This is a genomic window from Halomonas sp. McH1-25, assembly GCF_022348165.1.
Lineage (GTDB): Bacteria > Pseudomonadota > Gammaproteobacteria > Pseudomonadales > Halomonadaceae > Modicisalibacter.
Genome location: NZ_JAKRFI010000001.1, coordinates 787,235 through 1,015,598, shown reverse-complemented (window position 1 = coordinate 1,015,598; position 228,364 = coordinate 787,235). Strand labels below are relative to the sequence as shown.

Below are 228,364 nucleotides of genomic sequence, written 5' to 3'. Positions count from 1 at the left end.
CATGGAGGCGATCGAGCAGGCCTGCGGCGAGAAGTCGGTCAATCTGCTCAGTTACTGTGTGGGCGGCACACTCGCCGCCTCGACGGTGGCCTATCTGACCAGTACCCGACGTGCACGCAAGGTGCGCTCGGTCACCTACATGGCTACGTTGCAGGACTTCCGCGACCCTGGCGAGATCGGGGTCTTTCTCAGCGAACCGGTCCTGCAGGGGCTCGAACGACAGATGGAGGCCGACGGTTACCTGGACGGACGGGTCCTGGCGTTCTCGTTCAACCTGTTGCGAGAGAATGACCTGTTCTGGTCGTTCTACATCAACAACTACCTCAAGGGCGAAACCCCTGCCGCCTTCGATCTGCTTTACTGGAATACCGACGGCACCAACCTGCCCGCAGCCACGCATGGCTGGTACCTGCGCAACATGTATCTCGAGAATCGGCTGGTCGAGCCCGACGGCATCGAACTCGACGGCATCAAGATCGACTTGCGCAAGATATCCACGCCCAGCTACTTCATTTCCACCCGCGAAGACCACATCGCCAAGTGGCAGTCCACCTATTACGGCACCCAACTGCCCAAGGGACCGGTGACCTTCGTGCTGGGCGGCTCCGGGCACATTGCCGGCATCGTCAACCCGCCGTCGCGTAACAAGTATGGGTACTGGACCAACGACGAACTGCCCGACACGCACGAAGCGTGGTTGGAAGGGGCGACGCAGAACGAAGGCTCCTGGTGGCCGCACTGGCAGGCCTGGATGGCCGATAATGGCTATGTCGATGCCAATAAGCAGGTATCGGCGCGTCAGCCCGGCGAGGGTGAACTGAAAATTCTCGAGCCGGCGCCGGGGCGCTACGTCAAGCAGACCATTCCCGAGGTGCTGGGGCTGCTCGAGCGGGCCGCCGACCATGCCGAGACTGCGGCTGGCAGCGAGGCCGAAGTGGCCGAGTCGCCCGGGCAGGAGCTCAGCCAGGAAAAACAGTGATCGCCCTTCGTTGGACGGATCGACCCGCACCCAGGTGCGGGTTTTTCTTGAGGAGCGACTATCGTTCGATGGCCTGGTCCAGCATTTCCAGCATCGAACGGGCGGCGTTGGAGAGCGTACGGCTCTTGTGGACCAAGTAGCCCAGCGGGCGCTCGATGGGGCGATGTTCGATGGGCAGCACATGGACCTCGCCATCGATCAGCGACTCGGGCAGCACGCTCCAGCCGAGGCCGATGGCGACCATCATCTTCAATGTCTCCAAATAGTTGGTCGAGAGCGCGACATTCACTTTTAAGCCGTCGCGGGCAAAGGTATCGACGACGATGCCGCGAGTGAACGTCAGGTGACCCGGCAGCACGGCGTCGTACGCAGATAGCGCCGACAGCGGAAGGTCGCCGTGTCCGGCCAGCGGGTGATCCTTACCGCAGACGAAGCGCAGACGATCGGTCCATACCGGGACTACCAGCAGTTGCGGGTCGGGCACCGGGGCCAGAGTGACCACGGCGATTTCCAGCTCGCCATCCAGCACGCCCTGGTAGGCCTGCTCGGAATCCAGGAAGCGCATGTCCATGCGGACCTCGGGATGCGCCTGGGTGTAGGCTTTCAGGATGGGTGGCAGTCGGTGCAGGCCGATGTGATGGCTGGTCGCCATGGTCAGGCTGCCGCCAATGCTGCCGGACAGGTTGGCCAGGGCGCGGCGACTGTCGTCCACCATCACCAGGATCTCCCTGGCTCTCGGCAGCAGTACCCAGCCGGCCTCGGTCAGGCTGACGCGTCGGCCGATGCGGTCGAACAGCCGAGCGCCGATCTGGTCTTCCAGGGTGGCGATGCGTTTGCTGACGGCGGGTTGGGTCAGGTAAAGCTGTTCTGCGGCTAGCGAGAACGAGCCGTGATCGGCGACGGCCAGAAAGGCTTGCAGACTTTGCGTGTCCATGCGGTTTCCCAAGATTCAGAGAAGCTTATTATTCCATTTAGGAATTCAAAGGATAAAGAACATGAATTGATTTTATGCGACGCGGTCCGTAGTCTCTTTCGGGTGACGGCGACCGAGAGCGCCGCGGATACCGGACATGACCGAGCTCAGCCGAGCACGCTGGAGGAAACCCATGGCAGGCCAGACGCTTTACGACAAGTTGTGGTCGCAACATTTGGTCAAGGAGCGCGACGACGGTAGCGCCTTGATCTATATCGATCGCCAACTGCTGCACGAGGTGACATCGCCTCAGGCCTTCGAGGGCCTGCGCCTGGCAGGGCGCAAGCCGTGGCGGCTGGATGCCAACCTGGCCACGCCCGACCACAACGTGCCGACCACCGTGAAGGAGCGGGCCGCCGGCAACGCCGGAATCCTCGATCCGGTCTCGCTGATCCAGGTCCAGACGCTGGACGACAACTGCGAATCCTTCGGTATCGAGGAGTTTCGCATCAATGACGCCCGCCAGGGTATCGTGCACGTCGTGGGCCCCGAACAGGGCGCGACCCTGCCGGGCATGACCGTGGTCTGCGGCGATTCGCATACCGCCACGCATGGTGCCTTTGCGGCGCTGGCGCACGGCATCGGCACGTCCGAGGTCGAGCATGTCCTGGCCACTCAGTGTCTGATCGCCCAGAAGATGAAGAACATGCGTGTGCGCGTCGAGGGCAAGCTCGGCCTCGGCGTGACCGCCAAGGATATCGTCCTCGCCATCATTGGCCGTATCGGTACGGCCGGCGGGACCGGTTACGCCATCGAGTTTGCCGGCAGCGCGATTCGCGACCTGTCGATGGAAGGGCGCATGACCATCTGCAACATGGCTATCGAGGCCGGGGCGCGGGTCGGCCTGGTCGGCGTCGACGACAACACCATCGAGTACCTGCGCGAGCGCCCGTATGCGCCGTCCGCCGAACACTGGGATGCAGCGGTGAATGCCTGGCGCAACCTGGTGTCCGACGATGATGCGGCGTTCGATAAAGAGGTGGTGCTCGACGCCGCCGAGATCGCCCCGCAGGTCACCTGGGGTACCAGCCCCGAAATGGTCGCCTCGGTCGAGGCGACAGTGCCGGATCCGGCTGCCCTCGATGACGACACCGCCAAGCGTGGCGTGACCCGGGCGCTGGAATACATGGGGCTGGCACCCAATCAGAAAATCACCGACATTCGCCTCGACAAGGTGTTCATCGGCTCATGCACCAACTCGCGCATCGAGGATCTGCGCGAGGCGGCCAAGGTCGCCCGGGGTAAGAAAGTCGCCGACTCGATCAAGCTGGCGATGGTGGTGCCGGGCTCCGGTCTGGTCAAGCGCCAGGCCGAGGCCGAGGGACTCGACAAGATATTTCTCGACGCGGGTTTCGAATGGCGTGAGCCGGGCTGTTCCATGTGCCTGGCGATGAATGCCGACAAGCTGGGTGCCGGCGAGCATTGTGCCTCGACCTCCAATCGCAATTTCGAAGGACGTCAGGGCTATGGCGGGCGTACCCACCTGGTTAGCCCGGCCATGGCGGCGGCGGCGGCGATCGCCGGCCACTTCGTCGACGTGCGTCAGTTCACCCAGCAGCCCCAGGAGGCCTGAGCCATGCAGCAGTTTACCCAGCATCAGGGCTTGGTGGCGCCGCTCGACCGGGCCAACGTCGATACCGACCTGATCATTCCCAAGCAGTTTTTGAAGTCGATCAAGCGCACCGGCTTCGGCCCCAACCTGTTCGACGAGTTGCGCTACCTCGATGAGGGTTATCCGGGGCAGGATGCTTCCCAGCGTCCGCTGAACCCCGATTTCGTGCTCAATCAGCCGCGCTACAAAGGGGCGAGCGTGCTGCTGGCAAGGCGTAACTTCGGCTGCGGCAGCTCGCGCGAGCATGCGCCCTGGGCACTCGAGGATTTCGGCTTCCGGGTGGTCGTCGCGCCGAGTTTTGCCGATATCTTCTACAACAACGCCTTCAAGAACGGCATCCTGCTGATCACGCTGGATGAAGAAACGGTGGATCGACTGTTCCGGGAAACCGAAGCCAACGAGGGCTATCGCCTCGATGTCGATCTCGAAGCGCAGACGATAACCACGCCTTCCGGTGAGATCATCCGTTTCGAGATCGACGGCTTCCGCAAGCACTGTCTGCTCAATGGCCTCGATGACATTGGCCTGACGCTGCAGGAGGAAGGCGCTATTCGTGAGTTCGAACAACGTCACCGCCAGACCCAGCCGTGGCTGTTCCGCTAACCCTATAACCACAACGCTGGACGCAAACCAGGGACGCTTCTTCGAAGTCTGCGCAAGGACAGCGCTTCATTCAACACGACCGGGCAGGTGAACGCGGCCTGCCGGGTCCTGGTCAGAGTAAGCACATGAGCCGCAAGATTCTCGTTCTGCCGGGTGACGGTATCGGCCCGGAAATCACCGCCGAGGCGGTCAAGATTCTCAATGCCTGTCGAGATGCCGGCCTGGACATTGTCCTCGAGGAGGGGCTCGTGGGTGGCGCCGGTTTCGATGCCTTCGACGAGCCGCTGCCGGCCGAGACGCTGGACATGGCCAAGGCCGCCGATGCCATTCTGCTCGGCGCCGTCGGCGGTCCCAAGTGGGACAAGCTGGAGGATATCGGCAAACGTCCCGAGAAGGGGCTGCTGGGGTTGCGCAAGAATCTCAACCTGTTCGGCAATCTGCGTCCGGCGCTGCTCTATCCGCAACTCGCCGAGGCCTCCAGCCTCAAGCCCGAGGTCGTGTCGGGACTCGACATCATGATCGTGCGCGAACTGACCGGGGGCATTTACTTTGGTCAGCCGCGCGGCATCGAAGAGCGCGACGGCCAGCGCGTCGGTTTCAATACCTACGTCTATTCTGAAGCGGAAATCGAGCGTATCGGTCGTGTCGCCTTCGAAATGGCCCAGAAGCGCAATGGTCGACTATGTTCGGTCGACAAGGCCAACGTGCTCGAGGTCACGATGCTGTGGCGCGAGGTCATGGAGCGTCTATCCGCCGACTATCCGGATGTCGAGCTCTCGCACATGTACGTCGACAATGCCGCCATGCAACTGGTGCGCGCTCCCAAGCAGTTCGATGTGATCGTTACCGGCAACATGTTCGGTGATATCCTCTCCGATGCGGCGGCCATGCTGACCGGCTCGATCGGTATGCTGCCGTCGGCGTCGCTCAACGAAAATGGCCAGGGCATGTACGAGCCCTGCCATGGCAGCGCGCCGGACATTGCCGGGCAGGGCTTGGCGAATCCGCTGGCGACGATTCTTTCCGTGGCGATGATGCTGCGCTATACCCTCAACGAGACTGCGCTTGCCGAACGCATCGAGCGGGCGGTAGGCAACGTGCTCGACCAGGGGCTGCGCACGGCGGACATCGCCTACGCGGGAACACGCAAGGTAACCACTGCCGAGATGGGCGATGCCGTTCTCGAGGCCTTCCGCGCGCAGCGCTGAGCGCCGTGCCGTCGGTCTGGCCGCCCAGGCTCGGTTCTATCGCGTCCGTGGCACCCGCGGACGCACACCGGCAGCCTGGCTGGCGGTGACACTTGGAATTCAGGAGGACTTCACATGTTGAAAGTCGGTTTTGTCGGTTGGCGTGGCATGGTGGGCTCGGTGCTCATGCACCGCATGCGCTCGGAGAATGACTTTGCCGGTATCGAGCCGGTGTTCTTCACCACCTCGCAGGTCGGCCAGCCGGGGCCCGACATCGGTGTGGACGTGCCCCCGCTCAAGGACGCCTACGATCAGAACGAACTCAAGGCGCTGGATGTCATCGTGACCTGCCAGGGCGGTGATTACACCGACGAGGTATACAAGCCGCTGCGCGAGGCAGGCTGGAAGGGCTATTGGCTGGATGCAGCCAGTACCTTGCGCATGGCCGATGAAGCGACCATCGTTCTCGATCCGGTCAACCGTCATGTGATCGATGCCCAACTGGCCAAGGGCGCCAAGACCTTCGTCGGCGGCAACTGTACGGTCAGTCTGATGCTGATGGGCCTGGGGGGGCTGTTCGAGGCCGATCTGGTGGAATGGATGACCTCCATGACCTACCAGGCGGCTTCCGGCTCCGGCGCAAAGCATATGCGCGAACTGCTGACCCAGATGGGGTCGCTGCGTGATAGCGTTCAGCATGAGCTGGACGATCCGGCCAGCGCCATTCTCGATATTGATCGCAAGGTGACCGAGTCGATGCGCGGCGACCGTTTCCCCGTCGAGAACTTCGGCGCACCGCTGGCCGGCGGCCTGTTGCCGTGGATCGACAAGCCGATGGACAACGGTCAGACCCGCGAGGAGTGGAAGGGCAGCGTCGAGACCAACAAGATTCTCGGCCATGGCGCCAATCCGATCCCCATCGACGGGCTCTGCGTGCGTATCGGGGCGATGCGCTCTCACAGCCAGGCCTTCACCATCAAGCTCAAGAAGGACGTACCGCTCGACGAAATCGAGGATCGCCTGGCCAAGCACAATGAGTGGGTCAAGGTCGTACCTAACGAGAAAGAGGCGACCCTGCGCGATCTCACGCCGTCTGCCGTGTCAGGTACCATGACCGTGCCGGTGGGGCGGCTGCGCAAGCTGGCCATGGGCGGCGAGTATCTCACCGCGTTTACCGTTGGCGACCAGTTGTTGTGGGGTGCGGCCGAGCCGCTCAAGCGCATGCTCTCGATCCTGCGCGAGCAGTAATCGAGCCCGCCACCATTGGCACCGAATCGACGCCTCCCCCAGGGGAGGCGTTTTTGCATGGAGCAAATGGCCGCTGTTCGGGACGCTTTTCGTTTAATCCCTCGGCGCGGTTTTATGCTACTTATGTGGCAACGTTCTAATACAACGTCGTCACGGGTGCCTGATGACGGCGGGTACGGCAGGGGACAAGATGAGACGCACTGTATCGCTGGCCGTCCTGGTCACGTTGGCGACGGCGAGCCCTGGCTTGCAGGCGCTGGGCCTGGCCGAGCCCGAGGTGAATTCGAGCCTGAGCGAGCCGTTGCGGGCACGTATCGCGCTATCCGACCTGGGAGGGTTGGATCCTAGTCATTTGCGCGTACGGCTGGCCGATGCCGAGGCGTTCGGCCAAGCCGGCATGTCGCGCAGTGCGCTGGCCGAAAGCGTGCAGATGGCTCTCTCCACGGACGCAGGGCAGCTGTCGGTCGTGCTGAGCACCGACAAGCCGGTGAATGAGCCCTACCTTGACCTGCTGCTGGCCCTGGAGTGGCCGGATGGCACGCTGCGCCGCCAAGTCACGCTGTTGCTCGACCCGCCAGGCTATGCTGGTACGGCAGCGCTGATCGACAATGGACAGCATTCATCCGGAAAAACGTCAAAGGTAGCCCAGGCAACCTCGCTGCCCTCGGCCTCGCCGGTGAAAGGAAAGGAGCATCTGCCTGTCGCTCCGGTCGGGCAATCCCGACGTATCGAGGTCAAGCCCGGTGATACCTTGTGGCGCATTGCCGAGCGTGTCTCCCGGCCGGCTGGTGTGAGTGTCGAACAGGTGATGATGGCGCTGTTCCGCACCAATCAGGCAGCGTTTCCCGGCGGCAATATCAATAGCCTGCGTGCAGGTGCTGTGCTCGACGTGCCTGCCGATGAGCGGCTGATGGCCGAGGTTGCCAGCAACGCACACCAGCAGGTAAGCCAGCAAAACCGGGCTTGGCGGTCGTCGGGGCGTGACGATATGGCTTCGGGGGTGGTGGAGACGCCACGACTTACTCTGCTCAGCGATATCGAGCTGGCTGCCGAAACGGCAGCGAGCGATAGCAACGACGCCCAGATGCCGCTCGACAGTCAAACGGCGGTCGCCACGGGCACAAGCGCTGAAAGCAGCGAGCCACCGCTCGACGAGGCGGCACGTCTGGCAGCGTTGGAGGCCAACTGGCAGTCCAGTCGAAAAGCGCTGGCGGAGATGCGCATCGAACGTGATCGTCTGCAGGACGAAATCGTGTCCCTGCGCGAGGACATGGCTTCACTGCGCGAACTGCTCAGCCAGTCGGTGGCTGCCGCACCGGCGAAAGACGCCGTCGAGCCTGCGCAGCCGGTGGCCGCTGCCTCGTCGACAGCGGCGGCATCTTCTGTGCCGCTGGCTCAGGCCAACAGCGCCGTCTCGGCTGCTGACGGGCGGACTGACAGGTCCGGCCTATGGCAGCGTATCCGGCAAGGTATCGCCGATCAGGCAAGCTTGATCGGTGGCGGTGCAATTGCGTTGCTGCTGCTGGTCTGGGCCATCTTGCGCCGGCGTAGCCAGCGCGAGCCCGATGACGCTGGTATGGATTACAGCTTCCAACAAGCGATGGGCGATAGCGGCATACCCGACTTCGTCGAGAAGGTGCCGGCGCCAGTTCCTGTAAGCACCGCTTCGCCCACCGAAAGCGCGCCTCAGGCTGAGACCATCAACGAAGCCGATATCTTCATCGCCTACGGACGCTACGAGCAGGCGAGCGAGTTGCTGGAAAAAAGCCTGGAGAGTGAGCCCGAGCGGCACGATCTCCGGCTCAAGCTGCTGCTCGCCTATACCGAGCTGGGCAGGCGTGACGCCGCCGAGCGGGAGGCAGCGCAGCTCCTTGAACGCACCGATGGCGACTATCGCTCGGAGATCGATCGGCTCATGGCTCGCTTCGAGTCCGATGACGGCCAGCCCGACAAGGCGCAGGAAGCCGCGGCTTCGGAAGATCCTTCGAGGCATCTTCTGGACGAAGCGAAGCGTATCGAGGGGGCCGTGGATAGCGTGGTCGCCGATGTCGAGCGGATCATCGACTACAAGCCGCCGAGCCTCGAGCCGGAACACGAGTCGCGTCACGATGCGTTGCAACGGCCCGGCATCGACATTCCGGAGTTTCCTGGACTCTCGTCCTCAACGGGGCGCGACGATGCTGAATGGGACATCGAAGAAGTGGCATTCGAGCCCTTAAATCTGGATAATGATCGGCCCACTACCGACACGTCAAAGATCAAGCCGGCGCGCTGATCGGGCATCGTCCCGGTGCGCTGCAGCCAGCTTGGCTAGGGTGTCGGTCCATCGACTGCGACTGCGACTGAGCCGATGCCCCTGTTCGAGTACCTGGACGACACTTCCCGCCTCACCGGACGCCTGGCCATTGGCGTGGAATATGACGGCAGCGCCTATTGCGGCTGGCAGCGTCTCAAGCATGCCCCCTCGGTGCAGGCTGCGCTGGAAGCGGCGCTCGGCAAGGTGGCTGCAACCTCGGTGCGCGTTCTCTGTAGCGGACGCACCGATACCGGCGTGCATGCCACACGGCAGATCGCGCATTTCGACGCACCGGTTGCGCGTACCCAGAAAGCGTGGGTGTTCGGCGCCAACGCCAACCTGCCTCGCGACATCGCCGTGCGCTGGTTGGTGCCCGTCGCCGACGATTTTCATGCCCGATTCAAGGCGCTGGCTCGGCGCTACCGTTACGTCATTCTCAACCAGCCCAGTCGTCCGGTACTGGAACGTGCCAATGCCACCTGGTGTCGTGAGCCACTCGATGCCGAGCGCATGCACGTGGCGGCCCAGGCACTGGTCGGCGAGCACGACTTTTCCAGCTTTCGCGCTGCCGGATGCCAGTCCAAGACGCCGCGGCGTCACCTGCACTTCATTACGGTCAACCGCTATGGCCCGCTGGTCGTCATCGATGTGCAGGCCAACGCTTTCCTGCATCACATGATTCGCAACATCGCCGGGGCGCTGGTCGCGGTGGGCAAGGGCGAGCAGGGCGTCGACTACATGGCACGGCTTCTCTCGCTGCGCGATCGCGCCCTGGCCAACGTCACCGCACCGGGATGCGGTCTGCATTTCGTCGACTCGCTCTATGACGAGCGTTTTGGACTGCCACGTGAGCCGCTCGGCCCCAACCTGCTGGCCTTCCTGGGCGAATGGACGGGGGAACGTCCACTGCCCGATTGTCCCATGGTGCGCTTTCGCCTCGGCCAGCCAGTGACCGAGCGCGAACAACGAGATGACACTGTCATGAATGCCTCCGGTGAACGGCATGAACTGCCGTCGCCGTGTCAGGAGTCCCGCACATGAGTCCGACCTTCACGTTGCGTACTCGAGTCAAGATCTGTGGTCTGACACGTGCCGAGGATGTCGACGCTGCCGTGGCTGCCGGCGCCGATGCGCTGGGGTTCGTGATGTGGCCGGGTAGCCCCCGGGCGCTCGACCTCGAACGTTTGGCTGCGTTGTCCGCCCGTGTACCGGCCTTCGTCACACGTGTCGGCCTGTTCGTCGATCAGGACCCGGCTTTCGTCCAGGCGTGTGAAGCGCATCTCGATGTAGTTCAGTTCCATGGCGATGAGACGCCTGTCGAATGCAGCCAGGCGTCGCGCCCTTGGGTGAAGGCCCTGCGCATGCGCGACGGCATCGACCTTGGGGCGGCGGCGAGCGAATATGCCGGTGCGCGGGGGCTGTTGCTCGACGCCTACAAGCGGGGAGTGCCGGGTGGCACCGGGGAAACCTTCGACTGGTCGCGAATCCCCGCAAGTCTGGCAAAACCTGTTATTCTCGCGGGAGGCCTCGACGCGTCCAACGTCGGCGAGGCTATCCGCAAGGTCCGCCCCTTTGCCGTCGACGTCTCGGGGGGAGTCGAGCAGGCCAAGGGCATCAAGGACCCCGACAAGATCCGCGCCTTCGTGCGCCAAGTGTTTCTCGCTCAAGATTGAGCCCAGCGACCCGATGAGGTGTCTTTCGTGACCAAGTTCAGCGACCTGACCCGTCTGCCCGATGACCGTGGCCATTTCGGCCCCTACGGCGGCCGGTTCGTTTCGGAGACCCTGAGCTTCGCGCTGGAAGAACTGGAGAAGACTTACCAGAGTCTTCGCGACGATCCGGACTTCCAGGCGGAATTCGACTATGACCTGGCCCACTACGTCGGCCGCCCGTCTCCGCTGTATCACGCTGAACGATGGTCCAAGCACCTTGGTGGCGCGCAGATCTGGCTCAAGCGCGAGGACCTCAACCACACTGGCGCGCATAAGGTGAACAACACCATCGGCCAGGCCCTGTTGGCCAAGAAAGGCGGCAAGCCGCGGGTCATCGCCGAGACCGGCGCTGGCCAGCACGGCGTCGCCACCGCCACGGTCGCGGCTCGGCTAGGGTTGAAGTGCGATATCTACATGGGCGCCGAGGACGTCGAACGCCAGAAGCTCAACGTCTACCGCATGCATTTGCTGGGCGCCAACGTGATCCCTGTGGAGTCCGGCTCGCGCACGCTCAAGGATGCCATGAACGAGGCGCTGCGCGACTGGGTGACCAACGTCGATGATACCTTCTACATCATCGGCACCGTCGCCGGACCGCACCCCTATCCGATGCTGGTCCGCGACTTCAATGCCGTGGTCGGCCGCGAGGCGCGTCGTCAGTCGCTGGAACAGATCGGACGCCTGCCCGATGCATTGGTCGCCTGCGTGGGCGGTGGTTCCAACGCCATGGGCCTGTTCTATCCCTTCGTCGAGGACGACGATGTGCAGATGTACGGCGTCGAGGCCGGCGGTGACGGGGTCGAGACCGGTCGCCATGCGGCACCGCTGACCGCCAATGCACCGCGCGGCGTGTTGCATGGCAACCGCACTTACCTGATGTCCGATGAAGGCGGCCAGATCGCCGATACTCATTCCATCTCCGCGGGGCTCGACTATCCCGGTGTCGGACCGGAGCATGCGTTGTGGAAGGACGTGGGACGTGTGCAGTACGTAGCCGCCAACGACGACAAAGTGCTCGAGGCGTTCCGTGAGCTGACCCGGATGGAAGGCATCATGCCGGCGCTCGAGTCTGCGCATGCCATGGCATACGCCAAGGTACTGGCCCCGACCATGCGGCCGGACCAGCACATCGTCGTCAATCTTTCCGGACGCGGCGACAAGGATATCCTGACCGTGGCCAAGATCGACGGCGTCAATTTCTGAGAGGGCAAGAATGAACCGAATCGACCAACGCTTCGCCGCTCTCAAGGAGCAGGGCCGTACCGCGCTGATTCCCTACATCACGGCCGGCGATCCTTCGCCCGATCATACCGTGAACTACATGCACGCCCTGGTCGAGGCTGGCGCCGACATCATCGAGTTGGGCATCCCATTCTCGGATCCCATGGCCGATGGGCCGGTGATCCAGAAGGCCTGTGAGCGCGCACTCAAGCATAACACGCGGTTGTCGCACATCTTTTCCATGGTGCGCGAGTTCCGCCGCAGCGACAGCGAGACGCCTGTCGTGTTGATGGGCTATCTGAACCCCATCGAGCGCCTCGGCTACCCGGCCTTTGCCGAGCAGGCCGCCGAGGCGGGCGTGGACGGCGTACTCATCGTCGATATGCCGCCCGAAGAGGCCGACGAGATCGCGCCGCTATTCAAGGAACATCGCCTGCAATCGATCTTCCTTGTCGCCCCTACCACTTCCGAGGCTCGGGCCGCTACAATATGCGCCCATGGAGAAGGGTACCTGTACTACGTGTCGCTCAAGGGCGTGACCGGTGCGGCAAGCCTGGATGTCGATGCCGTCGACCGGCAACTGGACGTGCTGCGCAAGCTGACCGGGCTGCCGCTCTGCGTGGGCTTCGGCATTCGCGACGGTGCCTCGGCCGCTGCCGTCGGCAGGGTGGCAGACGGCGTCATCGTCGGCAGCGCGTTGGTGTCGCGTATCGCGGAAGGTTGCGAGCGGCCCGACAGCGTCGCCGAAGAACTCAAAGGGGTACTCGGCGAGATGCGCCAGGCACTCGATGCCTGATGCCACTCGCCACCCAAGAATATTCTCCCGGGGCATGGCGCCTCGGGTTTCCTGACAGCAGCAGAACGGAAATCCTCTGACCATGAGCTGGCTAGACAAGATCGTCCCGTCCATGGGCCGCACCCAGCGCCAGGATCGTCGTACCAGCATCCCCGACGGCCTGTGGCGCAAGTGTCCGAAATGCGACGCGGTGCTCTATCTTCCCGAGCTGGAAAAGCACCACAACGTTTGCCCCAAGTGCGACCATCACCTGCGCCTGACGGCGCGCAAGCGTCTCGATTGGTTCCTCGATGCGGAGGGGCGCCAAGAGATCGCCACCGATCTGCAGCCGGCCGACCGGCTCAAGTTCCGCGATACCAAGAAGTACAAGGATCGCCTTGCCGCGGCGCAGAAGGAAACCGACGAGAACGATGCGCTGATCGCCATGCGCGGGACGCTCGATGGCATGCCCATGGTGGCCGTGGCGTTCGAGTTCACGTTCATGGGCGGCTCCATGGGCGCCGTGGTCGGCGAGAAGTTCGTGCGCGCGGCCAGCCTGGCCCTGGAGGAGGGCATTCCGCTGATCTGTTTCGCCGCCTCGGGCGGGGCGCGCATGCAGGAAGCGCTGTTCTCGCTGATGCAGATGGCCAAGACTTCCGCTGCGCTCGAAAAGCTCAAGCAAGCCGGCATTCCCTACATCTCGGTACTCACCGATCCGGTGTTCGGTGGGGTTTCCGCTTCGCTGGCGATGCTGGGCGACCTCAACGTGGCCGAGCCCAATGCCTTGATCGGTTTCGCCGGGCCGCGCGTCATCGAGCAAACCGTGCGCGAGAAGTTGCCCGAAGGCTTCCAGCGCAGCGAGTTCCTGCTCGAGCATGGCACCGTGGACATGATCGTGCACCGCAGCGAGATGCGTGAACGCTTGGGGAGTGTCCTGCGTAAACTGACCCGCTGGGCGCCGGAAGCCGAGCCTGAGCTAGACCCCAAGGCATCTCCTGACGAAGCAACCGACGAGGTCGCCGTCGACGATGAGCTGCGTGATATCGAACGCTGAATGAGCGCCGCCGCTTCCCTGACTGATTGGCTGGCGCGCCTCGAGCGCCAGCATCCCGTAAGCATCGACCTCGGCCTGGAGCGTGTGGCCGAGGTCGCGTGCCGTATGGGCTTGATGGATTCGCCCATTGCCAAGCGGGTCATCACCGTAGCCGGTACCAATGGCAAGGGGTCGACCGTGGCCATGCTCGAAGCGTTGGCGCGTGCCCATGGGCTAAGCACGGCGACGTATACGTCTCCTCACCTGCTGCGTTACAACGAACGCCTGCGCTTCGACGGCGCCGAGGCCGAGGATGATCTGCTGGTGACCGGCTTCGAGCGTGTCGAGACCGCACGCCTTGCCCCCGAGCCGGTCAGCCTGACGTATTTCGAGGCTGGAACGTTGGGCGCGTTCTGGGCCATCGCCCAGCGTCGTCCTGACTTGGCGATCCTCGAAGTCGGGCTGGGAGGGCGACTCGATGCAGTCAACGTCATCGACCCCGACGTGGCGGTGATTACCACCATCGCTCAAGACCATGCTGCATTCCTGGGAACGGATCTCGAGCAGATTGGCCGTGAAAAGGCCGGCATCATGCGGCGCATGCGTCCCGTGGTGCTGGGCAGCGAACATCTACCGCGCAGCGTGCGCCAAGTGGCCTTGAGCGTTGGGGCCGGCGTGCATGCGTTGGGCGATGACTTCCGCCATGACGAGCCAGACGCCGATGCTACCTGGACCTGGCAAGGTCGTGATGGTCACGGCAACCCGACGACCCTTGCGCAGCTACCCGATCCGCGTCTGCCACGCGACAATGCGGCCAGTGCCCTGCAGGCGCTTTATCTGGCCGGCATGACGCTCGATGTCGAGGCGTGCCGGCGTGGCTTCGCCAACGTGCAGTTGCCCGGGCGAATGCAGTGGCTGGGGCAGTGGTGCCTGGATGTGGCGCATAATCCGCATGCCGCCCATTACTTGGCCTCGCGTCTCGCCCGGCGGGCACGTCCGGCACGCCGCATCGGCTTGCTCGGCATGTTGGGCGACAAGGATGCCTCCGGTGTCGTGGCGGCACTGTCACCCCAGGTAGATGGCTGGGTCGCTGTCAGTCTCGATGGCGAGAGGGCACGTAGCGCATCCGAGTTGGCCGCCTTGCTCGAAAGCCAGGGGCAGACGGTACTGCATCAGGCCCAGTCGCCGGCGGCCGGCGCCGAGTGGCTGATGCAGGTGCTAGACGAAGAGGACGAGGCCTTGGTCTGCGGTTCCTTCTTTATGGTCGCCGGGGTTCTCGAGTGGTTCAGTTTGCGTAGGGTGGATGCAGCGCACGAACCGGCATCCACCGCGAGGAGGAATGCATGAAATACGGACTGCGGGAACGCATCAGTGGGGCGGTAATCCTCGTCGCACTGGGCGTTATCTTTATTCCCATGTTGTTCGACGAGCCACCGTCGCGTGAGGAACAGCCTGAACCGGTATTGACCATTCAACAGCCGATCGACGTCGAGCGTGCACCGGTGGCCGAGCCGGAAAGGCCGCCGAGCCTGGGCCAGATTCAGTTGCCCAGCACGCCGAACACTACGGCACCGCAAGCGAATACCCAGGCTGAGACGCCAGCGCCTCCGCCGCCATCGGCACCCGAGCCCGAGCCTGCCGCTCCGACACAGTCTGCAGAGCAGCAGCCGGTAGCCGATCCCTCCACGCGCTCCGACCCGATCGCCGATCTGGCGCGGCAATCCGAGCAGCGCCAGGACGAATCAACGACCCAGGCATCGTCCGGTGCCGCCAGTAGCAGCGGAGAATGGGCGGTTCAGGTGGGCAGTTTCGGCGAGCCCGATAACGCTCAGCGGTTGGAGTCCAAGCTCGATGAGCAGGGCTTCAATGCCTTTCGCCAACCGCGCAGCAACAATCTGACGACGGTCTACGTCGGTCCGTTTGCCAGCTCGGAAGCCGGTGAACGAGCGCGAACGGAACTCAAGGAAAAGGCTAACATCCAGGGGCTGCTCGTGCGCATGAAGGAGGGCGAATGACCCTGACCTGGCTGGACTGGGCGTTTCTGGCGGTCCTGTCCATGTCGATGCTGGCGGGTTTTCTGCGAGGGCTCGTGCGCGAGGCGCTGGGCCTGGGCGCCTGGATCGTGGCGCTATTGGCATCGCGGCTGTTCGCCCAGCCGGTAGCGGACATGCTCGAAGGATATATCGAACATCCCGATATCAGGCTGGTACTGGCCTTCATTCTGGTGATTTTCGTCGTCGTCATGCTGTGCGGCATGGTGATTCGGGGGATGCATGCCGCTATCGAGTGGGTGGGGATGGGCTTCTTCAACCGGCTCGCCGGGGCCGGTTTCGGTATACTTCGCGGTGGCGCCATTCTGGTTCTGGCCACGGTGATCATCACGTTGACCCCACTCGTGCAGTTACAGGCCTGGCAGCAGGCGCAGCTGCGTCCGAGTTTCGAAGGCCTGCGCGACTGGACGATCAGCCGCATTGCCGATTGGGAGCGACACGATCCCGAAACGGCAGACAAACTACGTTCGTTCTCCCTGCCTGTCGAGATTCCCGGCACGAGTGGGGCAAGCAGTACACCCTGAGTCATTCAATGCATCGAGGCCAGTCTTGGTGTCGGTATCATCGCAAGCGAGGTAAGGCGTAATGTGCGGTATCGTAGGCCTCATGGCCAATCAGCCGGTCAACCAGGCGCTCTATGATGCGCTGACAGTGCTCCAGCATCGGGGGCAGGACGCCGCCGGTATGATGACCTGGCATGAGGGACGCTTTCTGCTGCGCAAGAGCAACGGACTGGTGCGCGATGTGTTCCACACGCGTCATATGACGCGCCTAAAGGGCAACCTGGGCATTGGCCATGTGCGTTACCCCACGGCGGGCTCGTCCAGTGAGGCCGAATCGCAGCCGTTCTATGTCAACTCGCCGTATGGTCTTGCCCTGGCCCATAACGGCAACCTGACCAACTCCGACCAGTTGAAGCAGGAGCTCTACTCCAGCGACCTGCGCCACATCAATACCCGTTCGGACTCCGAGGTGCTGCTCAATGTCTTCGCCCATGAACTGGGTAAGCAGGGCCATCACCTGACCCCCGACGATATCTTCGATGCGGTACGTCGCGTACATCGACGCTGTCGGGGCGGCTATGCCGCCGTGATCATGATCAATGGCTTCGGCATGGTGGCGTTCCGCGATCCCCACGGCATCCGTCCGGTGGTTTTCGGTACCCGCGATACCGAAGAAGGCCAGGATGTGATGATCGCGTCCGAATCGGTGGCATTGGACGTCGGCGGCTTCGAACTGGCTCGGGATCTGGCGCCGGGAGAGGCGATCTTCGTCGACATGCGCGGCGAGATCCACACTCAGCAATGCGCCGATCGTCCGGTCCTGGCACCCTGCATCTTCGAGCATGTCTACCTGGCTCGCCCGGACTCTCTTCTGGATGGTGCTTATGTCTACGGCACGCGCATGCAGATGGGGCGCAAGCTTGGCGACCGCATCCTGCGCGACTGGCCCGAGCACGACATCGACGTGGTCATCCCGATTCCCGATACCTCGCGGACTTCGGCGCTGGAACTGGCTCAGCATCTCGGCGTGACCTTCCGTGAAGGGTTCATGAAGAACCGCTACATCGGTCGTACGTTCATCATGCCGGGGCAGACCCAGCGCAAGAAATCGGTACGCCAGAAGCTCAACGCCATCGACATCGAGTTCGCCGGCAAGAACGTGCTGCTGGTCGATGACTCCATCGTACGCGGTACGACGTGTAAGCAGATCATCCAGATGGCCCGTGAAGCCGGCGCCAACAAGGTCTATTTTGCCTCCGCCGCGCCACCGGTGCGTTACCCCAACGTCTACGGTATCGACATGCCGGTCGCCAAGGAGCTGATCGCGCATGGACGCAGCGAAGCCGAAGTCGGTGAGCTGATCGGCGCCGACCGGATCTTCTATCAGGACCTGGAAGACCTCAAGGCCGCCTGTCGCGAAGTCAATCCGAAACTCGAGCGCTTCGATTGCTCGGTATTCGATGGCGAGTACATTACCGGCGACATCGACGACAATTACCTCAACGCGCTGGAGGCAGCGCGCAGCGATGCAGTCAAGGATACCGCCAGTACGGCGCACTCCGTGGTCGATCTGCATAACGATGTCGAGGATTACGACTAGGTAACAGCGGCGGCCCGTCATGGCGGGCCGCCGTTTCGTTAGGGAGCGAGGCATGCAGCACGACGACTTTTCCGCAGATCCGCTCGCCGGACTGGCGTTGGATACGCTGGCCGTCCGCGCCGGCCACGAGCGAACCGCCGAACAGGAACACGGCGAACCCATCTTCACGACGTCCAGTTTCGTCTATGGCAGCGCCGCCGAGGCCGCACGCAAGTTCGGAGGCGAGGAGCCGGGCAATATCTATTCGCGCTTCACCAATCCCACCGTACGCATCTTCGAAAAGCGCCTGGCGGCGCTGGAAGGCGGCGAGCGCTGCGTGGCGACCAGTTCGGGCATGGCTGCCATCCTGTCTACGGCGCTGGCCCTGCTGGAAGCCGGCGACGAGATCGTCGCTTCACGCTCGCTGTTCGGTTCGACGGTCAGTCTATTCAGCAAGTACCTGGGTAAGTTCGGCATTACGACGCGCTATGTCGAACTGGGCAATCTCGAGGCTTGGGAGGCGGCCATGACGCCGCAGACCAAGCTGCTGTTTGCCGAGACGCCATCCAATCCGTTGTCCGAGGTGGTGGATATCGAGCAGTTGGCGGTTCTGGCCAAGCGCCACGGCGCCTGGCTGGCCATCGACAACTGCTTTCTGACGCCGGCGCTGCAGCGCCCGTTGGATTTAGGCGCCGATCTCGTCATCCACTCGGCGACCAAATATCTCGATGGCCAGGGTCGCGCCATCGGCGGCGCCGTGGTCGGACGCGACAAGGAGCTTGAGGAGCTGTTCGGCGTGGTGCGCACCTGTGGTCCGTGCATGAGTCCGTTCAACGCCTGGATCTTTCTCAAGGGGCTGGAGACACTGGGGATTCGCATGAAAGCGCACTGCGAAAACGCTCTGGCGTTGGCGCAGTGGCTCGAAGCGCACCCGGCAGTAGAACGCGTCCATTACAGTGGGCTCGAAAGCCATCCCCAGCATGCCCTGGCCAAGCGACAGCAGCGGGGGTTCGGGGCGGTACTGGGAATCGAGGTCAAGGGCGGCCGCGAGGGGGCCTGGTCGGTCATCGATGCCACCCGGCTGATGTCGATTACCGGCAACCTGGGTGACGTCAAGACTACCATCACCCATCCGGGAACGACGACTCACGGACGTCTCAACGACGAGCAAAAGGTCGCCGCCGGCATCCGCGAAGGATTGATACGTGTGGCGGTGGGGCTGGAGGATATCGACGACCTCAAGGCCGACCTGGCGCGCGGGCTCGATCGCCTATAAGCGATCTCAGGCAGGCGCACTGCGCGTACGTAGCGGCCAATCGAGAAACAATAAGCAATCATTCGCCTGCAATTATTTCTTTTTAGTGAAAAATTAGTTTCCCGTTTACGGGCTGCGCCGCATCCGCTGTGTCTTTATGCTGGCGCCATTCCACCGTGGCGACCGTCCGGGGCATCACGGTAACGTCGGGCAAGGAGAGAGCGGTCATGTGGCGCAACTCGATCCGCGGGTGGGGACTGACGAGCATTGCCATACACTGGTTGAGTGCCGTCACGGTGATTGGGTTGTTCGCGCTGGGCTGGTGGATGACCGGGCTCGATTATTACGATGCCTGGTATCAGCGGGCTCCTTGGTGGCACAAGTCGGTGGGCATGGTGCTGTTGGGGCTAACCCTTGTCAGGGTCGCATGTCGTCTCGTGCAGCCCACGCCCGAGATGGAAGGATCGCGCCTCGAATGCATAGTCGCTTATCTGGGCCATATGCTCATCTACCTCGTGCTGTTCGTTGTCCTGATCAGCGGTTACATGATTTCCACGGCAGAAGGGCGGGGGATCGAGGTGTTTGGCTGGTTCAGCGTGCCTGCACTGGTTTCCGGCCTGCCTAACCAGGCGACATTGGCCGGCGAAATTCACTGGTACGCTGCCTGGGCATTGATCGTCCTGGCGATCGGCCACGCACTGGCCGCCTTCAAGCACATGTTGGTCGATCGCAACGATGTCATGCGCCGGATGCTCGATCCCCGTTTGTCCGACGATCGGTAATAGGTAATACCATGCCGGCGTCGTTGCGCCGGTGTCTGCTTTGCAACCCGAGAAAGGAGTCCTCAATGTTCAAGAAAACCGCCGTTGCCGCCGCTCTGGGCGCATCCGCCATGCTGTCGTTGTCCCAGGCTCAGGCTGCCGAGTACGTTATCGACACCGAAGGTCAGCATGCCTTCGTCCAGTTCAAGATCAGCCACTTGGGTTATTCGTACATTCTTGGCGATTTCGAAGAATTCACGGGTAGCTTCAATTACGATCCGGAGAACGTCGCCGATTCCAGCGTCAACATGACCGTCGACGTCTCCAGCCTGGATACCAATCACGCTGAGCGCGACAAGCATATTCTCAGCGACGATTTCCTGGATGCTTCCCAGTATCCCGAGGCGACCTTCGAGTCCACTGGCTTCGAGTCCACCGGCGAGGGCGAAGGCAAGTTGACCGGCAACCTCACGCTGCATGGCGTCACCAACGAGATCACCATGGACGTGAACCACATCGGTGGTGGCGACGATCCTTGGGGCAATTACCGCCAAGGCTTCGAAGGTTCCACCATGCTCGACCTGTCGGACTACGATATCGATATGAGCAAGTTTCCGCCGGTCATGCATGAGCTCGAGCTTTACGTCGTGTTCGAAGGCATCCGTCAGTAAGGCATGCGTCATGCCCATCGAGGCGCCCCGCGGGGCGCCTTTTTCGTTGCAGGGATAGCGAGGTGCCCTTATGCCTGGCGGTACCGGTTCATAAAGCGATGATCGAGACGCCGCTTGGCAATCAGGGCCAGCCTACCCGCCCACCAGAGTCCGCCACGCATCGCCAGGCCGCGTCCGTCGCCCATGTTGAGTATCGACAGCGCATGCCGCTGGGGTTGGAAAGATTCGAGTGGCGCGTTCTGCATACGTGCCAGCAGGTTGCCGAGCAGCACCGGCGCCTGGCGCACACCGTAGACACCCAATTTGGGGTACGGGGCGTCTTTCAGCCAAGCGCAGTCGCCCACCGCGAAGATCCGGTCGTCGTACGGCGCGTGCAGCATCGGGGTGATGGCCAAGCCGTGGTGCGGGTGATGTTCGAGCCCCAATTCGCCGACCAATGCCGGTGCAGCGAGGCCGGTGGCAACGATGACCTGATCGGCGGGCAAGTGCGTGCCGTCATCGAGCCGGAGCTTGCCCTGACGATAGGCCAATGCGTTGACGGGAAGCTCCAGCTTGAGACCGCGGCGGATCAGGCGACGGGTAATCCAGCGACTGGCGCCCGACGGCGCCTGGGGGAGCAGACGCTTTTCGGCACTGATCAGGCTAATATCGAATTTGCCTCCGTAGCGCTCGCTGAGCCCGAGCAGGTTGCAGGCCAGTTCGACACCGGTGGGACCACCCCCGAGGATGGCCAGGCGGGGCAGAGAGGATGACTCGGCGAGATAGGACTCGAGCCGTTGCCTGAGCTGCCAGAGCGTCTCGATGGGCTTGGCCGGCCAGACTCCGGTGGCCTCTTCGAGCCCGGCGACTGGCGGCATATCGACCCGACTGCCCAGGTTGAGCGATACCAGATCATAGGCAAGCTTTTCTCCGCTAGCCATTAGCAGGTAGCGCTCGATACGATCGATGGCAATGACCCGGTCCTTGACGAAGTGCCCTCCGGCCCGTGCGATCAGGTGCCGTGGGTCCAGGCGATCCTCGTCAGCATGGTAGTCCCCACCCAGCATGCCGGTAGCCATGCCGGAGTACCAGAAATCCCCCGGCGAGACCAGGGTGACGTTGGCGCCCGCGCGTTTGAGGCTGTCGGCATTGGCGGCGACATGTAGATGACTGTGCCCAGCGCCGACCAGTACGATATTGACGATATCAGCCATCCTTGCGGTTCCGTTGACAGCGGTTCGGTAGTCTAGCATGGGGTAGGTGAATCGCAGCCGGGCTCTTGCTTGCGTTGCGACTATGCTGAAACGGCATGAAGCATGATGCCTACCGACCGGGGAGTGACATCTCTCAGTGGAAGGCCGGGGCGTCGACAGCCAACCCGTTAAGGAGCTTTGAACATGGCGCGTACCGATATTTTGCCGAGGATGGGACTGGGAACCTTTCGCCTGAAGGGGCAGGATGCGTTCGACTCGGTGACATCGGCACTGGAACTGGGGTATCGCCTCATCGATACCGCTCAGATGTATGGAAACGAAGAGGATGTCGGCAGAGCGATTCGCGAAAGCGGCATCCCGCGCGACGAGATTTTCGTGACCACCAAGGTGTGGTGGGATCGCCTGCAGCATGACGATCTGATTGCCTCGCTCGAGGAAAGTCAGCGCAAGCTGGGCCTTGAGCAGATCGATCTGGCCTTGATTCATTGGCCTTCGCCCACTGACGAGGTGCCCATGGCGGAGTACATCGGTGCACTGAACGAGGCGCGCGGCAAGGGACTGGCTACGCGCATCGGCGTGTCGAACTTCACTATTGCGCAGATCGACGAGGCGCTGGCTGCACCTGGCGGCGACCAGCTCGTAACCAACCAGATCGAGGTGCACCCCTTCCTGGCCAATCACAAGGTGACCAAGCATTGCCAGGGCCAAGGGCTGCAGGTGACGGGCTACATGCCGTTGGCCGTCGGCAAGGTCATGAACGAGCCGGTTATCAGCCAGATCGCCGCCGATCATGACGCCACACCGGCACAGATTGCGTTGGCTTGGGTGCTGTCCCGTGACATCGTCGTCATTCCATCGTCCACCAAGCCGAGCCATCAGGAGGCCAATCTCAAGGCGTTGGACATTGAACTGAGCGCTGACGAGATCCAGCGTATCGGCAAACTCGACGTCGGCGAACGCATCGCCAATCCCGACTTCGCGCCGGAGTGGGACAAGTAACCTCTGTCTGTGCGGCCTGGATAGTCGCTGTGTCTTATCCCGTCAGGCTCGGTGCTGTCACCACAAAAGTCGTCCGGTTCTGTATCCTTGCCGATCGTGGTTCGACCATTGACTCGTTGGTAACGGAGACGCCTTGAACCGGACTCATCCTTCTCTGCAACGCCAGCTCTGGCAACAGACTTGGCCCATGGCGCTTGGCGTGCTTTCCCTATTGGGATTCCAGCTCGTCGACAGTGCCTTCATTGCCCGACTGGGAACCGCGCCCCTGGCGGCCCAGTCGTTCACGTTTCCCATGGCATTTCTCATCATCGGCGTCCAGGTCGGTATCGGCATTGCCATCGCTGCGCTGATCTCCCGTGCGTTGGGGGCAGGGGAAGAGGCGCGGGCTCGCCGGCTGGGCAGCCTGGTGCTGCTCGGCGGAAGCTTGCTGATCGCCGCGCTGTGCATTGTCCTATGGTGGTGGCAGACCCCCATCTTTCGACAATTGGGGGCAGACGACGCCATTCTGCCGCTGATACGCCGCTACTGGGGACCCCAGTTGCTGGCATCCTGGGTCGGGGCCGTACTCTATTTTTGCTACAGTCTGTTCCGCGCCCACGGCGATACCCGGCTGCCGGGCAAGCTGATGGTGCTGACCAGCCTGATCAACCTGGCGCTCGACCCGCTGCTGATTTTCGGAATTGGCGATTGGGCAGGGCTGGGGCTGCCCGGGGCCGCCTGGGCCACCACGCTGGCGTTTGCAATAGGGCTGGGGGGAGCGGCCTGGCGCCTGCGGCAGACCGACTGGATGGCAACCCAAGGTCTGGTCGAGGAGGCCCTGACCTCGACCCGCCCTTTCATGGGCATCGCCGCGCCGGCCATGGTCAGCCAATTGATGCCGCCACTGGCCGCCATGTTGGCTACGGCGATCATTGCCGATCTGGGTGAAACTGCTGTGGCCGCCTGGGGGTTGGCGAGCCGGCTCGAGACTGTGTCGCTGATGGTGGTGCTGGCACTGACCATGTCATTGCCACCGTGGCTCGGCCGCTGCTACGGCGGTGGCGACTGGCGGCAGGTTCGGCGTCTCATGGCATTGGCGATGAAAGTGGTGGTCGTCTGGCAGTTGGGACTCGGCCTGGTCCTGGCGCTGCTGGCGCCGTGGGTCGCCAGTCTGCTTGCGGGTAATCCCGATGTTCGCATCGAGCTGGCCATCTTGATCCGCGGCCTGCTGCCCAGCTATGCGCTGCTGGGGGTGTGTATGCTCGTGGTCTCCGCCTCCAATGCCTTGGGGTGGCCGTTGCGTGCCATGATCATGTCCTGCGTGCGGCTGTTCGTTTGCTACCTGCCGTGTCTATGGCTAGGCGCGCAGCTAGGTGGCGTGCCGGGCATCGCCATAGGCGCGGCGGTAGGCAATGGCCTGGCGGGTGCCGTGGCTTGGGGGCTGTATCGCCGCTCGATAGGAAGCTCAGGAAAGGCAGATGAAACAGCTGCTTATTGCAATAAATAGACATCTATTTGCCAAAAATAACTCCGATAAAGGTTTTTGTGGCGTCGTGGGTGTAACCAGCGCCTACTATCTGGCTCGTCAAGGTCATGGTGTCACGGTAGTGGACCGCCATCAGCCCTAATGGGTTGGATATCCGCCGCTATGCCGCCTGACCATGAATCATGCCTAGATTAGGCACGGCATGTCTCGCTTGCACAAGCCATGCCGGCCTGTGCAAGCGTTGAGCATGATCCACGACGCTGAGTGACGTGGATGTCAGTGAGGGGCGGGGCGGGTCATGTGCGTCTTAAGCAGGCTGGCGACAGTGGTGAGTACCAGGGTTCCGATAATGATCGTCAACGACAGCCAGATGGGAATCTCCGGCGTCCAATGAATTGGTTCGCCGCCATTGATGAAGGCGAGACTGTTGGTATGTAGTGCCTCGAACACCAGCTTGACCCCAATGAAACCAAGGATGGCCGACAATCCGAGCCCAAGGTAAACCAGTCGATCCAGCAGGCCGCCCAGCAGGAAGTAGAGCTGCAGTAGGCCGAGCAGAGCGAAGGCATTGGTCGTGAAGACGATGTAGGGTTCCTTGGTCAGACCGTAGATGGCAGGTATCGAGTCCAGCGCGAACAGCAGATCGGTGAATCCCAGGGCAACGACGACGAAGAACAGTGGCGTGGCCAGACGCTTGCCGTCGATACGGGTGAACAGCCGGTTGCCATGATATTCCGCGGTGGCCGGAAATTTACGCTGTGCCCAGCGCTCGATGCGAGTAGGTTGGCTGGGCTCGTCCGCATCGTGCTTGCCACGAAAGTGGTCTCTTGCCAAGTGAACGGCGGTATACAGCAGAAAGGCGCCGAATACGTAGAAGACCCAACTGAACTGGGCAATGGCGGCGGCCCCCAGGGCAATGAAGATGCCGCGCATGATCAGGGCAATGGCGATACCGATCAATAACACTTTTTGCTGGTAGATCCGTGGCACGGCAAAGCGGGCCATGATGATCACGAAAACGAACAGATTGTCGACCGAGAGACTCTTTTCGGTGATGAAACCGGCAAAATATTCGGTGCCATACTGTGGACCCCAGGCCAGCCAAAGCCCCACCCCAAAAAGCATGGCCAAAGTAATGAAGAACACGGACCAAATGGTCGCTTCCTTCATGGTGGGCTCGTGAGGCTTGCGTGCATGAAAGGCGAAATCGAACAGGAACAGGGCAATGACGGCGGCGATGGTGGCCAGCCACACCCAGGCAGGAACGCTCATGGGGAGTCTCTCCGGTAGACATAAGGTTACCGAAAGTCTCTTCCGTATCGACCAGGCGATACTGCTGCCACCGGGACTCTCGTCCGTGCTGACGATGGCAGTGTTGGCTGGACAACTGCGGTGCCTCAGCCAAGGAATACTCCCTTTCAAGCCAGTATATTGTGTGGCGAGAGCGCATGCCGCGCAATGGGAGATAGGGCAGCTCAAGCAATTTTTCTGATAAACGTGACGGCAATGTCTTACGCGAAGACTTAACCCAGGTAAGCTTACAGAACCGTAAGGTGTGCGATAGTGGTGACATGAGCTTGGAACGCTCTGAGGAATACGAGCAAGGATGCTCGCCCAAGGACGGGACCCCACCTTTCTTTTCGTCTGTCTTGCCTACCTTGAATCTGGTTTTATGTCCTATTGGTCACTTGCCCACTGAGAGCTGGCGCGCGCGCTTGGCGCCTACCTATGCTGTCCGTATCGTTAATCGCTAACGGAGAGAAGGGATGCGGGAAAAGCGGCCTCGCCGATGGATAACGCTTGTATTGCAGTTATGTCTGGTTGCTCAGGCACTGCTCGCTCTGTTGAGCCGTCAGTGGCATCTGGCCATCATTAGTCTGTTGGTGGTGTTGATAACCTTCTTTCCCGTGCTGTTCGAGCGCCAATTCCGTATCCGGACGCCCGTACCGCTGCAGCTCTTGGCCTTTGGTTTCGTCATCGCATCGCTTTTCTTCGGTGAAGGGAAGGGCTTTTATTCGCGCTTCTGGTGGTGGGACATCGCCTTGCATACGGTATCCGGTGGCCTGTTCAGTGTCGTGGGCTTCCTGCTGGCCTATGGGGCCAATGGAGTAGCGCGGATTAGGGAGTCGGCCATGGTGCCGGGATTCGTCGCATTATTTGCATTCGCGTTTTCCCTTGGTGTGGGCGTCGTCTGGGAAATCTTCGAATTCAGCATGGACCGCCTGTTCGATACGAACATGCAGCGTGCCATGCTGAACGATGCCGCCGGCCTGACGGATACCATGTGGGACCTGATCATGAACACCCTCGGCGCGCTGGTCGTCTCCCTGTTGGGGTGGCGTTGTGTGAAATACGCCGAGCAAGGCATCTTCCTCAAGCGTTGGATAGATACTTTCATCGAGCGCAACCCCAGGCTGTTCAAAAGACCGCGTTAATGACTGCACAGTACGGCTTCCATGAAAGATGAATGGGCCGATGTACATCGGTATGCTGTAAGGTATCCTTTCTTACTTCGATACTGCGAGGAATCATGCCCGAACCGGCCAAGCATTCGCCCTCCGAGAAAACGACACAAAGCAGGCTGGAGCGTCGCTGGGAACGTTTTCTTTGGAACTCCCGCTTTCTCGTCATGGCAGCAGTCGTTCCCAGCTTGATTGGCGCATTGGTACTGTTCATCATCGGGACACTCGATATTCTAGGCATCGTCCGCGATACCGTAGCGTATTACCTTCTCGGAAGCGGGATGGACATTCACGAAACGGTCGTGCCCAGTATCGTCATGGCCGTGGATATCTACCTGATCGCCATCGTGCTACTGATCTTTGGTCTCGGCGTCTATCGGCTTTTCGTCTCGCCGATAGAACAGGCGGAGGATTACGCGCCACGGCATCCCTTCAATGTCGAATCGTTCGATCAGTTGAAAGACAAGATTGCTCGTGTAGTCATCTTGGCGGTGATCATCGAGTTCTTCCGTGCCGTGGTCGATATCCGATTTCAGACACCGCTGGATGCCATTTATCTTGCGTTATCGGTGCTGGCCCTGGCGATAGCCATTTATTTGATGAGCCTGACCCACAAGGGTGAATGAGTTTTTCTTGATGTGAATACATGGAGCAAAAAAAGCCCGGCGATACGCCGGGAGAGGAATGAGAACGGAAACGCCTGCCTGACTGCATGGATAGAAAACATACATTCCATGCTGCACATATCTTGAACCTAGCGGAAGTTATCCAATAGTTGGTTATGTTTTGTGTTTTTAACGTAAAGTATTTTCGATTCTATTGCTTGTATGGATGTACCGCGTGGAGCCGCTTTGCAAAAATGCGCGTTATCGATGAATGAAAGAAGGCTAGCCACATACGAAACACAAACGTCGGATAACTGAATGGTTGTCTAATTTAACCTGTGGAATCAAATCGCCTTTGCCTGACTTTCCACGTGGTATATCTCTTACATAAAGCACTGATCCAAGTTTATCGCACGTGCGCTACTGTATGGCATCGTGTACTTGCGGTAGGGCAAGGATGCCTATCAAGGAAGAACGAGCAGGACGCTCGATTAGCCAAGGATGCATGGACAGGATGCCCGTGGAGTTCGTAAGGAGTGCGGTAAGGGGTTCGTGCAGGGACACGAGCCCCGGTCGAAAGCCCGGTCATTGGACCGGGCTTTCTTCTTCATGCATGGCGTCGGCATGCGCGGTGCACGGCCCAGTATGACGACAGGATACAAAATGAAAAATAGCGTCACAAAAAGCTCTTTTTCAAAGATTAGCTTGTCATCTACTTTGCTATGTTGTTGCGGTGACGCCTTACCGAATCGGGTCTCTTTCTAGGCTCGTCCCTTCTTGCGTCGCTGAGCCCCAGTCACGCTGGGGCTCTCATTGCCCCAAAGCTGCGACACATGGGGTACAGCACACCCCTTTACCTTGGCGCCTACGTATTACGTCAGCGATCTCTTACATGAGTTCCTAACATGGGTTAGATAACTGCTCGTCCAAAGCAGGCATAGTGACTCACGTAGACATGGAGATGTCGCAATGGAACCCGGGCAAGGAAGCCTGATGAACCAAGGATGCATGAGCAGGATGGCTCATGAGTGGGCAGCAGGACGCATCACGCCACGCAAAGCCCGGCCTTAACAGGCCGGGCTTTATTATTTTCAGCCCACCAAACAGAAATCGCTGCATAGGCTGCGCATATTCCATCAAGCAGGCTGCCCGCGCATTGATATGCAGAACTGCGCTCATGCCATGTCGGCGCACGCCCCTAAACTGCGATACGGCGAATGCTTGCTATGGGATGTGGCTGTGCTGTGGATCGAAACAAAGTACAGGGAAGGAGCTGCGTAAAAACCAATGCTGTAGAGATTCTTTTGGTGCGGATGGGGAGACTCGAACTCCCACGCCGTGAGGCACTGGAACCTAAATCCAGCGTGTCTACCAATTCCACCACATCCGCATCAGGGGCTAGCAGTCGCCGTATTTTACGGACCGATTCGGCCAAGTCAATCGCTATCCTCAAGTCCATGCAGATATTCGGCTGCCCGCTCGGCTTTTGCCTGTAATGCAAGCAAATCGTTCCCTTTAGTCGACCCTTCGCCGAGCCAGGGAATGGCGCCTAGGCAGGGCGCCTCCAGGCATTGGTGTAGCGTTTCTAGGTTATCGTCGTAGTCGCGCATGGCAGGATCGATCTGGGTCGCTACCCAGCCTGCCACGTGTAGGCCGTCGGCGCGGATGGCATCCAGCGTGAGTCGGGCGTGACTAATGCAGCCCAGGCGCATGCCGACGACGAAAATGACCGGCAGGCCGAGTCGAACCGACAAGCTGCTGAGATCCTCCGTCTCGTTGAGCGGGACTCGCCAGCCACCTGCACCTTCGATGAGAACGATATTCCGCGGCGTCACGGCCAGGGTGCCGCGAATTGCAGCTTCTAGCTCATCGAGATGCAGTCGCAGCCCTGCGCGCCGGGCGGCCAGATGGGGAGCGATGGGTGGTTCCAGCGCCACCGGATTCACTGCAGCGTATTCGACCGGCGGCGATGAGAATGCCTGAAGCAGCAAGGCATCGATATTGCGCAGCGTACCGCCGTTACGCTCACAGCCGGCCGCGACCGGCTTGAGACCCAATGTAGTCCGCCCTTGCCGACGTGCCTTGGCGAGCAGGGCGGCAGTGACGAGTGTCTTGCCGGCATCGGTATCGGTACCGGTCACGAAATAATGGCTCATGAAGTTATCGGGGCTTGTGGAGTTCGAGAGTCAGGCGTTGATAGGTGACGGGCAAACCGGCCGGCAGGCGCAGGGTTTCATAACGCTGCCTGGCCTTATCGATATCTCGGCGTGTCAACGCCGGCCCGCCATGGGCAACCTGGGCGCCGACGCCCTTGATCGAGGTCATGACGGCGGTGAGGTTCGGATAGTGAAAGCGCTCGGAGGCCTGTTCCATGCGAACTTCGAAACCGGCCTGGCGAGCGACAAGACATACCTGTCGGGAACTGGCGAAACGCTCCACGGCGGCAGGCCTATGCGGGTGCGACCAGGCGTGGGCGACTTCCGACAGGGTGCCCGGTGCCAGGGTGTTGATCAGGGCGCAGCCGCCTGGTGCGAGAATGCGATGAAGTTCACTGAATATGCCCGGCAGGTCGCGGCACCACTGGATCGCCAGATTGGAAAACACCAAATCGATGGATTGACTGGCCAACGGCAGGGACGCGGCATCGCCACATAGCCATCGGCCCTGCGCGCCGTATCGGCGGCGGGCTTCACCGAGCATGCCGAGAGCCAGGTCTAGCCCGATGGCTTGCACTCCAAAATGGCGGGAAAGCCGGGCCGTCCAGTGACCGGGGCCGCAGCCCAAGTCGAGCACCTTAGCGGCCTGTACCGGCAAGCGCTGCCAGAGCATGCGGCCCATGGCGTGTTGAGCCTGGGCCCGATCCATATAACTGGCCGCTGATCGACTGAAGGCGTGGCCGACACGCTGTCGCCAGACATGCTCGTCGCGGTCGGGGTGGGTCCGGGGTTGTTCAGCCTGCATTCACTATCTCCAGCGAGGGTCGCACCGCGGTAGGCGCATCGGCGACTCGAGCCAGCACATGGGCCAAGCGTGCCGGGGCGGAAAGCTGGGGGCAGTGCCCGCAGCCGGGCAGTGTAATGCCCGGCTGGTAACGCTCCATCCTCGGCAGCAGCGGGTCGTTGGCACCATGCAGGTAGATGACGGGGCAAGTGGCCTGTTCCAGCGCGTCATGCAGGTCGAGACGGGCAAGTCGTTCCAGTCCGTCTGCCAACGTGGCGGTGTCTGCCGGCATCCGGTTACCAAGCAAGGCCTCGAGGCATCGATGGGCATGGCGTGGAGACGCTTCACCGCTGGCTTGCCAGCGCAGGAAATGCTGCCAGGTGCGTTGCGGGTCGCGGGCAAAGGCGCGCTGGAACGCCTCGATCTCCTGCGGCCTGACTCCGCCATGCTCGTCGCTGACGAAGCGCGGCGCGGCACCGAGCATGACCAGCGCTTGTGGGGCCGGCAGGTAGGGCAGCAGGGCAGCGGCAAGCATGCCGCCTAGCGACCAGCCGACCCAGATCGCATCGGCGGACAAGACATCCTGCATGGCATCCGCCAGGGCATCGAGATCCGTCGGGTCTGCCAGCGGTGGGTGCTGGCCATAACCGGGCCAGTCGGGGCTGGAAACGTGCAGGTGCAACGGCCAGTGAGGAGTCAGGCGCTGCCATAGGCGGGCATCGATGCCCCAGCCGGACAACAGCACGATCTGCGTCATGTCGCCGGTGCCTCTTCGAAGGGTAAAGCAACGACCAATCGTGCCAGGACATCGAGCAGGGCATCGATCTGTGCCTGGGTGTGTGCCGCCGAGAGAGTGATGCGCAAGCGGGCCTGTCCCTTGGGTACGGTAGGCTCACGGATGGCGCCGACCAGAAAGCCGCTTGCATGCAGAGCATGCCCCCAGTGCATGACGCGCTGGCTATCGCCCAGCAGTATCGGCTGGATCGGGGTCAGCGACGCGGCGAGTGGCAAACCGAGCTGATCGGCGCCATTACGCCAATGGCGAATGTTGTCGTGCAAACGCTGCCTGCGCTCGGGTTCCCGCTCGACAATATCGAGTGCACGCAGAGTGGCGCAGGCCACGCCGGGTGGTTGGGCCGTTGTGTAGATATAAGGACGCGCAAACTGGATCAGCGCTTCTATCGTGTCGTCATCGCCGGCTACGAAAGCGCCGGCACTGCCCAGCGCCTTGCCCAGGGTGCCTACTAGGACCGGCACCTGTTCCGGGCCGAACCGGGGGCCGACGCAACCGCTGCCGTTGTCGCCGAGTACGCCGACGCCGTGGGCATCGTCGATCATCAGGCAGGCCTCGAAGCGCTTACTGATCTTGGCTAACGTCTCGATATCCGCGATGTCGCCATCCATGCTGAATACCCCGTCACTGATCACTAGGCGTGGGCCATCGCTGCGCGAGTTCTCCAGGAGTCGCTCCAGGTCGGCATGGTCGCGGTGATGAAAGCGGCGCGGACGGGCCGCTCCGAGCCGCGCGCCATCGATCAGAGAGGCGTGATTGAGGCGGTCCTGATAGATCTGCGCACTATCGCCAAATACCTGTAGAACACCGAGGTTGGCCATGTAGCCGGTGGAGAATAGCAGCGCCCGGGGACGGCCGGTCAGCGCGGCCAGGCGCTCTTCCAGTATGCGGTGGGGTTCGAGATGACCACTGACCAGATGGGAGGCGCCGGCGCCGGTACCGTAGCGCCGTACGCCTTCCGCCTGGGCCTCGGCCAGTTGCGGATCGTGGGCCAGACCGAGGTAGTCGTTGCCGGCAAAGTCGCACAACGTGTGCCGGCCATCGTCGACCCGCTGGCCGGGCAGCGGGGACAGGGTCCGGCGTTGCCGCCACAGCCCACGCTCACGCTGTTGGCGAAGTCGCCGTTCTATCTGCTGTCGCCACACGGTCAGTGCACGCCGGCAGCATCGTAGAACAGGGCATCGTCCGTACGACGACGAATCATGGCGTCATCCAGTAGCGCTTGCTGAGCGGCATCGTCACGACAGGTGTCGATACGTTCGGGATGCAGACCCAGGCGGCCGAATAGGTCGCGGTCGCGTTCCACCTGGGGGTTCTCGGTGGTCAGCAGTTTGTCGCCATAGAAGATCGAGTTGGCGCCGGCCAGAAAGGCCAAGGCCTGGGTGGCATCGTCCATCATTTCGCGGCCGGCGGACAGCCGGACGTGGCTTGTTGGCATCAGGATACGTGCCACGGCGATGGCACGGACGAAGTCGAGCGGGTCGAGATCAGCGACGTTTTCCAGCGGCGTGCCGGGCACCTTGACGAGCATGTTGATAGGCACCGATTCGGGATGCGGGTCGAGGCGCGCCAGTTGCTGAAGCAGGCCGGCGCGATCGCGCGGCGTCTCGCCCATGCCGAGAATGCCGCCGCTGCAGATCTTCATGCCGGCATGGCGCACGTGGCCCAGTGTCTCGAGACGATCGGCATAGGTCCGGGTGGTGATGATGTCGCCGTAGTACTCGGGCGAGGTATCGAGGTTGTGGTTGTAATAGTCGAGTCCCGCCTCGGCCAGACGTTCGGCCTGGGCATTATCTAGCATGCCCAGGGTCATGCAGGTTTCCAGCCCCAGCGCTTTGACCCGGCGTACCATTTCCAATACCACGGTGAGATCGCGCTCACGCGGGCTGCGCCAGGCGGCACCCATGCAGAATCGACTGGCGCCGGCTTGCTTGGCGGCACGTGCCTGTTCGACGACCTTATCGATCTCGAGCAGCTTCTCCTTGTCCAGTCCGGTATTGTAGTGACCCGACTGAGGACAGTACTTGCAGTCCTCGGGGCAGGCACCGGTCTTGATCGACAATAGCGTCGAGACCTGGACGGCATTGGCGTCGAAATGCGTACGATGTACCTGCTGGGCCCTGAAAAGCAGATCGTTGAAGGGCAGGTCGAACAACGCTTCGATTTCTTCGAGCGCCCAGTCGTGGCGAGGCGGGAAGGCGGCATGGAATGATGGGCTGGCCTGAGACATGTCGGATCTCGTCAATTGGTAAACATGAGGATGTTTTAAAAGTTGACTTCGATCATAGAGGCAATCGGAGCTCTGTCAACCAAGGTTACGGATAAAGTTGACAGGTGGTTGCGTCATTCGCTGCCTGGACCTTGTAGCTTCTGTCTTGCGCCGGCATTGCCAGGTCGAGCGTGGTGCCGGCCATGCCTGGGTGAGCTGCCCTGGAACCTGCAGGCTTGTCATCAGTGTGCCGATCCGCTGCCAGCCATCGGTGCCGAGCGCTGTGGGCGCTGCGTCACTCAGCCACCGGCCTTCTCGCGGTCGCATGTCGGGTTGCGCTACGAGAACGAAGTCGTCGCGCTCATGCACCGCTTCAAGTTTTCCGGCGACCCCCGCGCCGGGGTGGTGCTGGCGTCGCTCATGCTAGAAACGCTGAAAACACTGCCGCCCGAGGCTATGCCGGATGTGCTGATCGGCCTGCCCCGGCATCCACGGCGGGCGCGTGAATTCGGCTTCGATCAGGCGTTATGGCTGACACACTACCTCTCGCGCCGGTTGGGCATTCCCCAGGTAACGGCGCATCGTGTACGCCATACACCCACCCAGCGAGGGCTCGATCGTCAGGCTCGGCAGCATAACTTGCGAGATGCGTTTCGAGTCGATGCGCCGCTGAAAGGCCGGGTCGCCGTCGTCGATGACATCATGACCACGGGGGCCTCGCTGAGCGCCCTGGCAGAAGCGTGCCTGGCAACAGGTGCCGACGAGGTGCAGGCGTGGGCGATAGCTCGCACGCCGCCTACGTCTTTCTGAGTCCTGACGATCCGCCGAGTCTGTTAGCATGCAGCCATCGACGAACCGAGGAATCGCCATGGCTGCCTACCATCATCCCTTCGAGAGCCTGACGCCACAGCGCATCGTCGAAGCCATCGAGGCGCTGGGCATGTGGTTGCCCGGTGAGCCTTTTACTTTGAATAGCTACGAAAACCGGGTCTTTCTGGTCAGCGATGACGAGCGGCGACGTTGGGTGGTGAAATTCTACCGTCCCAACCGTTGGAGCGAGGCGCAGATCCGCGAGGAGCATGGCTTTCTGACCGAGCTGGCGGCGGCCGAGGTGCCGGTGGCGGCTCCTTGGCAGGATGCTCGCGGCGAGACCCTGCATGAGGCGTACGGCTTTCGTTTCGCGTTGTTCCCCCATGTACCGGGGCAGGCACCCGAGCTGGAAAATCCCGAGCATCTGTTTGCTCTGGGCGAGCTGATCGGCCGCCTTCATGCAGTGTCGGCATGCTGTAGCTTCTTCGAACGTCCGTGCCTGGACCCGGAAGCCCTCGTTACGCACAGTCGGGAGCAGGTCCTGGCTGGCGCATGGCTCAACCGCCGGCAGCGTCAGAGTTACGCGAAGATCAGCGAGGCCTTGCAGAGATTGCTAGTCGAACGTACCTGGCCGGCGGGTGCCGAGATTCGTGCCCATGGCGACTGCCATTTGGGCAATATCCTCGGTCGCGATCAGGATTTTACCCTGGTCGACTTCGACGATTGCTGCATGGCGCCTGCCGTGCAGGATCTGTGGATGATGCTGACGGCCCAGAACGACCAGGAACTGCAGATGCAGTTGGGCGAGCTGATCGAGGGCTATGAGCAGCATCGTGACTTCGATCGGCGTCAGCTCGAGTGGATCGAGCCGCTACGTACATTGCGGCTGATGCGCCACAGTGCCTGGCTGGTCGCTCGCTGGGAGGATCCCGCCTTTCCCCGGGCATTTCCCTGGGTGGCCAGCGAGGACTACTGGGACCAGCACATTCGAACGCTGGAACAGCAGCGAGTGGTTCTCGACGGTTCCCAGCGCTGGCTGGCCAACAACTGAAGGTAGATAGAAAATCGGCTTCGCGATAGAGCCGCCCTCATGGAGCGGCGCTATCGCTTATCGGGATCAGTCGCTGGCAGGTTCGGAACCGCTGGCCTCGTCTCGCTCATCGGCATGACGCCGTCGCTCGTTGATTTCCGCCGACGGGTTGCGCTGCGCATCGAGTTGCAGGGCGCGACCCAGGTTCAACTGGAAGGTGTGGTCCGGCACGATCATGGCCAATGAGCATCGGCCATCCTGGCTCTCGCGGCAGACATCCAGGCCGAAGCCGCCGTCACGTTCATGGGCGGCAGCGGATAGCTCGCCGCTGAAGATGTCGGGTTGGCTATCTTCGGCTTCGATGCAGGTCACCGACTGCGTGGTCAGGCGAACCCGGTCGTCGGTGAGCTGGGCATCGGCAGTGATCAGGCAGTAAGTCGGCAGATGATGCGATGCCGAAGACTGGGCACGCGACACCGGGCGCAGCAAGACAGCGTGCCTCTCGGGCGAGGCGCGATCGAGAGTGATACTGTCGATCACTTGAACGTCGACACTGGCATCGGCAGGCAAGCTGAGCGAGTCCTTCGCAGCCAGCACCGGCATGGCAACGAATGCCAGTAGTACAAGGACGAATGGTTTCAACATGGCGTGGTCTCGACAGGCATTGTACTCCCGCCATCGGCGGGAACATGACGTGTGCGCACTCTAGCACAGCGCCGGACGGCTGGCAGCCGCGCCGGCGCGGCAGGTTGTCGCGAGGGGCAATGTCTAGCGCAGCACTGCGCGAAGTTCAGGAGTGCGGTAGAATCCGCCCGGCAAGGAAACATGCCGTGACAATAACATGAACGCACCATGACCATAGGCAACGAGACATAGGCTGAACCGATGACTGAAGAACTCGCCAACCATTACCGGGAGATCATTGCCGGTCTGGGTGAAGATCCCGGCCGCGAGGGGCTTCGTGATACGCCCAAGCGCGCCGCTAAAGCCATGCAATTTCTGACTCGGGGCTATAGCCAGTCTCTCGAGACACTGGTCAATGGCGCAGTCTTCGCCTCGGAGACTGACGAGATGGTGCTAGTGAAGGACATCGAGCTCTATTCGATGTGCGAACATCATCTGCTGCCCTTCATCGGCAAGTGCCATATCGCCTACATGCCGCATGGCAAGGTGCTGGGATTGTCGAAATTCGCGCGTATCGTCGACATGTACGCCAGGCGCATGCAGATCCAGGAGAACCTGACACGCGAGATCGCCGAAGCGATCCAGCAAGTGACGGGGGCCGGTGGCGTCGCGGTGGTGATAGAAGCCAAGCACATGTGCATGATGATGCGTGGCGTCGAGAAACAGAACTCGAGCATGACCACCTCGGTAATGCTGGGTGCCTTTCGCGACAACCAGACCACTCGCCAGGAGTTCCTGATGCTGGTCAACGGTCGCTGAACGACATAGGAGCCGCGATGCCATTGCATGCCCTCAATGAACAGCACCTCGATCACGACCTTGCCACGATTCGTATCAAGAACCTGCGTCTGCGCACGTTCATCGGCATCAAGGATGAAGAGATCAAGAATCGCCAGGACGTGATCATCAACGTAGTGATCCGCTACCGTGCCGATCGTGCGGTACAGTTCAATCACATCGACCAGGCGCTCAACTACCGCACCATTACCAAGCGCATCATTTCGCACGTCGAGGACGGACGCTTCCAATTGCTGGAGCGCATGACCCGTGAAGTGCTCGACATCGTCATGTCGTATCCTCAGGTGCTGACCGCCCAGGTCGAGGTCGACAAGCCGCATGCCCTGCGTTTTGCCGATTCGGTCTCGATTACCCTGTCCGAAACCCGTGGAGATCATGCGACGGTTTGACGGGTTGGTCTTACAGGGATAAACCTCTTAGCATTGGCATGTTGATTCAGCCAGCGGAGTGCGGCCTTGGACGGCAAGATCACCGATTTCGACGATGAGGCACAGCAGGGGTCCATCGTGACTCGCGAAGGCCAGTGCTATACCTTTTCACTCGCCGACTGGCGGGGCAGGGGGCTGCCCGGTCCCGACATTCTGGTCCGTTTCGACGTGCGCGATTCTCACGCCGTTCAGGTCTTCAACTTGCCCGAGAAGCAGCGGCGTGCCACGGCGCATTTGCTGGCCTCCGACCATGCGCATGCCGCCAGCGATGCCGAGCTGGCCGGCGAATACGAGGAAGGTGTCGGGCGGCGTTATTCGAGTTGGGCGCTGGCTGCCATCGTCGTGGCCATCCTTGGTCTGTTCTTCGATATCCTGGCGCCTGTGCTGGGGCTGGTGGCCGCTATTCTGGCCATATTGGGGCTACGCCATATCCGGCGCCAACCGCAACGCTACCGAGGCAGGGGGTTCTGCTGGGCGGCGATTATCCTGTCATTGATCGTTGCTACGCTATCCTTGCTGCTGGAGCCGCTGCCGGCAACATCCTTGTCTCAGTTGCTAGCCGTGCCCGGCCATGAGCAAACCGGGTGACGTACCGTCAAATGCGGTTGGCGCTCATCCTGCGTCGATGAACGTCAGCCGGCTCCGTGCGGCAACCGTCGTTGTCGCCCTCATGGAAGGAGAACATCATGGAATCCTTGCAAGACTGCCCGCTGTTTCGTCCGTTTGCCTACATCGACGGTAGTTGGGTCGCGGCAGACAGTGGCGAACAGATCGATGTCGTCAATCCGGCGACCGGCGAGGTCATTGGTCAGGTTCCTCGTCTGGGTCGGGCCGAGACTGAGCGCGCCATTGAAGCTGCCGACGTCGCCTTTCCCGCCTGGCGAGCACTGACGGCTCAGGAGCGCGCCGATGTGCTGATGAAATGGCACGACCTGATGCATGAACATCAGGACGAGCTGGCGCTGATCATGACCCTGGAGCAGGGCAAGCCGCTCAAGGAAGCGGCGGGGGAGATCGCCTACGCCGCCAGTTTCCTGCGCTGGTTTGCCGAGGAGGCACGTCGGGTTTACGGCGAGACCATTCCGGCTGCGAAAAGCAGCCAGAGGATTCTGGTGACCAAGCAGCCGGTCGGGGTGGTGGGGGCCATTACACCCTGGAACTTCCCGGCAGCCATGATCACTCGCAAAGTCGGTGCCGCGCTTGCCGCAGGCTGTCCGATCGTCGTCAAGCCGGCCAGCCAGACGCCATTCTCGGCCACTGCCATGGCCCTGCTTGCCGAGCGTGCCGGGGTGCCGCGCGGCGTATTCAACGTCGTGCCTGGGCGGGCCAGCGAGATTGCCTCGGCACTGACCGAGTCGCCGATCGTACGCAAGATCACTTTTACCGGATCCACCGAAGTCGGGCGCAAGCTGATGCAGCAGGCTGCCGAGCATATCCAGAAGATATCCCTGGAACTGGGCGGCAACGCGCCGTTCATCGTCTTCGAGGATTCCGACCTGGATGCGGCGGTGGAAGGCGCCATGGCGTCCAAGTTCCGCAACGGCGGGCAGACCTGCGTATGCGTCAATCGCTTCCTGGTCCAGTCCAGCGTGGTCAACGCCTTCTGCGAAAAACTGGCCGCTGCCATGAACAGCGAACTGCACGTCGGTGACGGCACCGAGGAGGGCGTCAATATCGGTCCGCTGATCGACCAGGATGGGGTCGAGAAAGTCAGCCGGCACATTCGCGATGCCGTGGACAAGGGCGCCGAACTGCTGCTGGGCGGCCACCCGCACCCGCTGGGTGGCAATTTCTTCACGCCGACGCTGATCAACGATGCCAAGCCCAGCATGCTTGTCGCCCAGGAAGAAACGTTCGGTCCGTTGTCGGCGGTGTTCCCCTTCGATGACGAAGAGGATGCCGTGGCCATGGCCAACGACACGCCCTTCGGTTTGGCCGCTTACTTCTACTCAAGAGATCTGAGCCGCGTATGGCGTGTCTCGGAAGCGCTCGAGTATGGCATTATCGGTATCAACACCGGCCTGATCTCGAATCCTGCAGCGCCCTTCGGTGGCGTCAAGGAGTCCGGCCTGGGACGCGAAGGCGGCCATCAGGGTCTCGAAGAATTCATGGAGACCAAGTATCTCTGTATCGACCTAGGTTAAACCACCCGACAACCTAAAAAGCCTCCACCGTCGATAAACGGTGGAGGCTTTTGTGACTCCGCGTCTTAGATAAAACGCTGGGCGAGTCCTGGCGTTTCCACAAGTAATTAATGCTTGAAGTGGCGCATACCCGTAAACACCATGGCGATCCCCGCTTCATTGGCGGCGTCGATCACTTCCTGGTCGCGCATCGAGCCACCCGGCTGGATGACTGCGGTGATACCCGCCGCGGCTGCGGCATCGATACCATCGCGGAACGGGAAGAACGCATCGGAGGCCATCACCGAGCCGGGCACCTCGAGGCCTTCATCGGCGGCCTTGATACCGGCGATCCTCGCTGAGTAGACGCGGCTCATCTGGCCGGCACCCACGCCGATGGTCTGGCCGTGCTTGGCGTAGACGATAGCGTTGGACTTGACGTACTTGGCGACTTTCCAGGCGAAGGCCAGGTCGTGCATCTCCTGCTCGCTCGGCGCACGCTCGGTGACCACCTGAAGCTCGTCGCGACCGACCATGCCCAGGTCGCGATCCTGCACCAGCAGGCCGCCGGTGACGCGCTTGAAGTCATGGGCTTGCTCGCGCTCGCCGGGCCAGTGTTTGCCGGCATCGAGCAGGCGCACGTTTTTCTTCTCGGCCACGATGGCTGCTGCCTCGTCACTGACGCCAGGGGCAATGATCACCTCGACGAACTGGCGATCGACGATGGCGCGTGCGGTGTCGGCATCCAGTGGGCGGTTGAAGGCGATGATGCCGCCGAAAGCGCTGGTGGGATCGGTAGCGAATGCCTTGTCGTAGGCGTCGAGCGGCGTGTCCGCCACGGCCACGCCGCAGGGGTTGGCGTGCTTGACGATCACGCAGGCCGTAGCGGTGAAAGCCTTGACGCACTCGAACGCAGCGTCGGTATCCGCCACGTTGTTGTACGAGAGTTCCTTGCCCTGGCGCTGAATGGCCGTGGCGACACTGGCCTCGGTGGCATCGGCCTCGACGTAGAAGGCCGCCTGCTGGTGCGGATTTTCGCCGTAGCGCATGGACTGCTTCTTGCGGAACTGCACGTTGTAAGTACGCGGGAAGCCCGGTTCGCCTCCTTCTACACGCTGGCCGAGATAGTCGGCGATGGCCGCGTCGTAGCCGGCGGTGTGCTCGAAGGCCTTGACCGCCAGGTCGAAACGCAGGGCGTCGTTGACGGCGCCCGCGGCAGCGTCCATGGCGTCGAGAATGCGCGGATAGTCGCCACTGTCGACCACGATGCTGGTATGGGCATGGTTCTTGGCGCAGGCGCGTACCATGGTCGGGCCGCCGATATCGATGTTCTCGATGGCGTCTTGCAGCGTGCAGTCGGGGCGTGCCACGGTGGCGGCAAACGGATAGAGATTGACCACGACCATGTCGATGGGATCGATGCCGTGCTCGGTCATGACCGCATCGTCCTGTCCGCGACGGCCGAGAATGCCGCCATGAATCTTGGGATGCAATGTCTTGACGCGCCCGTCCATGATTTCGGGAAAGCCGGTGTGCTCGGAAACTTCGGTGACGGCGATACCGTTGTCCTTGAGCAGACGATAGGTGCCGCCGGTGGACAGCAACGCCACACCGCGGTGCGCGAGTTCGCGTGCGAAATCGACGATGCCGGTCTTGTCGGATACGCTGATCAGCGCACGGCGTACCGGCAATGGGGACGGGGAGGAATGTTCGGCCATGATGCTCCACTCTGCTCGCTAGGGGTCGTCCGGCGGCGGGACGACGGCGTGAAATAACGCCAAGGGGAGCCGCTGGCGGCGGCTCCCCTGGATGGTTGGATTCAGATCAGGTCGTACTGCTTGAGTTTCTTGCGCAACGTACCGCGGTTGAGGCCCAGCATGTCGGCGGCGCGGGTCTGGTTGCCGCCGGCATGTGCCATTACGGCATTTAGCAATGGCGCTTCGACTTCGGCCATGACCATGGCATACAGGTCGGTGACCATTTCGCCGTCGAGGTGGGCGAAGTAACGTTGCATGGCGTCATCGACAGCCTCGCGAAGCGTCTGCCCACGGGGTAGGCCGGCGGGAGTGTCGAGCGCCTCCTGATCGGTAGTGAAGGCTTGCCTGCTGGTCATGCTGCGCTGATCCCATCGCTCGCCGGAAACGCGGTCCGGTCAAATAGTTCGTCGACGAATTGAAGTTGTGCGCTCACTGTCGTCAAAACGTTGAAGCGTGCCCGCAAGGGCTTGGCATCTTCGCGTGTGCCCAGATACCAGCCAATGTGCTTACGTGCGATGCGCACACCCATGTGTTCCCCATAAAACGCATGCAACGCTTTCAGATGGTCGTGCATAACGCGCTGGCGCTCGTCGCGTGAAGGCTCGGGTAGCGTTTGGCCCGTGCCTAGATAGTGGTCGATCTCCCGGAAGATCCAAGGATTGCCCTGGGCGCCACGTCCCACCATCACGGCATCCGCACCAGTATAGTCGAGGACCTCGGCGGCCTTCTCGGCGGATGTGATGTCGCCGTTGGCGAAGACGGGAATTTTCACCGAGGCTTTGATGGCGGCGATGGTGTCGTACTCCGCATAGCCGGAATAACGCTGCTCGCGAGTGCGGCCATGGACCGCCAAGGCACGGATGCCGGCATCCTCTGCCAGGCGAGCGACACGTGGGCCGTTGATGCTGCGCTCGCACCAGCCGGTGCGAATTTTCAGGGTCACGGGGACATCGACTGCCGAAACCACGGCATCGAGAATCTCGGCTACCAACCGCTCATCGCGCAGCAGGGCCGAGCCGGCGGCCTTGTTGCAGACCTTCTTTGCCGGACATCCCATGTTGATATCGATGATCTGGGCTCCCTGTTCGGCATTCAGACGGGCCGCCTCGGCCAGCATGAGCGGATCGCCGCCGGCGATCTGCACCGAACGCGGGCCGGGCTCGCCACGATGGTCGAGACGCGAGCGCGACTTTCGCGTGTGCCACAGGCTGGGGTCGGACGTGACCATCTCGGACACCACCAGGCCAGCGCCAAGCCTGCGGCAAAGCTGACGAAAAGGGCGATCGGTCACGCCGGCCATGGGCGCCAGAATCACCCGGTTGGGGAGCTGGTACGGACCAATGGCGGGCGGTTCGACGCAGACGGTAGCTGGCATCGTGATTCGGGGTTCTCGTCTCAAGGGGGTGGTTATGATACCGGCCGCGGCAAGCTTATTGAAGGGCGACCGATATCAACGCTGCCGTTAGCGGGCGGGGCGAAAGCCCGTGAGGCGTACCCAGCCGTCGCGTTCGACCGGCTCGTCCATATAAAATCCGTGGGCGAGGTAGGCCTCGAGCACGCTGTCGGCCTGATTGGCGAGAATGCCCGACAGGGCCAGGCGTCCGCCCGGGGCGACCTGGCCGGCGATCGTCGATGCAAGCTCGACCAATGGTCCGGCCAGGATATTGGCGACAACGATGGCATACTGGCCGGCGTCGAGCTGGTCGGGCAGACACAGGGCAAGTGCCTCATCGACGATGCCGTTGCGTGTGGCATTGTCGCGGCTAGCGGTCAATGCCTGCGGATCGATGTCGGTACCCACTGCACGGACGGCGCCGAGCTTGAGTGCGGCGATGGCGAGAATGCCCGAGCCGCAGCCGAAGTCGAGGATCGTCTGCCCGTCGAGCTGCCCCTCGTCGGCCAGGGCGTCGAGCCACTCCAGGCACAGTGCCGTGGTGGGATGCGTGCCGGTCCCGAAGGCCAGGCCCGGGTCGAGCAGCAGATTCACGCCATTCGGATCCGGCGCCTCATGCCAGCTGGGAACGATCCACAGGCGCTTGCCCATCCGCAAGGGAGAGAATCCGTCCATCCATTCGCGTTCCCAGTCCCGGTCGGCGAGCAGTTCGTAGTCGATCTCGGGGCAGGGCTCGTCGGGCATTTCCATGGCCCAGGCCTGACGCACCCGATCGAGCATGGCCTCGATGTCTTCCAGATCGTCATAGAGCCCGGTCAGCACGGTTTCATGCCACAGGGGGGTAGTGCCCCGCTCGGGCTCGAAAACCGGATCGTCTTGGGCGTCCTGCAAGGTAATCGCCGAGGCGCCCTCCGCCGAGAGAAGCTCTTCCAGCGTGTCGGCCTGCTCGGGCGCAATGTGGGCTTTTAGCTGCAACCAAGGCATGGGGATCTCCAGCACGCTTACTGAATGAAAAAGGGGCGATAACGCCCCTTTCGGCAGTGGCTCTGTCATCCCTCGGCAGGATCAGCCGCCGAGTTTCTTCTCAAGGTAATGGATGTTCACGCCACCTTCCTGGAAACGGCTGTCGCGCACCAGATCCTTCTGCAAATCGATGTTCGACTTGATGCCTTCCACCAGCAGTTCGTCGAGGGCGTTGCGCATGCGGTTCAAGGCCACGTCGCGGCTTTCTCCCCAAGTAATCAGCTTGCCGATCAATGAATCGTAGTGGGGCGGTACCGTGTAACCCGTGTACAGGTGCGAATCCATGCGTACGCCCAGCCCGCCGGGGGCATGGAACAGCGTCACCTTGCCGGGGGAGGGCATGAAAGTGCGCGCATCCTCGGCGTTGATGCGACACTCGAAGGCATGGCCGTTGAGCTCGACATCCTCTTGCCGAATCGACAGCGGCATGCCCGAGGCGATACGCAGCTGTTCCTTGACGATGTCCACGCCGGTCACCATCTCGGTGACGGGATGCTCGACCTGGACTCGGGTGTTCATCTCGATGAAGAAGAACTGACCGTCCTCGTAGAGGAACTCGAAGGTACCCGCTCCGCGATAGTTAATCTCGAGGCAGGCATCGGTACAGGCCTTGAGGACCTTGGCGCGGGCTTCGGGATCGATATGCGGCGCCGGGGCTTCTTCCAGCACCTTCTGGTGACGGCGCTGCAGCGAACAGTCGCGATCGTAGAGGTGGATGGCGTTGCCCTGGCCATCGGCCAGGACCTGGACCTCGACGTGGCGCGGCTTTTCCAGGAACTTCTCCATGTACACCGTGCCGTCGCCAAAGGCGGCGCTGGCCTCGGTGCGGGTCACGCTGATCGACGAGAGCAGGTGGGCCTCGCTGTGGACTACCCGCATGCCGCGTCCGCCGCCGCCGGCTGCCGCCTTGATGATGACCGGGTAACCGATGCGCTGGGCCGTGGCCAGCACCGCCTCGTCGTTATCCTCGGGCAGGGGACCGTCGGAGCCAGGTACAGTGGGTACTCCGGCTTGCTTCATGGCCTCGATGGCGCTGACCTTGTCGCCCATCAGGCGGATGGTCTCGGCGCGTGGACCGATGAACACGAACCCCGAGCGCTCGACCTGCTCGGCGAAGTTGGCATTTTCGGAAAGAAAGCCATAGCCCGGGTGGATGGCGCTGGCATCGGTCACTTCGGCGGCACTGATCAGCGCAGGAATGTTGAGGTAGGACTGGGCTGAGGGAGCCGGGCCGATGCAGACCGCTTCATCGGCCAAGCGCACATGCATCAGCTCACGATCGGCCTTGGAGTGCACGGCGACGGTGCGAATGCCCAGTTCCTTGCAGGCTCGCAGGATGCGCAGTGCGATCTCGCCGCGGTTGGCGATAAGTACCTTATCCAACATGGCGTTACCCATTCGTTCAGGAAATGATCAGCATCGGCTGGTCGAACTCGACCGGTTCACCGTCCTCGACAAGGATGGCTTCGACTACGCCGTCCTGATCGGCCTCGATCTGGTTCATCATTTTCATGGCTTCGACGATGCACACCGTCTCGCCTTTCTTGACGCTCTGGCCGACTTCGATGAACGGCTTGGCGCCCGGCGCCGGGGCGCGATAGAAGGTGCCGACCATCGGCGAGGTCACCGCATGTCCGCTCGGCTGGGCCGGCGCCTGGGCCTCACTTGGCTCGGCAGCCGCTGCGCCAGGCGCCGGCTGATGCGGCATGTGCGGCGCGCTGGGCATGCCCCAGGCTTGGTGCATGGGCATCGGTTGGCCTTGTCCCCCGTTGGGATGACGGCTGATGCGTACCGATTCCTCGCCTTCCTGAATCTCGATCTCGCTGATGTTGGACTCTTCCAGAAGCTCGATCAGTTTCTTGACCTTGCGGATATCCATGTCGATGTCTCTTGAGTGTGAGTGTGGCGTAATGCGTTTGCTATCGAGAGAGGCCGGGGGCACAGGGCGTCTCTCGACACAAGATTCTTCATTGCCATGGCTGGAGCCGTCGAAATCGCTGCCGGACTCACTGAAACGGAGGACAGCACCGAGCTGCGCACCACGCGATGCGAGGTGCCGGGCCAGTGCAGATTGGGAAGCGTTGACGATGCGTATATGCCAGCCATAGAGGTCTAGTAGGGCGCTGTTAACCTGTTCAAACTCTGATTAGATCCCGGCAGAAAGCGGCACGATACCGCCGTTGGGCGCCTTAAAAGCTAATGGAGGCGGAGTGTGACGAAAAATAGACATATTGTCCAGTTGCATCATTTAGCCGCTGCCGGAATAAACGAACATTGTTCGAATTGAGCCTAGACGTCTCGGCCGGTTCGTGCGAGTTGGCTGCGTATGCGTTCAAGATGCGTGGCCAAGGTGGGGGCGTCGACTTCACCCTGAATGCGAGCCTGGAAAAGCTCTTCGCTAGCCGAGAAGAACAGCAGACTGGGGGGGCCGAACAGGCCGAACCGGTCGAGCAGGGCGCGACTGTCGGCGCCGGTATCGGTGACGTCGGCGCGAATCAGGTGAAAACCGGCCAGTTGCCTGGCTACGGCCGGGGCAGGAAAAACGTCACGCTCCATGATCTTGCAGGAGATGCACCACTCGGCCGTAACGTCGACGAAGGCCGGCTTGCCTTGTCGGGCGGCGGTGTCCAGTTCGCTTTCGAGCTGCGAGAGGGTCGTCACCCGGGCAAACGCAGGCCTCTGCTCGACATTGCCGGTACTGGCGAGACTGGCCAGGGGGCGCAACGGATCCTTGCCTCCCTGGGCGGCGCCCAGTACCAAGGCCACGCCCCAGGATAGCAGGACGATACCGGCGGCCTGTCTCACTCGTGGCCAGCCCTGGCGTTGGTTGACGGTCAGCGCCCCCAAGGCCAGGGACGTACCGATGGCCAGGCTACCCCACAAGACAAGGCTGACCGGGCCCGGCAGCAGACGTTCGACGAGCCACACGGCGATGGCCAGCAGCAGCACGCCGAAGGCGGCCTTGATGCCATTGAGCCAAGCGCCAGAGCGAGGCAATAACGATGCGCCGAACGTGCCCACCAGTAGCAACGGCACTCCCATGCCCAGCGCGAGAGCGAATAACGCAGCACCGCCCATCAGGGCATCGCCTGTCGTCGAAATGAACACCAGCGCGCCCGCCAGCGGCGCCGATACGCAGGGAGAGACGACGATGACCGACAGCGCCCCGGCGAGAACCAGACCAGGCGCCCCGCTACGTTGCAGCCGAGCCTGCCAAGCATCGATACGATTGGTCAACGCTGGTGCCATCCGCAGGTCGAAGACACCGAACATGGCCAGGGCGAAGAGCACGAACAGGGCGGCAAACGGGACCAGAACCCAAGGCGACTGCAGCTGTGCCTGAAGGTTCAGGCCGGCCCCGAACAAGCCCATCAGCACGCCAGCCAGCGCATAGGTGACGGTCATGCCCGCCACGTAGCTGGTCGATAATGCCAGGGCGCGGCGGCGTCCTGCCTGCTGGCCGACGATGATCGACGATAGAATGGGAATCATCGGCAAGACACAGGGCGTGAAGGTCAATCCCAAGCCTGCCAGAAAGAACAGGCCGAGAACGGTGGCAGGGGCAAGATCGGTGAGCAGATTGCGGTAATGTGCGTCCTCGCTGAGAGGCGCTGCCGCCGAGCCAAGGCCGACGGCATTCGATGTGCCGCCAGCCTGGAGCGTCACTGTCGTATCGGTCGTGTCGGTGTTCTGGAAAGCAGCCGGCGGTGAGCCGGGAAAGGCGCTCATCTCGATGCGTTCGGGAGGGTAGCATAGACCGGCATCGGCGCAGCCTTGAAAGGTGACGGCAACATCGAGGCCGTCCTCGGGCTGCCCCGTGTAGGGAACCGTCAGGACTACCTGATCATAGAAGACATAGACATCGCCCAGGAACTCATCGCTCTTGAACTGACCCGGTGGCAGTTGCGTTTCGCCCAGCTCGACGCCGGGCTCCAGGCTCTCGACACTGAAGCGATGGCGATAGAGATAATAGTCCTCGGCGTTGGTGAAGCCGATGTGCAAGCGCTCGTCCTCACGCCAGGCAGTGGCCTGGAATGCTTCGCCGACGGGCAGGAAGTCCTGGTCCCCGGTGCGCTCGTCGAACCAGCCGGCCTGCGCCGTGGCCGAGAACAACAGAAGAAGTAGCGAGACGAGCAGGGCGGGCAGACGTACCATCGACTCCGGTTTCCTTGAGCTGGACTGTGCGCTGGATGCGACCGCCGACTTGCTGACGAGTTCCTCAGACAGGCCTAATGCGGTGCGAGCGTATCGAAACGTGCATGATAGGATACCCTTCTCAAGGAACCAATTTTCAACCATCACGCCCAAGGACGTCGCGCATATGGCAATGTTTCGCAACCGCAAACGTCGCACCGAAGTGTTGGAACGCCCGGAATATGGCTGGATATGGAAGCCCTTGCTGGTCCTGCTGGTGATCTATCTGGTCGTGTGTATCGGCCTGGGCATCTGGTGGAGCCTGCGGCCGGATAGCTTCGATATCGAACAGGCGGTTGTCGAATGGCAAGGCGATGGAGCACAGGCGCCATTGCCTCAGGGCGTGGCCTTTTCCTCGGCCGTGACCGCCTCGGTCGACACCCTGCTCGACAAGCCGGGCGGGCTGCTGCGCAACGATGTGGCGCCACCGGGACTGTGGCTCGACAACATGCCAAGCTGGGAGTTGGGCGTGCTGCGTCAGGCGCGCCTGACGGTCCCGGCGCTGGCCGCCATGAGCAATGGCGATGGCGCCTCATTGGCCGATGCCGAAGCGGCGCTGGACACCGATAGCGAGGATTGGATTTATCCCTCGGCGGAGAAGCGTTATGCACAGGCGGTCGAGCTGCTGCACGCTTTCACTGCTAGTCTGAGTGCCGGCAATGGCCTGACGAATCGTGGCGACGCCTTGGCACAATGGCTGCGCAGTGAGGCCGAGCGTTTCGATGCATTGACACGTCGTTTGTCGGCTAGCATCGATGATCCCGAGGCGCTGCGCGAGCTGGGCGTCGATGAGTCAGAGCTGCCGGAGGCCACCCCCTGGTACCATATCGACAACGTTTTCTATGAGGCGCGTGGCGAAGCCTGGGCACTGATGCATTACCTGCGTGGCCTGCGTCGGGACTATGCGCCGCTCTTTGAGCAAGCGGGCGCGTTGGCTGGGCTGGAGCGCATGATCGCCGAGCTGGAAATGGCGCTGCGTCCGCTATGGAGCCCGGTGGTATTGAACGGTTCGGGATTCGGCATTTTCGCCAACCACTCACTGACTCTGGCCAACTACACGGCGGGTATCAGCGATCAGGCCCGGCGCTTGGCTGATGGCATTGAAAACACCGTAATCAGCACGCCGCCAGCCAGCGAGCCTCCGTCATCGCCGGAAAATGACGATTCGACGGACAATAGCCCGAACGATGCCGGCAATGGAGAGCAAATGCCACGGGACGATGGCCAGCAGGACGAGGCGGATTCCCAAGCCGAGGACAGTGCTTCCACGCAGGCGGGGAGCGGTAATGCCGACCCAGCGAGCCAGCCTGCCGGCGACGCGTTGCAAGCGCCCGCTTCGGCCCCTCAGCAGTAACCATTCCACATTCTGCAGGGAATAATCGACAAGGGCCGCCCTCTAGAGGGCGGCCCTTGTCGTGAAGTGCGTCTTGGGGCTGCGAGATTACTGATCCTGATAGGCAGCCGCAGCCTTCTCGATGGCCTTGCGTGCCGCGTCGGCGCCATCCCAGGATTCGACTTTGACCCACTTGCCCTTCTCGAGATCCTTGTAGTTTTCGAAGAAGTGCGCGATCTGCTGGCGCAGCAGCTCCGGCAGATCGGTGACTTCGTTGACCTCATCGTACAGTGCGGTCAGCTTCTGGTGAGGCACGCAGACCAGCTTGGCGTCTTCGCCGGCTTCGTCGGTCATGTTGAGGATGCCCACCGGGCGTGCACGGATGACGCTACCGGGCTGAACCGGATACGGCGTGACCACCAGGGCGTCGAGGGGGTCGCCATCATCGGCCAGGGTGTTGGGAATGAAACCGTAATTGGCCGGGTAGAACATGGGCGTGGCCATGAAGCGATCCACTAGCAGGGCGTCCATGTCCTTGTCGATCTCATACTTGATCGGCGCATGATTGGCAGGGATCTCGATCGCCACGTAAACATCGTGGGGGAGGTCCTTGCCTGCGGGGATCTGGTTGAAGCTCATTGTCGAGTCCTTGCGGTTGGCCATGAAAGCGAAAATTCGCCGAATTATACGAACTGCCCTTGACGATTACCAATCGTAGGCACGCACCGGCATGTTAGCCAATGGGCGATAGGCTGTAGCTGGTGTCAAGGGTATCATGACGGGCTAATGTGCAATTCGAGGGGAATCATCTTGGCGGAGCAAGCCTTGTCCTTGAGCTACGGCCAGGCCTTCGTGGCCCCGGAGCGCCGCCGGCATCGTAGTTCCATGTCGGTTCAGGTTGCCGAAGGCAATACCCTGCGTAGCAAGGGAGTTTGCGCCCTGATCAGCGATTCTACCTGGCGCAACGCCATCGCCAAGCAGGCCGGCGACCTCAGTGTGCGTGGCTTTCTCGCCGACTACTATTCGACGCCCGAGCATTGGGATATCAAGACGTCCGCAACCCGTGTGCTGCGGGCCCTCAACAGCTGGAGCTACAGCCAAAGCGGCTACATCAAGGGCGGCAGTTACGTCAGTTCGATGTCGGCCATGGTGCTGCGCGACCGGGAAGCGCACCTTTTCCATATGGGCGACACGCTGGTGTTTCGTCTGCGGGGTGCCGAGTTCGAGCAGTTGACCCGCGATCACGTGACCGACTTGGGTGGCTACCGCTACCCATCCCGGGCGCTTGGGTTGGACGGTAACCTCGATATCGATTACGTGCGCATGCCGCTCAAGCAGGGCGACCTGTTTCTGTTCACCACGCGCGCCGTACGCGGCACGTTGATGCCGTCGGACTATGTGCAACTGATCCGCTCCGACGTCAGCGATCTGGATGCCGCTTGCGAGCGCCTTGCCGAATCGGCCCAGGCCCGTGCCGCCGAGCGTGGCTATGGCGCCGATCAATTCTGCTTTCAGTTGGTGCGTATCGATCGCCTGCCCGAGGAGGAACCCGACCGTCCCTTACGGCATTATGGCAATTTGCCGGTGCCTCCCGAACTCAACGTCGGCGATCGCCTCGATGGGTTGGAAGTCCAGGCGGTGTTGTCGAAAACCGCCCAGGCGCGCGTCTATCGCATGCGCGACTTGCGCAGCGAACGGGAGATGGTCCTCAAAGCGCCCAGTCCCGAGCTGTCGAGCCGCAATGCCTACCTGGAGCATTTTCTGCTGCAGCAGTGGATCGTCGAGCGGGTCAATTCGGCATTCGTGGCCAAGGTCGTAGAGCTCGCGCGGCCACGTCAGCATCTTTATTACCTGATGGCGTACGTCGACGGCACGACGCTGACGGAGTGGGTGCGCCGGCACCCCCAGGCTAGCCTGGCTCAACGCTTGGATATTGCACGTCAATTGACCAAGGCGGTGCAGGCGTTGCATCGACGCGATGTGCTGCACCAGCAGATTCACCCCGATAACGTGCTTATCGATGCGCATGGCCAAGTGGTGCTGACCGATTTCAGCGCCTGCCACCTGCGCGAGGTGGACGGCCACAAAAAGGCCAGAGAACTGGCGCGCCAGGTAGGGCTCAATGAACACAGCGCGCCGGAGTATGCCTTGGATACCGATGTGGGACGCCGTAGCGACCAGTATGCCTTGGCATCGACGATCTATTGGCTGCTGACCGATAGCCTGCCCTATGAACGGGCGCCGAGTCAGTTGCGCAGCCACACCGACCTGGAGCAGCTCGACTACTGCAGTGCGCGTATCCGTAACCCCGAGGTATCCAGCGATCTCGACGATGCGCTGCGACGTGCGTTGGATCCTCAACGGGCACTGCGCTTCCGTCGCCTTGCCGAATTCGCCTACGCCCTGCGCGAGCCGCGTAAGTCGCCGCAAGGAGAGGGGACACATTCACGGCGCGAACCGGCCATCCTTTGGCAGGGGATTGCCGGCATCCTGTTGCTGCTGCTGTTGCTGTCCTGGTTGCTGAAGTAGCATCAGAATGCGTTCGCCCCGACGATGTGCCGGGGCGAACACAGAAAGGCCGCCTTGGCGTCTTAGAGCTCGAAATTGGGTAGCTTGCGCTCGACCCGAGCCAGCTTAAGCTTGGCGACCTTGGGCAGGCCGTTCTCGAACGGCGGGAAATCCTCGCCCTGAATCAGTGGCGTCAGGTAGCGACGGCAGACCTCGGTGATGCCGAAGCCATCCTCGCGAATGAAATCGCGCGGCATGAACTTTTCCTTATTGGCGACTTCCGCCAGCGGCGCCGCCTCGACGGCCCACTCGTACGGGCTGTCGCTGACCCGCTTGATAGCCGGCATCATCGCGTTCTTGCCGTCGAGGGCCAGTTCCACGGCTTTCTTGCCGACCGCGTAGGACTGCTCGACATCGGTCTTCGAGGCCAGGTGGCGTGCGGCACGTTGCAGGTAGTCGGCCACGGCCCAATGGTATTTGTAACCCAGATCCTGCTTGATCATGCCGGCGAGGGTCGGGGCGACGCCGCCCAGTTGGCGATGACCGAAGGCATCGGTGTTGCCGGCGTCGGCCAGGAAGGTGCCGTCCTCGTAGCGGGCGCCCTCGGATACCACGATCACACAATATCCGTATTTCTTGACGGACTCCTCGACTCGGGCCATGACCGCGGCGCGATCGAAGGCGATCTCGGGGAAAATGACCATGTGTGGCGGCTCGCCCTCGCCGTTGCCGGCCAGGGCGCCGGCAGCCGCGATCCAGCCGGCATGACGACCCATAACCTCGAGCACGAAGACCTTGGTCGAGGTGGCGCACATGGAGGCGATGTCGAGGGCGGCTTCACGGGTTGAGGTGGCGATGTACTTGGCCACGCTGCCGAAGCCCGGCGAGTTGTCGGTAACCGGCAGGTCGTTGTCGACGGTCTTGGGCACATGGATGGCGGTCAGCGGGTAACCCATCTTTTCGGATAGTTGGGAGACCTTGAGGCAGGTATCGGCGCTGTCGCCGCCACCGTTGTAGAAGAAATAACGGATATCGTGGGCCTTGAAGACCTCGATCAGACGCTCGTACTGAGCACGATGGGTCTCGATATCCTTCAGCTTGTAGCGGCAGGAGCCAAAGGCGCCCCCCGGAGTATGGCGCAGAGCGGCAATGGCGTCGTCGGATTCCTGGGAAACGTCGATCAGGTCTTCGGTCAGGGCGCCGATGATGCCGCTACGGCCGGCATACACCTTGCCGATGCGATCCGACTCTCGGCGACAGGCTTCGATTACGCCGCAGGCACTGGCATTGATGACCGCCGTGACGCCGCCGGACTGGGCATAGAAGGCATTGTACTTTGCCATGGGGGCTTCCTTTGCTCCTGTATTTTTTACTTTGAAAATAAAGAGATCTGAGCTTGTCTATGGGGCCTATCATAGCCGAAAGCGATGCGTGCTGCACGGCAGCAGCAGGCGCGACAGCGCTGGCCGCTGGTGGCTGTGAGCCCGGCCATGCTAGTCTCACGCGTTTGTCAATGTGTCGTTCGGGCCGAGGCATTGTCGTTGCCTTCTGAGCCTGGCGCAACGCACGATGACGCTAGGATCCACATGACGAGAGGCCTCATGCACGTCCATATCCTTGGTATCTGTGGCACTTTCATGGGCAGTTTGGCGCTGCTGGCCCGAGACCTGGGCCACCGCGTCAGCGGCTCCGATGCCAATGTCTACCCGCCGATGAGCACGCAACTCGAAGAGGCGGGCATCGTTCTTTGCGATGGCTACCGGGCGGCCAATCTCGAGCCGCGTCCCGATCTGGTGGTCATCGGCAATGCCCTGTCACGTGGCAATCCCGAAGTCGAGGCAGTGCTCGATGCCAAGCTGGCATATGTCTCGGGGCCGCAATGGCTGGCCGAACACGTCCTGCCCGGACGGCAGGTGCTGGCAGTGGCCGGGACACATGGCAAGACCACGACGGCCAGCCTGCTGGCTTGGTTGCTGGAGTCGGCGGGGCTGGCGCCGGGCTTTTTGATCGGCGGCGTACCGCGCAATTTCGGAGTCTCCGCTCGGCTGGGCAATGCGCAGGCGCCATTCGTGATCGAGGCCGACGAATACGACACGGCCTTTTTCGACAAGCGTTCCAAGTTCGTTCACTACCGCCCCGACGTGGCAGTACTCAACAATCTCGAGTTCGATCACGCCGATATCTTTGCTGACCTGGCGGCAATCGAACGTCAGTTTCATCACTTGATGCGCACGATACCTAGCCAGGGGCGTGTGCTGGTGGCCGATGACGAGCCGGCACTCGAGCGCGTGCTGGAGATGGGGTGCTGGTCGCCGGTGACGCGTTTTGGCCCTGGTGAGGGCAGCGACTGGCGTTTCGTTCTGGAGCGTGACGACGCCAGTCGTTTCCGGGTCATTCGAGGCGCTGAAGACGCCGTAGTCGACTGGGCCTTGACCGGTGAACACAATGCACGCAATGCATTGGCGGCACTGGTCGCCGCGGCAACCTGTGGCGTCGACCTGGCCAGGGGATGTGCAGCGCTGGCACGCTTCGAAACACCGCGGCGGCGTCAGGAGATCCGTGGCGAGGTGGCCGGTATCCAGGTGATCGACGACTTCGCCCACCACCCCACGGCGATTGCCACCACCCTGCACGGGCTGCGTGCCGCCACGCCGTCGGGTAGGCTCCTGGCGGTCATCGAGCCACGCTCCAATACCATGCGTCTGGGTACCTTGAAGGAGCGCCTGGCCGGCTGTGTGGCGGATGCCGACACGGTGTGGTGGTATCAGCCACCGGGGCTCGACTGGTCGTTGGACGCCATTCTGGAAGCAAGTCCGGTGCCTGCCAGCCGTGTCGAAGACATCGATGCGCTGGTCGAGGCCGTAGTGAAGCAGGCACGTCGTAACGACCGCATCGTCGTCATGTCCAACGGCGGCTTCGGCGGTATTCACGCCAAGCTGCTGGCTGCGCTGGAGCGCCGGCATGGCTGAAGATGCAGTCGGTTTCGCCGCGCCGGTTACCGTCGCTCTCACCGGCGCGTCGGGAGCGCAGTACGGTTTGCGCCTTATCGAATGCCTGGTGGCCGCCAACCATGAGGTCTGGGTGATGGTGTCGAAGGCGGCGCACATGGTCATTGCCACCGAGACCGACGAGAAGCTGCCGGCGCAGCCGGCGAAGCTCGCCGATGCGTTGGCCGAGCGTTGTGCAGCGGCGCCAGGACAGATCCGTTGCTTCGGTCGCGAGGACTGGATGGCGCCCGTGGCGTCGGGCTCCGGTGCACCGGCCTCGATGGTCATCTGCCCGTGTTCGACAGGTACGCTGTCGGCCGTGGCCACCGGGGCCAGCAACAATCTCATCGAGCGGGCCGCGGACGTGGCGCTCAAGGAGCGTCGCCAGCTGATCCTGGTGCCGCGCGAAACGCCATTCTCGGCCATACATCTGGAGCATATGCTCAAGCTGAGCCAGCTGGGTGCAGTCATTCTGCCGGCAGCGCCGGGCTTCTATCACCGTCCCGACAGTGTCGCCGCAATGGTCGATTTTATCGTCGCGCGGATCCTCAACCAGTTGGGCGTCGACCATCAACTCATGCCCCGCTGGGGAGAATCGGTGTGATCAATTTGTCGCTGCTGTCCGTCTTCATTCCCACGTTCTTTTTGGTCTCGCTGACCCCGGGCATGTGCATGACGCTGTCGATGGTGCTGGGGATGACCGTCGGGGTGCGTCGGGCACTCTGGATGATGGCCGGCGAGCTCGTCGGCGTCGGACTGGTGGCGGTCTCCGCCGGGGCCGGTGTGGCGGCATTGATGTTGCGTCAGCCCGAGCTCTTCCTGGCGTTCAAGTGGCTGGGTGGAGCCTATCTGGCCTATCTGGGCATCATGATGTGGCGCTCGCGCGGGCGTATGGCGATCCCTACGGAGCCGCGTGAAAGCGCCTCGGTATCGCGCACCCATTTGTTGACCCAGGGATTCGTCACGGCGGTGGCCAACCCCAAGGGCTGGGCCTTCTTCATTGCGCTGTTGCCGCCGTTTCTCGATGCCTCTTTGCCACTGGCCTCGCAGTTGGCGATCCTGGTCGCGATAATCCTGATGCTCGAGTTCTCCTGCCTGCTGCTGTATGCCGGGGGAGGGCGCACCGCGAGCCGCATGCTGGCCAAGGGTGGCGGTGTGCGTCTGCTCAACCGCATCGCGGGAACATTGATGATCGGCGTCGGCGTGTGGCTCGCCCTGGGGTAGCGGGGCTGGCGCAAATCAGACGGGTGGAAGCCAGACGATGCGCGCCATGCCCAGCATCAGCGAAGCCAGGCTCAGGGTAAGCCAGGGCGGGCGTAGCGGCGGCTGGACCGCGAAAAAATGATAGCTGACACGAATCAAGGCGCTGAGCGTCAATCCCAGCAGGGCGCCTCCCACCAGGCCGCTGAGCCACGCAATGTCGAGTAGCAGGCAGGCCAGGCCCATGGCTAGGCTGAGCAAAATGGCTACCCAATAGGCGATAGCTCGAAACCGGGACGTTAAGCTTTCCGAGACGTAGGCCGCCATCAACCCGCTGAGCACGACCGAGGCTGAGACCAATTCGCTGGGATAGTCGATCGTTGCGGTATCGAGGGCGGTGCCTAGCGACAGCTGTCCGAACAGGACGTTGGCCAGGGTGATGGCGCCCAAACCGCCCAGCAGATGCAGCAGGGCAGCGGTCTGGCGACGCCACAGCAACCACAGCAACCATGGCAGGACCAGTGCCGTTCTGCCCAGCATGTCGCCCGCCTCGGCTAGCCAGGCAGCCAACTGGAGCAGTAACGGCTCCGAAAAGGCTGCGAGGAATGTCTGCAGTTGTGTGTCGATTGTCAGGGGCGTTCCCCGCTCTAGCACCCATAAGGTCCAGGCGCTTAGGGCCGTCAGGCTGGTCACCAGCAGGACCAGCGAAGCCAGTGGGAACTCACCCCCCGGATAAGAGAGACGCAGGGCATGCCAGAGCCGCCGCCGCCAGCCGCGCTGGCTGGCGTAGTAGGCGAGGCGCCGGTAGAGCCTGCCTTCCCGGGCCAGTTGATGGCGCAGCAGGGAAAAGACCAAAGCGAGTACGATGACGATGCCCGCCAGCATGATCAGCCAGCGGTCACTGCCCGGCGGGAGAGTCAGCAACTGTTGCCAAGTGCGTCCCAGAAGGTAACCGGGGAGGACGTAGGCTGGTGCCCATAGCATTGCCGAACCTACGTTGGACCAGGCGAAGGTGATCGGTGACATGCGCATCATGCCTGCGATCATCGGCACGACGGGGCGTACCGGGCCGACGAAACGGCCGATGAGTACCGACATCACGCCATAGCGCTGAAAGAAACGTGCACCGCGGGACAGCCATTCAGGGTGTTGCTTGAACGGCCAAAAAGCCGGGATGCGCTCACGCTGGGTATAGCCGAGCAGGAAGCTGGCGCCATCGCCAATGACGGCGCCGACAAAGGCAAAGAGCAAGATCAAAGGAATCGACAGGTCGTAATGACCGGCCAGTGAAGCGGCGGCAGTCATCAGCACCACGCCGGGAACCACCAAGCCGACCACGGCAAGGGATTCGGTCAGTGCTATCACGAGAATGACGACAAGCAGCCAGCCCGGCGAGGGAGCCAGGCTGTAGAGCCAGTTGCCGAGGTTCACGGCGAGGGCTCCATCAGTTTGAGGCCAGCAGTGAGCAGCCGCTGTTCGAAGTGGGTCGTGGTTTCTCCCGGATGAAGATAACAGGCATGGATTCGGGCCTGGATCGCGCCGGTCTCGGCAAACACTTCGCGATTCAGGGCGCGCATCACGCGGTCGCGGACGATCAGGGCCCCGGCTTCCCCGGTGTCGGGCAGCAACAGCCAGAACAGGGTGGGCTGGTGTCGCCCGAGCAGGTCGTGATGACGACAGCTTTCACGAATGGTCTGGCATACCCGGGCCAAGATGGCATGCAGCAGGGCGGAACCGAACTGTTCATCCGCCATTTCCAGTTGAGGCAGATGGATGACCAGCGCCGCCATGGGGCGACGCATGGAGCGTGCCCGATCGACTTCCGCCGTGAGCCGTTCGGTGATGACTTTGCGGGACAGCGCATCGCACTGCGCGTCACTAGGTTCCGTGGCACGTAACATCGCTGCGCGACGGTGCCGCATCCAGCCGGGCAATGTGCCGAAACCGACCAGAGCCAGATAGTAGAGAGCCGTTTCGAGGAGCGGCAGATCGATACCCAGCAGGGCCAGCCAGATGGGCATGAGCGTCAGGTTCAGAAGCAACGCCGAGCCCTGCGGCAGAAGCAATAGCGTAAGTACCGGCGGCAAGCCCATCCATAGTAGAGCGAGCTCCTGGCGCGGCAGCTCCATGGCAATCAGTAAATAGCAACTGATCAAGGCCAGGTAGGCCGAGAGATGTCGATAGTCGCGGTTGGCGAAACGCAGGAAGATGGCGCCAGATAGCAGAACGGACATCGAGGCGGGGATCAGGATGTCGTTGTAGGCACCCATCAAGTAGTGCCAGATCGCATAGCCAGCCAGTAAAACGGCGCCGATGGCATAGACCAGCACGAACAGAAACGATGGCCAGCGTTGGCCCTCCATACGCGGCCTCACTTGTTTTCCTCGAGAACGACGACCGGCTTTTCCTGGCGTTCCAGGGCGGCCAGCTGGGTTCCTAGCGACAATGCCGGGGCGAGCGTGATGAACCGGGCCTGAAAGGGGGATGGCAAACTGGCGAGCAAGGTGTTGCGGCGCAGGGTCGCTTCCTTGGCATTGCGGTTGATGAGCAATGCGGCCAGGGTTTGGCCATCGGCCTGATAGCAGGACTCGTAACTTCGGGTACTGGCGATCAATGCCTCGGCGAGTGCAGGCTGGCAGTTGCTCGGAGAGCGTAGCAGCAAGAGTTCCCCGTGACTGCCTTCACGCTCGCAGCGCATCGTTTCGAGATTCAGGTCGGCGTCCAGCTGGGCACCCGACCAGAGCAGTAGATGTTCCAGCAACCGGGTGCGGCTCGAGACTCCGCGCCATAGTGTCAATACTCCCAAATGGCGTGCCAGGCCCAGTAGCATCAGCGCACACAGCAGCAGCGCAGTCAGTATGTTTTCCGCCATGGTGCCGGTAAGCTGCGACACCTGCCATAAGCACGAAGCGGCCAGAACGCTGTGCAGCACAATCAGTAACGCTGGCTGCGGCATGGCGATCACCGCAGCCCACCCCCACAGCCACATGGCATGCCGTTCGGGGGCCAGCCACAGCAGCGACGTCAGCAGCAGCGCGAGAAAAATGGGGGCAGCGGTATCGGGCAGCGCAGGAAGGCGACGATAGCCCACGCCGACAGTGCCTATGCCGAGACCGCACAACATCAGGATGACCCGCGACAGGGTATCCTGGGGTGTCAGGGCCAGGAGCAGGATAGCCGTGGCCGTCAGCAGCAGTGTGAGCCGGTAAAGCCCTTCTTTGAACTTGCTCTCCATAGTGACTTACTATTGATCCCCCTTTCGAATAGCGCACACTTTACGATACCTATCCTCTCTTCGACGATACGTATCTACGGGTTTTACTGAAATAACGCTCCCCGACCACGCAACTGGTGGGGATGGCATGGAGAGTCTTCCCCGATGTCACGACACGCATTGTTCTCCCCCGGCGACGATATCGGCGCCTACATGGAACGGCTCGGTCAGGCCGCGCGTCAGGCCAGTGCGGCCATGCGACGCATCGATACCGGGCGCAAGAACGACGCCCTGCTGGCCATGGCCCGGCAATTGGAAGCGGAGCGCCCGGCGTTGGTCGAGGCCAATGCCCGCGACCTCGAGCGCGGCCGGACATCGGGGCTGGATGATGCGCTGCTGGATCGGTTGGCGCTCACTGAAAGCCGTATCGATGCGATGATCGAGGGGCTCAAGCAAGTCGCCGCCTTGCCGGATCCGGTCGGTGAGATCGATGGGCTGCGCTCGCGGCCCAGCGGCATTCAGGTTGGCCAGATGCGTGTCCCGCTGGGTGTCATCGGCATCATCTACGAGTCGCGGCCCAACGTCACGGTCGAGGCGGCCAGCCTGTGTCTCAAGTCCGGCAATGCCTGCATTCTGCGAGGTGGCTCGGAAGCGCGCGAGAGCAACGCGGCGATTGCTGCCTGCATCACTCGCGGACTGGTCGAGGCCGGCCTGCCGGAAGCGGCGGTCCAGGTCGTGGGGACTACCGATCGGGAGGCGGTGGGACGCTTGATCAGCATGCCCGAGTATGTGGATGTCATCATTCCGCGTGGCGGGAAATCTCTGATCGAGAGAATTTCCCGCGAGGCCAAGGTGCCGGTCATCAAGCATCTCGACGGGGTATGCCACGTCTATGTCGATGCCAGCGCGGATCTCGACAAGGCGCTGGCGATTGCCGTCAATGCCAAGACGCACCGCTACGGCACCTGCAATACCATGGAAACCCTGCTCATCGACGCTCCGGTCGCGGCCCAACTGTTGCCCAAGCTGGCAGCGGCCTATGCCGAGCATAACGTCGAGTTGCGTGGCTGCGAGCGCACCCGTGAACAGTTGCCGAACGTGGCGGCGGCCAGCGAGGATGATTGGTACGCGGAATATCTGGCCCCGGTACTGGCGGTGCGTATCGTGGAGGGAATCGATGAGGCCATTGCTCACATCGAGCGCTACGGCTCTCACCACACCGATGCCATCGTCACGGAATCCTACACCTTGTCTCGCCGTTTTCTGGCCGAGGTCGATTCCAGTTCGGTGATGATCAATGCGTCGACGCGCTTTGCAGACGGGTTCGAATACGGCTTGGGCGCAGAGATCGGCATTTCCACCGACAAGCTGCATGCGCGTGGACCGGTGGGGCTGGAGGGGCTGACGACGCGCAAATACGTCGTATTGGGTGATGGACATGTCCGCCGCTGAATCGCGTCACTCCCGGGTCGCCATGCTCGGGGGCACGTTCGATCCCGTGCACCTCGGACATCTGCGTAGTGCCGTGGAACTTTACGAGACATTGGCACTCGATAGGGTGCTCATGGTGCCGGCTCATGTCCCGCCGCATCGTGAGGCTCCGGGTGTGTGCTCGTCGGATCGCCTGGCGATGCTCGAGGCGGGTATCGGCAATACGCCCGGTGTGGTGGCCGATGGTCGCGAACTGAAACGCGAGGGGCCTTCCTACAGCGCCGACACGCTGGCCCAACTGCGCGCCGAGCTTGGCGATTCGGTACGCTTGGTGATGGCGGTGGGGCACGACGCTTTCCTCAAGCTGGCCGAGTGGCATGCACCCGAGCGGCTGTTCTCGTTCGCCCACGTCGTGGTGATCGAGAGGCCGGGATACGCCGCCGAGTTGCCCGGGGCGCTTAGGGAACTGGTGGCCGGTCGCGAGGCGGAGCATGCCGAGGCTTTGTTTGCCCAGCCCGCCGGCGGTGTCCTGCGCTTGGCGCTGCCGAGTCGCATGGCCATTTCGGCCACCGACGTACGACAGCGCCTACGCAGCGGGCGAAGCATTCGCTATCTGGTACCGGAAAGGGTGGAAAGCTTCATTCAGTCGCGCAATCTTTACCGTTAATGGTGGCTATCGGGGTAAAATACCGGGACATGGTCGTACCTGGGTACCGGTAACCGCTACGTGTGGCCGTAAGTCATTCATGAGGAGCTATGCACATCGAATCGCTCAAGACCTTGGCGGTGGATGCCCTTGAGGAACTCAAGGGACAGGAGATCGCCGAACTCGACGTCTCGGCGTTGACCAGTGTCACCGACACCATGCTGGTGGCCAGCGGAACATCGACACGTCATGTGGCCGCCCTGGCCGACAATGTAATGGAAAAGGCCAAGCAGGCCGGCTTTCGTCCGCTGGGTGTCGAGGGGCATGCCGGCGCAGACTGGGTGCTCATCGATCTAGGTGATGTCGTGGTGCATGTCATGATGCCGGATGCCCGCCGTCTCTACGATCTCGAACGCTTGTGGGCTGACCTGCCCAGCGATGTCGAGGAGGGCGCGCGCGGGGGCCGGGCATGAAGATCCGTCTGCTCGCCGTAGGCAATCGCATGCCCGCCTGGGTCGAGCAGGGGGTCGATGAGTACCGCAAACGCCTGCCGCGTGACTTTGCCCTGGAAATCGTCGAGATCGCCCCCGGCAACCGCGGCAAGAACGCCGATGTGGCCCGTGCCGTGGCTCAGGAAGGTCAACGCATGCGTGAACGTTTGCGTGGCAATGAACGCCTTGTCGCCCTCGAAGTCCAAGGGCAGTCCTGGAGCACCGAGCGCTTGGCGAGCGAGGCCGAACAGTGGCGCCATGCCGGCACCGACGTGGCGCTTTTGGTAGGCGGTCCGGACGGGCTCGAGGCTGGACTGTCCGCCAGTGCGGATCAGCGCTGGTCGCTATCGCCCTTGACGCTACCTCATCCGCTGGTGCGGTTGATGCTGGCCGAGCAGATATACCGTGCCTGGACGCTCTTGGTTGGTCACCCTTATCACCGTTGATATCTGATGCACACGCCTGTCCCTTTTTCCAAGCACGAGTGAGAGATGTTCTTCCTGCATGCGTAAACGCCGCGAGACCCTGAAGGACACTGAGCAGGAAGTTCGCGTCTTTCGTAACCGTTCACTGCTGGCCGCCTTGGTGGTGGTGTTGATGACCGGTGGGCTGGTGGCACGCCTGGTCTATCTGCAAGTGGTCCAGCACGACATCTATATCACGCGTTCGGACAAGAACCGCGTGCGTGTCGAGCCGTTGCCGCCGACGCGCGGTCTGCTGCTGGATCGCAACGGCATGCTGCTGGCCGAGAACCGGCCGACTTACAACCTGACCATCGTGCCCGAGCGTGTCGGCGATCTGCAGGAGACACTGCGGTTGCTGGTGGACATTCTGGAATTGCCCGAGGATCAGGTGGCGGTATTCATGGAGCGTTCGCGCCAGCGTCAGCGCCCGTTCCAGCCGGCTCTGCTGATGAGCGAGCTCAACGAAAAGCAGATTGCCCAGTTGGCCATCAACCGCTTCCGTCTACCGGGTATCGAGGTCGAGGCACAGTTGCTGCGCTACTACCCCGACACCGACATCATGTCGCATGTGGTCGGTTATGTCGGACGAATCAATGCCGAGGAGTTGGCTAACCTCGACAAGGGCGACTATGCGGGCACGCATTTCATTGGCAAGACCGGCGTCGAAAAAGAGTATGAAGACGTCCTGCATGGCGAGGCGGGGCTGCGCAAGGTCGAAACCAATGCCCGTGGGCGTGTCCTGCGGGAGCTGGGGCGCACCGATCCTGCACCCGGCAAGGATATCGTGCTGAGCATCGACAAGCGCTTGCAGAAGCTCGCCTATCAGTTGCTAGACGGACGGCGCGGCTCGATCGTGGCTATCGAGCCGAAAACCGGTGAAATTCTCGCCATGGTCTCGTCGCCAGGGTTCAACTCCAACCTGTTCGTTACCGGGATCAGCTACGAGGACTACCGGAGATTGCAGAACGATCCCGACTTGCCGCTATATAACCGCTCGATCCGTGGTCAGTACCCGCCGGCATCGACAGTCAAGCCCTATGTGGCGTTGGCGGGCCTCGAAAATGGCGTCATCACTCCTAGCAAGACCATCTACGATCCCGGCTATTACAAGCTGCCGGGCTTTGATCGGCGTTACCACAACTGGCTGCGCTGGGGACATGGGCGAGTCGACATGCAGCGCGCCATTGTGGTCTCCAACGACACTTATTTCTACACCCTGGCGCATGATCTGGGAATCGACCGGCTAGCCGATTTCATGCACCGTTTCGGCTTCGGTGAGGAAACCAGTTATGACGTCTATGGTGCCGCTAGCGGCCTGATGCCGTCGAGCGAATGGAAACGTGAGCGTCACGGCCAGGTCTGGTTTCCCGGCGAAACCCTGTCGGTGGGTATCGGTCAGGGCTACTGGCTGGCTACGCCACTGCAAATGGCAACGGCCATGTCGGTGCTGGCCAATCGCGGTGAGTGGGTCACGCCGCATCTGGCCAAGCGGATCGACGGCAAGACGGTAACCCCGCCCAAGCTGAAGCAGGACATCGAGCTATCCAACGAGCAGTGGTGGGAACTGGTCGACGATGCGCTGGAGGATGTCATGACGGGAAGCGAAGGCACGGCGAGGCGCTCCGGCCAGGACTTGGCCTATCGCATGGCCGGTAAGTCGGGGACCGCGCAGGTTTTTACGCTTTCCAACGATGAGCGCTATAACGCCGCCGAGCTCGAGGAGCGCTTGCACGACCATGCGCTATTCACCGCGTTCGCTCCCATCGAGGATCCCCAGATCGCTCTGGCCGTGATCATCGAGAACGCTGGCGGTGGAAGTACCCACGCAGCGCCGCTGGCGCGCCAGCTGCTGGATGCCTGGTTGTTGCCGGACGATGAGAGCCTTGAAGCGGCTGCCGAAGCTACCGAGGAGCACGAGATTCATGAAGCCGAATGAGTCGGCCCTGCTCCAGGCCAGTCGCGGGCGGGCCATGAAGCGCCGCCGCAGCCTGTGGGAACGGATCCACCTCGACCCGTGGTTGCTGGGCCTGTTGCTGGTGCTGCTGGCAAGCGGTCTGGTCGTACTGTACAGCGCTAGTGGGCAGAACCTGGCCGTAGTCGAAGGCCAAGTGATGCGCTTCGGGGTGGCGTTATCCGCAATGGTAGTCCTGGCGCAACTGTCCCCAACGACACTGTATCGCTGGTCGCTGCCATTGTATCTTGCCGGACTGCTCATGTTGGTCGCCGTCGAAATCATGGGCGACATCGGCATGGGCGCGCAACGCTGGCTGGTGATTCCCGGCGTGGTGCGCTTCCAGCCGTCGGAGCTCATGAAGCTGGCGATGCCGATGATGGTCGCCGCCTACCTGCATCGTCGGCCTCTGCCGCCGGGGCTCAAGGATATCCTGGTATGCGGCGTCATACTGGCCGTGCCGGTCGTAATGATCGCCAAGCAACCGGACCTGGGAACGTCGTTGCTGGTCGCCAGCGCCGCTGTCTTCGTGCTGTTGATGGCCGGGCTCTCCTGGCGCCTGATCGGTTTTCTCGCCCTGCTGGCCGCTGCTGCATTGCCGTTGCTGTGGCTCAACATGCATACCTATCAGCGCCAGCGGGTGCTCACTTTTCTCAATCCGGAAAGCGACCCGCTGGGGGCGGGCTGGAACATCATTCAGTCGACCACGGCGATTGGTAGCGGCGGCATCGACGGCAAGGGCTGGACGCAGGGCACACAGTCGCAACTGGAATTCCTGCCTGAGCGACATACCGATTTCATTGTCGCCGTGCTGGGCGAAGAATTTGGCCTGATCGGTATGTTGCTGATACTGACGCTCTACTTGATGATCGTGATGCGAGGGCTGATCATCGCCAACCGTGCCCAGGATACCTATGGGCGCCTGGTGGCGGGGAGTATCACGCTGACGTTCTTCATTTATCTGTTCGTGAATGTCGGTATGGTCAGCGGCATTCTGCCGGTCGTGGGCGTGCCGTTGCCGCTGGTCAGTTTCGGGGGGACCTCCAGCGTGACCTTGCTGGCCGGTTTCGGTATTCTCATGTCGATTCACAGCCATCGTCGCCTGCTGCCACGCTAGTCGGCCTGCGGCGACACTCGCGACCACGTGTCAGAGATAGCGAATGCGCATTTTCAGGGGAGTCGCAAGACGATGAGGGGAGCCTTTGGTCAGGCAAAGCGGGTCCTTGCTACGTTAGTGTCGAGCAGCTTGTTGCTGGTCACGCCGGCATTCGGTGCCGAAAATTTCGACCCGGCCAGTCACGCGGGCGCGCGCGCCCTGGTCGACGAACTGGCTTCCGAAGGGGTGGATCGCGACTGGCTGACGCTCGCGCTGAGTCGGGCCGAGTACCGCCCGGCGGTACTCGAGGCCATGTCGGGCGCTGCGGAACGTCGGTTGCGTTGGGACGAGTACCGCAATATCTTCATCAAGCCCGAGCGTATCGAGGCGGGAGTGGATTTCATCGAGGCCCATCGCGAGGCTTTTGAGCGTGCCGAAGCCCAATATGGCGTTCCCCCGGAAATCGTTGCCGCCATCATCGGCGTGGAAACGTTCTACGGGCGGCATACCGGCAGTCATCGTGTCATCGACTCGTTGGCGACATTGGCTTTCCATCACCCGCGTCGCGGAGATTTCTTCCGGGGCGAGCTTGCCGCATTTCTGGAAATCACCAATGAACAACAGGTCGATCCGCTGACCCTCGAGGGGTCCTATGCAGGTGCGATGGGATACCCACAGTTCATTCCAACCAGCTACCAGGCGTATGCCGTCGACTTCGATGGCGACGGCATGCGCGACTTGTGGCACAACCCGGTCGATGCCATCGGCAGTGTCGGCAACTATTTCGCCCGGCATGGCTGGACAGCCGACGCCCCGGTGGTTTCCGAGGCGACAGGGCCGGTCTCCCAACCTGATGGAGTTGCCTTCAATCGCACTGAAGAGCCTTATGTCTCGCTTGCAGCGCTGTCCGCGCAGGGTATCGAGCCTGCCGGCAGCAGTGGACAAGGGCTGAGTGACGACACCCGGGTCATTCCCGTGGCGCTGGATTTTGCCGATGACAAGTGGGCTTATCGCCTCGGCCACCATAACTTCTATGTCATCACCCGCTATAACCATAGCCATCTCTATGCCATGGCCGTCACCACGCTGGCCGAGCGTATCCGTGCAGCCATGGAGGGAGAGGCATGAGTTCACGCTGGCTCGGGTTGGCGGTGAGCGTCGCGCTGTTGGCTGGTTGCGCCGGTGGCGGCGGCGGTTACCAGAGCGGACAGGGAGACGAGGCCAAGAGCAGCGGTGGTGGCCGTTACGCCATGGATCGGGATGCCTACCCTGACCTACCGCCTGACGTGTCAAACGTGCCGGATGCCGTGCCTCGTGTCGAGCCGTTGGCGCGTAGCGGCAATCGTCCGAGTTATGAAGTCTGGGGCAAGACGTACCACGTGCTGCCCAGTGCCGACGGCTATGAGAAACGCGGCAGGGCTTCCTGGTATGGCGAGAAGTTTCATGGCTATGCCACGGCCAGTGGCGAGATCTACGACATGTACAAGATGTCGGCCGCACACCGCTCGTTGCCCCTACCGACCTACGCGCGCGTCACCAACGTCGATAACGATCGTTCAGTGATCGTCAAGGTCAACGATCGAGGTCCATTCCACGATGACCGGCTCATCGACTTGTCCTATGCTGCCGCTGCTCGGCTGGACATTCTGCGCAATGGCACCGGCCATGTGCGTGTCGAGGCCATCGATCCCGTGGCCTGGCAGGCTGCTCATCAGCAGCGTCAGCCAGCGCCGAGTTCGTCGGCTCCTGCACTTGCTCAGGCTGCACCGGCCAAGGCTGGCTCCCCATCGGGCGGTTCCCGTACCGGCACCGGTGGCGCTGTCGGTTCGTCACCGCCGGCCAGCGTCGCTGCCTCTGGCAGCGCTCAGGCAGTGGACGCTGCCTCGCAGTCGGCTGTCGACACGCCTGCCGCGGCGTCCGGCCGGCAAATCTATCTGCAGGTCGCGGCTCTGGGGTCGGCAGCCAATGCCCAGGCATTACGCGATCGCCTGCAGAATGAGCTGGACAGCCCGGTGCGTGTCGATAGCGACGAACGGCTGCATCGCGTCCAGGTCGGTCCGGTTCGAGACTCCCAAGAGCTCGAGGCGCTGCGCAGTGAGCTGCGTCGCGTGGGATACGCGCAATCCTTTACCATCACCTCCAGCGACTGAGCTGATCATCGTTCATCGACCTGAATCACGAGACTACCCATGAGATTGCCTGCTTTACCGTCCTTGTCCTGGCGTTTGTTACCTGCCGTGGTCACGGCTTGCGTGTTGTTCGTCCAGCCTGTCCAGGCCCAGGAGACGACGCTGCCGGACACCATGATTCCCTCGCCACCGGCCCTGAACGCCACGTCGTGGATGCTGATGGATGCCAACAGCGGCGAAATCCTCGTCGAGCATGATGCCGATCAGCCGTTGCCGCCGGCCAGTCTGACCAAGATGATGACGGCCTATCTGGTCGAGCATGAAATCGATGCCGGCCACATTTCCCCTGATGACATGGTGAACATCAGTGAGAACGCCTGGCGCACCGGCGGATCTCGCATGTTCATACAGGAGGGAACGCAGGTCAGTGTTTCCGATCTGCTCAAGGGTGTGGTCATCCAGTCGGGCAACGATGCGAGCGTGGCCCTGGCCGAGCACATCGCTGGCGGCGAGTCGGCCTTCGCTGATCTCATGAATCAGCAGGCGCAGCAGATGGGCATGGACAATACCCATTTCGTCAATGCCACCGGACTGCCGCATGAGAATCACTACGCATCGGCGCATGATCTGGCCATTCTGGCCAAGCACATCATTCAGGATTACCCGAACCATTACGATATCTACTCGGAAAAGTATTTCACCTACAACGACATTCGCCAGCCCAACCGCAACCGATTGTTATGGCGCGATCCTTCAGTCGATGGCCTGAAGACCGGACATACCGAAGCGGCCGGTTACTGCCTGGTGGCCTCGGCGAAGAAGGGCGACATGCGCCTGATTGCCGTGGTGATGGGTACCAACTCCGACGAGGCCCGGGCCCAGGAAACCCAGAAACTGCTGAGTTACGGTTTTCGCTTCTTCGAGACTTTCAAGCTCTACGAACAGGGCGCCGTGCTCAACGAGCCGCGCGTCTGGGGGGGCGACAAGGATAACGTCCGTCTCGGCGTCGGCGAAGCGCTGTATCTCACCGTGCCGCAGGGCAAGCGCGACCAGATGACCGCTCAGCTCAACATCCAGGAAAGCATCAGTGCGCCGGTTCAGGCCGGCGAGCGTCTGGGTACCCTGCAGATCAGCCTTGGCGAAGAAGTCGTCAAGGAGCAGCCGCTCATCGCCTTGGAAGCGGTGGAAGAGGGTGGCTTCTTCAAGCGCATCTGGGACATGGTGCTGCAGTTCTTCACCGGTCTGTTCGACTGAGCGTGTTTGCCAGTGGTGTTTTACCGCTGGCCGTCGACATGGTCGGTGTCATCTTGATTGATGTTGCCGGCCTTGGTAAGAGGCGCAAAGGTTGAGTAGAATACTCGGAAATGTCATCCGTCGAGTGATCCTATGACCGACAAGTCGTTGCGGGACCTCCGCATGTCGGGCTCGTCATCGGCGCCAAAAGCGCCCAAGGTCGAGTTTCCCTGCGATTATCCCATCAAGATCGTGGGCGATGCCGTTCACGATTTCCAGGCGACAGTTATCGATGTGGTCGAAGCGCATGCGCCTGGCTTCGACCGTGAAAGCGTGAGCGTCGTCGATAGCCGCAATGGCAAGTTTCAGTCGGTGCGTGTCACTATCACCGCTACCGGCAATGACCAGTTGCGTGCCTTGTTTGCCTCACTCAAGGCGACCGGGCGTGTTCACATGGTGCTGTGATGGGAAGCGAAGGCTGTCTGCCACCGGTCCAGTTGCATTGCCTGGGACATCGCCCCTATGTACCTGTCTGGCAGGCCATGCGCGAGCTCACCGATAGCCGCAATGCTGATACGCCTGATCAGTTCTGGCTGGTGGAACACGATCCGGTCTTCACCCAGGGGCAGGCCGGCAAGCCCGAACATCTGCTCATGCCCGGCGATATCCCGGTGGTGGCCACCGATCGTGGCGGCCAGGTGACCTATCATGGACCTGGGCAGGTGGTGCTTTATCCGTTGCTCGACGTACGTCGGGCGCGGTTAGGGGTCCGCGATCTGGTCAACGCGTTGGAGAAGGCGGTGATCGCGTTGCTCGCCGAGCATGGGGTGGCGGCGCATGCCCGCCCCGATGCGCCCGGCGTCTACGTGGAAGATGCCAAGATCGCATCGCTCGGATTGCGGATACGCCGCGGTGCCAGCTTTCATGGTGTGGCGCTCAATGTCGATGTCGATCTATCGCCATTCTCGCGGATCAATCCCTGTGGTTATGCTGGCATGGCTATGACTCGGCTCGTCGATCTGACCGATGACTGCCCTGGCACTGATGAGATATCGCTACAGCTGGCCGAATGTCTGGCTCGGCAACTGGGAAGGGAACTCGAGCAGTCCGAATTGGCCGGCGCCTGATCCCGTTGCATCCCCCCTGAAGGCAAAACCCCCAGTGGCAGCACGCCACTGGGGGTTTTATTTTGCGCTTGATGCTCGGACTCAGCCCACGTTGACGGCTGCAATACGGTTAGGATCGGTCTCCTGGCCAGGCACTTTGGCAGGCGCGGCCAAGCCGAGATTGTTCTTCTCGAACACTCGGTCGGCCCGATAGCTGGAACGAACCAATGGGCCGGACGGCACTTCCATGAAGCCCTTTTCCAGACCCAGCACGCGATAGCGTTCGAATTCATCCGGCGTGACCCAGCGTTCGACCGGCAGGTGGTTGCGTGTGGGCTGCAAGTATTGGCCCAGCGTGACGATGTCCACGCCAATGGCGCGCAGATCGTCGAAGGTCTGCAGGATCTCTTCTTCGGTCTCGCCGAGCCCCAGCATCAGGCTGGTCTTGGTGACGATCTCGGGGCGGTGTCGCTTGGCATGGGCCAGGACATCAAGTGTCTTGCGATAGCCGGCTCGCGGGTCTCGCACGCGCCGGGTCAGGCGTTCCACGGTCTCGACGTTCTGGGCGAAGACCTCGAGACCCGAGTCGACGACACGCTCGATGGCGCTGGGCACACCGTCGAAATCCGGCGTCAAGGCCTCTACTGCGACCTCTGGGGTGCGCTCCTTGATGGCTCGGATGCAGTCGGCGTAGTGACCGGCGCCGCCGTCCGGAAGATCGTCGCGGTCCACGGAAGTGAGCACCACGTAGCGCAGCCCCATGAGTTCCACCGACTTGGCGGTGTTTGCCGGCTCCTCGGTGTCGAGCCAGCCTTTCGGATTGCCGGTATCGACGGCGCAGAAGCGACAGGCCCGGGTGCATACCGAACCCATCAGCATGATGGTGGCGGTGCCGTTACTCCAGCATTCCCCCATGTTGGGGCAGTGGGATTCGGCGCAGACGGTACTGAGTCGGTGCTCGGCCACGTTCCTCTTCACGGCGTCGAAGCGTTCGCCTCCGGGAATCTGGGCGCGTAGCCACTGCGGCTTGCGCCCGTTGACGCCACCGGTGTCGGCTCGACTGCGCACTTTCATGCCGTCCTTGATGGCGGCGATGCCATGGTCATTGCGATACTTTTCGCCGCTGATGACGCGTTTGGAAGGGGTGTCGCTCATAGCTGTGAGCCTCTCTGCTCGCCGGCCGACGACGCCGAGGCTGCGCTACCGCGGGTCCACCGGGAGTGCGCCGGTCGGCGTTTCCAGGCAGCCTGGCACGTCGAATGATGCGTGAATCTCAAGGCGTAAAATACCACAGGACCGACTGTTCTGGACAGCTGGGCCAAGAAGCGCTGAAACGCGCAGATCAGTGGTCGGCCATGGGCAGGCAGACGAAACTCGGCCCCGGTGCGGGCTCCAAAGGAGCCTTGAAATGCGCGTTGAGTTCGGGAAGCAGCTCACGCACGAAGCGCAGGAACAGCTCTGTTACCGGCGTCGGATAGCGATCTTTGGGGTAGACCGTGCACCACGAGCGCCTGAGCGGAAAGCCGGGCAGGTGCGGTGAGGCCAGCAGGCCGGCAGCCAATTCCAATTGCACGGCCAGGCGGGGAAGTACCGCCACGCCGAGATGCGCCATGACGCCCTGCTTGATGGCCTCGTTGGTGCCCAGTTCGATGGTATGTGCCAGCGACACGCGCTCGCGGGCAACGAACTCCTCGAAGGCGGTGCGTGTGCCTGAACCGGGTTCGCGCATCAGTACGTAATGGCGCGCAAAATCCTCCAGCGAGGCGGATTCCGACGTCAGCAGGGGGTGGCCGGGCCACACCACCGGGATCATCTCGTTGTCGAGGATGGGCATGAAGGCCAGGTTGGCGTCGTCGGGCACCATGCCCATGATGACCAGGTCGTCGCGGCGCTCGGCAAGGCGTTCCAGGGCCTGACCACGGTTGCACACGCGCAGGCGAATCTGTACTTCAGGGTAGCGGGCGCGAAAGCGCGCCAGAATGTGCGGCACCACATACTGGGCGGTGGAGACGGCCGCGAGATTGAGCTCACCGCGAATGGTTCCGGCCAGTTCGGACAGCTCCATCTGCAGGCTGGAAACCTGGCCGAAAATCGACTGCACCGAGGCCGCCAGGGCATCGGCCGCCGGCAGGACATGCAGGGTCTTGCCCGCGTACTTGAACAGGGGTTGTTCCAGGGCCTGTTCCAACTGGCGTATTTGCGCACTGACGGCCGGCTGTGTCAGGCCGAGCTGCTCGGCCGCCCGCGAATACGACTGCTGGCGATAGACGGCCTGAAAGACCTGCAGTTGCCGAAAGGTCAGGCGGTTGAGCAGATGGGGTCGAGACATAATTGCCCGCTTAGGTATAAGCCATGCCTTATAGGTTGGCAAAAAAATATCAATTTTTCTATTGGTACATCCCCGGGTAGCGTAAAAGTCACTTCTAGCGCGGTGAGGGAGAAGACTGCCAGATCATGCCAGTTTTCCCCATGCCCGTTAACGACGCAACCCTGGAGGCAGCCGTGTTCCGGAAACTGCTGATCGCCAATCGCGGCGAAATCGCGGTACGTATCGTACGTGCCTGCGCCGAGATGGGCATACGCTCCGTGGCCATCTATACCGAGCCGGATCGCTTCGCCCTGCACGTCAAACGTGCCGACGAAGCCCACTTCGTAGGAGACGATCCACTGGCCGGCTATCTCGATCCACGGCGTATCGTCGACCTGGCGCGCGAGACCGGCTGCGACGCCATCCATCCCGGTTACGGTTTTCTATCCGAAAACGCCGACTTTGCCCGTATCTGCAGCGACGCCGGTATCGCCTTTGTGGGGCCCGATGCCTCGGTGATCGCCAAGATGGGCGACAAGACGGCTGCGCGTAGTGCCATGCAGGCCGCCGGCGTGCCGGTCACGCCGGGATCGAAGGGCAACCTCAAGGATTGCAACGAGGCCTTGGCGCTGGCCGAGCGCATCGGTTATCCGGTCATGCTCAAGGCGACATCCGGCGGGGGAGGTCGTGGCATTCGTCGTTGCGATACCTCCGACCAGCTGCGTCAGGCCTGGGATCGCGTGATTTCCGAGGCGACCAAGGCCTTCGGCAGCGCCGATGTATTCATGGAGAAATGCGTCGTCGATCCCCACCATATCGAGGTGCAGGTACTCGCGGATCGTCATGGCAACGTCATCCATCTTTTCGAGCGCGACTGTTCGATCCAGCGTCGCAACCAGAAGCTGATCGAGATTGCTCCGAGCCCGCAGCTCACCCCCGAGCAGCGGATGTATGTCGGTGAACTGGCCGTGCGTGCCGCCGAGGCGGTCGGCTACGAAAATGCGGGTACCGTGGAGTTTCTCGTCAAGGGCAACGAAATCTACTTCATGGAGATGAATACCCGGGTCCAGGTGGAGCATACCATCACCGAGGCCATTACCGGGGTGGATATCGTCCGCGAGCAGATTCGCATCGCTGCCGGCAAGAAGCTGGCCTTCCGTCAGGAAGACATCCGCCACCATGGTTTCTCGATCCAGTTTCGTATCAACGCCGAGGATCCCAAGAACGACTTTCTGCCCTCGTTCGGGCGCATCACGCGCTACTACGCTCCCGGTGGGCCGGGCGTGCGTACCGATACCGCCATCTATACCGGCTATACGATCCCCCCTTATTTCGACTCGATGTGCCTCAAGCTGATCGTCTGGGGGCTGACCTGGGAGGAAACGCTGAACCGCGGCATTCGTGCACTCAACGACATGCGTCTCCAGGGGGTCAAGACCACGGCACCTTACTACCAGGAGATTCTGAGCCATCCCGAGTTCCGCAGCGGATCCTTCGATACCGGCTTCGTGCTGGCCCACCCCGAACTGCTCAACTACTCGGTGAAGCGCAATCCCGAAGAGCTGGCCCTGGCCATCGCCGCCGCCATCGCTGCCCACGCCGGACTATAAGGAGCCTCCATGCAACACAGTCAACCTTCACGGGTCCACGTGACCGATGTGGTCTTGCGCGACGGTCACCAGTCGCTGATCGCCACCCGGCTGCGTACCGAGGACATGCTGCCCATCTGCGCGAAACTCGATGACATCGGCTATCACTCGCTGGAAGTCTGGGGTGGGGCGACCTTCGATGCCTGCGTGCGCTTTCTCAAGGAGGATCCCTGGGTACGCCTGCGCGAGCTCAAGGAGGCGTTGCCCAACACGCCGCTGCAGATGCTGGTACGCGGCCAGAACTTGCTCGGTTATCGACACTATGCCGACGATGTCGTGGAGCGCTTCATTGCCAAGTCCGCCGACAACGGCATCGACATCTTCCGCGTCTTCGATGCCCTGAACGACCTGCGCAATCTGGAAACCGCGATGCGGGCGGTCAAGGCCAGTGGCAAGCATGCTCAGGGCACGCTGTGCTATACGGTGAGCCCGGTGCATACGCTGGACATGTTCGTCGACCAGGCAAGACAGCTCGTCGACATGGGCGCCGATTCGATCGCCATCAAGGACATGGCCGGCCTGTTGACGCCCTATGCCACCGGTGAACTGGTCGCGACCCTGGCGGAAGCGGTCGAGGTACCGATCCACTTGCATGCACATGCCACCTCGGGGCTGTCGTCACTGTGTCACCTCAAGGCCGTCGAGGCGGGCTGTCGACATATCGATACCTGCATTTCCGCCTTTGCCGGCGGTACCAGCCATCCATCCACCGAGTCGATGGTTGCCGCTTATGCGGGTACCGACTACGACACCGGACTGGATCTCGAGGCGCTCAAGGATATCGGCGATTACTTCCGTGACGTGCGCAAGAAGTACGCGGCCTTCGAGAGCGAATTCACCCGCGAGGACGTCTCGGTACAGATCAATCAGGTGCCGGGCGGCATGATGTCCAACCTGGCCAATCAGCTCAAGGAACAGAACGCACTGGCGCAGATCCGCGAGGTATTCGATGAAATACCGCGCGTCCGCGCCGATCTTGGCTACCCGCCACTGGTCACGCCGACCTCGCAGATCGTCGGCACCCAGGCGGTGATGAACGTCCTCACCGGAGAGCGTTACAAGGCCATCACCAACGAGGTCAAGCGCTACCTGCAGGGCGGCTACGGTAAGCCGCCGGCCGAGGTGGACGAAGGAGTCCGGCGCCGTGCCATCGGCAACGCGCCGGTCGAGGAAGGTCGCCCGGCCGACCGGCTTGCGCCGGAAATGCAGCGTCTGAGTGCGGACATCGGCGAACTGGCGAAAGGCGAGGAAGATGTGCTCACCTTCGCCATGTTCCCTGAGCTGGGACGTGAGTTCCTGCAGCAGCGCCGCGACGGCACGTTGACTCCCGAGCCGTTGCCGAACGTGAGCGAGGCCAGTAGCCGCCCGGTATCCGCCGGTACCCCGACCGAGTTCGTCATCGACGTTCACGGCGAATCCTACGAAGTCCAGATTACCGGTGTCGGCAGTAGTAAAGGCGGCAAGCGACAGGTCTACCTGACCCTTGATGGCATGCCCGAAGAGGTCGTCTTCGAGGCCAAGGATACCTACGTTGGCGGTACGGTTTCAGGGCGAGCCCAGGCCACCTCGGCGGGCCATGTCACTACGTCGATGCCCGGTAACATCGTCGATGTGCTCGTGGCGGTAGGCGATAGCGTCAAGGCCGGACAGGCCGTGCTGATCACCGAGGCCATGAAAATGGAAACCGAGGTGCAAGCACGCGTGAATGGGACGGTCCAGGCGATTCACGTGACCAAGGGCGATCGCGTCACACCAGGTGAGGTTCTGGTCGAGATCGAGGAAGCCTAGAGCGCAACACGTTTCTCTCTGCATATTCTTGCCCGGCCATGCGCCGGGCTTTTGTTTTCGTCTGCATTGCCTATGCTGACTGCAGACATTTCAAGATGGGAGGACGAGCGATGAACGCCAAGGGCATGCTCGAGGGGTTGATGAAACAGGCAAGCCATGGCGCTAGCCAGGCCAAGCACGGTGGCGCCGACATTGGTAAGCTTTTCGGCAGCAGTGCGCTGGGTCTCATGGTGGGCACCAAGCGTGGACGCAAGATGAGCGGAAAAGCCCTCAAGTATGGCGTGATTGCCGGGGTGGGCATGCTGGCCTGGAAGGCGTGGCAACGGCGACAGGCGACACAGTCGGAAGCGGCCGCGTACGAGGCGGCGGTCGAGGACGAGCCGCCTTTCGAGCGGCTGCAGGACGAGGTCGCCAAGGAGCGCCGCAGTCAGATGATTCTCAGGGCCATGATTGCTGCCGCCTGTTCGGACGGGCATCTCGACGAGGTCGAGCGGAGTCAATTGGGCGAGCAGATCGAGGCCATGGGAGCCGATCCCGAATTGCAGGCCTGGGCAGGACAGCAGATGCTGTCGCCGCCGAGCGTAGTCGAATTGGCCTTGGAAGCCGACTCCGGCCAGGCTGCACGAGAAATGTATCTGGCCAGCGCCGCTATCATCGACGACCAGAACCCCGCTGAACGGGCCTGGCTCGATGAGTTTGCCGCTGCGCTGAAGCTGGACGCGGACGTCGTCAGGGAGCTCGAGCTGCAGGCAGCGGCAGTGACCTGATCTGGGCAAACGAGACAGGACTCGCTGCGTGGTGTGGCGCTGATCCCGTGCAGTGCCAGGCCGGCTCCTGCATATGCCCATTCGCATCCAAACGGATGCCGACCGTGGCCTTGAAGCCGGCGCAGATACTGCGCCGGCGGGCATGATCTCAATTAATCATTCTCGCGCATGCTCTGACTCTTTATTGTGTGTTGCTGCGGTAAGGTAAGCGCAATTACGAATTGATCACTGCAAAATTGGTGTGATGGCGTTACTCTTATCTTGCAGTGCAGCAATCATCCTTGTGGAGTCGTGCCATGTTTCCCGTTTTTGCCACGTTTGCCGAAGCCGCCGGCGCGTTCTGGGATCCGTTGGGGGTCGGGCGTGCTGCCATCGATTATTGGCGGGACGTCAGCGAGCGCAGTGTGCTTTACCTCGACGTCATGCGTCAGCGCGGCAACCAGTATTTGGAGCACATGGAACAGACCAAGCCCAATGTGCTGGGCTTCGATGCCGAAGTGCTGATGGATGGGCGCACGCTGCCGAATCCGGTCAACTACGAGTTGATGCGCATCATTCCGCCCCAAGGGACCGACATCGATGAGAGCATGCGTCCTTTCGTCGTCGTCGATCCGCGTGCCGGTCATGGGCCGGGCATCGGCGGATTCAAGCCCGACAGTGAAATCGGTGTCGCGCTGAGGGCCGGGCATCCCTGCTATTTCATCGGTTTTCTGCCTTTTCCCGTTCCCGGTCAGAGCGTGGAAGACGTCGTCGAGGCGGAAGTGCAGTTTTTAAGGCATGTCATCGACAGGCATCCCCAAACGGCCGAGAAGCCCATGGTGGTCGGCAATTGCCAGGCTGGCTGGCAGCTCATGATGGCGGCGGCCCTGGAGCCCGAGTGTTTTGGCCCCATTCTCATTGCCGGGGCGCCGCTGTCGTATTGGGCCGGCGAGCGAGGCAAGGCCCCGATGCGCTATTCGGCAGGTCTGCTTGGGGGAAGCTGGGTCACCGCGCTGGCCGGCGACCTCGGACATGGCCATTTCGATGGTGCCCTGTTGGTCCAGAACTTCGAGAAGCTCAATCCAGCGAACACTTTATGGACCAAGCAGTACCGTCTTTTTGCCAACGTGGACAGCGAGGCCCGGCGTTATTTGCAGTTCGAGCGTTGGTGGGGTGGGCATGTGGTACTCAATGCCGAGGAAATCCAGTACATCGTCGACAATCTGTTCGTCGGCAATCGTCTGAGTACGGCGCAACTGACGACCCGGGATGGACGGCGCATCGATCTGCGTAACGTGCGTTCGCCGATCGTGGTGTTCTGCTCCAAGGGCGACGATATCACGCCGCCGCCTCAGGCGCTTGGTTGGATCGAGGACCTGTACGACAGCGTCGACGATATCGTGGCCAACGAGCAGACCATCGTCTATTGCGTGCATGACACGACCGGCCATCTCGGCATCTTCGTGTCGGGTAGTGTATCCCGCAAGGAGCACACCGAATTCACGGCCAACATGGACTATATCGATATCCTGCCTCCCGGCCTCTATGAAACCCAGGTGACGGAGAAGCCGGCCTCGGCGGCGAACCCCGATCTCGTCGACGGAGATTACTTGCTGGAGTTCAGCCCGCGTACACTCGAGGATATCGATGCCATCGTACACAACCGGCCGGAGGATCAGCGGCGCTTCGCCACGGTGGCACGCATCTCCGATATCAATTTGGGCCTGTATCGCCGTTATTGGCAGCCTTGGTTGCAAGCAGTGATGACGCCCGAGGCGGCGCGCTGGATTCGCCGTATACATCCGATCCGTCTGGGTTACAAGTTGCTGTCGGATCGCAATCCGCTAACGGTGCCATTGCCCGTCATGGCCGAGGCGATCAAGGCCAATCGGCATACGGTCGAGGCGAGCAATCCGTTCCGAGTTGCCGAAGGCATGGTTTCGGACCAGATAGAGCACTCTCTGGAAGGATACCGGGAGGTTCGCGATTCGCTTTCCGAGTGGCTGTTCATGCAGATCTACGGTCAGCCATGGCTGCAGATCATGTCGGGCCTTGGTGCAACGCAGGAGCGGGTATTGCCCAATCCCGGCGCGCAGCCCGAGCATCGTCGCTTCATCGCTCAGCGGCAACAGGAAGTGCTCGCATCAGTCGAACGTGGCAATAGCCATCACGCGGTCATGCGTGCGTTGATCTTCGTGCTGGGAGGTGCGCCGACCACGGACGAGCGCAACTTCCAGCGGCTGAAGGCCACTCGCGCCGAGATCGAGCCGAACATCGATCTGACCAGTTTCAAGGCGTTGGTCCGTGACCAGTTCTTCATCCTCAAGCAGGACAGTCATGCCGCGCTCGAGGCGCTGCCCGTGCTATTGGCTGGGGAAAGCGCCAAGGCCATCGATGCGCACTTTGCGCACATCGAGCAGGTGGTCTCGGCCAGCGGACCGCTGGATGCAAAGAGTCAGACTCGGCTGACGCTGGTACGCAAGCTGTTCGACAAGGCCAAGTCTGAAGAGCAGGGCGTCAGCGGTGAGAGTGGACGCAACGGCAAAACGATTGAGCCCAAGGCATTGGAGAAAACGGCATCCGACACGCCGCCTTCCGAATCGTCTCAGTCCTGACGCTGCGAGCCCATGAAAAAAACGCCGCCTTGCAGGCGGCGTTTTCGTTCGGGTGCTCGATTCAAGGCTGGGTGCGTGCCGCCACCCAGTCGCCCGCGTCAGGTATGGCCATGCGATACTCTTCAGCGAGATAGGGCGAGCTGATAAGAAAATCCGCGCTGGCCGCATTGCAGGCGACCGGAATGTTCCACAGCGCCGCCAGGCGCAGCAAAGCCTTGACGTCCGGGTCGTGAGGCATGGGCGCGAACGGATCCCAAAAGAACACCAGCATGTCCAGACGCTGCTCGGTGATCCGTGCGCCGATCTGCTGATCGCCACCCAGCGGACCACTCATCAGCCCTTCTACGCTCAGGCCAAGTGCCGCTGCGACACGCTTGGCGGTGGTGCCGGTGCCAACCAGGTCGTGCTGACCTAGCGTCTCACGCCAGCGATCCGCCCATTCCAGCAGTTCGTCTTTCTTGCCGTCGTGGGCGATCAAGGCGATACGCTTGCGCTGGGGGAGTATCCGCTGGGCCTTGCGCGTTGGTCGCTGCTCGCTCATCACACGTTTTCCACCTTGATGATCTTCATCGTGTTGGTGCCACCATGGGCATTCATGTGGTCGCCGCGAGTCAGGATGATGTGATCTCCAACCTCGGCAAGCCCCCGCTCGACCATCACTTCGATGGCGCGCTGATTGAGTTCCAGCGGCGTCATGTCGCTAGTATCGAAGGGCAGCGAAACCACGCCACGGTAGAGTGCCATGCGCCGCTGGGCGGCAGGGCTGTGGGCAAGGCCGACGATGGGCAGGCCCGAGCGGATGCGCGAGGCGATCAGCGGCGTGTATCCGGTGGAGGTCATGCAGGCAATGGCCGCTACGCCATCGAGGTGGTTGGCGGCATACATTGCCGACAGCGCCACGGTCTCGTCGATGCGGGTGAAGTCCTCGTGAATGCGATGCTTCGATTCCTGAATGCTGCGCTCGCGCTCGGCGCCCAGGCACAGGCGAACCATGGCCTCGACAGTCTCCACCGGGTAGTCGCCTGCAGCGGTCTCGGCGGACAGCATGACGGCATCGGTGCCGTCGAGTACGGCGTTGGCTACATCGAATACCTCGGCGCGGGTCGGTAGGGGCGCCTGGATCATCGACTCCATCATCTGGGTGGCGGTGATCACCGCACGATTGAGGCTGCGCGAACGCTGAATGATGCGCTTTTGCACACCGATCAGTTGGGCATCGCCGATCTCCACGCCGAGATCGCCGCGAGCCACCATGACCGCTTCGGATGCGCGGATGATGTCATCCAGCGTCTGGTCATCGGCCACCGCCTCGGCACGCTCGATCTTGGCCACCAAGCCAATGTGCTTACCGGCCTCGCCAAGCAGATCGCGGGCCAGTTGCATGTCGGCGGCGCTACGCGGGAACGAAACCGCCAGGTAATCCACACCGATATCGATGGCGGTCTTCAGATCCTCGCGGTCCTTGTCGGTGAGGGCGGCGGCAGACAGCCCGCCACCCTGCTTGTTGATGCCCTTGTTGTTGGACAGCTTGCCGCCGACGCGTACGGTAGTGTGCACTTGCGGCGGGTTGACGCGATCGACTACCAGCTCGAGGCGGCCATCGTCGAGCAGCAGGACATCGCCAGCCTCGACGTCTTCTGCCAGCGACTTGTAGTCGCAGCCGACCTGGGTGGCATCGCCAGCATCACGGTCGAGCGAGACGTCGAGAATGAATTTCTGGTCTTCGGCGAGAGTGACCGAGCCTTCGGCGAAGCGAGCGATACGGATCTTTGGTCCTTGCAAGTCTCCCAGGGCGGCGACGGTGCGGCCGTGACGCTCGGCGGCTTCGCGCACGGCCTGCAGGCGGCGGCGGTGATCGTCGGGGCTGCCGTGGGAGAAGTTCAGGCGCACCACGTCGACCCCAGCCTGTATCAGCTCGTCGAGGATCCCGTCGCGATCGCTGGCGGGACCCAGAGTGGCGACGATTTTGGTGCGACGGATGGGGGCATGTACAGGGCCGTGCATGAGGGACTCCTTCTTGCCTATATAGAAGTGGGCAGCGTTTGGCTCATGGGCGTTCGGCTACCCGACATTGTCGTACAAAAATCATGTAGTCATTTTACTACATGATACAGCATGCCGCCGGCTAGCGGAAAACGCCTCGCCAATTCAAGTCATAGCTTCAGCGGACGATGTAACAACACGATGAAACGACTAGGCAACCGGGGCATTTGGATAGCTCATGCCTTGCATGGTCATACCGGGCGCGTCTAGTGTCACTGAGAGCCCGTACTCACCAGGCGACTACGCTACCCTGGCATTTCTGCCGATGACGTGCGCGGCCCCTGCGGAGGCGTTAACTGGCGCAAAGCGAATGGCTGGGGTAGGGTAGGCGCATTTTTCCGTCTCCCCGATGGACAGGCCGCCGATGGCTGACATCGGCCTCGAAGAAAGATTTTGGAGCACTATGGGCAAGTCACTGGTGATCGTCGAGTCGCCGGCCAAGGCCAAGACGATCAACAAATACCTTGGCAACGACTTCATTGTGAAGTCGAGCGTAGGCCATATCCGCGACCTGCCGACCAGCGGCTCGGGCAAGAACGCCAGCGATCCCAAGGAGCGCGCTCGTCAGGCTGCCGCCACACGCAAGATGTCGCCCGAGGAAAAGGCGGCCTACAAGAAACGGAAATCCTGGGACCAGTTGGTCCGTCGCATGGGTATCGACCCCGAGCATGGCTGGCAGGCCAATTACGAGATCCTGCCGGGCAAGGAAAAGGTCGTGGCCGAACTGGCCAAGCTGGCCGAAAAGGCCGATGCCATTTATCTGGCCACCGACTTGGACCGCGAAGGGGAGGCCATCGCCTGGCACCTCAAGGAAACCATCGGCGGCGACGACGAACGCTACAAGCGTGTGGTCTTCAACGAGATCACCAAGAATGCCATCAAGGAGGCGTTCAAATCGCCCGGCAGTCTCAACGTCCCGAGGGTCGAGGCACAGCAATCGCGACGTTTCCTGGACAGGGTCGTGGGGTTCATGCTCTCGCCGCTGCTTTGGAACAAAGTTGCGCGTGGACTTTCCGCCGGTCGCGTGCAGTCGGTGGCCGTCCGGCTGATCGTCGAGCGCGAGCGCGAAATTCGGGCCTTTATCCCCGAGGAGTTCTGGGACGTCCATGCCGATCTGGTCAGTCCGGCAGGGGAGCCGGTACGTTTCGAGCTGGTGCGCCAGGACGGCAAGCCGTTCCGGCCGACCTCCGAGGCAGAGACCCAGGAGCGCATTGCCGCCCTGAAGCAGGCAGCGCTGGCGATCACGGCGCGTGAAGAAAAGCCGACCCGCTCCAAGCCGAATGCGCCGTTCATCACTTCGACGCTGCAGCAGGCTGCCAGCGGCCGGTTGGGGTTCTCGGTGAAGAAAACCATGACGTTGGCCCAGCGGCTTTATGAGGCGGGTTACATCACCTACATGCGTACCGATTCCACCAACCTGTCGCAGGATGCGGTGAACGGGGTGCGCGATTATATCGAAAGCGAATTCGGCAAGCGCTACCTGCCCGAATCACCCAACCGTTATAGCAGCAAGGAAGGCGCACAGGAGGCCCACGAGGCGATTCGTCCCTCCGAGGTAAACCGTACCGCCAACGACCTGTCGGGAATGGAGCGCGATGCGGAGCGGCTCTACGATCTGATCTGGCGCCAGTTCGTGGCGTGCCAGATGCCACCAGCAGAATATCTGTCGACCACCCTGACCGTGGAAACCGGTGGCTATGAGCTGCGTGCCAAAGGGCGCGTGCTCAAGTTCGACGGCTACACCCGCGTGCTCAAGCCTGCCGGCAAGAAAGATGAGGACCAGACCCTGCCGGATCTGGCCGAGGGCACGTCGATGACGCTGGAGCGGCTGGATCCGCAGCAGCACTTCACCAAGCCGCCGGCCCGCTACACCGAGGCGAGCCTGGTCAAGGAATTGGAAAAGCGCGGTATTGGCAGGCCTTCCACCTATGCCTCGATCATTTCCACGATTCAGGATCGGGGCTACGTCAAGCTCGAGAACCGGCGCTTCTACGCCGAGAAGCTCGGCGATATCGTCACCGACCGGTTGACGGAGTCGTTCAGCGATCTGATGGATTACGGTTTTACCGCCCGCATGGAAGACAGCCTCGATGAGGTGGCCGAAGGCGAGCGCAATTGGCGAGGCCTGCTCGATGACTTTTATGCCGAGTTCCGGGCCAAGCTAGAGCGGGCCGAGGAGGGCATGCGCCCCAATCAGCCGGTGCCCACCGATATCGACTGCCCGAGCTGTGGGCGTGAGATGCAGATCCGCACCGCCTCGACCGGTGTGTTCCTGGGATGCTCCGGCTACAATCTGCCGCCCAAGGAGCGCTGCAAGACCACCATCGACTTGATTCCCGGTGACGAGGCGGTGGCCGCCGATGCCGATGAAAATGCCGAAACCGATGCGCTGCGCGCCAAGCGCCGCTGTCCCGAGTGCGGCACGGCAATGGACAGCTACCTGATCGACGAGACACGCAAGCTGCACATCTGTGGTAACAGCCCCGATTGCAATGGCCATGAGGTGGAAAAGGGACGCTTCAAGCTCAAGGGCTATGAGGGGCCGACCATCGAGTGCGACAAATGCGGCAGTGACATGCAGCTCAAGTCGGGACGCTTCGGCAAGTACTTCGGTTGTACCAATGAGAACTGCAAGAATACCCGCAAGCTGCTAAAGAACGGTGAGGTTGCGCCGCCCAAGATGGATCCGATTCCCATGCCGGAGCTGGCTTGCCAGAAGGTCGACGATCACTACGTATTGCGTGACGGGGCCAGCGGGTTGTTCCTGGCCGCCAGCCAGTTTCCCAAGAATCGCGAAACGCGCGCTCCCCTGGTCGAGGAACTCAAGTCACACGCCGCCGAGCTGCCCGAGAAGTATCATTTTCTTCTCGACGCCCCGAGCAAGGATCCCGATGGACGCCCGGCCCAGATCCGTTTCGCGCGCAAGACCAAGAGCCAGTACGTCATGACCGAAGAGGACGGCAAGGCTAGCGGATGGAAGGCGACCTATGACGATGGCCGCTGGCATATCGAGGATAAGCGTAAATGACGCCGAGAAGTCGAACCAACCAGTTGTTGTATCAGGCGGAACTGTTGCTCAACCTCTCTGTCGGAAATGACGAGCATGCAGCCTCGCGCCGCATGGCCGGTGAAGAGGGGGCGCTGGCGCTGATGGAACTGGCCCTGAACGCCGCACTGCGTGAGTTGACGGAGCATGCTAGGCTGGCGCGACATGACTGGCGCGAGCTACTGGGCAATGGCGGCGAAGCCATCGCCGAGGTCCAGCGTCTGCGCGAGATGAGAGAAATGCCCGACAGCTGGCTGGCGGTGCTGACCATGCGCATCGAGACATTGCACGGTGTCGAGGGTGCGGCGCGGCGGGAAAGCCAGGATGAGACGTTGATCGTTGCCGCCGATCGCCTGGCGTTGGCCGATGAGCTGCGCTGGTGCCTGCGTGAATTCAAGACGTCGCTGAGTGAACTGCGTGAAACCAGCATCGAATGGTGACGCCTTTCCGGCCGGAGTGGTAACCTTAGGGAAAATAACGGCCATGGCGAATCGCTATGGTCGTTTTTCATTACACGGTTCTCGACTAGCCGAGGTGTTTGTGTCCGAGACTGCCATACTGGAAATCGTTGAGCTCGCCGATGGCGAGATCGTATTACGCCCTGCCGAAGGCGAGGGCCAGCCGTTACTGAGTATCCGTATCTCGGACGAGGCGGCTGATCTGCTGCGTAACAGCCGTTTCGAGGTGGCCCGCGAAATGATCGATCATGCCATTACCCGAACCACGCTCTGGGAAGGGGGCGAGGAAGAGCCCGAGATAGCCGACACGGTTCACTGAGTCGCCGATCTGTCGTTCGTCTTCCGTATCATCCGCTTGAGCTACATTCATACAGACGTGAAAGATGCTCGTTAGCCTTCTCATGAATGGCTAGGCATAGTGGAGGGACCTTCTTTGCCAAGCGAGTTCAGCCATGACCCGACCACAAGCGCCCTTTCGTGCCGATACGGTAGGCAGCCTGCTACGCAGTGACGAACTCAAGGACGCCCGTCGACGCCGACAAGCCGGCGATATCGATGCCCAGTCACTGCGCGAGGTCGAAGATCGGGAAATTCGACGCATCGTAGCCCGCCAGGAAGAGATCGGCCTCGAGGCGGTGACCGACGGCGAGTTTCGTCGCGCCTGGTGGCACTTCGATTTTCTGGAGCGCCTGCGTGGCGTCGAGGGGTATCAAGCCGAGCAGGGCATACAGTTTCAGGGCCAGGCGACCCAGGCGCGTGGCGTTCGCGTCATCGACAGGCTTGGCTTCGATAGCCAGCATCCCATGCTCGACGACTATCGCTTTCTGCATGACACGGTGTCTTCGGCCATGCCCAAGATGACCATCCCCAGTCCCAGCGTGCTGCATTTCCGAGGCGGACGCAGAAACATCGATTCGAGCGTTTATCCCAGCCTGGATGCCTTCTTCGCCGACCTGGCGGATACCTACCGCGATGCCGTGAGCGCCTTCTACGATGCCGGCTGCCGTTACCTGCAGCTCGACGACACCGTCTGGGCCTATCTTTGCTCGCAGAAGGAGCTGGATGCGGCGCGCTCACGCGGCGACGACCCCGATCATCTGCAGCGTATCTATGCCGAAGTGCTCAATCATGCCTTGGCCGGTCGGCCCGAAGACCTTTACGTCAGCCTGCATGTCTGTCGGGGCAATTTCCGTTCGACATGGATCAGCGAGGGGGGCTACGAGCCGGTGGCGAAGACCCTGCTCGGCGACGTCGATGTCGACGCCTACTTCCTCGAATACGATACCGAGCGTGCCGGTGGGTTCGAGCCGCTACGCTTTTTGCCCGAAGGCCACAAACAAGTGGTGCTCGGCCTGGTGACGACCAAGACAGGGGCGCTGGAACCCGTCGAGGAAATCGCCAAGCGCATCGATGAAGCCCAGCGCTTCGTTGCCCTCGACCAGCTTTGTCTGAGCCCACAGTGCGGCTTCGCATCCACCGAGGAAGGCAACCTGCTCAGTGAAGAAGAGCAGTGGGAAAAGCTGCGCCTGGTAGTCGGCACGGCCCAATCCATCTGGAACCGGAAATAAGTACCACTCGTCCTAAAAGAGCGATCATCTTTGGCCGATGGCGCGTATGCTCAAGGTTCCATCTCATGGGCCTTGTCACAATGCAACTTCGCATCGGTTACGAAATCGTTTACGAGTGTCCCCAGCCGACGCCAATGATTTTAATGACCCACGTTCATTATTCGCGGGTGTCGGATCTTATGGCGCCGGATCACTTGGTGACCAGGCCAACCTTGCCGACGGCCGCCTATCGCGACTCCTTCGGAAACTGGTGCGCGCGCCTGGTTGCCCCTTCAGGACGTATCGAGATCACGACGGATACCGTAATCCGTGATTCGGGGCAGCCAGATCCTGTCTGTCATTGGGCTGGCCAGGTGCCGGTCGAGTCCTTGCCCGCCGAGACGTTGCTGTTCCTGCTGGGCAGTCGATACTGCGAGACCGACCGCCTCTCCGATATCGCCTGGGGATTGTTCGGGACAACTACCCCTGGCTGGGAGCGCGTGCAGGCGATCTGTACCTTCGTGCACCAGCACATCACTTTCGGTTATCACTTTGCCCGCGCGACCAAGTCTGCCTTTGAGGTCTATCAGGAACGCGGCGGAGTGTGCCGGGATTTTGCCCACCTGGCCATTGCACTGTGTCGGGCGATGAATATTCCGGCGCGGTACTGCACCGGTTATTTGAGCGACATCGCGATACCGCCGCCACATTCGCCGATGGATTTTCATGCTTGGTTCGAGGCCTACCTGGACACGGGGTGGTACACGTTCGACCCGCGTAACAATGACCGACGTATCGGGCGTGTGCTGATTGCCTATGGGCGAGATGCCGCTGACGTTCCGATCGCCCACACGTTTGGGCCTGCGATCCTGAGCGGATTTCGTGTCTGGACGGACGAGAATGGCGCAACGCTTCCCGATGAGAGGTCACGCCAATGAATCATGACGGCATGAATTCCCGTACCAAGGTGGCGTCGGGGATGGAGCGTGTTGCCATTCTGGTCGATGTCCAGAATGTCTATTACACGACGAGGCAGGCCTTTGGTCGCCACTTCGACTACAACGCCTTCTGGAGCTTGGTTACCAAGGAGAGGGAGGTCGTCGCTGCTGTGGCTTATGCGATCACGCGTGACGATGTCAAGCAGCGCCAATTCCAAAATATACTCCGCGGTGTCGGCTTCGAGGTGAAACTCAAACCCTATATCCAGCGTAGCGATGGCTCGGCCAAGGGCGATTGGGATGTAGGCATCACGCTGGACGCCATTCGCTTCGCCGAGCAGGTGGATCGCATCGTACTGGTCTCGGGCGATGGCGACTTCGATCTGCTTGCCCAACGAACGCGACACCGATATGGCGTAGCATTCGATGTCTTTGGCGTCGCCGAGCTGACGGCGCGCTCCCTGAGGCTGGCAGCCAGCAGGTTCTTCGCCATTGACGAGACCCTGCTGCTCGCAGGGGGGCGAGGCTAGGACGAATTCAACCCGATGAGCCGTTGGCCGAGGGGCTTCGCATTCTCATGCTCTCTTTCGAACGGTTCGCCTTACATGTCTTGGAATGCTATCCCCAGGCTTGAAAGCCACTATTCGCCAATTGTGCATATTCTGGACGATACATTTTTCAATTCCCAAAGCGGCCTCGTGCCGCCTTTTTGTAGTCTTGCATAGACTAACGTTGCAGGCCGCAATGGCTGACGTGGCGACGCGCTTTCTCTATCTTACGTTAACGTAAACCTGCAATTTTCCGCATTCGCCGGTGGGTCTCGCCAGCACGCGTACGGAAGATGCGGCGGCGACACCGTCGGCGGGTGACCGACATCAGGCACCCACAAGGTGTCACAGCGTCTCTCCCTACCCGGGAAACGAGAACGAGGAAGAGGACCATGACCACAACAACAACGGCACCCGTCGTGCATGCCCTGGCGTTCATGAACGGCGATGAGTTTCGTATCCCCGTCTTCAAGCTGCTCAAGCGGGACGGCACGCCCTACAAGCACGCCAAGCTGCCCGAACTCGACAAGGACAAGGCCCTGCGCATCTATCGCGCCATGCTGTTCACCCGCGTGCTCGACGAACGCATGCTGGCCGCCCAGCGCCAGGGGCGGCTGAGCTTCTACATGCAGTGCACCGGCGAGGAAGCCACCATCGTCGGCAGTGCCGCGGCGCTGGACGAGGAAGACATGATCATGGCCCAGTATCGCGAGCAGGGTGCGCTGGCCTATCGCGGCTTCGGCGTCGACGAGTTCATGAATCAGCTGTTCGGTAACGAGCTCGACTATGGCAAGGGCCGCCAGATGCCGGTGCACTATGGCTCGAAAGACCTGCACTACATGACCATCTCGTCGCCGCTGGCCACTCAGATTCCACAGGCCACCGGCTACGCCTATGGGCAGAAGATGTCCGGGCTCGGCCACTGTACGCTGACCGTGTTCGGCGAAGGGGCGGCATCGGAGGGCGATTTTCATGCCGCCCTGAACATGGCCTCGGTGCACCAGGTACCGGTCATCTTCCTGTGCCGCAACAACGGCTACGCGATTTCCACGCCGGCCCACGAGCAGTTTTCCGCCGACGGTATCGCGCCGCGAGCCTTCGGCTACCACATGAAGGTCGTGCGCGTCGATGGCAACGATATTCTCGCCGTCTATCAGGCGACACGCGAGGCACGTTGCTGGGCGGTGGAAAACAACCGACCGGTCCTGATCGAGGCCATGACCTATCGCCTGGCGGCTCATTCGTCGTCGGACGATCCCTCCGGCTATCGCAGCAAGAAGGAAGAGGAGGCCTGGCGCGACAAGGATCCGGTCCTTCGCATGCGTCTGTGGCTGGAGCAGCAGGGTTGGTGGACCGGGGAAGACGAGAAGCGCGAACAGGACGCCCTGCGGCGCGAGGTGCTGGAAGCCATGAAACGTGCCGAGAAACGGCCGCCGCCGCCGTTGGAGAGCCTGATCACCGATGTCTACGATCAGGTGCCGCCGCTGCTGGCCGAACAACTCGACAGGCTCAAGGACCATATCCGCAAGTACCCCGACGCCTACCCGAGGGGGGCCAGAAGCCTTGAGGAAGGCACCCAGGGCAGCGGAGGTGGCGAGCATGCCTAAGATGAACATGTTGCAGGCCATCAACAACGCGCTCGACATCGCCATGGCCGCGGATGACAAGGTGGTCTGCTTCGGTGAGGACGTGGGGATTTTCGGCGGCGTGTTCCGCGCCACCAGCCACCTGCAGGAAAAATACGGTCGGGCGCGCTGCTTCAACACACCACTGGTCGAGCAGGGCATCATCGGCTTCGCCAACGGCCTGGCAGCCCAGGGCTCGACGCCCGTGGCCGAGATCCAGTTCGCCGACTACATCTTTCCGGCCTTCGACCAGATCGTCAACGAGTCGGCCAAGTTTCGTTACCGTTCGGGGGATCTGTTCAACGTCGGCGGGCTGACCATCCGCACGCCCTACGGCGGGGGGATTTCCGGCGGGCTCTATCACTCACAGTCACCGGAGGCCTATTTCGCCCACACCCCCGGGCTCAAGATCGCGGTGCCGCGCAACCCCCACCAGGCCAAGGGCTTGCTGCTGGCGGCGATTCGCGATCCCAACCCGGTGCTGTTCTTCGAGCCCAAGCGCCTCTACCGCGCCTCCACCGGCGAAGTGCCGGAAGAGGACTACCAGCTGCCGCTCGGGCAGGCCGAGGTCGTCAAGGAGGGCGGCGACATTACCCTGCTGGCCTGGGGCGCGCAGATGGAAATGGTCGAGAAGGCTGCCGAACTCGCCGAGAAGGAGGGCATCTCCTGCGAGATCATCGACCTGCGCACCATCGTGCCGTGGGACATCGATACCGTGGTCGACTCGGTGCTCAAGACCGGGCGCCTGGTCGTCACCCATGAGGCGCCGCTGACCGGGGGCTTCGCCGGCGAGATCGCCGCAACCGTACAGGAGCGCTGTTTTCTCTACCTGGAATCGCCCATCGCCCGGGTGACCGGCCTGGATACGCCTTTTCCGCTGACGCTTGAGAAGGAGTACATGCCGGATCATCTCAAGGTCTTCGAGGCGATCAAGCAGAGCATGGCCTTTTGAGCACGGGACGATTCCAGGAGCAAACCATGAGCGATTTCATACTGCCGGACATCGGCGAGGGTATCGTCGAGTGCGAGCTGGTCAAATGGCTGATCAGCGAGGGCGACATCATCGAGGAAGACCAGCCGGTTGCCGAGGTCATGACCGACAAGGCGCTGGTGGAAATTCCCGCACCCCACCGGGGCCGTGTGACACGGCTTTACTACAAGGAGGGCGAGACCGCCAAGGTGCATGCACCGCTGTTTGCCGTCGAGGAAGAGAGCGACGGGGCAAAGGATGATGCGGTGCGCACCGCGGCCAGCGCTCGCGACCCAAAAGACGATCTTGAGAGTGATGCGCTACAGACTACGCAGGACGGCAATGGCAATGATGCCAGCGAGGACTTCATCCTGCCGGACATCGGCGAGGGCATCGTCGAGTGCGAGGTGGTGACCTGGCGCGTCCGCGAGGGCGACGAGATCGAGGAAGACCAGCCGGTGGTCGACGTGATGACCGACAAGGCGCTGGTCGAGATCACCGCCCCCGAGGCGGGGCGCGTCACGCGGCTCTACTATCGCGAGCAGGAAAGCGCCCGCGTGCATGCGCCACTGTTCGCCTTCGTGCCGCATGGCAGAGCCGCACAGCCGAAGCCAGGCGCTGCCTCGTCATCACCGGCGCCGGTGGCTTCCCGGCCCGAGTCCCGGCCGACGGCGGCATCCGCCGACAATACGCATGGTAAGGGCGCCTACGGACGCATTCCCGCCAGCCCGGCTGTGCGCCGCCTGGTGCGCGAACTCGGGGTGCGACTCGAGGACATTCCCGGCTCCGGCAAGGATGGTCGTGTGCTCAAGGAGGATATTCTGGCCTGGCAAAAGCAGGGTGGTGAAGCGACGCCGGCCGAACCTGTCGCTGCCCAGCAGAAACCGGCGCAGCCGGTGCCGGAGCGCAGCGCTGCCTCGGACGACGTCCGTGTCGAGCCGCTGCGTGGCATGCAGGCGGTCATGGCCCGGCGCATGGTCGAATCGGCCACGACCATTCCGCATTTCCATTACGGCGACGAGATCGACGTCACCGAGTTGCTGACCCTGCGCGATCGGCTCAAGGTACGTGCCGAGCGCGAAGGCATCCGTCTGACATTGATGCCGCTGATCATGAAGGCGATGGCCCTGGCGATTCAGGAGTTTCCTGTACTCAACAGCCGCCTGAGCGATGCCGGCGATGAAATCCACTACCTGCCGCACTGCAACGTCGGCATGGCGGTGGACGGCAAGTCCGGCCTGGTCGTGCCCAACGTCAAGCGGGTCGAACGCCTGAGCCTCATGGAGATCGCCCGCGAAGTCGAGCGACTTACCGCGGCGGCGCGAGAGGGCCGGGTCGCTCAGGACGACCTGCGTGACGGTACCATCAGTATTTCCAACATCGGGGCGCTGGGGGGCACCTATGCGGCGCCGATCATCAACGCGCCGGAAGTGGCTATCGTCGCCCTGGGTCGGGTTCAGCATCTGCCGCGCTTCGACACGGCAGGCAATGTGGTGTCACGGGCGATCATGACCGTTACCTGGGCGGGCGATCATCGCCTCATTGACGGTGGCACCATTGCGCGCTTCTGCAACCTGTGGAAGGGGTATCTGCAGGAACCGCAGGACATGTTGTTACACTTGGCCTGACGCCGGTCGGGCCCAAGGGGCGTTGCCGTGAGCCAGGAGCAGCTCGAGCAGTTCTACATTCCGGAAGAGCAGTCGATCTACCTGCTCAGCCACGACGATGCGCGCAAGCTCAGGGACTGGGTGGCGCTGTGTCGCTCGCAGCTCGAGCAGCTCGGCTATCGCGACATCGAACTGATCGGCAAGGGCGCCTATGGCTTCGTGTTCGGGGGCGTCACGGCGCTCGGTGACGAATACGTGTTCAAGTTCACGCGCATCACCCTGCCGCAGCCGATCCAGGATCGCCTCGAGGAAGAGGCGTTCATGCTCGAGCAGGTCGAGCATCCTCGCGTACCGCGCCTGATCGCCTTCCAGCGCGTGCGACGTCAGGCGATCCTGGTTATGGAGCGTGCGCCCGGGATCAATCTCGAGGAGTTCTCGCTGCGTCATGGGCGGTTATCGCCACGACGGGTCGTACGCATCGCTGCCCAGCTTGCCGATATCCTGCGCAGCCTGCGCCGCGAGGCCGGACCGGCCGGCAGGCCCATCGTGCACGGCGACATCAAGCCGTCCAATCTGGTCTATGATCCGCATGCCGAGCGCGTGGCACTGATCGACTGGGGCTCGTCGGTGTTCGCCCAACTGGATGCCAACCAGCAGTTCGTCTCGGCCAATGTCATGGAGCTGATGTCCGACGACCTGCAGCAGACCAATGCACGCCTCGGCGATGTCTACTTCATCGGTGAGGAGCAGCTCAACGGCCACCTGTCATCGCCGCGTTTCGATGAGCAGGGGGTGGCCGGCACGCTCTACGCGCTGGCCTCGGCGCAGTCGTGTCGCTTCGGTCATCGGGCGATTCCCGCCACGTCGCTGGGCCTGCCGGTGGAGTTCGCACGGGTGCTGGACGCCATGCTCGACCCGGACCCGGCGGTGCGGACCCGGGCCGGGGACTACTTTCTCGATCACATGCCGCGCATGGCGCGTACGGTGATGATCGAGTTCGACGACAAGCCAGAGGCGCCGATGGTGCCCGTCTGGGTCCGGCCCAGCCGTCGCGGGATCGAGACCGTGGTCTACAGCTCGCGCAAGTCATTCCTGCGCGAGGAAGGTGGGCGCGATACCCTGCGTGCCGTCAATGACGTGCAGCTCGATCGGTACTACAAGAATTTCATGCAGGGCATGGGCGAGACCGAAAAGGCCTTCCTCGTGGCGGTCAGCCGGCTGGGCAAGTACCCGGTGGTCGGCGGGCTGGCGGTACGCTGGGAAAGCGACGGCGTCTACATCGATACGGTGCTCAATCTGCACGACATGGCGCTCAAGGCGGCGTTCGTCGCGGCGGTCAACAACATGGTCAACCTGGCGCGGGCGATCTACCGGCGCGGCGTGTTCAAGAGCTGCCTGTTCAATGCCCGCGATACCCTGCATGTCGACCGCGAGGCACCGGAGGCACCGTTCGTGCCCGACCCCGGCATGGCGATTGCCTATGAGGTCAGCGCTGCCCCGGATCTCGAGGATCGTACCCGCGTGCACTCGTACTTCGAGGATGGTCCCGATCCCGAGGAATTCCTGCAGTTGCCCGACGAGATCATGCGTTGCCTGGAAACGCTCAACGGTATCCATCACACCGGGATGATCATCTTCGAGGCATTGTCCAACCACCTCAAGATCCACAGCTACTATCGATTGCTTGATCCCTCTCGCGAGCCGGAATTCCAGGCCAGCCTGCAGGCCATGCTGGCCGCCGTGCCGCTCATCCGTGGGCTGGGTGTCTCCGGCTACATGAAGATGCCATACAAGGATACCCGCAAGTTTTCGCATGTCGAGCGGTTGCCCGAGCGCTTCTACCCGCGGGATCCGCGCGCCGAGATGGTGGTCAGGTCGATACCATCCTGAAAGAGCGCGAAGGCAAGCAAGATACAAACCGTAACGGAGCGGCATTGCGACGCGAGCGTATGGCCGCTACCTTGGGGTAGTTTGGAGACGCGCCGCAGACTAACGGAGGAGTTTGCATGAAAGAAACACAGGATCTGTTTCCCACGCGCCTGGAACGCAAACTGGGAATGTTCGAACGCATCGATCCGGTGGTTCACAGCGAGGGAGCGCAGCGCACGAACGGCCCGTTGAGCGAGGACGAGGTCAATGAGTTCGAGCGCAAGGGTTTTCTATCATTCGAAGGGTTCTTCGACAAGGCGGAAATGGAAGCCTTCATCCAGGAACTCCGCGACTACGAGGATGACGAGGATCTCAAGCTATCCGAAGGCACCATTCTCGAGCCCGGTCGTCAGGAAATCCGCTCTATTTTCGGCATCCATGAGATATCCGAGCGCTTCAGTCGCCTGACCCGCGACCCACGCCTGCTGGCCATGGTCCAGCAACTGCTGGGCGGCGATGTGTACATTCACCAGTCACGGATCAACTACAAGCCCGGCTTCAAGGGCAAGGGCTTCGACTGGCATTCCGACTTCGAGACCTGGCACAGCGAGGATGGCATGCCGCGCATGCGCTCGCTGAGCTGCTCGATCATCCTGACGGACAATGGCGAGTTCAACGGGCCGCTGATGCTGATTCCCGGCTCGCACAACTATTTCGTCCCGTGTGTGGGGCGTACGCCGCAGGACAACTACAAAGAATCGCTGAAGAGCCAGGACGTCGGGGTGCCCGATGACAACAGCCTGCGCAAGCTGATGCTCGAAGGCGACATCGAGGCGCCCAAGGGACCTGCAGGCTCGCTGGTGATGTTCGAGTGCAACACCATGCACGGCTCGAACATCAACATGTCCTGCTGGCCGCGCAGCAACCTGTTCTTCGTCTACAATAGTGTCGAGAACACGCTGCACGACCCGTACTGTGGCAACAAGCCGCGCCCGGAGTTCCTGGCCAATCGCAAAGACTGGAACCCGCTCAAGCCGGTCGACTCCTGATCGGAGCGATCCAAGGCGATCCAAAAAAGGCACCTGCGGGTGCCTTTTTTGTCAGTGAGTATCACGAGGGGGCTGCCATATATCCTGCCACTCCCAACCATCTTTGTGGACGTAAGCCAGCAGGAGCCTCTGGCGATCCTTGTCTCTGAGGTAAGCCTGGATGTCGGCGGGCGATGCTTCGATGCCCGGCAGCGTAGCGTAGACCTGCAGGTCGGGAATCACCGGTGCGGTGCTGGCCGGATGAATGAACGCACTGCTCAGCGTATCGAGAAACTGCTCGATGATGTTACGGGTCGTGCTCAGCTCGGCCCGGGTCTTGGCCGACAGGGACGGACAGGCATGGCAGACAATCGCCAGTGCCTGATAAAGCCGGGCCAGGGAGAGCGGCAAGGCGTTGTCGTGGGAATGCTTATCGCCGCTATGGAAATAATGCAGGATGGGAAATGCGAGATGTTGCTGACCCACGGTATTGATGGATTGATTGAGCTGTTGCAACTGTGAGCTCAAACTCTCGTAGCGGCCTTCATCGGCTGTGTTCTCGAGGATTTGGTAAGGGAACTGGCCCAGGGCGCTGATGGTCAGGGCCAACTGGCGCTTCTGGGTGACTGCGGAAACCACGTTGATCAGGTAGGTCAGCGTTAGCGTGAACAGGAAGAAGCCATTTCCGGCCGCCAGAAACGCCGGCAGGCGCCAATCATCATCTTTGGGGACGAAATCGCCATAACCCAGGGTGGTAATGGTATAGCCTGTAAAGTAAGCGCGTTCGATGAAGTTGGCGGGTTCCTTGGTGGTGGCATTGACCACGGCATCGTGGGAGGCGCAAAACAGCAGCAGCCAGCCCAGCCAGGCAATGGCCAGCCAGAACAGCACCAGCAAGAAGGCCGCCCAGGGGCCGGCGGCACTTAATAGATGGTGATGGTTGCGTCGGTGATGGATACGCAGCAACAGTCCCCAGACGATCGATATGAGACGATTGGTGAGGGGGCCGGCGCGCGAGGCGGAAAAGGTGGTGATAATGGCGTCGTAGTTGATGACAAGAATCAGCAGGGCACCAACGATACCCGCCAGGGTGCTACCGATCATAAATAAGGCCTCCTTACCCATACAAGCACTCGGCCGCAGTTCCCTTGCGGCCTGATTGGATAGCTTTCGCCACCATCATGCGATGGCATCCCTAACTTAGAAGGCAGCGGAGGAAAAGCCAAACGTGAGCGGTTATAACGAACGTTTCAATGTCGTCCTCCAGCGACTCGATACCCTGCATGCAGCAGACCCGAGGGTCGAGCGGGTCGATGGCAAGGACATTCCCCACGAACTGTTGTATGCCCAGCGCATGAGTGCCTGGCTCGAGCGTGTCGCGCCGGAGGCGCCGGAGACGTTGCGCTTGGCGGTTCGGGCGCAGCACCTCCAGCGTTGGACGCTGCCGCGCGATGACTACCCACGCGATCGGCCCGGCTACCTGGCCTGGCGGCGCGATCTGGGGCGGCGCCAGGCCGAGCAGGCTGCGGACATATTGCGAGACGCGGGCTACGATGAGCAGGAATGCGATCAGGTCGCACGCTGGATCCGCAAGGAAGGCCTGCGGCGCGATCCGCATACCCAGGCCTTGGAAGACACGGCATGCCTGGTGTTTCTCGAGTACTACCTGAGCGACTTTGCCAAGGAGCACGACGAGGACAAGTTGATTCGTATCGTGCAGAAGACGTGGAAGAAGATGTCGCCGCGAGGTCACGAGCTGGCGATGACGATTGCCCTGCCGGAGGCAGAGAAACGGCTGATCGAGAAGGCTTTGGCGTGACGTCGGAAAGCCTCGTGGCGATAGCGCTGTCGCGAGGGGCGATCGGGAGGCTAGCGGTTTGACACCTTCCGGCATGAGGCTACGTTGAGATGGCAAGCCAAGCGCTGCATGGATGGGGCAAGGTGCACATAGACATTCGGCCACCACCATGCACACATTGATACGACCGATGACGATAGCAAGGAGAGCTCCTCACGATGAATGCCCTCGAACTGCTCAAGGAAGACCATGACAAGGTACGCGATCTGCTTAGCCAACTGGTCAACAGCACGGAACGTGCCGAGAAGAAGCGTCCCGAACTCCTGGCCAAGATCGAGAAGGAAGTGACGATCCATACCAAGATCGAGGAGGAGATCTTCTACCCCGCTTTCAAGAAGGCCAGCGGCAAGCAGAACGATAGAATGTACTATGAAGCTCACGAAGAACATCGGGCCGTCGAAGACCTGGTATTGCCGGATCTCAAGAAGACCGATCCGACGGGCACTGAATTCTCTGGCCGGGCCAAGGTGCTCAAGGAGTTGCTGGAGCATCATGCCGACGAGGAAGAAGACGAGATGTTCGAGCAGGCACGCAAGACCATGTCGGAGCGTGAGCTGGAAGAGCTCGGCGAACAAATGCTGGCGCGCAAGAAGGAACTGATGGCTGCTGCCTGAGTTTCAGTCTCTTGAGCATGGCGGCCCTGGCAGCATCGTTTGCCAGGGCTTTTTGCTGTGTCGATTCCTGCCGCGTCGCTCAGCGTAGCTTGGTAGCGCGCAGTTCCTGAATCGACACTGGAGGATGGAAGCTATCTGATCGGGCCGCTTGCCAGTACTCCCGAAACACGGCATGTTCGGGAACGCCATGCAGCAGTTCGTCGGGCTCGAGAAACGGGAACAAGGACGCGAAGGAGCGTATCTCGTTCTTGGATACGCGCCGCAGGATATGCTCGGGGCCCAACTCGCTGGTGTCGTTCAGTCCGGCGGCGGCCAGCATCTCGGCCAATGCCTTCAGGGTATTGTCGTGGAAATGGAAGACACGCTGAGTCTTGTCGGGCACATCCAGCTTCTTGCCGCGGCGCTTGTCCTGCGTCGCGACCCCGCTGGGGCAACGGTCGGTATGGCAGGCCATGGCCTGGATGCAGCCCAGCGCGAACATGTAGCCGCGCGCGGCATTGCACCAGTCCGCTCCCAGGGCAATGGTGCGGGCAATATCGAAGGCGGAGACGATCTTGCCGGCGGCGCCGACGTGGATTTTGTCGCGCAGCCCGGCGCCGACCAAGGTGTTGTGCACCAGCAGCAGCGCTTCGGTCAGCGGCATACCCAGCCGGTTGATGAATTCCAGTGGTGCCGCGCCGGTGCCGCCCTCGCCACCATCGACGATGATGAAGTCGGGGTGTGTATCCGTTTCCAGCATGGCCTTGACCAGACCGAACCACTCCCAGGGGTGACCGATGGTCAGCTTGATGCCCACCGGCTTGCCGCCCGAAAGCTCACGTAAGCGCACGATGAAATCCATCATCTCCAGCGGCGTCGAAAACGCCGAGTGGGCGTAGGGCGAGATTACATCCTTGCCCACCGGCACGCCACGTGTCGCGGCGATCTCAGGGGTAACCTTGGCCGCCGGCAGAATGCCGCCATGACCGGGTTTGGCGCCCTGACTGAGCTTGATCTCGATCATCTTGACCTGCTCCAGGGTCGCCCCCTCGACGAAGCGCTCCTCGCTGAAGGTGCCGTCCTCGTTGCGGCACCCAAAGTAACCCGAGCCGATCTCCCAGACCAGGTCGCCTCCCTGGCGATGATAGGGCGAAATCGCCCCTTCTCCGGTGTCGTGATAGAACTTGCCCTGTTTGGCGCCGGCGTTCAGTGCGGTAATGGCGTTGGCCGACAGCGAGCCGAAGCTCATCGCCGAAATGTTGAAAATGCTCGCCGAGTAGGGCCTGGCGCACTCCTGGCCAATGGTGATACGAAAGTCGTGGGAGTCGATCCGTGTCGGCTTGAGCGAGGGGCTGATCCATTCATAGCCTTCGGCGTACATGTCCTGTACCGAGCCGAACGCCTTCTTGTCCAGCACGTTCTTGGCCCGCTGATAGACCAGCGAACGTTGCTCTCGTGAGTACGGTGTCTGCTCGGTGTCCGACTGGATGAAATACTGGCGGATTTCGGGGCCGATAGACTCCAGTAGATAACGGAAATGGGCCAGGATCGGATAGTTGCGGCTGACCGTGTGCCGGCGCTGATGTCGATCGTAGGTGCCAAGCGCCGCCAACAGCCCGAACAGCAGCGCTGCCCAGCCCCAGGCTGTCTCGAAGAGCATTGCGAATAAGGAGACAACCAGGCCGAGCAGGCTAAGGAGATAAGCGGCATAGCGTAACGGCAGGCGTGAGTTAAACGACAGGCCGAAAGGTTCCAGCGGTGATGGCATTGGCAACTGCGCTCCTTGCAATGGGATTGGGGTCGTGATGACCGTGACCGCCCGCATTGTAGCGATAGGTGTGCGGGGGCCGCCATGCCGAGCCCCCTTGGAGGCGGAGAAGGTCAGCAGCGTCCATTGCTGTCGGCCAGGCGTGTCAGCGCTTCCAGATCGTGGATATGGAATTCGCGGCCTCGAGAGGTGATCAGGCCTTGCTGTTGGAAACGCCCCAGTAGACGACTGACCGTTTCCACCGCCAGGCCCAGATAGCTGCCGATGTCGCCACGCGACATGGCCAGGTTGAAGCAGTAGGGGGAGTAGCCGCGACGTCGAAAGCGCAGTGACATGGCAACGAAGAAAGTGGCCAGGCGTACATCCGACGTCTTGCGCAGCAGCATATGCATCAGCAGACGCTCGTTCTGCAGCTCCTTGCTCATGCACTGGTAGAGATAATTACGCAACTCGGGGCTACTGCACGTCAGCGCTTCCAGCCGATCGAAGGGCAGCTCGAACAGCGTAGTGGTTTCCAGCGCGATGGCGTTGCCGGGATAGCGCTGCTCGCCGATGGCATCGAGGCCGATAATCTCGCCCGGCAGGAAAAAACTGGTGACATGTTCTTCCTGATTGTCGGTGGTCGAGACCTGTTTGAGACTGCCGGAATGGATGACATACAGGCTATTGAATGGCATGCCTTGCAGATAAAGCGCGTCGCGTTTGCGTAACGGGGCCGTACGTTTGGCAACGACACCGAACCTGTCGAGTGTCTCCGAGGACAGGATGGACGGCAGACAAAGCGAACTTAGCCGACAAGTCTGGTTGTTTAAATCGTGCTGTCGGGCAAATCGCAACACGGGATGCGGTGTCGTCATTATTCGCCTCCACCATTGTGCGGTTTGTCTTGAGTATGGACGAGTTTATGGAGAGCGGATACCACCTCGGTCTTCGGCATGGTGTGGCTGGTCATTGTGGGTGAAGCCGGCCGAGAGGTGACAATCGTCAAAGTTTTGTCATGACTTTGCCTGTACAGTGCGCGCCAACGGGCCTTCGCACCGGCATGAGAGGGCGTAGAGCCGCAAGGACAGTGCCGCTGGATAGTGTGCCGCTAGATAGGCCGGCCAAGCATGCCATGATGGAGAGACAGGGAATGCATTGCATCTACAATATGACATCGACAGTCAGCCTTTTTCCCGAAGACCTGCTTGTCGCGGCGTGTGCCCATGAAACCCGGGAGAAGGAGCGTTATCGGGTGCTGGCGCTTCGCTTCTTGCCTTTCGATGCAGTGGCCAGCCGTTTGCTGCAGATGCTCGCCGATGAGAGCGAACAGCGCCTGGAAGCCCTGGCGCGCGTTGCCGAGCGCATGGAATACGATGAATACCCCAACGGGCCGGCTACGAGCGGGCCGGCGGTAAAAGAGCGCCATTTTTTCATTGTCGATCAGCGCATGGCTACTCAATTGCTGGCCCGGACCGTCATCGACGAGCATCGCTCGCTGGCATTCTATCGCCAGTTGGCGGACGCCAACGCCACGCCGCAGATCCACAAGTTACTGTCGGGCTTCATTCATCAGAAACAGGCCCAGATCCGCGTACTTGAAGAGTCGCAGAATCAGGAACCGGTAGCTGGATTCCGCTACATAGCCTGAGTCGGCCATATCCGGCCATGGAGGGTCGGTTCATAGAGGATCTTCAGACGTCCGTCGGTTTCCCGACGGGCGTCTTGCTTTGTAGGACGCAGCAATCGGTTGGCGGTCCGGCAGCGCTTGACTAGGCTTAATTTCATCGAATGGCATGGCGAAGTGGGGTCAGGCACTGGTGATTTAAAGACCCGGCCTTCAAGGGCGAGAGCAATGGAAAAGCTCAAGGAATACCGACGCAAGCGCAATTTTGGGCAAACGGCCGAGCCGTCAGGTGACGTGCCGCGCGGCGAACGAGTGACGGAGCAGCTGTTCGTGGTGCACAAACATGCCGCCAGTCACGATCATTTCGATCTGCGGCTAGAGCAGGACGGCGTACTCAGGAGTTGGGCGCTGCCCAAGGGGCCGAGTCTCGAGCCGGGCGAAAAACGTCTGGCCGTCGAAGTCGAGGATCACCCGCTGGAATATGCCGACTTCGAAGGCGTGATCCCGGAGAAGTCCTATGGCGGCGGCACCTCGATGCTATGGGATCGTGGACGCTGGGCAACGACGGGCAAGCCGGGCAAGGATCGTATCGACTTCGAACTCGAGGGCGAGAAGCTGCAAGGTGCCTGGACGCTGACTCGCATGACGGGACGGCGCGAGAAGAGCGATCGCAACTGGTTGTTGATCAAGCGCCGCGATGGCAAGGGAGCGCCGATGACGATGCCGTCCGACGATGACCGTAGTGTCGCTACCGGGCGCACCATGCGCGAGATCGCCGAAGACCGCGACATGCTGTGGACCCGGGAGGGCGTTGTCAGCGAGTCGCCTCCATTGCCTGATCCCCAGACGTTGCCGGGCGCACGGCGGCAGGCCGTCACTAACGAGGTAAGTCCTCAGCTTGCCACGCTGGTGCGTCAGGCCCCGGAGGGCGAAGACTGGATTCACGAAATCAAGTTCGATGGCTACCGGGTGCTGGCGCGCCTGGAACAGGGTGAAGTGCGCCTGATCACGCGCAATGACAAGGACTGGACCCACCGTTTTCCCGAGCTGGCCCAAGTCATCGCGCAGTTGCCCGTGGACAGTGCGCTGCTCGATGGCGAGGTGGTCTCGCTGGCCCAGGATGGCACCAGCAGTTTCCGTCGACTTCAGGAAGCACTGAGTGCCGGACGCACGGTGGGTCTGGTCTATCAAGCCTTCGATCTGCTCCATCTGGAAGGGTATGACCTGCGCGAGGTGGGACTCGTCGAGCGCAAGCAGGCGTTGGCCCAGTTGCTCGAGTCGGCGGGTTTGGTAGGCCATAGCAGCGTGCGCTATGCCGATCATATCGAAGCTCAGGGTACGGCATTTTTCGACCAGGCCTGTCGCATGGGGCTCGAGGGCATCATCAGCAAGCGCGCCTCGAGTCACTACCAAAGCACCCGCAACAAGGACTGGGTCAAGACCAAGTGCGCCAATCACGAGGAGTTCGTGGTGGGTGGCTATACCGATCCCAGTGGCTCGCGTAGTGGCTTCGGATCGCTGTTGATGGGCGCCTTCGATGCAGACGGCCGCTTGGCGTATGCCGGCCGGGTCGGCACCGGCTTCAATACCCGTCTGCTCGACACGCTCAGCGCCAGGCTGGAGGCACAGGAAACCTCGACATCGCCTTTCCACGAAGCGGTGCCCGACGTGCGTAGCGTGCACTGGGTTCGTCCCGAGATGGTGATCGAGGTGGAGTTCACCGAACGCACGCGGGATGGCCGGCTACGGCATCCGATTTTTCGCGGGCTTCGCGAAGACCGTAACCCGGAGGAAATCCGCGTGAGTCCTGACAAGACACGGTCGGTGCCGGCGAGCGAGAAGGCGTCATCCGCGCCCAAAGCTCGGTCGGCTACCAGGACGAGTAGCGACGAAAGCCGCGTGCTCGGTGTGCGCCTGACCCATCCTGATCGGGTGCTGTATCCCGAGCAGGGCGTGACCAAGCGCGATCTGGCCCGATTCTACGCAGAGATCCAGGACTGGGTTCTGCCCCGCCTGATCCGACGACCGTTGTCGCTGGTGCGCTGTCCCGAGGGGCGTACCAGCGAATGCTTTTTTCAGAAGCACCCGCGTGTCGCCATTCCTGCCAGTGTGCCGCGCGTCGACATCGCGGAAAAGTCGGGAACTTCTCAATACCTTTATGTGGAAAGCGCCGCCGACCTGGTGGCGCTGGTGCAGGCGGGCGCACTGGAAATTCACCCGTGGGGCAGTCGTGTCGAGGACGTCGAACGCCCCGACAATCTGGTATTCGATCTCGATCCGGCGCCGGACGTTGGCTGGCAGGAAATCCTGCGCGTTGCCGGCACCTTGCGCGAGCGCCTGGAGTCGCTCGGCCTGGGCGCGTTCGTACGTACTACCGGGGGCAAGGGGTTGCATGTCGTCGTGCCGATCGTGCCCAGCGCGACCTGGGACGATGCCAAGGCCTTCGCCAAGGCAGTCGCTCAGCAGCACGCTCAGGAGGATCCCAAGCGCTTGACGGCCAACATGGCCAAGAACAAGCGCGAGGGGCGAATTTTCATCGATTACCTGCGCAACGGCCGTGGGGCTACCGCGATTGCCTCCTACTCCGTGCGGGCGAGGGAGAACGCGCCGGTCTGCGTTCCCGTGCGCTGGGACGAACTCAATGCGGCGCTACGCTCCGACCGCTATACGATCGAAAATCTCAAACGACGCCTTGCGGCACTGCGCGAGGATCCTTGGGCGGGTTATGACGATACCGCGCGCCCGCTCGACGCCGATCTGCTCAATGCCGTGGGCCTTGCTCGATGATTCCAAGGAGGATGCCTTGAGCCGCGACGATGCAGAGACACCCTGGTGGCTGGAGGCCGGTACCGAGACCTGCCAGTTTTGCCTGCGCACGTTTCACTACGAGGCGGGCTATCACTGTTACCACTGCGACAGCCCTATCTGCCCGGTCTGCGTGGTGGAGCTTCACGAGACGCGTCAAGTGAGCTGTCCCGATTGTCATGCCCAGGCTGATGCGTCGAATGGCGACGAATCCGGCTAGACGAGGAGAAGGCGATGGCTGCCAGAGCGATGTGGAAAGGAGTGGTGCGCTTCGGCGAGGTACGGGTGCCGGTCAAGCTCTATTCCGCCGTACAGGATCGCAGCGTGCACTTTCGCCTGCTGCACGGCAAGGACCGCTCCCCCGTCAAGCAGGCGATGGTCAATCCGCAAACCGATGAGGCCGTGCCATTCAGCGAGGCCCGGCGTGCCTATCGTACCGACGAGGGACGCCTGGTATGCCTGGAGCACGCCGAACTCGAGGAACTGGAGCCCGAACAGACCCGCGATATCGAGGTGATCAGCTTTCTGCCACCCGAAGAAATCGATCATCGCTGGTACAGCCGCCCGTACTATCTTGGCCCTGACGGTGAGGAAGACGAGTATTTTGCGCTGATCGAGGCGCTGCAACGTAGCGGTCGCGAAGGCCTGGCGCGCTGGGTCATGCGCAAGAAAGCGTATATCGGCGCCCTGCGCCTTCATCAGGGCTATCCCATGCTCATGTCGCTGCGCCACGATGAAGAAGTGGTGTCGCTGGACACCTTGAATTCGCCCGGCGGGGCACGTCTCGACGATAAGGAACTGGGCATGGCGCAGCAACTCATCGGCATGCTGGAAGCACCCTTCGAGCCCGAGCAATACCATGACGAGTACCGTGAGCGCGTCATGTCGCTGATCGACGCCAAGCAGCGCGGCGAAAGCGTCAAAGTGACCCCGATCCGTCGTCCCGAGCTGTCCGACGACGTGACGACGGCGTTGGAAGCCAGCCTGAAGGGAGGACGCAAGCGTGCCTAGAAAGCAGCGGGGGAAGCAGGATGATCAGGAGTCTCGGGTCAGCGGACCGCGCCCGTTCTGGTCGGGCAACATCACGTTCGGGCTGGTTAGCCTGCCGGTGGGGTTGTACCCAGCCAATCGCTCCAAGCCGGTGTCGCTGCGCATGATCGATAGGGACGGCACCCCGCTGGCGCGTCGCTACTTTTGCGAGAAGGAAGAGCGGCCGCTGCGTAGCGACGAGCTAGTGCGTGGCTATGAAGTCGAGAAGAGCGAATTCATCGTCATCGAGGACAAGGAACTCGACGCACTTGCTCCAGAGAAGTCCCAGGAGATCGATCTCAAGCGCTTCGTAGACGTGGCCGACATCGACCCCATGTATTTCGAGCGGGCCTATTTCCTGACCCCCGACAAGGGAATCACCAAGGCTTACCGGCTCTTGGCCAAGAGCATGGAGGACTCGCAGCGGGCTGGCATCGCTACCTTTGTGATGCGTGGCAAGGAATACCTGGTGGCCATCCTGGCCGAGAAAGGTATCCTGCGCGCCGAGACGCTGCGTTTTTATGAAGAGGTCCGTACGCCAGCGAGTGTCGGGTTGCCCAAGGTGCAGAGCGCGGACAGCCAGCGTGTCGATGGCATCGAGAGGGCCATTGCCTCGCTATCGTCGGACACGCTGGAGCGCAGTGCGCTCGAGGATTGGCACAGCCGCAAAATCATGGACCGCGTCAGTGAAAAGCTCGACAAGGGTGAAGGGATCATCGATGTCGATCCGGCAGAAGATGCTGAAGCCGAGCAGGGCGGCGAGGTGGTCGATCTGATGCAAGTTCTTAAGCAGAGTCTGGAGCAGGGCCAGCCACCTACCGAAACGTCAACTCCCCGTCGTGCGCCTGCAAGCGGCAACGCGCAGAAGCCTGCCTCCAGCGAAGGAAAGGAGCGCGAGAGCCGTGCCAAGAAGGGCAACGAACGGAGGGGGGCGCCGACACATGGCGACCTGGACGGCCTGTCCCGCAACGAACTCTACGAACGGGCGCAGGCGCTCGACATTCCCGGGCGCAGCAGCATGAGTAAGGCGCAACTCATTCGGGCCATCAGGCAGGCGGCTTGAACGCTCAGCGGCGTTTGCGTTCGAATCGTGCCTGTACCGCCTGGGTATACTCGGCTGCGGGATCCAGCAACAGTCGCTCGAGGCCGATGGGCTCGCCGGTTTGCAGGCAATAGCCGTATTCGTCGTGACGTAGGCGCTCGATGGCGGCATCGAGGCGTCGCAGCCGTTCGGAATCCCGCTCGGCCTGCCTGATGAGCAATGTCTGGTTGCCTTCCGCTACGGCACGGTCCATGGCGTCTCCCCAGCAGCGCCTCCCCTCGAGGCCGTCCTGGGCTTCGCGCAGGCGTAGCTGGGTTTCGTGACGCAAGCGGTGCAGGTAGTCCATGAAATAGGCTCGCTGTTCCTCGTTCATGTAAACGCTCTCCGGCATACCGAGCAGGCCATCTTTGTCGAGCGGCGCAGTCATGGTGGGCGTTTCGCTAGAGTTCGGTGCAGACGACAGCGGGAGCATCAGCGACCCAGATAGAGGCATAGCATGGCATCATGGCATTCCCTGCCAAATTGGCGTTCCAGATCGGCACGTCGATTCGACCGATTCCATGAATTACAGCTTGGTCGATAGTCATGGGTTTCGCCAATCGCCGAGACAAAGCCGTGAAAATCCTCTGCGCAGTGCATGACGTAGGGCGCTCGAATATCGCACAATGACATTCGCCGAGATGACCCGTTACCCGAAGGTGTCGTTGCCGATGAGTCGAAGACTGCTGTTTTGGATGGCGTTGGGTTTGTGCCTGGCATTGCTGGTCTCTGACCTCCACGCCGCCGAGGAGTCACGGGAAGTGTGGCTGCTGGTGGACGATAAGACTTCGACTCTGCACGTCTTTCGAGGCGATCGGGAAATCGAGCGATTCGCTCCAGTGTCGCTGGGTCGAGGAGGCGCCAAGCGCCTGCGGTTGAGCGGTAGTCGGGCGACGCCGACCGGGGAATTCAAAATAAATTGGATCAACGAAGATAGCCGCTTCCATATCTTCCTGGGTCTCGATTATCCTACGCCTGCTCATGCTCGCGAGGCTCATGAGGCGGGCATGTTGAGTGAACCCGAGTTCTATGATTATCTTATGTATTATCGCTGGCATGGTGCGCCACCACAGGACACCGTGTTGGGCGGTAGCATCGGGATACATGGTCTCGGTGACGCCGACCCGAACGTTCATCGACGTTTTCACTGGACGGATGGCTGCGTGGCAGTGACAAATGACCAGATCGAAAAGTTGGCGAATCTAGTACGGCTTGGCACAAAGGTAATCATCCGCTAGGTTACTAGCTGGAAGTAGCAATAGGCCTGCCTGTGCAGGAATGTAAGTCAACCAAGGAAGACCTCAAGGAGAACCGCATGAAAAAAACCAGCACCATGCTCAAGCTCGCAGCTGCAACTCTGGCCATGGGCGTTATGGCTGGCTGTGCATCTCAAGCTAGCGAAGAGCAGAGCGGCCAGATGAGCCAGGCGCAAACGGAAGCGACCGAGACCCGCAGCATGGCTCGCGAAGCGCTGACCACTGCGCAGCAGGCCCAGCGCACCGCACAGCAGGCTCTGCAGCTCGCCCAGCAGAACCGTCAGGAAATGGACCGCATGTTCGAGCGTTCCATGCGCAAGTAATCGAAACGTTTACGGCATCCCTTGGGATGCCGTTATCGGATTCGATACCGAGAAAGCCCTGCCTAGGCAGGGCTTTCCTCGTTCATATCGGTAGAAAAATCGATAAAGCCGTCATGCGTCGTCCTTGGTCGGGCTGGTTTCCAACTGACTGTAGAGAGCCTCATGAAGCTCCAGCCAGTCGTACAGAGTGGCCTTTTTCTCGACGACAGGAATGTCGATGGGGGCTTTGACCAGCAGCAACGATTCGGGAACCCCGCTGGGGTTTTCAATTTCATTGCGCAGCTTGGCGTAATCGACCGGATAACGCTTGCCTTTGACTGCGGACGTTACGGCATCCAGGGCATCGGTGATGCGGCTGACCGGAGTATCCTCCGATTCTTCCAGCGAGGGGTACGTCTGCACGAAAAGAGCGCCTTCTGGCGTCCAGCCGAGCTTGAAGGGTTCGTTGATCAGGCGGACCTGAGTGCCGACCGGAACCTTCGGGAATAGCCTTTCGATGTCCTCGGGCAACATGCGGATACAACCATGGGTAACGCGCATGCCGACGCCCAGCGGCTTGTTGGTACCGTGAATCAGATAGCCGGGAATGCCCAGGCGCATGGCAAACTGGCCCAGGGGATTGTCCGGGCCGGGGGGAACGACGCTTGGCAGCATGTCGCCCTGCTCGGCATGTTCCTTGATAATCGAGGCGGGGGGGTACCAGGCTGGATCCTTGGCCTTGGCGGTGATCTGGGTCTGGCCCAGCGGGGTTTTCCAGTCCATGCGTCCCACGCTGACCGGATAGGTTTCCACGATCGGCAACTCGCCCTGCGCCGGTTTGGGATAGTAATAAAGGCGCATCTCGGCGACATTGACGACGATCCCTTCCCGCGGACCTTGGGGCAGAATGAACCGCGACGGGATCACCACCTCGGTACCTTCACCGGGTATCCAGACGCTGACATCGGGATTGGCCCGACGAATTTCTTCGTAGCCGACGCCATAGCGATGCCCGATGGAGAAAAGCGTATCCTCGTGGGCAGCTTTGACTACTTGGATCTCGCCGACTACGTCGCCTTTTTCGGGCAGACGATAGTGTCCCGTCGGCAACGCAGCCTGGGCCTCGACGGCCTCGGCCAAGGCCGGTTCCTGAGCCATGAGCGCCGGCGGGACTGCCAGCATTCCTACGGCCAACCAAAGCATACTTGCTTGCTTCACTCGCATCTGACGCGACCTGTTCCATCCTCGGATCCGGCGGGGTGCCGGAAAATTCGAGTATATTCCTGCGTAATGCCCGGCGACACAATGCCTGGCGGTGCAATATTTCCCTATGTCGGTTTACGCCGCCTTGGCTTTGCGATTGAGTGTGTCAAGCAGTGTCTCAACGCTTTCGAAGCGGGCCGCCTCGCTTTCCATGTCCGCCTCGAAGCGTAGGATCTCGGCACCTTCGAGCCGGTAGTGTTCGGGGTCGCGCTGGATCAGGTTGACCAAGGTCATTGGGTCGACGGCGGGACTGGTGCCGAAGATCACACGGCCGCGTTCGGGGCCTGCCTCGAGGCGCACGATGCCCAGTCGTTCGGCGCGTTGACGCAACCGGGTCTGACGGAACAGTGTCTTGACCGGCGCTGGCAGCAGGCCGAAGCGGTCGATCATTTCCACTTGCAGTTCCTTGAGCTCCGCTTCGTCCGCGGCGTTGCTGATGCGCTTGTACATGATCAGGCGTTGCTGCACGTCGTGCAGGTAGTCGTCGGGAATCAGTGCCGGCAGGTTGAGGCTGACTTCCACCCCCTCGTCCAGTGGTGCCTCGATGTTGGGTGTCTTGCCAGCGCGGATCGCTTTCACCGCACGGTCGAGCATCTGCATATATAGGCTGTAGCCGACGGTTTCCATCTGGCCGCTCTGCTCGTCGCCGAGAAGCTCGCCCGCGCCGCGGATTTCCATGTCGTGGCTGGCCAGGGTGAAGCCGGCTCCCAGGTCCTCGGCCTGGCCGATGGCCTCCAGGCGCTTGATGGCGTCCTTGGTAATCGCCTTGGGTGGCGGTGTGAGCAGGTAGGCATACGCCTGGTGATGGCTGCGTCCGACGCGTCCACGCAACTGATGCAATTGGGCCAGTCCGAACTTGTCGGCCCGCTCGATGAGGATGGTGTTGGCGCTGGGCACGTCGATGCCGGTCTCGATGATGGTCGAACATACCAGCACGTTGTAACGCTTGTGGTAGAACTCCGACATGATACGTTCCAGCGAGCGCTCCGGGAGCTGGCCGTGAGCCACGGCAACGCGGGCCTCGGGAACCAGATCGCGCACTTTCTGGGCAGCCAGTTCGATGCTCTTGACCTCGTTGTGCAGAAAATAGACCTGCCCCCCGCGCAATATCTCGCGCAGGATGGCTTCCTTGATCACGGGTTCGTTGCGTTGCTGGACGAAGGTCTTCACCGATAGGCGACGTGCCGGTGGAGTGGCGATGATCGACAGGTCGCGGATGCCGCTCATGGCCATGTTCAATGTCCGCGGGATGGGCGTGGCCGTCAGCGTCAGAATGTCCACCTCGGCACGCAGGCTCTTGAGGCGTTCTTTCTGGGCCACCCCGAAGCGATGCTCCTCGTCGATGATCAGCAGGCCCATGTTGGGAAACTTCATCGATTTGGACAGTAGCTTGTGGGTGCCGATGACGATGTCGGCGCGGCCTTCCTCGATGCGCTTCAAGGTGTCCGCCTGTCCCTTGCCGCCGGTAAAGCGCGAGATCAGCTCGATCTGCACGGCCGTATCGGCAAAGCGGTCACGGAAGTTGTCGTAGTGCTGCTGGGCGAGCAGGGTGGTAGGCACCAGCACGACCACCTGTCGACCCGAGTGTACGGCGAGGAAGGCAGCGCGCATGGCGACTTCGGTCTTGCCGAAGCCGACGTCGCCGCATACCACCCGGTCCATGGGGCGCGGCGCCGTCATATCGCCGATGACCGCATGAATGGCCGCGCGCTGGTCGGGCGTTTCCTCGAACGGGAAGCTGGCCGCGAAGCGCTGGTAATCCTCGCCGGGCGGATCGCAGGCAAAGCCTTCGCGCGCTTCGCGGCGCGCATACACGTCGAGAAGTTCGGCAGCGGTATCACGAATCTTCTCGGCGGCCTTTTTCTTCGCCTTGTCCCAAGTATCGGAACCCAGCTTGTGCAGGGGGGCCAGCTCGTCGCTGGCCCCGGCATAGCGTGAAATCAGCTGCAGACTATCGACAGGGACATAGAGCTTGGCACCGTTGGCGTATTCCAGGGCCACGAACTCGGCGGCCTGGCCCCCAGCTTCCAGTGTCTCGAGTCCCTGATAGCGTCCTACGCCATGGGCTTGGTGGACGACCGGCGCACCGGGGCGCAGCTCGGATAAATGGCGGATCGCCAGTTCATTGTCGTCGGTGGCCTTTTCACGCCGCCGCGTCTGACGAACCACATCGCCGTAGAGCTCGGTCTCGGTGACGATGGCCAGCGCGGGATCGCCAAGCCACAAGCCCTCGTCGAGCTCGCCCTCGGTAATCGCCAGGCGCGAGCCACCCTCGAGAAACGCTGGCCAATCGTCGGTATGAGGCAAGTCGAGGTGCAGCACGCCGAGAGTTTCTTCCAGCGCTTCGCGCCGACCCCGCGACTCGGCGACGAACAGTACGCGCATGTCGCGATGGGAGGACAGGAACTCCTCGAGACGCGCCAGTGGTTTTTGGGCCCGGGCATTGATGGCCACCTGCGGCGGAGCCTGGGTGATGGGATGGCGGGCATGCGGGTGGCCTTCGTCTTTGACCAGTTCGACGCGTGGCCGGGCCTTGATGGCAGCAAAGACCTCGGGCACCGGAATGAAGGCGCGAGCGGGGGGCAGCAGTGGCCGGGTCGGGTCGACGCCAAGGTTTTCGTAGCGGCTCTCGATCGCCGCCCAGTGATGTTCCGCCGCCTCGAAGACGCCGGGCAGCAGAGCGACTCGTGTATTGTCGACCAGATGATCGAAGAGCGACGCGGTTTCCTCGAAGAACAACGGCAGGTACTGTTCGAGCCCCGGTGAAGGAATGCCCTTGAGTGCGTCGTTGTAGAGCGGAGACTGGCGCGGATCGACGTCGAACAGTGTCTCGAAGCCTTCGCGGAAGCAGGCAATGGCCGAGCGCGACAGGGAGTACTCATGGGCCGGGAGCAGTTCGATGCTCTCCACCTTGTCCTGGCTACGCTGGGTATCGGGATCGAAGTAGCGCAGCGTATCGATCTCGTCATCGAACAGATCGACGCGCAGCGGTGCATCGCTACCCATGGGGAACAAGTCAATGATGGCGCCACGCAGGGCGTATTCGCCAGGCTCGTACACGGTTTCCACAGCGCGGTAGCCGGCCCGGGACAGCGTTCCCCGGAATCCTTCCCGGTCGAGCGTCATGCCCACCGACAGGGTCAGTACGCGCCCGGCAATGTAATCGCTGGGCGGCAGGCGCTGCATCAGGGTATTGACAGGCACCAATACGATGCCGTCCTGCGTTTCCTGCAGGCGACGCAGGGTGCGCAGGCGCTCGGAAACGATGTCCTGGTGCGGAGAAAAACTGTCGTAGGGCAGGGTTTCCCAGTCGGGGAAGGGCAGGACCGGTACCTTGGCAAAGAAGCGCAAGGCGTTTTCCAGGCGCTGGGCCGAGGCGGTATCCGGCGTGATGACCAGCAGCGGCGCAGCGTCGGCAAGGCGAGCCAGGGCCAGGGCCGTCGCTGCCCCCTGCGGGGCCTGCCAATAGAGCGTATCGCGCGTTCCGGTAGGGCTGGGCGGGGCCAGCGGGGAAAAGTTCGACATTGGCGTCTTCAAGCAAAGGGTGAAAGTCTTGTAGCAAATGATAACAGGCGCAGCGTCGGGACGAGAAAAACGCACGAAAGGGGCGTGCCGTCCATTACGTTTGACACATCAATGCCGGAAAACGGTTTGTAGTCAACCGCCGATTTCTGTAGTGGTCTTACAGCTTCTGCGACCATACAGCAATTGCGCCTGCCTGCGCTTGGCAAGGATAATGAACAGGAAAATTCATTCGCGATTCCGTAAGGAAGGGAGTAGTACGTGAGTCAGGAAAAGCTCGACGCACATTTTCAGGAATGGCAGGACAATGAGGCTGTCGCCGAGGAAATGATTCCCCTGCTCGGCAAGCTGTACCGCAAGTACAATGTCGTGCCCTCCCTGTATGGCCGTTCGCTGATCAACCGTTCGGTCATTCGGATTCTCAAGAATCATCGCTATGTGAAGAAAGTCGAGGGCACCGAGCTTTCCGTTCGCGATACCTTTCCGCTGGTCAAGGCAATGACCGAGCTCGAGCTGGGGCCGGCACACATCGACCTGGGCAAGCTCGCCGTTGCCTTCAAGAAAAGCGGTCGTAGCGATGTCGATGCCTACCTACGCGAAGAGCTCGCCGAAATCGTCGACAAGCACGGTGAAAACGGCATGGGCGGTGAACCCAAGGATGTCGTGCTCTATGGCTTCGGGCGTATCGGCCGCATCCTGGCACGCATCCTGGTCGAGAAGGCCGGGGGCGGCAATCTGCTGCGTCTGCGTGCCATCGTGGTGCGTGGCGATGGCAGTGGCGACGATCTCGAAAAGCGAGCCAGCCTGCTGCGTCGCGATTCCATTCATGGGCCGTTTGCCGGCTCGATCAGAGTCGACCATGAAAACAATGCAATCATCGCCAACGGCAACTACATCCAGGTGATCAACGCCAGTTCGCCCGGTGACGTCGATTACACGGCCTACGGCATCGACAATGCCATCGTCGTTGACAACACTGGCAAATGGCGTGACGAAGAGGGGCTGTCCCAGCACCTGTCTTGCAAGGGCGTGGCCAAGGCACTGCTCACGGCGCCGGGCAAGGGCAGCGTCAAGAATGTCGTTTACGGCATCAACCATCGTGACATCGGTGACGAGGATCGCATCATTTCTGCGGCCTCGTGCACGACGAATGCCATCGTGCCGGTACTCAAGGCCATCAACGACGAATACGGCATCGAGCATGGCCACATGGAAACGGTGCATTCCTATACCAACGACCAGAACCTGATCGACAATTATCATAAGGGCGATCGGCGTGGCCGCAGTGCGCCGTTGAACATGGTGCTGACCGAAACCGGCGCCGCGAAGGCCGTCGCCAAGGCATTGCCCGAACTGGGCGGCAAGCTGACCGGCAACGCCATTCGCGTACCGACCCCCAACGTGTCCATGGCGATTCTCAATCTCAACCTGGAGAAGGCGTCCGACACCGAGAGCGTGAACAACTACCTGCGTGATATGGCGCTGCATTCCTCGATGCAGAAGCAGATCGATTACGTCGACTCGCCCGAGGTGGTGTCATCCGACTTCGTCGGCAACCGTCATGCCGGTATCGTCGATGCCAAGGCGACCATCGTCGACGGCAAGAATGCCGTTCTGTACGTGTGGTACGACAACGAGTTCGGCTATAGCTGCCAAGTGGTGCGTATCCTTCAGTACATGTCCAACGTGCACTTTCTTTACCTGCCCCGCGCGCGTAACTGAGCCTGCCTCTCACACCGTGTCGGCCCATGCCGACACGGTGTTTTTCCTGTTTGCGTCTCGATGCCGACCTTCGGTCAGGTAGTCTTTCCTGCGTCGTCTCTTTATAATAGTCGCGATTTATTGGTGCGATCCGTCTGGCCACGGATCGAGCAGACAACCTTCTGATAAGAAAAGAACCGAGCACCGTGACGCCAGCTCAAGTGTACGCATGCCATTGCGTTGGCCAGGCTCGTCATCGTCGTGCCGCGAACCCTTTTTCTTTTGAAAATCAGATCCGATAACTGGGCGAGACTATGATCGAAGTCAAACGAGGCCTGGATCTCCCCATCGCCGGGGCGCCGGACCAGCGCATCGAGGATGCGCGGCCGGTACGCCATGTGGCGATCCTGGGACCCGACTACGTCGGCATGAAGCCGACCATGGAGGTCCGGGAAGGGGACAGGGTGAAGCTGGGGCAGGTGTTGTTCACCGACAAGAAGATTCCTGGAGTGCGCTTCACCGCCCCGGGTGCCGGCGAGGTGATTGCGATCAATCGCGGCGAGAAACGCGTACTGCTGTCGGTGGTAATCAAGCTCGACGAACAGGAAGACGTCGTCGAGTTCACTGCACACGGTAGCCATGCGCTCGAGAGCCTGGATCGCCAGGCCGTCGTCGACCAGCTGGTCGAATCCGGTCTGTGGACGGCACTGCGGACCCGCCCTTTCTCACGCACGCCAGCGTTGGATGCCGTGCCGGCGGACATATTCGTGACCGCTATCGATACGCAACCGCTGTGCGCCGATCCCGCGTTGATCGTCAACGAGGCGCCAGAGGCCTTCGCCAATGGGCTCAAGGTGCTCAAGCGCCTAACGCCGGGAAAAGTGTTTCTGTGCAAAGCGCCCGAGGCCGACCTGCCTGGCAGCGACATCGAGGGGGTTCAGGTCGAATCCTTCAAGGGGCTGCATCCGGCGGGCCTCGTCGGTACGCATATCCATTATCTATCGCCGGTCAGTCTCAGAAAGCAGGTCTGGCATCTGGGGTATCAGGATGTCATGGCCATCGGCAAATTGTTCGCCGATGGCCGCCTGGACATGACGCGCGTCGTCGCGGTGGGCGGTCCTCGCGCCAAGCAACCACGCCTGTTGCGTACGCGCATCGGGGCGAGCAGCGCCGAGTTGCTCGAGGGTGAGGTCATCCAACCGGAGGAGACCCGGGTCATCTCCGGTTCGGTTTTCGGCGGTGCCACGGCGGAAGGGTCGCGCCGTTTCCTGGGCCGTTTCCATACCCAATTCTCGTTGATCGAAGAAAGCAACAAGCGTGCCTTTATGGGCTGGCTATCGCCTGGGCGCAATCGTCACTCGGTCATGGGAATCTACGTGTCCCGCTTCCTTGGCTTGAACGACTACAAGCCGGACACCTCGACCAACGGCTCAGAGCGTGCCATGGTGCCGATCGGTGCTTACGAGGAAGTCATGCCGCTGGATATCCTGCCTACGCAGTTGCTGCGCTCGCTGATCGTTGGCGATATCGAGAACGCCATGCTGCTCGGTTGCCTGGAGCTGGATGAGGAAGACGTCGCGCTGTGTACCTACGTGTGTCCCGCCAAGTACGAGTACGGTCCCATCCTGCGTGACAACCTCACCATGATCGAGAAAGAGGCCTGATGATGGGTATTCGCAAGACACTCGACAATCTCGAGCCGCACTTTCACAAGGGTGGCAAGTACGAGAAGTTCTACGCACTCTACGAAGCCGTAGACACCATCTTCTATGCGCCCCCCGACGTAACCAAGGGTACGGCGCATGTGCGTGACGGCATCGATCTGAAACGCATCATGATCACGGTGTGGCTGTGTACTTTTCCGGCGATGTTCTTCGGTATGTACAACGCCGGGCTCCAAGCCAACCTGGCCATAGAAAATGGCTACGGTGCCATCGGTGGCTGGCGCGAGGCGATCACGCTGGCGCTGGCCGGTGGACATGATCCGGGCAGCATCTGGGCCAACTTCGTGCTCGGGGCGACATGGTTCCTTCCTATCTATCTGGTGACCTTCGTCGTCGGGGGCTTCTGGGAAGTGCTCTTCGCGATCAAGCGCGGCCACGAGGTCAACGAAGGCTTCTTCGTTACCTCCGTGCTGTTTGCGTTGATCCTGCCACCGACCATTCCGCTCTGGCAGGTGGCCCTTGGGATCACCTTCGGTGTCGTGATCGGCAAGGAAATCTTTGGCGGCACCGGCAAGAATTTCCTCAACCCTGCATTGACGGGGCGCGCATTCCTGTATTTCGCCTATCCGGCACAGATTTCCGGTGACGCGGTATGGGTGGCCGCAGATGGATATACGGGAGCGACCCCCTTGTCGATGGTGGTGACCGACGGCATGGCTGGCCTGACCCAGCTGTATACCTGGATGGAGGCCTTCCTGGGCTTTATTCCCGGTTCGGTGGGCGAGACATCGACCTTGGCGATACTGATTGGTGCTGTTGTGCTACTACTGACCCGCATTGCTTCATGGCGCATCATGCTGGGCGTTTTCCTCGGCGTCGTGGGTACGGCCATGCTGTTCAATGCCATCGGTTCGGAAACCAACCCGATGTTCGAAATGCCATGGTATTGGCACTTGGTTGTCGGCGGTCTGGCATTCGGCCTGGTGTTCATGGCCACCGATCCGGTATCGGCCTCGATGACCAACAAGGGCAAGCTGATCTTCGGCATTCTGATCGGTGTGATGACGGTGCTGATCCGTGTCGTCAACCCGGCCTTCCCCGAAGGAATCATGCTGGCGATCCTGTTCGCCAACTTGTTCGCGCCATTGATCGATCACTTCATCGTGCAGGCCAACATCAAGCGTCGCCAGAAACGTGAAGCGGCCTTCAATCCCGTTACCGAGGAGACCGCCTGATGGCTAGCAACAACTCCATCAAGAAGACGCTCACGGTCGCGCTGACGCTGTGTATCGTGTGTTCGGTCATCGTCTCCACTGCCGCTGTGGTGCTGCGTCCGGTTCAGGTCGCGAACCAGGAGCTCGATCGCAGGAGCAATATCCTGCAGGTTGCCCAGCTTTATCAGCCGGGTATCGATGTCGCCGAACAATTCGAACAGCAGATCACGGCGCGTGTCGTGAACCTGGAGACCGGGGAATACGCCGAGGAGCTGGATGCCGAGACCTACAACCAGTTCGATGCTGCCAAGGATCCTGCCAGTTCGCGTTCGCTGTCCGGAGATGATCCGGTCGGGCTGGGTCGCGTAGAGAACTTTGCTACGGTGTACTTGGTGGGCGATCCCGAAAACCCCGAGCAGATCATCCTGCCGATCCGCGGGCAGGGGTTATGGGGAATGATGCGTGGTTTCCTTGCCCTGGAAGGGGATGGTAATACCATCGTTGGGCTGTCCTACTACGACCACTCCGAAACGCCGGGGTTGGGCGGTGAAGTGGACAATCCGCGCTGGAAGGCCCAATGGGAAGGCAAACAGGTCTATGCTGACAACCCAATGGAGCCAATGATCCGTCTGGTCAAGGGCGGGGCCGACTCCGAGTACGAGGCCGATGCCCTGTCCGGTGCAACCCTGACCAGTCGCGGTGTGACCAACATGCTGCAATTCTGGCTGAGCGAGATGGGCTTCGCTGAATATCTCGCCCGGTTTCATGACAATTCGCAAGGAGGAGCGTGAGCATGGCCTCTGATACTCCCAAAAGCGTCGTCTTTTCGCCGGTCTTCAAGAACAATCCCATCGCCTTGCAGGTACTGGGGATCTGTTCTGCGCTGGCGGTAACCAACTCCTTGAGCGTATCGCTGGTCATGGGGTTGGCGGTTATCGCGGTGACGTCGTTTTCCAACCTGTTCGTTTCGTTGATTCGTCACCACATCCCTTCCTCGATTCGTATCATCGTGCAGATGACCATCATTGCCTCGTTGGTCATCGTGGTCGACCAGCTGCTCAAGGCCTATGCCTATGAGATGTCCAAGCAGCTGTCGGTGTTCGTCGGCCTGATCATCACCAACTGTATCGTCATGGGTCGCGCCGAAGGCTATGCCATGCAGAATGGCCCGATGATGAGTTTCCTCGATGGTGTCGGAAACGGCCTTGGTTACGCCGTCATCCTGTTGTTCGTCGGCTTCGTGCGCGAGCTGCTGGGGTCGGGTAGCCTGTTCGGCCTCACCATCCTGCCGGCGGTTCAGAACGGTGGCTGGTATGTGCCCAACGGTCTGATGCTGCTGCCGCCCTCGGCGTTCTTCGTCATCGGGCTGTTGATCTGGATTCTGCGCTCCTTCCACCCGGATCAGGTCGAGAAGACCGAGTATCGGATCGTTGCCAATAGCAAGACCAAGATCAAGGAGACCGCGTAATGTTCGAGCATTATCTGAGCCTGTTCGTTCAGGCCGTGTTCGTCGAGAACATGGCGCTTGCCTTCTTTCTCGGCATGTGTACGTTCCTGGCGGTTTCCAAGAAGGTCTCCTCGGCGATTGGCCTGGGGATCGCCGTCGTCGTGGTGCTTACCATCACGGTGCCCGCCAACAACCTGATCCTGCACTACCTGTTGCGCGAGGGCGCACTGACCTGGACCGGCCTCGAGGGTGCCGAGAACATCGATCTGTCGTTCCTGGGCTATCTCTCCTATATCGGCGTGATTGCCGCCATGGTGCAGATCCTCGAGATGTTCCTCGACAAGTTCGTGCCGGCGCTCTACAACGCGCTGGGTGTCTTCCTGCCGCTGATCACGGTCAACTGTGCAATCCTGGGATCGGTACTGTTCATGGTCCAGCGCGACTATGCATTCGGTGAGTCCGTGATCTACGGGTTCGGTTGCGGTGTGGGCTGGGCGTTGGCAATCACCGCACTGGCGGGGATTCGTGAGAAGCTCAAGTACAGCGACGTTCCGGCCGGGCTACAGGGTCTGGGCATCACTTTCATTACCGTCGGGCTGATGTCGCTGGGCTTCATGTCCTTCTCCGGCGTTCAGTTGTAAGCCAACGGGAATAGGAAAACCGACATGGTCGATACATCCATCATCTTGCTCGGCGTTGTCATGTTCACCGTGGTCATTCTTGGCCTGGTTGGGGTGATCCTGGCGGCGCGGAGCCGACTCGTCAGCAGCGGCGATGTCACCATCGAGATCAACGACGATCCCGACAACACCATGACCACACAGGCGGGGGGCAAGCTGCTTCAGACCTTGGCCGCCAACGGCATATTCCTGTCCTCCGCCTGTGGCGGCGGGGGCTCCTGTGCGCAGTGCAAGTGTCGCGTCAGCGAAGGCGGCGGGTCGATACTGCCTACCGAGGAGTCCCACTTCACCATGCGCGAAAAGAAGGAAGGCTGGCGCCTTTCCTGTCAGGTGCCGGTGAAGCAGGACATGAAGATCGAGGTGCCGGAGGAGGTCTTCGGTGTCAAGAAGTGGGAATGCGAGGTGACGCAAAACCCTAACGTTGCCACCTTCATCAAGGAACTCAACCTCAAGCTGCCCGAAGGCGAGGAAGTCGCCTTCCGTGCCGGGGGCTACGTTCAGCTGGTGGCGCCACCCTATGACATCAAGTTTTCCGACTTCGATATCGAGGAGGAGTATCGCGGTGACTGGGAGAAGTTCGGGTTGTTCAACATCTCCCATAAGAATGACGAAGAAGTCATTCGCGCCTACTCGATGGCCAACTACCCGGAAGAGAAGGGGCTGCTCAAGTTCAACATCCGTATCGCCACGCCGCCGCCGAATACCGATCATCCGCCTGGATTGATGTCTACCTATGTGTTCGCCCTCAAGCCGGGCGACAAGGTGACCGTCATGGGGCCGTTCGGCGAATTTTTCGCCAAGGATACCGATGCCGAGATGGTATTCATCGGCGGCGGTGCAGGCATGGCACCGATGCGCAGCCACATCTTCGACCAGCTCAAGCGGCTCAAGTCGAAGCGCAAGATGTCGTTCTGGTACGGTGCACGCTCTTGGCGGGAAACGTTCTATAATGAGGAGTACGACCAACTCGCCGAAGAGTTCGACAACTTCGAATGGCACTTGGCATTGTCCGATCCGCAACCGGAAGACAACTGGGAAGGGCCGACCGGCTTCATTCACAATGTCCTCTACGAGATGTACCTGAAGGATCATCCGGCACCGGAGGACTGTGAATACTACATGTGCGGTCCGCCCATGATGAACGCATCGGTCATCAAGATGTTGACCGACTTGGGGGTCGAGCCCGAGAACATCATGCTGGACGACTTTGGCGGATGATGAGGGTGTCATCGCGTAACGCGGCAGGGCCGGCTCCGAGAGGGCTGGCCTTGTCGTTGATAGCCTGCCTTGTGCTGCTCGTCGGTTGTGACTCCTCGCCTCAGGCCCATCGGTTCCAGGGGCCGGTATTCGGTACCGGCTATCATGTGACGCTCTATGCGGACTTGAGCGAGGAAACCTACGCCGAGCTCGACACCGGCATTCAGACCGAGCTCGAGCGCGTCGATGAGCTGATGTCGACCTATCGCGAGGGTTCCGAGCTTTCTCGTCTGAATCGCTATCCGGTCGGCGTTCCATTCTTCCTGTCACCGCCGACTGCCGAGGTGATCCGGGAGTCGCTGCGTATTGCACGCCTGTCGAACGATGCCTTCGATGTCACCGTCGGGCCAGCGGTCAATCTGTGGGGCTTCGGTCCCGAGGGGAGACCCGAACGCATTCCGGATGTCGCGGTATTGGCTGAGGCGTTGGCGCGTGTCGACGTTCATGCCTTGAAGCTCGAGGATGGGCGCCTTATCAAGGCCAAACCGGTCTATATCGACCTGTCGGGAATCGCCAAAGGCTATGCGACCGATCGAGTGGCTGACTATCTGGAAACTTGGGGCGTCGAGGATTACCTGGTCGAAATCGGTGGCGAGATCCGAACGCACGGCGAGAAGCCTGACGGTACGCCCTGGCGCATTGCGGTAGAAAAACCGGTGTCCAGCGAGCGCAGCGTTCAGCGGATCATCGATCTAGGCAATGCCGCCGTGGCAACCTCGGGAGATTATCGCAACTATTTCGAAAGCGATGGCATGCGTTATTCGCATACCATCGATCCACGCACCGGCAAGCCGATCACCAATCGGGTCGCGTCGGTTACGGTAATTACCGAACGCTGCATGACCGCCGATGCGCTGGCCACGGCTTTTACCGTAATGGGCGCTCAGGAGGGCCTGGCCATGGCCGAGCGTGAAAACATTCCGGTGTATTTCATTGTCAGAAGTGGGGATGGGTTCGAAATCCGCATGAGCCCGGCCTTCGAGAAATATCTCGAAGACACTGCGCAAGAGGGAGATAACCCATGACTATCTGGATTCTGGCTTTCGCCTTCATTCTGCTCATGGTCACGGCCATGTCGATCGGCGTTCTGTTGGGGCGCAAGCCCATCGCAGGCTCATGTGGCGGGCTCAACCGGCTCGGCCTCAAGCAGGGCTGCGACATCTGTGGCGGCAAGGACGAGGTCTGCGAGGAGGAAAACCGCAAGCGCAACGCTGCACGCATTCGTGAAGATGACGAGCGACGCGGGGCGGATCTGGGATACGACGCTACCCGACGCTGAACCGAGGGGCGAGACAACGCAAGCGCAGCGAGAGGAGTCAACGACGCTAATGGCAGTTCATAATTACGATGTGGTAGTCATTGGTACCGGGCCGGCTGGCGAAAGCGCGGCAATCAACGCCGCCAAGCACGGCAAGCGGGTGGCGATCGTCGAGAAGCAGCCGGCCGTGGGCGGGAACTGCACCCATTGGGGAACGATCCCGTCCAAGGCGCTTCGTCATCAGGTCAAGCAGATCATGCAGTTCAACACCAACCGCATGTTCCGCGATATCGGCGAGCCGCGCTGGTTCTCGTTTGCCAAGGTTCTCGAACGCTCCCGGGTGACCATCGAGCAGCAGGTCGAGATGCGCACGACGTTTTACGCACGCAACCGCATCGACCTGTTCTTCGGGGTGGCCCGCTTCAAGGACGAACATACCGTGGTCGTACGGGACAATCACGAGGGTGCCGAGGAGCTGTGCGCCCAGAAGATCGTGATTGCCACCGGCTCGCGCCCTTACCGGCCCGGCGACGTGAACTTCCGCCATCCGCGTATCTACTGCTCCGACACCATCCTCGGCCTGTCGCATACGCCGCGTACCCTGATCATCTACGGGGCCGGCGTCATCGGCTCCGAGTATGCCTCGATCTTCTCGGGCCTGGGCGTCAAGGTCGACCTCATCGATACCCGTGATCGCCTACTCTCGTTCCTCGATGACGAGATCAGCGATGCGTTGTCCTATCATCTACGCCAACATGGCGTACTGGTCCGTCACAACGAAGAGTACGAGCGGGTCGAGGGTGACGAAGCCGGTGTCGTCGTGCATCTGAAATCCGGCAAGAAGCTACGCGCCGATGCCTTTCTCTGGGCCAACGGGCGTACCGGTAACACCGATGAGCTGGGTCTCGAAAACATCGGCCTGGAAGCCAACGGGCGCGGCCAACTGCAAGTCGATGAGCACTATCGTACGGTTATTCCGCATGTCTATGCCGTGGGCGACGTCATCGGCTGGCCCAGCCTGGCGAGTGCCGCCTACGATCAGGGGCGTAATGCCAGTGCCGATCTGCTCGACGAGGAGTTTCGTTTCGTCGACGACATACCCACCGGCATCTACACCATTCCAGAGATCAGCTCGGTGGGCAAGACCGAACGTGAGCTGACCGAGGCCAGGGTGCCTTACGAGGTAGCGCAGGCCTTCTTCAAGGATACGGCTCGCGCGCAGATCACCGGCGATACCGTGGGTATGCTCAAGATCCTGTTCCATCGCGATACACTGGAGATCCTTGGCATTCATTGCTTTGGCGACCAGGCCTCCGAGATCGTCCACATCGGTCAGGCGATCATGCAGCAGAAGGGCGAGGCCAATAGCCTGAAGTACTTCATCCATACCACCTTCAACTACCCGACCATGGCGGAGGCTTACCGTGTCGCCGCCCAAAATGGCCTTAACCGGCTATTCTGACTGACGCCAGACGGCCCGGTGCAACACCGGGCCGTATCGGTCGCTGGCTCGCCATGTCCGCTAATCCTGAAAGCCCTCTCAGGCAGACTTGTAACGGTAGACCCGCAAACTGGGCAGAAAGACCTCGTCTTCGAGCTTTTCGTCGCTGCGTTTGGCGCGGGTTCGACCTGCCGGCGGGGCGGGCAACGGCTGGTTGTGGTCGGGTAGACGTCCGTCTGCCGACGGGACAAACAGCGGTAACGGCAGGTTCATGGCCCGGCGGGCGCGGCCATCGGCCAGCGGTTCCTGAAAGAACAGATTGGCGCGCATCACGGGCGCCTGGCGTTGCACCTGAGCCAACGGCTCGCCATCGGGAATGCCGGCCAGGCGCCTCAGCTGGATGCGAATGTGCGGGGCATCGCTGTTCAGTGCGAGTAGCTTGCGTTCGGCCTCGCGTACGCTCAGGCGCTTGATGGATCGGCCGCTGGTGTACCAGGCCAGGCGGACTCGCGCCAAGGGAGCATCCGCCACCGGTAGGTGTCGCCAACACTGCTTGAGGTGCAGGCGCGCCAGGCCTTGGCCGCGCAGGTGATCGTGCAATGCCGGATGGCGAAAGGGAAGCACGGCCTTGATTTCGGGAATCAGGTCCGCAGCCTGTTCGCGAATTTGCGCGAGTACCTCGGCAAAACGATCCTTGGCGGCATTGGTCTCGCTCACGGCTTCAAGCAACGTGTCGTTGGCGGCAATCAGACCGACATAGCTGCGCGTGGCACGACCATCCTGTCCATCCTCATACCAGAAGTCGAGCAAGGCACGGCGTAGCCATGCTGCATCGGGGCGTGGTGTGTCCAACGCCCAGGCGGAGCTCGTTGCATCATCGTAATGAGCCAGCAGGTTCTCGATACTCTGGATTACCTGATCGAAGGCCGCTTCGAGTTCGGCCAGTAGGCGGTACTGTACATCCATAGCGGTATTCTCTGATTTTTATACCGTTATCATAGTAAACAAAACTGCCAAGCGGGTATCGAAACCTGCAGGCACGGCGCCCCGCGGGGCACCGATGTAGTTTACTCGTCACGTTCTTCCGCAAGCTGGGCGACCTGACGGGGGTCATGCCCGATGGGATGCGGCTGGTTGCGTGCACGCGCCAGCTCGATCTGGCGCTGGCGCTCGCGCGCGCTGGCACGCGTCTTTTCAGGTAGCGAGTCCCAGCAGTGCGGACAGCTCACTCCCGGCGAGTAGTGTTCGGACTGGCGGTCTTCCACGGAAATCGGCCGGCGGCAGGCGTGGCACTGGTCGAACTCACCCTCGGAAAGGTCATGACGAACGGTGACGCGATTGTCGAACACGAAACATTCACCCCGCCAAAGCGATTCGTTCTCGGGCACCTTTTCGAGATAGTTGAGGATGCCGCCCTTGAGATGGTAGACCTCTTCGAAGCCTTCGTTGAGCATATAGCTCGAGGCTTTTTCGCAACGTATTCCGCCGGTGCAGAACATGGCGACCTTCTTGTGACGGGTCGGGTCGTAGTGCTTCCTGACGTACTCGGGAAATTCGCGAAAGGAGCGGGTCCTGGGATCCACGGCACCCTCGAACGTGCCGATCTCCACTTCGTAATCGTTGCGCGTGTCGATCACCAGGACTTCGGGGTCGCTGATGATAGCGTTCCACTCCTGCGGCTCGACGTAAGTGCCTACCCGTTGGTTGGGGTCGACATCGGGCACACCTATGGTAACGATCTCGCGCTTGAGCTTGACCTTGGTACGGTAGAACGGATGGGTGTCGCTGTAAGATTCCTTGTGGTCGAGTTCCGCGAAGCGGTCATCCGCTTTCAACCAGGCCAGCAGGGCATCGATGCTTTCCCGGGTTCCCGACACGGTGCCATTGATGCCTTCCTCGGCCAACAGCAGAGTGCCCTTGATGTCATGGGCCTTGAGCGTTTCGAGTAGCGGCTCGCGCAGGGATTCGTAGTCAGGCAGGGACACGAACTTGTAAAGCGCCGCCACGACGATGGTTTGGGTCATGCAGGGTCTCCAGTAGGTCGCCCGCGTAAAGGGCGGACCGGAACGGTCGTTCGATTGCGAGGCGCATTTTACGCCAAACGCCAGCGGCTTTCATGCCAGAGAGGGGCAAACGCGACAGGCCCGCATGGGCGGGCCTGTCGGGATGCTTGTGAAGCCGGTTCTCAGCGGTCGCGGTAGCGCTTGGTCAGGTCGCCATAGGCATCGATGCGACGATCACGCAGGTAGGGCCACATGCGACGCACATGTTCGCTGCGGCTCATGTCGAGCTCGACCAGCAGGCGCTCGGGCTCGTCGCCTGCATGTGCCAGAAACTCTCCCTGCGGACCGCAAATGAAACTGCCACCCCAAAAGTTGATCCCTTCGCTCACCTTGCTGTGATCGGGCTCGAAACCGACGCGGTTGGCCACCATCACCGGCAGGCCGTTGGCCACCCCGTGGGCGCGCTGGACGATGGTCCAGGCATCCTTCTGGCGGCCTTTCTCGGGCAGGTCATCGGGTGGATGCCAGCCGATGGCGGTCGGGTAGAGCAGAATCTCGGCCCCAGCCAACGCCATCAGACGTGCGGCTTCCGGGTACCACTGATCCCAGCAGACCAGCACGCCGAGACGGCCCACGGACGTGTCGATGGGCTCGAAGCCCTGCTCGGCATCGGCGTCGCCCGGGGTGAAGTAGAACTTCTCGTAGAAGCCCGGGTCGTCGGGGATGTGCATCTTGCGGTAATGGCCGACTCGGCCGCGACCGCGATCGAGCACGATCGCCGTATTGTGGTAGACGCCAGCCGCGCGACGCTCGAAGATCGAGCCGACCAGCACGATGTCGAGCTCGCGAGCCAGATCGGCCAGACGTGTGGCGGTGGGGCCATCGAGCGGTTCGGCCAAGTCGAAAAGCTCGGCATCCTCGCACTGGCAGAAGTAGTGCGTGGCATGCAGTTCCTGCAGCAGCACCAATTCCGCCCCCCGCTCGGCCAGCTCGCGAATGCCGGCTTCGCTCTCGTCCAGGCTGCGCTGCTTGTCCGGCCATGCGGCTTGCTGGACCAGGCCAACCTTGAGGGTCTTGCTCATCTCAACGCTCCTCGTCGTCTTGCGGGGCCCCGGACGCCGCCAGGGTGCCTCGCGGTAACTGCATCGTCAGGCAGTGTAGGCTGCCATGTTGACGGATGACACTGCGACAGTCGATGGGAACGATGTCGCGGTCGGGAAAGGCTGCGGCCAGTGTCCTGAGCGCTACGGCATCGGCGGCATCGGCATAGGTCGGAACCAGCACGGCGCCATTGATGATCAGGAAATTGGCATAAGTCGCCGGCAGGCGATGGCCGTCCTCGGGATCGAAACAGGGTTTCGGCCAAGGCAGGGCGACCAGGCGATAGGGCGCCCCGTTAGACTGTCGCAGCGCCAGAAGTTCCTTTTCCATCGCGGCCAGTGCGGGGAAGTGTGGGTCGTTTCGGTCGTCGCAGCGCACGTAAGCGATGGTCTGTGGGTCGCAGAACCGCGCCAAGGTATCGATGTGGCTGTCGGTATCGTCCCCCTCGAGATGGCCATGCTCGAGCCATAACACCCTCGCTATGCCGAAATCCGCCCGCAGCCGGGCTTCGACATCGGTACGGGTTAGGTATGGATTGCGGTTTTCGTTGAGTAGACACGCCTCGGTGGTCAGTAGCGTTCCCTGGCCGTCAGTCTCGATGCCGCCGCCTTCCAGTACCATGTCGCGCGACTCCACCTTGGCAGCGAACACGCCGATGGTCTCGAGTCGGCGAGTCAGGGCATTGTCGCGTTGCGCCGGAAACTTTCCCCCCCAGCCGGTAAAGGTGTAATCGAGCAATACGACTTCGCCGTCGCGCTCCACGCCGATGGGACCATGATCGCGGGCCCAGGTGTCATCTGCCGGCGCTTCGACCACCCGTACCCGGGCAGCGGGTACACCGAGGTTGGCAAAGGTGGTCTTCAAGCGTGCATGGGTCGACTGGTCAGGTACCGTGATCAGCACGTCCTGATAGCGGGTAATGGCGACCACCATGGCTTCGAGCGTGGCTTCGATGCGTTCGAGCTGAGAGGCCCAATCGCTTTCGCGGGTCGGCCAGGTGAGCTGGATGGCATCCTGGGAGTGCCATTCGGGGAACAGACGCTGTGACATGGCGGTCTCCATAAAGCCAGTCGTATACCGTACCGCTGCATGGGGGCGCTGGACCGTTAGCATTGCAGTGGGCCGCGGCATTGTAGTGACCGGCGCGTAACATGCAAGTCCTTTTGAATCGTCACCCGGCGATGCGCCAGAACGCGAAAAACCGTACCATGGCCGCTTGCCGATAAGGAACCGAATTGATGCTGGATCGCCTACCCTTTCTGATCGGGCTGCGCTACGTGCGCGCCAAACGACGTAATCACTTCATCTCCTTCATTTCACTGACCTCGATGCTGGGGCTCACTCTGGGTGTGGCCGTGCTCATCCTGGTGCTGTCGGTAATGAACGGGTTCGACCATGAGCTGCGCTCGCGGGTGCTGGGTATGGTGCCGCATACGCGCATCGAACAGCCCGCCGGCATGACCGACTGGAAACCGCTGGCCGAGCGCCTGATGCAGCGCGAGCATGTCGTGGGTGCAGCGCCTTATGTACAACAGCAGGGTATGTTCTCGGTGAGTGGCCGAAACGAAGGCGGCCTGGTCTACGGTATCGTGCCGGAGTATGAGCGGCGTGTGTCGATCATCGAGGACCATATGCAGCAGGGCAGTCTCGACTCCCTCGAACCCGGCTCATGGAACATCGTGATGGGCGAACTGCTGGCGCGCAACCTCGGCGTCGGCGTCGGCGACAAGGTCACGCTGCTGGTACCCGAGGCCTCCATTACGCCGGCCGGCGTCTTCCCGCGCCTCAAACGCTTCAACGTGAGTGGAGTCTTCAAGGTCGGCGCAGACATCGATGCCAGCCTCGCCTACGCCAGTATCGAAGACATGCAGACGCTGGCGCGCATGGGCGATGCGGTGGGCGGCCTGCGCCTGGAGCTCGATGACCTGTTCCTGGCCAACCGGATTACCCGCGAAATCGTCAACGACCTTGGGCGCGGCTATCGGGGCATAGACTGGACCTATACCCATGGCAACCTGTTCCAGGCGATCCAGATGGAGAAGCGCATGATCGGCCTGCTGCTGATGGTGATCGTGGCCGTGGCGGCGTTCAATATCGTCTCGACCCTGGTCATGGTGGTCACCGACAAGCACGCCGATATCGCCATCCTGCGCACCATCGGCGCTCGCCCCCGATCGATCATGGGTATCTTCATCGTGCAGGGGCTGACCATCGGCATCATCGGTATCGTCATCGGTGTCATTCTGGGTATCGTGCTTGCCCTGACGGTTTCGGACATCATTGCCTGGTTCGAAGTCGCTACCGGTATCCAGTTCCTGGATCCCAATGTCTATTTCATCAGCTATCTACCGTCGCGGCTCAACCTTGGCGATGTCGGCGTCATCGTGGCCGCCGCCTTTGCGCTGAGTTTCCTATCCACCCTGTACCCGGCCTGGCGCGCAGCGCGTATCCAGCCGGCCGAAGTACTGCGTTACGAGTAAGGGCCCGACATGACCGAACAGACCAGACAAACGATGCTCGAGTGCCGGGCCCTGACGCGTATCTATCGCGAGGGGCCGCAGGACGTCACCGTGCTGGACGACCTCGATCTCGAGGTCGGTGCAGGAGAGCGCGTCGCCATCGTCGGTAGCTCCGGCTCGGGCAAGACCACGCTGCTCAACCTGTTGGGAGGGCTCGACCGGCCTACCTCAGGCACGGTGAACATCGCCGGCCAGACGCTATCGGCACTGGGCGATACGGCGCTGGGCGACTTCCGCAATCGCCATATTGGCTTCGTGTATCAGTTCCACCATTTGCTGGCCGAGTTCACGGCCTGCGAGAACGCCGCGCTGCCGTTGATCGTACGCGGTCAGAAGCGCCGCGAGGCCGAGCGACGGGCCATGGAGATTCTCGAGCGGGTGGGAATGGCTCCGCGTGGCCATCATAAGCCCGGCGAGCTGTCAGGTGGCGAGCGGCAACGGGTGGCGATTGCCCGGGCGTTGATTACCGATCCGAGCCTCATGCTGATGGACGAGCCGACCGGTAACCTCGACCAAACGACAGCGGCCAATATTCTCGGGCTGATGGACGAGCTATCGACATCGAGCGCCTGCGCGTTCGTGATCGTGACCCACGATATGTCACTGGCACGACATCAGGATCGGGTACTCAGGCTCGATGGAGGCAAGCTGGCCGCCTCCTGAGCGGGTTCCTCACGGCTCCGGGCGGTCGGTGTCGGCCGCCGGGGCAGGCGGTTCGCTGACCGGGTCGGTGTCGGAAGGAGGTGGCGGTTGCTTGCGGGCCTGGCGACGACAACGTGCCCGGCGGCGCCAGCTGCGCGAAACATTCCAGCGCCAGATCAGGCGGATCAGTGCATTGCCGGCCAGGCCGAGAACGACGGCGGAAACCAACGAGCCGAGCAATAAGGCCGGTAAGGCTTCCATCATGCGCTCGGCGATCCACTGGGTGCTGATCCGATCCGGCACATGACTCGCCGGGGTGTCGAGCAGCCAGGCGCCGATCCGGTAGTTGCAGTAGAAGATCGGCGGCATCGTCAGTGGATTGGTCAGCCAGACGAGGCCGACCGACAGTGGCAGGTTGCAACGCAGCAACCAGGCGCCGAAAGCCGCCAATAGCATCTGGAAGGGAATCGGCAGCAGGGCACAGAACAGGCCGACCATGAAGGCGTTGCCCACCGAGCGACGGGTGAGCACCCACAGCGAAGCATCGCCAACGATATGGCTGATGAAGCGCAGCGAGCGGGTGCGCTTCAAAGTGTCCGGGTGAGGCATGTAGCGCTGGATAAGACGGCGCGGCATGGCGTGGCTCGCTGGTTCGAATCCGCATCATTATCCACACATGGCCGCCATCGTGCCACGGCCGGCCTGTCATGCGACAAGGAAGGAGGCCTATGGGGGTGGCCGCGCCGCTGGCCGTTGCGGCACTGCTCGGTGCTTGTCTGGGCGCCTGGACGCTGGCCGGCGCCTTCGGCGCAGTGGCGATAGCGCTACTGATTTGCCTGGCGGCTTCGCGCTATCTTGCCGTGGCATTGATCGTTGTCGCGGCCTTCTGCGCTGGCCAGGTATTGATGGCGCGTGGTGCCGCGCTGCCCGCTGGGCTGGCAAGTGCGGATCTGGCCGTGACAGGGCGTATCCTGTCGCTGAGCGACGAGGGGCGCTTTGTGCGCGTGCGTGTTGCCGTCGCGTCCTGTCGGCCGCTGGAGGCCGGACGCCTTCCCTGCGAGCGGTTGAGGCATGTCAGGGTCAGTTGGTATGACGCACCGTCTCTGGCAGTGGGCGAACGCTGGTCACTGACGCTGCGTATGCGCCCACCGGCCGGGTTCGCCAATCCGGATACCTTCGATTATGGCGCCTGGCTGTGGCGCGAAGGCATCGATGCCACCGGTTACGTTCGTAACGCGCCGCCGCCGCAGCGCCTGGTCGATGCCAGTCCGGGCCTGCGCGAACGGGCACTCGAATTTCTCGAGGCGCATACGCAGGAAGGCGTGGCTCGCCGGTGGTTGGCAGCGCTGACGCTGGGCGCCGGTGAGCGACTCGAGGATAGCGACTGGACGCTGCTCAATGCCAGCGGGACGACCCATCTGATGGTGATTTCCGGCCTGCATGTTGGCTTGGCGGCCACTTTCGTGTTGTTCCTGGCGCGAGGTTTAGCGCGACTGACCATGCCCCGCCGCTGGCGCATGGCCACCTGGCCCTGGTGGAGTGCCGCCGGGGCGGCGGCGGGTTACGCCTGGCTGGCCGGTCTCGAACCGCCGGCCATGCGTGCCATGATCATGACGCTGGTCGGATTGTGGGTAGCCAGTGGCCGGCATGCGCCTGGACCTTGGCAGGGATGGTGGCTGGCTCTGGCGATCGTGTTGTTGGTCGACCCGCTTGCGTTGTGGCGACCGGGTCTGTGGCTGTCCTTTATCGCCGTGGGATTGTTGATACTGGCTTGGCAGGGGCGGTCGAGGCCGCGCGGCGCGGGCGGCTGGCTATGGGCGCTGCTGCGTACCCAGTGCCTGTTGGCGCCGCTGATGGCGGCTGCCGTGCTGGTTGCATTCGATCGCCTGGCGCCGGTGGCGCCGCTGATCAATCTCGTTGCGGTACCATTGGTGGGTAGTGTCATGGTGCCGCTGGGGCTGACAGGTTGGCTGTTGGCATGGTGGCCTCCATTGGCGGAAATCTGCTGGACGCTGTTCGGTTGGCTGGCGCAGGGCGTCCATACAATGCTGTCGGTTGCGGTAGACGTGGCGCCGTTATGGCAGCCAGCGGCCTGGCAGACGCTGCCCCTGGCGCTGGTGTTGGCTTCCCTGACGCTGCTTTGGGCTTTGCCGGGGCTAAGCGTAGCGCCGCGTTGGGTAGGTAGCGCCCTGCTGGCCTTGCTGGGAGTAGTCCTGGTGCCTCCCAGTCTGCCCGAGGGAACACTCAACGTACGCTTGTACGACGTCGGCCAGGGCCAGTTGATCGAATTGCAGACCGCCCACCATCGCCTGCTCTACGACACCGGACCACGCTTCGGTTCCGGCTTCATGCCGCTGACCACGCTCTGGCCGGCCGGGCAGCGCTTCGATGGCGTCATCGTCAGCCATGCCGACATGGATCATGCCGGCGGTATCGCTGCCCTGCGCCAAGACCACGTTGTGGCTCGCTGGTGGTCGCCGGGGGTCGAATCGCTGAAGGTACCGGTCACGCCGTGTCGTGCCGGTCAGCGCTGGCAGTGGGATGGTGTCGAATTTCGCTTTCTCTGGCCGCGTACCAACCCGGCGACGCTAGCGGATAACGACCGCTCCTGCGTGCTGCTGGTGAGTGCCGGAGAGCAGCGGCTAATGATCACGGGGGATGCTGGTGCCGAGGTCGAGGCGGCCCTGCTCGCCCGCCTGGGTAGCGAGGTGGATGTCCTCGTCGCCGGGCATCATGGCAGTCGCACCAGCTCGTCGCCTGCCTGGGTGTCGGCCACCCGGCCAGCGACGGTGCTATTCAGTGCAGGGCGCGGCAACCCGCACGGCCATCCCCATGACGAGGTCGTCAGGCGCTTTCGCCGTGCCGGCAGTTGTATGTGGAACACGGCCTATGACGGGGCGCTGACGTTCACGCTTGGCGGGTCGCATGGCATCGAAGTGGTACCGCAACGCACGCTTTCCGACCTGGGCAGCGGTGTCGGTCGTGCCTGCCATGCGATAGAATCGCCACCTTGAAGGCCTCTCATCGATGGCTGACGCTGTGATGCAGGCCGGACCGACTGATCGGGAGACATGACGAATGGGCGTGCTCGACGCTTTGGTGGCTGGCGGGCTGTTGATGCTGCCTATCCTGGGCTGCTCATTGGTGGCCACGGCCATCATCATCGAACGCTTGTGGAGTCTGCGCGTATCGCGCATTGCGCCGCCGGGGCTGGGCGAGCAGGTGTGCGAGCTGATCCACAAGGGGCAGGTCAATCTCAACTGGCTGGAAAATCATTCCCCACTGGGCTCGATCCTGGCAGCTGGGTTGCGCAACGTCCGGTTGGGGCATGAGCAGGTCCGCTCGCGTCTACAGGAAGCCGCAACGGCGGTGATCCACGATATGGAGCGTTACCTCAATCCCTTGGGCACCATCGCTTCGATCACGCCACTGATCGGCCTGCTGGGAACCGTCGTGGGCATGATCCAGGTCTTCGCCGTCATCGTAGCCGCCAATGGTGTCGAGCGGACCGCCGATCTCGCCGGTGGTATCTCCCAGGCGCTGGTAACCACTGCCGCTGGCCTGAGCGTGGCGATTCCGGCGTTGATGTTCCATCGCTACTTCCAGCGCCGGGTGGAGGAGCTGACGGTGCGTATGGAGGAACAGGCGGGACAGGTGGTCGAATATCTGGCGCACCATCACGGTGAGTTGACCCTGGCCGAACGCCGCGATGTCCAGGGGCGCGCGGCGTGGGAGACGCGGACATGAAGTTCGCTCGGCCGCGTCGCGATCCGGTCGAAGTCAACCTGACGCCGCTCATCGATGTGGTGTTTCTGCTGTTGATCTTCTTCATGGTATCGACCACGTTCGAAACGCGACAGGCGCTGGAGCTGACCCTGCCTGTGAGTCAGTCCGGCGCGCCGGTCGAGGAAGGGCCGGTCACGCTGTCGGTGAGTGCCACGGGGGGCTATCGCATGGGCGAGCAATCCCTGGCATCGGTCGAGGCGCTGCATGAGGCGTTGGCCAATCGCGTCGAGACGGCCCGTGAGCGTGGTCTGGTGATCGAGGCCGATGCGACCGCGACCCATGCCGATGTAGTGGCCGCCCTCGACCAGGCGGCCTTGCTGGGCATCCAGCGCATACGTATCGCCACCCGGCAGGGCGCACAAATTCATGACCGAGTGGAGTCGCCGTGACCCAAGCAACCAGCTGGACTCTCTATCGTCGCCTGCTTGGCTATGTGAAGCCGTACTGGAAATGGTTTATTGCGGCGATCGTAGGTTATGCCATCTATGCGGCCTCGAGTACGGCATTGGCCGAGATGATGAAACGCCTGATCAATGGCATCCAGAATCCCGATGCCGACTTTCGTCTGTTCCTGCCGCTGTTCGTGATCGGCATGTTCGCCGCGCGTGGCGTGGGTACCTTCCTGGGGACCTATTGCATGAGCAACGTGGCGCGCAACGTGGTGCACGACCTGCGTTGTGAAGTGTTCAATCACATGCTGCATTTGTCGGGCAAGTTCTTCGACTCGCACTCCAGCGGACACCTGATTTCCCGGGTCACCTATCATGTCGAGCAGGTGACGGGGGCGGCGACCAAGGCGATTACCATCCTGCTGCGCGAGGGGCTGTTCGTCATTGGACTGCTTAGTTATCTGCTGTGGACCAACTGGCTGTTGACGCTGGTTTTCCTGACCGTGACGCCACTGATCGGCTGGGTGGTGAGTGTCGCCAGCAAGCGCTTTCGCAAGCTGTCGCGACGCATCCAGACGTCGATGGGCGATGTGACTCATGTCGCTTCGGAAGCCTTGACGGGGTATCGCGTGGTGCGCACCCACGGCGCCGAGGAGTACGAGAAGCGCCGCTTTGCCAAGGCCAGCAATTACAACCGCGAACAGAGCATGAAAGAGGCGCTGACCAAGGCCACCAGTACACCGATCATCCAATTGCTGATTGCCGTGGCGTTGGCCGGCCTGGTGTGGCTGGCCATGGCGCCGGAACTGATGGCCAACATGACCGCTGGCGAATTCGTGGCCTTCATTACGGCGGCATCGATGATGGCCAAGCCAGTCAAGCAACTGACCGAGATCAACGGCGAAATCCAGAAAGGCCTGGCCGCCTCGCAGGAGTTGTTCGGCCTGCTCGAGGTGCCTTGCGAAAAGGACGAAGGTACGCGCGTGCCCGACGGGCTGAAGGGACGCGTAGCTTTCGAAGGTGTGCGCTTTTCTTATGGAGACGACCAGCCCGAGGTGCTCAAGGGAATCGACCTCAACGTCGAACCGGGCGAGATGATCGCCATCGTGGGACGCTCCGGCAGTGGTAAGTCGACCCTCGTGGGGCTATTGCCGCGCTTTTATCATCCAACGGCGGGACGCGTATCCATCGATGGCGTCGATATCGACGAGTATCGACTGTCGCCGCTGCGTCAACAGATCGCGCTGGTCTCTCAGCAAGTGACGCTATTCAATGCCACGATTGCCGACAACATCGCCTATGGCGTGCCGGGAGCCAGCCGTGAACGCATCGAGGCGGCAGCACGCTCGGCCTACGCCAGCGAGTTCATCGAGCGCCTGCCCAACGGCTTCGATACCGTTATCGGTGACAATGGCGTCATGCTTTCGGGCGGCCAGCGCCAGCGCCTGGCAATTGCCAGAGCCATCTTCAAAGATGCGCCGATTCTGGTGCTCGATGAAGCCACCTCGGCGCTGGATACCGAGTCCGAACGCTATATTCAGAAAGCGCTCGAAGAAGTCTGTCGCGGGCGCACGACTTTCGTGATTGCCCATCGACTGTCGACCATCGAACGTGCCGACCGGATCCTGGTCATGGAACAGGGACACATCGTGGAAAGTGGCACTCATGCCTCATTGCTCGAACGCGAGGGCGCCTATGCCGCGCTGTATCAGCTTCAGTTTCAGGAGGCTACCGCGTGAGCCGCTGGATAGATGCCTGGTATCGCGATGCCGCTTGGCTTCATGCACTGCGCCCCCTCGAGCATCTTTACCGTGGCGCAGTCGCGCGTCGCGATGCGGCTTACCGCGACGGTCGCAAGCCAGTCTGGCAGGCGCCCGTTCCGGTCATCGTGGTCGGCAACATCACCCTGGGAGGAACCGGCAAGTCGCCATTGGTGGCTTGGCTAGGGCGTTGGCTGCGTGAGTGCGGCTGGCGCCCGGGCATCGTCTCGCGCGGCTACGGTGGGCAAGCGCCAGGCTATCCTTTCTATGTCAATGACGATGCCGAGGTGGCACATGCCGGTGACGAGCCGCTCATGCTGGCGCAGCAGACGGGGCTGCCCGTGGTTGTCGATCCCGATCGGCCGCGCGGGGCGAGACGCCTGATCGATGCCGGCTGCGACGTCCTGATTTCGGATGACGGTTTACAGCATCTGGCGCTGGGGCGGGACATCGAGCTGGTGGTGGTCGACGGTCAGCGTGGCTTCGGCAATGGGCGCTGCCTCCCGGCCGGGCCGCTGCGCGAACCGACCACGAGACTCACCAGCGTCGATGCCGTGATCGTCAATGGGGAGGCCTCCGGTGCGCTGCCTGTCGATGGCTACCGCATGCATCTGCAGCCGTCGCACTGGCGCCATCTTACCGACGGGGCTTGCTATCCGGCCGAAAGACTGCCTTTTTCCGGCCGTGTCCATGCGCTGGCCGGAATCGGCCATCCGTCGCGCTTCTTCGCCACGTTGTCGGCGCTGAAGGTGGAATTCGATGCCCATCCGTTACCGGACCATCATCGCTTTTCCGCCAGCGATTTACGCTTTACCGATAACCGTCCTGTCGTCATGACGGCCAAGGACGCCGTGAAATGTCGCCCATTCGCCAACGAGCGATGCTGGGCGTTGGATGTCGAAGCCCGTCCCGAGCCGGCCTTCATCGACTGGCTTGGCCAGCGGCTCGAGGCGCTTAGATCCGCGCAACGTGAGGTACACGATGGATAAGGAATTGTTGGCCATGCTGGTTTGCCCGCTGTGTCAGGGCAAGCTCAAGTACGACCGTGAACGCGGCGAGCTCAAATGCCACTTCGACGGCCTCGCCTATCCCATTCGCGACGATATTCCCGTAATGCTCGAGGAGGAGGCCCGGACCATGGACGCCGACGAGAAGCTGAAGAGTTCACCGGGGCGCTCGCCGGGCGAGCCGGGGTTGGGAAACCCGTTGTCATGAGCGGATTCGTCGTCGTCATTCCTGCGCGTTACGGCTCCAGCCGTTTGCCCGGCAAGCCGTTGCTCGACATTGGCGGCCGGCCGATGGTGGCGCATGTCTGGCAACGGGCGCAGGAAAGCGGGGCTTCGCGTATCGTCGTGGCAACCGATGATGCGCGTATCGTCGAGGCCGTCGAGGCATTCGGCGGCGAAGCCATCCTGACCCGGGCGGACCATCCGTCCGGTACCGATCGGCTGGCCGAGGTGGCCCGTCACCTGGCCCTGGACGACGATACCATCGTCATCAACGTCCAGGGCGACGAGCCGTTGTTGCCGGCCACCTTGATCGATCAAGTAGCCAGGCGATTGGAGGCAGATCCACACGCCTCGATTGCGACACTGGCCGAGCCAATCGGCGATGTCGATACGCTGTTCAATCCCAACGTGGTCAAGGTCGTACGTGACGTTCATGGGCGCGCATTGTACTTTTCCCGCGCCCCCATCCCTTGGGATCGCGAAGCCTTCAGGGCGCGACCGGAACTGCTCGATACCGATGCCTGGCTGCGTCATGTCGGGCTCTATGCTTATCGTGCCGGCTTCCTGGCGGAGTATGTCGGCTGGTTACCCAGCCCGCTGGAGCAGCTCGAGCAACTGGAGCAGTTGCGTGCCCTGCACCAGGGGCACCGCATCCAGGTCGCCCTGAGTGCCGAGCCGCACCCGCCGGGCGTGGATACGCCTGAGGATCTCGCCAGGGTGCGCCGGCTTATCGATCATTCTGCAACGGGAGGGAACGATTGATGCGCGTCCTGTTCGTCTGCCTTGGCAATATCTGTCGCTCGCCCTCCGCCGAAGGAGTGTTCCGAGCGCACCTTGCCAAACATGGGCTGGCCGATTGCGTCGAGGTCGATTCCTGCGGCGTCGGTGATTGGCATGTCGGCAAGGGGCCCGATCCGCGGGCGCTCGATGCGGCCAGCCGGCGCGGCTTCGACATTTCTGCACTGCGTGCCCGCCAGCTTGCGCCCAGCGATTACCAGACCTTCGATTACATTCTGGCCATGGATCATGACAATCTGGACGCGATCCGCCAGGCGTGTCCGAAGGACTGTCAGGCGCATATCGGGCTGTTTCTTGAATTTGCCGGCGAGCACGATCGCGCCGTGCCCGATCCCTACTATGGGGGAGAGCAGGGGTTCGAAGAGGTGCTCGACCTGATCGAGGCGGCCAGTGAAGGTCTGATCGAGGAGCTTCGTCAGCGGCTGCCCCGCCAATGATGCGTCGCGATGTCGATCTGCAGCAGGCCAACACGTTGGGTCTGCCATGCCGGGCCGAACGCTTCCTGGCCAGCGATAGTCTCACGGAGGTTCGTCATGCCCTGCGCCAAGCCGCCGAGTACGACTGGCCCCTGACCGTGCTGGGTGGCGGCAGCAATCTGGTGCTTCGCCCCGTATTGCCAGGGTTGGTGCTGCAGCCGACGTTCAGTGACTTTCGCCTGGAGGAGGTTGGGCATGACCAAGTCCGAGCGCATGTCGGGGCAGGCATGGACTGGCCTCGCCTGGTCGTTGCCCTGGCCGAACGAGGGCTGTGGGGCACCGAGAACCTAGCCCTGATTCCCGGTCATGCAGGGGCCGCTCCCATCCAGAACATAGGCGCCTATGGCGTAGAGCTTGCCGACGTTCTCGAGGAAGTGCACTTTCTTGACAGCGAGGGGAGGGCGTGTCGACTACATCGGGACGAATGTGCCTTCGGCTACCGCGACAGCATCTTCAAGCACGAACTGGAAAATCGCGTCGTCATCACCCGGCTCGTACTGCGTCTCAGTCGCCAGCCGAGGCCACAGCTCGATTATGGCGATCTGGCCTCGCGTATTCCGAAGGCCTGTCCGGATGCACTGACGGTGGTCGACGCGGTGAGTGCCATTCGTCGCGAAAAGCTGCCGGATCCTCGACAGGTAGGCAATGCCGGCAGTTTCTTCAAGAACCCTGTAGTGGATGCCGACAAGGTGCAACGTCTGCTAGCGCATTATCCGCAGATGCCGCACTTTCCGCTGGCCGGAGGACAGGTCAAGCTGGCTGCAGGTTGGCTGATCGATCAGTGCGGCCTTAAAGGCGTGCGCGACGGCCATGTGGGGGTGCACGATCGGCAGGCATTGGTGCTGGTGCATCATGGCGGCGGTAGTGCCTTGGAGTTGCTGGCCCTGGCGGAGCGTGTAGCGGTTAGCGTCGAGGAACGCTTTGGCGTAGCGCTGGAGCGTGAGCCCAGACTCATGGGGAAAGAGGCCTGAACTGACAATCTGTCTTGGGCCGTCTTCAAAACGATCAGACACAAACAAAAAGCCCGTCAGTTCCTATGGGACTGACGGGCTTTCTCGAATTCGTGGTGGTGGCTACGCCCTGATTCGAACAGGGGACCCCATCATTATGAGTGATGTGCTCTAACCAGCTGAGCTACGTAGCCGTCCAACGGGTGCGAATATTACGTGTAACCGGCTGATACGTCAACCTTTACGTCGCCTTTCTCGCCTCAGACATTGAAGCGGAAGTGGACCACGTCGCCATCCTTCACCACATAATCCTTGCCTTCCAGACGCCACTTGCCGGCATCCTTGGCGGCCTGTTCGCCGCCCAGGGAGACGAAGTCGTCATAGCCGACCACTTCGGCGCGAATGAAGCCCTTCTGGAAGTCGGTATGGATCACGCCGGCAGCTTCCGGGGCGGTGGCACCGACCTTGACCGTCCAGGCGCGGACTTCCTTGACCCCTGCCGTGAAGTAGGTCTGCAGGCCGAGCAGGGCATAGCCTGCACGAATCACGCGATCGAGACCGGGTTCTTCCATGCCCATCTCATCGAGGAACATGCTGCGTTCCTCGTCGTCGAGCTCGGCAATTTCGGCCTCCAACTGGTTGCAAACCGGCACCACCACCGCGTCCTCCTCGGCAGCGATCTCGCGTACGGTGTCCAGGTAGGGGTTGTCCTCGAAGCCGTCCTCGTTGACATTGGCGATGTACATGGTCGGTTTGAGAGTCAGGAACCCGTAGCTCTTGACCTGGCGCTTCTCGTCGTCGCTGAGGCCGAAGCTGCGCAGGGGCAGACCTTCGGCCAGGTGCGGCTGGATACGATCCAGAATCGCCTTGGTAGCGATGGCGTCCTTGTCGCCGCCCTTGACCACACGGGCAAGACGCTGGATGGCACGTTCCACCGTATCCAAATCGGCCAGGGCCAGTTCCATGTTGATGATCTCGATATCGGCGCGCGGATCGACCTGATTGGCAACATGAATGACGTTGTCGTTATCGAAACAGCGCACCACATGAGCGATGGCATCGGTCTCGCGAATATTGGCGAGGAATTGGTTGCCCAGCCCTTCGCCCTTCGAGGCGCCTTCCACCAGCCCGGCGATATCCACGAATTCCATGGTCGTGGGCACTACCTTTTCAGGTTTGACGATCTCGGCCAGCTTGTCGAGACGTGGGTCGGGCATCGGCACGATGCCGGTATTGGGCTCGATGGTGCAGAACGGAAAATTCTCGGCGTCGATACCGGACTTGGTCAGTGCATTGAAAAGTGTGGACTTGCCGACGTTGGGCAAACCGACGATGCCGCAATTGAAACCCATGATATGGTCCTGAAAAGCAGATGCTGGATTGGAACCTGTCTGAAAATTGCCATCGCTTGGCGATTATTCAAACAGAACCTGGAGAATGGTGGGCATTTTACGGGAAAAGCGTATCGATCTGTACGCTTGCAGGGACGAGATACCGTTATTCTGCAGAGTGAGAGGGGATGCCAGCCTAAGGCTTGAAGCTATGCAGGCGATTCATTGCCTTGGCCCAATCCCCTGTCAGGGCATCGGGTAGCGTGAAAAGGCACTCATCGATCACGGCATCGATGGCCTTACGTTCCGTCTTGCCGGGGCGAGCAAGGACGTAGTTGGTCACCAGTTTGGCATCGCCGGGATGGCCGATACCGATGCGTAGACGATGAAAGGCGTTGTCGTTGCCCAAGGCGCGTATGGTATCGCGCAGGCCGTTATGGCCACCGTGACCGCCGCCTTGCTTGTAGCGAGCCGTGCCCGGAGCGATATCCAGCTCGTCATGGGCGACGAGCAATTCATCCGGTGACAACTTGAAGAATTGGCAAAGAGCGGCGACAGCCCCACCGCTGCGATTCATGAAGGTGGTCGGGTTGAGCAGATGCAGCTCATGACCGGCGAAATTGACCTTGGCGTAGAGCCCCAGGAATTTCTTCTCCACACGCAGCGATGCGAGGCTGTCGCGCGCAATGGCTTCCACCAGCCAGGCGCCCGCGTTATGCCGGGTGTCTTCGTAATCGGCCCCGGGGTTGCCCAGGCCGATGATCGCTTTCACTTGGCTCATGCGGACGCCCTGCTGTGGTTAGCCTTGAAGAAGCCAGCCGATTACTCGGCGTTGCCTTCTCCTTCCTCACCGCTTTCACTGCTCTCGCCTTCTTCGTCACCTGTCGTGACGGTCGGACGTGTCAGGCTGACGACGCCGGTATCATGGCCTTCGCCATGGGTCAGCTCGACCAGGGTGACACCAGCCGGGAGCTTGAGGTCGGTCAGGTGCAGCGTGTCGCCCACTTCGAGGCCGCTGGCGTCGACTTCCAGATATTCCGGAAGATCCTTCGGCAGGCAGCTGATCTGGACTTCGTTAACCAGAACGTGCAGAACCCCGGACTTGTCCTTGACGCTCTGGTTGTTTTCCTCACCGATGACGTGAAGCGGTACGTTCAGGGTCATCTCATGGGTGGCATCGACACGCATGAAGTCGGCATGGGTCACCAGCGCCTTGTAGGGGTGACGCTGCAGATCACGGATGATGACCTGTTCGGTGCTGCCTTCGACATCGATGTTGATCAACGAAGAGAAAAACGCTTCGTCTTCGATGGCCTTGTAGAAGGCGGCCTTGTCGATGGTGATCGGCTGGGGCGCCTTCTCGCCGCCGTAAATGATGGCGGCGACCTGCTGGTTCGCACGACGCAGGCGGCGGCTCGCACCTTTCCCCAGGTCGTGGCGAACGTTGGCTGTTAGTTTGTAATCGGACATGATGTAACCTCTCAGGGTTGGAATAAGGAATCGACACCGCCCGCGACCAAGCGATGCCGGCTCCGAAAGCGCCTCACGGCGCACTTATCCGGCGATGTCAGTGGAACATCGCGCTGACGGATTCTTCGTTGCTGACGCGACGGATCGCCTCGGCGATCAGTCCCGCCACGCTGAGCTGGCGGATCTTGCCGCTACGGCGAGCCAGCTCGGACAGCGGAATGGTATCGGCCACGACGAGTTCGTCAAGCACCGAACCGGAAATATTGTCCACGGCGGGACCGGAAAGGATCGCATGCGTGGCGTAGGCGACGACGCGATTGGCGCCGTGGTCCTTGAGCGCTTCGGCGGCCTTGCACAGCGTGCCCGCCGTATCGACCATGTCATCGACGACGACACAGGTGCGGCCTTCGATTTCGCCGATGATGTGCATGACCTGGGCCTGATTGGCCTGTGGACGGCGCTTGTCGATGATGGCCAGATCGACGTTCAGCTGCTTGGCGATGGCGCGGGCACGCACCACGCCGCCGACGTCGGGAGACACGACAACCAGGTTTTCGTAATTCTGGCGCTCGATGTCGTCGAGTAGAATCGGTGAACCATAGACGTTGTCCACCGGTACGTCGAAGAAGCCCTGGATCTGATCGGCATGCAGGTCCATGGTCATTACGCGGTCGACCCCAGCCTTGACCATCATGTCGGCCACAACCTTGGCCGAAATCGGCACGCGGGCGGAGCGTACCCGACGATCCTGACGCGCATAGCCGAAGTAGGGGACCACGGCGGTGATTCGGGCGGCGGAGGCACGGCGCAGTGCATCCACCATCAGAATCAGTTCCATCAGGTTGTCGTTGGTCGGGGCGCAGGTGGACTGCAGGATGAAAACGTCCTTGCCGCGAACGTTCTCGTTGATTTCGACCGCGATTTCGCCATCGCTGAACTGGCCGACCGTAGCATGGCCCAGCCGGTTGTCGAGACACTCGGCTACCTTGCGGGCAAGTGCGGGATTGGCGTTCCCGGCGAAAACCATCAATTTAGACACGCGCAGCCACCTTTGGAGTCTGGGAGCCCATTTGACGCTACTCTGATCGCTTGCGAAAAACCATCCATCATCCCTGAGCCAGTGAACGACGACGCCGTTAGCGCTGACAGGGGGTGTCGGATGCCTCTTCCCTCGCTACGATCGGTCACGTCCAACAGACGCCTGGGGGATCTCGAGAGGGAGTTTTCTAGTTTGCAGTCGTGCAGGGACATGGCTGGGGTACCAGGATTCGAACCTGGGAATGGCGGTACCAGAAACCGCTGCCTTACCACTTGGCTATACCCCAGCAACTGTTGCCCTTCACTGTCGCTCGATGCCTGATCCGACATCACGTTGCGACTGCCTGGGTCGCTGTCATCGGTCAAAAGAGACCCAGCGCCTGGTGGAGGGGAGACGTATTGCAGCCGCGTGCCATGAAGGCGGTCCATTCGCTGCGAACGCGGCTCAATATACTAGAAGCCTCGTCTTTGTCCGTCAAACGGCAGAATACGCAAGCGCCTGTTCCGGTCAGCAAGGTCGGTGCCAATCCGCTCAGCCAATCCAAGGCATCGTTGACTTCCGGGTAGAGCTGACGGACCACCGGTTCACAGTCGTTGCGCCAGGCTTCCGGCCCCTCCTGCAGTGCGCGCGCCATACTAATTGGGGGGGTGTTCCGTGTCAATTGCGGCGCACTGAACACGCGTGGAGTCGATACTTCGATGCCGGCATGAACGACCACGAACCATGGCGTATCGAGAACCACTGGCGTGAGCCGTTCGCCAATGCCTTCGGCCCAGGCGGCATGCCCTTTGACGAAGACCGGGACGTCGGCGCCCAAGTGCAAGCCCAGCTCGGCAAGGCGTTCCAGGCCCAGGTCGAGCCCCCAGAGTCGATCCAGCGCGAGCAGGGTGGTGGCCGCATCGGAGCTGCCGCCGCCCAGCCCACCGCCCATTGGCAGCCGCTTGGTGAGGTGGATGTCGACACCACGCGAGCGCTGGCTGTACTGTTGCAACAAGCGCGCTGCACGTACGATCAGGTTGTCTTCGGCGGCGACCCCGGAAAGACTTGGTGAAAGCAGTACCTGATCGTCGTCGCGCAACTGGAACGTCAGGGTGTCGCCATGATCGAGAAACTGAAACAACGTTTGCAGCTCATGGTAGCCGTCGTCGCGCCGCCCGGTGATGTGCAGCATGCGGTTGAGCTTGGCTGGGGCCGGCAGTGTCAGTGCCGTCATGTGCTCGGGTCCGTGTCGACGGGGTTCCATGCGTTGACCACCAAGGTGGCGCGGAAGTCGTCGATGGTCATGACCAGGCGCCGGGGGAGCCAGAGTCCGCCGTTGAGTTCGGGCGCCCAGGTCCAGTCGCGATAGTCGATCGTCCAGCCGGCCTGTTGCATCCGGGTGGGGAAGCCCTGCTCGTCGGTGGTCGTCTGGTGCGGCAGGATGTAAGCGGGCAGGCCGCGCACCCAGCGGTCGAGGGCAGAGACCGGCAGGGCCCAGCCGAGCTGGTCTTCCATGAGTTGCTCTGCCGTCTCGGCCTCGAAACGGCCTTCGCTGGTGGTCAGCATAACGCCTTGCGCACTGCTCTCCAGCACGCTGCGACCGGCACCGAACGGGCCGCTGATCAATATTCGGTAATCGAACCCGGTCTGGGTCCAATCCAGATTGGCACTGACGGCGTCCTCGGGGGTTCGTAGACCCACCTTGCCGGCCAGGCGCCACGCATCGAGGGCCTCTACGCGGTCGCGCTGCGCGCTCCAGGTGATCTGATCGCGAGCGATGTCGGGCGTCGGTGCCTGACTGGCACAGCCAGCCAGTAGAACCAGGCAGAACAGCAGTAGTGTGGTGAGTCGTTGCATGTTGCGTGTCTCGTCTCGGTGAGCGGGTCAGCGTCACTGTCCGGGGGCGAGTTCGGGAATTCGCTCCAGTAACTCGTCGATGCGGGGATGATCGGTCTGGCGCTGCATGGCCTCGGCGATCACGTCGCGGGCGGCCTGCTTTTGCTCCAGCTGCCAAAGGACTTCGGCGAGATGGGCGGCGATTTCCTGGTCCGGCTGGCCCCGGTAGGCCTGGCGCAGTAGAGGGAGAGCGCGCTTGTCATCGCCGAGCTTGTGATAGGCCCAGCCCAGGCTATCGAGAATCGCCGGGCTATCCGGCTCGATCACGTGGGCGCGCTGGATGAGTCGCATGCCCTCTGCGTGGCGTTCGGTTACGTCGACCAGAGTGTAACCCAGCGCATTGAGCGCCATGGCATTGTCGGGTTCGAGTTCGATGACGTGACGTAAGTCCTGCTCCATGGCGGCGATATCGCCCCGGTCATAGTGGCGCATGGCACGCACGAGGCGTAGTTGGGTGTCGTCGGGATGTTCGCGAAGTTGCTGATCGAGTAGCTGCAGGGCGGCATCCTCGAACCCCAGCTCGTCGAGCAGGTCGATTTCCAGTGCGGCCAGCTCTGGGCGCATGTCGGGATGGCGCAGGCGCTCGATACGCAGGAAGTCACGGGCATCGAGTAGCCGGTCGGCATCGACCAGTGCCCGCGCGGCATGCAAGCGCGCTTCGAGGAAGCCGTCTCCGGGGGGCACTTGGCGGTAATAAAGTAGTGCGTTGTCGACTTCGCCCTCGCGTTCGGCAATGTTGCCGAGCAGGATATACGCCAGGGCGGGGGGAGCGGTGTCGTCGATCAGTGGTAGCGCTAGGCGACGCGCCGGTGCGGGATGGCCTTCGTCCAGATAGAGCTGAGCCAGGGCGAGGCGCAGGTCGGTGGCATTGGGATGCCTATCCAGGAGAGTGTCGATGCGGGCTTCTGCGGCATCGACATTGCCAAGCCGTAACTGGGATTGGGCCAGTAGCAGCACAAAACGACTGTCTTCAGGGGCTATTTCCAGACCGCGGCGGGCCGCCTCGCGAGCCTCGTCCAGACGGTCTGCCTCTAGGGCCAATCGGGCACGCATCAGCCACAGAGCGGGCAAATCGGGCGAGATGGCTTCCAGGGCCTCCAGGCGTCTGGCTGCCAGGCGGGTTTCCCCGGCAGCGGCCTCCAGCAGCGCCGTGGCCAGTAGGGCGTCACCCTGTCGGGGATGTTCGTTCAGAAAGCGGCGCAATGGCACGAGCAATGGCTCGACGGCAACGCCGGCCTCGATGGCCGCTTCGGCAAAGGCGGCGAGTTCGCCCTGACCGCCTTGCTCGGCCAGGGCCAGGCGTTGTTCGAGGCTGGCCTGCCAGTCGCCGCGCTCCATGGCGATGGCCGCCAATAGGCGTGTCGGCGCCTCGGCATCAGGGGCCAGCTCGCGCCAGCGTTGTGCAGCATCGGCCAACAGTTGTGGATCGTTGCTGTAGCGGGCGGCAAGAACGGCGCGCTCGGCAAGGGCAGGCGCCCCGTAACGCTCGGCACTGTCCAGGTAACCGCGGGTGGCACGCGCAAAATCGCCGCGCTGGCCGGCAAGCTCGGCGGTCAGAAGGGTGGCCAGGCCCTGGGCATCGAGTCCGCGCTGGACGGGGGGAGCCGATGCCATGGGATCGTCGATGACGGTTCGTGAAGGGCCGATAGCAGGGCCCTGACAACCGGTAAGCAGGGCAACGGCCAGGGCCGTCATAATCAAGCGTGCGCGCATGCCATCCTCGTTCGAGCTGAGAGCACTTGCCGGCCATCCCTGCCGACGTGTTTGCCGTTCAGCATACCGGCTTGCCTTCCTGCGGCAAAGCGGCGAGCGGTGCATCCCCATGTTGCGAGCTGGTGTGGTAAACTGTGCCGCCCGAATCCCTCATGGCGTGTTGCGCATGTATGCGCCACTCGCTACCCGGGTTATCTTACGCCGCACGGACTCCACGGCCCGATGTTGACGATGCTCCAATGACGCTTCTCGCCCTGGGAATCAACCACAAGACCGCTGCTGTCGAAGTGCGCGAACAGGTCGCGTTCACCCCTAGCCAGCTCGAGTCTGCACTCTCGGAACTCAAGCACCTGCCCAGTGTGCGTGAGGCTGCCGTACTGTCGACCTGTAACCGGACCGAGCTGTACTGCGTGACCGAGCCGGACGGCGAAAAGACGATTCTCGACTGGCTGGGACGGTTTCATGGTCTGGCCGTCGAGCAGCTTACCCAATGTGCCTACCATTATCTGGACGAGGCGGCCGCCAAGCATCTCATGCGGGTGGCGTCGGGGCTGGATTCCATGGTTCTCGGCGAACCGCAGATCCTTGGCCAGATCAAGGATGCCTATCAGCAGGCGCGCAGCCTCAAGGGGCTGGGCGGGGAGCTGGAGCGTCTGTTCCAGCATACCTTTGCCGTCGCCAAGCAAGTGCGCACCGAGACCGGCATCGGCGAGAATCCGGTGTCCGTGGCCTATGCCGCAGTCAGCCTGGCGAGCCGCATCTTCGCCGATTTCTCGCGCTCACGGGCATTGCTGATCGGGGCGGGGGAAACCATCGAATTGGTGGCTCGCCACCTTCGTGAAGCGGGGATCCAGGAACTGATCGTGGCCAACCGCACCATGGAGCGCGCCGAGCGACTGGCGAGCGAGGTCGGGGGCAAGGCCATCACTCTCGGCGATATCCCCAAGGCTCTGGAGCGCGCCGACATCGTCATCGCTTCGACCGCCTCGCCGTTGCCGATCCTGGGCAAGGGCATGGTCGAGCGTGCGCTCAAGGTGCGCCGGCATCGGCCCATTTTCATGGTCGACATCGCCGTGCCTAGGGACATCGAACCGCAGGTCGGCGATCTCGATGACGTCTTCCTCTATACCGTCGACGATTTGCAGGAAGTGATCGAGGAAAACCGGCGACATCGTCAGGTGGCGGCCAACCAGGCCGAGGAACTGATCTCGCTGGGCGTGGAGCACTGGCTGCACGAACGTCGGGTACGCGGGGCCGGCGATCTCATTCGCCGCTACCGCGAGCAGGGCGAGGCGTTGCGCAAGGCGTCCGAGGAGCAGGCCATTGCCCAGCTGGCACGTGGCGAAGATCCGGAAAAAGTCATTCGCCGGCTGACCCAGCAGCTCACCAACAAGTTACTGCATGGCCCGACCCTGCGCCTGCGCGAAGCGTCGGGTGCCGAGCGTCACGACATCATCGAGGCGGCCGAGGGCCTATTGCTCGATCCGGCTGCGCCGTCCCAGGACTCCCAATAGGACTCTGCATGAAAGCGTCATTGCGTCAACGTCTGGAAAGCCTGCAGGAGCGCTTCGAGGAGCTCGCCGCGCTGCTGGCCGAGCCCGAGGTCATCTCCGATCAGTCACGCTTTCGCGATTATTCTCGGGAATACGCCGAACTCGACGAACTCGTCGAGGCCTGGCGGGCCTATCGCGCTACCGAGGGCGACATCGAGGCGGCCGAGCAGATGTGCGACGACAGCGATGCCGACATGCGCGAAATGGCCGAGACGGAGCTCTACGAGGGACGGGAACGTCTCGAGGCGCTGGAAGAGCGGCTCAAGAAGCTACTGGTTCCCAAGGATCCGGACGATCATCGTAACGTGTTCCTCGAGGTGCGCGCCGGCACCGGCGGCGATGAAGCCTCGCTGTTTGCTGGCGATCTGTTCCGCATGTATTCGCGCTATGCCGAGAAGCTGGGCTGGAAAGTCGAAGTGGTCAGCGCCAGCCATGGCGAGCAGGGCGGTTACAAGGAGATCATCGCGCGGATACGCGGAGAAGGCGTTTACGCCCGGCTCAAGTTCGAATCCGGCGCTCACCGCGTGCAGCGCGTACCGGCCACCGAGTCGCAAGGGCGTATCCATACCTCGGCCTGTACCGTGGCTGTGATGCCCGAAGTCGACGAGGTCGGCGATGTCGATATCAATGCCAACGACCTGCGTGTCGATACTTTTCGCTCCAGCGGAGCGGGTGGGCAGCACGTCAACACGACCGACTCGGCGATTCGCATTACGCACCTGCCGACCGGTGTCGTCGTCGAGTGTCAGGAAGAGCGCAGCCAGCATAAGAATCGCGCCAAGGCGATGTCGCTGTTGGCGTCGCGGCTGAAACAGTCGGCCATCGACAGCCAGCGTCAGCAGCAGGCCGATACGCGCCGCTCGCTGGTCGGTTCGGGGGATCGCAGCGAGCGCATCCGCACCTACAACTTTCCCCAGGGACGGCTCACCGATCACCGTATCAACCTGACGCTCTATAAGCTCGGCGAGGTGATGGGAGGCGAGCTGGACGAAGTGGTGGAGCCTTTGATCAACGAATACCAGGCCGAGCGGCTCGCGGCGCTTCAGGAAGGCTGATGCGAATCGACCTGCTGCTGGCCGAAGCGACCCGGCGCCTGGCTCTGGCCGGGTCTGCGTCGCCCCGTCTGGATGCCGAGGTTCTGCTTGGCCATGCGCTGGCGCGCAACCGGACCTGGCTCTATACCTGGGGCGACCGCGATGTCACGCAGGCCGAACGGGCTCGCTTCGAGTCGCTGCTGGCGGCGCGGGAAACCGGACAGCCGGTGGCGTATCTGACCGGTGAGCGCGAATTCTGGGGGCTCTCTCTGCACGTCGGCCGGGCGACCCTGATACCGCGTCCCGACACCGAGAGTCTCGTCGAGGCGGCGCTGGACAAGGCGGCAGCCAAGCATGGTCGCGCACTCGATTTGGGGACCGGGAGCGGGGCGATCGCCCTGGCCTTCGCCAGTGAACGTCCCGATTGGCACGTGGTGGGGGTCGACCGTGTGCCTGGCGCGGTAGCATTGGCACGCCGTAATGGGGAGCGGCTGGGGCTTGCCAATGCCTCGTTCGTGGCGAGTGATTGGTTTGCCGCCCTTGCGGGGGAGCGCTTCGAGCTGATTCTCTCCAATCCACCTTACCTGGCGGCTGACGATCCGCATCTCGACCAGGGCGATGTTCGTTTCGAGCCTCGCTCGGCGCTGGTGGCCGACGACCGTGGCCTGGCCGATCTTCACTACCTATGCCGGGCGGCCAGGGCATATCTCGCCCCGCAGGGCTGGCTGCTACTCGAACATGGCATGAGCCAGGACGAAGCGGTGCGCGATGCACTGATCCAGTCGGGTTACCGTGAGGTGCAGACTCGTCACGATCTGGGCGGGCGCCCCCGGGTCACCCTTGGTTGCCTGGTGCCATGAGGGCAGCGTGGAAAGGCTTGTGTGGAGTCCTGTCGAGCGAGTGTGGTAATACTAAAGCCGCAATGAAAAAATCTGCTGTCCACTTGTGGTGAATCTTCACTGAGGACTATCTTGCCGCTGGATTCGGCATGCTTCGTAGAGGATTTTGCTGTCACCGCTCGGCCGGGGAACATTACTATAATGAAAGCCAAGACTCGATCGCTGGACCGTATCGATCTCAAGATCCTGCGTTGCTTGCAGGACAACGCCCGCATTTCCTACGTTGATCTGGCGTCTCAGGTCGGCCTGTCCACCACGCCTTGCCTGGAGCGCGTCAAACGCCTGGAGCGTGCCGGTATCATCCGCGGCTACAAGGCCATTCTCGATCCCACGGCGCTCAAGGCCAATCTGCTGGTGTTCGTCGAAATCAGTCTCGAGACCCAGTCACCGGCCGTATTCGATGAATTCCGCCGCGCCGTGGCCAAGCTACCGCAGATTCAGGAGTGCCATCTGGTCTCGGGGCAATTCGACTACATACTCAAGTGTCGCATTCCCGAAATGTCCGCCTATCGCCAATTGCTGGGCGATGTCGTGCTGACGTTGCCCGGCGTCAAGGAGTCGAAAAGCTACGTGGTGATGGAGGAGGTCAAGGAAGAGTTTTCATTGTATGTCCCGGATATCGATGAGTTCGACGGCAAGTGATTCCAGGCGTTGTCGTAACCGGGCATGCTCTCGTGAAGAAGGAAGGTTATGAACGACGATGCCCTGCTGCGCTACAGCCGACAGATCATGCTCGAACAGGTCGATATCGACGGCCAGGAGCGCTTGCTGGCCAGTCACGCCCTGGTCGTCGGCGCCGGCGGGCTGGGCTCCCCGGTGGCGCTGTATCTCGCTGCCGCCGGGGTGGGACGCCTGACCCTGGTGGACGACGACAGCGTCGAGCTGTCCAACCTGCAGCGCCAGATTGCGCACGCTCAGGCCGACCTGGGACGGCCCAAGGCCGATTCCGCAGCCGAATCGGCTCGGGCGCTCAATCCGGATTGCCAAGTGACGTCCCGTGTCGAACGCCTGGATGGCGAGGCGCTGGCATCTGCGTTGCACGACGCCGATGTCGTCATCGACTGTACCGATCGTTTTTCGAGCCGCTACGCGATCAACCGCGCTAGTCTGCAGACAGGCACGCCGCTGGTGTCGGGGGCGGCGATTCGCTTTTCCGGACAGCTGGCCGTTTTCGATCCACGTGATACGGCCAGTCCTTGCTATGCCTGTCTTTATCCGCCGGACGAGCGCGGCGAGCAGGCCGATGACGAGCTGCGCTGTGCCGAGAATGGCGTCATAGCGCCATTGGTCGGACTGATCGGTACCTTTCAGGCGCTCGAGGCGCTCAAACTGTTGGCCGGTGCCGGTCAGTCGCATCGCGGGCTTTCGACGTTCGATGGGCTGAGCGGTGAATGGCGACGTTTCAATGTGCCCCGCGATCCGGCCTGCCCCGTGTGTTCGAGTATGCGTCCCGCCCTATGACTGCGTTGTTCCATGCGCCGACCGTCAGGTCGGTGCAGTGATGTGTACGCCCCCAGTTTGCCTTTTTGTTGTTATTGAATACTTGACAAGTCATGTCAGCATGATGTCAGACTAAAGGCGCGATCCATGGATCTCCTCGCTTCCATGGTGAAAGAATTCAACAACAATTCAGGCCGTAAACGGCTCTCGACCAGGAAACCGCATGACTGCCGCTGCCCAATTGCGCCGTCCCTCCTCGTACTACAACGCCAGTGTGGCCGTCCGCCTCGCACCGACGCCGCCACTGGCCGGCAAGATTCAGGCTGACGTTTGTGTAGTTGGTGGCGGTGTCACTGGCTGTTCGGCGGCGCTGCACCTGGCCGAACGGGGCTATCGGGTCGTGCTGCTGGAGGCCGGAGAGGTCGGCTTTGGGGCCTCGGGGCGCAGTGGCGGACAGATCCTGCCCGGGCTGGGCACCGGTCTCGATGTGGTGGAAAAGGCGCTCGGACGTGAACGCGCCCGCGATATCTGGGAGATGAGTCGGGAATCGGTACGCCTGACCGCAGAGCTGATCCAGCGGCACGCCATTCCCTGCGATTTGGCCTGGGGATACCTGCATGCAGCGGTCAAGTCGCGCCATGTCAAGGAGTTGCGGGCTTTTCAGGGCATGATGGCACGTGACTACGATTATCCCTCACTGAGTTTTCTCGAGGGCGAGGCGTTACGCGACCATGTGGCGACCGATGCCTACCCGGCAGCGCTCTACGATGCCGAAGGCGGGCACCTCCACCCGCTCAACTATACGCTGGGGCTGGCATTGGCGGCGCAACGTGCCGGGGCGGCCATTCACGAGCAGAGTGCGGCATTGCACATCGAACGCGGCCGTCCGGCACGGGTCGATACGGCACACGGCAGCGTCAGCGCGGAGTTTGTGGTGTTGGCGACCAATGCCTATGTGAGTGGCCTGGTACCTGAACTCGAAGGACGCATCATGCGGGCCGCAAACTACATCGTGGCGACGGCACCATTGAGCGAGGCTCAGGCGGCCCAGGTGCTGCCCCGCAACGATGCGCTGTCCGATGCCAACTTCGTTCTCGATTACTACCGGCTGTCCGGCGACAGGCGTCTGCTCTACGGGGGCGAGGTCAGTTATAACGGCCGCGAGCCGCGTACGCTCAAGGCGCGCATGGACGCCAAGATCGCGCACCTGTTTCCTGCCTTGCGCGGCGTTGCCATCGATTACCGCTGGGGAGGCGACGTTGCCATCACATTGAACCGGGCCCCGGACTTTGGCCGCCTGGACAGCAACCTGTTCTATGCCCAGGGCTACTCCGGGCATGGCATGTCCTTGGCCGGCCTGGCCGGTAAATTGCTCAGCGATGCCATTGCCGGACAGGCCGAGCGCTTCGACGTGTTTGCCTCCATGCCGCATCGCTTGTTTCCTGGCGGTCGCTGGTTGCGCACGCCGCTGTTGGTGTTGGCCACGAATTTCTATAAATTACGCGACCGGTTGTAACCGCGACGGCACCGACTTCCGAAACACCACGACAAAAAACGGGAGAATCGTGCAATGACTAACCCCATGCCGGCCCCCGAGGTCGAATATTCCGACCCGCTGGACGACATACGCGAGAGGGACGAAGCAATGCCCCGAGAGGCCTCGTCAATCGAATTGAAGGGCCTGCGCAAGCAGTTCGGTAAGGATACGGTCGCGCTGGACGGCGTTGATCTGACTATTGAGGCAGGGGAGTTCTTTACCTTGCTGGGGCCGTCGGGATGCGGCAAGACCACGTTGCTGAGAATCCTCGCCGGCCTGGAGGACCCCGACGGCGGCAAGCTATTGATCGGAGGCAAGGACGTTACCGATATCCCGCCTCATCGCCGCAGCGTCAACACCGTCTTTCAATCCTACGCTCTCTTTCCCCACCTCTCGGTTCGCGACAATCTCGCCTTCGGTTTGCGTATGCGGGGCGAGTCGGCGGTCGAACGCCAACGCAAGGTGGCCGAAGTGGCGGACTTCATCCAGTTGGGCTCGCTGGTGGAACGGCGAGTCGACCAACTGTCGGGAGGACAGCGTCAGCGTATCGCCCTGGCCCGGGCTCTGGTCTGTGAGCCCAACGTGCTGCTCCTGGACGAGCCCCTGTCGGCACTCGATGCCGGCCTGCGTGGCCAGCTTCAGGTGGAGCTGCAGCGCATCCAGAAACGCCTTGGCATGACTTTCGTGTTCGTGACCCACGACCAGGACGAAGCGATGGTGATGTCGGATCGCATCGCGGTTCTCGACAGCGGCATCATCCAGCAGGTGGGAACGCCCAGCGAAGTCTACGAGCACCCGGTAAATGCCTTCGTTGCGCGGTTCATGGGGCACGACAACCTGTTCGCCATCCAGCGTAGCGCCGACGACTGGGTCGATACGGACCTGGGACGTCTGCAACTCGACCCCGCACAGCAACGTGTCGAGCAGCAGGGCTGGCTACTCATTCGCCCCGAGACCCTGGAGCTGGGGATCGAGGTTCCTCCGGGCTACAACCGGCTCGAGGGGACCGTCAGGGAGCGTCTTTATCGCGGGAGCCGCATCGAGTATCGCTTGGACATCAATGGCGCGACCCTGATGGCCGTGGCCAGCAACCTGGGGCAGCGTCTGCATGCGGTCGGCGACCGGGTCACGGTCAGTGTGTGTCCCGAGGACCTGGTCCGGGTCGCTGCCTAGGAGACGCACAATGACCGAAACGAATATGGCGGTACGCAGTCGCGGCGTAGTCAGCGAGACGCGCCATCTGCTGTTCAGCGTGATGCCCGGTGCCGTGTGGATCATCGTCTTTCTGGTGCTGCCCAGCATCTATCTGATGGCCGTGGCCTTCATGACCAATGGGCCTTATGGCCAGCCCCAGATGCCCTTGTCGCTGGAGTCCTTCCGCCAGTTGGCGGGGTTCGGCTTCCTGGGCTGGAGTCCCGGCAACCTTTATACCTTGCTGCGCTCGCTGTGGCAGACACTGCTTTCCACCGTGCTGGTGGTGATCGTGGCCTATCCGATCGCCTATTACATCACCACCTGTCGTGAAAAATGGCGTCCGATCATGCTGCTGGCGGTAGTGGTGCCGTCATGGACCAATCAGGTCATCCGTACCTTCGGCTGGATGAATCTGCTGGCACCGGGCACGCCGCTGTCCGACGCTGCCCAGGCGTTGGGATTGATCGCGCCCAACATGGGGCTCTATCCCTCCAATTTCGCCGTCACGCTGGGGTTGGTCTACAACTTCCTGCCGTTCATGGTGCTGCCGCTGTATGCCGCCTTCGAGAAGCTCGATACGGCACAGGTCCAGGCGGCCCAGGATCTCTATGCCGCGCCGGTGCGTGCCTTCTGGCACGCGGTATTCCCGCAAACCTTGCCGGGCCTGTTGGCGGGAACGGTGCTGGTCGCCATCCCTGCCTTCGGCATGTACGTGATTCCCGAACTGCTCGGCGGCGGCAAGGGCATGATGCTAGGCAACCTGGTGGCCAACCAGTTCGCCGGCAGTGCCAACTGGCCGCTGGGTGCCGCCGGCGCGATCCTGATGCTGATCGCCACGTTCGTTGGCTTGTATGCCATGCGCCGTATCGGCAAACGCCTGGGCGGCGGGGAGGAGGTGGTGATATGAAAAAGCGCACGCTGCAACGCGGTCTGACCGCGTTCTGGTGGGTAACGATCACATTTCTCTACCTGCCGCTGCTGGTGGTGATGCTGTTCTCGTTCAATGCCTCCAACAGTGCCGCTAACTTTACCGGCTTCTCGTTGCGCTGGTATGAGCGGTTGATGGGCAATGAGCAGATCATTTCCGCCTTCTGGAACAGCTTGGTGCTGGCTATCGTGTCCTCGGTGGTGGCTTTGGCGATCGGTTGCCTGATCGGCTATGGCATGTATCGGCACCGCCACCGCAAGCTGGGATGGCTGATCGTGCTGATCTATTTGCCTATCGTGCTGCCGGACATCGTCTTCGGTATCTCGGAGATGGCGTTCTTCGTGTCGATCCATCGGCATACCGGCCTGTTGCAGCCGGGGCTGGGCACGATGATCATTGCTCATGTGACGTTCCAGATCCCGTTCGTGGCGTTGATCGTTTACTCGCGGTTGGTGGGGCTCGATGCCACCCTGTTCGAGGCGGCCAAGGATCTGTATGCCACACCGTTCAAGCGGGCCGTGCATTTCCTGATACCGACGCTCAAGCCGGCGCTGATTTCGGCCTTCTTTTTGTCGTTCACGCTGTCGGTCGACGATTTCGTGATCAGCTTCTTTACGGCCGGGCCGGAAAGCGCCACCTTGCCTATCTATATCTGGGGGGCGATCAAGAAGGGCGTCTCGCCCGAGATCAATGCCATTGCCACGTTGATGATCGGCGCCGTAGCTATCGCCGCCGTGCTGAGTTTGATGTTCAATCGACAGGGGCGCCATTAGGCGCCCGTTACACCTGAGAAAGGGACCGAAGGAGAGCGTTACGATGACAACAATCACACGAATCGTTGCTGCACTCGGTGGCCTTGTGCTGGCCGGCGGGGCGCATGCCGAAGAGGGCAAGCTGTATCTGTTCAACTGGACCGAGTACATGGACCCCGAAATCATCGAGGCATTCGAAGAGAAATACAATGTCGAGGTCGTCCAGAACTATTTCAACTCCCTGCCCGAAATGTTGGCCAAGCTGAGTGCCGGCGGCGTATCGCAGTACGACATCATCGTGCCGTCGAACTACTATGTGCCTCGCCTGATCGAGACGGGGCTGGTCCAGCCGCTGGATCATGCCAAACTGCCGAACCTTGGCAATCTCAAGGATCAGTTCCGCGATCCCTCCTTCGATCCCGGCAACGAGTACAGTGCGGCTTATCAGTGGGGGACCACCGGCGTCATCTACAATAGCGAGACCTTCCCCGACGGCCCCAAGAGCTGGTCCTTGATGTTCGATCCCGACGTCAACTCCAGTTACCCGTTCGCGCTGATGGGCGATGGTCAGGTCAGTATCGGCGCTGCCTGTGCGCATCTCGGCCATGGCTACGACTGCACCGGTGTGGATGCCTGGAAGGAGGCCGCCAAGCTACTCATCGATACCAAGAACCGTGGCAACTTCAGTGGTTTCGTCGATGGTACGCCGTCACTGCAACAGCTGGCGCGTGGGGTCACCCATGTGGCGCTGAGCTATAACGGCGATTACATGAACTTCAAGAATGAAGACCCTGAATCTTTCGCCAACATCGAGTTCATGATTCCCGACGAGGGCACCGAGATGTGGGTGGATTCGATGATGATTCCCGCCGAGGCCCCCAATCCCGACCTGGCGCACAAGTTCATCGACTTCATCCTCGATGCCGAGATTGGCGCCCAGCTGTCCAACTACAACTACTACTCCAGCCCCAATGCGGCTGCCGAGCCCTACCTGGACGAGGTGCTGACCAAGCCGCCGGTCCAGCCCACCGAGGAAGACATGGCTCGCCTGAGATTCACTCCCAGTCTCAAAGGCCAGGAACTGCAGACGTTCAGTCAGTTGTGGAACGAAGTGCAGGCACGTTGATCGCTCTGCGGGTCGGCTCAGCCGGCCCGCCGTCGAGCGAATGGGGCTAGTGGTTATCGTCGGTCACGCCTCCCTACGTGCCCGTACATCGCGAAGGACGGTAACCGCGCGACAAGCCTTCAAGGAAAATAGGTATGAGTAACAGTGCAAGCCATGAATTGAGCGAATGGTTCAGACAACATGGCATCACCGAAGTCGAGTGTCTGGTCTCCGACCTGACCGGTATTCTCAAGGGCAAGATCATGCCCGCCAGCAAGTACCTCAATGGCGGGCGACCGCGTCTGCCGGATTCGATCTTCATCCAGACGGTCACCGGAGGGTATCCCGACGACGAGGACATCCGGTTCTGGAATCCGGCCGAGCTGGACATGCAATTGATTCCCGACCCAAACGCGGTCTATCTGGTGCCCTGGGCCGACGACCCCACCGCCCAGATCATTCACGATTGCTACTACCTGACCGGCGAGCCGGTCGAACTCTCGCCGCGCAGCGTCCTCAAGCGCGTGCTCGAACTTTACAAAGCGCGGGGCTGGAAGCCGGTCGTCGCGCCTGAGGTGGAATTCTATCTGGTCAAGACCAATACGGATTCCGACTATCCGCTGGAGCCGCCCATCGGCCGTACGGGGCGTCAGGAAAGCAGTCGTCAGTCGTTCTCCATCGATGCCGTCAACGAGTTCGATCCGCTGTTCGAGGAGATGTACGACTACTGCGAAGCGATGGATCTGGATATCGATACCCTGATCCACGAGGAGGGGGCCGGTCAGATGGAGGTCAACTTCCAACACGGCGATCCGTTGATGCTGGCCGATCAAGTGGTGATGTTCAAACGTATTCTGCGCGAGACCGCGCTACGGCACGGCATGTATGCGACGTTCATGGCCAAGCCGATGTCCAACGAGCCCGGCAGCTCGATGCATATCCACCAGAGCCTGATCGACGACAGCGGCGCGAACCTGTTTGCCGGTGAGGATGGGCAGGCCAGTCGCCTGTTCCATCATTACATTGGTGGACTGCAGCAATACCTGCCGGCGGCGATGCCGTTCTTCGCACCGAACGTCAATTCCTACCGACGATTGATGCGCAGCGAGACCAGTGGCTCGGCGCCGGTCAACACGGAGTGGGGCTACGACAACCGGACGGTGGGCCTGCGCGTGCCGGTGGGCGCGCCCGAGGCGATGCGGGTCGAGAATCGTCTGGGGGGCGCCGATGCCAACCCCTACCTGGCGATGGCCGCCTCGCTGGCCTGCGGTTACCTGGGCATGATCAGCCAGTTGGATCCGCGCCCACCGATGGTTGGCTCTGCCTGGTCGGCCGGCAACAAGCTCCCGGACGATATCGGGCCGGCACTGGACGCCCTGCGGGAATGCCCGGCGCTGTCCGACCTGCTCGGCGAGCGCTTCACCAACAGCTACCTGGCGGTCAAGCGTGCCGAGCATACCGCCTACTTCCGCGTCATCAGCTCCTGGGAGCGCGAGCACCTGCTGCTGAGGGTGTGAGCGGTTTTTTTACATCTACCACAAGGATCCGTTCATGTCTCATCGTCCTTTGCTTGTCGCTGTCGGACTGGGGTTGTCGATACTGGCCATGCCGGTCGCCGCTCAACAGCAGCTCAATCTCTTCAACTGGTCGGACTACATGGACCCGGCGCTGATCGAGGCGTTCGAGGAAGAGACCGGCATCGAGGTGGTGCTGAACTACTACAATTCGAACGCCGAGATGTTTTCCAAGCTGACCGCCGGCGGCGATGCCCAGTACGATGTGATCGTGCCGTCGGGATATTTCATGCCGCGGTTGATTGGGGCAGGCCTGGTCCAGCCGTTGACCGCCGAAGGCGAGCCCTTGCCAGGGCGCGAGGCGATTCTGGATGAGTTCCAGACACCCGACTACGATCCGGAAGGGCGCTACACCGTTCCCTACCTGTGGGGCATGACGGGCATTGCCTACAATACCGAAACGTGGCCGGATCCCGAGCCAAGCTGGGCGCTGCTCTACGATCCCGAGGTCAATGACGCGCAGCCGTTCGCGCTGCTCAAGGGCGATGCCCAGTTCACCTTCGGCACGGCGTGTGCCTATCTGGGATACGGTTTCGATTGTGTGGGCAAGGAGCCGTGGATCGAGGCGGCCAAGCTGATCAGTGAAACACGCCAGCGCGACAATTTCGTGGGTTTCGTCGATGCCACGGCAACCATCGAGCAACTGGCGCGCGGCACCATTCAGGCGGGTGTGGCCTACAATGGCGATCTGGCCAACAAGCTGGCCGAGTCGTCCGAAACCTACGGCAAGATCGGTTTCTTCATCCCCGAAGAGGGCTCGCAGCGCTGGGTCGACGTGCTGGCGATACCGGCCCGTGCGCCACACCCCGAGGCGGCGCGAGCCTTTGTCGAGTACATGTTGCGCCCCGATGTGGCCGCACAACTGGCCAACTACAATCGCTACACTACGCCCAACAAGGAAGCCTTGGCACTGGTGGATCCCGCCCTGCGCGAGCCGCCAGTCATGCCCGATGCACAGACACGTCAGCGCCTGGTTTCCACGCCATCGGTGAGTGGCGACACCTTGCAGCTCCTTCAGCAGTTGTGGAACGAAGCGCTGAGTCGCTGAGTCGCAATGCAGGCTGCCTCTCGGTTGTCACGGCCGGGCATCGCCCCGGCCGTTCACTCCAGAACGCTTCGGTGCTGAGTGTTGCAAATAAAATACCGGATTTCTTGATAGATCAGCGATATGCCAAGTAATATCGGGGCTATCTGTTGAATAAAACAAACAACCGTTCCGGAGAGAGCCATGTCCCAGCCCGGTACCGCACATGCCGCGTCCTATTACGCCGCCTCCGCCAATCCCAGTCCAGAGCGCTCCGCGCTGCAGGGCGAGATCCAATGCGATGTCTGCGTGGTCGGCGCCGGATTCACGGGGATCTCCGCGGCACTGCACCTGGCGGAAAAGGGGTATCGTGTCGTGGTGCTGGAAGCGGCGCGTATCGGTTACGGCGCATCTGGGCGCAATGGCGGGCAGATCGTCAACAGTTACAGCCGTGACATGGACGTGATCGAGTCACGTTACGGCAGCGAGACGGCCCGTGCCTTGGGCGACATGGCGTTCGAGGGCAACCGTATCATTCGCGAGCGCATCGCTCGTTACGCCATTGCCTGTGATCTCAAGGAAGGCAACCTGTTCGCTGCGTGCAACGCCAAGCAGATGAGGGGGCTGGTCGAGCACAAGGCATTATGGGAGCGTTTCGGCAACGACCAGCTCGAACTGCTCGAGGGCCGAGCCTATCGTCGCGAGATCGGCAGCGATCGTTACGTCGGGGCGCTGCTCGATCACTCGGGGGGGCATCTTCATCCGCTCAACCTGGTGCTGGGCCAGGCCGCCGCCTTGGAATCGCTGGGTGGCAAGGTCTACGAGCTGACGCCGGTGACCTCGATCGAGCACGGCGAACCGGCACGTCTGCATACCCCGGAGGGCAGGGTCGTGGCCGATCGCGTGGTGCTGGCCGGCAATGCCTACATGAAAGGCTTGATGCCTCAACTGGAAGGTAAATCGATGCCTGCCAGCACTCAGGTAATCACTACCGAACCGCTGGACGACGCCACTGCTCGGGACATTCTGCCGACCGATCGTGCCGTGGAAGACTGCAACTATCTGCTCGACTACTATCGCTTGTCCGCGGACCGCCGACTCATCTACGGCGGCGGTGTCAGCTACGGCGGGCAGGACCCGAACAGTATCGAAAGCGTAATCCGCCCCAAGCTGGAAACCACCTTTCCCCAGCTCAAGGGCGTCGGGATCGACTATGCCTGGAGCGGAACCTTCCTGCTGACGCTCAACCGTTTGCCACAGTTCGGGCGTATCAATGCCAACGTCTATTACGCGCAAGGCTATTCCGGTCATGGCGTGACCTGCTCGCACTTGGCCGGTCGACTGATTGCCGAAGTGCTGGATGGTCAGAACGAACGCTTCGATGCCTTTGCCGGCTTGCCGCATTTGCCGTTCCCGGGAGGGCGTGCGCTAAGCGTACCGCTGACCACCCTGGGGGCGTGGTACTACCGAATGCGCGATGCGCTGGGGGTGTAGCTCGGCACTGCATGTCGCACTTTAGACATTGTCATTGCAGCGCGGCTGGGTCGCCATCACTTGCTGGCACGCATCGCGAAACTGACAAAAAGTATGGAAACACCGTTTTCGTAACTTTTCTTTGCGCTCAACTTGCGTCATATTACCTTTCGTCTCACACGCTTACGTCGCCGCTTGAGCCGGCGGTGACGGAATCACACATCGCCCGGTGCGCTCATGTCCGGGGACATGACGCCCCGCAGCCGTTCGATTCCATCGGCGGCATCCTGACCATGACGTTAGTCAGCTAGAAGAACAGGAGGCGAACCACTATGAGCAAATCTATCGTTATCGGCAGTACCTTATCAGTGCTGGGCCTGGGCGGGCTGGCATTCGGCGCCTACCAGATCCAGAACGTCGACCAGGGGCCGCAGTACGCCGAAATCATCAATGTCGAGCGCATTACTGAAAGTATCGAAACGCCCCGTGAGGTTTGTGAAGAGGTGGCTGTGACTCGGCAGCGCCCGGTCCAGGACGCCAATCGCATCGCTGGCACGGCTATCGGGGCGATCGTCGGTGGTGTGCTGGGTAATCAGGTCGGTGGTGGCAGTGGCAAGAAAATCGCGACTGCAGCCGGTGCCGTGGCCGGTGGTTTTGCCGGACGCGAGGTCCAGGGCCGTATGCAGCAGGGCGATACCTACACCACGACCGAACAGCGCTGCCACACGGTTACCGACACTCAGCAGAAAGTCATCGGTTTCGATGTCGAGTATCGTGTCGATGGCGAGGCCTACCGAACCCAGCTCGACGAGGCGCCTGAAGGTAGCCGCGTGCTCCTGAGAAATGGCCAACCTCAGTGGCACCTGGCGGGTCAGGCCATGGAAACGTCATAATCGATACGAATCAAGAACCGTATACCGTCCTCAAGGTCCCGCTCTTGCGGGGCCTTGTCTTTTACGTGGTTCAATCAGAATCAGACATGGCGCAGGTACCAGTCGTATTCCAGGGTGCTGACGGTGCGCATGGCCTCGGCACGCTCGGCAAGCCGATTGGCATGGTAGACATGATGGAAGTCGCGGCCCAGTGCCTCGGCGAGTACGTCGCTTGCAGCGAACAGATCGAGGGCTTGTTGCCAGCTGTTGGTCAGGCTCGGCTCGAGCTGTTCGTAGGCATTGCCTTCGATGGGCTCCGGCGGTGTCAGCTCATTGTCGATGCCATATAGCACCGACGCCAGCAGGGTAGCCAACAGCAGGTAGGGGTTGGTGTCGGCGCCTGCCACCCTATGCTCGATACGCCGCGCGGCATTGGGGCCCGAGGGGATGCGTACGGCGACGGAACGATTGTCGTAGCCCCAGGAAGGCGCCATTGGCACGTATAGGCCGGGCTGAAAACGTCGGTATGAATTGAAGTTAGGCGCGAAAATGGCCATCGAATCGGGCATCAGCTTCAGCATGCCGGCAATGGCCTGACGCAACTGCGGCGTGCCGAGCGGGTTCTCGTCGTCACTGGCGAAGACATTGTTCCCCTGGGCATCGACGAGACTGATATGGACATGTGCGCCACTGCCGGCTTCGTCGCCGTAGGGCTTGGCCATGAAGGTGGCCTCGAAGCCATGGTTGAGGGCCACACCCTTGATCAGGCGCTTGAGCAGGACGGCACTATCCCCGGCGCGTAGCGCGTCGTCGCAGTGGATCAGGTTGATCTCGAACTGTCCCGGAGCGCACTCCTTGAGTGCCGTATCCAGCGGGAGCTGTTGCTCGACCGCGGCCTGGTGGATCTCTTCGAGAAAGTCGGCGTATTCGTCGAGTTCGTTGATCGAGTAGAGCTGGCTTTGGGTTGCACGTTCGCCGGTGCCGGGCGAGCAGGGCGGTTGGGCCAGGCCAAGGTCGTCACGGCGCCTATCGACCAGGTAAAATTCCAGTTCCATTGCCACGACCGGGGTCAGTCCCTGGGCCCTGAAACCATCGAGTACCTTGCGTAGCACCTGGCGCGGGTCGGCAAAGAATGGCTGGCCATCGAGCTCTTCCATGGTCATCAGCAACTGTGCCTGTCGCCCTTCGCGTAGCCAGGGCGTTGGCTTGAGCGATCCGGCAATCGGACGGCAGACCCGGTCACCGTCCCCCGAGGATAGGCCCAGACCGGTTTCTTCGATGGTGTTGCCGTTGATGTCCAGCGCAAACAGCGAGGCCGGTAGGTTGGTGCCGTTGCGGTAGGCCTTGATCAGGTTGTCACGAGGAATGCGCTTGCCCCGCAGCACGCCGTTGAGGTCACTGATCAGCAGGTCGAAGCTCTCGATGTCGGGATACTGTTCGAGAAAGGCCCTGGCTTCGCTCTGGGCAGTTGCGGACGTCATGAGGTGAAACCCTTTGTGCTGATAATCGTCGTGTATGTCTGCCATCTTTTCGCTGGCTGGATTTGTTGTCAAATTTTTTACGCCATAAACTCGATCGAAGGGAGGGGGAGGGACATAGAAACAACGAGCTCCTATTCAGATATTATGGGAAATGACGATCTGAAGGTAAGTTTTTGACCCTCCTTGGCAAAGCTTTTTGAGCACGTTATGTTGAGAATAATAAAACACTAATGGTGGGCAGACGCCTCGACTAATTCACCCATGGGAGACGGACAATGACAGCCTCCATGACCCACGCCGACTGGCAGCGCCTGGCTGGCGAACTGACCTACGAGACCCGTGCCTTCATCGGTCAACGCTTCGTCGAGGCCGCCAGCGGCCAACGCTTCCCGGTGATCAATCCGGCCACGGGCGAGCAGCTTGCCGAGGTGGCTAGCTGCGACAACGCCGACGTCGAGCTTGCCGTGCGTCATGCCCGCGAGGCGTTCGAGCGTGGCGGCTGGTCGCGCCTGGCGCCGGGCAAACGCAGGCAGGCCATGTTGCGCCTGGCCGAATTGATGGAAACGCACAAGCACGAGTTGGCGTTGCTCGACACGCTGGACATGGGCAAGCCGATTTCCAGTTCCTTGGGCGACATGGCGGGTGCGATCGGTTGCATCCGCTACAATGCCGAGACCATCGATAAGGTCTATGGCGAGGTGGCGCCTACCGGTGAAGACAGTCTCGGCCTGGTATTGCGCGAGCCGCTCGGCGTAGTGGGCTCGATCGTGCCGTGGAACTTCCCGATGATGATGACCGCCTGGAAGATCGGCCCGGCGCTGGCCGCCGGCAACAGCGTGATTCTCAAACCGTCGGAGAAATCGCCGCTGTCCGCGCTGCGCCTGGCGCAACTGGCCCAGGAGGCCGGGCTGCCCGAGGGTGTCTTCCAGGTCGTGCCCGGCTTCGGCCACACTGCAGGCAAGGCGCTGGCGTTGTCGATGGACGTCGACTGCCTGTCGTTCACCGGCTCCACCGGTGTCGGAAAGCAGCTCATGCAGTATGCCGGCCAGTCCAACCTCAAGCGTGTCTATCTGGAGTGCGGCGGCAAGAGCCCCAACCTGGTATTTGCCGACTGCAAGGACCTCGATGCCGTGGCACGCAACGCTGCCGAGGCGATCTTCCACAATCAGGGCGAGGTGTGCATCGCCGGATCGCGGCTGCTGGTCGAGAACAGGGTACGTGATGAGTTCGTCGAGCGTGTACTTGTACATGCCGAAACCATGCAGCCGGGCGACCCGCTCGATCCGGATAGCTTCATGGGCGCTATCGTCGATGAAGTGCAGCACAAGCGGATTCTCGACTATATCCGCCAGGGCGTCGAGGAGGGCGCACGCCTGCGCACCGGGGGGCAGGCGGTCAGCCCGATCGCGGGTGGTTACTACGTGGCCCCGACGGTATTCGACGGCGTCACGCCGCAGATGATCATCGGTCGCGAGGAAATCTTCGGACCGGTGCTTTCGGTGTTCGGCTTCGACAGTGAAGAAGAGGCCATCGCACTGGCCAATGACAGCGAGTATGGCCTGGCCGCTGGGCTGTGGAGCCAGGACATCGACCGCATCATGCGTGTGTCGCGGCGCCTGCATTCCGGTCAGGTGTTCGTCAACAACTGGGCGGGCGGCGACATGACGGTGCCGTTCGGAGGCGTGAAGCAATCGGGCAACGGCCGCGACAAGTCGCATCATTCACTGGAGGAGTATTCCGAACTCAAGACGGTGTGGATGTCGCTGAATCCCTGATCCATACGAGGCTTGGACTCATTGAACCGATGTCTAGAAGGACTTGGCGGGCGTGCAGCACGATACCAGCTTGCAGGCCACCTGGCCGGGATTGCGAAAGCGGTGGGGCACGTTGGTATTGAAGTAGTAGGCTTCGCCGGGGCCGAGGACACGGCTATCGGCACCGATGGTGATCTCGATTTCCCCGTCGAGAATCACCCCGGCTTCCTCGCCGCGGTGGGCGATCATCTCGCGTCCGGTGTCGGCGCCTGGGGCATACGTTTCGACCATGAACGAGAGTGCCCGTGAATCGCGGTTGGCACCGACCAGCTGGTAGATCACGTCGCCACTGCCGATATCGGGCAGTTCGTCGGCGCGATAAAACACTTGGTCGCGATTCGTCAGTTCCATGGTGAAAAAGTCGCCGACGCTGATAGGAATGGCGTCGAGAATCTTTTTCAACGAGCTGACCGAGGGGCTGACCTTGTTCTGCTCGATCAGCGACAGGCTGGAGTGCGTCACACCACAGCGCTTGGCCAGCTCACGCTGAGAGATGCCGCGCAGGGTACGCAGAGCGCGCAGACGTGAGCCAACATCATCGGACATGCGTTACTCCTCGTGACCTGGGACGTGAATCGGGGCAGAGGCCCGGGAGGCGTCCCGGGCCTGGCGGGTCATGCCTGGTCGAGCTTCTGCTTGAGCAGGGCGTTGACCTGTGGCGGATTGGCGGTACCGCGCGAGGCCTTCATTACCTGACCCACGAAGTAGCCGATCATCTTGCCACGCTTGGCCTCATCGGCCTCGTGATACTGGGCGACCTGAACCGGGCTGTCGGCGATGACCTGGTCGATCATGGCCTCGATGGCGCCGGTGTCGGTGACCTGCTTGAGCCCCTTGGTCTCGATGATCTCGTCGGCGGTCTCGCCCTCGCCGTTCCACAACGCCATGAATACCTGCTTGGCCGCCTTGCCGTTGATGGTCTCGTCGCTGACACGACGGATCAGGCCACCGAGCTGAGAGGCGCTGACCGGACTGTCGACGATATCCAGGCTTTCGCGGTTGAGCTGGCCCGTGAGCTCACCCTGTACCCAATTGGCAGCCAACTTGGCGTCGCCACAACTGTCCTTGACCGCCTCGAAGTATTCGGCCATGGGGCGGGTCGATGACAATACGCTGGCATCGTAAGCCGACAGGCCGAGCTCGTTCTCGAAACGGGCGCGCTTCTCGGCCGGCAATTCCGGCAAGCTGCCGCGCAGGTGGTCGACGTAGGCCTGGTCGAGCACCACCGGCAACAGGTCGGGGCAGGGGAAGTAACGATAGTCGTTGGCTTCTTCCTTGGTGCGCATACTGCGCGTCTCGTCGGCTTCGGGGTCGTAAAGGCGGGTTTCCTGAACGACTTCCCCGCCATCCTCGATCAGCTCGATCTGGCGCTCGATCTCGTAGGCGATGGCCTTCTCGACGAAACGGAACGAGTTGACGTTCTTGATCTCGGCGCGGGTGCCCAGCGCCTCCCGGCCTTTCGGGCGTACCGACACGTTGACGTCGCAACGCATCGAGCCTTCGGCCATGTTGCCATCGGAAATGCCCAGGTAGGTGACGATGGAGTGCAGCGCCTTGATATAGGCGACCGCTTCCTTGGCCGAGCGCATGTCCGGTTCGGAGACGATTTCCAGTAGTGGCGTGCCGGAACGGTTGAGATCGATGCCGGTCATGCCGTGAAAGTCCTCGTGCAACGACTTGCCGGCGTCTTCCTCGAGGTGGGCATGATGCACGCGAATGCGCTTGGTGGTGCCATCTTCCAGGGTGATCTCGACCTCACCCGGCCCGACGATCGGATGATACATCTGGCTGGTCTGGTAGCCCTTGGGCAGGTCGGGATAGAAGTAGTTCTTGCGATCGAAGATCGAGGTCTCGGGAATCTCGGCGTTGATGCCCAGGCCGAACTGCACGGCCATGGCCACGGCAGCTTCGTTGAGCACCGGCAATACGCCCGGCAGGCCGAGATCGACGGCGCTGGCCTGGGTGTTGGGTTCGGCACCGAAGGCGGTCGAAGCGCCGGAAAAGATCTTCGACTGGGTGGCGAGCTGGACGTGGACTTCCAGACCGATCACGGTTTCCCATTGCATTATGCGTTCTCCTTGCCGAAGGCGGGCTGGCGACGGTGCCAGTCGGTCGCCTGCTGGAACTGATGGGCAACGTTGAGCAGCTGTTGCTCGGCAAAGTGCGGCCCGAGAATCTGCAGGCCCACGGGGCGGTTGTCCACGAAGCCGGCCGGCACGCTGATGCCGGGAATGCCGGCGAGATTGATGGCGATGGTGTAGATGTCCTGCAGGTACATAGACACCGGATCCTTCTTGGCGCCCAGGTCGAAGGCCGGGGTCGGCGAGGCCGGGCCCATCAGGACATCGACGTCCTCGAAGGCATCGAGGAAATCCTGGCGAATCAGGCGCCGGACCTGTTGGGCCTTCTTGTAGTAGGCATCGAAGAAGCCTTCCGACAAGGTGTGCGTGCCGATCAGAATGCGGCGTTTGACTTCCTCGCCGAAGCCTTCGGCACGCGAGCGCTTGTAAAGATCGATCAGGTCGGTGGGGTTCTCGCAGCGGTGCCCGAAGCGCACGCCGTCGTAGCGTGACAGGTTCGAAGAGGCTTCTGCCGGGGCGATGACATAGTAGGCAGGAATCGCCAGGTCGGTGTGCGGCAGGCTGACTTCACGGATCGAGGCGCCCATCGACTCGTAGACCTTGATGGCCTCACGCACGGCGGCTTCCACGGCGGGATCGAGGCCGTCGCCGAAGTACTCTTTGGGCAGGCCGATCTTGAGCCCTGACAAAGAGGCTTCGAGATCGCCGCAGTAGTCCGGTACGCCGCGTGCCACACTGGTGGAGTCGCGCAGGTCGTGGCCGGCAATGGCGGCGAGTAGCAGGGCGCAATCGGAGGCCGAGCGTGCCATGGGACCGGCCTGATCGAGACTCGAGGCATAGGCCACCATGCCGTAGCGCGATACCCGGCCATAGGTCGGCTTGAGGCCGGTAATCCCGCAGAAGGCCGCCGGCTGACGGATTGAACCGCCAGTGTCGGTGCCCAGGGCGGCCGGTACCAGGCCGGCGGCGACAGCGGCAGCACTGCCGCCGGAGCTGCCGCCGGGTACGGCAGACAGGTCCCAGGGATTTTTCACCGGACCATAGAAACTGTTCTCATTGGACGAGCCCATCGCAAACTCGTCCATATTGGTCTTGCCGAGACTGACGGTGCCGGCTGCGGCGAGCTTCTCGACCACGGTCGCATCGTAGGGCGCGATGAAGTTGTCGAGCATCTTCGAGCCGCAACTGGTACGTACACCCTGGGTGCAGAAGATGTCTTTCAGCGCCAACGGCAGGCCGGTGAGGGGGCCGGCGTCGCCCTTGGCACGGGTAGCATCGGCGGCGTCCGCCGCTTGCAGGGCCTGTTCGGCGGTAACGGTGACGAAGCTGTTGAGTTCGCCATCGAGTCGCTCGATGCGTGCCAGCAGCGACTCGGTCAATTCACGGCTCGAGAACTCGCCGGCAGCCAGGGCGGTGGCGAGTTCCGTCAATGTCTTGTCATGCATGGGCGATGATGCTCCTGAAATACGTGGCCAGCGGCGTGTCGCTCGAACGCTTACTCGACAACCCGGGGAACCAGATAGAGGCCGTTCTCGACGGCAGGGGCACAACGCTGGAAACGCTCGCGCTGGTTGGTTTCGGTGACTTCGTCGGCACGCAGACGTTGGGTGGCGTCCAGCGGGTGGGCCAGTGGCGCGACGCCCTGGGTGTCGACGGCCTGCAGGCGATCCGCCATCTCCAGGATTCGGCTCAAGTCGTCCACGTAACGTTCGGCTTCATCGTCGTTCAGGCCCAGGCGAGCAAGGTGGGCGGCACGCCGCACGTCTTCCTGTTCAAGCGCCATAGCGTCAACTTCCTATAATGTGCGTCAACGGTCGGAGTCGCTAATGCCATCGATGACGAGCGTCGGCGAGGTGACTGCCTTGCCGGCTCACGTGGCGATACGCGGAAAAAAACGCGTTTCATGGCGTTGCAGATGGTTTGAAGGCTCATCGAATTGCGTATGATGTCTTATCTTCTCTGCGTCGCGCATCTTCAGCGTCGCCTCGCTCGTCATATCGTTCAGCGACTCCGGAGGAGGCCGGGCGACCGTCAAGGATCCGCCCGAGATATAAATAGGTGCAAAAGGTATCATAACTTGCAGCTGACGGGCATCTTGCTTGCCGCGTCCTGCCCGCGATGATACCGTTTGCCTCCGCACAGGGTTCCGGTCTGGACTAGGTGAAAGACTTCCATGTTTAAACGTTTGAGGGGGCTGTTCTCCAGCGATCTGTCGATCGACCTGGGTACTGCCAACACACTGATCTACGTACGCGGTCGCGGTATCGTCCTGGACGAGCCCTCGGTAGTGGCCATCCGTCAGTCGGGCAACATGCGCTCCGTGGCAGCGGTGGGGCTCGATGCCAAGCGCATGCTGGGCCGTACGCCGGGCAACATCACTGCGATCCGGCCGATGAAGGATGGCGTTATCGCCGACTTCACCGTCACCGAGCAGATGTTGCAGCACTTCATTCGCAAGGTTCACCAGAGTACCTTCCTGACCCCGAGCCCGCGTGTACTGGTGTGTGTGCCTTGCATGTCGACGCAGGTCGAACGGCGCGCCATCAAGGAATCCGCCGAAGGCGCTGGGGCGCGCGAAGTGTTCCTGATCGAAGAGCCGATGGCAGCTGCGATCGGCGCCGGTCTGCCCGTCGAGGAAGCGCAGGGCTCGATGGTCGTCGATGTGGGTGGCGGCACCTCCGAGATCGCCATCATCTCGCTCAACGGCGTGGTCTATTCCGAGTCCATTCGTGTCGGTGGCGATCGCTTCGACGAAGCCATCATCGCCTATGTACGACGCCACTACGGCAGCCTGATAGGCGAGGCGACCGCCGAACGCATCAAGGAAGAAATCGGTTGCGCCTACCCCGGCGGCGAACTGCGCGAGATCGACGTGCGTGGCCGCAACCTGGCCGAGGGCATTCCGCGCAGCTTCACGCTCAACTCCCATGAAATTCTCGATGCCTTGCAGGATCCTCTTGCCTCGATCGTTGCCGCGGTCAAGAGCGCCCTGGAACAGTCGCCTCCCGAGCTGGCGTCGGACATCGCCGAGCGTGGCCTGGTGCTGACCGGTGGTGGTGCGCTGCTTCGCGATCTCGACAAACTGATCGCCGAGGAGACCGGCCTGCCGGTCATCGTCGCCGAGGATCCTCTCACCTGCGTTGCACGCGGCGGTGGCAAGGCTCTCGAGATGATCGATCAGCATACCTTCGAATTGCTTTCCAGCGACTGATCGACCGTAGTCGCAACGCAGGCCGCCATGGCTGCGTCGCGGCTGTCGGCCTGCGGGAGGAAGGCCTATCAAACCGCTGTTTTCGCATGGGCCCGTGCCCGGCTATCGGATGTTGCTATGCGCCGTCATCGCGTTTGCGCTGATGTTCGCCGAGCAGCGCATGCCGCGCATGGCTGAATTTCGCGCCCATCTCTCGACGCTGGTGGCGCCAGTGCAATGGGTCGTCAGTCTGCCTAGCGAAGGTCTCACCTGGGGAGCGCTGGTGCTTTCCGACCAAGGCGAACTCATCGAAGAGAACCGGCACCTGCGCGAGCAATTGCTGATGCTGTCTCATCGCGTGCAGCGCATGGCCAGCCTGACGGCGGAAAACGTGCGCCTGCGTGAGCTTCTCGATGCGGCGCGGCGTAGCGACATGCCCTACCTCACTGCCGAGTTGCTGTCGCTGGACTCCGATCCTTTTACCTACCAGATGGTCATCGACCGCGGGCGCAGCGATGGCGTTTATGCCGGCCAGCCGGTGATGGACGCCTCCGGGCTGATCGGACAAGTCACCTCCGTCTCCGCCTACACCAGTCGTGTGCTGATGCTCGCCGATGCCAGTCATGCCGTGCCGGTGAAGATCAACCGCAACGGTTTGCGCTTCATCGTCCAGGGCTCGGGTCGCTACGATTCCCTGGATGTACTGCATGTGCCGGATACCGCCGACATCCGCCAAGGCGACCTGCTGGTCACTTCCGGCCTGGCGGGGCGTTTTCCCGAAGGCTATCCAGTCGCTCGCGTCGTCGAGGTCGTTCATGATCCCGGCGAGCCCTTTGCCCAGGTGAGGGCCGAGCCAGTGTCGCAGCCCGAGCGCTCCCGCCATTTCCTGCTGCTGTTCCCGCCGCCGCCGGTCGAAGTGTCCGAGCAGTCGCTGGATGCCGCCATCCGGCTCGGCAACTCGATCAATGCGGCCCGTGGCGAGGAGGACGATTGATGGCGGTACACACCTTTCGCGGCCTGTTGATGATCTGGTTGAGCCTGTTGCTGGCCTTATGTCTGCAGGTCATGCCGCTGCCCGATGCCTGGCTGATCTGGCGTCCCGACTGGCTGGGGCTGACTCTGGTCTATTGGTGTGTGGTTGCGCCTCAGCGGGTTGGGGTGTTCTATGGTTTCATGCTGGGCCTGTTGCTCGATCTGATCGAAGGGTCCCCGCTAGGACAGAATGCGCTGGTTTTCTCGTTGCTCGCCTATCTGTCCCTATTGCTTTATCAACGCATGCGAGCCTATGCGCTGGTACAGCAGGCCGTGATGGTGTTCATTCTGCTGGGCATCGTGCAACTCGTCGAGCAATGGCTGCGCACCATCTTCGGGCCGTTTTCCATCAATCTGGCGTTCCTGCTGTCGGCACTGATTGGCGCCGTCTTGTGGCCTTGGTTCTTCACGCTGCTGCAGGCTGGGCGTCGTCGGCTGAACGTCATCTAACGACAAGGAGCGCTCCGGTGTCTTTCGCCTTGCTACGCCTGGCGTCGGCGTCGCCACGACGGCGCGAGCTTCTGGCCTCGATCGGCTTCGATATCGCACGCGATATCGAGGTCATGCCGGTCGATATCGACGAAACACCGCATGATGGCGAGACGCCCGAACCCTATGTCATGCGCCTGGCGCGGGCCAAGGCGTTAGCGGGTGCCCAGGGAACTGGCCTGCCGACGCTGGGGTCGGATACCGCTGTGGTCGTTGACAATCGCATCCTCGGCAAACCGAACGATCGTGAGCATGTGCTCGACATGCTGTCTCTGTTGTCGGGACGTAGCCACGAGGTCATGACCGCCATAGCGGTCACCGGGCCGCAGGGCATGCTGGCCACCTGCGTCACCACGCGCGTTTTCATGCGCCATATCGAAGCGCACGAGATGATGGCCTACTGGGCGAGTGGCGAACCCGCCGACAAGGCAGGTGGCTACGCCATCCAAGGGCGCGCGGCAATCTTCATCGAGCGGATCGAGGGCAGTCATTCGGCCGTGGTCGGCCTGCCCCTGTTCGAGACGGCCGAATTGCTGATGCGCCAGGGAGTGTCTCTATGGCGGTAGCCTGGATCGTTAACGTCGCCTTCCCTGTGTCATAATTGGGCGAGGCCCTAGCGGCAAGCCCTAGCGATAAGGATCCTGCATGAGCGGTGAAGTACTGATCAATCTTACGCCGATGGAAACCCGCGTTGCCGTCGTCGAGAACGGGGTCCTGCAGGAAGCCTTCATCGAACGTAGCCGGCGCCGAGGCATCGTCGGCAATATCTACAAGGGCAAAGTGGCACGCGTGCTGCCGGGCATGCAGGCGGCATTCATCGACATCGGCCTTGAGCGTGCCGCTTTCATCCATGCCCACGAAGTGATGCCGCCCAACACCCCTTCCGACGAGCAGGCCTCCATCAGCCAATTACTGCACGAGGGGCAGCCGCTGGTCGTGCAGGTCACCAAGGATCCGATCGGATCCAAGGGTGCACGCCTGACGACGCATCTCTCGGTGCCGTCGCGCTATCTGGTCTATATGCCCGACTCGGCGCATACCGGCGTCTCGCAACGCATCGAGGACGATGGCGAGCGCGAGCGACTTCGCCTGCTGGTCGAGGAGTGCCTGGATGAGATCGGCCAGGACGTCGCAGGCGGCTTCATCATCCGCACGGCGGCCGAGGGGGTGGGCAAGGAAGAGCTGCTCTCCGACATGCAGTTCCTGCTCAGGCTGTGGCGCAAGGTCGGTGAACGCAAACTCAGTGCGCCGGCACCGAGCCGCATTTACGATGACCTGCCGCTGTTCATTCGCACCTTGCGCGATGTCATGCGCGACGATATCGAAAAGGTGCGCATCGATTCCCGGGAGAACTACCACAAGCTGTTGGAATTCGCACAGGAATTCATGCCTGGCGTAGCCGAGCGCATCGAATACTATCCCGGTGAGCGCCCGATCTTCGATCTGTTCAGCGTCGAGGACGAGATCCACAAGGCGCTGGGCCGCAAGGTGCAACTCAAGTCGGGCGGCTATCTGGTGATCGATCAGACCGAGGCGATGACCACCATCGACGTCAATACCGGCGGGTACGTCGGCCATCGCAACCTCGAGGAAACCATCTTCAAGACCAATCTCGAGGCGGCGACGGCGATCGCCCGGCAGCTTCGTCTGCGCAATCTCGGGGGCATCATCATCATCGATTTCATCGATATGGAAGACCCGGAACATCAGCGCCAGGTTCTGCGCGTGCTGGAAAAGGCGCTCGAGCGCGACCACGCCAAGAACAAGCTGACCGGCGTGACGGAACTCGGTCTGGTGCAGTTGACTCGCAAACGAACCCGGGAAAGCCTCGAGCAGACCCTGTGCGAACCCTGCCCGACCTGCCAGGGGCGCGGTACTCTGAAGACCCCCGAAACGATTTGCTATGAAATCTTCCGGGAGATCCTTCGCGAGGAGCGGGCCTATAGTCCTGAAACCTACATGGTGTTGGCCTCGCAGTCGGTGGTCGACCGGCTTCTCGATGAGGAATCCGCCGCCGTGTCCGACCTGGAGGTTTTCATCGACAAGACGATCCGTTTTCAGGTCGAAGCGCACTACTCACAAGAGCAGTACGACATCGTCTTGATGTGAGTCGCTCATCCTGTGGCTGCCGGTTCGAAGACGTCGTGGCGAGGGCTGCAGGACTTGCGTAGCGCCAACGAGTCTATCGATCGATTGAGAAGAGCAGGGAAGCTGCGGCATGGACCAGGGGCTGAAAACTGACATGGCGACGTCACGCATCGTGCTGCGCTGGGTACTGACCCTGCTGGCCATCGGCCTGGCGGTCGTCGCGTTACTCTCGGTCGGCGTGCGAGTGGCCATGTTCCAGAGCGATGTGCTGCGTGACGAACTGAGCGCCTGGTTGACCGGGCAATTCAATGCCAGCATGCAGTTGGGTCAGCTCGACAGCGCCATGCATGGGCTCGATCCATCGCTGGCGATCGAAGATCTGCAATTGATCTCGCATGCCGGTGTCGATCCGTATCCCCTCCTCGATATCGAACAGGCGAGTGCGCGTCTCGATATGCTGGCTTCGCTGCGGGCCGGCTACCCTGTGCTGACCGGCGCGCGGATCGAGGAGGCCACGCTACATCTCTATCAGGATCGTCAAGGCAACTGGTCCTGGCCTGCACCTGCCAAGCTCCCCAACGACATCGTTCCCGATAGCGACTTCGCCATCGGCGATATCGATCAGGTAACCGGACTGCTGTTACGCCAACGACTGCAGGCCACGGACATCCAGGTCGTGTTGCACGGCATTGACGATAGCGTAACGCTGACGGCGCCGCGTGTAGTGATGACGAGCGGCGGCCAGGGAACGCATTTGGAGGGGAGCGTCTTCGTAGAGGGGGAGCGCGAGCAGGCACTGGAATTCGTCCTGGAAACGACGCCCGGCGATCAGGTGCTCGAGGATTATCGAGCGTCGCTGCAGCTTAGCGCGGATCTGAGTGCCCTGTCGCGGTTGGGACGCCTGGTTACCCGGCCCATGCCGCTCAGTGTCGAGACCATGCAGGGCAGGGCTGTGCTATGGGGAGGTTGGGAGAATGGGCGCCTACAGGATGCGCACGCCGAGCTGGAAATCGCCGGGCTCGACCTCGGCGGTACGCAAGAAGATAAGGCGGCGTTGCAAGACGTCGGCGCCCGAGTGCAGTGGTTGCGTGGCGAGCAGGATAACTGGCAGGCGTGGGCCACCACTACCACAGGCGGCGAAGCCCCTGCCGAGTCGGTTGATGATTGGCCCGTGCCTCGGCATTTCTATGCAAAAGGCAACGACCAGAGCTGGACGCTACGCAGCAGCGCTTTCGACATTGGAGAACTGGCCGCATGGGGACGGCGGCTGATCGGATCGTCCGCAGTGACCGATGCCATCGCTGGGCTGGATCCGGCCGGGCAAGTAGACGGCCTGTCGGTGGGCTGGCGCCAAGGGCAATGGCAGGCGCAGGCGCTGCTCGAGAATGCCTCGGTATCCGCCTGGCAGGGGGCGCCGGGAGGAGGTCCGTTCGACGCCTGGGTCGACGTGGCGGGGAATCGGGGACACGTCACGTTCACCGGCGTGCCCGGCATGGCCTTGAGCTTTCCCGAGATATTCGAAGCACCGCTAGTCGTCGACGGCATTGCGGGACAGGTCTCCTGGACGCAACACGATGGCGCCTGGCGCATCGTGGGCGACGAGCTGGAGGCGGTCTGGCGAGGCGCCGAGGCAAGCGGTGGGTTCTCGCTGGTAACGTCCGGCGAGAACCCTGGCGAGTTCGAGCTGCGCCTGGATCTGGCCAATGTCGATGCTATCGATACGCCGCTCATGGCATGGCTGCCTGCCAAGGTGCTTGATCCCGATCTGCGTGAATGGCTGGGCCAGGGTATTGCCGGGCGCGTCCCGCAGGGCAGCCTCTACGTCCAGCATACGCTCGATGACGACAGCGAGATGAGCGAGACCGGCGAGGAGGAATCGTTCGATGGCAAGCTGCGCTTGAATCTCCAGGTGGAAGACGGACGCTTACCCTTCGATCCTCAGTGGCCGGCACTGGAAAACGTCAATGCAACACTGACGGTCGAAGGTGAGTCCCTGCATGCCGATATTGCCCATGCCGAAGTGAGCGGTCTGGTCAGCGAAGGTGCCTCGGTGACGCTGCAAGACGAACTGCTGCGCGTCGAGGGAGCGGTGAATGGGTCGAGTCAGGCATTGCTGGACTTCCTGGCCGCCAGCCCATTGGAAGGCATGGATACGTTTGCGACGTGGCGTAGCGAAGGCCAGGTTCAGGGGCAATTGTCGCTGCAGGCTCCGATGGTCGAGGGCGAAGAGATCGAGAACAGTGAAGCACTGGACATCGATGTCGAGGCCAGTCTCGATGTGCCGAGCTTGACCTTACCGCAGTCGGGATTGACGCTGGGCAACCTCAATGGGCGACTGCATTACCGGCATACAGACAATCAGGATACGCTGACCGGTGAACTCGGTGCACGAGCTTTCGACGGGCCGCTGCTGGCGCAATTCGACGTCGGTGGCAAAGGAGTGACGCTGGAAGGGAGAGCCTTGGCGCGCGGGCTGCTGGCGTGGGCCGACATGCCGGAACTGGATAACCTGCTGGTGGGTTACTTTCCCTACACGGCGCATCTGGAGCTCGACGGCGAGCAGCCCAGCCTGACGCTCGACAGCGACTTGCAGGGGTTGGCCATCCTGCTGCCTGCGCCTTTCGGCAAGCAGCTCGACGAGCGCGTTCCCCTGCATGTCGAATCGACGCTGGGGGAGTCAGTGCAGGTGGACGTGGCAGAACGCATCAAGGCACGTTGGCGTACGCATGGCGAGCGAGCTTCGCAAGGGCAGGTCTGGCTGGAGCGTTGGCCAGCGTCGCCGGATTGGCCGTCTGGCCCCGGCTGGGACGTCGTCTGGCGTTCGTCGGGGCTGCCACTGGCACGCTGGAAGGATGCCTTGGCGAGCGTATCGTTACCCGATACACCGGAGGCATCGTCACAACCTCCCTCGGCCCTGCGCCGGGTGGTGGTGGACACCGGTTGCCTGCGCTGGGAGCAGCGCTGCCTGGGGTCGCTGAACGCCTCGCTCTCGCCGCTGGAAGGGGGATGGCGTGTTGGATTGTCTGGCAGCCTGGTGAATGGATCGGCGGAATATCATCCGCAACGCTCAAGACCGCTGGATATCGTGTTATCGACGCTATCGTTGGATGCCCTCCTGCCCGAGGCGCCCACGCCGGAAGCTACTGGATTGCTTGGTCAAGTCGCAACGCCGCCCGAACCGGCTGCTTTGCCGGCGACGCTGGCCCGGCTTCCTGCAGGGCATGTCAGTATCGACTCACTTCAGTATCAGGGACGTCAGGTGGGATCGCTCACGGCCAGCTGGGACGCGACGGCTGAACGTGTCAGCGTCAAGCCGCTGTCGTTGACTCTGGGTGAGGTCACCGCCGAGGGGGAGGTGGTCTGGGAAAGCTCGGGTACCGACACCAGCCTGACCCGCTCGCGGATTGCCCTGTCGGGTGGCGATCTGGGAACGCTGATCGCGGCCTTGGGGCAGCCGGTGCCCTTGCGTAGTGAGTCGACCCAGGTCCAGACTCAATTGGCATGGCCCGGGGCGCCTTGGCAGTTCGCTCTGGAACGTTCGCGCGGCAGCATCGAAGCGGAACTCGACGACGGGCGCTTTCTGACGTTGGAGTCCCCTTCCGCGCGACTGGTAGGATTGCTCAATGTCGACAACCTGCTGCGCCGGCTGCGTCTGGATTTTTCCGACGTGACAGGACAGGGCACGGCGTTCGACAGCGTGACCGGGAGTGCGACATTGTATGATGGGCGCCTGGAGACGCGAGGCCCGATCGAAATCGATGGCTCCTCCACTCAGTTTACGCTGGAAGGCAGTGTCAATCTGGCGGCACGACAGCTCGACCTGCTGTTGGGAATCACCTTGCCGGTCAGCCAGAACCTGCCGCTGGCTGCAGTGCTTATCGGGGCGCCTTATGTCGGGGGGGCGCTGTTTCTCGCCGACAAGGTGTTTGGTGGCTGGATCGACAAGGTCACACGAATTCACTATCGCGTGCAGGGTCCCTGGACCTCGCCGCAGATCACATTGGAAAATGCCGAATGACGCAATTGACCCAATCTCCGCTAGACGAGGCCATTGCCACGCTGCTGGCACCGGGCGGCCTGGACGTCGAGTCGCTTGAACCCGGTCTGGGCCATGCACTGGGGCCGGGCATCGATTATGCGGATCTCTATTTTCAGCGTAGTTGGCATGAAAGCTGGGTACTCGAGGATGGCGAGGTCAAGGATGCCAGCTACAGCATTGATGGCGGCGTCGGGGTAAGGGCGCTATCCGGTGAAAAGACCGGCTTTGCCTATTCCAACCAGATCACCGCCGAGGCGTTGGCCGAGACGGGGAGAACCGCATCGGGCATCGCCCGCAGCGGGGCCCGGCTGGATCGTGTACCGGTCAGAGCGGTGTCTGCGCCGCTGCATTATAGCGGCGTCGATCCTCTCTCGGGCCTGACCGCCGAGGACAAGATCGCCATGCTCAAGCAGGCCGATCGCGTTGCGCGTGCCGCCGATCCGGCCGTCACCCAGGTCAGTGCGTCGCTGACCGGTGAGCATGAGGTGGTTCTGGTGCGTGCCAGCGACGGGACGCTGGGCGCAGATATCCGTCCGCTGGTACGTCTGAACGTCAATGTCATCGTTGCCAAGAACGGGCGTCGTGAACGAGGTGGCGCAGGCGGCGGCGGTCGTTATGCCATGTCGCGGCTACGCGACGAGAACGCCGCCGAGCGCTTCGCCAAGGAAGCGGTGCGCCAGGCACTGGTCAACCTGGAAGCGATCGATGCCCCCGCTGGGCAAATGCCGGTCGTGCTGGGTTCCGGCTGGCCGGGGATCCTGCTCCACGAAGCGGTCGGGCATGGGCTCGAAGGCGACTTCAACCGCAAGGGAAGTTCGGCGTTTGCCGGCCGTATGGGCAAGCGTGTGGCCGCACCCGGAGTCACTGTCGTCGACGATGCCACTCTGGCGGATCGTCGGGGATCGATGAGCATCGATGATGAAGGGACGCCAGGGGCGTACACGCCGCTGATCGAGGATGGCATTCTGGTCGGCTACATGCAGGATAAGCTCAACGCGCGTTTGATGGGCATGTCTCCCACCGGCAATGCCCGCCGCGAGTCCTATGCCCATCTGCCGATGCCGCGCATGACCAATACCTACATGCTGGCCGGTAAGGACGAACCCGAGGATATTATCAAAAGCGTGAAGCGCGGCCTCTACGCTGTCAGTTTCGGTGGAGGACAGGTCGATATCACCTCCGGTAAGTTCGTGTTCTCGGCCAGCGAGGCCTATCTGATCGAGGATGGACGCATCACCACGCCGGTCAAGGGGGCTACGTTGATCGGTAACGGGCCGGACGCCATGGGCCGGGTGTCGATGATCGGGCACGACATGGCGCTGGATACCGGGATCGGGGTCTGTGGCAAGGAAGGGCAAGGCGTACCGGTGGGGGTCGGCCAGCCGACGTTGAAGTTGGACGAAATCACCGTCGGCGGCACGCAATCTTGAACCCGGAAGCGGCTTGGTTGCTTCTATTTGCCCTACATGCCCGCGGTATCGCGGATCAGCTTGAAGAGTTTGCGGGCGTTGGTCGGCGGCTTGCCGCGTTCGCGCTCGCTGCGGGCGTTGCGGATCAACTGACGCAGCGCCTGGCGGTCGACGTTGGGGTGATCGGCGATAAAGGGCTCGAGCGCGTCGTCGTCGTCAATCAGTCGGTCACGCCACTTCTCGAGGCGGTGGAAGGCATGGTCGCGACGCAGTTTTTCCTGCTCGAATTCATCGAAGGCGGCACGAATGCCTTCGATGTCTTCGCGACGCATGACCTTGCCGACATACTGCATGTGACGTCGCCGCCCTTCATGGGAGCGTATGCGTGACGTTTCCTCGACGGCGGCGAGCATGTCCTCGGAAAGAGGCAGTCGTGCTCGCTGGGTGTCGGGCAACGCAATGATCTTTTCACCCAGTTCCTGCAGGGCTTGCACTTCCTGCTTGCGCTGGGTCTTGCTCGGGCGACCTTCTTGGTCGGCGGGTGAATCGAATGACATGCCATTACCATCAGCATTGGGAGGTTGGCGCAGTATAACAGCCAGCCTCGCGACAAGGAGAACATCATGACTCAGGCTTTCGATGCCGCTGCACAACAGGCATTGCTGGAGTCGCGTGTCGCTGCCGCCCTGGAGCAGGCACGCAAGCTGGGTGCCGACGCCTGCGAAGTCGGGGCCAGTGTCGATCAGGGAACCGGCGTCAATGTACGCCTGGGCGAAGTGGAGACGGTCGAACTGTCACGTGACCAGGGTTTTGCCGTGACGGTCTATGTGGGCAAGCGCAAGGGCAGTGCCTCGTCATCGGATGCCGGCGAGGATTCGATACGCGCCGCGGTGGAAAAGGCCATGGCGATAGCCCGCTATACGGGAGAGGATCCTGCCTCGGGCCTGGCCGATGCCGACCTGATGGCGACCGAATTCCCGGATCTCAAGGTGCATCACCCCTGGCCGTTGTCGACCGACGAGGCCATCGAAATGGCACTGGCCTGTGAGGCCGCAGGGCGAGCCGTTTCCGGCATTACCAATTCCGATGGGGCGGGGTTGAGCAGTGGCGAGGGGGTGCGGGTCTATGGCAATAGTCATGGCTTCCTGGCCGGATTGAAAGGCAGTCGGCATTCGTTGTCGTGCATGCTGATTGCCGGTGACGAGCAGGGCATGCAGCGCGACTACGATTACAGCAGCGTGCGCAATCCGGCCTTGCTTGCCTCGCCCGAGTCGATCGGCCAGAGCGCTGCCGAGCGGACCCTGAGCCGCCTGGGTGCACGCCGTCCGGCGACCGGACGAATGCCGGTGATGTTCGCTCCCGAATTGGCCAGCGGCCTGGTCGGGCATTTTCTGAGTGCCATTGCCGGAGGCGCGCTTTATCGTGAGTCGTCCTTCCTGTGCGACAGTCTCGGCCAGCCACTGTTTCCCGACTGGTTCACGCTGATGGAAAAACCTCGGGAAATCGGCGCCATGGCAAGTGCGCCATTCGATAACGACGGTGTCTTCACGCGCGATAACGTGTATATCGAGGGTGGGCGGATCGCCAGCTATATGCTTTCGTCCTATAGCGCACGTCGTTTGGGTATGACCACCACGGGTAACGCCGGAGGGGCGCGTAACGTGCGCATCGATGCACCGCTGGTGTCACCGCAGCAACTGCTGGAGCGTATGGGGCGTGGCGTATTGGTGACCGAGCTAATGGGGCAGGGCGTCAATGGCGTGACCGGGGACTACTCGCGTGGCGCAGCGGGGTTCTGGGTCGAGAATGGCGAGATACAGTATCCGGTCGAGGAATTCACCATCGCCGGCAATCTCAACGACATGTTCGCCAGCCTGCTCGGACTCGGGGATGACATCGATACGCGCGGCAGCGTTCATACCGGGAGCTGGTTGATCGACGGGATGACCGTGGCCGGTAGCTGAGCGGAGCGAGAACGGGCCACCATGAGTATCGGGCTTGTACCGATGCTCATGATGGCTCTACGAAATCAACTAGAGATAGAGCAACGTCGCCAGACCCAGAAAGGCCATGAAACCGATGACGTCGGTGACGGTCGTCAGAATGACGCTGCCGGATAGCGCCGGGTCGATCTTGAGCTTCTTGAGGGCGACCGGCAGCAACGTGCCGCAAAAGGCGGCGATCAGCAGGTTGATGACGATCGCTGCCGCTATGATCCCGCCCAGGGCAAGGTCCTTGAACCACAGCACGGCGATGCCGGCGACCACGGCAGCCCACAACACCCCATTCAGGGCACCTACGATCAGCTCGCGGTTGAGCAACCAGCGCAGATTGGAACTTGAAACGTGGCCTAGAGCAATGCCGCGAATGAGTACGGTGAGTGCCTGGGAGCCTGCGATGCCGCCCATGCTGGCGACGATCGGCATCAGTACGGCCAAGGCCGTGACCTGCTGAATGGTTCCTTCGAACATGCCGATCACGGCGGCGGCCATGAATGCCGTGATCAGGTTGATTCCCAGCCACACGGCACGCCGTCGGCTGGTTCGCCAGGCCGGGGCGAACGTGTCCTCCTCTTCGTCGAGACCGGCGAGGCTCATCATGCGATGTTCCGCCCCCTCACGAATGACGTCGACGACGTCATCGATGGTGATGCGTCCCAATAGGTGGCCGTCTGTTCCGATCACCGGCGCGGAGATCAGGTCGAACTTCTCGAACAGGTTGGCGACGTCGGTCTCATGCAGCATGGCGGAAATGGTCGCCATATCGGTATCCATCACTTCGCGTACCAGCATCGATGGATCGGAAACCAGTAGACGATTGATGGGCAGGCTGCCGATCAGCTTGTCGCTGCGCGTCACGACCAGCAGCGTGTCGGTGGCATCGGGCAGGCGTTCGTGACGGCGTAAATAGCGCAGCACGACGTCCAGGGTGATGTCCGGCCGGATCGTCAGCGTATCCGTATTCATCAGGCCGCCGGCCGTGTCCTCGGGGTAGGACAGCACAGTCTCCAGGCGCTGACGCTCCTGGGCCTCCATTGAGGCGAGCACTTCCTGAATGACCGTGTTAGGCAGCCGTTGCAGCAGGTCGGCCAAATCGTCGACGTCGAGGCTTTCAGTCGCCGATACCAACTGCTGTGCGTCCATGCGGTAGAGGAATTCGGTCTGGACGTCTTCGCCGAGATACTGCAGCACGTCGCCTTGCAGTTCCGGCTCGATCAGCTCCCAAAGAACGTTACGCTCCTTGGGCGGTGACGATTCGAGCAGGTGAGCGACATCGACGGGCGCAAGACCGCGATTGAGCATGCGGCGAGCCGGCTCCAACGCACCACTTTCCAGCGCCTCGTTGAGCCTGGCCAGTTTGGGCTGAAGTTTTTCCGGATTCTTGCTCATGGCGCTCGGCGTCCTCTGTCGACCCGCAGTAGGCGCGTATTCTACCATGGTCGAAGCGCTTGACGAGGAAAAGCGAACGGTGTTCGCTAAACGCTGGCGCTATGTTTCAGCAGCCGAGTTCAGGCGTCTTCGTCAAAGCGCGCCTCGAACAGGGCCTCGAGGGCATCCAGGACAGCGTCGGCGTCGGGGCCTTCGGCCTGTAGCTTGAGGACGCTGCCACAGGGTGCCGCCAGCATGAGCAGGGCCATGATATTGGCAGCGTCGGCTGCGCGCTCCTGATGATTGACGACGACGTTGGCATCGAAGGGTTGGCAGCACTGAACCAGTTTGGTCGCCGCGCGGGCATGCAGCCCCCGCTGATTGACCAGGATCAGCTCACGCTGGGGCATCGGCATCGTCCTCCACGGCTGTATGGATCCCTAACTCCCGATGGCGCAGACGCACCCGATAGTGGGAGGAAAAGTGACGTGCCAGGTATTCGGCGAGATAGACCGAACGGTGCTGCCCGCCGGTGCAGCCGATCGCGACTGTCAGATAACTGCGGTTACTGGCCAGATAGGCCGGAAGCCAACGTTCCAGCCAGTCGCGAATGTCATTGGCCAATGCGGTGACATCGGGGTAATCCTCGAGGAACTCGATGATTTCGCTGTCGCGTCCGTTGAACTTGCGCAGGCGCGGATCCCAGTAGGGATTGGGCAAGCAGCGTGCATCGAAGACCGTATCGGCATCCAGGGGTACGCCGCGCTTGAAGCCGAACGATTCGAACGTCAGCATCAGCTGGCCGCTGGAATAGTTCGCGACCTGCTCGGCGATGCGCCCACGCAGGTCATGTACCGATAGCTGCGAGGTGTCGATGACAAGATCGGCGATGTCGTGTATGCGAGAGAGGGCGGTCTCCTCGGACTCGATCGCCTCTGCCAGGGTCATCTCGCTGTCGCGGGTCAGCGGATGACGTCGGCGCGTGGCCGAATAGCGCTCCAATAGCACTTTGACATCGGCGGTGAGATAAACCACCTGGCACTGAATGCCTCGGGCGCGTATGACTTCGAGCAGGGACGGGAAGCGCTTGAGGGCGGCCGGCAGGTTACGGACGTCGATACTCACTGCAATGCTGGTACGCTTGGCCTCGTCCTGTTGCAGTTCATCGATCAGGGCGTCGAGCAACATGGCTGGCAGGTTGTCGATAGCGTAGAACCCCAGGTCCTCGAGCGCCTGGAGGGCAATCGACTTTCCCGAGCCGGAGCGACCACTGATGATGACGAGCTGCATGAGCGCGGCTCCCTCCTGGTGTGATGGATAAATGGACTAGGGCTGTAGCGGCAAGCTCCGTGTCAGGAAGCTTGACCGCCCTGATCGCTTGAACCGAGGCGCTGAATGGCCTGGATGAGCACGTCGTACAGTTGCCGTTGACTTTCGCTACGGCGCAACTGGGCCCGGGTTTCGGTATCGTTCATTACGCTGGCAACCTGCGCCAGCAAGGCCAGATGCGTCTCGTCAGCAGCTTCGGGAACCAGCAGTACGAACACCAGATCCACCGGCTCGCCATCGACGGCATCGAAGTCGATGGGTTCCTGAAGCTTGAGGAATCCGGCCACGGGCGCCTTGCAGTGGGCATCCCTGGCATGCGGAATGGCCACGCCATTGCCGATGCCGGTGCTACCCAGACGCTCGCGCCCGATCAGGCGGCTGAATACTTCCTGGCTATCCAGGCTGGGTGTGTTTTGAGCGATAAAGGTACTGAAAAATTCCAGTACGCGTTTCTTGCTTCCCCCGGGCACCGCATAAAGGATGCGCTCGGGGGGCAGGATGGATTCCAGATTCATGGGAAGTCAGCGGGCATCGGCGCCTTGGGCGCGTGCCTGAGCTTTTTCCTTATGTTTCACGAGTTGACGATCGAGCTTGTCGGCGAGTGCATCGATGGCGGCGTACATGTCGCCATCCTGAGCCACGGCATGCAAGTCGGCACCGGCGGCATGCAGTGTACAGGCAGCCTGGTGGCGTTCCTTCTCGATCGAGAGCGTTACCTGAACGTTGGTAATGTTATCGTAGTGACGCTCCAAGCGGGCAAGCTTCTCGTTCACGTAGTCACGCAATGCGTCGGTCAGTTCGACATGATGACCGGTGATATTGACTTGCATGTCACGCTCCTGTTCCTGCGGTTGGCAACTCGATTGTAACCCTTTTTGAAGCGTAGCAAACCCCCGGTAAAACACTCGACTCGGATCGAGAATAAGACGTTGGGTCGAGTCTGATGGGGAAACGAGGGGGGGACACGTCCGTGTGTGCCGTCTTGGTGTCGCCGTGTCGCCGGTCAGGCCAAGCGTTTGCGCTCGCTGGAAGAGGGAATGCCGAGTGCTTCGCGATACTTCGCCACGGTGCGACGAGCGACCTTGATGCCGTCGGCGGCGAGCAGGTCGACGAGTTTGCTGTCCGAAAGCGGTTTGCGCGGCGACTCCTCGCCGATGAGCTTCTTGAGCTTGGCGCGGATTGCCGTGCTGGAGTGAGCGTCGCCTTCGCCACCGCCGACCTGGCTGGAGAAAAAGTACTTCAGCTCGAAGACGCCGCGTGGCGTGTGGATGAACTTCTGCGTGGTGACCCGCGAGATGGTCGACTCATGCATGTCCACTACCTGGGCGATGTCGGCCAGGATCAGCGGTTTCATGGCTTCCTCGCCTCGCTCGAGAAAATCCAGCTGGCGCGCCATGATCTCGCGCCCCACCTTGAGCAGCGTGTCGTTACGACTGGACAGACTCTTGATCAGCCAGCGCGCTTCCTGCAAGTGCTGCTTCATGAAAGTGTTGTCGTCGCTCTTGTCGGCACGCCGAATCAGGGCGGCGTAATCCGGTTGGATGCGCAGGCGCGGCATGGCTTCCGGGTTCAGCTCGATGCGCCATCCCTCGCGGCTGTGGCGAGCCAGCAGATCGGGAATGACGTAGTCGCTGCTGCTGTCGTCGAAGGCTTGGCCAGGCCGCGGATCGAGACTACGAATCAGGGCGATGACGCTATCCAGTTGCTCATCGTCGAGGCGTAGGCGCCGCTTGAGCAACTTGCGATCGTCACCGGCCAGAGCTTCTAGAAACTGGCGGACCAGCCGCTTGGCCTGGGGCAGTAGAGGCGTCTCGTCGGGTAGAGCGCCGAGCTGTAGCAGCAGGCACTCGCGCAGGTCGCGGGCACATGCACCGGTGGGGTCGAATTGCTGGATTTGCACGAGTACCTGTTCGACATCGACGGTCTTCAGTCCTGTCATTCCCTGTTCGCGCAGGCCTTCGGTCAGGGTGTCGAGGTCGACGTCTAGGTAGCCGGATGGGCTGACAGCATCGATCAGGCTTTCGGCGATGATCCGGCTGCGCTCGGGCAAGTCGATCATGTTCAACTGCCACAAGAGGTGACCCTGGAGGCTGACTCCTGCGGCATTGCGTTCGAAATCGGGGCCTTCTTCGCTGCCACCGCTGCCGACGACATCTTGGTAAGTGTCCGACCAATCGCTGTCGGTGGCGAGATCATCGGGAATGTCGCTGGCCCAGTCATCCTCGGCCGGCTCGCTGACAGCCGTTTCGCCAAAGTCCTCTTCTAGCTCCAGCATGGGATTGGAGTCCAAGGCCTGCTGAATCTCCTGGCGCAGGTCCAGGGTCGACAACTGCAGGAGTTGGATTGCCTGCTGCAACTGTGGCGTCATGGTCAGCTGAGTGCCGACGCGAAGCTGCAACGTAGGTTTCATTGCCATAGTGGAAACGGATTCGTTGCCAGGTTGTGCCCGACACGGTATCCCTGGCAGCGCCAGCTTGCAAGCGTAAAAGCAATATCCATGCCACGAAAAGAAGGAGTGCCTCCATACGCAGGCTTGGGGCTGCCCGGGGCAATCTGCGCCATGCGATGGTCAGAGGCGAAATTCGTCGCCAAGGTAGACCTGACGTACCTTCTGGCTGGCCAGGATGGCCTCGGCATTACCTTCTGCGATGATCTGGCCGTCACCGACGATATAGGCGTTATCGCAGATATCGAGCGTCTCGCGGACGTTGTGGTCAGTAATCAGTATGCCGATGCCACGCGCACGCAGCTGGCGGATGATGCTTTTTATTTCGCCCACCGAGATGGGATCGACCCCGGCGAAGGGTTCGTCGAGCAGGATGAATGCCGGATCGGTGGCCAGCGAGCGGGCGATTTCGACGCGTCGACGCTCACCGCCGGACAGGCTCATCCCCAGATTGTCGCGGATATGGGTGACGTGAAATTCCTCGAGCAAGCGTTCCAGTTGCGCATGGCGTTGGGCCTTGTCGAGCTCCTTGCGCGTCTCGAGAATTGCCAGGATATTGTCGGCCACCGACAGCTTGCGAAAGATCGAGGCTTCCTGAGGCAAGTAGCCGATGCCGGCACGCGCACGCAGGTGCATGGCAGCGTGGGTCAGGTCCTGTTCGTCGATGCTGACGGTACCGGCATCCGCCCGTACCAGGCCGACGATCATGTAGAAAGAGGTCGTCTTGCCGGCGCCGTTGGGACCGAGCAGACCCACGATACTGCCCTGACCAATGGTAAGGCTGATGTCCTTGACCACACGTCGGTTCTTGTAGCTCTTGGCCAGGTGTCTAGCTGACAAGGTTTTCATCGGTTCGCGACTCCTGTCCGTCACTGGGCGCTCTGAGGTGTCAGCGTCATGCGTACGCGTTCGCGCTCACCGCCGCCGGTCTCGGAGCGGGCCTGTACCTGGCGACGGTCCAGGAAATACTCGACATAGGCGCCACGGAAGGTGTCGCCACCCTGGTGCAGTTCCGCCTGATCGATGAGTTCCACGCGACGCTGATCGGCATGATAGATAACGGTGCGCCCCCATCCCCGGACGATCGGGTCGTCGGGAGCAGGCTTCTGCTCGAGATAGGCGCGCTCGCTTTCGCCGATGGCGGTCACGAGAGAAACCTCTCCCTGGTCGTTGCGTTCGATCTCGACCCGGTCCGCCGTCAGTTTCATGCTGCCCTGCTGCATTTCCACGTCGCCAATATAAACCGCAGTGCCCGCCCGGTTGTCGAGTTCGAGGCGATCCGCGACGATTTCTATCGGCGCGCTGGCATCGCTTTCCAACGCGTTGGCAACGGAACTGACAAGACCCAGCAGGGTTAGGCCGAGCCCGGCGATGGCTGCTTTGGCGGGCAATGCAAGCGTCATGATCCTCATTCCTCGTTTATCGGGGGGTGAAAGCCGCGTACGTTGTCGGTCAGGCGCATGCGGCCTTCGTCGATCCAGGCATCGAAGCGTTCACCGCGCACCCGCTGTTCGTATTGGCGCAACAGCGCCTCGCTTTCGCTCCAGGCATGGCTGGTGACATTGTCGTAGACCAACGTCTCGGTGTTGAGTCGCCAGCCCTCATCGGGCGCTTCCAGTTGGGCGTCGCCGCGCAGGGTCAAAGGGTTGCCGCCAGCGCCCAAGGTGCCCGTTTCGCCGCGTGCGAACCAGATCCGGCCCTCCTCGTCGAAGATCCGGATACGTGGGGACTCGGCGCGCGTTACATCATCTACGGGGGTATGCACGAGGCGCGGGGTGTCCAGGCGTTGATAAGCTTGTCCCCGGGCATCGAAACGCGTCATGCGTGCCCCTTCCAGGTAAAAGTCCGGTTCGCCCGCGGCGTCATGCGGGACCGGTCCCGGCAGGGAGACGTCACGTTGCTCGATGATGGCGAGTACCCCACCGAGAGCAAGCAACAGCAGGACCAGCCACACTCTGGCGGAAGGTTTACGCAGTCGCCAAGCCATGGTCAGTGCTGCCCGTACAGGAAGGTATCAAGAACGGAGGCCCAGTGTCCTTGCATCTGTAGCAAGCCGTCGCAGACCTCACGAACGGCGCCATCGCCACCGCGGCGTGTCGTGACCCATGCAGCATGTTCACGGATGTAGGTGGGTGCGTTGGGAACGCTGATCCCGAGTCCGACCTGGCGGATGGATGGCAGGTCGGGGAAATCGTCACCGCAATAGGCGACTTGGAAAAAATCCATGCCGAGTTGCGCCAGCAAGCCTTTCAGAACCTCGAGCTTATCGTCCCGGCCCTGGATGACGTGCTCGATACCCAAGGCGGCCGCCCGCTGGCTGACCATGGGTGACTCGCGCCCGGTGATGATCGCTACCTTGACGCCGGAGCGTTGCAGCAGCTTGATGCCAAGGCCGTCTTGGGTATTGAAGGCCTTGAGTTCCTGACCATCGGCCTGGAAATAGAGCTGACCATCGGTCATGACGCCATCGACATCCAGGACGAGCAGGCGAATGTGGCGCGCCCGTTCGATCAGGCCGGGACTGTTAAGGCGTGGGTCGAGTACCATGGCTTGCTCTCCTTAATAGGCTATCCGTGGTGGCCCAACGAGCGTGGCAGGCTCCCGCGCCGCTGGCAAAACTCGCTGGGGGCGCAAAAGTTTACCTGTTGTCGCCTGGCATTGTGAGGGAAGGCGGGCAATCCTGTCGGTAGCTAGGCCGTCAAGTGTCTCATATGACACCGCTGGTAAGCAGATCGTGCATATGCAATGCGCCGACTGGATGATCGTCGTCATCGACCACCGCCAGGGCTGTGATGCGATTGTCCTCCATGATCTTCACCGCCTCGGCGGCCAACATGCCGGGACGAACCCGCTTGCCGCCGCGAGTCATCACGTCATCGACCCGCAGGCGGCGCAGGTCACTATAATGGTCCAGGGTGCGGCGCAGATCGCCATCGGTATAGACGCCTGCCAGCCGATTGGCATCGTCGACGACACAGGTGAATCCTAACCCTTGGCGAGTGATCTCCAGCAGTGCGTCGCGCAACGGACTGCCGAGCGGGACGCTGGGCAGGCGGTCCCCGCCATGCATGAGATCCTCGACCTTGAGCAACAGGCGTCGTCCCAGACTGCCGCCGGGATGCGACAAGGCAAATTCTTCGGCGGTGAATCCACGCGCCTCGAGCAGGGCAACGGCCAGCGCGTCGCCGAGCGCCAGAGCGGCAGTCGTCGACGAGGTCGGGGCCAGATCCAGCGGGCATGCCTCACGCGCCACGCCAGCATCGAGATGCGCCTCGGCATGTTTTGCCAGGGTCGAGCCCGGGCGTCCGGTCATGCTCACCAACGGCGTGCCCATGCGCTTCAATAGGGGGAGTAGGGCGGTGACTTCACTGGTCTCGCCCGAATTGGACAGTGCGAGCACGACATCCCTGGGCGTGATCATGCCGAGATCGCCGTGACTGGCTTCGCCGGGATGCACGAAAAACGCCGGGGTGCCGGTGCTTGCCAAGGTGGCGGCGATCTTGCGAGCGATGTGCCCCGACTTGCCCATGCCGGTGACCACGACACGCCCCTGGCATGCCAGCATCAGCCGGCAGGCATCATCGAAGTCCTCGGAGAGCTTGGCTGCGAGCGCGGCGACGGCCTGCTGTTCCAGGTCCAGGGTGCGTCGAGCGCTGGCGCGAAAAGCGAAGTCGGCATTGACTGTCATGGCGAAATGGTTGCCCCTTAGGCCTCAAGGCTACAGCGAAACGGAGGCGGCCGGCGCAGTGTGTAGCCCGAAGCACCTGCACGCCAGTCGTATCGGTATCGGTGAGGCGCCATTAAACGCATTGCACGGGATGCATGCAAGCCGCACCCGTACGCTATTGTGGCGATGTCAGGTCCAGTTAGGATACGATGTTCGATAATTTTTCATGACGGATCCTGGGCATGAGTGATGCGATGCTCGTCGAGCTGGAAGGCGTACGCTTTTCACGTGGCGAGAAGGAAATATTCCAGGGCGTCGATCTACGCGTGCCGCGTGGCAAGATCACGGCCATCATGGGGCCGAGCGGCACCGGCAAGACGACGCTGCTCAAGCTGATCGGCGGCCAGTTGGCTCCCGACTCGGGGAGTGTGCGTATCGCTGGACAGGACGTGCATCGCCTGCCGCGGCGCGAGCTGTTCCGGCTACGCCGGCGTATGGGCATGCTGTTTCAAAGTGGCGCGCTGTTTTCCGATCTCGATGTATTCGAAAATGTCGCGTTTCCCTTGCGTGTGCATACCGATCTGCCCGAGGCGATGGTTCGCGACGTGGTGTTGATGAAGCTCGAAGCGGTCGGTCTGCGCGGTGCGCGACACTTGATGCCCGCCGAGCTGTCAGGCGGTATGCTGCGACGTGTGGCGTTGGCGCGGGCCGTAGCGCTCGATCCCGAGCTTATCCTGTATGACGAGCCTTTTGTCGGTCAGGATCCCATTTCGATGGGGGTGCTGGTGCAATTGATCCGCAAGGTCAATCAGGCCCTTGGACTGACCGCCATCGTGGTTTCCCACGACATCAAGGAGACGCTGTCGATCGCCGATTATGTGTATGTGATATCGGATGGGCAGGTCATGGCTCATGGTACCCCCGCATCGCTCGATGTCGACCGGGATCCCCGGGTCAGCCAGTTCATCCATGGCGAGCCGGATGGCCCGGTGCCTTTCCATTACCCGGCGCCAGACTATTTCAGCGATATCCTGGCCGAGAGGACAGGGTCATGAGCTTGGTGCAACGCATCGCTGCACTGGGACGGGGTACGCTCGAGCTACTCGGGTCCCTTGGGCGGGCCGGGGTGTTCCTGCTGCAATCGAGTCTCGGCATTCCCTCGCGTGAGGGATGGTACCTTTGGCTACGGCAGATGCACTTCGTGGGTGTCATGTCACTGGCGATCGTCCTCGTCTCGGGGGTGTTCATCGGCATGGTGCTTAGCCTGCAGGGCTATACCATCCTGGTGGATTTCGGCGCCGAAGAGGCGCTGGGACAGATGGTTGCTCTGTCGCTGCTTAGAGAGTTGGCGCCGGTGGTCGCCGCGTTATTGTTCGCGGGGCGGGCGGGGTCGGCATTGACGGCCGAAATCGGCCTGATGAAGGCCACCGAGCAGCTGTCCAGTATGGAGATGATCGGGGTCGATCCGTTGCGCCGGATAATTGCGCCCAGGCTGTGGGCGGGCTTCGTGTCGCTGCCTCTGCTGACGGTGGGGTTCAGCGTGGTGGGGATCTGGGGAGGTTACCTGGTCGGCGTGGAGTGGCTGGGTGTCTTCGAAGGGGCCTACTGGAGCGGGATGCAAGGCAGCGTGGGATTCTTTGACGATGTCGGCAACGGCTTGGTCAAGAGCCTGGTGTTTGCCCTCGTCGTGACCTGGATCGCGGTCTTCCAGGGCTATGATCTGGTTCCCACGTCCGAAGGGATTTCCCGCGCAACCACACGCACGGTGGTGTATTCCTCGCTGGCCGTACTCGGTCTGGATTTCGTGCTGACGACGCTGATGTTTGGAGAGCTTGGATGAAGCGCAGCAAGATGATGGAGTTTGGGGTCGGCCTGTTCATGCTGGCAGGCATCCTGGGGCTGGTGTTTCTCGGGCTGCGTGTCAGCGGGCTGGGTAGCGGAATCAGCGGGGATACCTTCACCCTGTACGCCGATTTCGCCAACATTGGCGGCCTGAAACCGCGGTCTAAGGTGACGCTGGCAGGTGTGCAGGTCGGCCAGGTCGCCGATGTCGAGCTGGATCGGGAGTGGTTCGAAGCACGCGTCACGCTGAAGCTGGATGCCGATCTGGAGGGACAGTTGCCGCGCGACACCACGGCCGCCATCCTGACCTCGGGCCTGCTCGGTGAACAGTACCTCGGTTTGTCGGTGGGAGGGGACCCGGATACCCTGGTCGATGGCGATACGATTCGGGATACCCAGCAGGCATTGGTGCTTGAAGAACTGATTCAGCAGTTCGTGTCCAACATGGTGAGAGAGTGAACCGTTTTTCAGGAGTTCTTATGAACGAGTGGATGGCCGTTGCGAAGCGTATCCCGGTGCTCCTTCTGGCGCTGTGCCTGGGGTTGTTTGCCACACAGGCATCGGCCCAGGCCCCCGAGCAGGTGATTCGCGATAGCATCAATCAATTGATGGGGCAGATCGAGGGGCGCAGGGATTACTTTGCCCAACATCCCGATGAGCTCAAGACACTTGTCGACGAAAGTCTCGAGGGAGTGGCGGACTTTCGCTACATCGGTGCCAGTGTGATGGGGCGCTATTTCCGCAATGCCACGCCCGAGCAGCGTTCACGCTTTGCCGAGGTGTTTCGCCAAACGCTGATCGATACCTACGCCAAAGGGCTGGTGACGTTCGATTATCGCGATCTGCGCGTATTGGAGGGCACCGGATCGCGCTATGAGGGCCAGACCAGCGTAGACATGGAGGTCGTTGCCACGAACGGTCAGGTCTATCCGGTCAGTTACAGCCTGCGCCAGAGCGACGATGGCCAATGGAAAGTCGTCAATGTCATCGTCAATGGCATCAACCTCGGGCTGACGTTCCGCAATCAGTTCGATCAGGCAATGCGCGACAACAACCGCGATTACGATAAGGTCATCGGCGGTTGGGCGCCTGAAGTGGGCACCGAGGAGCTGGAGCAGGGCCGCGGGGCATGACCAGCCTGTTGCAAGGCGCGGCACGCCTCGAGGTGAACGCGAATGTTCTGGTCGCCAGTGGCGAGGCCGGTTTCGACATGGCAGCCGCGCTTGCCGAGAAGGGTTGTGGGTGGCTCATGCAGCAGCCCCAGGGGAGCGAGGTCGTTTTCGATCTGAGCGGCGTCGATCAGGCCAGTAGTGCGGCGTTGAGCGTCATGCTCGAATGGCTGCGCTGTGCCCATCGGCGTCAACTGTCGGTAGTGGAGGTTCGCCTGTCTGCGCCGTTGTCCCGTCTTACCGCCATGGCCGGGCTCGAGCAGCTATTGCCCGAAGTGCATGCCGAAACCTCTCTTTGAGGCATCGGCATCGCCATCGTCCGCGCTTTTCATTACCATGGGCGCATCGTGAGCCATTCTTGGGCGCATCCCGGTATCTGTCCGGTGCTGCGTACCAGACTATCAATAGGAGCCACTGCAACCCATGCAACCCAATGACGTCAAGGCGCTGCTCGAATCCCGCATCGAGGGCTGCGATTTTCATATTCAGGGCGAGGGCTGCAATTTTCAGGTCATCGCTGTCGGCGATGTTTTCCAGGGGCTTGGTCCCGTCAAGCGCCAGCAGCTGATCTATGCGGCGCTGTCCGAGGAAATCGCCAGCGGTGCACTGCATGCAGTCAGCATCAAGACCTATACCCCGGCGCAGTGGCAGCAGGCGCCCGAAAATACCCAGGCCTGAGCACAACGGATCCAATGGACAAGCTGATCATCACCGGCAACGGCCCCCTCGACGGCGAGGTCTGGGCCAGTGGGGCCAAGAATTCCGCCTTGCCAATCCTCGCCGCGACGCTGCTGGCCGATGAACCCGTCACGATCGGTAACCTGCCGCATCTTCAGGACATCACCACCACGCTGGAATTGCTGGGACGCATGGGCGTCGAGCCGGTCATGGGCGAGAAAATGACCATCCAGCTCGATGGTTCCCAGGTACATGACTGTCATGCGCCTTACGACCTGGTCAAGAAGATGCGCGCTTCGATCCTGGTGCTGGGACCGTTGCTGGCGCATTTCGGCACGGCCGATGTCTCGTTGCCGGGCGGTTGCGCCATCGGCACCCGTCCGGTCGACCTGCATATTCGCGGTCTCGAAGCCATGGGTGCCCAGATCCATGTCGAAGGTGGCTACATTCGTGCGCGTGTCGATGGCCGCCTCAAGGGGGCGACCATCATCTTCGATACGGTGACCGTGACCGGGACCGAAAATCTGCTGATGGCGGCGACCCTGGCCGATGGAACCACCGTACTCGAGAACGCGGCACGTGAACCCGAGGTGGTCGACCTGGCCGAATGCCTGATCGCCATGGGGGCCAACATCCGTGGCCACGGTACCGATACCATCACCGTCGAAGGTGTCAAACGCCTGCATGGCTGTTACTACGACGTCATGCCCGATCGTATCGAGACCGGTACGTTCCTGGTGGCTGCCGCGGCGACGGGCGGGCGTGTGCGCGTACGCAACACCCGGGCCGACATCCTCGAAGCCGTGCTGGCCAAGCTGCAGGAAGCCGGTGCGTATGTCACCGCTGGTGAAGGCTGGATCGAGCTCGACATGCAGGGGCGCCGACCCAAGGCGGTAAACCTGCGAACGGCGCCGTACCCGGCGTTCCCCACCGACATGCAAGCGCAATTCGTGGCCTTGAATGCGGTGGCCGAGGGGACTGGGCGTGTGGTGGAGACGATCTTCGAGAACCGTTTCATGCACGTTCAGGAACTCAAGCGCATGGGAGCCGACATTGCGCTCGAGGGCAATACGGCGTTGGTGACAGGCGTGAATCGGCTGTCCGGCGCGCCGGTCATGGCGACTGACTTGCGAGCGTCGGCGAGTCTGGTGATCGCCGCGATGGTGGCCGAGGGCGAGACGATGGTCGACCGCATTTACCATATCGATCGCGGTTATGAGTGCATCGAGGAAAAACTGCAATTGTTGGGTGCTCGCATCCGCCGCGTGCCGGGTTGATGCCGTCATCGCGTTAGTCATCAATTAGCGACCTACTATGAGCAAGCAACTGATTCTGGCCCTCTCCAAGGGTCGCATCCTGAAGGAAACCCTGCCGCTGCTGGCCGATGCCGGCATCGAGCCTATCGAGGATTTGGACAAGAGCCGCAAGCTCCTGTTCGATACCAACCTCGAGGACGTGAAACTGGTAGTGATTCGGGCCGTCGATGTGCCGACTTACGTACAACTCGGCGCCGCCGACCTCGGCATTGCCGGCAAGGACGTGTTGCTCGAACATGGCGCCGAAGGTCTCTACGAGCCGCTTGACCTCGAGATTGCCCGCTGCCGTCTGATGACAGCCGGCATCGTGGGGGCAAGGCCGGCACACGCCCGTCGGCGTGTGGCGACCAAGTTCGTCAACGTGGCGCGTCGCTACTATGCCGAACAGGGAATCCAGGCAGAAGTCATCAAGCTCTACGGTGCCATGGAGCTTGCGCCATTAATGAACTTGGCTGACGAGATCGTCGATATCGTCGATACCGGCAATACCTTGCGCGCCAATGGCATGGAACCGCGCGAGCTGATCGAAGACGTCAGTACCCGCTTGGTGGTCAACAAGGCCGCCATGACCATGAAACACGAGCGGCTCAAGCCACTGATCGAGCGCTTGCGCGATGCCGTCGCCACGCGCCGAGCCGACATTGCCGCTTCCTGATCGAGACGATGAGACACATCACCATGGCCGAGACACCTGCACGCCAGATCACGGTAGCCAGACTATCCACCGCCGATGCCGAGTTCGATGCCTCGCTCGAGGCCTTGTTGGCCTGGGAAGGGGTTTCCGATACCCAGGTGCAGCAGCGGGTGGACGAGCTCCTGCACGCCGTCAGAACGCGAGGGGATGCGGCGTTGGTCGAGGCCTCGAACCGCTTCGATCGTCTTTGCGTCAGCTCCATGGCGGAATTGACGCTGGGCAACGCGCGGTTGCGTCAGGCCTATGACGGTCTGCCTGCAGAACAGCGCGATGCATTGGCTGTGGCGGCCGAGCGTATCCGGGTCTATCACGAACATCAGAAACCCGAGTCGTGGCAATATACAGAGGCCGACGGTACGGTGCTGGGTCAGAAGGTGACGCCGCTCGACCGCGCCGGCATCTATGTCCCAGGTGGCAAGGCAGCGTATCCTTCATCGGTATTGATGAATGCGATTCCTGCCCATGTAGCCGGCGTTCGCGAGATCGTCATGGTAGTTCCCACGCCCGACGGCGTACTCAACGAGCTGGTTCTCGCCGCCGCCTATCTGGCCGGGGTCGACCATGTCTTCACCATCGGTGGTGCCCAGGCCGTGGCGGCCCTGGCTTACGGCACCGAAAGCGTGCCGCGAGTCGACAAGATCGTCGGGCCGGGCAACATTTATGTGGCTACTGCCAAGCGTGCCGTCTTCGGACAGGTGGGTATCGATATGATCGCCGGGCCGTCCGAGATCCTGGTGCTTTCCGATGGCGGTACCGACCCCGAGTGGCTGGCCATGGATCTCTTCTCCCAGGCCGAGCACGACGAGGATGCCCAGGCGATCCTCGTGAGTTGGGATGCCGAGCACATTTCCGCCGTCGAGTCGGCCATCGAACGGCTGCTGCCGACCATGGAGCGTGAGCCGATCATTCGCGCCTCGCTCGAGAAGCGTGGCGCACTGATTGCCTGCGCTGACCGTGAGGAAGCCATCGCCCTGGCTAACCGCATCGCACCGGAACATCTGGAGCTTTCCGTCGAGGATCCCGAGTCGCTCTTGCCAGGAATTCGTCATGCGGGAGCGATCTTCATGGGACGGTATACCGCCGAGGTGCTGGGCGATTACTGTGCCGGGCCGAACCATGTCCTGCCGACGTCGGGCACGGCACGCTTCTCGTCGCCTCTGGGGGTCTACGATTTCCAGAAACGCTCGTCGATCATCCATTGCTCGCCCGCTGGGGCGACGACCCTGGGACGTACTGCCTCCGTGCTGGCGCGCGGCGAGTCGCTGACTGCGCATGCCCGTTCCGCAGAGAATCGCATCCGCAACGATTGATTGCCAGGCTAGACTGCTACGGGCCCATGCCGCCATTGGCGGCATGGGCCTTGTTATTTCAGGTTGGCGACGGAAGGGGGCGTTCGCCGGCCACGATCTCGATTTCGAGGGTATCGCCGTTGCGTACCACCTTGAGCGGCAAACGTGTCCCGGGCTCGATTTCGGCGATGTCGGCCATGGCGACGCGTGGGTCGAGTATGGGTTTGCCATCGATGGCCAGCAGAACGTCCCCCGGACGCAAGCCCGCCTGTTGGGCGGGGCCGTTCTGCACCACGTTGGATACGATGACGCCCTGGGCCGCATTGAGTCCGAATGAGGCTGCCAGACCCGAGGTGATCTCCTGGACTTCCAGCCCCAGCCAGCCGCGTACCACGCGGCCACGCGCTATGAGTTCGTCGAGAATCTCGCGTGCCAGGTTGACGGGAATCGCGAAACCGATACCCTGCGATCCGCCCGAGCGCGAGAAGATTGCCGTATTGATGCCGACCAGAGCGCCTTCGGCATTGATCAATGCCCCGCCTGAATTGCCAGGGTTGATCGCAGCGTCGGTCTGAATGAAATCTTCGTAGGCGGACAGGCCGAGATGGTTGCGACCGGTGGCACTGATGATGCCCATGGTCACGGTCTGGCCCACGCCGAAGGGGTTGCCGATGGCCAAGCTGATATCGCCCACCGCGACGCTCTCCGAGTTTCCGAGTGCGATGGCGGGGAGTGCGTCGAGATCGATCTTGAGTACCGCCAAGTCGCTTTCCGGGTCGGTGCCGATGACTTCGGCAAGGGTTTCGCGGCCATCGCGCAAGGCCACCTGGATCTGGTCTGCACCATTGATGACGTGATGGTTGGTCAGGACATAGCCCTCGTCGCTGACGATGACTCCTGAACCCAGGCTGGAAAGCATCCGCTGGCGCCTGGGCATTTCCTCGCCGAAGAATTGACGGAAAAAGGGGTCCGACATCAAGGGGTGTTGTTCGCGTTCGACGACGCGCGACGAGTAGACGTTGACCACGGCCGGGGCCGCCTTGTTTACGGCGGCCGCATAGCTGACCGGACCGCTGGAGCGTGACAGGGGGGCGGCCTCGCGCAGGTCGGGGGTCGGGTGCGACTCGCCATTGGTCTCGTGCTGGAGGTAATCGGCGACCCGACTGATCGGTTGTGAGGAGCTTAGCCACTGAGGAAACAGGTTGAGCAGCAGCACGGCCACGAGTACGCCGCTGAGAACGGGCCAGAAAAGCGGCTTCAGGTAGCGACGCATGAATGCGTTCCTTGTCGATAGGGGGCGATGGATCTGAGGCCAGGCGTTACAATGACCGGCATTGTATCACCGCAGCCCAACGACTGTCCGGAGGACTCATGATATCCCGCGATCGCCTGGTGGACGCCTGCCATGAGCTGTTGAAAGCCGATGCCTTCAAGGACTACACCCTCAACGGTCTGCAGGTCGCCGGCAAGGAATCCGTCGGCAAGGTAATGACCGGGGTGACCGCCTGCCAGGCACTGCTCGACGAGGCCGTTGCCTGGGGCGCCGATCTGGTGCTGGTGCATCACGGCTATTTCTGGAAGAACGAGCCGGTGGCGATCACCGGCATGAAGCGGCGACGGCTCGGTACGCTAATGACCCACGATATCAATCTGCTTGCCTACCACCTGCCGCTGGATGCCCATGCGACGCTGGGCAACAATGCCAGGCTCGCGGCGGAGCTGGACTTCGCTGTCGAGGGGTGCGCCGACGGTGAGCTGGGAACTGGGCTGGTCTGGCTGGGGACGCCTCGCGCACCCATGGACGGCGCCGCGCTAGGGCGCCACCTTGCGCAGCGTTTGCAGCGCAACCCCACGATCATTGCAGGACATGACCGTCCCATCGAGCGCATCGCCTGGTGTACCGGGGGTGCCCAGGACATGATCATGCAGGCTTGTGAAGCCGGGGCGGATGCCTTCATCTCGGGCGAGATTTCAGAGCGTACGACGCATCTGGCCAGGGAAATGGGAATCAGCTACTACGCGGCGGGGCATCATGCGACCGAGCGTTACGGCGTCCAGGCGTTGGGAGAATGGCTAGCCGCTGAGCTTGGCATCGAGCATTGCTTCGTGGATATCGACAACCCCGCGTGAAGCCATCATGCGTTTTGAGGTGTTGCGTCCGCGGCGATGCCAATCGTTGCGGACGCAAGCAGGTCGAGCGCTTTCCGATCAGTAACGGACCGGTTGGGTCTGCTCCTTCTCCTTCGTCTCGTCCTGGCGCAGGCCGAAATCCTCGGCCAGCGTGCCGCGGCCGCCATCGGCGTAATCACGCGGCATCGACGGTTCTTCGCTCTCCATCGGCGGCTCGTCCGAAGCGTTGCCGTTCAAGCGTCGCTTGAGCTGCAGGTCGTCGCACAGACGGTCGGCGCTTTGGTTGAGCTGTTGTTCGAGCTCCTGGCTCTGGCGCTGAATGTTCGCTACGAGATCCGTCGCCTTGGCAAAATGATCGTTGAGCGCATCGCGCACCTGGTTGAGTTCCAGCTCGGTCTCCGCCAAGCGCTGGCGCACTTTCTGGTTTCGTGCCACGTTGGCGTTGAGAAGGTGATAGCCCAAGGCGCCAATGCCAATGCCAGCGAGAAAGCAGGCAATGGCCAGTATCCAGTCGATGTTGCTTTCGTTCACGTCGCTCCCCTCTATTCACGCCCAGCCGCAGCGTGGAAAACCAGGCTGTCATTACCCCTGCATGCCATGTCGGTTACGGTTCGCATTCCAGGCGGTCCATTATATGGGGCATAAGCCAACTCAGGTCAACGCGACGGGGTCTATGGCATGCGCGACATCGTTTGCCCGCGTATAATGATCGGTTCATCGACAGCCGTTCGAGGTATGCAAGACGCTCATGTGCGCGACTACCACTTCTCCGCCGAACTCCGCCGCCAAGCCGACCGGTCTGCCTCCCCTTGAGCGTTATCGGGCCGACCTGAAGCGTGAGGGTTTCCAGTATGACGAGGCCCAGGAACGGGCCGTCAAGCACCTGCAGCGGCTCTACGACGACCTGGTCAGTACGCCGCGTCGCGAATTGGCGCCGTCATCCGCGGAGCGTGGGCTAAAGTCGAAGATGGCCGGTTTGTTCGGCAAAAGGTCGACGTCCGATGAGCAGGAGCCGGTGACGCCGGAAGTGACAGGGTTGTATTTCTGGGGAGGCGTCGGACGCGGCAAGACCTACCTGGTGGATACCTTTTACGAATCGCTGCCGTTTCCGGACAAGATGCGCACGCATTTCCATCGCTTCATGCAGCGTGTGCATACCGAGTTGGAGCACTACAAGGGCGAGAAGAATCCTTTGACGCTGATCGCCGGCAAGTTTGCCAGCGAGGCCAGGGTGATCTGTTTCGACGAATTCTTCGTCAAGGACATTACCGATGCGATGATTCTCGCCAATCTGCTCGAGGCGTTGTTCAGCAAAGGCGTCGTGCTGGTGGCGACATCCAATATCGTTCCCGACGATCTCTACAAGGACGGCCTGCAGCGGGCGCGCTTCCTGCCGGCCATCGATCTCGTCAAGCGTCATTGCGAAGTGGTCAACGTGGACTCTGGAATCGATTACCGTCTTCGCGCACTGGAGCGCGCAGAGATATTCCATTACCCATTGGATGAAGACGCCGCGGTGCAACTGGAGCGCAGCTTCCGGGAAATTGCCGGGGTCGAGGGAGAGAGCGATGCGCAGATCGAGATCAATCGCCGTATCCTGACCTCTCGGCGTGTCCACGAGGATGTGGTGTGGTTCGACTTTGACATGCTGTGTGACGGCCCGCGTAGTCAGAACGACTACATCGAGCTGGCGCGCGAATTTCATACCGTGCTGGTGTCCGATGTGCCGCAGATGGGCCGGGGCAGCGACGACCAGGCCCGGCGCTTCATCAACATGGTCGACGAATTCTACGATCGCGCCGTCAAGCTATTGATGTCGGCGGAAACCGCGGCCGAGCAGCTCTATACCGAGGGCAACCTCTCCTTCGAGTTCGAGCGCACGGTGTCACGCCTGCAGGAGATGCAGTCACGCGAGTATCTGGCCTTGCCTCACAAGCCTTGAGGCAATCATGGGGCCAGCGGGGCCGGTGTCCGGTGAATTTCCCCTTAACCTGAGCGCGTGGCTCATGTACAATGCGCGCTCGCTCGACCGTTGCCGCTCCGTGTTGGGTGGCAACCAAGAAAAATAGGGATGGTCCTTCGTCACTGCACTAGGCGGTACGGGGCCCAATGCATCAATTGGTGATTGAATCCATGAAGACGTTCAGTGCTAAGCCGCAGTCCGTCCAGCGCGACTGGTTCGTCGTCGACGCGACTGACAAGACGCTCGGCCGTCTGGCTACCGAAATCGCTCGCCGCCTGCGCGGCAAGCACAAGCCCGAATACACTCCGCATGTCGATACCGGCGACTATATCGTCGTAATCAATGCCGAGAAGGTTCACGTGACCGGCAACAAAGCGCAGGCCAAGAATTACTATCGTCACACCGGTTACCCCGGTGGGCTGCGTTCCCTGTCCTTCGAAAAGATGATCGACCATGCGCCGGAGCGCATCATCGAGTCGGCCGTCAAGGGTATGCTGCCGAAAGGACCGTTGGGTCGCGCCATGTACGCCAAGCTCAAGGTCTATGCTGGCGCCGAACATCCGCACGCTGCGCAGCAGCCGCAAGAACTGAACATCTGAGGGATACTTCGCCATGTCACAGCAGTATTATGGTACCGGGCGTCGCAAGACTTCTACCGCTCGCGTCTTCCTGAAGCCGGGCACCGGTAAGATTACCGTCAACAGCCGTGAGCTGAACGAATACTTTGGCCGCGTTACCGCACAGATGGTCGTGCGTCAGCCGCTGGAGCTGACCCAGACCGGCGAACAGTTCGACGTTTATGTCACCGTGGCCGGCGGTGGCGGCTCGGCACAGGCTGGCGCCATTCGTCATGGCATTACCCGTGCCCTGATCGACTACAACGAAGAGTTCCGCAAGCCGCTGCGTGCCGCCGGCTACGTGACTCGTGACGCTCGTGAAGTCGAGCGTAAGAAAGTCGGTCTGCGCAAAGCACGTCGTCGCCCGCAGTTCTCCAAGCGTTAAAACGCGACTGCGCCAAGTGCGGCAAAAGCGCCCAGCCTCTCACAGGCTGGGCGCTTTTTTTGTTATTTTTCATCAGCTTAGGTTTACCGTTAGGCCTTGGTCAAAAGGGCGGCAGCTTGTTTTGGCAAGAGGCATTTCATAACATGGCGGCACTTTGTATCCGTACGTTTCGAGGCGCTACTCCCGTCGCGGGGCGGCGGGTGAGTTGATGGGAGAAATCATAAAATGGCAGATAACGGCGTGAATAAAGGGCGGCGCCGTTTCCTTGTCGGCGCAACTACCGTGGTCGGTGCGGTAGGCGCTGTCGGGGTGGCGGTCCCCTTTGTGGCTTCGTGGCAGCCTAGCGCAAAAGCACTGGCGGCAGGGGCTCCGGTAAGTGCGGATATTTCCAAGCTGGAAACGGGACAGCAAATGACGGTCGAGTGGCGTGGCAAGCCCATCTGGATCGTTCGACGTTCCGAGGAAATGATCGAGCAAACCCGTAATATTTCTCCCGAGCGTTTGCGCGACCCGCAGGCGCAAGCCGAACAACAGCCGCCCTATGCCAGTGGCCCGCTGCGTTCCATCAGGCCGGAAATCGCCGTGCTGGTGGGGATCTGTACGCACCTCGGCTGTTCGCCGACCTTTCGTCCGGAACCCGGCGCAGCCGATCTCGGCGGCGACTGGCCAGGCGGCTATTTCTGTCCATGCCATGGCTCGCGCTTCGACCTGGCAGGGCGGGTGTTTACCGGGGTGCCGGCACCGTTGAACCTCGAGGTTCCGCCACACCGCTACGAAAGCGACACGGTCCTGGTGGTTGGCGAAGACGAGGAGGCAAGCTGATGGGCAATCCCAATCGCGCTAAGGCGGAAAAGGGCTTCATGCGCTGGGTCGACGATCGTTTCCCTGCGACCCAGATGTGGAAAGAGCACCTCGCCGAATACTATGCCCCGAAGAATTTCAACGTATGGTACTTCTTCGGCTCGCTGGCCATGCTCGTCCTGGTCAATCAGATTGTGACCGGCATCTGGCTGACCATGAGCTATAACCCCAGCGCGGAGGGCGCATTCGCCTCCGTCGAGTACATCATGCGTGACGTGGAATATGGCTGGCTGCTGCGCTACATGCACTCCACGGGCGCCTCCGCCTTCTTCGTGGTGGTCTACCTGCATATGTTCCGTGGCATGATGTACGGTTCCTACAAGGCGCCACGTGAGCTGGTGTGGATTTTCGGCATGTGCATCTACTTGGCGCTCATGGCCGAGGCCTTCATGGGATATTTGCTGCCCTGGGGGCAGATGTCCTACTGGGGTGCGCAGGTCATCATTTCGCTGTTCTCGGCGATTCCGATCATCGGCGATGACCTGTCGCAATGGGTACGCGGCGATTTCCTGATCTCCGGTATCACCCTCAATCGTTTCTTCGCCCTGCATGTCGTGGCCCTGCCGATCGTCATCCTGGGATTGGTCGTACTGCATTTGATTGCTTTGCACGAGGTTGGTTCCAATAACCCCGATGGCATCGATATCAAGACCATGCAGGACGAGGCCGGCAAGCCGTTGGACGGCATTCCATTCCATCCGTACTACACGGTCAAGGATATCGTCGGCGTAGCGGTATTTCTATTCGTGTTCTGTGTCGTGCTGTTCTACTTCCCCGAAGGCGGCGGCTATTTCCTCGAGAAACCGAACTTCGAGCCCTCCGATCCGCTGAAGACGCCCGAACACATCGCGCCGGTCTGGTATTTCACGCCGTTCTACGCCATGTTGCGCGCCATCACGTTCAACCTGTTCGGTCTGGACTCCAAGTTCTGGGGCGTGGTCGTGATGGGCGCCGCAATCGCCATTCTCTTCGTGTTGCCGTGGCTGGACCGTTCCCCGGTCAACTCCATGCGCTACAAGGGCTGGATCTCGAAAGTGATGTTGCTGCTATTCGCGATCAGCTTCGTGGTGCTGGGCGTACTCGGGGTGCTGCCCTCGACCGAAGCGCGCACGTTGATCGCCCAGATCGCCACGCTGATCTATTTCGCCTATTTCCTGCTCATGCCGTTCTACACCAGGTTTGAGAAAACCAGAACCGTTCCGACAAGGGTGACAGGCTAATGAGAAAGCAATTGTTTGCACTGCTCCTTATGCTGGTACCTTTCATGGCGATGGGGGCGGGCGGTGAGACGGTGCACCTCGAGGAGATGAATCCCGATCTGCATGACAAGCCTTCGTTGCAGCGGGGCATGAAGCTCTACGTCAACTATTGCATGGGGTGCCACTCCTTGCAGTACCAGCGCTTCAGCCGGGCGGCCGAAGACCTGGCCATTCCCCAGGAACTGGTCGAGGAGAACCTGATCTTTTCGGATGACCTGGCGTTCAACGATCAGATGCGCATCGGCATGCCTGCCGAGGCGGCTGAGGCCTGGTTCGGTACAGCGCCGCCGGACCTCACGCTGGAAGCGAGATTGCGTGGTACCGACTGGATCTATACTTATCTGCAGAGTTTCTACCGCGACCCGGAACGCCCCTGGGGCGTGAACAACGCGGTCTTTCCCGATGTCGGCATGCCCAACGTGCTCGAGCCGTTGCAGGGCACGCAGGAAATGGTCTGCGGGCGTACCGAGAAGCCACTTCCCGATGCCAAGCTCGACCCGCTGACGGGGCTCTATGAGTCGTGCCACGTACTCCAAATCACCGAGCCTGGCACGCTGGAGCCCGAGGAGTTCGAACAGGCCGTGTGGGATCTGACCAATTTCCTCGCCTATGTCGGCGAGCCGTCGAAGCTGCAGGCACAGTCGCTGGGGCCGAAAGTGCTGATCTTCATTTTCATCTTCGGGGTGGTGGCTTACCTGCTCAAGCGTGAGTACTGGCGCGACGTGCACTAGACCGGAATCGCTGGACCAAGCCCATGGGCGTGCGATCGTTGGATCGCGCGCCCTTGTCTGTTAGGGGTGAATCGCTCGGAAACCAACATTCGCGTCACGGTGGCGACGGATGACATGTTATTATTGTAGGCCGAACTGATGCGAGGAAGTGTTACATGGGTGTAGTGGCCAAGCGGTCGTCGATGACCTTCTATTCAGGCAGTGAGGATCATTACAGCCACCGCGTGCGGATCGTGTTGGCAGAAAAAGGCGTTGCCGTGGATATCGTGGACGTCAGCGAGGGCAATCGTCCCGACGAGCTGGCGGATCTCAACCCGTACAACAGCGTGCCTACGCTGCTGGATCGTGACCTGGTGCTCTACGAATCCAAGGTCATGATGGAGTATCTCGACGAACGTTTTCCGCATCCGCCCCTGCTGCCTGTCTACCCGGTAGCCAGGGCGCAGAGTCGGTTGTGGATGCACCGGATCGAGCATGAGTGGGCGCCGCTCGTCGAAGTTATCCTCAGCAACGGCAAAGAGGCAGACAAGGCCCGTAAGGAATTGCGCGAGAGTCTGGTCGGCATCACGCCGATCTTCGAAGATATGGCCTTCTTCATGAGCGAAGAGTTCTCGCTGGTCGACTGCTGTATTGCGCCGATCCTCTGGCGCCTGCCAGCTCTCGGCATCGAGCTGCCCGAGCGCCAGGTCAAGCCGCTGATCACCTACATGGAGCGCCTTTTTGCGCGCGATGCCTTCAAGGCATCCCTGTCGGAAGCCGAACGCGAAATGCGTACCTGAATCCACTCGCGACGACCGCGTCGTGCGCAAGCCATCGCGCGGTTGCCGCCCCAGCTCAAGGGAGGCAAGACCATGCTTTCCAGCCGTCCCTATCTGGCTCGTGCCCTGTACGAATGGTTACTGGATAACGACCACACGCCTTACATCGTAGTCGACGCCGAACGTGACGATGTTCAGGTGCCGGGGCAGTTCGTTCAGAACGGACAGATCGTGTTGAACATTTCTCCCTCGGCGGTGCGTGACCTGTCGATGTCCAATGAGTCGATCACTTTCAATGCACGCTTCGGCGGACAGCCGATGCAGGTCATCGTTCCCAGCGAGGCATTGATTGCCCTCTATGCTCGAGAGAATGGGGTGGGCATGGTGTTCGGCCACGAGCCCGTCATGCCGGGCTATGAGCCGACCTCAGCGGGGGTGGACGATTCGGAACAGGAGTCCGAGCGGCCCAGTCTCGAGGGTATCGATGGCAACAGTGCCACCGACGATACCGGCGAATCGGGTTCATCGGAGACGAAGAAGGAAGGTGCACGCAAGGGGCGACCCTCGCTACGCGTCATCAAGTAGCGGTGCGTGAAGCTCGAAAAAGCGGGAGGCGTGATAACGCCTCCCGCTTTTTTGCATACGCAGAAGGAATCAGTCGAGGTATTCGAAGACCTTGACGATGCGTTGAACGCCACCGATCTGCGAGACGACGTTGACGACTCGCTCGGCTTCCTGGCGGCTGACCATTCCCATCAGATAAAGCGTGGCGTTTTCGCTGATGACTTCGACATGGCGCGAATCGATGTTCTCGTTGAGCGCCAGCTCGGTCTGTGCGCGGGTTTCCAGCCAATTGTCGGTCATGCGCTGACTCATCGGCAGGTTGGCAGCCACCGTCAACTCGTTGTGGACCTGGCGGACCATGCGCGTGTTCTGTGCAATCTGGCCGGCCTTGTCCTTGAGTTCCTGACTAGGCACCTGACCGTAGAGCAACACGACGCCATTGTAGCTGTTCACGCCGACCCGGGCGTCGGTGAGGCGGGCGTCGGTCCGCTCCATGGTTTCGATGATCTTGGACTCGATGTTCTCGTCTTCGACCTTGGTGCCAGCCGTTCGTACGCTATAGTCCTCGCCCGCCGTAGCGGGAGTCGTGGCACTGTTGATGGCGGTACAGCCGCCGAGACCCAGTGCCAGAACCAGCAGGGCTGGAAAGAGCGCTCCGTTTTTCATAGTCATCACTCGTTGCTGCCGAAAAGCTGTTCGTCGATCAGGTCGCACAGGCAGTGTATCACCAGCAAGTGGACCTCCTGGATGCGGGCCGTCGATGTCGCCGGTACGCGGATCTCGCAATCGTCCTGGCCCAACAGTGAGGCCATGTTACCTCCATCCCGGCCCGTCAGGGCAACGACGCTCATGTCACGGTCATGGGCAGCCTGGATGGCCTGGATGACGTTGGCCGAATTGCCGCTGGTGGAAATGGCCAGAAGGATATCGCCTGGCTGACCCAAGGCGCGTATCTGTTTGGAAAAGACTTCGTTGTAACTGTAGTCGTTGGCGATCGAGGTCAGCGTCGACGTATCGGTGGTCAGTGCCAGTGCAGGTAGACTTGGGCGCTCGCGCTCGAAGCGGTTGAGCAATTCCGACGAGAAGTGCTGGCTGTCGCCGGCACTGCCTCCGTTGCCGCAGGCAAGAATCTTGCCCTCGCTTACCAGACACTGCACCATCATCTGGCTGGCGACCTCGATGAAAGGCGGCAGCACCTCGCTGGCGTAGGTCTTGGTATCGATGCTCGCGTTGAAGTGGCCGAGTATACGTGCTTGGAAATCCATGATGGTCGATCGGTTCCGTAGCGGTCAGAAGGCATCGAAGGCGGCGCGTACCCAGACGAACTCCAGGTGCGGAGACGTTCCGGTCACGCCAACCACGTCGAAGCGGCAGGGACATGATAGCCCGTTGCGTAGCAGATAAAAACGCGCCGCCTGTATCAGGCGGCGCTGCTTGCTGGCAGTGACGGTCTCCAGCGGATGGCCGTGGCGGCTGTCGGCCCGGTGGCGCACTTCGACGAAAACCAAAATATCGCCATCGCGCATGACCAGGTCGAGCTCACCGCCCTTGGCGTGCTGATTGCGTGCTACGAGACGTAACCCCCGGGCCTGCAGCCACTCGGCCGCAGCCCGTTCGATCGTCTCACCGCGGGCCCTGGCGGTACGGCTATGCGTCATCGTCGCCGCGTCCTGTCGCGCCGGGGGACGCCGGCGCTGTCTCTGGCGAAGCGGGTTGATCAGCGGTGTCCGTTTCCTGCGTGTTGCCACGTAGCGGCGGCTGCGGCACGCCGCCGGCGAACTGCGCCCAAGGCAGTTCACGATGAATACGGCCATCGGTACGCAGCGTCAATGTGCCGGTGGCGCCGTAAGTTTCACTGCCGGGAAGGCTTTCCAAAAGTGGTAGCTTGCGCCCCAGTTCATAGGCATCGACGCCCATGGCCTTGAGCTTGAATAGCGCGGGCTCATCATCGTTACGCAGCTTGCGGTAGCTGTCCAGGTAAGGCAGGGCCTCTACGCCGCCTACGGCGGCATCGGGAATGATCCAGGGAATCTCGACGAACATGACGTTGTTGAGGTCGTGATCGACGCGCGGCTGCGCCCGGCCCTCGTAAAGGTGGGACGTGGCATAGATCGGCAGGTCACCTGCGTAATAGAACTTCAGTGTCGGCGGGACCTGGCGGGCATAGCTAGGCAAGGCAAGCAGGAACAGCATGTCCATGTCGCGCTGGGCACGTTCGCCGCGCACGTTGAGCAGCGGCCTGACGGCATTGGTCACCGAGGCTTCGGGATTGTAGCTGATCAGGCTGGCGACGCTGCCGCCCAATTCCTGCCAGGCTTGGCGGAAGGCATCCGAGACCCGTGCACCCCAAGGATTGTCGGGAACCAGCATGCCGGCGCTGCGATGGCCATCGCGCCAGGCGCGTTGGGCAACCTGACGCGCCTCGTCTTCTGCGGACAGGCCGTACTGAAATAGTCCTTCGGCATGATTGGTCGGCGCAGTGCCGTAGTTCAGCGCCAGCGTCGGCAACGGAACGTCATTGCGAACTTCCAGTCGCGATACCTGATCCTTGTCCAGCGGGCCGATGACCACTTGCGCGCCTTCCATCTGCGCACGGGCATAAAGCGCCTGAATGTCGGCACCGGTGGTATCGTAAAAGCTGAGCTGAGGGGTCTGTTCGCCCTGGTCGAGGGCGCTCATATGGCGGGCCTGGATGCCCTCGCGAAGGGCCTCGGCGACATTGCTCAAGGGGCCCGACTCCGGCAGGAAGACGGCGATATGGCGCACGTCGCGTCCACGCAGCTCGCGCAGGGCCTGCAGATCGCCGGGCAGACGGCGTGCCGCAGGATGGTTGGGATAGGTGCCGCGCCACTCTTCGATACGCTCGAAAAGCCGCGCGATGTCGCCGCTATTGCGACGCTGCAACTCGAGCAGCGCTACCCAGCCCTGCACGATCGGGTCCTGGATGTCGGCTAGCTCCTGCAGCGATGAACCGCGCAAGCGGGTCAGCTGTTGCCATATCTCGTCGTTGAGCGCGAAGCCGGGATCGTCTTTTTGAACCCCGATCAGGGTCTTTACGGCGGGCAGGGGTTCGCCGACCATGCCCAGCGCGAGGCCGCGTCTATAGCGTAGGGTCAGGGCGTCCTCGCGGGGGATGTCGATATTGTCTTCCAGTACGGAGGTCGCCTCGATGACCGGCCGGCCGTCCTGCTGGGCCAGGCCGAGATAGGACAGCAGCAACGCCCACTCGACTCGCTCGGCAGGTGGAAGCGAGGAGGGATCGATATCCGTGACGACCTGGATCGCCTGCGCATTGTCCCCCCGGCGTGCTAGGATGTCGGCGGCCTGAAGGCGGGTGCGCGCCGCCTCCGTGCCGCTCTGGTTTTCAGCCTGGCTCAGAAGTTCGGCGGGTTCCTGGTCGCCGGGCAGGCGCTCGACGATTCCCTGAGGTGCGGCGCAGCCGGCCAACAGAAGTGCCACCAGACCGGCACTCATCAGGCGACGCAGCGATTTGTCTATCATTCTTGGTTCCTTGTGACTGGCAAAGTTCGGCCAGATGGCGACCCAGCAGTGGCGAGGCGACGATACTTCCCTGTATGAGATCAGTACATGACCGAGTCTAGCAAGGGCACATTGTACGTGGTGGCAACACCGATTGGTAATCTTGACGATCTGTCGCCACGTGCCGCCGGGATATTGGCAAGCGTCGCCGTGATCGCCGCCGAGGATACCCGGCATACGTCACGGCTGCTCAAGCACCTGGGCATCGAGTGTCCCCTCTTGTCTCTTCATGAGCATAACGAGGCGGGGCGTGTCGACCAACTTGCCGCCAGGCTCGATAACGGCGATGACGTCGCGCTGGTCAGCGACGCGGGGACGCCGTTGATTTCCGATCCCGGCTTCGTGCTGGTGCGGGCGCTGCGCGAAAGCGGTCAGCGTATCGTGCCGGTGCCCGGCCCCTGTGCCCTGGTCGCGGCGCTATCCGCAGCGGGATTGCCGACCGATCGCTTCATGTTCAGCGGCTTTCTGCCAGCCAAGCGAGGTGCGCGCCGCAATAGCCTGGAGGCGCTGAGCGAACGAGGCGAGACGCTGGTCTTCTATGAGTCGCCGCATCGCATCCGCGATAGTCTGGAGGATATCGCAGCGGTGCTTGGCGATCGCCGGGTCGTCCTGGCGCGAGAGTTGACCAAGACCTTCGAGACCTTCCTCGATGGCACCGCCGAACGGCTCCTGGCGCTCATGGAGCAGGATTCCGATCAGGCGCGTGGCGAGTTCGTCATGATGGTGGCCGGCGCGCCGCCACGGGATATCGATACCGCGAGTCTGGATGGTCAGGCGATCCTGCAGGCGTTGCTGGCGGAAGGCGTCGGGGTGAAGCAGGCCGCCGCTGTCGTGACGCGCCTGCTCGGTGGTCGCAAGAAGGCATGGTACGAGCGGGCACTGTCGCTTAGGGCCGACGGTTGAGGGGCGCCTTGGGCGCTGGTATTCTTGCGCGCTTGGGAGTTGGCCAGGCAGTCGCCGCCGGTACTCGTTTCGCACGGGCACCGGGGGAGGAAAGTCCGGGCTCCATAGGGCAGGGTGCCAGGTAACGCCTGGGCGGCGCGAGCCGACGGAAAGTGCAGCAGAGAGTAGACCGCCTAAGCAGCGCAAGCTGCCGGCAAGGGTGAAAGGGTGCGGTAAGAGCGCACCGCACGGCTGGCAACAGCTCGTGGCATGGTAAACCCCACCCGGAGCAAGACCGAATAGGCCCCCGATGCTGTGGCCCGCAGTGGGGGCGGGTAGGTCGCTTGAGCCCAGTGGTAACGCTGGGCCTAGATGAATGGCTGCCCACGACAGAACCCGGCTTATCGGCCGACTCCCATCCCCACAATTTTCGCTTCGCCGTATCGAGACCCGCATGCCGCATCGTGCCAACGCTTCGTCTTCGCCCGACTACCGTCATGCCAGTGTTCTGCTCGATGGCGCTGTCGATGCGTTGATTCACGATCCCGCCGGGATATACCTCGATGGCACGTTCGGGCGCGGCGGGCATTCCCGTGCGATTCTCGAGCGGCTTTCGCCTGAGGGGCGCCTGATCGCCATCGACCGCGATCCCCAGGCACTCGCCGAAGCCCGGCGTATCGACGATCCGCGTTTCTCGATCCATGCCGATACCTTCGGCCGTCTTGGCGAGTTGTCCGAGACGCTGGGTTTGCATGGGCGTCTGGCCGGGGTACTCCTGGATGTCGGGGTGTCATCGCCCCAGCTCGACGATCCCGAGCGCGGCTTCAGCTTCCTGCGTGACGGCCCGCTCGACATGCGCATGGACCCCACCCAGGGCGAGAACGCCGCCGACTGGCTGGCGCGGGCCAAAGAATCCGATATCGCCTGGGTGTTCAAGACCTATGGCGAGGAGCGTTTTGCCAAGCGCATGGCGCGCGCCATCGTCGAGCGCCGGAAAGAAGCGCCGATCGTGCGCACCGGCGAACTGGCCGAATTGCTCAAGGCCGCCCATCCCGCCTGGGAGAAGGGCAAGCACCCCGCGACACGCGCCTTTCAGGCGCTGCGTATCCACATCAACCGTGAACTCGACGAACTCGATGCCGCGCTGGACGCCGCGTTGGATGCGTTGATGCCGGGCGGTCATTTGGTGGTGATCAGCTTCCACTCGCTGGAGGACCGGCGCGTCAAACGCTTCGTTCGCGACCATGTGCGCGGCGATACCCACCTGCCGCGGGGGATGCCGATTCGCGAGGATCAACTGGCAAAGCGTCTGGAGACGTTGGGCAAGGCCCAGCGACCCGGGCCGGCTGAAGTCGACGCCAATCCCCGTGCGCGTAGTGCGGTCATGCGCGCCGCACGCAAGATCGCTTGAGGTCGGTATGGCGAATGCGAATAGGCCATCGGCAAGACGCCGTATCAAGCTGCTGGGGTGGCGTCAGCTACTGGTCATGACACTGGTTGGGCTGGTGCTGGTCAGCGCCCTGGCCGTGATTACCAGTGCGCACATGACGCGCGTGCAATATGCCCGCCTGCAGCAGCTCGAGCGCCACAAGGACAAATTGCAGACCGAGTGGGGGCAGCTGCTGCTCGAGGAAAGTACCTGGTCGGCGCCGTCGCGGATCGAGCGCCTGGCCAGCGAGCGCCTCGACATGCATGTGCCGGAACTCAGTGAAGTCAAGGTGATCAGCCCATGAGTGCGGCAGGAGACAATTCGCCGACCCGGGCGCAGGTCGCGCCGCTGGGGGCGGGACGCTACCGCTTCATGGTCTGTGTGGTGCTGGTGGCCCTGGCCGTCCTGGTGGGACGCATCGTCGATTTGCACGTCATCGACCGGCTGTTCCTGCAGGGGCAAGGCGATGCCCGTACGTTGCGTGTCGAGACCATCGACGCACACCGCGGCATGGTCACCAGCCGGCACGGCGAGCCCCTGGCGATCTCGACGCCGGTGGTGAGTCTGTGGGCCAACCCGCAGGAGCTTCCTGTCGATGACATCCAGCGCATGATGCTGGCGCGAGCGCTCGGAATGGACCTTGCCGAGCTCAACGCGCGCATCGAGCGCTACGCCGAGCATGAGTTCATGTATCTGCGCCGACGCATGACGCCGCTCGATGCGCAGCCCATTCTCGACATGCGCCTGCCCGGCGTCTATGCGCAGCATGAATACAAGCGCTATTACCCATCCGGTGAAGTCACCGCCCAGTTGGTCGGTGTCACCAATATCGACGACAAGGGCCAGGAAGGCGTGGAACTGGCCTACAACGGCTTCCTGGCCGGACAGCCCGGCAAGCGCCGGGTGCTCAAGGACCGCAAGGGGCGCCTGGTTCGCGATCTCCATCTGATCAAGGAGGCCAAGCCGGGAGGCAACCTGGCCCTATCCATCGACCTTCGCCTGCAGTACATGGCCTATCGCGAACTCAAGGCGGCGGTGGACGAGAACAACGCCGACGGCGGCACGCTGGTGATGATGGATGTAAAGACCGGCGAGGTCTTGGCGATGGCCAACCTGCCGTCCTATAACCCGAACAATCGTGCCGAGCTCGATGCCAACGGTCTGCGCAACCAGGCGATCACGGACGCATTCGAGCCGGGCTCGGTCATGAAGCCGCTGGCCATGTCGGCTGCTCTGGAAACGCCCAAGTTCTCTCCCGAAACGGTCATCGATACCTCGCCGGGCTGGATGCGGGTCGACAACTTCACGATTCGCGACTTCCGCAACTACGGCGAGCTGTCGATGGCCGGTATCCTGCTGCACTCCTCGAATATCGGTATGTCGAGAGTGGTCCTGCAACTCGAGGAGGATGCGGTGTGGAATCGTTATCATGCGCTGGGTCTCGGTCAGACGCCGGGCACCGGTTTTCCGGGCGAGACGACCGGTAGCCTGCCCACTCCCTACGACTGGTCGGATAGCAAACGGGCGTCCATGTCCTACGGTTACGGCGTCGCCGTGTCCGCCCTGCAGTTGGCTAGCGCCTATACGGCGATCGCCAATGAAGGCAAGCGTATGCCGCCTTCGCTGCTCAAGTTGTCGTCGCCGCCCGAAGGGCAACAGGTCATGGCGCCACAGGTCGCCGACGATCTGCTGCATATGCTCGAAGCCATCGTGCAGCCCAGTGCCGGCGGTTCACGTGCCGTCGTGCCGGGTTATCGAGTTGCCGGCAAGACGGGTACGGTGCGCAAGGTCACCCAGGCCGGCTACCAGCAAACGGCATATCGTTCGCTGTTTGCCGGCATTGCACCGGTCTCAGACCCGCGAATCGTCACCGTGGTGATGGTCGATAACGCCAAGAACGGCGATTACTATGGCGGTCTCGTCGCGGCGCCAGTGTTCGGCCGTGTCGTGGGCAAGGCCTTGCGCCTACTCGATGTGCTACCCGACAAGAAGGAGGCGGTAGAGTGATTCAGATCGACGGTGACCGCCTGTGGCAAGCTATCTCCGAATTATGGCCCGGCATGCCGCTGCCCGATGTTGGCCGGACGTTGTCCGCAGCGGCGTTGCGTCTATGCCGGGATAGTCGTGAGGTGGCGGAAAGCGAGCTGCCGGCGATCTTTGTGGCCGTCCCCGGGGTCCAGGTCGATGGACGTCGGTTCGTCAGCCAGGCACTGGCCGACGGAGCATACCTGGTGTTGGCCGAAGTGCCCGATACAGCGGCCGGCGACGCGGCATTGCCAAGCGACGAACGGGTGCTGGCGCTTCCCGGCCTGGCGGGGCGGCTAGGAGAGTTGGGCCGAACATTGTTCGCCGTTCCCGATTCCCTGGAGCTGATCGGCGTGACCGGGACCAACGGCAAGAGTTCCGTCACGCATTACATCGCCGCGTTGAGCGAGTCGCTGGGCCGTCCCGCCGGCGTAATCGGTACGCTGGGCTGGGGGCGGCCGGGACGGCTGACCGACAGTGGGCTCACTACGCCGGGCCCCCTCGAACTGCAATGGATGCTGGGCCGCATGGCTGCCAGCGGCATCCGGCGCGTGGCCATGGAGGTCTCGTCGCATGCGTTGATGCAGGAGCGCCTGGCCGGCTGTCGTCTCGGTACGGCCGTATTTACCAATCTATCGCGCGATCATCTCGACTATCACGGCAGCATGGCGGCCTATGCGGCGGCCAAAGCGCGCCTGTTCCGGCGACCCGAACTCGAGTTGGCCGTGGTCAACGGCGACGATGCACTGTCACGCCTGATGCTGGCCGGACTGCCGGAAGGCGTACGCGTACTGGCCACCGGTCGTCAGGAAGCCACCACGCTGCGGGTGCTCGACTGGCAGCCGCATGCCTCGGGGCAGCGTGTGCTGATTGCCACGCCGGACGGTGAACGGGCCCTTGAACTCGGCCTCATGGGTCGCTTCAACCTGGATAACGTACTGCTGGCCATGGCCGTCCTGTATGGCCTGGGCGAATCGCTCGATGCGCTATGCGAGGCCGCCAATGTCCTGACGCCCGTACCAGGCCGAATGCAAATTACCACCCGGCCGGGGCTGCCCAGCGTCATCGTCGACTACGCCCATACCCCCGACGCATTGCACAACGCTTTGTCGGCATTGCGCGATCATTTGCCCCGGCAGGCGAGGTTATGGTGCCTGTTCGGCTGCGGCGGCGATCGTGATGCCGGCAAGCGTCCGTTGATGGCGCAGGCCGTCGAACCGCTGGCCGATCACGTCGTGATCAGCGACGATAACCCGCGAAGCGAAGATCCGGCAGCCATCCGTGAGCAGATCATGGCAGGATTGTCGCCCGAGGCGCAGACGCGTGCCTGGTGTATCGGCGGGCGTGGCGACGCCATCGCCAAAGTCATTACCGGGGCGGGGCCGGAGGATGTCATCCTGATTGCCGGCAAGGGGCACGAGACCTATCAGGAAATCCAGGGGCGGCGTCTACCGTTCTCGGACACCGGGTGCGCCGAGGCAGCCCTGCAATCACGCGAGGGTAACGCATGAGCGATAGCGGACTGGATAGCCTGGCCGCGATTGCCGCAGCGCTGGGGGCAGAGTGGCATGGCGAAGACCGGTTGGCCGGTGCCGTAACGACCGACACACGCACCTTGAAACCCGGTGATGTATTCCTGGCACTGTGTGGCGAGCGTTTCGATGCCCACGACTTTTTGGCCCAGGCGCGTGACGCCGGCGCCGTGGCTGCCATCGTGTCGCGACCGATCGATGATAGCCTGCCCCAGATCGAGGTGGCCGATACCCGTCTGGCGCTGGGCATCCTGGCGCAGGCGCGTCGCCTGGCCTGGGGTGGGCCGCTGGTGGCGGTCACCGGCAACAGCGGCAAGACGACGGTCAAGGAAATGCTGGCTGCCATTCTACGGCGATGCGGCGAGACCTTGGCGACGCGAGGCAATCTCAATAATGATATCGGGGCGCCGCTTACCCTATTGGGGCTCAGCCAGGCACATCGATATGCGGTAATCGAACTGGGCGCCAACCATTTGGGCGAGATTGCCTGGACGACGATGCTGGCCCGTCCCCAGGTGGCCGTGATTACCAACGTTACCGGGGCGCATGTCGGCGAGTTCGGGGGCATGGGGCAGATTGCCCAGGCCAAAGGGGAAATCCTCGCAGGGCTGGCGCCGGAGGGGGTGGCGGTGCTCAACCGTGACGACGCTTTCCATCCGTTCTGGCAACGCCTGGCCGGTCAGCGGCGTATCGTGGATTTTGGCCTGTCGGCGGATGCGCGAGTCCAGGCGCGCGATATGATTCACGACGATGTCGGACGTTACGCTTTTACGCTGGTTCAAGAAGGAAAACCGCTGGGAAGGGTGCAGCTCGGCCTGTTCGGCAAGCACAACGTGAGCAATGCGCTGGCGGCCTCGGCGGCGGCGTTGGCGCTCGAAGTGCCGGTCGGCGACGTGATTGCTGCCCTTAACGAACTCCAGGCCATGCCGGGCAGGCTGGCCCTGGTCGAGGGGCGCCGCGGCAGTAGGCTGCTGGACGACACCTACAATGCCAATCCCGGCGCAGTGAAGGCAGCATTGGACGTACTGGCGCAAATGCCGGGGCCGCGCTGGTGTTTCCTGGGCGGCATGGGGGAGCTCGGTGGGGCGGCAGACGCGCTGCATGCCGAGATCGGGCATTATGCCCGTGAGCGTGGTATCGATTTTCTGGGAACTCTGGGCCCTCTGGCCGAGCCGGCGGCTCGTGCCTTCGGAGAGTCAGGGTGTCATTTTACCAACTGGGACGCGCTTTTGCGCCATGCCCAAGACCATCTGCCGTCAGGGGCCAGCGTGCTGGTCAAGGGCTCGCGCAGCGCCGGTATGGAGCGACTGGTCGCCGAACTGCGCGCGGATGCATCAAGGTGAACGCTATAACATGCTGCTTTATCTGGCTGAATTTCTTGCACAGTATCAAAACGCTTTTACCGTCTTCGATTACCTGACCCTTCGCGTCATTCTTGGCACGCTGACCGCGTTATTGCTGTGTCTGTGGTTTGGGCCGATGATGATTCGTCGCCTGGTGGAGCGCCAGATCGGCCAGGCCGTGCGCGACGACGGTCCCCAGTCCCACCTCTCCAAGGCGGGTACGCCTACCATGGGCGGGGCCATGATTCTGATGGCCATGGCGATCAGTACGTTGCTGTGGGGCGACCTGGACAACCACTATGTCTGGCTGGTGCTGATCGTGACGCTGGGCTTCGGCGCCATCGGTTGGGTCGACGATTATCGCAAGGTGGTCGAGAAGAACCCGCGCGGCTTGCCGGCACGCTGGAAGTACTTCTGGCAGACCGTGCTCGGCATCGGGGCGGCGGTGGTGCTCTACTACACGGCGGCCAGCCCGGTGGAGACCAGCCTGATCGTGCCGCTCTTCAAGGAGGTGGTGATCCAGCTCGGGCTGTTCTACATCGTACTCACCTATTTGGTCATCGTGGGTAGCTCCAACGCCGTCAACCTGACCGACGGACTCGATGGGCTGGCGATCATGCCGACCGTCATGGTGGCAATGGGGCTGGCGGTGTTCGCCTATGCCAGCGGCAATGCGGTATTCGCCGAGTATCTGCATATTCCCATGGTTCCCGGTGCCGGTGAACTGGCGGTGTTCTGTGGCACGATAGCAGGCGCGGGACTGGGGTTCTTGTGGTTCAACACCTATCCCGCGCAGGTGTTCATGGGCGACGTGGGAGCGCTGGCACTGGGCGCTGCCCTCGGTATCGTGGCGGTCATCGTACGCCAGGAAATCGTGCTGTTCGTGATGGGTGGCGTCTTCGTCATGGAAACCGTGTCGGTCATCCTTCAGGTCGGTTCCTACAAGCTGACCGGGCGGCGTATTTTCCGCATGGCGCCCTTGCATCACCATTTCGAGCTCAAGGGTTGGCCCGAACCGCGCGTCATCGTCCGGTTCTGGATCATCACCGTCGTGCTGGTGCTGATGGGACTGGCAACCCTGAAGATTCGTTGATGTCCGGCCCGTTGTGAAAGAGGGCGGGCATGATAACGTGGCTTTTTTCGAACTGATCGCTTGAGGTGTGATGTTGACGCGCGGACAAACGCTGGTCGTCGGGCTGGGTGTGTCGGGGCAGGCGATAGCACGCCACCTGACGCGCCAAGGCGTTTCCTTCATGGTGGCCGATACTCGTCGGGACCCGCCAGGGCTCGACGCATTCCGGCGTGAGCATCCTGGCGTGGCGGTGCATTGCGGTGCGCTCTCATCGATCGATCTCGAGGCGTTCGACGAGATCGTGCTGAGTCCCGGCGTCGATCCTCGCTCACCCGGCTTGGCGCCGATCTGGCAGCGTTCGCAGCAAGGTGCGACACCGAGAGTCGTGGGCGAGATTGCCTTGTTCAAACGCGCCTGCCATGCGCCGATCGCGGCCATTACCGGCGCCAATGCCAAGTCGACCGTCACCACGCTGCTTGGCGAGATGGCACGCGAGGCTGGTGTTCGTGCAGCGGTGGGTGGAAATCTGGGCACGCCCGCCCTCGACCTGCTGCATGCCCAACCCGATGCCGAGCTCTTCGTGCTCGAATTGTCGAGTTTCCAGCTCGAAACGACGCCCTGCCTGGGGGCGACGACCGCGGCGTTTCTCAACCTGTCGGAAGATCATCTCGACCGGCATGGTGACATGGCCGGCTATCGTGCCGCCAAGCTGGGTATCTTTCGTGGCGCGCAGCATGCCGTCGTCAATGCCGAAGATCGCCTGACCTGGCCCGACAACGACGACTTGCCGGTCGACCGCTTTACCACGAAGTCGCCCCAAGGTCCGCAATGGGGAATTGCCGTGCATGATGACGGTGGAGGCAAGGCGCCTTGGCTCATGCATGGCGCCCGGCCGTTGATGGCGGTGGACGAGCTGCGTTTGCCCGGCCGGCACAATCAGGCCAATGTGCTGGCGGCACTGGCCATGGGTACACGCCTCGGGTTGCCCATGGAAGCCATGCGGCGCGTACTGGCGCGCTTTCCGGGCCTGCCGCACCGCGGTCAGCTGGTGGGCGCAGCCGATGGCGTGCGCTGGGTCAACGATTCCAAGGGGACCAATGTCGGTGCCACCCTGGCAGCGATCGATGGCCTGGGCGCTACCCTCGAAGGCAAGCTGATCTGGTTGGGTGGTGGCGTCGGCAAGGGCGCCGATTTCACGCCGCTGGCCGAGCCGCTGGCTCGCCATGCGCGGGAAGCCATTGTGTTCGGCGCCGATGCGCCACGTCTGGTCGAGGCGCTTTCACGCAGTGTCCCCGTCGTTCGTCAGGACACTCTGGTGCAAGCCCTCGAGCGCGCGGCCTCCATTGCCCAGCCTGGGGATTGCGTTCTGCTGTCGCCGGCCTGTGCGAGCCTCGATCAGTTCGTCAATTACATGGCTCGGGGCGAAGCGTTCCAGGCATGGGTGGAACGCTATCTGGCAACTCGGCAGGAGGGCGCATGACATCGAGTCGTCTACAGCGTATGAGGCGGCGCCTGTCTACCCAAGGACAGCCCTTCGATGGCTGGTTGCTGCTGGCAGCCGTAGCGCTGCTGCTGGTCGGACTGGTCATGGTTACCTCTGCCTCGACCGAAGTGGCGACCGGGCTGACTGGCAATCCTTTCTATTATGGCATCCGTCATGGGGTGTTCGTACTCATCGCCAGCCTGGTGGCGGTGGGAGTGTTGTATGTGCCGTTGGCGGCATGGCAACGCAACGGCCCCTGGTTACTGTTGGCCGGATTTTTCCTGTTGATTGCCGTATTGATCGTCGGTACCGAGGTCAATGGCAGCAAGCGCTGGATTCCGCTGGGACCGATCAATATCCAGGCCTCGGAAGTGGCCAAGCTCTTCCTCATCGTCTATGTCGCCGGCTATTTGGAACGTTTTTTACCCGGCGTGCGCAAGTCCTGGTGGGAGTTTCTCAAGCCGTTGATCATCCTGATGCCAATGGGCGTGCTGCTGATTCTCGAACCCGACTACGGCGCCTTGGTGGTGATGACCGGCTGTGTGATGGGCATGCTGTTGCTGGCGGGCGCCCCGATGATCCGTTTCATCCTGTTGCTCAGCGTGGTGCTGGCGCTGGGGGGCTATATCGCCATCGCCGAGCCCTACCGGCTCGAGCGCATCACCAGCTTTGCCGACCCGTGGGCCGACATGTACGACTCGGGATATCAGCTGACCCAGGCGCTGATCGCCTATGGGCGGGGCCACTGGCTGGGGCTGGGGCTGGGTGACAGCGTCCAGAAGCTGTTCTATCTGCCCGAGGCCCACACCGACTTCGTATTCGCCGTGATTGCCGAAGAGCTGGGGCTGGTTGGGGCCATTGCCGTGGTCGGTCTGTTCGCGTTGCTGGTCTATCGCGCGCTGCACATCGGTCGGCAGGCGGAACTGCAGCGATTGCCGTTCGCCGCGTATCTCAGCTACGGTATCGGGTTGGTCTTCGGTGCCCAGGCCTTCATCAACATCGGTGTGAGTACCGGCATTCTGCCGACCAAGGGGTTGACCTTGCCCTTGCTGAGCTATGGGGGGTCCAGTCTGGTGGTCAGTTGCGTCATGGTGGCTCTGTTGCTGCGTGTCGATAGCGAGACACGCCAACGTCGCCAGGCGCCGGCCCCGAAACCGGCCAAACGGGTACAGGGAGTGGCATTGCAGTGAAAACTCAGTCAGTCCAGCCGCGCCGGGCCTTGATCATGGCCGGCGGAACTGGAGGGCACGTGATCCCGGCCTTGTCGCTGGCGCGTGCCCTGCAGGCAAAGGGAGTCGCTGTCGAGTGGCTGGGCAGCCCACGGGGGATCGAGAATCGGCTGGTCCCCGAGGCGGGCATTCCACTTCACTGTATCGATGTGGCCGGGCTGCGTGGCAATGGGGCCGCGGGGTGGCTGACCGCGCCCGGAAGACTGACCCGGGCCATCGTGCAGGCGCGCCGCATCATCGAGCGCTACGATCCGCAGCTGGTCGTCGGTCTGGGCGGTTTCGCCAGCGGGCCTGGTGGCCTGGCGGCCTGGCTGTCGCGGCGTCCCTTGGTCATCCATGAACAGAACGCGGTCGCCGGCATGACCAATCAGGCGCTATCCCGCCTGGCGACGCGCGTGTATGCCGCGTTTCCTGGGGCCTTTCGCAAGGCAGGCAAGGCCCATCGGGAGGTCGTCATCGGCAACCCCGTGCGCGATGACATCGCTGCGCTGGGCATTGCACCCCGCCGAGCCGAGGCCATGCGGGGCCGCCGCTTACGGCTGTTGGTGGTGGGCGGATCGCTGGGGGCCGTAGCACTCAACGAGTGCCTGCCCAACGCGCTGGCGCGGGTGGATGACATGCAGCGTCCCGAGGTTCGCCATCAGGCCGGTCGCGGTAAGGAAGAGGCGACGCGACAGGGCTATGACAAGGCCCATGTCGAGGCCGAGGTCAGCGATTTCATCGACGATATGGCGGCCGCCTACGATTGGGCCGATGTGGTGGTATGCCGGGCGGGGGCGTTGACCGTCGCCGAGCTCGCCGCTGCGGCCAAGCCGGCACTTTTCGTCCCGTTTCCGCATGCCGTCGACGACCACCAGACGGCCAATGCCCGGCATCTGGTCGAAGCCGGTGCCGCACGCCTGATACCCCAGACTACTCTGAGTGCGGAGGGCCTCGCCGAGACGCTGGCCTCCGTGCTCGACCCTGACGTTCTCGCCACCATGGCCGGTGCCGCACGTGCCTGTGCTCACCTGGATGCCGTCGAACGCCTGGTGGCGGGTTGCTTGGAGATCGGTTTTGAGCAATAGCGAATTTCCTTCCGTGCCGGGCCAGGCACGCCGTGTCGGACAGATTGGCAACGGCCTGGGTATGCGCCGTATCCAGCGTATTCATTTTGTCGGTGTCGGCGGGGCCGGAATGTGCGGCATTGCCGAAGTGCTGGCCAACCAGGGCTACCAGGTCAGCGGTAGCGACCTCAAGGAGTCGGCAGTCACCACGCATCTGCGTGATTGCGGCATTCGTGTCGAGATCGGGCATGAGACGAGCAATGCCGAGAATGCCGACGTCGTCGTGGTGTCGACAGCGGTGGATGCCAGCAATCCCGAAATCGCCTGGGCGCGCGAGCATCGCGTGCCGGTCGTAAGGCGTGCGGAGATGTTGGCCGAGCTGATGCGCTTCCGGCATGGCATTGCCGTGGCCGGTACCCATGGCAAGACGACCACGACCAGTCTGACGGCCACCTTGCTCGCCGAAGGCGGCTTCGATCCGACATTCGTCATTGGCGGCAAGCTGACCAGTGCAGGGACCAATGCGCGTCTCGGCGAAGGCGACTATCTGGTTGCCGAGGCCGACGAGTCGGATGCCTCCTTTCTGCATCTGCAACCGATGATGGCGATCGTCACCAATATCGATGCCGATCACATGGCGACCTATGCCGGGGATTTCGCCAGGCTCAAGGACACCTTCATCGAGTTTCTGCACAATCTGCCCTTCTACGGCATGGCCGTGCTGTGTCTCGACGACGACAACGTGCGTAACCTGTTGCCCCGCGTGCAGCGCCAGTTCGTGACCTATGGGTTCAGTCCGGATGCCGACTACCGGATCACCGATTTCGTTCAGGAAGCGGGGGAGATCCGGTTCACCGCAGTACGGCCCGAGGGGCATGCACCCTTGGCGGTACGCTTGGCCATGCCCGGCGAGCACAATGCCCAGAACGCACTGGCCGCCATTGCCGTGGCAACCGACGCAGGTGTCGACGACGAAGCGATCCAGCGCGGCCTGGCCGGCTTCGCCGGTGTCGGGCGTCGTTTTCAGGTGCATGGTGAGTACTCGCTGCCGCAGGGTGCCGGTGAGGTCATGCTGGTCGATGATTACGGCCACCATCCGCGTGAGGTCGAGATGGTGATCCGGGCCGTTCGCGCGGGTTGGCCAAAGCGCCGTTTGGTGATGCTCTATCAGCCGCACCGTTATTCTCGCACCCACGATCTCTACGAGGACTTCGTACGCGTGTTGTCCGGTGTCGATACCTTGCTACTGCTCGATGTCTATAGCGCAGGGGAAGCGCCCATTCCCGGCGCCGAGGGGCGCACCCTGGCAGGGTCGATTCGCCAGCGTGGCCAGGTGGACCCGCTCTTCGTCGAGCACAAGAGCGAGTTGCCCAGGCTGCTGGCGCATGTGCTGCGCGACGGCGACATCCTGATCGCCCAGGGGGCCGGAGACGTGGGTGGCATTGCGATTTCGCTGGCGGCCAGCCGGCTTAGGCTTGATGAGGTGGAACTATGAGCCACAACCTGCTTGAAAGTGACGCAGTGGGTCCTGCCCAGTTTGGCCGGGTGGTCGTGCTGTATGGCGGCAATTCGGCGGAACGGGAAGTGTCCCTGGTCAGTGGCGCCGCCGTGCTGGCGTCTCTGCAGCGCAGTGGTGTCGATGCTCGCGGGTACGATCTGGCGGCAGGCGGACTGAGCGGCCTCGAGGCTCTGGCGCCGGATCGGGTGTTCATCGCCATGCATGGCCGGGGCGGAGAAGACGGCACCTTGCAGGGCGCGTTGGAGCTGCTCGGCATTCCTTACACCGGTAGCGGCGTGCTGGCTTCGGCACTCGGCATGGATAAGCAACGCACCAAGCAGGTGTGGCAGGCGCTCGGCCTGCCGACGCCGGAAAGCATTACGCTATCGTCCGATGCAGACTGGCCGACGGTCGTCGAGCGCCTTGGACTGCCGATGATCGTCAAGCCGGTGCATGAAGGCTCGACGCTGGGTATCACGATTGTCGATAGCATCGAGGCGCTCAAGTCCGCCTACCGTGAAGCTGCACGCTATGACGCGGCGGTCATGGCCGAGCGCTTCATTCGCGGCGAGGAATACACCGTCTCGTTGCTTGGCGATAGCGACTTGCCGGCCATCCGTGTCGAGGTGCCGAGTGGTTTCTATGACTACGAAGCCAAGTATCATTCCAACGAGACGCTCTATCACCTACCTTGCGGCCTCGATACGCCCACCGAACAGGACTTGGCAAGGCTATGTCGCCAAGCGTTCGAGGCGGTCGGTGGGCAGGGCTGGGGAAGAGTGGATGTCATGCGCGATGCTCAGGGCCGGTTCTGGTTGCTTGAAATCAATACCGTCCCCGGGATGACCGACCATAGCCTGGTGCCTCAGTCGGCCGCGCATGCCGGCCTTGGGTTCGATGCGTTGGTACTGCGCATTCTCGCTACGTCGTTGGAGCGCTGACAGAATGGCGTCGGGCGGATCGCGCAGCTCGCTACTTGGCCTGGTTCTGCTGTTTATTCTGCTGGGCGCCGGTGGCCGGACCCTGTGGCTGTGGCTGGACCGGCCTGTCGAGCGGGTGTCGATTCGCGGTGAACTGGAATATGTCAGTGCCGACTACCTGAGAGAGCGACTGGCACCGCTGGTGCGCGGCCAGACATGGCTGTCGGTGGATATCGCGGCGCTGCGCGAACAGGCGCGGGCCATCGACTGGCTGGCCGAGGTGAGGGTTTCTCGCCATTGGCCCGACGCCTTGACCTTCGAACTCTACGAACAGGAGCCGGTCGCACGCTGGAACGACGACCTGCTGCTCAATCCGCGGGGCGTTCCCTTCCGGCGTGGCGAGGTAGAGGTTCCTGACGATTTGCCCGACCTGGCGGGACCGGAGGGCAGCGGGGCAGAAGTCCTGGCGCTGCTCGACCAGTTACAGAGCGGCCTGGCTCCATTGGGGCTGAACGTCACTCAGCTGCGTCTCGAAGATCGCGGTGCCTGGCGTTTTCAGGTCAATGACGGTGTCTGGGTCATGCTTGGCCGTAATCAGCGCGATACGCGTCTGGCCCGCTTCGCGGTTGCCTGGCAGCGTCAACTTGGCGAGCAATCGGCACGGATTCGCTATATCGACTTGCGCTACCCTAACGGCGTTGTCGTAGCCTGGCATGGCGAGACCGATGTCGAGATTTCGGAAGGCTAGTAACGTAAGCGTTGCTTTTTTTAACGCGAGAGCCCGCCAGCAAAGGCGCCGAGGTATTTCTTTCAACAAAAAATCCCCGTATTCTGTTGCTGACTTTGAGTATTGGCTGGTTAAATAATAAATATTGTTTACTTAATTGGCCAAAATACCTTATTTAGTAAATAAACGGTTTCAAATATTGTGAAGATCGAGGAGTGACCCCGACCCATGGCAGGACAATCCAATGCTTCCAATATGGTCGTCGGGCTGGATATAGGGACATCCAAGGTGGTGGCTATCGTCGGCCAGCCAACTGATGATGGCGGGTTGGAGATTGCCGGGATCGGCTCCCATCCTTCACGCGGAATGAAGAAGGGCGTGGTCATCAATATCGAGTCCACGGTGCAGTCCATACAGCGTGCCGTGGAAGAAGCCGAACTGATGGCCGGTTGCGATATCCACTCGGTGTACGTCGGCGTGGCGGGTAGCCACATAAGTTCGATGAATTCCGATGGGGTCGTCGCGATCAAGGATCGTGAGGTCACGCCATCCGATATCGACCGGGTCATCGATTCCGCCAGGGCGCGGGCCATTTCCGAAGGGCAACGCATCCTGCATGTGCTGCCCCAGGAGTTCGCCATCGATACCCAGGAGGGCATCCGCGAGCCGCTGGGGATGTCCGGCGTTCGGCTGGAGGCTCGGGTCCATCTGGTGACGGCTGCCCTGAATGCGGTGCAGAACATTGAAAAGTGTGTGCGACGTTGTGGGCTCGAAGTCGATGCGATCATTCTCGAGCAACTGGCCTCGAGCCATGCGGTACTGACCGAGGACGAACGTGAGTTAGGCGTTTGCATGGTCGACATCGGTGGCGGCACGACGGACATCGCCGTGTTCACCGAAGGGGCCATTCGTCACACGGCGGTCATTCCGATTGCCGGTGACCAGGTGACCAACGACATCGCCATGGCGTTACGCACGCCGACACAATATGCCGAGGACATCAAGGTCAAGTATGCCTGTGCATTGACCCAACTGGCCTCGAGCGACGAAATGATCAAGGTTCCCAGTGTGGGTGACCGCCCGGCCCGAGACCTGTCTCGCCAAGCCTTGGCCGAAGTGGTCGAACCTCGTTACGAGGAACTGTTTACTTTGGTACGCGAAGAACTGCGACGCAGCGGCTACGAGGATCTCGTGGCAGCGGGGGTGGTACTCACCGGGGGTACGTCACGTATGGAAGGGGTGGTCGAACTGGCCGAAGAAATCTTCCATATGCCGGTACGTATCGCCTGCCCGCAGAACGTTCGCGGTCTGGCTGACGTGGTGCGCAATCCGATTTATTCCACGGGAGTGGGTTTGCTACTCTACGGAATGCGGGATGCCAGCAAGCAGGCCCAAAGCCGCGTGGTATCCGCCCAGCCCCGTAGAGAGGAAAGCGCTCGGCGTGGTGGCAAGGATGGCATCTCGACGCTGGAACGGGTCAAGAGCTGGTTCAAAGGAAATTTCTGACAGGGCCGCATCCATGCGGTCACAGGAGACGGGGCAATGTTCGAACTGGTAGATAATGCACCTTCCAGCAGCGCAGTCATCAAGGTGATCGGCGTTGGTGGAGGCGGCGGCAATGCCGTCAATCACATGGTCGAAAGCAACATCGAAGGCGTCGAATTCATCTGCGCCAACACCGATGCGCAGGCGCTCAAGCGTGTTGCTGCCAAGACCGTTCTCCAGTTGGGTAGTGAAATCACCAAGGGACTCGGCGCCGGAGCCAGTCCCGAAGTCGGCCGTCAGGCGGCCATGGAGGATCGCGACAAGATCGCCGAATTGCTCCAGGGCGCCGACATGGTCTTCATCACTGCGGGTATGGGTGGCGGCACCGGGACCGGTGGGGCGCCTGTCGTCGCCCAGGTGGCCAAGGAACTCGGTATCCTGACCGTCGCCGTCGTGACGCGGCCGTTCCCCTTCGAAGGGCCGAAACGCATGCGCGTGGCGGAAGAGGGCATGCGCGAGCTGTCCGAGCACGTCGACTCGCTGATTACCATTCCCAACGAGAAACTGCTCGCGGTACTTGGCAAGAGCGCCAGTCTGTTGACCGCTTTCAGTGCCGCCAACGACGTTTTGCTGGGCGCCGTGCAAGGCATCGCCGAGCTGATCACCAGCCCGGGTATCATCAACGTCGACTTTGCCGACGTGCGTACCGTGATGTCCGAGATGGGCATGGCAATGATGGGTACCGGTGGAGCCACCGGTGAAAACCGGGCTCGGGAAGCGGCCGAAAAGGCAATCCGCAGCCCGCTGCTGGAAGATATCGACCTGCATGGTGCTCGCGGGATCCTGGTCAATATTACGGCGGGTCCCGACCTGTCGATCGGCGAGTTCAACGACGTTGGCGCGACGGTGCAGGAATTCGCTTCCCAGGACGCCACCATCGTGGTGGGCACCGCCATCGACATGGAAATGGCCGACGAGCTGCGTGTCACCGTGGTGGCAGCCGGTCTCGATGGACGCAAGGAAAAGGCCGTGACCCGCGAAAGTGCCGCACGTCCAGAGACGACGGATTACCGCAAGCTGCAGCAGCCCACGGTCATGCGTCAGCAGGCGGCCAAGGCCGATCAGGACAACGCTGCCAAAACGCGGCAGGAGAAACGCAAATCTCAGGAGCTGGACGATTATCTCGATATTCCGGCATTCCTGCGGCGTCAGGCGGATTGAGTTGCGCTATCGAAGGCATAGGGATGGCCGGACGACGAAATTTTGTTTAAACAGTTGTTCGATGGTATAGTGAACACTGTTTGACAACCTTTAGTGACAGCCTGGCCATTGCCCATGATCAAACAACGCACTCTCAAGAACACCATGCGCGCCACTGGCGTTGGACTGCATTCCGGTGAGAAGGTCTACCTCACCTTGCGTCCGGCGCCGGTCAATACCGGGATCGTCTTCGTGCGAACCGACCTCGATCCCGAGGTGCGCATTTCCGCCCGTGCCGAAAACGTCACCGACACCATGCTGTGTACTGCCCTGTCCAGCAACGGTGCCAAGGTGGCTACCGTCGAGCATCTTATGTCCGCATTCGCTGGCCTGGGGATCGACAACGCAATCGTCGAACTCAGTGCGCCGGAAGTGCCGATCATGGACGGTAGCGCGGGGCCGTTCGTTTTTCTGATCCAGTCCGCCGGTATCGAAGAGCAGGACGCGGCCAAGAAATTCATCCGCATCAAGCGCGAGATCGGTGTGCACGAAGACGGCAAGGAGGCGGTTTTTCTGCCTTATGACGGCTTCAAAGTGTCGTTCTCCATCAATTTCGACCACCCGGTGTTCGAGCAGCAGAAGCAGACCGCCGTCGTCGATTTCTCGACCACTTCGTTCGTCAAGGAAGTGTCGCGGGCGCGTACCTTCGGGTTCATGCGTGATCTGGAGTTCCTGCGCTCACAAAATCTGGCGCTGGGCGGCAGTCTCGACAACGCCATCGTGGTCGATGAGTACCGTATCCTCAATGAGGGCGGGCTGCGCTACGAAGACGAATTCGTCAAGCACAAGGTGCTCGACGCTATCGGCGACCTGTACCAGCTCGGCTACAGTCTGATAGGTGAGTTCCGTGGCGTAAAATCCGGCCATGCCCTCAACAATCAGCTGTGTCGTGCGATGTTGGCCAATCCCGATGCCTGGGAAATCGTGACCTTCGAGGGCGAAGCCCAGAAAGCGCCGGTCTCCTACGCAGCGCCTGCCATGGCCGTTTGATCGCATCGCATTTCAGGCAAACCAGGCTTCAACGCCGACCTTACGGGTCGGCGTTTTTTATTATGAGAGGGAACGTTCGGCGTGAGCAGCCAAGCGTTCCAGCGAGCGCCGCAGGCGAGGATCGGTCGTGTCGGCGGCACAGCAGGAAATTTCGTCGGCGGCACGTGACGAGAGCTTGCGATGCTGAGCGATGGGCACCTTGGGCGGCGAGATGGGACGGACCTTGAAGGTGAAGCCCAGCACGGCCTCGAATTCGGGCAACTGCCGCAGAAGGCCCAGCAAGCGTGCCTGCTCGTAACGCAGCCAGGTCAGCCAGGCGGCGCGATCGGTAATCAGGGTCAGTTTCCCCTCCCGGTAGCCACCCACAAACACATGTGCGCGCACATCCTCGGGAAGATGCTGGCGTAGATGCTGCTGGGCGCGATCGATGACCCGGGCCATGCGCATCAGGCCGCTGAGCTCACCTTGGGTGGCTTGCGAACCTTCAAGCAGCCGGGTCGTGGGCTGGGCGTGGAAACGCTTAGCCTTTATACTCATGGGCTTGCTCGCCACTCTGCGAATCGATAGCGGCAATCTACCATGCAAGGGAGTCCTTCGACAGCATGACCTGCGCCAATCCCTCAACGACTCATGAGGAGCGCCCGACTCGCCGGCGGACACGCTGGTGGCTGGCCGGGTTGCTGGTCGGCTGTCTGTTGCCGGCGGGGCTGGTACATGCAGAAGCGTTGCGCCTGGCCGAAAGACTGACCCAGATTTGCCTGATGGCGCCCGACGCCATCCGCGCCCAGTCACGTCGAGTAGCGCGCCGCAAGGCACGTCGCTGCCTGCCGTCGCATGTCTCTTTGCCGTGCCGTCCCGTCGTGCCTGCCTGCCGACCGGCCATGGGAGTGCCCTGTGCAGGGCAGGATGTCCTGAACCGACGCGGTCCGCCGCAGGCCCAACTGGCCTGACGCCATCACGCGACCTTGGTGGGATGACCTGTCTCCCGCCGGAACCACTTCCGTTTCAGGACGACACATGCTTAATACCGTTCTCCGTAAATTGGTCGGCTCCAAGAACGACCG

The 228,364-nt window shown here is 61.8% G+C and carries 215 protein-coding genes, 3 tRNA genes and 1 other RNA gene (2 of these 219 cut by a window edge); 149 read left to right on the top strand and 70 right to left on the bottom strand.

The window, feature by feature from the left end; all coding sequences use genetic code 11:
• Positions 1–979, top strand: the 3' portion of a protein-coding gene (gene phaC / locus MHM84_RS05150) for a class I poly(R)-hydroxyalkanoic acid synthase (RefSeq protein ID WP_239263212.1). 944 nt of this gene lie to the left of the window's left edge; only the last 979 of its 1,923 coding nucleotides appear in the window; its start codon lies off the left edge, out of view; its stop codon occupies positions 977–979.
• Positions 980–1,037: 58 nt separating this feature from the next.
• On the opposite strand, the gene MHM84_RS05145 is transcribed toward phaC, so the two are convergent.
• On the bottom strand, positions 1,038–1,913 hold the full coding sequence (locus MHM84_RS05145; protein WP_239263210.1) for a LysR family transcriptional regulator: 876 nt from the start codon (positions 1,911–1,913) through the stop codon (positions 1,038–1,040).
• Between the two features lie 172 nt (positions 1,914–2,085).
• Here MHM84_RS05145 and leuC point away from each other — a divergent pair, with 172 nt between their 5' ends.
• The 17 genes from leuC (at position 2,086) to MHM84_RS05060 (ending at position 20,459) form a co-directional block, all read left to right on the top strand.
• Positions 2,086–3,525: a 3-isopropylmalate dehydratase large subunit gene (gene leuC, locus MHM84_RS05140; protein WP_239263208.1), complete on the top strand. Its 1,440-nt coding sequence runs from the start codon at positions 2,086–2,088 to the stop codon at positions 3,523–3,525.
• Positions 3,526–3,528: 3 nt separating this feature from the next.
• Positions 3,529–4,167 (top strand): 3-isopropylmalate dehydratase small subunit, encoded by a 639-nt coding sequence (leuD, locus tag MHM84_RS05135; RefSeq protein ID WP_239263206.1) that lies wholly within the window; start codon positions 3,529–3,531, stop codon positions 4,165–4,167.
• A gap of 125 nt (positions 4,168–4,292) precedes the next feature.
• Positions 4,293–5,375 carry a 3-isopropylmalate dehydrogenase gene (gene leuB, locus MHM84_RS05130; RefSeq protein ID WP_239263204.1) on the top strand — a complete coding sequence of 361 codons (1,083 nt, stop codon included), beginning with the start codon at positions 4,293–4,295 and terminating at the stop codon, positions 5,373–5,375.
• A gap of 114 nt (positions 5,376–5,489) precedes the next feature.
• Complete coding sequence (gene asd / locus MHM84_RS05125; RefSeq protein ID WP_239263201.1) at positions 5,490–6,602, top strand: aspartate-semialdehyde dehydrogenase; 1,113 nt, start codon at positions 5,490–5,492, stop codon at positions 6,600–6,602.
• Positions 6,603–6,792: 190 nt separating this feature from the next.
• Positions 6,793–8,877 carry a FimV/HubP family polar landmark protein gene (locus MHM84_RS05120; protein WP_239263198.1) on the top strand — a complete coding sequence of 695 codons (2,085 nt, stop codon included), beginning with the start codon at positions 6,793–6,795 and terminating at the stop codon, positions 8,875–8,877.
• A gap of 75 nt (positions 8,878–8,952) precedes the next feature.
• Positions 8,953–9,939, top strand: coding sequence for a tRNA pseudouridine(38-40) synthase TruA (gene truA / locus MHM84_RS05115; RefSeq protein WP_239263195.1), 987 nt, complete (start codon positions 8,953–8,955; stop codon positions 9,937–9,939).
• A complete protein-coding gene (locus tag MHM84_RS05110) occupies positions 9,936–10,571 on the top strand; it encodes a phosphoribosylanthranilate isomerase (RefSeq protein WP_239263192.1) in 636 nt (211 codons plus the stop codon). Before truA ends, MHM84_RS05110 begins: the two co-directional genes overlap by 4 nt.
• Positions 10,572–10,598: 27 nt before the next feature.
• On the top strand, positions 10,599–11,813 hold the full coding sequence (gene trpB, locus MHM84_RS05105) for a tryptophan synthase subunit beta (protein WP_239263189.1): 1,215 nt from the start codon (positions 10,599–10,601) through the stop codon (positions 11,811–11,813).
• A 10-nt stretch (positions 11,814–11,823) separates the two neighbouring features.
• Positions 11,824–12,627, top strand: coding sequence for a tryptophan synthase subunit alpha (gene trpA / locus MHM84_RS05100; protein WP_239263187.1), 804 nt, complete (start codon positions 11,824–11,826; stop codon positions 12,625–12,627).
• Between the two features lie 82 nt (positions 12,628–12,709).
• Complete coding sequence (gene accD / locus MHM84_RS05095; protein WP_239263185.1) at positions 12,710–13,660, top strand: acetyl-CoA carboxylase, carboxyltransferase subunit beta; 951 nt, start codon at positions 12,710–12,712, stop codon at positions 13,658–13,660.
• Positions 13,661–14,986 carry a bifunctional tetrahydrofolate synthase/dihydrofolate synthase gene (gene folC, locus MHM84_RS05090; protein WP_239263183.1) on the top strand — a complete coding sequence of 442 codons (1,326 nt, stop codon included), beginning with the start codon at positions 13,661–13,663 and terminating at the stop codon, positions 14,984–14,986.
• A complete protein-coding gene (locus MHM84_RS05085) occupies positions 14,983–15,654 on the top strand; it encodes an SPOR domain-containing protein (RefSeq protein WP_239263181.1) in 672 nt (223 codons plus the stop codon). The genes folC and MHM84_RS05085 overlap by 4 nt, the downstream gene beginning before the upstream one ends.
• On the top strand, positions 15,651–16,214 hold the full coding sequence (locus tag MHM84_RS05080; protein WP_239263179.1) for a CvpA family protein: 564 nt from the start codon (positions 15,651–15,653) through the stop codon (positions 16,212–16,214). Before MHM84_RS05085 ends, MHM84_RS05080 begins: the two co-directional genes overlap by 4 nt.
• 61 nt (positions 16,215–16,275) lie before the next feature.
• Entirely contained in the window at positions 16,276–17,793 is a 1,518-nt protein-coding gene (gene purF, locus MHM84_RS05075) for an amidophosphoribosyltransferase (protein ID WP_239263177.1), read from the top strand.
• Positions 17,794–17,845: 52 nt separating this feature from the next.
• Positions 17,846–19,048, top strand: coding sequence for an O-succinylhomoserine sulfhydrylase (locus tag MHM84_RS05070; protein ID WP_239263175.1), 1,203 nt, complete (start codon positions 17,846–17,848; stop codon positions 19,046–19,048).
• 206 nt (positions 19,049–19,254) lie between these two features.
• A complete protein-coding gene (locus MHM84_RS05065) occupies positions 19,255–19,809 on the top strand; it encodes a cytochrome b (protein WP_239263173.1) in 555 nt (184 codons plus the stop codon).
• 65 nt (positions 19,810–19,874) lie between these two features.
• Positions 19,875–20,459 carry a YceI family protein gene (locus MHM84_RS05060; RefSeq protein ID WP_239263170.1) on the top strand — a complete coding sequence of 195 codons (585 nt, stop codon included), beginning with the start codon at positions 19,875–19,877 and terminating at the stop codon, positions 20,457–20,459.
• Between the two features lie 68 nt (positions 20,460–20,527).
• Here the strand turns inward: MHM84_RS05060 and MHM84_RS05055 are convergent, their stop codons facing one another.
• Positions 20,528–21,652, bottom strand: coding sequence for an FAD-dependent oxidoreductase (locus MHM84_RS05055; protein ID WP_239263167.1), 1,125 nt, complete (start codon positions 21,650–21,652; stop codon positions 20,528–20,530).
• A 183-nt stretch (positions 21,653–21,835) separates the two neighbouring features.
• Between MHM84_RS05055 and dkgB the strand changes: the two genes are divergently transcribed.
• Both dkgB and MHM84_RS05045 read left to right on the top strand, forming a co-directional pair.
• Positions 21,836–22,651 (top strand): 2,5-didehydrogluconate reductase DkgB, encoded by an 816-nt coding sequence (gene dkgB, locus MHM84_RS05050; RefSeq protein ID WP_239263164.1) that lies wholly within the window; start codon positions 21,836–21,838, stop codon positions 22,649–22,651.
• 187 nt (positions 22,652–22,838) lie between these two features.
• A complete protein-coding gene (locus MHM84_RS05045; protein ID WP_239263847.1) occupies positions 22,839–24,137 on the top strand; it encodes an MATE family efflux transporter in 1,299 nt (432 codons plus the stop codon).
• Positions 24,138–24,392: 255 nt separating this feature from the next.
• Here MHM84_RS05045 and MHM84_RS05040 read toward each other — a convergent pair whose 3' ends face one another.
• A complete protein-coding gene (locus tag MHM84_RS05040) occupies positions 24,393–25,388 on the bottom strand; it encodes a TerC family protein (protein WP_239263161.1) in 996 nt (331 codons plus the stop codon).
• 533 nt (positions 25,389–25,921) lie between these two features.
• On the opposite strand from MHM84_RS05040, the gene MHM84_RS05035 reads away from it, so the two are divergent.
• Both MHM84_RS05035 and MHM84_RS05030 read left to right on the top strand, forming a co-directional pair.
• Entirely contained in the window at positions 25,922–26,551 is a 630-nt protein-coding gene (locus MHM84_RS05035) for a hypothetical protein (protein ID WP_239263158.1), read from the top strand.
• 95 nt (positions 26,552–26,646) lie between these two features.
• Positions 26,647–27,204: a YqhA family protein gene (locus MHM84_RS05030; RefSeq protein WP_239263155.1), complete on the top strand. Its 558-nt coding sequence runs from the start codon at positions 26,647–26,649 to the stop codon at positions 27,202–27,204.
• 1,284 nt (positions 27,205–28,488) lie between these two features.
• Here the strand turns inward: MHM84_RS05030 and MHM84_RS05025 are convergent.
• The 6 genes from MHM84_RS05025 to bioB form a co-directional block, all read right to left on the bottom strand.
• Positions 28,489–28,573: transfer RNA gene (locus MHM84_RS05025), tRNA-Leu, on the bottom strand.
• Positions 28,574–28,619: 46 nt separating this feature from the next.
• Positions 28,620–29,339 carry a dethiobiotin synthase gene (bioD, locus tag MHM84_RS05020; protein ID WP_239263152.1) on the bottom strand — a complete coding sequence of 240 codons (720 nt, stop codon included), beginning with the start codon at positions 29,337–29,339 and terminating at the stop codon, positions 28,620–28,622.
• A gap of 4 nt (positions 29,340–29,343) precedes the next feature.
• Positions 29,344–30,144, bottom strand: coding sequence for a methyltransferase domain-containing protein (locus MHM84_RS05015; protein WP_239263149.1), 801 nt, complete (start codon positions 30,142–30,144; stop codon positions 29,344–29,346).
• Complete coding sequence (locus MHM84_RS05010; RefSeq protein ID WP_239263147.1) at positions 30,134–30,880, bottom strand: alpha/beta fold hydrolase; 747 nt, start codon at positions 30,878–30,880, stop codon at positions 30,134–30,136. Before MHM84_RS05010 ends, MHM84_RS05015 begins: the two co-directional genes overlap by 11 nt.
• On the bottom strand, positions 30,877–32,061 hold the full coding sequence (gene bioF / locus MHM84_RS05005) for an 8-amino-7-oxononanoate synthase (RefSeq protein WP_239263145.1): 1,185 nt from the start codon (positions 32,059–32,061) through the stop codon (positions 30,877–30,879). Before bioF ends, MHM84_RS05010 begins: the two co-directional genes overlap by 4 nt.
• Before the next feature lie 2 nt (positions 32,062–32,063).
• Positions 32,064–33,146 carry a biotin synthase BioB gene (gene bioB / locus MHM84_RS05000; RefSeq protein WP_239263143.1) on the bottom strand — a complete coding sequence of 361 codons (1,083 nt, stop codon included), beginning with the start codon at positions 33,144–33,146 and terminating at the stop codon, positions 32,064–32,066.
• 156 nt (positions 33,147–33,302) lie between these two features.
• Here bioB and MHM84_RS04995 point away from each other — a divergent pair, with 156 nt between their 5' ends.
• Positions 33,303–33,935, top strand: coding sequence for a ComF family protein (locus tag MHM84_RS04995; protein WP_239263141.1), 633 nt, complete (start codon positions 33,303–33,305; stop codon positions 33,933–33,935).
• 58 nt (positions 33,936–33,993) lie between these two features.
• Positions 33,994–34,986 carry a serine/threonine protein kinase gene (locus tag MHM84_RS04990; RefSeq protein WP_239263139.1) on the top strand — a complete coding sequence of 331 codons (993 nt, stop codon included), beginning with the start codon at positions 33,994–33,996 and terminating at the stop codon, positions 34,984–34,986.
• Positions 34,987–35,052: 66 nt separating this feature from the next.
• Here MHM84_RS04990 and MHM84_RS04985 read toward each other — a convergent pair whose 3' ends face one another.
• A complete protein-coding gene (locus tag MHM84_RS04985; RefSeq protein ID WP_239263137.1) occupies positions 35,053–35,610 on the bottom strand; it encodes a hypothetical protein in 558 nt (185 codons plus the stop codon).
• Between the two features lie 240 nt (positions 35,611–35,850).
• Between MHM84_RS04985 and folE the strand changes: the two genes are divergently transcribed.
• The 4 genes from folE to MHM84_RS04965 all read left to right on the top strand — a co-directional run bounded on the left by folE (position 35,851) and on the right by MHM84_RS04965 (position 39,019).
• On the top strand, positions 35,851–36,408 hold the full coding sequence (gene folE, locus MHM84_RS04980) for a GTP cyclohydrolase I FolE (RefSeq protein ID WP_239263135.1): 558 nt from the start codon (positions 35,851–35,853) through the stop codon (positions 36,406–36,408).
• A 17-nt stretch (positions 36,409–36,425) separates the two neighbouring features.
• Positions 36,426–36,836 carry a dihydroneopterin triphosphate 2'-epimerase gene (gene folX, locus MHM84_RS04975; RefSeq protein WP_239263133.1) on the top strand — a complete coding sequence of 137 codons (411 nt, stop codon included), beginning with the start codon at positions 36,426–36,428 and terminating at the stop codon, positions 36,834–36,836.
• A gap of 66 nt (positions 36,837–36,902) precedes the next feature.
• Positions 36,903–37,463, top strand: coding sequence for a DUF4190 domain-containing protein (locus MHM84_RS04970; protein WP_239263129.1), 561 nt, complete (start codon positions 36,903–36,905; stop codon positions 37,461–37,463).
• A gap of 98 nt (positions 37,464–37,561) precedes the next feature.
• The gene (locus tag MHM84_RS04965; protein ID WP_239263126.1) at positions 37,562–39,019 is read left to right on the top strand and encodes an NAD-dependent succinate-semialdehyde dehydrogenase; all 1,458 of its coding nucleotides are present in this window, start codon (positions 37,562–37,564) and stop codon (positions 39,017–39,019) included.
• A 107-nt stretch (positions 39,020–39,126) separates the two neighbouring features.
• Here MHM84_RS04965 and purH read toward each other — a convergent pair whose 3' ends face one another.
• The 7 genes from purH to dsbD form a co-directional block, all read right to left on the bottom strand.
• Positions 39,127–40,716, bottom strand: coding sequence for a bifunctional phosphoribosylaminoimidazolecarboxamide formyltransferase/IMP cyclohydrolase (purH, locus tag MHM84_RS04960; protein WP_239263123.1), 1,590 nt, complete (start codon positions 40,714–40,716; stop codon positions 39,127–39,129).
• Between the two features lie 101 nt (positions 40,717–40,817).
• Entirely contained in the window at positions 40,818–41,111 is a 294-nt protein-coding gene (gene fis, locus MHM84_RS04955; RefSeq protein ID WP_239263120.1) for a DNA-binding transcriptional regulator Fis, read from the bottom strand.
• Positions 41,108–42,130 (bottom strand): tRNA dihydrouridine synthase DusB, encoded by a 1,023-nt coding sequence (dusB, locus tag MHM84_RS04950; RefSeq protein ID WP_239263117.1) that lies wholly within the window; start codon positions 42,128–42,130, stop codon positions 41,108–41,110. Before dusB ends, fis begins: the two co-directional genes overlap by 4 nt.
• An 87-nt stretch (positions 42,131–42,217) precedes the next feature.
• Positions 42,218–43,132, bottom strand: coding sequence for a 50S ribosomal protein L11 methyltransferase (gene prmA / locus MHM84_RS04945; protein ID WP_239263114.1), 915 nt, complete (start codon positions 43,130–43,132; stop codon positions 42,218–42,220).
• Between the two features lie 81 nt (positions 43,133–43,213).
• Complete coding sequence (gene accC / locus MHM84_RS04940) at positions 43,214–44,557, bottom strand: acetyl-CoA carboxylase biotin carboxylase subunit (RefSeq protein ID WP_239263110.1); 1,344 nt, start codon at positions 44,555–44,557, stop codon at positions 43,214–43,216.
• Positions 44,558–44,573: 16 nt separating this feature from the next.
• Positions 44,574–45,050 carry an acetyl-CoA carboxylase biotin carboxyl carrier protein gene (gene accB / locus MHM84_RS04935; RefSeq protein WP_239263108.1) on the bottom strand — a complete coding sequence of 159 codons (477 nt, stop codon included), beginning with the start codon at positions 45,048–45,050 and terminating at the stop codon, positions 44,574–44,576.
• Between the two features lie 410 nt (positions 45,051–45,460).
• Positions 45,461–47,326 carry a protein-disulfide reductase DsbD gene (gene dsbD, locus MHM84_RS04930; RefSeq protein WP_239263106.1) on the bottom strand — a complete coding sequence of 622 codons (1,866 nt, stop codon included), beginning with the start codon at positions 47,324–47,326 and terminating at the stop codon, positions 45,461–45,463.
• 166 nt (positions 47,327–47,492) lie between these two features.
• On the opposite strand from dsbD, the gene MHM84_RS04925 reads away from it, so the two are divergent.
• A complete protein-coding gene (locus MHM84_RS04925; protein WP_239263104.1) occupies positions 47,493–48,719 on the top strand; it encodes a DUF2333 family protein in 1,227 nt (408 codons plus the stop codon).
• Positions 48,720–48,806: 87 nt separating this feature from the next.
• Here the strand turns inward: MHM84_RS04925 and ppa are convergent, their stop codons facing one another.
• Positions 48,807–49,337, bottom strand: coding sequence for an inorganic diphosphatase (ppa, locus tag MHM84_RS04920; RefSeq protein ID WP_239263102.1), 531 nt, complete (start codon positions 49,335–49,337; stop codon positions 48,807–48,809).
• A 171-nt stretch (positions 49,338–49,508) separates the two neighbouring features.
• Between ppa and MHM84_RS04915 the strand changes: the two genes are divergently transcribed.
• Entirely contained in the window at positions 49,509–51,227 is a 1,719-nt protein-coding gene (locus MHM84_RS04915; RefSeq protein WP_239263100.1) for a bifunctional protein-serine/threonine kinase/phosphatase, read from the top strand.
• A gap of 62 nt (positions 51,228–51,289) precedes the next feature.
• On the opposite strand, the gene MHM84_RS04910 is transcribed toward MHM84_RS04915, so the two are convergent.
• The gene (locus tag MHM84_RS04910; RefSeq protein WP_239263098.1) at positions 51,290–52,549 is read right to left on the bottom strand and encodes a 6-phosphofructokinase; all 1,260 of its coding nucleotides are present in this window, start codon (positions 52,547–52,549) and stop codon (positions 51,290–51,292) included.
• A 258-nt stretch (positions 52,550–52,807) separates the two neighbouring features.
• On the opposite strand from MHM84_RS04910, the gene mpl reads away from it, so the two are divergent.
• Genes mpl through MHM84_RS04895 form a run of 3 tightly spaced genes read left to right on the top strand, consistent with a single transcriptional unit; the run spans position 52,808 to position 55,417 of the window.
• Positions 52,808–54,175: a UDP-N-acetylmuramate:L-alanyl-gamma-D-glutamyl-meso-diaminopimelate ligase gene (gene mpl, locus MHM84_RS04905; protein ID WP_239263096.1), complete on the top strand. Its 1,368-nt coding sequence runs from the start codon at positions 52,808–52,810 to the stop codon at positions 54,173–54,175.
• Positions 54,168–54,797: a flavin prenyltransferase UbiX gene (locus MHM84_RS04900; protein ID WP_239263093.1), complete on the top strand. Its 630-nt coding sequence runs from the start codon at positions 54,168–54,170 to the stop codon at positions 54,795–54,797. The genes mpl and MHM84_RS04900 overlap by 8 nt, the downstream gene beginning before the upstream one ends.
• Positions 54,794–55,417, top strand: coding sequence for a LysE family translocator (locus MHM84_RS04895; RefSeq protein ID WP_239263091.1), 624 nt, complete (start codon positions 54,794–54,796; stop codon positions 55,415–55,417). Before MHM84_RS04900 ends, MHM84_RS04895 begins: the two co-directional genes overlap by 4 nt.
• Positions 55,418–55,432: 15 nt before the next feature.
• Here MHM84_RS04895 and MHM84_RS04890 read toward each other — a convergent pair whose 3' ends face one another.
• The 3 genes from MHM84_RS04890 to MHM84_RS04880 are packed head-to-tail and all read right to left on the bottom strand — an operon-like array spanning position 55,433 to position 58,628.
• Positions 55,433–56,824 carry a DedA family protein gene (locus tag MHM84_RS04890; protein ID WP_239263089.1) on the bottom strand — a complete coding sequence of 464 codons (1,392 nt, stop codon included), beginning with the start codon at positions 56,822–56,824 and terminating at the stop codon, positions 55,433–55,435.
• Positions 56,821–57,768, bottom strand: coding sequence for a diguanylate cyclase (locus MHM84_RS21570; RefSeq protein ID WP_239263087.1), 948 nt, complete (start codon positions 57,766–57,768; stop codon positions 56,821–56,823). The genes MHM84_RS04890 and MHM84_RS21570 overlap by 4 nt, the downstream gene beginning before the upstream one ends.
• Positions 57,765–58,628, bottom strand: a complete 864-nt coding sequence (locus MHM84_RS04880) for a hypothetical protein (RefSeq protein ID WP_239263085.1) — start codon at positions 58,626–58,628, stop codon at positions 57,765–57,767. The genes MHM84_RS21570 and MHM84_RS04880 overlap by 4 nt, the downstream gene beginning before the upstream one ends.
• Before the next feature lie 144 nt (positions 58,629–58,772).
• On the opposite strand from MHM84_RS04880, the gene MHM84_RS04875 reads away from it, so the two are divergent.
• The 11 genes from MHM84_RS04875 to lipB all read left to right on the top strand — a co-directional run bounded on the left by MHM84_RS04875 (position 58,773) and on the right by lipB (position 69,175).
• The gene (locus MHM84_RS04875; RefSeq protein ID WP_239263083.1) at positions 58,773–60,059 is read left to right on the top strand and encodes a glutamate-5-semialdehyde dehydrogenase; all 1,287 of its coding nucleotides are present in this window, start codon (positions 58,773–58,775) and stop codon (positions 60,057–60,059) included.
• Positions 60,040–60,705 (top strand): nicotinate-nucleotide adenylyltransferase, encoded by a 666-nt coding sequence (nadD, locus tag MHM84_RS04870; RefSeq protein ID WP_239263081.1) that lies wholly within the window; start codon positions 60,040–60,042, stop codon positions 60,703–60,705. Before MHM84_RS04875 ends, nadD begins: the two co-directional genes overlap by 20 nt.
• Positions 60,706–60,794: 89 nt before the next feature.
• Positions 60,795–61,157: a ribosome silencing factor gene (gene rsfS, locus MHM84_RS04865; RefSeq protein ID WP_239263079.1), complete on the top strand. Its 363-nt coding sequence runs from the start codon at positions 60,795–60,797 to the stop codon at positions 61,155–61,157.
• The gene (gene rlmH / locus MHM84_RS04860; protein WP_239263076.1) at positions 61,154–61,621 is read left to right on the top strand and encodes a 23S rRNA (pseudouridine(1915)-N(3))-methyltransferase RlmH; all 468 of its coding nucleotides are present in this window, start codon (positions 61,154–61,156) and stop codon (positions 61,619–61,621) included. The genes rsfS and rlmH overlap by 4 nt, the downstream gene beginning before the upstream one ends.
• A 58-nt stretch (positions 61,622–61,679) precedes the next feature.
• Positions 61,680–63,575 carry a penicillin-binding protein 2 gene (mrdA, locus tag MHM84_RS04855; protein ID WP_239263073.1) on the top strand — a complete coding sequence of 632 codons (1,896 nt, stop codon included), beginning with the start codon at positions 61,680–61,682 and terminating at the stop codon, positions 63,573–63,575.
• Positions 63,562–64,707 carry a rod shape-determining protein RodA gene (rodA, locus tag MHM84_RS04850; protein WP_239263071.1) on the top strand — a complete coding sequence of 382 codons (1,146 nt, stop codon included), beginning with the start codon at positions 63,562–63,564 and terminating at the stop codon, positions 64,705–64,707. Before mrdA ends, rodA begins: the two co-directional genes overlap by 14 nt.
• Positions 64,708–64,779: 72 nt before the next feature.
• A complete protein-coding gene (gene mltB, locus MHM84_RS04845; protein WP_239263069.1) occupies positions 64,780–65,814 on the top strand; it encodes a lytic murein transglycosylase B in 1,035 nt (344 codons plus the stop codon).
• Entirely contained in the window at positions 65,811–66,836 is a 1,026-nt protein-coding gene (locus tag MHM84_RS04840; RefSeq protein ID WP_239263067.1) for a septal ring lytic transglycosylase RlpA family protein, read from the top strand. The genes mltB and MHM84_RS04840 overlap by 4 nt, the downstream gene beginning before the upstream one ends.
• Before the next feature lie 39 nt (positions 66,837–66,875).
• On the top strand, positions 66,876–68,069 hold the full coding sequence (locus tag MHM84_RS04835) for a D-alanyl-D-alanine carboxypeptidase family protein (RefSeq protein ID WP_239263065.1): 1,194 nt from the start codon (positions 66,876–66,878) through the stop codon (positions 68,067–68,069).
• 132 nt (positions 68,070–68,201) lie between these two features.
• Complete coding sequence (locus MHM84_RS04830; protein ID WP_239263063.1) at positions 68,202–68,513, top strand: DUF493 domain-containing protein; 312 nt, start codon at positions 68,202–68,204, stop codon at positions 68,511–68,513.
• A complete protein-coding gene (lipB, locus tag MHM84_RS04825; protein ID WP_239263061.1) occupies positions 68,513–69,175 on the top strand; it encodes a lipoyl(octanoyl) transferase LipB in 663 nt (220 codons plus the stop codon). The genes MHM84_RS04830 and lipB overlap by 1 nt, the downstream gene beginning before the upstream one ends.
• 81 nt (positions 69,176–69,256) lie before the next feature.
• Here lipB and lipA read toward each other — a convergent pair whose 3' ends face one another.
• Positions 69,257–70,309 carry a lipoyl synthase gene (gene lipA / locus MHM84_RS04820; RefSeq protein WP_239263059.1) on the bottom strand — a complete coding sequence of 351 codons (1,053 nt, stop codon included), beginning with the start codon at positions 70,307–70,309 and terminating at the stop codon, positions 69,257–69,259.
• Between the two features lie 187 nt (positions 70,310–70,496).
• Complete coding sequence (locus tag MHM84_RS04815) at positions 70,497–71,483, bottom strand: LysR family transcriptional regulator (protein ID WP_239263057.1); 987 nt, start codon at positions 71,481–71,483, stop codon at positions 70,497–70,499.
• 173 nt (positions 71,484–71,656) lie between these two features.
• Between MHM84_RS04815 and MHM84_RS04810 the strand changes: the two genes are divergently transcribed.
• The 4 genes from MHM84_RS04810 (at position 71,657) to MHM84_RS04795 (ending at position 78,260) form a co-directional block, all read left to right on the top strand.
• Positions 71,657–73,072 carry an acetyl-CoA carboxylase biotin carboxylase subunit gene (locus tag MHM84_RS04810; protein ID WP_239263055.1) on the top strand — a complete coding sequence of 472 codons (1,416 nt, stop codon included), beginning with the start codon at positions 71,657–71,659 and terminating at the stop codon, positions 73,070–73,072.
• A gap of 9 nt (positions 73,073–73,081) precedes the next feature.
• Positions 73,082–74,899: a sodium-extruding oxaloacetate decarboxylase subunit alpha gene (oadA, locus tag MHM84_RS04805; RefSeq protein WP_239263053.1), complete on the top strand. Its 1,818-nt coding sequence runs from the start codon at positions 73,082–73,084 to the stop codon at positions 74,897–74,899.
• A 110-nt stretch (positions 74,900–75,009) separates the two neighbouring features.
• Positions 75,010–75,666 carry a tellurite resistance TerB family protein gene (locus MHM84_RS04800; protein ID WP_239263050.1) on the top strand — a complete coding sequence of 219 codons (657 nt, stop codon included), beginning with the start codon at positions 75,010–75,012 and terminating at the stop codon, positions 75,664–75,666.
• Between the two features lie 296 nt (positions 75,667–75,962).
• Entirely contained in the window at positions 75,963–78,260 is a 2,298-nt protein-coding gene (locus tag MHM84_RS04795) for a DUF3141 domain-containing protein (protein WP_239263047.1), read from the top strand.
• Between the two features lie 61 nt (positions 78,261–78,321).
• Here the strand turns inward: MHM84_RS04795 and MHM84_RS04790 are convergent, their stop codons facing one another.
• Complete coding sequence (locus tag MHM84_RS04790; protein WP_239263044.1) at positions 78,322–78,801, bottom strand: methylglyoxal synthase; 480 nt, start codon at positions 78,799–78,801, stop codon at positions 78,322–78,324.
• On the bottom strand, positions 78,801–80,264 hold the full coding sequence (gene pyk / locus MHM84_RS04785; protein WP_239263041.1) for a pyruvate kinase: 1,464 nt from the start codon (positions 80,262–80,264) through the stop codon (positions 78,801–78,803). Before pyk ends, MHM84_RS04790 begins: the two co-directional genes overlap by 1 nt.
• A gap of 442 nt (positions 80,265–80,706) precedes the next feature.
• Between pyk and topA the strand changes: the two genes are divergently transcribed.
• The 11 genes from topA to thpD all read left to right on the top strand — a co-directional run bounded on the left by topA (position 80,707) and on the right by thpD (position 93,960).
• Positions 80,707–83,331: a type I DNA topoisomerase gene (topA, locus tag MHM84_RS04780; RefSeq protein ID WP_239263038.1), complete on the top strand. Its 2,625-nt coding sequence runs from the start codon at positions 80,707–80,709 to the stop codon at positions 83,329–83,331.
• Positions 83,328–83,789, top strand: coding sequence for a DUF6586 family protein (locus tag MHM84_RS04775; RefSeq protein WP_239263036.1), 462 nt, complete (start codon positions 83,328–83,330; stop codon positions 83,787–83,789). The genes topA and MHM84_RS04775 overlap by 4 nt, the downstream gene beginning before the upstream one ends.
• A gap of 100 nt (positions 83,790–83,889) precedes the next feature.
• Positions 83,890–84,126 carry a hypothetical protein gene (locus tag MHM84_RS04770; protein ID WP_239263033.1) on the top strand — a complete coding sequence of 79 codons (237 nt, stop codon included), beginning with the start codon at positions 83,890–83,892 and terminating at the stop codon, positions 84,124–84,126.
• A 133-nt stretch (positions 84,127–84,259) separates the two neighbouring features.
• Positions 84,260–85,375 (top strand): cobalamin-independent methionine synthase II family protein, encoded by a 1,116-nt coding sequence (locus MHM84_RS04765; RefSeq protein ID WP_239263030.1) that lies wholly within the window; start codon positions 84,260–84,262, stop codon positions 85,373–85,375.
• A gap of 65 nt (positions 85,376–85,440) precedes the next feature.
• On the top strand, positions 85,441–86,292 hold the full coding sequence (locus MHM84_RS04760) for a transglutaminase family protein (RefSeq protein WP_239263027.1): 852 nt from the start codon (positions 85,441–85,443) through the stop codon (positions 86,290–86,292).
• A gap of 41 nt (positions 86,293–86,333) precedes the next feature.
• Complete coding sequence (locus MHM84_RS04755; RefSeq protein WP_239263845.1) at positions 86,334–86,822, top strand: NYN domain-containing protein; 489 nt, start codon at positions 86,334–86,336, stop codon at positions 86,820–86,822.
• Between the two features lie 410 nt (positions 86,823–87,232).
• Complete coding sequence (locus tag MHM84_RS04750; RefSeq protein WP_239263024.1) at positions 87,233–88,447, top strand: thiamine pyrophosphate-dependent dehydrogenase E1 component subunit alpha; 1,215 nt, start codon at positions 87,233–87,235, stop codon at positions 88,445–88,447.
• Entirely contained in the window at positions 88,440–89,417 is a 978-nt protein-coding gene (locus tag MHM84_RS04745) for a transketolase C-terminal domain-containing protein (RefSeq protein ID WP_239263021.1), read from the top strand. The genes MHM84_RS04750 and MHM84_RS04745 overlap by 8 nt, the downstream gene beginning before the upstream one ends.
• Positions 89,418–89,443: 26 nt before the next feature.
• Positions 89,444–91,063, top strand: a complete 1,620-nt coding sequence (locus MHM84_RS04740; protein ID WP_239263020.1) for a dihydrolipoyllysine-residue acetyltransferase — start codon at positions 89,444–89,446, stop codon at positions 91,061–91,063.
• A 27-nt stretch (positions 91,064–91,090) separates the two neighbouring features.
• Positions 91,091–92,932, top strand: coding sequence for a protein kinase (locus MHM84_RS04735; RefSeq protein ID WP_239263018.1), 1,842 nt, complete (start codon positions 91,091–91,093; stop codon positions 92,930–92,932).
• 116 nt (positions 92,933–93,048) lie between these two features.
• Positions 93,049–93,960: an ectoine hydroxylase gene (thpD, locus tag MHM84_RS04730; RefSeq protein WP_239263016.1), complete on the top strand. Its 912-nt coding sequence runs from the start codon at positions 93,049–93,051 to the stop codon at positions 93,958–93,960.
• A gap of 51 nt (positions 93,961–94,011) precedes the next feature.
• Here the strand turns inward: thpD and MHM84_RS04725 are convergent, their stop codons facing one another.
• A complete protein-coding gene (locus MHM84_RS04725; RefSeq protein ID WP_239263014.1) occupies positions 94,012–95,043 on the bottom strand; it encodes a potassium channel family protein in 1,032 nt (343 codons plus the stop codon).
• A 124-nt stretch (positions 95,044–95,167) separates the two neighbouring features.
• Here MHM84_RS04725 and MHM84_RS04720 point away from each other — a divergent pair, with 124 nt between their 5' ends.
• Together MHM84_RS04720 and MHM84_RS04715 are read left to right on the top strand one after the other, a co-directional pair.
• Positions 95,168–95,758, top strand: coding sequence for a DUF4202 domain-containing protein (locus tag MHM84_RS04720; protein ID WP_239263012.1), 591 nt, complete (start codon positions 95,168–95,170; stop codon positions 95,756–95,758).
• 197 nt (positions 95,759–95,955) lie between these two features.
• Complete coding sequence (locus tag MHM84_RS04715) at positions 95,956–96,411, top strand: hemerythrin domain-containing protein (protein ID WP_239263010.1); 456 nt, start codon at positions 95,956–95,958, stop codon at positions 96,409–96,411.
• Positions 96,412–96,490: 79 nt separating this feature from the next.
• Here MHM84_RS04715 and MHM84_RS04710 read toward each other — a convergent pair whose 3' ends face one another.
• Positions 96,491–98,158 (bottom strand): FMN-binding glutamate synthase family protein, encoded by a 1,668-nt coding sequence (locus MHM84_RS04710; protein ID WP_239263008.1) that lies wholly within the window; start codon positions 98,156–98,158, stop codon positions 96,491–96,493.
• A gap of 113 nt (positions 98,159–98,271) precedes the next feature.
• Entirely contained in the window at positions 98,272–99,015 is a 744-nt protein-coding gene (locus tag MHM84_RS04705) for a helix-turn-helix domain-containing protein (protein ID WP_239263006.1), read from the bottom strand.
• Between the two features lie 275 nt (positions 99,016–99,290).
• On the opposite strand from MHM84_RS04705, the gene MHM84_RS04700 reads away from it, so the two are divergent.
• The 5 genes from MHM84_RS04700 (at position 99,291) to MHM84_RS04680 (ending at position 104,661) form a co-directional block, all read left to right on the top strand.
• Positions 99,291–99,788, top strand: a complete 498-nt coding sequence (locus tag MHM84_RS04700; protein ID WP_239263003.1) for a hypothetical protein — start codon at positions 99,291–99,293, stop codon at positions 99,786–99,788.
• Positions 99,789–99,992: 204 nt separating this feature from the next.
• Complete coding sequence (gene ligD / locus MHM84_RS04695; protein ID WP_239263001.1) at positions 99,993–102,551, top strand: DNA ligase D; 2,559 nt, start codon at positions 99,993–99,995, stop codon at positions 102,549–102,551.
• A gap of 16 nt (positions 102,552–102,567) precedes the next feature.
• Entirely contained in the window at positions 102,568–102,789 is a 222-nt protein-coding gene (locus tag MHM84_RS04690; protein ID WP_239262999.1) for a hypothetical protein, read from the top strand.
• Between the two features lie 14 nt (positions 102,790–102,803).
• Positions 102,804–103,580 (top strand): Ku protein, encoded by a 777-nt coding sequence (locus tag MHM84_RS04685; protein WP_239262996.1) that lies wholly within the window; start codon positions 102,804–102,806, stop codon positions 103,578–103,580.
• The gene (locus tag MHM84_RS04680; protein WP_239262994.1) at positions 103,573–104,661 is read left to right on the top strand and encodes a Ku protein; all 1,089 of its coding nucleotides are present in this window, start codon (positions 103,573–103,575) and stop codon (positions 104,659–104,661) included. Before MHM84_RS04685 ends, MHM84_RS04680 begins: the two co-directional genes overlap by 8 nt.
• Before the next feature lie 4 nt (positions 104,662–104,665).
• On the opposite strand, the gene MHM84_RS04675 is transcribed toward MHM84_RS04680, so the two are convergent.
• The gene (locus MHM84_RS04675; protein WP_239262992.1) at positions 104,666–105,067 is read right to left on the bottom strand and encodes a TraR/DksA family transcriptional regulator; all 402 of its coding nucleotides are present in this window, start codon (positions 105,065–105,067) and stop codon (positions 104,666–104,668) included.
• Positions 105,068–105,305: 238 nt separating this feature from the next.
• On the opposite strand from MHM84_RS04675, the gene MHM84_RS04670 reads away from it, so the two are divergent.
• Positions 105,306–105,917, top strand: coding sequence for a L,D-transpeptidase (locus tag MHM84_RS04670; protein ID WP_239262990.1), 612 nt, complete (start codon positions 105,306–105,308; stop codon positions 105,915–105,917).
• A gap of 77 nt (positions 105,918–105,994) precedes the next feature.
• A complete protein-coding gene (locus MHM84_RS04665) occupies positions 105,995–106,258 on the top strand; it encodes an Lpp/OprI family alanine-zipper lipoprotein (RefSeq protein ID WP_239262988.1) in 264 nt (87 codons plus the stop codon).
• Positions 106,259–106,369: 111 nt separating this feature from the next.
• Here the strand turns inward: MHM84_RS04665 and MHM84_RS04660 are convergent, their stop codons facing one another.
• Both MHM84_RS04660 and mfd read right to left on the bottom strand, forming a co-directional pair.
• Positions 106,370–107,440: a L,D-transpeptidase family protein gene (locus MHM84_RS04660; RefSeq protein ID WP_239262986.1), complete on the bottom strand. Its 1,071-nt coding sequence runs from the start codon at positions 107,438–107,440 to the stop codon at positions 106,370–106,372.
• A gap of 135 nt (positions 107,441–107,575) precedes the next feature.
• The gene (mfd, locus tag MHM84_RS04655; RefSeq protein ID WP_239262984.1) at positions 107,576–111,025 is read right to left on the bottom strand and encodes a transcription-repair coupling factor; all 3,450 of its coding nucleotides are present in this window, start codon (positions 111,023–111,025) and stop codon (positions 107,576–107,578) included.
• Positions 111,026–111,283: 258 nt separating this feature from the next.
• On the opposite strand from mfd, the gene MHM84_RS04650 reads away from it, so the two are divergent.
• From MHM84_RS04650 to sthA, 10 genes are all read left to right on the top strand, one after another.
• Positions 111,284–112,744: a glyceraldehyde-3-phosphate dehydrogenase gene (locus MHM84_RS04650; RefSeq protein WP_239262982.1), complete on the top strand. Its 1,461-nt coding sequence runs from the start codon at positions 111,284–111,286 to the stop codon at positions 112,742–112,744.
• A 293-nt stretch (positions 112,745–113,037) separates the two neighbouring features.
• Positions 113,038–114,387, top strand: a complete 1,350-nt coding sequence (locus MHM84_RS04645) for a Na(+)-translocating NADH-quinone reductase subunit A (protein WP_239262979.1) — start codon at positions 113,038–113,040, stop codon at positions 114,385–114,387.
• Positions 114,387–115,622 (top strand): NADH:ubiquinone reductase (Na(+)-transporting) subunit B, encoded by a 1,236-nt coding sequence (locus MHM84_RS04640; RefSeq protein ID WP_239262976.1) that lies wholly within the window; start codon positions 114,387–114,389, stop codon positions 115,620–115,622. The genes MHM84_RS04645 and MHM84_RS04640 overlap by 1 nt, the downstream gene beginning before the upstream one ends.
• Entirely contained in the window at positions 115,619–116,392 is a 774-nt protein-coding gene (locus MHM84_RS04635) for a Na(+)-translocating NADH-quinone reductase subunit C (RefSeq protein ID WP_239263842.1), read from the top strand. The genes MHM84_RS04640 and MHM84_RS04635 overlap by 4 nt, the downstream gene beginning before the upstream one ends.
• A gap of 2 nt (positions 116,393–116,394) precedes the next feature.
• Positions 116,395–117,069: an NADH:ubiquinone reductase (Na(+)-transporting) subunit D gene (locus tag MHM84_RS04630; RefSeq protein WP_239262973.1), complete on the top strand. Its 675-nt coding sequence runs from the start codon at positions 116,395–116,397 to the stop codon at positions 117,067–117,069.
• Positions 117,069–117,689 carry an NADH:ubiquinone reductase (Na(+)-transporting) subunit E gene (gene nqrE / locus MHM84_RS04625; protein WP_239262971.1) on the top strand — a complete coding sequence of 207 codons (621 nt, stop codon included), beginning with the start codon at positions 117,069–117,071 and terminating at the stop codon, positions 117,687–117,689. The genes MHM84_RS04630 and nqrE overlap by 1 nt, the downstream gene beginning before the upstream one ends.
• Positions 117,690–117,713: 24 nt before the next feature.
• A complete protein-coding gene (nqrF, locus tag MHM84_RS04620; RefSeq protein ID WP_239262969.1) occupies positions 117,714–118,946 on the top strand; it encodes an NADH:ubiquinone reductase (Na(+)-transporting) subunit F in 1,233 nt (410 codons plus the stop codon).
• Complete coding sequence (locus MHM84_RS04615; RefSeq protein WP_239263839.1) at positions 118,946–120,010, top strand: FAD:protein FMN transferase; 1,065 nt, start codon at positions 118,946–118,948, stop codon at positions 120,008–120,010. Before nqrF ends, MHM84_RS04615 begins: the two co-directional genes overlap by 1 nt.
• Entirely contained in the window at positions 120,007–120,264 is a 258-nt protein-coding gene (gene nqrM, locus MHM84_RS04610; protein WP_239262967.1) for a (Na+)-NQR maturation NqrM, read from the top strand. Before MHM84_RS04615 ends, nqrM begins: the two co-directional genes overlap by 4 nt.
• On the top strand, positions 120,215–121,705 hold the full coding sequence (gene sthA / locus MHM84_RS04605) for a Si-specific NAD(P)(+) transhydrogenase (protein ID WP_275445654.1): 1,491 nt from the start codon (positions 120,215–120,217) through the stop codon (positions 121,703–121,705). Before nqrM ends, sthA begins: the two co-directional genes overlap by 50 nt.
• 78 nt (positions 121,706–121,783) lie before the next feature.
• Here sthA and MHM84_RS04600 read toward each other — a convergent pair whose 3' ends face one another.
• The 4 genes from MHM84_RS04600 to MHM84_RS04585 form a co-directional block, all read right to left on the bottom strand.
• Positions 121,784–122,650 (bottom strand): DNA replication terminus site-binding protein, encoded by an 867-nt coding sequence (locus tag MHM84_RS04600; RefSeq protein ID WP_239262963.1) that lies wholly within the window; start codon positions 122,648–122,650, stop codon positions 121,784–121,786.
• A gap of 101 nt (positions 122,651–122,751) precedes the next feature.
• Positions 122,752–123,708: a rhodanese-related sulfurtransferase gene (locus MHM84_RS04595; protein WP_239262961.1), complete on the bottom strand. Its 957-nt coding sequence runs from the start codon at positions 123,706–123,708 to the stop codon at positions 122,752–122,754.
• A gap of 161 nt (positions 123,709–123,869) precedes the next feature.
• Positions 123,870–124,769, bottom strand: a complete 900-nt coding sequence (locus MHM84_RS04590) for a carbon-nitrogen hydrolase (protein WP_239262959.1) — start codon at positions 124,767–124,769, stop codon at positions 123,870–123,872.
• A gap of 1 nt (position 124,770) precedes the next feature.
• Positions 124,771–125,838, bottom strand: a complete 1,068-nt coding sequence (locus MHM84_RS04585; RefSeq protein WP_239262957.1) for an agmatine deiminase family protein — start codon at positions 125,836–125,838, stop codon at positions 124,771–124,773.
• Positions 125,839–126,026: 188 nt separating this feature from the next.
• Here MHM84_RS04585 and MHM84_RS04580 point away from each other — a divergent pair, with 188 nt between their 5' ends.
• Both MHM84_RS04580 and MHM84_RS04575 read left to right on the top strand, forming a co-directional pair.
• Positions 126,027–127,268, top strand: coding sequence for a lipoprotein-releasing ABC transporter permease subunit (locus tag MHM84_RS04580; protein WP_239262955.1), 1,242 nt, complete (start codon positions 126,027–126,029; stop codon positions 127,266–127,268).
• A 9-nt stretch (positions 127,269–127,277) separates the two neighbouring features.
• A complete protein-coding gene (locus MHM84_RS04575) occupies positions 127,278–127,970 on the top strand; it encodes an ATP-binding cassette domain-containing protein (RefSeq protein WP_239262952.1) in 693 nt (230 codons plus the stop codon).
• Between the two features lie 9 nt (positions 127,971–127,979).
• On the opposite strand, the gene MHM84_RS04570 is transcribed toward MHM84_RS04575, so the two are convergent.
• Positions 127,980–128,585: a DUF2062 domain-containing protein gene (locus MHM84_RS04570; RefSeq protein WP_239262949.1), complete on the bottom strand. Its 606-nt coding sequence runs from the start codon at positions 128,583–128,585 to the stop codon at positions 127,980–127,982.
• A gap of 92 nt (positions 128,586–128,677) precedes the next feature.
• Between MHM84_RS04570 and MHM84_RS04565 the strand changes: the two genes are divergently transcribed.
• The 9 genes from MHM84_RS04565 (at position 128,678) to murB (ending at position 137,358) form a co-directional block, all read left to right on the top strand.
• The gene (locus MHM84_RS04565; protein ID WP_239262947.1) at positions 128,678–130,963 is read left to right on the top strand and encodes a DNA internalization-related competence protein ComEC/Rec2; all 2,286 of its coding nucleotides are present in this window, start codon (positions 128,678–128,680) and stop codon (positions 130,961–130,963) included.
• A gap of 64 nt (positions 130,964–131,027) precedes the next feature.
• A complete protein-coding gene (locus tag MHM84_RS04560) occupies positions 131,028–131,696 on the top strand; it encodes a MotA/TolQ/ExbB proton channel family protein (RefSeq protein WP_239262944.1) in 669 nt (222 codons plus the stop codon).
• Positions 131,693–132,124, top strand: a complete 432-nt coding sequence (locus tag MHM84_RS04555) for a biopolymer transporter ExbD (protein ID WP_239262942.1) — start codon at positions 131,693–131,695, stop codon at positions 132,122–132,124. Before MHM84_RS04560 ends, MHM84_RS04555 begins: the two co-directional genes overlap by 4 nt.
• Positions 132,121–133,863: a lipid A export permease/ATP-binding protein MsbA gene (gene msbA / locus MHM84_RS04550; protein WP_239262940.1), complete on the top strand. Its 1,743-nt coding sequence runs from the start codon at positions 132,121–132,123 to the stop codon at positions 133,861–133,863. The genes MHM84_RS04555 and msbA overlap by 4 nt, the downstream gene beginning before the upstream one ends.
• On the top strand, positions 133,860–134,873 hold the full coding sequence (lpxK, locus tag MHM84_RS04545; protein WP_239262938.1) for a tetraacyldisaccharide 4'-kinase: 1,014 nt from the start codon (positions 133,860–133,862) through the stop codon (positions 134,871–134,873). Before msbA ends, lpxK begins: the two co-directional genes overlap by 4 nt.
• Positions 134,866–135,099: a Trm112 family protein gene (locus MHM84_RS04540; RefSeq protein ID WP_239262936.1), complete on the top strand. Its 234-nt coding sequence runs from the start codon at positions 134,866–134,868 to the stop codon at positions 135,097–135,099. The genes lpxK and MHM84_RS04540 overlap by 8 nt, the downstream gene beginning before the upstream one ends.
• A complete protein-coding gene (gene kdsB / locus MHM84_RS04535; RefSeq protein WP_239262934.1) occupies positions 135,096–135,875 on the top strand; it encodes a 3-deoxy-manno-octulosonate cytidylyltransferase in 780 nt (259 codons plus the stop codon). Before MHM84_RS04540 ends, kdsB begins: the two co-directional genes overlap by 4 nt.
• On the top strand, positions 135,875–136,348 hold the full coding sequence (locus MHM84_RS04530) for a low molecular weight protein-tyrosine-phosphatase (RefSeq protein WP_239262932.1): 474 nt from the start codon (positions 135,875–135,877) through the stop codon (positions 136,346–136,348). The genes kdsB and MHM84_RS04530 overlap by 1 nt, the downstream gene beginning before the upstream one ends.
• Complete coding sequence (gene murB / locus MHM84_RS04525) at positions 136,345–137,358, top strand: UDP-N-acetylmuramate dehydrogenase (RefSeq protein ID WP_239262930.1); 1,014 nt, start codon at positions 136,345–136,347, stop codon at positions 137,356–137,358. Before MHM84_RS04530 ends, murB begins: the two co-directional genes overlap by 4 nt.
• A gap of 96 nt (positions 137,359–137,454) precedes the next feature.
• Here the strand turns inward: murB and MHM84_RS04520 are convergent.
• From MHM84_RS04520 to MHM84_RS04480, 9 genes are all read right to left on the bottom strand, one after another.
• A tRNA-Met gene (locus MHM84_RS04520) sits at positions 137,455–137,531 on the bottom strand.
• 66 nt (positions 137,532–137,597) lie between these two features.
• Entirely contained in the window at positions 137,598–138,689 is a 1,092-nt protein-coding gene (gene ychF / locus MHM84_RS04515; RefSeq protein ID WP_239262928.1) for a redox-regulated ATPase YchF, read from the bottom strand.
• A 175-nt stretch (positions 138,690–138,864) separates the two neighbouring features.
• On the bottom strand, positions 138,865–139,449 hold the full coding sequence (gene pth, locus MHM84_RS04510) for an aminoacyl-tRNA hydrolase (protein ID WP_239262925.1): 585 nt from the start codon (positions 139,447–139,449) through the stop codon (positions 138,865–138,867).
• Positions 139,450–139,490: 41 nt separating this feature from the next.
• On the bottom strand, positions 139,491–140,138 hold the full coding sequence (locus MHM84_RS04505) for a 50S ribosomal protein L25/general stress protein Ctc (protein WP_239262922.1): 648 nt from the start codon (positions 140,136–140,138) through the stop codon (positions 139,491–139,493).
• Between the two features lie 97 nt (positions 140,139–140,235).
• Positions 140,236–141,177, bottom strand: coding sequence for a ribose-phosphate pyrophosphokinase (locus MHM84_RS04500; RefSeq protein ID WP_239262920.1), 942 nt, complete (start codon positions 141,175–141,177; stop codon positions 140,236–140,238).
• A gap of 211 nt (positions 141,178–141,388) precedes the next feature.
• A tRNA-Gln gene (locus tag MHM84_RS04495) sits at positions 141,389–141,463 on the bottom strand.
• Positions 141,464–141,538: 75 nt separating this feature from the next.
• Entirely contained in the window at positions 141,539–142,390 is an 852-nt protein-coding gene (gene ispE, locus MHM84_RS04490) for a 4-(cytidine 5'-diphospho)-2-C-methyl-D-erythritol kinase (protein ID WP_239262918.1), read from the bottom strand.
• Entirely contained in the window at positions 142,387–143,013 is a 627-nt protein-coding gene (lolB, locus tag MHM84_RS04485; RefSeq protein WP_239262916.1) for a lipoprotein insertase outer membrane protein LolB, read from the bottom strand. Before lolB ends, ispE begins: the two co-directional genes overlap by 4 nt.
• Positions 143,014–143,046: 33 nt before the next feature.
• Positions 143,047–144,765: a tetratricopeptide repeat protein gene (locus MHM84_RS04480; RefSeq protein WP_239262914.1), complete on the bottom strand. Its 1,719-nt coding sequence runs from the start codon at positions 144,763–144,765 to the stop codon at positions 143,047–143,049.
• Positions 144,766–145,004: 239 nt separating this feature from the next.
• Between MHM84_RS04480 and hemA the strand changes: the two genes are divergently transcribed.
• The 14 genes from hemA (at position 145,005) to MHM84_RS04410 (ending at position 160,171) form a co-directional block, all read left to right on the top strand.
• Positions 145,005–146,279: a glutamyl-tRNA reductase gene (gene hemA, locus MHM84_RS04475; RefSeq protein WP_239262912.1), complete on the top strand. Its 1,275-nt coding sequence runs from the start codon at positions 145,005–145,007 to the stop codon at positions 146,277–146,279.
• Positions 146,280–146,287: 8 nt separating this feature from the next.
• Positions 146,288–147,373: a peptide chain release factor 1 gene (prfA, locus tag MHM84_RS04470; protein WP_239262910.1), complete on the top strand. Its 1,086-nt coding sequence runs from the start codon at positions 146,288–146,290 to the stop codon at positions 147,371–147,373.
• Positions 147,373–148,212, top strand: coding sequence for a peptide chain release factor N(5)-glutamine methyltransferase (gene prmC / locus MHM84_RS04465; RefSeq protein WP_239262908.1), 840 nt, complete (start codon positions 147,373–147,375; stop codon positions 148,210–148,212). Before prfA ends, prmC begins: the two co-directional genes overlap by 1 nt.
• Before the next feature lie 180 nt (positions 148,213–148,392).
• Complete coding sequence (locus MHM84_RS04460; protein WP_239262906.1) at positions 148,393–148,893, top strand: Lrp/AsnC ligand binding domain-containing protein; 501 nt, start codon at positions 148,393–148,395, stop codon at positions 148,891–148,893.
• Positions 148,894–148,941: 48 nt separating this feature from the next.
• On the top strand, positions 148,942–149,712 hold the full coding sequence (locus MHM84_RS04455) for a HesA/MoeB/ThiF family protein (protein WP_239262903.1): 771 nt from the start codon (positions 148,942–148,944) through the stop codon (positions 149,710–149,712).
• A 202-nt stretch (positions 149,713–149,914) separates the two neighbouring features.
• Complete coding sequence (locus MHM84_RS04450) at positions 149,915–151,207, top strand: FAD-binding oxidoreductase (protein WP_239262900.1); 1,293 nt, start codon at positions 149,915–149,917, stop codon at positions 151,205–151,207.
• Positions 151,208–151,261: 54 nt separating this feature from the next.
• Positions 151,262–152,401 carry an ABC transporter ATP-binding protein gene (locus MHM84_RS04445; protein ID WP_239262897.1) on the top strand — a complete coding sequence of 380 codons (1,140 nt, stop codon included), beginning with the start codon at positions 151,262–151,264 and terminating at the stop codon, positions 152,399–152,401.
• 10 nt (positions 152,402–152,411) lie between these two features.
• Positions 152,412–153,329 (top strand): ABC transporter permease, encoded by a 918-nt coding sequence (locus MHM84_RS04440; protein WP_239262895.1) that lies wholly within the window; start codon positions 152,412–152,414, stop codon positions 153,327–153,329.
• On the top strand, positions 153,326–154,123 hold the full coding sequence (locus MHM84_RS04435; protein ID WP_239262892.1) for an ABC transporter permease: 798 nt from the start codon (positions 153,326–153,328) through the stop codon (positions 154,121–154,123). Before MHM84_RS04440 ends, MHM84_RS04435 begins: the two co-directional genes overlap by 4 nt.
• A gap of 43 nt (positions 154,124–154,166) precedes the next feature.
• Complete coding sequence (locus MHM84_RS04430; protein ID WP_239262890.1) at positions 154,167–155,228, top strand: spermidine/putrescine ABC transporter substrate-binding protein; 1,062 nt, start codon at positions 154,167–154,169, stop codon at positions 155,226–155,228.
• Positions 155,229–155,362: 134 nt separating this feature from the next.
• Entirely contained in the window at positions 155,363–156,724 is a 1,362-nt protein-coding gene (locus tag MHM84_RS04425; protein WP_239262887.1) for a glutamine synthetase family protein, read from the top strand.
• 34 nt (positions 156,725–156,758) lie between these two features.
• Positions 156,759–157,829 carry a spermidine/putrescine ABC transporter substrate-binding protein gene (locus tag MHM84_RS04420; protein ID WP_239262885.1) on the top strand — a complete coding sequence of 357 codons (1,071 nt, stop codon included), beginning with the start codon at positions 156,759–156,761 and terminating at the stop codon, positions 157,827–157,829.
• Positions 157,830–158,009: 180 nt separating this feature from the next.
• Positions 158,010–159,299: an FAD-binding oxidoreductase gene (locus tag MHM84_RS04415; protein ID WP_239262883.1), complete on the top strand. Its 1,290-nt coding sequence runs from the start codon at positions 158,010–158,012 to the stop codon at positions 159,297–159,299.
• 311 nt (positions 159,300–159,610) lie between these two features.
• A complete protein-coding gene (locus MHM84_RS04410; protein WP_239262881.1) occupies positions 159,611–160,171 on the top strand; it encodes a glycine zipper 2TM domain-containing protein in 561 nt (186 codons plus the stop codon).
• An 80-nt stretch (positions 160,172–160,251) separates the two neighbouring features.
• Here MHM84_RS04410 and MHM84_RS04405 read toward each other — a convergent pair whose 3' ends face one another.
• Positions 160,252–161,631 carry a glutamine synthetase family protein gene (locus MHM84_RS04405; RefSeq protein WP_239262880.1) on the bottom strand — a complete coding sequence of 460 codons (1,380 nt, stop codon included), beginning with the start codon at positions 161,629–161,631 and terminating at the stop codon, positions 160,252–160,254.
• Between the two features lie 275 nt (positions 161,632–161,906).
• On the opposite strand from MHM84_RS04405, the gene MHM84_RS04400 reads away from it, so the two are divergent.
• Complete coding sequence (locus MHM84_RS04400) at positions 161,907–163,406, top strand: aldehyde dehydrogenase (protein ID WP_239262878.1); 1,500 nt, start codon at positions 161,907–161,909, stop codon at positions 163,404–163,406.
• 33 nt (positions 163,407–163,439) lie between these two features.
• Here MHM84_RS04400 and MHM84_RS04395 read toward each other — a convergent pair whose 3' ends face one another.
• The 4 genes from MHM84_RS04395 to gatC form a co-directional block, all read right to left on the bottom strand.
• Positions 163,440–163,991, bottom strand: coding sequence for a cupin domain-containing protein (locus tag MHM84_RS04395; RefSeq protein ID WP_239262876.1), 552 nt, complete (start codon positions 163,989–163,991; stop codon positions 163,440–163,442).
• 68 nt (positions 163,992–164,059) lie between these two features.
• On the bottom strand, positions 164,060–165,511 hold the full coding sequence (gatB, locus tag MHM84_RS04390; protein WP_239262874.1) for an Asp-tRNA(Asn)/Glu-tRNA(Gln) amidotransferase subunit GatB: 1,452 nt from the start codon (positions 165,509–165,511) through the stop codon (positions 164,060–164,062).
• A complete protein-coding gene (gene gatA, locus MHM84_RS04385; RefSeq protein WP_239262872.1) occupies positions 165,511–166,971 on the bottom strand; it encodes an Asp-tRNA(Asn)/Glu-tRNA(Gln) amidotransferase subunit GatA in 1,461 nt (486 codons plus the stop codon). Before gatA ends, gatB begins: the two co-directional genes overlap by 1 nt.
• A 50-nt stretch (positions 166,972–167,021) precedes the next feature.
• Positions 167,022–167,309 (bottom strand): Asp-tRNA(Asn)/Glu-tRNA(Gln) amidotransferase subunit GatC, encoded by a 288-nt coding sequence (gene gatC / locus MHM84_RS04380; RefSeq protein WP_239262870.1) that lies wholly within the window; start codon positions 167,307–167,309, stop codon positions 167,022–167,024.
• Positions 167,310–167,699: 390 nt separating this feature from the next.
• On the opposite strand from gatC, the gene MHM84_RS04375 reads away from it, so the two are divergent.
• The 7 genes from MHM84_RS04375 (at position 167,700) to tldD (ending at position 177,794) form a co-directional block, all read left to right on the top strand.
• Positions 167,700–168,737 (top strand): rod shape-determining protein, encoded by a 1,038-nt coding sequence (locus MHM84_RS04375; protein ID WP_092846379.1) that lies wholly within the window; start codon positions 167,700–167,702, stop codon positions 168,735–168,737.
• A 67-nt stretch (positions 168,738–168,804) separates the two neighbouring features.
• Entirely contained in the window at positions 168,805–169,710 is a 906-nt protein-coding gene (gene mreC / locus MHM84_RS04370; protein WP_343218275.1) for a rod shape-determining protein MreC, read from the top strand.
• Positions 169,710–170,198: a rod shape-determining protein MreD gene (gene mreD / locus MHM84_RS04365; protein WP_239262865.1), complete on the top strand. Its 489-nt coding sequence runs from the start codon at positions 169,710–169,712 to the stop codon at positions 170,196–170,198. Before mreC ends, mreD begins: the two co-directional genes overlap by 1 nt.
• 17 nt (positions 170,199–170,215) lie before the next feature.
• Entirely contained in the window at positions 170,216–170,803 is a 588-nt protein-coding gene (locus tag MHM84_RS04360) for a Maf family protein (RefSeq protein ID WP_239262863.1), read from the top strand.
• Positions 170,804–170,882: 79 nt separating this feature from the next.
• Positions 170,883–172,346 carry a ribonuclease G gene (gene rng / locus MHM84_RS04355; RefSeq protein WP_239262861.1) on the top strand — a complete coding sequence of 488 codons (1,464 nt, stop codon included), beginning with the start codon at positions 170,883–170,885 and terminating at the stop codon, positions 172,344–172,346.
• Between the two features lie 109 nt (positions 172,347–172,455).
• Positions 172,456–176,343: a YhdP family protein gene (locus tag MHM84_RS04350; protein ID WP_239262859.1), complete on the top strand. Its 3,888-nt coding sequence runs from the start codon at positions 172,456–172,458 to the stop codon at positions 176,341–176,343.
• The gene (gene tldD / locus MHM84_RS04345) at positions 176,340–177,794 is read left to right on the top strand and encodes a metalloprotease TldD (RefSeq protein WP_239262857.1); all 1,455 of its coding nucleotides are present in this window, start codon (positions 176,340–176,342) and stop codon (positions 177,792–177,794) included. Before MHM84_RS04350 ends, tldD begins: the two co-directional genes overlap by 4 nt.
• A gap of 32 nt (positions 177,795–177,826) precedes the next feature.
• On the opposite strand, the gene yjgA is transcribed toward tldD, so the two are convergent.
• Positions 177,827–178,330 (bottom strand): ribosome biogenesis factor YjgA, encoded by a 504-nt coding sequence (yjgA, locus tag MHM84_RS04340; RefSeq protein WP_239262855.1) that lies wholly within the window; start codon positions 178,328–178,330, stop codon positions 177,827–177,829.
• A gap of 66 nt (positions 178,331–178,396) precedes the next feature.
• On the opposite strand from yjgA, the gene pmbA reads away from it, so the two are divergent.
• Positions 178,397–179,737, top strand: coding sequence for a metalloprotease PmbA (gene pmbA, locus MHM84_RS04335; protein ID WP_239262853.1), 1,341 nt, complete (start codon positions 178,397–178,399; stop codon positions 179,735–179,737).
• A 69-nt stretch (positions 179,738–179,806) separates the two neighbouring features.
• Here the strand turns inward: pmbA and mgtE are convergent, their stop codons facing one another.
• The 11 genes from mgtE to MHM84_RS04280 all read right to left on the bottom strand — a co-directional run bounded on the left by mgtE (position 179,807) and on the right by MHM84_RS04280 (position 188,604).
• Positions 179,807–181,162 (bottom strand): magnesium transporter, encoded by a 1,356-nt coding sequence (gene mgtE, locus MHM84_RS04330; RefSeq protein ID WP_239262851.1) that lies wholly within the window; start codon positions 181,160–181,162, stop codon positions 179,807–179,809.
• 119 nt (positions 181,163–181,281) lie between these two features.
• Positions 181,282–181,551, bottom strand: coding sequence for an HPr family phosphocarrier protein (locus MHM84_RS04325; RefSeq protein WP_239262849.1), 270 nt, complete (start codon positions 181,549–181,551; stop codon positions 181,282–181,284).
• A complete protein-coding gene (gene rapZ, locus MHM84_RS04320) occupies positions 181,538–182,431 on the bottom strand; it encodes an RNase adapter RapZ (RefSeq protein WP_239262846.1) in 894 nt (297 codons plus the stop codon). Before rapZ ends, MHM84_RS04325 begins: the two co-directional genes overlap by 14 nt.
• Positions 182,432–182,493: 62 nt before the next feature.
• Entirely contained in the window at positions 182,494–182,985 is a 492-nt protein-coding gene (gene ptsN, locus MHM84_RS04315; protein WP_239262843.1) for a PTS IIA-like nitrogen regulatory protein PtsN, read from the bottom strand.
• Between the two features lie 6 nt (positions 182,986–182,991).
• Positions 182,992–183,300, bottom strand: coding sequence for a ribosome-associated translation inhibitor RaiA (gene raiA, locus MHM84_RS04310; RefSeq protein WP_239262840.1), 309 nt, complete (start codon positions 183,298–183,300; stop codon positions 182,992–182,994).
• Between the two features lie 173 nt (positions 183,301–183,473).
• On the bottom strand, positions 183,474–184,886 hold the full coding sequence (locus MHM84_RS04305) for an RNA polymerase factor sigma-54 (protein WP_239262837.1): 1,413 nt from the start codon (positions 184,884–184,886) through the stop codon (positions 183,474–183,476).
• Between the two features lie 153 nt (positions 184,887–185,039).
• Positions 185,040–185,765 carry an LPS export ABC transporter ATP-binding protein gene (gene lptB / locus MHM84_RS04300; protein WP_239262834.1) on the bottom strand — a complete coding sequence of 242 codons (726 nt, stop codon included), beginning with the start codon at positions 185,763–185,765 and terminating at the stop codon, positions 185,040–185,042.
• 20 nt (positions 185,766–185,785) lie between these two features.
• Complete coding sequence (lptA, locus tag MHM84_RS04295; RefSeq protein ID WP_239262831.1) at positions 185,786–186,319, bottom strand: lipopolysaccharide transport periplasmic protein LptA; 534 nt, start codon at positions 186,317–186,319, stop codon at positions 185,786–185,788.
• Between the two features lie 5 nt (positions 186,320–186,324).
• A complete protein-coding gene (gene lptC / locus MHM84_RS04290) occupies positions 186,325–186,903 on the bottom strand; it encodes an LPS export ABC transporter periplasmic protein LptC (protein WP_239262828.1) in 579 nt (192 codons plus the stop codon).
• 2 nt (positions 186,904–186,905) lie between these two features.
• Positions 186,906–187,463, bottom strand: a complete 558-nt coding sequence (locus MHM84_RS04285) for an HAD family hydrolase (RefSeq protein WP_239262825.1) — start codon at positions 187,461–187,463, stop codon at positions 186,906–186,908.
• Positions 187,464–187,623: 160 nt separating this feature from the next.
• Positions 187,624–188,604 carry a KpsF/GutQ family sugar-phosphate isomerase gene (locus MHM84_RS04280; protein WP_239262822.1) on the bottom strand — a complete coding sequence of 327 codons (981 nt, stop codon included), beginning with the start codon at positions 188,602–188,604 and terminating at the stop codon, positions 187,624–187,626.
• Between the two features lie 221 nt (positions 188,605–188,825).
• Between MHM84_RS04280 and MHM84_RS04275 the strand changes: the two genes are divergently transcribed.
• The 9 genes from MHM84_RS04275 (at position 188,826) to hisD (ending at position 195,592) form a co-directional block, all read left to right on the top strand.
• The gene (locus MHM84_RS04275) at positions 188,826–189,638 is read left to right on the top strand and encodes an ATP-binding cassette domain-containing protein (protein WP_239262820.1); all 813 of its coding nucleotides are present in this window, start codon (positions 188,826–188,828) and stop codon (positions 189,636–189,638) included.
• On the top strand, positions 189,635–190,423 hold the full coding sequence (gene mlaE, locus MHM84_RS04270; RefSeq protein ID WP_239262818.1) for a lipid asymmetry maintenance ABC transporter permease subunit MlaE: 789 nt from the start codon (positions 189,635–189,637) through the stop codon (positions 190,421–190,423). Before MHM84_RS04275 ends, mlaE begins: the two co-directional genes overlap by 4 nt.
• Positions 190,420–190,884, top strand: coding sequence for an outer membrane lipid asymmetry maintenance protein MlaD (gene mlaD, locus MHM84_RS04265; protein ID WP_239262816.1), 465 nt, complete (start codon positions 190,420–190,422; stop codon positions 190,882–190,884). The genes mlaE and mlaD overlap by 4 nt, the downstream gene beginning before the upstream one ends.
• Positions 190,885–190,904: 20 nt before the next feature.
• The gene (locus MHM84_RS04260; protein ID WP_239262814.1) at positions 190,905–191,558 is read left to right on the top strand and encodes an ABC transporter substrate-binding protein; all 654 of its coding nucleotides are present in this window, start codon (positions 190,905–190,907) and stop codon (positions 191,556–191,558) included.
• A complete protein-coding gene (locus MHM84_RS04255; RefSeq protein ID WP_239262812.1) occupies positions 191,555–191,893 on the top strand; it encodes an STAS domain-containing protein in 339 nt (112 codons plus the stop codon). The genes MHM84_RS04260 and MHM84_RS04255 overlap by 4 nt, the downstream gene beginning before the upstream one ends.
• A gap of 124 nt (positions 191,894–192,017) precedes the next feature.
• Complete coding sequence (locus tag MHM84_RS04250) at positions 192,018–192,272, top strand: BolA family protein (protein WP_239262810.1); 255 nt, start codon at positions 192,018–192,020, stop codon at positions 192,270–192,272.
• Positions 192,273–192,286: 14 nt separating this feature from the next.
• Positions 192,287–193,549 carry a UDP-N-acetylglucosamine 1-carboxyvinyltransferase gene (gene murA / locus MHM84_RS04245; protein WP_239262808.1) on the top strand — a complete coding sequence of 421 codons (1,263 nt, stop codon included), beginning with the start codon at positions 192,287–192,289 and terminating at the stop codon, positions 193,547–193,549.
• Positions 193,550–193,586: 37 nt separating this feature from the next.
• Positions 193,587–194,243 (top strand): ATP phosphoribosyltransferase, encoded by a 657-nt coding sequence (gene hisG / locus MHM84_RS04240; protein WP_239262806.1) that lies wholly within the window; start codon positions 193,587–193,589, stop codon positions 194,241–194,243.
• Positions 194,244–194,266: 23 nt separating this feature from the next.
• Positions 194,267–195,592: a histidinol dehydrogenase gene (gene hisD, locus MHM84_RS04235; protein WP_239262803.1), complete on the top strand. Its 1,326-nt coding sequence runs from the start codon at positions 194,267–194,269 to the stop codon at positions 195,590–195,592.
• A gap of 58 nt (positions 195,593–195,650) precedes the next feature.
• Here the strand turns inward: hisD and MHM84_RS04230 are convergent, their stop codons facing one another.
• Positions 195,651–196,844: a Do family serine endopeptidase gene (locus tag MHM84_RS04230; protein ID WP_239262800.1), complete on the bottom strand. Its 1,194-nt coding sequence runs from the start codon at positions 196,842–196,844 to the stop codon at positions 195,651–195,653.
• 98 nt (positions 196,845–196,942) lie between these two features.
• On the opposite strand from MHM84_RS04230, the gene MHM84_RS04225 reads away from it, so the two are divergent.
• The gene (locus MHM84_RS04225; protein WP_239262798.1) at positions 196,943–197,701 is read left to right on the top strand and encodes a Nif3-like dinuclear metal center hexameric protein; all 759 of its coding nucleotides are present in this window, start codon (positions 196,943–196,945) and stop codon (positions 197,699–197,701) included.
• 78 nt (positions 197,702–197,779) lie between these two features.
• On the opposite strand, the gene MHM84_RS04220 is transcribed toward MHM84_RS04225, so the two are convergent.
• Positions 197,780–198,232, bottom strand: coding sequence for a DUF1043 family protein (locus tag MHM84_RS04220; protein ID WP_239262796.1), 453 nt, complete (start codon positions 198,230–198,232; stop codon positions 197,780–197,782).
• Between the two features lie 217 nt (positions 198,233–198,449).
• Here MHM84_RS04220 and zapE point away from each other — a divergent pair, with 217 nt between their 5' ends.
• The 8 genes from zapE to MHM84_RS04180 all read left to right on the top strand — a co-directional run bounded on the left by zapE (position 198,450) and on the right by MHM84_RS04180 (position 204,860).
• Complete coding sequence (gene zapE / locus MHM84_RS04215) at positions 198,450–199,643, top strand: cell division protein ZapE (protein WP_239262794.1); 1,194 nt, start codon at positions 198,450–198,452, stop codon at positions 199,641–199,643.
• Positions 199,644–199,834: 191 nt separating this feature from the next.
• Positions 199,835–200,263 carry a 50S ribosomal protein L13 gene (rplM, locus tag MHM84_RS04210; protein WP_239262792.1) on the top strand — a complete coding sequence of 143 codons (429 nt, stop codon included), beginning with the start codon at positions 199,835–199,837 and terminating at the stop codon, positions 200,261–200,263.
• A 13-nt stretch (positions 200,264–200,276) separates the two neighbouring features.
• Entirely contained in the window at positions 200,277–200,666 is a 390-nt protein-coding gene (gene rpsI, locus MHM84_RS04205; protein WP_239262790.1) for a 30S ribosomal protein S9, read from the top strand.
• A gap of 225 nt (positions 200,667–200,891) precedes the next feature.
• Positions 200,892–201,488, top strand: coding sequence for a ubiquinol-cytochrome c reductase iron-sulfur subunit (gene petA / locus MHM84_RS04200; RefSeq protein WP_239262788.1), 597 nt, complete (start codon positions 200,892–200,894; stop codon positions 201,486–201,488).
• Positions 201,488–202,747, top strand: a complete 1,260-nt coding sequence (locus tag MHM84_RS04195) for a cytochrome bc complex cytochrome b subunit (RefSeq protein WP_239262786.1) — start codon at positions 201,488–201,490, stop codon at positions 202,745–202,747. The genes petA and MHM84_RS04195 overlap by 1 nt, the downstream gene beginning before the upstream one ends.
• Positions 202,747–203,517: a cytochrome c1 gene (locus MHM84_RS04190; RefSeq protein ID WP_239262784.1), complete on the top strand. Its 771-nt coding sequence runs from the start codon at positions 202,747–202,749 to the stop codon at positions 203,515–203,517. The genes MHM84_RS04195 and MHM84_RS04190 overlap by 1 nt, the downstream gene beginning before the upstream one ends.
• Before the next feature lie 155 nt (positions 203,518–203,672).
• Complete coding sequence (gene sspA / locus MHM84_RS04185; RefSeq protein ID WP_239262782.1) at positions 203,673–204,296, top strand: stringent starvation protein SspA; 624 nt, start codon at positions 203,673–203,675, stop codon at positions 204,294–204,296.
• 72 nt (positions 204,297–204,368) lie between these two features.
• Positions 204,369–204,860 (top strand): ClpXP protease specificity-enhancing factor, encoded by a 492-nt coding sequence (locus tag MHM84_RS04180; RefSeq protein ID WP_239262779.1) that lies wholly within the window; start codon positions 204,369–204,371, stop codon positions 204,858–204,860.
• Positions 204,861–204,929: 69 nt separating this feature from the next.
• On the opposite strand, the gene MHM84_RS04175 is transcribed toward MHM84_RS04180, so the two are convergent.
• From MHM84_RS04175 to MHM84_RS04160, 4 genes are read right to left on the bottom strand one after another with little or no spacing between them, the layout of a single operon-like run.
• Positions 204,930–205,505 (bottom strand): BON domain-containing protein, encoded by a 576-nt coding sequence (locus MHM84_RS04175; protein WP_239262776.1) that lies wholly within the window; start codon positions 205,503–205,505, stop codon positions 204,930–204,932.
• A gap of 5 nt (positions 205,506–205,510) precedes the next feature.
• The gene (locus tag MHM84_RS04170) at positions 205,511–206,104 is read right to left on the bottom strand and encodes a phosphoheptose isomerase (RefSeq protein ID WP_239262773.1); all 594 of its coding nucleotides are present in this window, start codon (positions 206,102–206,104) and stop codon (positions 205,511–205,513) included.
• A gap of 24 nt (positions 206,105–206,128) precedes the next feature.
• Positions 206,129–206,497 (bottom strand): YraN family protein, encoded by a 369-nt coding sequence (locus tag MHM84_RS04165; protein ID WP_239262770.1) that lies wholly within the window; start codon positions 206,495–206,497, stop codon positions 206,129–206,131.
• On the bottom strand, positions 206,487–208,340 hold the full coding sequence (locus tag MHM84_RS04160) for a penicillin-binding protein activator (RefSeq protein WP_239262768.1): 1,854 nt from the start codon (positions 208,338–208,340) through the stop codon (positions 206,487–206,489). Before MHM84_RS04160 ends, MHM84_RS04165 begins: the two co-directional genes overlap by 11 nt.
• 87 nt (positions 208,341–208,427) lie before the next feature.
• On the opposite strand from MHM84_RS04160, the gene rsmI reads away from it, so the two are divergent.
• From rsmI to lpxC, 17 genes are all read left to right on the top strand, one after another.
• On the top strand, positions 208,428–209,282 hold the full coding sequence (gene rsmI, locus MHM84_RS04155; RefSeq protein WP_239262765.1) for a 16S rRNA (cytidine(1402)-2'-O)-methyltransferase: 855 nt from the start codon (positions 208,428–208,430) through the stop codon (positions 209,280–209,282).
• Between the two features lie 35 nt (positions 209,283–209,317).
• An RNA gene (gene rnpB, locus MHM84_RS04150) (RNase P RNA component class A) lies at positions 209,318–209,681 on the top strand.
• Positions 209,682–209,715: 34 nt separating this feature from the next.
• Positions 209,716–210,672 carry a 16S rRNA (cytosine(1402)-N(4))-methyltransferase RsmH gene (rsmH, locus tag MHM84_RS04145; protein WP_239262762.1) on the top strand — a complete coding sequence of 319 codons (957 nt, stop codon included), beginning with the start codon at positions 209,716–209,718 and terminating at the stop codon, positions 210,670–210,672.
• 7 nt (positions 210,673–210,679) lie between these two features.
• Positions 210,680–210,994: a cell division protein FtsL gene (ftsL, locus tag MHM84_RS04140; RefSeq protein ID WP_239262758.1), complete on the top strand. Its 315-nt coding sequence runs from the start codon at positions 210,680–210,682 to the stop codon at positions 210,992–210,994.
• Positions 210,991–212,697 carry a penicillin-binding transpeptidase domain-containing protein gene (locus MHM84_RS04135; RefSeq protein WP_239262755.1) on the top strand — a complete coding sequence of 569 codons (1,707 nt, stop codon included), beginning with the start codon at positions 210,991–210,993 and terminating at the stop codon, positions 212,695–212,697. Before ftsL ends, MHM84_RS04135 begins: the two co-directional genes overlap by 4 nt.
• A gap of 53 nt (positions 212,698–212,750) precedes the next feature.
• Entirely contained in the window at positions 212,751–214,226 is a 1,476-nt protein-coding gene (locus tag MHM84_RS04130) for a UDP-N-acetylmuramoyl-L-alanyl-D-glutamate--2,6-diaminopimelate ligase (protein WP_239263836.1), read from the top strand.
• Positions 214,223–215,590: a UDP-N-acetylmuramoyl-tripeptide--D-alanyl-D-alanine ligase gene (gene murF, locus MHM84_RS04125; RefSeq protein ID WP_239262752.1), complete on the top strand. Its 1,368-nt coding sequence runs from the start codon at positions 214,223–214,225 to the stop codon at positions 215,588–215,590. The genes MHM84_RS04130 and murF overlap by 4 nt, the downstream gene beginning before the upstream one ends.
• A gap of 10 nt (positions 215,591–215,600) precedes the next feature.
• The gene (gene mraY / locus MHM84_RS04120) at positions 215,601–216,683 is read left to right on the top strand and encodes a phospho-N-acetylmuramoyl-pentapeptide-transferase (RefSeq protein ID WP_239262749.1); all 1,083 of its coding nucleotides are present in this window, start codon (positions 215,601–215,603) and stop codon (positions 216,681–216,683) included.
• A gap of 70 nt (positions 216,684–216,753) precedes the next feature.
• Entirely contained in the window at positions 216,754–218,142 is a 1,389-nt protein-coding gene (gene murD, locus MHM84_RS04115; protein ID WP_239262746.1) for a UDP-N-acetylmuramoyl-L-alanine--D-glutamate ligase, read from the top strand.
• Complete coding sequence (ftsW, locus tag MHM84_RS04110; protein WP_239262743.1) at positions 218,139–219,335, top strand: putative lipid II flippase FtsW; 1,197 nt, start codon at positions 218,139–218,141, stop codon at positions 219,333–219,335. Before murD ends, ftsW begins: the two co-directional genes overlap by 4 nt.
• A 35-nt stretch (positions 219,336–219,370) precedes the next feature.
• Positions 219,371–220,441, top strand: a complete 1,071-nt coding sequence (gene murG, locus MHM84_RS04105; RefSeq protein ID WP_239263833.1) for an undecaprenyldiphospho-muramoylpentapeptide beta-N-acetylglucosaminyltransferase — start codon at positions 219,371–219,373, stop codon at positions 220,439–220,441.
• 61 nt (positions 220,442–220,502) lie between these two features.
• The gene (murC, locus tag MHM84_RS04100; protein ID WP_239263830.1) at positions 220,503–221,915 is read left to right on the top strand and encodes a UDP-N-acetylmuramate--L-alanine ligase; all 1,413 of its coding nucleotides are present in this window, start codon (positions 220,503–220,505) and stop codon (positions 221,913–221,915) included.
• Entirely contained in the window at positions 221,912–222,859 is a 948-nt protein-coding gene (locus tag MHM84_RS04095) for a D-alanine--D-alanine ligase (RefSeq protein ID WP_239262740.1), read from the top strand. Before murC ends, MHM84_RS04095 begins: the two co-directional genes overlap by 4 nt.
• A gap of 4 nt (positions 222,860–222,863) precedes the next feature.
• Entirely contained in the window at positions 222,864–223,586 is a 723-nt protein-coding gene (locus MHM84_RS04090; RefSeq protein WP_239262736.1) for a cell division protein FtsQ/DivIB, read from the top strand.
• Between the two features lie 207 nt (positions 223,587–223,793).
• Complete coding sequence (gene ftsA, locus MHM84_RS04085; RefSeq protein WP_239262733.1) at positions 223,794–225,071, top strand: cell division protein FtsA; 1,278 nt, start codon at positions 223,794–223,796, stop codon at positions 225,069–225,071.
• A gap of 36 nt (positions 225,072–225,107) precedes the next feature.
• Positions 225,108–226,271 carry a cell division protein FtsZ gene (ftsZ, locus tag MHM84_RS04080; protein WP_239262730.1) on the top strand — a complete coding sequence of 388 codons (1,164 nt, stop codon included), beginning with the start codon at positions 225,108–225,110 and terminating at the stop codon, positions 226,269–226,271.
• Positions 226,272–226,385: 114 nt separating this feature from the next.
• A complete protein-coding gene (gene lpxC / locus MHM84_RS04075; protein ID WP_239262727.1) occupies positions 226,386–227,300 on the top strand; it encodes a UDP-3-O-acyl-N-acetylglucosamine deacetylase in 915 nt (304 codons plus the stop codon).
• Positions 227,301–227,360: 60 nt separating this feature from the next.
• Here lpxC and MHM84_RS04070 read toward each other — a convergent pair whose 3' ends face one another.
• On the bottom strand, positions 227,361–227,837 hold the full coding sequence (locus MHM84_RS04070; protein WP_239262724.1) for a DciA family protein: 477 nt from the start codon (positions 227,835–227,837) through the stop codon (positions 227,361–227,363).
• 65 nt (positions 227,838–227,902) lie between these two features.
• Here MHM84_RS04070 and MHM84_RS04065 point away from each other — a divergent pair, with 65 nt between their 5' ends.
• Together MHM84_RS04065 and secA are read left to right on the top strand one after the other, a co-directional pair.
• Positions 227,903–228,250: a hypothetical protein gene (locus MHM84_RS04065; protein WP_239262721.1), complete on the top strand. Its 348-nt coding sequence runs from the start codon at positions 227,903–227,905 to the stop codon at positions 228,248–228,250.
• 67 nt (positions 228,251–228,317) lie between these two features.
• Positions 228,318–228,364: the beginning of a preprotein translocase subunit SecA gene (secA, locus tag MHM84_RS04060; RefSeq protein WP_239262719.1), read on the top strand. It continues 2,680 nt past the right edge of the window; the window shows 47 of its 2,727 coding nt (coding positions 1–47); its start codon is at positions 228,318–228,320; its stop codon lies off the right edge, out of view.

Bases quoted from the DNA above. Each gene is read 5' to 3' on its own strand.
- MHM84_RS04925 (WP_239263104.1), top strand. From the start codon at position 47,493: ATGGCAATGTTTCGCAACCGCAAACGTCGCACCGAAGTGTTGGAACGC.
- topA (WP_239263038.1), top strand. From the start codon at position 80,707: ATGGGCAAGTCACTGGTGATCGTCGAGTCGCCGGCCAAGGCCAAGACG.
- rapZ (WP_239262846.1), bottom strand. From the start codon at position 182,431: ATGCAGCTCGTCATCATCAGTGGTCGCTCCGGCTCGGGAAAGTCGATT.
- MHM84_RS05040 (WP_239263161.1), bottom strand. From the start codon at position 25,388: ATGAGCGTTCCTGCCTGGGTGTGGCTGGCCACCATCGCCGCCGTCATT.
- hisD (WP_239262803.1), top strand. From the start codon at position 194,267: ATGGCCGAGACACCTGCACGCCAGATCACGGTAGCCAGACTATCCACC.
- MHM84_RS04755 (WP_239263845.1), top strand. From the start codon at position 86,334: ATGGAGCGTGTTGCCATTCTGGTCGATGTCCAGAATGTCTATTACACG.
- rplM (WP_239262792.1), top strand. From the start codon at position 199,835: ATGAAGACGTTCAGTGCTAAGCCGCAGTCCGTCCAGCGCGACTGGTTC.
- raiA (WP_239262840.1), bottom strand. From the start codon at position 183,300: ATGCAAGTCAATATCACCGGTCATCATGTCGAACTGACCGACGCATTG.
- MHM84_RS04260 (WP_239262814.1), top strand. From the start codon at position 190,905: ATGAACGAGTGGATGGCCGTTGCGAAGCGTATCCCGGTGCTCCTTCTG.
- MHM84_RS05085 (WP_239263181.1), top strand. From the start codon at position 14,983: ATGAAATACGGACTGCGGGAACGCATCAGTGGGGCGGTAATCCTCGTC.
- MHM84_RS04700 (WP_239263003.1), top strand. From the start codon at position 99,291: ATGCATTGCATCTACAATATGACATCGACAGTCAGCCTTTTTCCCGAA.
- fis (WP_239263120.1), bottom strand. From the start codon at position 41,111: ATGACCAGCAGGCAAGCCTTCACTACCGATCAGGAGGCGCTCGACACT.
- MHM84_RS04575 (WP_239262952.1), top strand. From the start codon at position 127,278: ATGACCGAACAGACCAGACAAACGATGCTCGAGTGCCGGGCCCTGACG.
- MHM84_RS04435 (WP_239262892.1), top strand. From the start codon at position 153,326: ATGAAAAAGCGCACGCTGCAACGCGGTCTGACCGCGTTCTGGTGGGTA.
- MHM84_RS04305 (WP_239262837.1), bottom strand. From the start codon at position 184,886: ATGGCAATGAAACCTACGTTGCAGCTTCGCGTCGGCACTCAGCTGACC.
- MHM84_RS04430 (WP_239262890.1), top strand. From the start codon at position 154,167: ATGACAACAATCACACGAATCGTTGCTGCACTCGGTGGCCTTGTGCTG.
- mgtE (WP_239262851.1), bottom strand. From the start codon at position 181,162: ATGAGCAAGAATCCGGAAAAACTTCAGCCCAAACTGGCCAGGCTCAAC.
- MHM84_RS04095 (WP_239262740.1), top strand. From the start codon at position 221,912: ATGAGCCACAACCTGCTTGAAAGTGACGCAGTGGGTCCTGCCCAGTTT.
- pyk (WP_239263041.1), bottom strand. From the start codon at position 80,264: ATGCACGGCCCTGTACATGCCCCCATCCGTCGCACCAAAATCGTCGCC.
- kdsB (WP_239262934.1), top strand. From the start codon at position 135,096: ATGAGCGGATTCGTCGTCGTCATTCCTGCGCGTTACGGCTCCAGCCGT.
- rsmI (WP_239262765.1), top strand. From the start codon at position 208,428: ATGACCGAGTCTAGCAAGGGCACATTGTACGTGGTGGCAACACCGATT.
- MHM84_RS04740 (WP_239263020.1), top strand. From the start codon at position 89,444: ATGAGCGATTTCATACTGCCGGACATCGGCGAGGGTATCGTCGAGTGC.
- MHM84_RS04760 (WP_239263027.1), top strand. From the start codon at position 85,441: ATGGGCCTTGTCACAATGCAACTTCGCATCGGTTACGAAATCGTTTAC.
- folC (WP_239263183.1), top strand. From the start codon at position 13,661: ATGAGCGCCGCCGCTTCCCTGACTGATTGGCTGGCGCGCCTCGAGCGC.
- MHM84_RS05015 (WP_239263149.1), bottom strand. From the start codon at position 30,144: ATGCAGGCTGAACAACCCCGGACCCACCCCGACCGCGACGAGCATGTC.
- MHM84_RS04815 (WP_239263057.1), bottom strand. From the start codon at position 71,483: ATGTCTCGACCCCATCTGCTCAACCGCCTGACCTTTCGGCAACTGCAG.
- MHM84_RS04505 (WP_239262922.1), bottom strand. From the start codon at position 140,138: ATGTCCGATTACAAACTAACAGCCAACGTTCGCCACGACCTGGGGAAA.
- MHM84_RS04985 (WP_239263137.1), bottom strand. From the start codon at position 35,610: ATGTTGAAACCATTCGTCCTTGTACTACTGGCATTCGTTGCCATGCCG.
- lptB (WP_239262834.1), bottom strand. From the start codon at position 185,765: ATGAAAACCTTGTCAGCTAGACACCTGGCCAAGAGCTACAAGAACCGA.
- MHM84_RS05060 (WP_239263170.1), top strand. From the start codon at position 19,875: ATGTTCAAGAAAACCGCCGTTGCCGCCGCTCTGGGCGCATCCGCCATG.
- MHM84_RS05010 (WP_239263147.1), bottom strand. From the start codon at position 30,880: ATGACGCAGATCGTGCTGTTGTCCGGCTGGGGCATCGATGCCCGCCTA.
- ftsA (WP_239262733.1), top strand. From the start codon at position 223,794: ATGGCAGGACAATCCAATGCTTCCAATATGGTCGTCGGGCTGGATATA.
- zapE (WP_239262794.1), top strand. From the start codon at position 198,450: ATGTGCGCGACTACCACTTCTCCGCCGAACTCCGCCGCCAAGCCGACC.
- MHM84_RS04765 (WP_239263030.1), top strand. From the start codon at position 84,260: ATGACCCGACCACAAGCGCCCTTTCGTGCCGATACGGTAGGCAGCCTG.
- murF (WP_239262752.1), top strand. From the start codon at position 214,223: ATGAGCGATAGCGGACTGGATAGCCTGGCCGCGATTGCCGCAGCGCTG.
- asd (WP_239263201.1), top strand. From the start codon at position 5,490: ATGTTGAAAGTCGGTTTTGTCGGTTGGCGTGGCATGGTGGGCTCGGTG.
- nqrM (WP_239262967.1), top strand. From the start codon at position 120,007: ATGACTATCTGGATTCTGGCTTTCGCCTTCATTCTGCTCATGGTCACG.
- dkgB (WP_239263164.1), top strand. From the start codon at position 21,836: ATGGCGCGTACCGATATTTTGCCGAGGATGGGACTGGGAACCTTTCGC.
- pmbA (WP_239262853.1), top strand. From the start codon at position 178,397: ATGACTCAGGCTTTCGATGCCGCTGCACAACAGGCATTGCTGGAGTCG.
- MHM84_RS04190 (WP_239262784.1), top strand. From the start codon at position 202,747: ATGAGAAAGCAATTGTTTGCACTGCTCCTTATGCTGGTACCTTTCATG.
- mfd (WP_239262984.1), bottom strand. From the start codon at position 111,025: ATGTCGAACTTTTCCCCGCTGGCCCCGCCCAGCCCTACCGGAACGCGC.
- hemA (WP_239262912.1), top strand. From the start codon at position 145,005: ATGACGCTTCTCGCCCTGGGAATCAACCACAAGACCGCTGCTGTCGAA.
- accC (WP_239263110.1), bottom strand. From the start codon at position 44,557: ATGTTGGATAAGGTACTTATCGCCAACCGCGGCGAGATCGCACTGCGC.
- murD (WP_239262746.1), top strand. From the start codon at position 216,754: ATGTTGACGCGCGGACAAACGCTGGTCGTCGGGCTGGGTGTGTCGGGG.
- MHM84_RS04875 (WP_239263083.1), top strand. From the start codon at position 58,773: ATGTCACGACACGCATTGTTCTCCCCCGGCGACGATATCGGCGCCTAC.
- MHM84_RS04455 (WP_239262903.1), top strand. From the start codon at position 148,942: ATGAACGACGATGCCCTGCTGCGCTACAGCCGACAGATCATGCTCGAA.
- MHM84_RS04130 (WP_239263836.1), top strand. From the start codon at position 212,751: ATGCCGCTGCCCGATGTTGGCCGGACGTTGTCCGCAGCGGCGTTGCGT.
- MHM84_RS05145 (WP_239263210.1), bottom strand. From the start codon at position 1,913: ATGGACACGCAAAGTCTGCAAGCCTTTCTGGCCGTCGCCGATCACGGC.
- rlmH (WP_239263076.1), top strand. From the start codon at position 61,154: ATGAAGATCCGTCTGCTCGCCGTAGGCAATCGCATGCCCGCCTGGGTC.
- ftsL (WP_239262758.1), top strand. From the start codon at position 210,680: ATGGCGAATGCGAATAGGCCATCGGCAAGACGCCGTATCAAGCTGCTG.
- MHM84_RS04255 (WP_239262812.1), top strand. From the start codon at position 191,555: ATGACCAGCCTGTTGCAAGGCGCGGCACGCCTCGAGGTGAACGCGAAT.
- lipB (WP_239263061.1), top strand. From the start codon at position 68,513: ATGGGAAGCGAAGGCTGTCTGCCACCGGTCCAGTTGCATTGCCTGGGA.
- MHM84_RS04325 (WP_239262849.1), bottom strand. From the start codon at position 181,551: ATGCCCCAGCGTGAGCTGATCCTGGTCAATCAGCGGGGGCTGCATGCC.
- MHM84_RS04445 (WP_239262897.1), top strand. From the start codon at position 151,262: ATGACTAACCCCATGCCGGCCCCCGAGGTCGAATATTCCGACCCGCTG.
- trpA (WP_239263187.1), top strand. From the start codon at position 11,824: ATGAACCGAATCGACCAACGCTTCGCCGCTCTCAAGGAGCAGGGCCGT.
- murC (WP_239263830.1), top strand. From the start codon at position 220,503: ATGCGCCGTATCCAGCGTATTCATTTTGTCGGTGTCGGCGGGGCCGGA.
- MHM84_RS05080 (WP_239263179.1), top strand. From the start codon at position 15,651: ATGACCCTGACCTGGCTGGACTGGGCGTTTCTGGCGGTCCTGTCCATG.
- yjgA (WP_239262855.1), bottom strand. From the start codon at position 178,330: ATGTCATTCGATTCACCCGCCGACCAAGAAGGTCGCCCGAGCAAGACC.
- MHM84_RS04795 (WP_239263047.1), top strand. From the start codon at position 75,963: ATGTTTCCCGTTTTTGCCACGTTTGCCGAAGCCGCCGGCGCGTTCTGG.
- ligD (WP_239263001.1), top strand. From the start codon at position 99,993: ATGGAAAAGCTCAAGGAATACCGACGCAAGCGCAATTTTGGGCAAACG.
- MHM84_RS04375 (WP_092846379.1), top strand. From the start codon at position 167,700: ATGTTTAAACGTTTGAGGGGGCTGTTCTCCAGCGATCTGTCGATCGAC.
- MHM84_RS05055 (WP_239263167.1), bottom strand. From the start codon at position 21,652: ATGGCTGATATCGTCAATATCGTACTGGTCGGCGCTGGGCACAGTCAT.
- ftsW (WP_239262743.1), top strand. From the start codon at position 218,139: ATGACATCGAGTCGTCTACAGCGTATGAGGCGGCGCCTGTCTACCCAA.
- MHM84_RS04415 (WP_239262883.1), top strand. From the start codon at position 158,010: ATGTCCCAGCCCGGTACCGCACATGCCGCGTCCTATTACGCCGCCTCC.
- MHM84_RS04165 (WP_239262770.1), bottom strand. From the start codon at position 206,497: ATGACGCATAGCCGTACCGCCAGGGCCCGCGGTGAGACGATCGAACGG.
- MHM84_RS04835 (WP_239263065.1), top strand. From the start codon at position 66,876: ATGAGATTGCCTGCTTTACCGTCCTTGTCCTGGCGTTTGTTACCTGCC.
- accD (WP_239263185.1), top strand. From the start codon at position 12,710: ATGAGCTGGCTAGACAAGATCGTCCCGTCCATGGGCCGCACCCAGCGC.
- tldD (WP_239262857.1), top strand. From the start codon at position 176,340: ATGACGCAATTGACCCAATCTCCGCTAGACGAGGCCATTGCCACGCTG.
- MHM84_RS04540 (WP_239262936.1), top strand. From the start codon at position 134,866: ATGGATAAGGAATTGTTGGCCATGCTGGTTTGCCCGCTGTGTCAGGGC.
- rsmH (WP_239262762.1), top strand. From the start codon at position 209,716: ATGCCGCATCGTGCCAACGCTTCGTCTTCGCCCGACTACCGTCATGCC.
- MHM84_RS04285 (WP_239262825.1), bottom strand. From the start codon at position 187,463: ATGGTACTCGACCCACGCCTTAACAGTCCCGGCCTGATCGAACGGGCG.
- MHM84_RS04560 (WP_239262944.1), top strand. From the start codon at position 131,028: ATGGGCGTGCTCGACGCTTTGGTGGCTGGCGGGCTGTTGATGCTGCCT.
- rpsI (WP_239262790.1), top strand. From the start codon at position 200,277: ATGTCACAGCAGTATTATGGTACCGGGCGTCGCAAGACTTCTACCGCT.
- MHM84_RS05045 (WP_239263847.1), top strand. From the start codon at position 22,839: ATGGCGCTTGGCGTGCTTTCCCTATTGGGATTCCAGCTCGTCGACAGT.
- MHM84_RS04580 (WP_239262955.1), top strand. From the start codon at position 126,027: ATGCTGGATCGCCTACCCTTTCTGATCGGGCTGCGCTACGTGCGCGCC.
- ychF (WP_239262928.1), bottom strand. From the start codon at position 138,689: ATGGGTTTCAATTGCGGCATCGTCGGTTTGCCCAACGTCGGCAAGTCC.
- MHM84_RS04405 (WP_239262880.1), bottom strand. From the start codon at position 161,631: ATGACGTCCGCAACTGCCCAGAGCGAAGCCAGGGCCTTTCTCGAACAG.
- prmA (WP_239263114.1), bottom strand. From the start codon at position 43,132: ATGCCTTGGTTGCAGCTAAAAGCCCACATTGCGCCCGAGCAGGCCGAC.
- leuC (WP_239263208.1), top strand. From the start codon at position 2,086: ATGGCAGGCCAGACGCTTTACGACAAGTTGTGGTCGCAACATTTGGTC.
- MHM84_RS04840 (WP_239263067.1), top strand. From the start codon at position 65,811: ATGAGTTCACGCTGGCTCGGGTTGGCGGTGAGCGTCGCGCTGTTGGCT.
- murB (WP_239262930.1), top strand. From the start codon at position 136,345: ATGATGCGTCGCGATGTCGATCTGCAGCAGGCCAACACGTTGGGTCTG.
- MHM84_RS04460 (WP_239262906.1), top strand. From the start codon at position 148,393: ATGAAAGCCAAGACTCGATCGCTGGACCGTATCGATCTCAAGATCCTG.
- MHM84_RS04600 (WP_239262963.1), bottom strand. From the start codon at position 122,650: ATGGATGTACAGTACCGCCTACTGGCCGAACTCGAAGCGGCCTTCGAT.
- purF (WP_239263177.1), top strand. From the start codon at position 16,276: ATGTGCGGTATCGTAGGCCTCATGGCCAATCAGCCGGTCAACCAGGCG.
- MHM84_RS04595 (WP_239262961.1), bottom strand. From the start codon at position 123,708: ATGACCCAAACCATCGTCGTGGCGGCGCTTTACAAGTTCGTGTCCCTG.
- MHM84_RS04400 (WP_239262878.1), top strand. From the start codon at position 161,907: ATGACAGCCTCCATGACCCACGCCGACTGGCAGCGCCTGGCTGGCGAA.
- MHM84_RS04745 (WP_239263021.1), top strand. From the start codon at position 88,440: ATGCCTAAGATGAACATGTTGCAGGCCATCAACAACGCGCTCGACATC.
- MHM84_RS04250 (WP_239262810.1), top strand. From the start codon at position 192,018: ATGCAACCCAATGACGTCAAGGCGCTGCTCGAATCCCGCATCGAGGGC.
- thpD (WP_239263016.1), top strand. From the start codon at position 93,049: ATGAAAGAAACACAGGATCTGTTTCCCACGCGCCTGGAACGCAAACTG.
- MHM84_RS04395 (WP_239262876.1), bottom strand. From the start codon at position 163,991: ATGTCCGATGATGTTGGCTCACGTCTGCGCGCTCTGCGTACCCTGCGC.
- MHM84_RS05070 (WP_239263175.1), top strand. From the start codon at position 17,846: ATGCAGCACGACGACTTTTCCGCAGATCCGCTCGCCGGACTGGCGTTG.
- mltB (WP_239263069.1), top strand. From the start codon at position 64,780: ATGAGGGGAGCCTTTGGTCAGGCAAAGCGGGTCCTTGCTACGTTAGTG.
- ftsZ (WP_239262730.1), top strand. From the start codon at position 225,108: ATGTTCGAACTGGTAGATAATGCACCTTCCAGCAGCGCAGTCATCAAG.
- MHM84_RS04350 (WP_239262859.1), top strand. From the start codon at position 172,456: ATGGACCAGGGGCTGAAAACTGACATGGCGACGTCACGCATCGTGCTG.
- nqrE (WP_239262971.1), top strand. From the start codon at position 117,069: ATGTTCGAGCATTATCTGAGCCTGTTCGTTCAGGCCGTGTTCGTCGAG.
- MHM84_RS04990 (WP_239263139.1), top strand. From the start codon at position 33,994: ATGGCTGCCTACCATCATCCCTTCGAGAGCCTGACGCCACAGCGCATC.
- MHM84_RS04280 (WP_239262822.1), bottom strand. From the start codon at position 188,604: ATGACAGTCAATGCCGACTTCGCTTTTCGCGCCAGCGCTCGACGCACC.
- dsbD (WP_239263106.1), bottom strand. From the start codon at position 47,326: ATGGTACGTCTGCCCGCCCTGCTCGTCTCGCTACTTCTTCTGTTGTTC.
- MHM84_RS04615 (WP_239263839.1), top strand. From the start codon at position 118,946: ATGAGGGTGTCATCGCGTAACGCGGCAGGGCCGGCTCCGAGAGGGCTG.
- MHM84_RS04565 (WP_239262947.1), top strand. From the start codon at position 128,678: ATGGGGGTGGCCGCGCCGCTGGCCGTTGCGGCACTGCTCGGTGCTTGT.
- MHM84_RS04170 (WP_239262773.1), bottom strand. From the start codon at position 206,104: ATGGATTTCCAAGCACGTATACTCGGCCACTTCAACGCGAGCATCGAT.
- mpl (WP_239263096.1), top strand. From the start codon at position 52,808: ATGCACGTCCATATCCTTGGTATCTGTGGCACTTTCATGGGCAGTTTG.
- ispE (WP_239262918.1), bottom strand. From the start codon at position 142,390: ATGACGGCACTGACACTGCCGGCCCCAGCCAAGCTCAACCGCATGCTG.
- lolB (WP_239262916.1), bottom strand. From the start codon at position 143,013: ATGCAACGACTCACCACACTACTGCTGTTCTGCCTGGTTCTACTGGCT.
- MHM84_RS04135 (WP_239262755.1), top strand. From the start codon at position 210,991: ATGAGTGCGGCAGGAGACAATTCGCCGACCCGGGCGCAGGTCGCGCCG.
- nadD (WP_239263081.1), top strand. From the start codon at position 60,040: ATGGACATGTCCGCCGCTGAATCGCGTCACTCCCGGGTCGCCATGCTC.
- mreD (WP_239262865.1), top strand. From the start codon at position 169,710: ATGGCGGTACACACCTTTCGCGGCCTGTTGATGATCTGGTTGAGCCTG.
- MHM84_RS04570 (WP_239262949.1), bottom strand. From the start codon at position 128,585: ATGCCGCGCCGTCTTATCCAGCGCTACATGCCTCACCCGGACACTTTG.
- MHM84_RS04175 (WP_239262776.1), bottom strand. From the start codon at position 205,505: ATGAAAAACGGAGCGCTCTTTCCAGCCCTGCTGGTTCTGGCACTGGGT.
- leuD (WP_239263206.1), top strand. From the start codon at position 3,529: ATGCAGCAGTTTACCCAGCATCAGGGCTTGGTGGCGCCGCTCGACCGG.
- nqrF (WP_239262969.1), top strand. From the start codon at position 117,714: ATGGTCGATACATCCATCATCTTGCTCGGCGTTGTCATGTTCACCGTG.
- MHM84_RS04420 (WP_239262885.1), top strand. From the start codon at position 156,759: ATGTCTCATCGTCCTTTGCTTGTCGCTGTCGGACTGGGGTTGTCGATA.
- gatB (WP_239262874.1), bottom strand. From the start codon at position 165,511: ATGCAATGGGAAACCGTGATCGGTCTGGAAGTCCACGTCCAGCTCGCC.
- MHM84_RS05120 (WP_239263198.1), top strand. From the start codon at position 6,793: ATGAGACGCACTGTATCGCTGGCCGTCCTGGTCACGTTGGCGACGGCG.
- gatA (WP_239262872.1), bottom strand. From the start codon at position 166,971: ATGCATGACAAGACATTGACGGAACTCGCCACCGCCCTGGCTGCCGGC.
- folE (WP_239263135.1), top strand. From the start codon at position 35,851: ATGACTGAAGAACTCGCCAACCATTACCGGGAGATCATTGCCGGTCTG.
- MHM84_RS04160 (WP_239262768.1), bottom strand. From the start codon at position 208,340: ATGATAGACAAATCGCTGCGTCGCCTGATGAGTGCCGGTCTGGTGGCA.
- mlaD (WP_239262816.1), top strand. From the start codon at position 190,420: ATGAAGCGCAGCAAGATGATGGAGTTTGGGGTCGGCCTGTTCATGCTG.
- bioD (WP_239263152.1), bottom strand. From the start codon at position 29,339: ATGAGCCATTATTTCGTGACCGGTACCGATACCGATGCCGGCAAGACA.
- MHM84_RS04665 (WP_239262988.1), top strand. From the start codon at position 105,995: ATGAAAAAAACCAGCACCATGCTCAAGCTCGCAGCTGCAACTCTGGCC.
- folX (WP_239263133.1), top strand. From the start codon at position 36,426: ATGCCATTGCATGCCCTCAATGAACAGCACCTCGATCACGACCTTGCC.
- MHM84_RS04775 (WP_239263036.1), top strand. From the start codon at position 83,328: ATGACGCCGAGAAGTCGAACCAACCAGTTGTTGTATCAGGCGGAACTG.
- MHM84_RS04640 (WP_239262976.1), top strand. From the start codon at position 114,387: ATGATGGGTATTCGCAAGACACTCGACAATCTCGAGCCGCACTTTCAC.
- pth (WP_239262925.1), bottom strand. From the start codon at position 139,449: ATGAGCCAAGTGAAAGCGATCATCGGCCTGGGCAACCCCGGGGCCGAT.
- MHM84_RS04450 (WP_239262900.1), top strand. From the start codon at position 149,915: ATGACTGCCGCTGCCCAATTGCGCCGTCCCTCCTCGTACTACAACGCC.
- MHM84_RS04410 (WP_239262881.1), top strand. From the start codon at position 159,611: ATGAGCAAATCTATCGTTATCGGCAGTACCTTATCAGTGCTGGGCCTG.
- bioB (WP_239263143.1), bottom strand. From the start codon at position 33,146: ATGTCTCAGGCCAGCCCATCATTCCATGCCGCCTTCCCGCCTCGCCAC.
- leuB (WP_239263204.1), top strand. From the start codon at position 4,293: ATGAGCCGCAAGATTCTCGTTCTGCCGGGTGACGGTATCGGCCCGGAA.
- MHM84_RS04275 (WP_239262820.1), top strand. From the start codon at position 188,826: ATGAGTGATGCGATGCTCGTCGAGCTGGAAGGCGTACGCTTTTCACGT.
- MHM84_RS04590 (WP_239262959.1), bottom strand. From the start codon at position 124,769: ATGAGCAAGACCCTCAAGGTTGGCCTGGTCCAGCAAGCCGCATGGCCG.
- MHM84_RS04910 (WP_239263098.1), bottom strand. From the start codon at position 52,549: ATGGCAAAGTACAATGCCTTCTATGCCCAGTCCGGCGGCGTCACGGCG.
- gatC (WP_239262870.1), bottom strand. From the start codon at position 167,309: ATGGCGCTTGAACAGGAAGACGTGCGGCGTGCCGCCCACCTTGCTCGC.
- MHM84_RS04685 (WP_239262996.1), top strand. From the start codon at position 102,804: ATGGCTGCCAGAGCGATGTGGAAAGGAGTGGTGCGCTTCGGCGAGGTA.
- MHM84_RS04180 (WP_239262779.1), top strand. From the start codon at position 204,369: ATGCTTTCCAGCCGTCCCTATCTGGCTCGTGCCCTGTACGAATGGTTA.
- MHM84_RS04440 (WP_239262895.1), top strand. From the start codon at position 152,412: ATGACCGAAACGAATATGGCGGTACGCAGTCGCGGCGTAGTCAGCGAG.
- MHM84_RS04880 (WP_239263085.1), bottom strand. From the start codon at position 58,628: ATGGAGAGCAAGTTCAAAGAAGGGCTTTACCGGCTCACACTGCTGCTG.
- lptA (WP_239262831.1), bottom strand. From the start codon at position 186,319: ATGACGCTTGCATTGCCCGCCAAAGCAGCCATCGCCGGGCTCGGCCTA.
- MHM84_RS04715 (WP_239263010.1), top strand. From the start codon at position 95,956: ATGAATGCCCTCGAACTGCTCAAGGAAGACCATGACAAGGTACGCGAT.
- MHM84_RS04090 (WP_239262736.1), top strand. From the start codon at position 222,864: ATGGCGTCGGGCGGATCGCGCAGCTCGCTACTTGGCCTGGTTCTGCTG.
- MHM84_RS04670 (WP_239262990.1), top strand. From the start codon at position 105,306: ATGACATTCGCCGAGATGACCCGTTACCCGAAGGTGTCGTTGCCGATG.
- MHM84_RS05065 (WP_239263173.1), top strand. From the start codon at position 19,255: ATGTGGCGCAACTCGATCCGCGGGTGGGGACTGACGAGCATTGCCATA.
- MHM84_RS04070 (WP_239262724.1), bottom strand. From the start codon at position 227,837: ATGAGTATAAAGGCTAAGCGTTTCCACGCCCAGCCCACGACCCGGCTG.
- accB (WP_239263108.1), bottom strand. From the start codon at position 45,050: ATGGATATCCGCAAGGTCAAGAAACTGATCGAGCTTCTGGAAGAGTCC.
- dusB (WP_239263117.1), bottom strand. From the start codon at position 42,130: ATGCCAGCTACCGTCTGCGTCGAACCGCCCGCCATTGGTCCGTACCAG.
- MHM84_RS04585 (WP_239262957.1), bottom strand. From the start codon at position 125,838: ATGTCACAGCGTCTGTTCCCCGAATGGCACTCCCAGGATGCCATCCAG.
- murA (WP_239262808.1), top strand. From the start codon at position 192,287: ATGGACAAGCTGATCATCACCGGCAACGGCCCCCTCGACGGCGAGGTC.
- MHM84_RS04750 (WP_239263024.1), top strand. From the start codon at position 87,233: ATGACCACAACAACAACGGCACCCGTCGTGCATGCCCTGGCGTTCATG.
- MHM84_RS04675 (WP_239262992.1), bottom strand. From the start codon at position 105,067: ATGACTGCGCCGCTCGACAAAGATGGCCTGCTCGGTATGCCGGAGAGC.
- MHM84_RS04225 (WP_239262798.1), top strand. From the start codon at position 196,943: ATGATATCCCGCGATCGCCTGGTGGACGCCTGCCATGAGCTGTTGAAA.
- MHM84_RS04065 (WP_239262721.1), top strand. From the start codon at position 227,903: ATGACCTGCGCCAATCCCTCAACGACTCATGAGGAGCGCCCGACTCGC.
- truA (WP_239263195.1), top strand. From the start codon at position 8,953: ATGCCCCTGTTCGAGTACCTGGACGACACTTCCCGCCTCACCGGACGC.
- MHM84_RS04830 (WP_239263063.1), top strand. From the start codon at position 68,202: ATGACCGACAAGTCGTTGCGGGACCTCCGCATGTCGGGCTCGTCATCG.
- MHM84_RS04965 (WP_239263126.1), top strand. From the start codon at position 37,562: ATGGAATCCTTGCAAGACTGCCCGCTGTTTCGTCCGTTTGCCTACATC.
- oadA (WP_239263053.1), top strand. From the start codon at position 73,082: ATGCAACACAGTCAACCTTCACGGGTCCACGTGACCGATGTGGTCTTG.
- lpxC (WP_239262727.1), top strand. From the start codon at position 226,386: ATGATCAAACAACGCACTCTCAAGAACACCATGCGCGCCACTGGCGTT.
- MHM84_RS04645 (WP_239262979.1), top strand. From the start codon at position 113,038: ATGATCGAAGTCAAACGAGGCCTGGATCTCCCCATCGCCGGGGCGCCG.
- prmC (WP_239262908.1), top strand. From the start codon at position 147,373: ATGCGAATCGACCTGCTGCTGGCCGAAGCGACCCGGCGCCTGGCTCTG.
- prfA (WP_239262910.1), top strand. From the start codon at position 146,288: ATGAAAGCGTCATTGCGTCAACGTCTGGAAAGCCTGCAGGAGCGCTTC.
- MHM84_RS04710 (WP_239263008.1), bottom strand. From the start codon at position 98,158: ATGCCATCACCGCTGGAACCTTTCGGCCTGTCGTTTAACTCACGCCTG.
- MHM84_RS04630 (WP_239262973.1), top strand. From the start codon at position 116,395: ATGGCCTCTGATACTCCCAAAAGCGTCGTCTTTTCGCCGGTCTTCAAG.
- ppa (WP_239263102.1), bottom strand. From the start codon at position 49,337: ATGAGCTTCAACCAGATCCCCGCAGGCAAGGACCTCCCCCACGATGTT.
- MHM84_RS04555 (WP_239262942.1), top strand. From the start codon at position 131,693: ATGAAGTTCGCTCGGCCGCGTCGCGATCCGGTCGAAGTCAACCTGACG.
- ptsN (WP_239262843.1), bottom strand. From the start codon at position 182,985: ATGAATCTGGAATCCATCCTGCCCCCCGAGCGCATCCTTTATGCGGTG.
- MHM84_RS04660 (WP_239262986.1), bottom strand. From the start codon at position 107,440: ATGCTTTGGTTGGCCGTAGGAATGCTGGCAGTCCCGCCGGCGCTCATG.
- hisG (WP_239262806.1), top strand. From the start codon at position 193,587: ATGAGCAAGCAACTGATTCTGGCCCTCTCCAAGGGTCGCATCCTGAAG.
- mraY (WP_239262749.1), top strand. From the start codon at position 215,601: ATGCTGCTTTATCTGGCTGAATTTCTTGCACAGTATCAAAACGCTTTT.
- lipA (WP_239263059.1), bottom strand. From the start codon at position 70,309: ATGAGCGACACCCCTTCCAAACGCGTCATCAGCGGCGAAAAGTATCGC.
- MHM84_RS04480 (WP_239262914.1), bottom strand. From the start codon at position 144,765: ATGCGCGCACGCTTGATTATGACGGCCCTGGCCGTTGCCCTGCTTACC.
- MHM84_RS04195 (WP_239262786.1), top strand. From the start codon at position 201,488: ATGGGCAATCCCAATCGCGCTAAGGCGGAAAAGGGCTTCATGCGCTGG.
- rodA (WP_239263071.1), top strand. From the start codon at position 63,562: ATGAAGCCGAATGAGTCGGCCCTGCTCCAGGCCAGTCGCGGGCGGGCC.
- MHM84_RS04790 (WP_239263044.1), bottom strand. From the start codon at position 78,801: ATGAGCGAGCAGCGACCAACGCGCAAGGCCCAGCGGATACTCCCCCAG.
- mlaE (WP_239262818.1), top strand. From the start codon at position 189,635: ATGAGCTTGGTGCAACGCATCGCTGCACTGGGACGGGGTACGCTCGAG.
- MHM84_RS04900 (WP_239263093.1), top strand. From the start codon at position 54,168: ATGGCTGAAGATGCAGTCGGTTTCGCCGCGCCGGTTACCGTCGCTCTC.
- rsfS (WP_239263079.1), top strand. From the start codon at position 60,795: ATGCACATCGAATCGCTCAAGACCTTGGCGGTGGATGCCCTTGAGGAA.
- MHM84_RS04800 (WP_239263050.1), top strand. From the start codon at position 75,010: ATGAACGCCAAGGGCATGCTCGAGGGGTTGATGAAACAGGCAAGCCAT.
- MHM84_RS04705 (WP_239263006.1), bottom strand. From the start codon at position 99,015: ATGACGACACCGCATCCCGTGTTGCGATTTGCCCGACAGCACGATTTA.
- MHM84_RS04230 (WP_239262800.1), bottom strand. From the start codon at position 196,844: ATGCGTCGCTACCTGAAGCCGCTTTTCTGGCCCGTTCTCAGCGGCGTA.
- petA (WP_239262788.1), top strand. From the start codon at position 200,892: ATGGCAGATAACGGCGTGAATAAAGGGCGGCGCCGTTTCCTTGTCGGC.
- lptC (WP_239262828.1), bottom strand. From the start codon at position 186,903: ATGGCTTGGCGACTGCGTAAACCTTCCGCCAGAGTGTGGCTGGTCCTG.
- murG (WP_239263833.1), top strand. From the start codon at position 219,371: ATGGCCGGCGGAACTGGAGGGCACGTGATCCCGGCCTTGTCGCTGGCG.
- MHM84_RS04425 (WP_239262887.1), top strand. From the start codon at position 155,363: ATGAGTAACAGTGCAAGCCATGAATTGAGCGAATGGTTCAGACAACAT.
- sspA (WP_239262782.1), top strand. From the start codon at position 203,673: ATGGGTGTAGTGGCCAAGCGGTCGTCGATGACCTTCTATTCAGGCAGT.
- MHM84_RS04725 (WP_239263014.1), bottom strand. From the start codon at position 95,043: ATGATCGGTAGCACCCTGGCGGGTATCGTTGGTGCCCTGCTGATTCTT.
- purH (WP_239263123.1), bottom strand. From the start codon at position 40,716: ATGGCCGAACATTCCTCCCCGTCCCCATTGCCGGTACGCCGTGCGCTG.
- rng (WP_239262861.1), top strand. From the start codon at position 170,883: ATGAGCGGTGAAGTACTGATCAATCTTACGCCGATGGAAACCCGCGTT.
- mrdA (WP_239263073.1), top strand. From the start codon at position 61,680: ATGCGTAAACGCCGCGAGACCCTGAAGGACACTGAGCAGGAAGTTCGC.
- sthA (WP_275445654.1), top strand. From the start codon at position 120,215: ATGACGAGCGACGCGGGGCGGATCTGGGATACGACGCTACCCGACGCT.
- MHM84_RS04530 (WP_239262932.1), top strand. From the start codon at position 135,875: ATGCGCGTCCTGTTCGTCTGCCTTGGCAATATCTGTCGCTCGCCCTCC.
- MHM84_RS05110 (WP_239263192.1), top strand. From the start codon at position 9,936: ATGAGTCCGACCTTCACGTTGCGTACTCGAGTCAAGATCTGTGGTCTG.
- MHM84_RS05030 (WP_239263155.1), top strand. From the start codon at position 26,647: ATGCCCGAACCGGCCAAGCATTCGCCCTCCGAGAAAACGACACAAAGC.